The 225,771-nt window shown below is 72.7% G+C and carries 203 protein-coding genes, 1 tRNA gene and 4 pseudogenes (2 of these 208 running past the window's edge); 90 read left to right on the plus strand and 118 right to left on the minus strand.

The features are described 5' to 3' along the window. The 6 genes from cobT to AB5J54_RS08135 form a co-directional block, all read right to left on the minus strand. Positions 1-1,340, minus strand: partial view of a nicotinate-nucleotide--dimethylbenzimidazole phosphoribosyltransferase gene (gene cobT, locus AB5J54_RS08110; protein ID WP_369143208.1) — the start only. Its footprint begins 2,065 nt before the window's first position; only the first 1,340 of its 3,405 coding nucleotides appear in the window; its start codon is at positions 1,338-1,340; the stop codon falls past the left edge of the window. 306 nt (positions 1,341-1,646) lie between these two features. Beyond that, positions 1,647-2,891, minus strand: coding sequence for a precorrin-6y C5,15-methyltransferase (decarboxylating) subunit CbiE (cbiE, locus tag AB5J54_RS08115; protein ID WP_369143209.1), 1,245 nt, complete (start codon positions 2,889-2,891; stop codon positions 1,647-1,649). A 74-nt stretch (positions 2,892-2,965) separates the two neighbouring features. Then, on the minus strand, positions 2,966-3,601 hold the full coding sequence (locus tag AB5J54_RS08120; protein WP_369143210.1) for a GNAT family N-acetyltransferase: 636 nt from the start codon (positions 3,599-3,601) through the stop codon (positions 2,966-2,968). 219 nt (positions 3,602-3,820) lie between these two features. Beyond that, complete coding sequence (locus tag AB5J54_RS08125) at positions 3,821-4,675, minus strand: MetQ/NlpA family ABC transporter substrate-binding protein (protein WP_369143211.1); 855 nt, start codon at positions 4,673-4,675, stop codon at positions 3,821-3,823. 92 nt (positions 4,676-4,767) lie between these two features. Continuing rightward, a complete protein-coding gene (locus tag AB5J54_RS08130) occupies positions 4,768-5,436 on the minus strand; it encodes a methionine ABC transporter permease (protein ID WP_351188194.1) in 669 nt (222 codons plus the stop codon). Continuing rightward, positions 5,433-6,482 (minus strand): methionine ABC transporter ATP-binding protein, encoded by a 1,050-nt coding sequence (locus AB5J54_RS08135; protein ID WP_369143212.1) that lies wholly within the window; start codon positions 6,480-6,482, stop codon positions 5,433-5,435. Before AB5J54_RS08135 ends, AB5J54_RS08130 begins: the two co-directional genes overlap by 4 nt. A 561-nt stretch (positions 6,483-7,043) precedes the next feature. Between AB5J54_RS08135 and AB5J54_RS08140 the strand changes: the two genes are divergently transcribed. Together AB5J54_RS08140 and AB5J54_RS08145 are read left to right on the plus strand one after the other, a co-directional pair. Continuing rightward, positions 7,044-7,406: a hypothetical protein gene (locus AB5J54_RS08140; protein ID WP_041128303.1), complete on the plus strand. Its 363-nt coding sequence runs from the start codon at positions 7,044-7,046 to the stop codon at positions 7,404-7,406. A gap of 2 nt (positions 7,407-7,408) precedes the next feature. Continuing rightward, positions 7,409-7,825 (plus strand): hypothetical protein, encoded by a 417-nt coding sequence (locus AB5J54_RS08145; protein WP_369143213.1) that lies wholly within the window; start codon positions 7,409-7,411, stop codon positions 7,823-7,825. Positions 7,826-7,855: 30 nt separating this feature from the next. Here AB5J54_RS08145 and AB5J54_RS08150 read toward each other — a convergent pair whose 3' ends face one another. The 3 genes from AB5J54_RS08150 to AB5J54_RS08160 form a co-directional block, all read right to left on the minus strand. Then, positions 7,856-8,344: a GNAT family N-acetyltransferase gene (locus AB5J54_RS08150; RefSeq protein WP_369143214.1), complete on the minus strand. Its 489-nt coding sequence runs from the start codon at positions 8,342-8,344 to the stop codon at positions 7,856-7,858. Positions 8,345-8,381: 37 nt separating this feature from the next. Then, the gene (locus AB5J54_RS08155; RefSeq protein ID WP_369143215.1) at positions 8,382-8,978 is read right to left on the minus strand and encodes a sigma-70 family RNA polymerase sigma factor; all 597 of its coding nucleotides are present in this window, start codon (positions 8,976-8,978) and stop codon (positions 8,382-8,384) included. Between the two features lie 142 nt (positions 8,979-9,120). Beyond that, entirely contained in the window at positions 9,121-10,290 is a 1,170-nt protein-coding gene (locus tag AB5J54_RS08160; protein ID WP_369143216.1) for a glycerophosphodiester phosphodiesterase, read from the minus strand. Between the two features lie 241 nt (positions 10,291-10,531). Here AB5J54_RS08160 and AB5J54_RS08165 point away from each other — a divergent pair, with 241 nt between their 5' ends. Continuing rightward, a complete protein-coding gene (locus AB5J54_RS08165) occupies positions 10,532-11,203 on the plus strand; it encodes a lysophospholipid acyltransferase family protein (RefSeq protein WP_369143217.1) in 672 nt (223 codons plus the stop codon). Between the two features lie 112 nt (positions 11,204-11,315). Here AB5J54_RS08165 and AB5J54_RS08170 read toward each other — a convergent pair whose 3' ends face one another. From AB5J54_RS08170 to argH, 3 genes are all read right to left on the minus strand, one after another. Then, the gene (locus AB5J54_RS08170; RefSeq protein ID WP_369143218.1) at positions 11,316-12,848 is read right to left on the minus strand and encodes an MFS transporter; all 1,533 of its coding nucleotides are present in this window, start codon (positions 12,846-12,848) and stop codon (positions 11,316-11,318) included. Continuing rightward, on the minus strand, positions 12,845-13,396 hold the full coding sequence (locus AB5J54_RS08175; RefSeq protein WP_369143219.1) for a TetR/AcrR family transcriptional regulator: 552 nt from the start codon (positions 13,394-13,396) through the stop codon (positions 12,845-12,847). Before AB5J54_RS08175 ends, AB5J54_RS08170 begins: the two co-directional genes overlap by 4 nt. A gap of 131 nt (positions 13,397-13,527) precedes the next feature. Continuing rightward, positions 13,528-14,955, minus strand: coding sequence for an argininosuccinate lyase (argH, locus tag AB5J54_RS08180; protein ID WP_369143220.1), 1,428 nt, complete (start codon positions 14,953-14,955; stop codon positions 13,528-13,530). A 148-nt stretch (positions 14,956-15,103) separates the two neighbouring features. Here argH and AB5J54_RS08185 point away from each other — a divergent pair, with 148 nt between their 5' ends. Genes AB5J54_RS08185 through AB5J54_RS08195 form a run of 3 tightly spaced genes read left to right on the plus strand, consistent with a single transcriptional unit; the run spans position 15,104 to position 17,879 of the window. After that, the gene (locus tag AB5J54_RS08185; RefSeq protein WP_369143221.1) at positions 15,104-16,489 is read left to right on the plus strand and encodes a hypothetical protein; all 1,386 of its coding nucleotides are present in this window, start codon (positions 15,104-15,106) and stop codon (positions 16,487-16,489) included. A 40-nt stretch (positions 16,490-16,529) separates the two neighbouring features. Continuing rightward, positions 16,530-17,129: a pyridoxamine 5'-phosphate oxidase family protein gene (locus tag AB5J54_RS08190; RefSeq protein ID WP_369143222.1), complete on the plus strand. Its 600-nt coding sequence runs from the start codon at positions 16,530-16,532 to the stop codon at positions 17,127-17,129. Between the two features lie 57 nt (positions 17,130-17,186). Continuing rightward, a complete protein-coding gene (locus AB5J54_RS08195; RefSeq protein WP_369143223.1) occupies positions 17,187-17,879 on the plus strand; it encodes a L,D-transpeptidase in 693 nt (230 codons plus the stop codon). Between the two features lie 11 nt (positions 17,880-17,890). On the opposite strand, the gene AB5J54_RS08200 is transcribed toward AB5J54_RS08195, so the two are convergent. From AB5J54_RS08200 to argC, 5 genes are read right to left on the minus strand one after another with little or no spacing between them, the layout of a single operon-like run. Next, positions 17,891-18,421: an arginine repressor gene (locus tag AB5J54_RS08200; RefSeq protein ID WP_369143224.1), complete on the minus strand. Its 531-nt coding sequence runs from the start codon at positions 18,419-18,421 to the stop codon at positions 17,891-17,893. 7 nt (positions 18,422-18,428) lie between these two features. Beyond that, complete coding sequence (locus AB5J54_RS08205; RefSeq protein WP_369143225.1) at positions 18,429-19,625, minus strand: acetylornithine transaminase; 1,197 nt, start codon at positions 19,623-19,625, stop codon at positions 18,429-18,431. Continuing rightward, positions 19,625-20,533 carry an acetylglutamate kinase gene (gene argB, locus AB5J54_RS08210; RefSeq protein WP_369143226.1) on the minus strand — a complete coding sequence of 303 codons (909 nt, stop codon included), beginning with the start codon at positions 20,531-20,533 and terminating at the stop codon, positions 19,625-19,627. The genes AB5J54_RS08205 and argB overlap by 1 nt, the downstream gene beginning before the upstream one ends. Then, complete coding sequence (gene argJ, locus AB5J54_RS08215; RefSeq protein ID WP_369143227.1) at positions 20,530-21,681, minus strand: bifunctional glutamate N-acetyltransferase/amino-acid acetyltransferase ArgJ; 1,152 nt, start codon at positions 21,679-21,681, stop codon at positions 20,530-20,532. Before argJ ends, argB begins: the two co-directional genes overlap by 4 nt. Further along, positions 21,678-22,706 (minus strand): N-acetyl-gamma-glutamyl-phosphate reductase, encoded by a 1,029-nt coding sequence (gene argC, locus AB5J54_RS08220; RefSeq protein WP_351188230.1) that lies wholly within the window; start codon positions 22,704-22,706, stop codon positions 21,678-21,680. The genes argJ and argC overlap by 4 nt, the downstream gene beginning before the upstream one ends. A gap of 152 nt (positions 22,707-22,858) precedes the next feature. On the opposite strand from argC, the gene AB5J54_RS08225 reads away from it, so the two are divergent. The 5 genes and pseudogenes from AB5J54_RS08225 (at position 22,859) to AB5J54_RS08245 (ending at position 29,217) form a co-directional block, all read left to right on the plus strand. Then, positions 22,859-23,452 carry a hypothetical protein gene (locus AB5J54_RS08225; protein WP_369143228.1) on the plus strand — a complete coding sequence of 198 codons (594 nt, stop codon included), beginning with the start codon at positions 22,859-22,861 and terminating at the stop codon, positions 23,450-23,452. Positions 23,453-23,511: 59 nt separating this feature from the next. Continuing rightward, positions 23,512-24,903 carry a hypothetical protein gene (locus AB5J54_RS08230; protein WP_369143229.1) on the plus strand — a complete coding sequence of 464 codons (1,392 nt, stop codon included), beginning with the start codon at positions 23,512-23,514 and terminating at the stop codon, positions 24,901-24,903. Between the two features lie 127 nt (positions 24,904-25,030). After that, positions 25,031-26,485, plus strand: a complete 1,455-nt coding sequence (argG, locus tag AB5J54_RS08235; RefSeq protein ID WP_369143230.1) for an argininosuccinate synthase — start codon at positions 25,031-25,033, stop codon at positions 26,483-26,485. A 151-nt stretch (positions 26,486-26,636) separates the two neighbouring features. Continuing rightward, positions 26,637-27,476, plus strand: a complete 840-nt coding sequence (locus AB5J54_RS08240; protein ID WP_369143231.1) for a sigma factor-like helix-turn-helix DNA-binding protein — start codon at positions 26,637-26,639, stop codon at positions 27,474-27,476. Between the two features lie 141 nt (positions 27,477-27,617). Further along, a pseudogene (locus AB5J54_RS08245) lies at positions 27,618-29,217 on the plus strand (ABC-F family ATP-binding cassette domain-containing protein). A gap of 7 nt (positions 29,218-29,224) precedes the next feature. Here AB5J54_RS08245 and AB5J54_RS08250 read toward each other — a convergent pair. From AB5J54_RS08250 to AB5J54_RS08275, 6 genes are all read right to left on the minus strand, one after another. Next, complete coding sequence (locus AB5J54_RS08250; protein ID WP_369143232.1) at positions 29,225-29,629, minus strand: MerR family transcriptional regulator; 405 nt, start codon at positions 29,627-29,629, stop codon at positions 29,225-29,227. A gap of 144 nt (positions 29,630-29,773) precedes the next feature. Beyond that, positions 29,774-30,793 (minus strand): NADP-dependent oxidoreductase, encoded by a 1,020-nt coding sequence (locus tag AB5J54_RS08255; protein ID WP_369143233.1) that lies wholly within the window; start codon positions 30,791-30,793, stop codon positions 29,774-29,776. 103 nt (positions 30,794-30,896) lie between these two features. Further along, on the minus strand, positions 30,897-32,060 hold the full coding sequence (locus AB5J54_RS08260; RefSeq protein ID WP_369143234.1) for a methyltransferase: 1,164 nt from the start codon (positions 32,058-32,060) through the stop codon (positions 30,897-30,899). Between the two features lie 63 nt (positions 32,061-32,123). Next, on the minus strand, positions 32,124-32,699 hold the full coding sequence (locus AB5J54_RS08265; protein ID WP_369143235.1) for a histidine phosphatase family protein: 576 nt from the start codon (positions 32,697-32,699) through the stop codon (positions 32,124-32,126). A gap of 69 nt (positions 32,700-32,768) precedes the next feature. Further along, complete coding sequence (locus AB5J54_RS08270; RefSeq protein ID WP_369143236.1) at positions 32,769-33,230, minus strand: GNAT family N-acetyltransferase; 462 nt, start codon at positions 33,228-33,230, stop codon at positions 32,769-32,771. A 104-nt stretch (positions 33,231-33,334) separates the two neighbouring features. Further along, on the minus strand, positions 33,335-34,771 hold the full coding sequence (locus AB5J54_RS08275; protein ID WP_369143237.1) for a PLP-dependent aminotransferase family protein: 1,437 nt from the start codon (positions 34,769-34,771) through the stop codon (positions 33,335-33,337). Here AB5J54_RS08275 and AB5J54_RS08280 point away from each other — a divergent pair. Both AB5J54_RS08280 and AB5J54_RS08285 read left to right on the plus strand, forming a co-directional pair. Next, on the plus strand, positions 34,770-35,777 hold the full coding sequence (locus AB5J54_RS08280) for a DMT family transporter (protein WP_369143238.1): 1,008 nt from the start codon (positions 34,770-34,772) through the stop codon (positions 35,775-35,777). The genes AB5J54_RS08275 and AB5J54_RS08280 overlap by 2 nt on opposite strands. Before the next feature lie 111 nt (positions 35,778-35,888). Next, positions 35,889-36,092, plus strand: a complete 204-nt coding sequence (locus tag AB5J54_RS08285; RefSeq protein WP_369143239.1) for a DUF1918 domain-containing protein — start codon at positions 35,889-35,891, stop codon at positions 36,090-36,092. A 7-nt stretch (positions 36,093-36,099) separates the two neighbouring features. Here AB5J54_RS08285 and AB5J54_RS08290 read toward each other — a convergent pair whose 3' ends face one another. Beyond that, complete coding sequence (locus AB5J54_RS08290; protein ID WP_369143240.1) at positions 36,100-37,359, minus strand: glycoside hydrolase family 10 protein; 1,260 nt, start codon at positions 37,357-37,359, stop codon at positions 36,100-36,102. Positions 37,360-37,558: 199 nt separating this feature from the next. Here AB5J54_RS08290 and AB5J54_RS08295 point away from each other — a divergent pair, with 199 nt between their 5' ends. Further along, positions 37,559-38,419, plus strand: a complete 861-nt coding sequence (locus tag AB5J54_RS08295) for a 3-hydroxybutyryl-CoA dehydrogenase (protein WP_369143241.1) — start codon at positions 37,559-37,561, stop codon at positions 38,417-38,419. A 120-nt stretch (positions 38,420-38,539) separates the two neighbouring features. Here AB5J54_RS08295 and AB5J54_RS08300 read toward each other — a convergent pair whose 3' ends face one another. From AB5J54_RS08300 to AB5J54_RS08320, 5 genes are all read right to left on the minus strand, one after another. Continuing rightward, the gene (locus tag AB5J54_RS08300; RefSeq protein ID WP_369143242.1) at positions 38,540-39,070 is read right to left on the minus strand and encodes an NUDIX hydrolase; all 531 of its coding nucleotides are present in this window, start codon (positions 39,068-39,070) and stop codon (positions 38,540-38,542) included. Positions 39,071-39,132: 62 nt separating this feature from the next. Continuing rightward, positions 39,133-40,473: a transcriptional regulator gene (locus tag AB5J54_RS08305; protein ID WP_369149257.1), complete on the minus strand. Its 1,341-nt coding sequence runs from the start codon at positions 40,471-40,473 to the stop codon at positions 39,133-39,135. A 302-nt stretch (positions 40,474-40,775) separates the two neighbouring features. Continuing rightward, the gene (locus AB5J54_RS08310; protein WP_369143243.1) at positions 40,776-41,843 is read right to left on the minus strand and encodes a PP2C family protein-serine/threonine phosphatase; all 1,068 of its coding nucleotides are present in this window, start codon (positions 41,841-41,843) and stop codon (positions 40,776-40,778) included. A gap of 286 nt (positions 41,844-42,129) precedes the next feature. Then, the gene (locus tag AB5J54_RS08315) at positions 42,130-42,519 is read right to left on the minus strand and encodes a tetratricopeptide repeat protein (RefSeq protein ID WP_369143244.1); all 390 of its coding nucleotides are present in this window, start codon (positions 42,517-42,519) and stop codon (positions 42,130-42,132) included. 9 nt (positions 42,520-42,528) lie between these two features. Continuing rightward, the gene (locus AB5J54_RS08320) at positions 42,529-43,665 is read right to left on the minus strand and encodes a flavin-containing monooxygenase (RefSeq protein ID WP_369143245.1); all 1,137 of its coding nucleotides are present in this window, start codon (positions 43,663-43,665) and stop codon (positions 42,529-42,531) included. 120 nt (positions 43,666-43,785) lie between these two features. Between AB5J54_RS08320 and AB5J54_RS08325 the strand changes: the two genes are divergently transcribed. Continuing rightward, positions 43,786-44,223, plus strand: a complete 438-nt coding sequence (locus AB5J54_RS08325; RefSeq protein ID WP_369143246.1) for an isoprenylcysteine carboxylmethyltransferase family protein — start codon at positions 43,786-43,788, stop codon at positions 44,221-44,223. On the opposite strand, the gene AB5J54_RS08330 is transcribed toward AB5J54_RS08325, so the two are convergent. The 8 genes from AB5J54_RS08330 to infC all read right to left on the minus strand — a co-directional run bounded on the left by AB5J54_RS08330 (position 44,190) and on the right by infC (position 53,476). Continuing rightward, positions 44,190-45,833, minus strand: a complete 1,644-nt coding sequence (locus AB5J54_RS08330) for a LuxR C-terminal-related transcriptional regulator (RefSeq protein WP_369143247.1) — start codon at positions 45,831-45,833, stop codon at positions 44,190-44,192. The two genes, AB5J54_RS08325 and AB5J54_RS08330, sit on opposite strands and share 34 nt — an antisense overlap. Positions 45,834-45,990: 157 nt before the next feature. Further along, the gene (gene pheT, locus AB5J54_RS08335) at positions 45,991-48,522 is read right to left on the minus strand and encodes a phenylalanine--tRNA ligase subunit beta (RefSeq protein ID WP_369143248.1); all 2,532 of its coding nucleotides are present in this window, start codon (positions 48,520-48,522) and stop codon (positions 45,991-45,993) included. Then, positions 48,522-49,649: a phenylalanine--tRNA ligase subunit alpha gene (gene pheS, locus AB5J54_RS08340; RefSeq protein ID WP_369143249.1), complete on the minus strand. Its 1,128-nt coding sequence runs from the start codon at positions 49,647-49,649 to the stop codon at positions 48,522-48,524. Before pheS ends, pheT begins: the two co-directional genes overlap by 1 nt. Positions 49,650-49,805: 156 nt before the next feature. Further along, entirely contained in the window at positions 49,806-50,948 is a 1,143-nt protein-coding gene (locus AB5J54_RS08345) for an ATP-binding protein (RefSeq protein ID WP_369143250.1), read from the minus strand. Between the two features lie 81 nt (positions 50,949-51,029). After that, positions 51,030-51,869 (minus strand): TrmH family RNA methyltransferase, encoded by an 840-nt coding sequence (locus AB5J54_RS08350; protein WP_369143251.1) that lies wholly within the window; start codon positions 51,867-51,869, stop codon positions 51,030-51,032. A 133-nt stretch (positions 51,870-52,002) separates the two neighbouring features. Further along, positions 52,003-52,389 carry a 50S ribosomal protein L20 gene (gene rplT / locus AB5J54_RS08355; protein ID WP_056566486.1) on the minus strand — a complete coding sequence of 129 codons (387 nt, stop codon included), beginning with the start codon at positions 52,387-52,389 and terminating at the stop codon, positions 52,003-52,005. 106 nt (positions 52,390-52,495) lie between these two features. Continuing rightward, complete coding sequence (gene rpmI, locus AB5J54_RS08360; protein ID WP_015032399.1) at positions 52,496-52,690, minus strand: 50S ribosomal protein L35; 195 nt, start codon at positions 52,688-52,690, stop codon at positions 52,496-52,498. Between the two features lie 123 nt (positions 52,691-52,813). Continuing rightward, positions 52,814-53,476, minus strand: a complete 663-nt coding sequence (gene infC, locus AB5J54_RS08365) for a translation initiation factor IF-3 (RefSeq protein ID WP_369149258.1) — start codon at positions 53,474-53,476, stop codon at positions 52,814-52,816. A gap of 353 nt (positions 53,477-53,829) precedes the next feature. Here infC and AB5J54_RS08370 point away from each other — a divergent pair, with 353 nt between their 5' ends. Next, positions 53,830-54,198 (plus strand): DUF1844 domain-containing protein, encoded by a 369-nt coding sequence (locus AB5J54_RS08370; protein ID WP_369143252.1) that lies wholly within the window; start codon positions 53,830-53,832, stop codon positions 54,196-54,198. A 92-nt stretch (positions 54,199-54,290) separates the two neighbouring features. Here the strand turns inward: AB5J54_RS08370 and AB5J54_RS08375 are convergent, their stop codons facing one another. Genes AB5J54_RS08375 through AB5J54_RS08385 form a run of 3 tightly spaced genes read right to left on the minus strand, consistent with a single transcriptional unit; the run spans position 54,291 to position 57,887 of the window. Beyond that, complete coding sequence (locus AB5J54_RS08375; protein WP_369143253.1) at positions 54,291-55,025, minus strand: SseB family protein; 735 nt, start codon at positions 55,023-55,025, stop codon at positions 54,291-54,293. A gap of 34 nt (positions 55,026-55,059) precedes the next feature. Beyond that, the gene (gene mycP, locus AB5J54_RS08380; RefSeq protein WP_369143254.1) at positions 55,060-56,241 is read right to left on the minus strand and encodes a type VII secretion-associated serine protease mycosin; all 1,182 of its coding nucleotides are present in this window, start codon (positions 56,239-56,241) and stop codon (positions 55,060-55,062) included. Then, positions 56,238-57,887, minus strand: a complete 1,650-nt coding sequence (locus AB5J54_RS08385; RefSeq protein WP_369143255.1) for a hypothetical protein — start codon at positions 57,885-57,887, stop codon at positions 56,238-56,240. Before AB5J54_RS08385 ends, mycP begins: the two co-directional genes overlap by 4 nt. Positions 57,888-57,996: 109 nt before the next feature. Here AB5J54_RS08385 and AB5J54_RS08390 point away from each other — a divergent pair, with 109 nt between their 5' ends. Then, the gene (locus AB5J54_RS08390; RefSeq protein ID WP_369143256.1) at positions 57,997-59,199 is read left to right on the plus strand and encodes an amino acid deaminase/aldolase; all 1,203 of its coding nucleotides are present in this window, start codon (positions 57,997-57,999) and stop codon (positions 59,197-59,199) included. Between the two features lie 23 nt (positions 59,200-59,222). Here the strand turns inward: AB5J54_RS08390 and AB5J54_RS08395 are convergent, their stop codons facing one another. The 4 genes from AB5J54_RS08395 to AB5J54_RS08410 form a co-directional block, all read right to left on the minus strand. Next, positions 59,223-60,476: a haloacid dehalogenase-like hydrolase gene (locus tag AB5J54_RS08395; protein ID WP_369143257.1), complete on the minus strand. Its 1,254-nt coding sequence runs from the start codon at positions 60,474-60,476 to the stop codon at positions 59,223-59,225. 89 nt (positions 60,477-60,565) lie between these two features. Further along, positions 60,566-61,351: a 3-oxoacyl-ACP reductase gene (locus AB5J54_RS08400; protein WP_369143258.1), complete on the minus strand. Its 786-nt coding sequence runs from the start codon at positions 61,349-61,351 to the stop codon at positions 60,566-60,568. 5 nt (positions 61,352-61,356) lie between these two features. Then, positions 61,357-62,712 (minus strand): aldehyde dehydrogenase, encoded by a 1,356-nt coding sequence (locus AB5J54_RS08405; RefSeq protein ID WP_369143259.1) that lies wholly within the window; start codon positions 62,710-62,712, stop codon positions 61,357-61,359. Positions 62,713-62,741: 29 nt separating this feature from the next. Further along, positions 62,742-64,106, minus strand: coding sequence for a glutamine synthetase family protein (locus tag AB5J54_RS08410; RefSeq protein ID WP_352020530.1), 1,365 nt, complete (start codon positions 64,104-64,106; stop codon positions 62,742-62,744). An 89-nt stretch (positions 64,107-64,195) separates the two neighbouring features. Between AB5J54_RS08410 and AB5J54_RS08415 the strand changes: the two genes are divergently transcribed. From AB5J54_RS08415 to AB5J54_RS08425, 3 genes are all read left to right on the plus strand, one after another. After that, complete coding sequence (locus AB5J54_RS08415) at positions 64,196-64,924, plus strand: FadR/GntR family transcriptional regulator (protein ID WP_189804500.1); 729 nt, start codon at positions 64,196-64,198, stop codon at positions 64,922-64,924. A 118-nt stretch (positions 64,925-65,042) separates the two neighbouring features. Further along, positions 65,043-66,476, plus strand: coding sequence for an ethanolamine permease (gene eat, locus AB5J54_RS08420; RefSeq protein ID WP_369143260.1), 1,434 nt, complete (start codon positions 65,043-65,045; stop codon positions 66,474-66,476). A gap of 35 nt (positions 66,477-66,511) precedes the next feature. After that, positions 66,512-67,195 (plus strand): gamma-glutamyl-gamma-aminobutyrate hydrolase family protein, encoded by a 684-nt coding sequence (locus tag AB5J54_RS08425; RefSeq protein ID WP_369143261.1) that lies wholly within the window; start codon positions 66,512-66,514, stop codon positions 67,193-67,195. Positions 67,196-67,256: 61 nt separating this feature from the next. Here the strand turns inward: AB5J54_RS08425 and AB5J54_RS08430 are convergent, their stop codons facing one another. After that, a complete protein-coding gene (locus AB5J54_RS08430) occupies positions 67,257-68,690 on the minus strand; it encodes a cytosine permease (protein WP_369143262.1) in 1,434 nt (477 codons plus the stop codon). A 68-nt stretch (positions 68,691-68,758) separates the two neighbouring features. Between AB5J54_RS08430 and AB5J54_RS08435 the strand changes: the two genes are divergently transcribed. Together AB5J54_RS08435 and AB5J54_RS08440 are read left to right on the plus strand one after the other, a co-directional pair. Further along, the gene (locus tag AB5J54_RS08435) at positions 68,759-69,532 is read left to right on the plus strand and encodes a TetR/AcrR family transcriptional regulator (RefSeq protein ID WP_369143263.1); all 774 of its coding nucleotides are present in this window, start codon (positions 68,759-68,761) and stop codon (positions 69,530-69,532) included. Between the two features lie 144 nt (positions 69,533-69,676). Next, positions 69,677-71,314, plus strand: a complete 1,638-nt coding sequence (locus AB5J54_RS08440; protein ID WP_369143264.1) for an amidohydrolase — start codon at positions 69,677-69,679, stop codon at positions 71,312-71,314. A 240-nt stretch (positions 71,315-71,554) separates the two neighbouring features. On the opposite strand, the gene AB5J54_RS08445 is transcribed toward AB5J54_RS08440, so the two are convergent. Continuing rightward, positions 71,555-72,496: a LysR family transcriptional regulator gene (locus AB5J54_RS08445; RefSeq protein WP_369143265.1), complete on the minus strand. Its 942-nt coding sequence runs from the start codon at positions 72,494-72,496 to the stop codon at positions 71,555-71,557. A 70-nt stretch (positions 72,497-72,566) separates the two neighbouring features. Here AB5J54_RS08445 and AB5J54_RS08450 point away from each other — a divergent pair, with 70 nt between their 5' ends. After that, positions 72,567-73,727, plus strand: coding sequence for a TDT family transporter (locus tag AB5J54_RS08450; RefSeq protein WP_369143266.1), 1,161 nt, complete (start codon positions 72,567-72,569; stop codon positions 73,725-73,727). Here AB5J54_RS08450 and AB5J54_RS08455 read toward each other — a convergent pair. The 4 genes from AB5J54_RS08455 to AB5J54_RS08470 form a co-directional block, all read right to left on the minus strand. Then, positions 73,654-74,373 carry a helical backbone metal receptor gene (locus tag AB5J54_RS08455; protein WP_369149259.1) on the minus strand — a complete coding sequence of 240 codons (720 nt, stop codon included), beginning with the start codon at positions 74,371-74,373 and terminating at the stop codon, positions 73,654-73,656. The genes AB5J54_RS08450 and AB5J54_RS08455 overlap by 74 nt on opposite strands. A 10-nt stretch (positions 74,374-74,383) precedes the next feature. Continuing rightward, positions 74,384-74,935 carry a helix-turn-helix domain-containing protein gene (locus tag AB5J54_RS08460; RefSeq protein WP_369143267.1) on the minus strand — a complete coding sequence of 184 codons (552 nt, stop codon included), beginning with the start codon at positions 74,933-74,935 and terminating at the stop codon, positions 74,384-74,386. 141 nt (positions 74,936-75,076) lie between these two features. Further along, the gene (locus AB5J54_RS08465) at positions 75,077-76,891 is read right to left on the minus strand and encodes an ABC transporter permease/substrate binding protein (protein ID WP_369143268.1); all 1,815 of its coding nucleotides are present in this window, start codon (positions 76,889-76,891) and stop codon (positions 75,077-75,079) included. Further along, positions 76,884-77,957, minus strand: a complete 1,074-nt coding sequence (locus tag AB5J54_RS08470) for a glycine betaine/L-proline ABC transporter ATP-binding protein (protein WP_369143269.1) — start codon at positions 77,955-77,957, stop codon at positions 76,884-76,886. Before AB5J54_RS08470 ends, AB5J54_RS08465 begins: the two co-directional genes overlap by 8 nt. A gap of 412 nt (positions 77,958-78,369) precedes the next feature. Here AB5J54_RS08470 and AB5J54_RS08475 point away from each other — a divergent pair, with 412 nt between their 5' ends. Both AB5J54_RS08475 and AB5J54_RS08480 read left to right on the plus strand, forming a co-directional pair. Then, entirely contained in the window at positions 78,370-79,275 is a 906-nt protein-coding gene (locus tag AB5J54_RS08475; RefSeq protein ID WP_369149260.1) for a 5'-3' exonuclease H3TH domain-containing protein, read from the plus strand. Between the two features lie 100 nt (positions 79,276-79,375). Beyond that, positions 79,376-80,212: a siderophore-interacting protein gene (locus tag AB5J54_RS08480; protein ID WP_369143270.1), complete on the plus strand. Its 837-nt coding sequence runs from the start codon at positions 79,376-79,378 to the stop codon at positions 80,210-80,212. Positions 80,213-80,253: 41 nt separating this feature from the next. On the opposite strand, the gene AB5J54_RS08485 is transcribed toward AB5J54_RS08480, so the two are convergent. Then, positions 80,254-81,021: a MerR family transcriptional regulator gene (locus AB5J54_RS08485; RefSeq protein WP_369143271.1), complete on the minus strand. Its 768-nt coding sequence runs from the start codon at positions 81,019-81,021 to the stop codon at positions 80,254-80,256. Between the two features lie 208 nt (positions 81,022-81,229). Between AB5J54_RS08485 and AB5J54_RS08490 the strand changes: the two genes are divergently transcribed. From AB5J54_RS08490 to AB5J54_RS08500, 3 genes and pseudogenes are all read left to right on the plus strand, one after another. After that, positions 81,230-82,135, plus strand: a complete 906-nt coding sequence (locus tag AB5J54_RS08490) for a hypothetical protein (RefSeq protein ID WP_369149261.1) — start codon at positions 81,230-81,232, stop codon at positions 82,133-82,135. Further along, the gene (locus AB5J54_RS08495) at positions 82,132-82,569 is read left to right on the plus strand and encodes an ABA4-like family protein (protein ID WP_369143272.1); all 438 of its coding nucleotides are present in this window, start codon (positions 82,132-82,134) and stop codon (positions 82,567-82,569) included. The genes AB5J54_RS08490 and AB5J54_RS08495 overlap by 4 nt, the downstream gene beginning before the upstream one ends. A 4-nt stretch (positions 82,570-82,573) precedes the next feature. Beyond that, positions 82,574-82,934, plus strand: a pseudogene (locus tag AB5J54_RS08500) (ADP-ribosylglycohydrolase family protein); the annotation flags it as partial. Between the two features lie 299 nt (positions 82,935-83,233). Here the strand turns inward: AB5J54_RS08500 and AB5J54_RS08505 are convergent. From AB5J54_RS08505 to AB5J54_RS08565, 13 genes are all read right to left on the minus strand, one after another. Next, positions 83,234-84,037 (minus strand): class I SAM-dependent methyltransferase, encoded by an 804-nt coding sequence (locus AB5J54_RS08505; protein WP_369143274.1) that lies wholly within the window; start codon positions 84,035-84,037, stop codon positions 83,234-83,236. A 17-nt stretch (positions 84,038-84,054) separates the two neighbouring features. Continuing rightward, complete coding sequence (locus AB5J54_RS08510) at positions 84,055-85,485, minus strand: cytochrome P450 (protein WP_369143275.1); 1,431 nt, start codon at positions 85,483-85,485, stop codon at positions 84,055-84,057. Between the two features lie 266 nt (positions 85,486-85,751). Then, positions 85,752-88,580 (minus strand): DEAD/DEAH box helicase, encoded by a 2,829-nt coding sequence (locus AB5J54_RS08515; protein ID WP_369143276.1) that lies wholly within the window; start codon positions 88,578-88,580, stop codon positions 85,752-85,754. A gap of 141 nt (positions 88,581-88,721) precedes the next feature. Next, positions 88,722-89,624: a twin-arginine translocase subunit TatC gene (gene tatC / locus AB5J54_RS08520; protein WP_369149262.1), complete on the minus strand. Its 903-nt coding sequence runs from the start codon at positions 89,622-89,624 to the stop codon at positions 88,722-88,724. 105 nt (positions 89,625-89,729) lie between these two features. After that, positions 89,730-90,011: a Sec-independent protein translocase subunit TatA gene (tatA, locus tag AB5J54_RS08525; protein WP_369143277.1), complete on the minus strand. Its 282-nt coding sequence runs from the start codon at positions 90,009-90,011 to the stop codon at positions 89,730-89,732. Positions 90,012-90,195: 184 nt separating this feature from the next. Continuing rightward, on the minus strand, positions 90,196-90,393 hold the full coding sequence (locus AB5J54_RS08530) for a hypothetical protein (RefSeq protein WP_369143278.1): 198 nt from the start codon (positions 90,391-90,393) through the stop codon (positions 90,196-90,198). Positions 90,394-90,428: 35 nt separating this feature from the next. After that, complete coding sequence (locus AB5J54_RS08535; RefSeq protein ID WP_369143279.1) at positions 90,429-90,692, minus strand: hypothetical protein; 264 nt, start codon at positions 90,690-90,692, stop codon at positions 90,429-90,431. Positions 90,693-90,794: 102 nt separating this feature from the next. Continuing rightward, positions 90,795-91,748, minus strand: a complete 954-nt coding sequence (locus tag AB5J54_RS08540) for a helix-turn-helix transcriptional regulator (protein WP_369143280.1) — start codon at positions 91,746-91,748, stop codon at positions 90,795-90,797. A 16-nt stretch (positions 91,749-91,764) separates the two neighbouring features. Then, a complete protein-coding gene (locus AB5J54_RS08545) occupies positions 91,765-92,721 on the minus strand; it encodes a helix-turn-helix transcriptional regulator (RefSeq protein ID WP_369143281.1) in 957 nt (318 codons plus the stop codon). A gap of 126 nt (positions 92,722-92,847) precedes the next feature. After that, positions 92,848-93,228, minus strand: a complete 381-nt coding sequence (locus AB5J54_RS08550) for an FKBP-type peptidyl-prolyl cis-trans isomerase (RefSeq protein ID WP_369143282.1) — start codon at positions 93,226-93,228, stop codon at positions 92,848-92,850. 58 nt (positions 93,229-93,286) lie between these two features. Continuing rightward, complete coding sequence (locus AB5J54_RS08555) at positions 93,287-94,225, minus strand: FKBP-type peptidyl-prolyl cis-trans isomerase (protein WP_369143283.1); 939 nt, start codon at positions 94,223-94,225, stop codon at positions 93,287-93,289. 117 nt (positions 94,226-94,342) lie between these two features. Beyond that, entirely contained in the window at positions 94,343-95,704 is a 1,362-nt protein-coding gene (pafA, locus tag AB5J54_RS08560) for a Pup--protein ligase (protein WP_369143284.1), read from the minus strand. A 69-nt stretch (positions 95,705-95,773) separates the two neighbouring features. Beyond that, on the minus strand, positions 95,774-97,045 hold the full coding sequence (locus tag AB5J54_RS08565) for an MFS transporter (protein WP_369143285.1): 1,272 nt from the start codon (positions 97,043-97,045) through the stop codon (positions 95,774-95,776). A 134-nt stretch (positions 97,046-97,179) separates the two neighbouring features. On the opposite strand from AB5J54_RS08565, the gene AB5J54_RS08570 reads away from it, so the two are divergent. Continuing rightward, on the plus strand, positions 97,180-98,199 hold the full coding sequence (locus tag AB5J54_RS08570) for a LacI family DNA-binding transcriptional regulator (RefSeq protein ID WP_369143286.1): 1,020 nt from the start codon (positions 97,180-97,182) through the stop codon (positions 98,197-98,199). Between the two features lie 61 nt (positions 98,200-98,260). Here AB5J54_RS08570 and prcA read toward each other — a convergent pair whose 3' ends face one another. From prcA to arc, 6 genes are all read right to left on the minus strand, one after another. Beyond that, positions 98,261-99,013 carry a proteasome subunit alpha gene (prcA, locus tag AB5J54_RS08575; protein ID WP_093876954.1) on the minus strand — a complete coding sequence of 251 codons (753 nt, stop codon included), beginning with the start codon at positions 99,011-99,013 and terminating at the stop codon, positions 98,261-98,263. Positions 99,014-99,065: 52 nt separating this feature from the next. Beyond that, positions 99,066-99,905, minus strand: coding sequence for a proteasome subunit beta (gene prcB / locus AB5J54_RS08580; RefSeq protein ID WP_369143287.1), 840 nt, complete (start codon positions 99,903-99,905; stop codon positions 99,066-99,068). Further along, a complete protein-coding gene (locus tag AB5J54_RS08585) occupies positions 99,886-100,299 on the minus strand; it encodes an endonuclease VII domain-containing protein (protein ID WP_369149263.1) in 414 nt (137 codons plus the stop codon). Before AB5J54_RS08585 ends, prcB begins: the two co-directional genes overlap by 20 nt. A 186-nt stretch (positions 100,300-100,485) precedes the next feature. Further along, complete coding sequence (locus tag AB5J54_RS08590) at positions 100,486-100,698, minus strand: ubiquitin-like protein Pup (protein WP_030494396.1); 213 nt, start codon at positions 100,696-100,698, stop codon at positions 100,486-100,488. Between the two features lie 160 nt (positions 100,699-100,858). Then, the gene (gene dop, locus AB5J54_RS08595) at positions 100,859-102,370 is read right to left on the minus strand and encodes a depupylase/deamidase Dop (protein WP_369143288.1); all 1,512 of its coding nucleotides are present in this window, start codon (positions 102,368-102,370) and stop codon (positions 100,859-100,861) included. Positions 102,371-102,559: 189 nt separating this feature from the next. Beyond that, positions 102,560-104,326: a proteasome ATPase gene (arc, locus tag AB5J54_RS08600; RefSeq protein ID WP_369143290.1), complete on the minus strand. Its 1,767-nt coding sequence runs from the start codon at positions 104,324-104,326 to the stop codon at positions 102,560-102,562. A gap of 240 nt (positions 104,327-104,566) precedes the next feature. Here arc and AB5J54_RS08605 point away from each other — a divergent pair, with 240 nt between their 5' ends. Continuing rightward, on the plus strand, positions 104,567-104,878 hold the full coding sequence (locus AB5J54_RS08605; protein ID WP_369143291.1) for a ferredoxin: 312 nt from the start codon (positions 104,567-104,569) through the stop codon (positions 104,876-104,878). A 78-nt stretch (positions 104,879-104,956) separates the two neighbouring features. On the opposite strand, the gene AB5J54_RS08610 is transcribed toward AB5J54_RS08605, so the two are convergent. From AB5J54_RS08610 to AB5J54_RS08620, 3 genes are all read right to left on the minus strand, one after another. After that, positions 104,957-105,535: a hypothetical protein gene (locus AB5J54_RS08610; protein ID WP_369143292.1), complete on the minus strand. Its 579-nt coding sequence runs from the start codon at positions 105,533-105,535 to the stop codon at positions 104,957-104,959. Positions 105,536-105,769: 234 nt separating this feature from the next. Then, on the minus strand, positions 105,770-106,657 hold the full coding sequence (locus tag AB5J54_RS08615; protein WP_351193250.1) for a tRNA (adenine-N1)-methyltransferase: 888 nt from the start codon (positions 106,655-106,657) through the stop codon (positions 105,770-105,772). A gap of 18 nt (positions 106,658-106,675) precedes the next feature. Continuing rightward, positions 106,676-107,809 carry a site-2 protease family protein gene (locus tag AB5J54_RS08620; protein WP_369149264.1) on the minus strand — a complete coding sequence of 378 codons (1,134 nt, stop codon included), beginning with the start codon at positions 107,807-107,809 and terminating at the stop codon, positions 106,676-106,678. A gap of 250 nt (positions 107,810-108,059) precedes the next feature. On the opposite strand from AB5J54_RS08620, the gene AB5J54_RS08625 reads away from it, so the two are divergent. After that, positions 108,060-108,962 (plus strand): RecB family exonuclease, encoded by a 903-nt coding sequence (locus AB5J54_RS08625; protein ID WP_369143293.1) that lies wholly within the window; start codon positions 108,060-108,062, stop codon positions 108,960-108,962. A 57-nt stretch (positions 108,963-109,019) separates the two neighbouring features. Further along, on the plus strand, positions 109,020-109,697 hold the full coding sequence (locus AB5J54_RS08630) for a response regulator transcription factor (RefSeq protein WP_030691890.1): 678 nt from the start codon (positions 109,020-109,022) through the stop codon (positions 109,695-109,697). Between the two features lie 66 nt (positions 109,698-109,763). Here the strand turns inward: AB5J54_RS08630 and AB5J54_RS08635 are convergent, their stop codons facing one another. From AB5J54_RS08635 to metH, 4 genes are all read right to left on the minus strand, one after another. Further along, positions 109,764-111,347, minus strand: coding sequence for an ABC transporter substrate-binding protein (locus tag AB5J54_RS08635; protein ID WP_369143294.1), 1,584 nt, complete (start codon positions 111,345-111,347; stop codon positions 109,764-109,766). A gap of 66 nt (positions 111,348-111,413) precedes the next feature. Continuing rightward, complete coding sequence (locus AB5J54_RS08640) at positions 111,414-113,003, minus strand: ABC transporter substrate-binding protein (protein WP_369143296.1); 1,590 nt, start codon at positions 113,001-113,003, stop codon at positions 111,414-111,416. 445 nt (positions 113,004-113,448) lie between these two features. Continuing rightward, the gene (locus AB5J54_RS08645) at positions 113,449-114,147 is read right to left on the minus strand and encodes an HAD family hydrolase (protein WP_369143298.1); all 699 of its coding nucleotides are present in this window, start codon (positions 114,145-114,147) and stop codon (positions 113,449-113,451) included. A 138-nt stretch (positions 114,148-114,285) separates the two neighbouring features. After that, positions 114,286-117,798 (minus strand): methionine synthase, encoded by a 3,513-nt coding sequence (gene metH / locus AB5J54_RS08650; protein WP_369143300.1) that lies wholly within the window; start codon positions 117,796-117,798, stop codon positions 114,286-114,288. Positions 117,799-118,042: 244 nt separating this feature from the next. Here metH and AB5J54_RS08655 point away from each other — a divergent pair, with 244 nt between their 5' ends. The 6 genes from AB5J54_RS08655 to AB5J54_RS08680 all read left to right on the plus strand — a co-directional run bounded on the left by AB5J54_RS08655 (position 118,043) and on the right by AB5J54_RS08680 (position 125,452). Next, positions 118,043-118,807 (plus strand): IclR family transcriptional regulator, encoded by a 765-nt coding sequence (locus tag AB5J54_RS08655; protein WP_369143301.1) that lies wholly within the window; start codon positions 118,043-118,045, stop codon positions 118,805-118,807. 301 nt (positions 118,808-119,108) lie between these two features. Further along, on the plus strand, positions 119,109-119,867 hold the full coding sequence (locus AB5J54_RS08660) for an MIP/aquaporin family protein (RefSeq protein ID WP_369143302.1): 759 nt from the start codon (positions 119,109-119,111) through the stop codon (positions 119,865-119,867). A gap of 34 nt (positions 119,868-119,901) precedes the next feature. Continuing rightward, entirely contained in the window at positions 119,902-121,428 is a 1,527-nt protein-coding gene (gene glpK, locus AB5J54_RS08665) for a glycerol kinase GlpK (protein ID WP_369143303.1), read from the plus strand. Between the two features lie 6 nt (positions 121,429-121,434). Beyond that, on the plus strand, positions 121,435-123,039 hold the full coding sequence (locus AB5J54_RS08670) for an FAD-dependent oxidoreductase (RefSeq protein WP_369143304.1): 1,605 nt from the start codon (positions 121,435-121,437) through the stop codon (positions 123,037-123,039). A gap of 99 nt (positions 123,040-123,138) precedes the next feature. Then, the gene (locus AB5J54_RS08675) at positions 123,139-124,200 is read left to right on the plus strand and encodes an LLM class flavin-dependent oxidoreductase (RefSeq protein ID WP_369143305.1); all 1,062 of its coding nucleotides are present in this window, start codon (positions 123,139-123,141) and stop codon (positions 124,198-124,200) included. Between the two features lie 142 nt (positions 124,201-124,342). Then, positions 124,343-125,452 (plus strand): PAC2 family protein, encoded by a 1,110-nt coding sequence (locus tag AB5J54_RS08680; RefSeq protein ID WP_369143306.1) that lies wholly within the window; start codon positions 124,343-124,345, stop codon positions 125,450-125,452. A gap of 60 nt (positions 125,453-125,512) precedes the next feature. Here AB5J54_RS08680 and AB5J54_RS08685 read toward each other — a convergent pair whose 3' ends face one another. From AB5J54_RS08685 to AB5J54_RS08705, 5 genes are all read right to left on the minus strand, one after another. After that, a complete protein-coding gene (locus tag AB5J54_RS08685) occupies positions 125,513-128,569 on the minus strand; it encodes an NPCBM/NEW2 domain-containing protein (protein WP_369143307.1) in 3,057 nt (1,018 codons plus the stop codon). Between the two features lie 115 nt (positions 128,570-128,684). Continuing rightward, entirely contained in the window at positions 128,685-129,914 is a 1,230-nt protein-coding gene (gene mshC / locus AB5J54_RS08690) for a cysteine--1-D-myo-inosityl 2-amino-2-deoxy-alpha-D-glucopyranoside ligase (RefSeq protein WP_369143308.1), read from the minus strand. A gap of 184 nt (positions 129,915-130,098) precedes the next feature. Then, positions 130,099-130,935, minus strand: a complete 837-nt coding sequence (locus AB5J54_RS08695) for an SCO1664 family protein (RefSeq protein WP_369149265.1) — start codon at positions 130,933-130,935, stop codon at positions 130,099-130,101. Beyond that, positions 130,899-131,489, minus strand: coding sequence for a DUF3090 domain-containing protein (locus AB5J54_RS08700; protein WP_189805362.1), 591 nt, complete (start codon positions 131,487-131,489; stop codon positions 130,899-130,901). Before AB5J54_RS08700 ends, AB5J54_RS08695 begins: the two co-directional genes overlap by 37 nt. Positions 131,490-131,556: 67 nt before the next feature. Beyond that, positions 131,557-132,246 carry a histidine phosphatase family protein gene (locus tag AB5J54_RS08705; protein ID WP_369143309.1) on the minus strand — a complete coding sequence of 230 codons (690 nt, stop codon included), beginning with the start codon at positions 132,244-132,246 and terminating at the stop codon, positions 131,557-131,559. 25 nt (positions 132,247-132,271) lie between these two features. Between AB5J54_RS08705 and AB5J54_RS08710 the strand changes: the two genes are divergently transcribed. Next, positions 132,272-133,264: a magnesium and cobalt transport protein CorA gene (locus AB5J54_RS08710; RefSeq protein ID WP_369143310.1), complete on the plus strand. Its 993-nt coding sequence runs from the start codon at positions 132,272-132,274 to the stop codon at positions 133,262-133,264. 16 nt (positions 133,265-133,280) lie between these two features. On the opposite strand, the gene AB5J54_RS08715 is transcribed toward AB5J54_RS08710, so the two are convergent. After that, on the minus strand, positions 133,281-134,066 hold the full coding sequence (locus AB5J54_RS08715) for a ferritin-like domain-containing protein (RefSeq protein WP_369143311.1): 786 nt from the start codon (positions 134,064-134,066) through the stop codon (positions 133,281-133,283). 312 nt (positions 134,067-134,378) lie between these two features. Continuing rightward, a complete protein-coding gene (locus AB5J54_RS08720; protein WP_369143312.1) occupies positions 134,379-135,428 on the minus strand; it encodes an LLM class F420-dependent oxidoreductase in 1,050 nt (349 codons plus the stop codon). A gap of 128 nt (positions 135,429-135,556) precedes the next feature. Here AB5J54_RS08720 and AB5J54_RS08725 point away from each other — a divergent pair, with 128 nt between their 5' ends. Both AB5J54_RS08725 and AB5J54_RS08730 read left to right on the plus strand, forming a co-directional pair. Beyond that, positions 135,557-136,534: an aldo/keto reductase gene (locus AB5J54_RS08725; protein ID WP_369143313.1), complete on the plus strand. Its 978-nt coding sequence runs from the start codon at positions 135,557-135,559 to the stop codon at positions 136,532-136,534. Next, positions 136,531-138,954 carry a helix-hairpin-helix domain-containing protein gene (locus AB5J54_RS08730; RefSeq protein WP_369143314.1) on the plus strand — a complete coding sequence of 808 codons (2,424 nt, stop codon included), beginning with the start codon at positions 136,531-136,533 and terminating at the stop codon, positions 138,952-138,954. The genes AB5J54_RS08725 and AB5J54_RS08730 overlap by 4 nt, the downstream gene beginning before the upstream one ends. Before the next feature lie 85 nt (positions 138,955-139,039). On the opposite strand, the gene AB5J54_RS08735 is transcribed toward AB5J54_RS08730, so the two are convergent. After that, positions 139,040-139,702: a hypothetical protein gene (locus AB5J54_RS08735; RefSeq protein WP_369143315.1), complete on the minus strand. Its 663-nt coding sequence runs from the start codon at positions 139,700-139,702 to the stop codon at positions 139,040-139,042. Between the two features lie 47 nt (positions 139,703-139,749). Here AB5J54_RS08735 and AB5J54_RS08740 point away from each other — a divergent pair, with 47 nt between their 5' ends. Beyond that, complete coding sequence (locus AB5J54_RS08740; RefSeq protein WP_015032473.1) at positions 139,750-139,938, plus strand: DUF5703 family protein; 189 nt, start codon at positions 139,750-139,752, stop codon at positions 139,936-139,938. Positions 139,939-140,011: 73 nt separating this feature from the next. On the opposite strand, the gene AB5J54_RS08745 is transcribed toward AB5J54_RS08740, so the two are convergent. The 3 genes from AB5J54_RS08745 to AB5J54_RS08755 all read right to left on the minus strand — a co-directional run bounded on the left by AB5J54_RS08745 (position 140,012) and on the right by AB5J54_RS08755 (position 142,663). Then, positions 140,012-140,836 carry a chaplin gene (locus AB5J54_RS08745; RefSeq protein ID WP_369143316.1) on the minus strand — a complete coding sequence of 275 codons (825 nt, stop codon included), beginning with the start codon at positions 140,834-140,836 and terminating at the stop codon, positions 140,012-140,014. Between the two features lie 139 nt (positions 140,837-140,975). Then, positions 140,976-141,209: a chaplin ChpH gene (chpH, locus tag AB5J54_RS08750; protein ID WP_015032475.1), complete on the minus strand. Its 234-nt coding sequence runs from the start codon at positions 141,207-141,209 to the stop codon at positions 140,976-140,978. 128 nt (positions 141,210-141,337) lie between these two features. Next, entirely contained in the window at positions 141,338-142,663 is a 1,326-nt protein-coding gene (locus tag AB5J54_RS08755; protein ID WP_369143317.1) for a M20/M25/M40 family metallo-hydrolase, read from the minus strand. A gap of 208 nt (positions 142,664-142,871) precedes the next feature. Between AB5J54_RS08755 and AB5J54_RS08760 the strand changes: the two genes are divergently transcribed. The 5 genes from AB5J54_RS08760 (at position 142,872) to AB5J54_RS08780 (ending at position 148,548) form a co-directional block, all read left to right on the plus strand. Beyond that, positions 142,872-142,959 (plus strand) — tRNA-Leu (locus AB5J54_RS08760). Positions 142,960-143,076: 117 nt separating this feature from the next. Next, complete coding sequence (locus AB5J54_RS08765) at positions 143,077-145,572, plus strand: hypothetical protein (RefSeq protein WP_369143318.1); 2,496 nt, start codon at positions 143,077-143,079, stop codon at positions 145,570-145,572. Next, positions 145,569-146,561, plus strand: coding sequence for a phosphotransferase family protein (locus AB5J54_RS08770; RefSeq protein ID WP_369143319.1), 993 nt, complete (start codon positions 145,569-145,571; stop codon positions 146,559-146,561). The genes AB5J54_RS08765 and AB5J54_RS08770 overlap by 4 nt, the downstream gene beginning before the upstream one ends. 2 nt (positions 146,562-146,563) lie before the next feature. Next, positions 146,564-147,574 carry an aminoglycoside phosphotransferase family protein gene (locus AB5J54_RS08775; protein WP_369143320.1) on the plus strand — a complete coding sequence of 337 codons (1,011 nt, stop codon included), beginning with the start codon at positions 146,564-146,566 and terminating at the stop codon, positions 147,572-147,574. 47 nt (positions 147,575-147,621) lie between these two features. Then, positions 147,622-148,548 carry a pseudouridine synthase gene (locus tag AB5J54_RS08780; protein WP_369143321.1) on the plus strand — a complete coding sequence of 309 codons (927 nt, stop codon included), beginning with the start codon at positions 147,622-147,624 and terminating at the stop codon, positions 148,546-148,548. Here AB5J54_RS08780 and AB5J54_RS08785 read toward each other — a convergent pair. From AB5J54_RS08785 to AB5J54_RS08800, 4 genes are all read right to left on the minus strand, one after another. After that, entirely contained in the window at positions 148,532-149,161 is a 630-nt protein-coding gene (locus AB5J54_RS08785) for an MBL fold metallo-hydrolase (RefSeq protein WP_369143322.1), read from the minus strand. The genes AB5J54_RS08780 and AB5J54_RS08785 overlap by 17 nt on opposite strands. Next, positions 149,161-150,246, minus strand: a complete 1,086-nt coding sequence (locus AB5J54_RS08790; RefSeq protein WP_369143324.1) for an S-(hydroxymethyl)mycothiol dehydrogenase — start codon at positions 150,244-150,246, stop codon at positions 149,161-149,163. Before AB5J54_RS08790 ends, AB5J54_RS08785 begins: the two co-directional genes overlap by 1 nt. A 123-nt stretch (positions 150,247-150,369) precedes the next feature. Then, complete coding sequence (locus AB5J54_RS08795; protein ID WP_369143325.1) at positions 150,370-151,830, minus strand: amino acid permease; 1,461 nt, start codon at positions 151,828-151,830, stop codon at positions 150,370-150,372. Between the two features lie 216 nt (positions 151,831-152,046). Beyond that, on the minus strand, positions 152,047-152,748 hold the full coding sequence (locus tag AB5J54_RS08800; protein WP_041128413.1) for a FadR/GntR family transcriptional regulator: 702 nt from the start codon (positions 152,746-152,748) through the stop codon (positions 152,047-152,049). A gap of 157 nt (positions 152,749-152,905) precedes the next feature. On the opposite strand from AB5J54_RS08800, the gene AB5J54_RS08805 reads away from it, so the two are divergent. After that, on the plus strand, positions 152,906-153,430 hold the full coding sequence (locus AB5J54_RS08805; protein ID WP_369143326.1) for a gluconokinase: 525 nt from the start codon (positions 152,906-152,908) through the stop codon (positions 153,428-153,430). 58 nt (positions 153,431-153,488) lie between these two features. Next, complete coding sequence (locus AB5J54_RS08810; RefSeq protein ID WP_369143327.1) at positions 153,489-154,886, plus strand: GntP family permease; 1,398 nt, start codon at positions 153,489-153,491, stop codon at positions 154,884-154,886. A 53-nt stretch (positions 154,887-154,939) separates the two neighbouring features. On the opposite strand, the gene AB5J54_RS08815 is transcribed toward AB5J54_RS08810, so the two are convergent. Further along, a complete protein-coding gene (locus tag AB5J54_RS08815) occupies positions 154,940-155,824 on the minus strand; it encodes a TIGR03619 family F420-dependent LLM class oxidoreductase (RefSeq protein ID WP_369143328.1) in 885 nt (294 codons plus the stop codon). Positions 155,825-155,930: 106 nt separating this feature from the next. Continuing rightward, a pseudogene (locus tag AB5J54_RS08820) lies at positions 155,931-157,585 on the minus strand (FAD-binding dehydrogenase). A 94-nt stretch (positions 157,586-157,679) separates the two neighbouring features. Here AB5J54_RS08820 and AB5J54_RS08825 point away from each other — a divergent pair. From AB5J54_RS08825 to AB5J54_RS08845, 5 genes are read left to right on the plus strand one after another with little or no spacing between them, the layout of a single operon-like run. Then, positions 157,680-158,318 carry a TetR/AcrR family transcriptional regulator gene (locus tag AB5J54_RS08825; protein ID WP_369143329.1) on the plus strand — a complete coding sequence of 213 codons (639 nt, stop codon included), beginning with the start codon at positions 157,680-157,682 and terminating at the stop codon, positions 158,316-158,318. Positions 158,319-158,332: 14 nt separating this feature from the next. Beyond that, a complete protein-coding gene (locus tag AB5J54_RS08830) occupies positions 158,333-159,097 on the plus strand; it encodes a glucose 1-dehydrogenase (RefSeq protein WP_369143330.1) in 765 nt (254 codons plus the stop codon). Between the two features lie 41 nt (positions 159,098-159,138). Further along, a complete protein-coding gene (locus AB5J54_RS08835) occupies positions 159,139-159,657 on the plus strand; it encodes an NUDIX domain-containing protein (protein ID WP_369143332.1) in 519 nt (172 codons plus the stop codon). 59 nt (positions 159,658-159,716) lie between these two features. Continuing rightward, positions 159,717-160,112, plus strand: a complete 396-nt coding sequence (locus AB5J54_RS08840) for a YidH family protein (RefSeq protein WP_369143333.1) — start codon at positions 159,717-159,719, stop codon at positions 160,110-160,112. Beyond that, positions 160,109-160,426: a DUF202 domain-containing protein gene (locus AB5J54_RS08845; protein ID WP_369143334.1), complete on the plus strand. Its 318-nt coding sequence runs from the start codon at positions 160,109-160,111 to the stop codon at positions 160,424-160,426. The genes AB5J54_RS08840 and AB5J54_RS08845 overlap by 4 nt, the downstream gene beginning before the upstream one ends. A gap of 12 nt (positions 160,427-160,438) precedes the next feature. Here the strand turns inward: AB5J54_RS08845 and AB5J54_RS08850 are convergent, their stop codons facing one another. Together AB5J54_RS08850 and AB5J54_RS08855 are read right to left on the minus strand one after the other, a co-directional pair. Next, complete coding sequence (locus AB5J54_RS08850) at positions 160,439-161,368, minus strand: NADP-dependent oxidoreductase (RefSeq protein WP_369143335.1); 930 nt, start codon at positions 161,366-161,368, stop codon at positions 160,439-160,441. 59 nt (positions 161,369-161,427) lie between these two features. Beyond that, the gene (locus AB5J54_RS08855; RefSeq protein WP_369143336.1) at positions 161,428-162,063 is read right to left on the minus strand and encodes an NADPH-dependent F420 reductase; all 636 of its coding nucleotides are present in this window, start codon (positions 162,061-162,063) and stop codon (positions 161,428-161,430) included. Between the two features lie 70 nt (positions 162,064-162,133). Here AB5J54_RS08855 and AB5J54_RS08860 point away from each other — a divergent pair, with 70 nt between their 5' ends. Together AB5J54_RS08860 and AB5J54_RS08865 are read left to right on the plus strand one after the other, a co-directional pair. Further along, on the plus strand, positions 162,134-162,487 hold the full coding sequence (locus AB5J54_RS08860; RefSeq protein ID WP_369143337.1) for a winged helix-turn-helix transcriptional regulator: 354 nt from the start codon (positions 162,134-162,136) through the stop codon (positions 162,485-162,487). A 79-nt stretch (positions 162,488-162,566) separates the two neighbouring features. Next, a complete protein-coding gene (locus AB5J54_RS08865; RefSeq protein WP_369143338.1) occupies positions 162,567-163,478 on the plus strand; it encodes an MBL fold metallo-hydrolase in 912 nt (303 codons plus the stop codon). Between the two features lie 317 nt (positions 163,479-163,795). On the opposite strand, the pseudogene AB5J54_RS08870 reads toward AB5J54_RS08865, so the two are convergent. Next, positions 163,796-165,063: pseudogene (locus tag AB5J54_RS08870) on the minus strand (enolase C-terminal domain-like protein). A 133-nt stretch (positions 165,064-165,196) separates the two neighbouring features. Here AB5J54_RS08870 and AB5J54_RS08875 point away from each other — a divergent pair. Continuing rightward, on the plus strand, positions 165,197-166,219 hold the full coding sequence (locus AB5J54_RS08875; protein WP_369143339.1) for a phosphotransferase: 1,023 nt from the start codon (positions 165,197-165,199) through the stop codon (positions 166,217-166,219). 6 nt (positions 166,220-166,225) lie between these two features. Continuing rightward, positions 166,226-167,458: an acyl-CoA dehydrogenase family protein gene (locus AB5J54_RS08880; protein ID WP_369143340.1), complete on the plus strand. Its 1,233-nt coding sequence runs from the start codon at positions 166,226-166,228 to the stop codon at positions 167,456-167,458. 3 nt (positions 167,459-167,461) lie between these two features. Here AB5J54_RS08880 and AB5J54_RS08885 read toward each other — a convergent pair whose 3' ends face one another. Together AB5J54_RS08885 and AB5J54_RS08890 are read right to left on the minus strand one after the other, a co-directional pair. Next, positions 167,462-168,055 carry a TetR/AcrR family transcriptional regulator gene (locus tag AB5J54_RS08885; RefSeq protein ID WP_369143341.1) on the minus strand — a complete coding sequence of 198 codons (594 nt, stop codon included), beginning with the start codon at positions 168,053-168,055 and terminating at the stop codon, positions 167,462-167,464. A 78-nt stretch (positions 168,056-168,133) separates the two neighbouring features. Next, positions 168,134-168,922, minus strand: a complete 789-nt coding sequence (locus tag AB5J54_RS08890) for an SDR family oxidoreductase (protein WP_369143342.1) — start codon at positions 168,920-168,922, stop codon at positions 168,134-168,136. Positions 168,923-169,075: 153 nt separating this feature from the next. Here AB5J54_RS08890 and AB5J54_RS08895 point away from each other — a divergent pair, with 153 nt between their 5' ends. The 5 genes from AB5J54_RS08895 (at position 169,076) to AB5J54_RS08915 (ending at position 174,692) form a co-directional block, all read left to right on the plus strand. Further along, positions 169,076-170,323, plus strand: coding sequence for an exo-beta-N-acetylmuramidase NamZ domain-containing protein (locus tag AB5J54_RS08895; RefSeq protein WP_369143343.1), 1,248 nt, complete (start codon positions 169,076-169,078; stop codon positions 170,321-170,323). 75 nt (positions 170,324-170,398) lie between these two features. Further along, positions 170,399-171,736 carry an erythromycin esterase family protein gene (locus AB5J54_RS08900; RefSeq protein WP_369143344.1) on the plus strand — a complete coding sequence of 446 codons (1,338 nt, stop codon included), beginning with the start codon at positions 170,399-170,401 and terminating at the stop codon, positions 171,734-171,736. Between the two features lie 126 nt (positions 171,737-171,862). Then, positions 171,863-173,095: a serine-threonine protein kinase gene (locus AB5J54_RS08905; RefSeq protein WP_369149267.1), complete on the plus strand. Its 1,233-nt coding sequence runs from the start codon at positions 171,863-171,865 to the stop codon at positions 173,093-173,095. 146 nt (positions 173,096-173,241) lie between these two features. Continuing rightward, entirely contained in the window at positions 173,242-173,856 is a 615-nt protein-coding gene (locus tag AB5J54_RS08910) for a hypothetical protein (RefSeq protein WP_369143345.1), read from the plus strand. Then, positions 173,853-174,692 carry a 3-keto-5-aminohexanoate cleavage protein gene (locus tag AB5J54_RS08915; protein ID WP_369143346.1) on the plus strand — a complete coding sequence of 280 codons (840 nt, stop codon included), beginning with the start codon at positions 173,853-173,855 and terminating at the stop codon, positions 174,690-174,692. The genes AB5J54_RS08910 and AB5J54_RS08915 overlap by 4 nt, the downstream gene beginning before the upstream one ends. Here AB5J54_RS08915 and soxR read toward each other — a convergent pair. After that, the gene (gene soxR, locus AB5J54_RS08920) at positions 174,689-175,168 is read right to left on the minus strand and encodes a redox-sensitive transcriptional activator SoxR (RefSeq protein ID WP_369143347.1); all 480 of its coding nucleotides are present in this window, start codon (positions 175,166-175,168) and stop codon (positions 174,689-174,691) included. The two genes, AB5J54_RS08915 and soxR, sit on opposite strands and share 4 nt — an antisense overlap. 126 nt (positions 175,169-175,294) lie before the next feature. Between soxR and AB5J54_RS08925 the strand changes: the two genes are divergently transcribed. After that, complete coding sequence (locus AB5J54_RS08925) at positions 175,295-175,756, plus strand: MaoC family dehydratase (protein WP_369143348.1); 462 nt, start codon at positions 175,295-175,297, stop codon at positions 175,754-175,756. On the opposite strand, the gene AB5J54_RS08930 is transcribed toward AB5J54_RS08925, so the two are convergent. The 3 genes from AB5J54_RS08930 to AB5J54_RS08940 form a co-directional block, all read right to left on the minus strand. Then, on the minus strand, positions 175,747-176,373 hold the full coding sequence (locus AB5J54_RS08930; protein WP_369143350.1) for a TetR/AcrR family transcriptional regulator: 627 nt from the start codon (positions 176,371-176,373) through the stop codon (positions 175,747-175,749). The two genes, AB5J54_RS08925 and AB5J54_RS08930, sit on opposite strands and share 10 nt — an antisense overlap. A gap of 77 nt (positions 176,374-176,450) precedes the next feature. After that, a complete protein-coding gene (locus tag AB5J54_RS08935) occupies positions 176,451-176,741 on the minus strand; it encodes a YiaA/YiaB family inner membrane protein (protein ID WP_369143351.1) in 291 nt (96 codons plus the stop codon). A 61-nt stretch (positions 176,742-176,802) separates the two neighbouring features. Then, entirely contained in the window at positions 176,803-177,954 is a 1,152-nt protein-coding gene (locus AB5J54_RS08940; protein ID WP_369143352.1) for an acyl-CoA dehydrogenase family protein, read from the minus strand. Positions 177,955-178,024: 70 nt separating this feature from the next. Between AB5J54_RS08940 and AB5J54_RS08945 the strand changes: the two genes are divergently transcribed. The 4 genes from AB5J54_RS08945 (at position 178,025) to AB5J54_RS08960 (ending at position 181,349) form a co-directional block, all read left to right on the plus strand. Then, a complete protein-coding gene (locus AB5J54_RS08945; RefSeq protein WP_369143353.1) occupies positions 178,025-178,705 on the plus strand; it encodes a TetR/AcrR family transcriptional regulator in 681 nt (226 codons plus the stop codon). An 18-nt stretch (positions 178,706-178,723) separates the two neighbouring features. Then, entirely contained in the window at positions 178,724-179,419 is a 696-nt protein-coding gene (locus tag AB5J54_RS08950) for an ArsR/SmtB family transcription factor (RefSeq protein WP_369143354.1), read from the plus strand. A gap of 67 nt (positions 179,420-179,486) precedes the next feature. Then, positions 179,487-180,401 (plus strand): DMT family transporter, encoded by a 915-nt coding sequence (locus AB5J54_RS08955; protein ID WP_369143355.1) that lies wholly within the window; start codon positions 179,487-179,489, stop codon positions 180,399-180,401. Between the two features lie 213 nt (positions 180,402-180,614). Continuing rightward, a complete protein-coding gene (locus AB5J54_RS08960) occupies positions 180,615-181,349 on the plus strand; it encodes a TetR family transcriptional regulator (RefSeq protein ID WP_369143356.1) in 735 nt (244 codons plus the stop codon). Here AB5J54_RS08960 and AB5J54_RS08965 read toward each other — a convergent pair. After that, positions 181,332-182,000 carry a TetR/AcrR family transcriptional regulator gene (locus AB5J54_RS08965; protein WP_369143357.1) on the minus strand — a complete coding sequence of 223 codons (669 nt, stop codon included), beginning with the start codon at positions 181,998-182,000 and terminating at the stop codon, positions 181,332-181,334. The genes AB5J54_RS08960 and AB5J54_RS08965 overlap by 18 nt on opposite strands. A gap of 122 nt (positions 182,001-182,122) precedes the next feature. On the opposite strand from AB5J54_RS08965, the gene AB5J54_RS08970 reads away from it, so the two are divergent. From AB5J54_RS08970 to AB5J54_RS09015, 10 genes are all read left to right on the plus strand, one after another. Further along, positions 182,123-183,061, plus strand: coding sequence for a DMT family transporter (locus AB5J54_RS08970; protein WP_369143358.1), 939 nt, complete (start codon positions 182,123-182,125; stop codon positions 183,059-183,061). 75 nt (positions 183,062-183,136) lie between these two features. Then, positions 183,137-183,937 carry an MBL fold metallo-hydrolase gene (locus AB5J54_RS08975; protein WP_369143359.1) on the plus strand — a complete coding sequence of 267 codons (801 nt, stop codon included), beginning with the start codon at positions 183,137-183,139 and terminating at the stop codon, positions 183,935-183,937. 37 nt (positions 183,938-183,974) lie between these two features. After that, positions 183,975-184,676: a DsbA family protein gene (locus AB5J54_RS08980; RefSeq protein ID WP_369143360.1), complete on the plus strand. Its 702-nt coding sequence runs from the start codon at positions 183,975-183,977 to the stop codon at positions 184,674-184,676. Between the two features lie 219 nt (positions 184,677-184,895). Next, the gene (locus AB5J54_RS08985) at positions 184,896-186,074 is read left to right on the plus strand and encodes an aminotransferase class I/II-fold pyridoxal phosphate-dependent enzyme (protein WP_369143361.1); all 1,179 of its coding nucleotides are present in this window, start codon (positions 184,896-184,898) and stop codon (positions 186,072-186,074) included. Continuing rightward, on the plus strand, positions 186,064-186,603 hold the full coding sequence (locus AB5J54_RS08990; RefSeq protein WP_369143362.1) for a DUF6190 family protein: 540 nt from the start codon (positions 186,064-186,066) through the stop codon (positions 186,601-186,603). Before AB5J54_RS08985 ends, AB5J54_RS08990 begins: the two co-directional genes overlap by 11 nt. A gap of 25 nt (positions 186,604-186,628) precedes the next feature. Then, complete coding sequence (locus tag AB5J54_RS08995) at positions 186,629-187,435, plus strand: dihydrodipicolinate synthase family protein (protein WP_369143363.1); 807 nt, start codon at positions 186,629-186,631, stop codon at positions 187,433-187,435. Continuing rightward, positions 187,432-188,301 carry an iron-containing redox enzyme family protein gene (locus tag AB5J54_RS09000; RefSeq protein ID WP_369143364.1) on the plus strand — a complete coding sequence of 290 codons (870 nt, stop codon included), beginning with the start codon at positions 187,432-187,434 and terminating at the stop codon, positions 188,299-188,301. Before AB5J54_RS08995 ends, AB5J54_RS09000 begins: the two co-directional genes overlap by 4 nt. Further along, a complete protein-coding gene (locus AB5J54_RS09005; protein WP_369143365.1) occupies positions 188,298-188,609 on the plus strand; it encodes a Rieske (2Fe-2S) protein in 312 nt (103 codons plus the stop codon). The genes AB5J54_RS09000 and AB5J54_RS09005 overlap by 4 nt, the downstream gene beginning before the upstream one ends. Beyond that, on the plus strand, positions 188,606-190,057 hold the full coding sequence (locus tag AB5J54_RS09010) for a cytosine permease (RefSeq protein WP_369143366.1): 1,452 nt from the start codon (positions 188,606-188,608) through the stop codon (positions 190,055-190,057). The genes AB5J54_RS09005 and AB5J54_RS09010 overlap by 4 nt, the downstream gene beginning before the upstream one ends. A 4-nt stretch (positions 190,058-190,061) precedes the next feature. Further along, positions 190,062-190,991, plus strand: a complete 930-nt coding sequence (locus AB5J54_RS09015) for a 2Fe-2S iron-sulfur cluster-binding protein (RefSeq protein ID WP_369143367.1) — start codon at positions 190,062-190,064, stop codon at positions 190,989-190,991. 51 nt (positions 190,992-191,042) lie between these two features. Here AB5J54_RS09015 and AB5J54_RS09020 read toward each other — a convergent pair whose 3' ends face one another. Beyond that, the gene (locus AB5J54_RS09020; RefSeq protein WP_369143368.1) at positions 191,043-192,122 is read right to left on the minus strand and encodes a Zn-dependent alcohol dehydrogenase; all 1,080 of its coding nucleotides are present in this window, start codon (positions 192,120-192,122) and stop codon (positions 191,043-191,045) included. Between the two features lie 20 nt (positions 192,123-192,142). Further along, positions 192,143-193,534: an aldehyde dehydrogenase family protein gene (locus AB5J54_RS09025; RefSeq protein WP_369143369.1), complete on the minus strand. Its 1,392-nt coding sequence runs from the start codon at positions 193,532-193,534 to the stop codon at positions 192,143-192,145. A 669-nt stretch (positions 193,535-194,203) separates the two neighbouring features. Here AB5J54_RS09025 and AB5J54_RS09030 point away from each other — a divergent pair. From AB5J54_RS09030 to AB5J54_RS09040, 3 genes are all read left to right on the plus strand, one after another. Further along, the gene (locus tag AB5J54_RS09030) at positions 194,204-196,771 is read left to right on the plus strand and encodes a S8 family serine peptidase (protein WP_369143370.1); all 2,568 of its coding nucleotides are present in this window, start codon (positions 194,204-194,206) and stop codon (positions 196,769-196,771) included. Then, positions 196,771-199,635: an FG-GAP-like repeat-containing protein gene (locus AB5J54_RS09035; protein ID WP_369143371.1), complete on the plus strand. Its 2,865-nt coding sequence runs from the start codon at positions 196,771-196,773 to the stop codon at positions 199,633-199,635. Before AB5J54_RS09030 ends, AB5J54_RS09035 begins: the two co-directional genes overlap by 1 nt. 108 nt (positions 199,636-199,743) lie before the next feature. Continuing rightward, positions 199,744-203,091: an AAA family ATPase gene (locus AB5J54_RS09040; protein ID WP_369143372.1), complete on the plus strand. Its 3,348-nt coding sequence runs from the start codon at positions 199,744-199,746 to the stop codon at positions 203,089-203,091. Positions 203,092-203,263: 172 nt separating this feature from the next. Here AB5J54_RS09040 and AB5J54_RS09045 read toward each other — a convergent pair whose 3' ends face one another. From AB5J54_RS09045 to AB5J54_RS09080, 8 genes are all read right to left on the minus strand, one after another. Further along, the gene (locus AB5J54_RS09045) at positions 203,264-204,016 is read right to left on the minus strand and encodes a class F sortase (RefSeq protein WP_369143373.1); all 753 of its coding nucleotides are present in this window, start codon (positions 204,014-204,016) and stop codon (positions 203,264-203,266) included. Then, entirely contained in the window at positions 204,003-204,743 is a 741-nt protein-coding gene (locus tag AB5J54_RS09050) for a hypothetical protein (RefSeq protein ID WP_369143374.1), read from the minus strand. The genes AB5J54_RS09045 and AB5J54_RS09050 overlap by 14 nt, the downstream gene beginning before the upstream one ends. A gap of 166 nt (positions 204,744-204,909) precedes the next feature. Further along, positions 204,910-206,343 carry a CitMHS family transporter gene (locus AB5J54_RS09055; RefSeq protein ID WP_369143376.1) on the minus strand — a complete coding sequence of 478 codons (1,434 nt, stop codon included), beginning with the start codon at positions 206,341-206,343 and terminating at the stop codon, positions 204,910-204,912. Between the two features lie 147 nt (positions 206,344-206,490). Beyond that, a complete protein-coding gene (locus AB5J54_RS09060; protein ID WP_369143377.1) occupies positions 206,491-208,689 on the minus strand; it encodes a molybdopterin-dependent oxidoreductase in 2,199 nt (732 codons plus the stop codon). Positions 208,690-208,766: 77 nt separating this feature from the next. Next, a complete protein-coding gene (locus AB5J54_RS09065) occupies positions 208,767-209,453 on the minus strand; it encodes a TetR family transcriptional regulator (protein WP_369143379.1) in 687 nt (228 codons plus the stop codon). A 19-nt stretch (positions 209,454-209,472) separates the two neighbouring features. After that, positions 209,473-210,768 (minus strand): hypothetical protein, encoded by a 1,296-nt coding sequence (locus AB5J54_RS09070; RefSeq protein ID WP_369143380.1) that lies wholly within the window; start codon positions 210,766-210,768, stop codon positions 209,473-209,475. Next, a complete protein-coding gene (locus AB5J54_RS09075; protein ID WP_369143381.1) occupies positions 210,765-211,517 on the minus strand; it encodes a hypothetical protein in 753 nt (250 codons plus the stop codon). The genes AB5J54_RS09070 and AB5J54_RS09075 overlap by 4 nt, the downstream gene beginning before the upstream one ends. Positions 211,518-211,747: 230 nt before the next feature. After that, positions 211,748-213,862 (minus strand): right-handed parallel beta-helix repeat-containing protein, encoded by a 2,115-nt coding sequence (locus AB5J54_RS09080; protein ID WP_369143382.1) that lies wholly within the window; start codon positions 213,860-213,862, stop codon positions 211,748-211,750. A gap of 150 nt (positions 213,863-214,012) precedes the next feature. Between AB5J54_RS09080 and hmgA the strand changes: the two genes are divergently transcribed. The 3 genes from hmgA (at position 214,013) to AB5J54_RS09095 (ending at position 217,461) form a co-directional block, all read left to right on the plus strand. Beyond that, positions 214,013-215,326 carry a homogentisate 1,2-dioxygenase gene (gene hmgA / locus AB5J54_RS09085; RefSeq protein ID WP_369143384.1) on the plus strand — a complete coding sequence of 438 codons (1,314 nt, stop codon included), beginning with the start codon at positions 214,013-214,015 and terminating at the stop codon, positions 215,324-215,326. A gap of 40 nt (positions 215,327-215,366) precedes the next feature. Then, positions 215,367-216,116: a GntR family transcriptional regulator gene (locus AB5J54_RS09090; protein WP_369143386.1), complete on the plus strand. Its 750-nt coding sequence runs from the start codon at positions 215,367-215,369 to the stop codon at positions 216,114-216,116. 187 nt (positions 216,117-216,303) lie between these two features. Further along, entirely contained in the window at positions 216,304-217,461 is a 1,158-nt protein-coding gene (locus AB5J54_RS09095; protein ID WP_369149268.1) for a type ISP restriction/modification enzyme, read from the plus strand. On the opposite strand, the gene AB5J54_RS09100 is transcribed toward AB5J54_RS09095, so the two are convergent. After that, a complete protein-coding gene (locus AB5J54_RS09100) occupies positions 217,448-218,191 on the minus strand; it encodes a TetR/AcrR family transcriptional regulator (RefSeq protein ID WP_369143387.1) in 744 nt (247 codons plus the stop codon). The genes AB5J54_RS09095 and AB5J54_RS09100 overlap by 14 nt on opposite strands. 63 nt (positions 218,192-218,254) lie before the next feature. Between AB5J54_RS09100 and AB5J54_RS09105 the strand changes: the two genes are divergently transcribed. From AB5J54_RS09105 to AB5J54_RS09115, 3 genes are read left to right on the plus strand one after another with little or no spacing between them, the layout of a single operon-like run. Then, positions 218,255-219,193 carry an ATP-binding cassette domain-containing protein gene (locus AB5J54_RS09105; protein ID WP_369143388.1) on the plus strand — a complete coding sequence of 313 codons (939 nt, stop codon included), beginning with the start codon at positions 218,255-218,257 and terminating at the stop codon, positions 219,191-219,193. Next, entirely contained in the window at positions 219,190-219,966 is a 777-nt protein-coding gene (locus tag AB5J54_RS09110; RefSeq protein ID WP_369143389.1) for an ABC transporter permease, read from the plus strand. Before AB5J54_RS09105 ends, AB5J54_RS09110 begins: the two co-directional genes overlap by 4 nt. Before the next feature lie 49 nt (positions 219,967-220,015). Further along, entirely contained in the window at positions 220,016-221,212 is a 1,197-nt protein-coding gene (locus AB5J54_RS09115; protein ID WP_369143391.1) for a CaiB/BaiF CoA transferase family protein, read from the plus strand. A 99-nt stretch (positions 221,213-221,311) separates the two neighbouring features. Here AB5J54_RS09115 and AB5J54_RS09120 read toward each other — a convergent pair whose 3' ends face one another. Beyond that, positions 221,312-221,584, minus strand: coding sequence for a hypothetical protein (locus AB5J54_RS09120; RefSeq protein ID WP_369143393.1), 273 nt, complete (start codon positions 221,582-221,584; stop codon positions 221,312-221,314). A 321-nt stretch (positions 221,585-221,905) separates the two neighbouring features. On the opposite strand from AB5J54_RS09120, the gene AB5J54_RS09125 reads away from it, so the two are divergent. Then, positions 221,906-222,847, plus strand: coding sequence for a protein kinase (locus AB5J54_RS09125; protein ID WP_369143394.1), 942 nt, complete (start codon positions 221,906-221,908; stop codon positions 222,845-222,847). Here AB5J54_RS09125 and AB5J54_RS09130 read toward each other — a convergent pair. Next, the gene (locus tag AB5J54_RS09130; protein ID WP_369143396.1) at positions 222,831-223,637 is read right to left on the minus strand and encodes an SGNH/GDSL hydrolase family protein; all 807 of its coding nucleotides are present in this window, start codon (positions 223,635-223,637) and stop codon (positions 222,831-222,833) included. The two genes, AB5J54_RS09125 and AB5J54_RS09130, sit on opposite strands and share 17 nt — an antisense overlap. Positions 223,638-223,825: 188 nt before the next feature. On the opposite strand from AB5J54_RS09130, the gene AB5J54_RS09135 reads away from it, so the two are divergent. Continuing rightward, the gene (locus AB5J54_RS09135) at positions 223,826-224,950 is read left to right on the plus strand and encodes a DUF5925 domain-containing protein (RefSeq protein WP_369143397.1); all 1,125 of its coding nucleotides are present in this window, start codon (positions 223,826-223,828) and stop codon (positions 224,948-224,950) included. An 11-nt stretch (positions 224,951-224,961) separates the two neighbouring features. On the opposite strand, the gene AB5J54_RS09140 is transcribed toward AB5J54_RS09135, so the two are convergent. After that, positions 224,962-225,336: a GntR family transcriptional regulator gene (locus AB5J54_RS09140; RefSeq protein WP_369143399.1), complete on the minus strand. Its 375-nt coding sequence runs from the start codon at positions 225,334-225,336 to the stop codon at positions 224,962-224,964. A 74-nt stretch (positions 225,337-225,410) separates the two neighbouring features. Between AB5J54_RS09140 and AB5J54_RS09145 the strand changes: the two genes are divergently transcribed. Further along, positions 225,411-225,771 carry the beginning of an N-acetyltransferase family protein gene (locus AB5J54_RS09145; protein ID WP_369143401.1) on the plus strand. Its footprint extends 563 nt past the window's final position, so only the first 361 of its 924 coding nucleotides appear in the window; its start codon is at positions 225,411-225,413; the stop codon falls past the right edge of the window.

Here is a 225,771-nt window from a genome sequence, read left to right on the forward strand (position 1 = left end):
GCGGGCTCCTCCGGGGCCACTGCCTCCGGTACGGCCTCCACCACGGCCTCCACGACCTGCTCGGCCGGGACCTCCACGGGCGCGACCTCGACGGCCTCGGCCTGTACGGGCTCCTCGGCCGGCCGTGCGGCCTCGGGGGCGGCCTCCGCCTGGACCTCGACCGGCGCGGCCTCGATCGGCGCGGCCTCGACGGCCTCGGGCTGCGCCGGCTCCTCGACCGGCTGCGCCGGCTCGGCAGGGGCCTCGGCCACCTGCGGCTCGGCCGGGGTCGCCTCGGCCTCGCGCGGGGCGGGGACCGTGACCTCCGGGGCCGCTTCCTCGGGGGCCGGGACGGGCTCCGGGGTCGCCTCCACGACGGCCTCGGGGGCCTCCTGCGGCTCCGTCGGCTCCGCCACCTCGGCGACCGGCGCCGGCTCGGCGGCCTGGGGGGCCTCCGGCGTCGGGACCGGGGCCAGGTGCGGGGTCGTCGGGACCGAGCCCTCGACCTGGACGAACTGGGCCGCCGGCGGGACGACCGTTTCTGCGGGCGCCGCCGGCTCCTGCGGCTGCGCGACCCACGGCTCGGCGCCCTGCGGGGCGAGCTGCTGGTCCTGCGCGATCTCGAAGTACTCGGGGCCGGTGGTCGGCGGGCCCGGGTTCCGCAGCGGCATCGGGGCGGGGGCCGTCGCCACGACCGGCTCGGCGGCGGGCACGGGCTGCGGGGCGGGTGCCGGGGCCGCGGCCGGGCCGCGGTCGGCGAGGGACAGCACGACGCCGCCGGTGGCGTCGGGCACCGGCGGGCCCATGTGCAGCGGGCGCCGCGCCGGAGGCGGGGTCGCGGCCGCCGCGGGCGGGGGCACGCGGACGCCGCCGAGGTCGACGGAGCCGGAGTCGCGGCCGGCCGCCTCGTGGGCGCCGGTGTCGAGGATGCCCGGCTCGTAGCCGTGCTCGGTGACGACCGGGACGCCGTGCGCCGGGGTGCCGAGCGGCACGCCCTGCGGCGGGGTCTGGCCCTGGGGGGCCGTCAGGACGTCGGCGAGCGCCACGCCGTCGGGGAGCGGGCCCGTGAGCGGGTCCGGCAGCGGGTCGGTGAGCGGGTCGCCCATCGGGACCGGCGCGCCCTGGTTCGGGACCACGGGGACCGGCGGCGGCACGGCGACCGGCGGCGCGGGCGCGACGCCCGGCGGGTGCTCGCTCCAGGCGCCCTGGGCGCCCGGCATCAGGAGCAGGTCGTCGTCCTCGGAAGTGTGCTCGGAGGGGTCCAGGAAGGTGTACGCGCCCGGTGCGGGGATGCCCGGCTGCTCGACCATGCCTGCGTTCTCCGGCAGCCCCTCGCCCGGGACCTGGCCGGTGTCCGTCATGCGTACCCCTCGCCCATCGCTTGTGCTCCTTCAGACCTGCGCCCGTCGACAAGAACGAGCGCGCGCGCCGCGCGGCACGAAGCACACGCGGACACCCACACATTGTCGCGGCCCTCGGCCATCGTGGCAGGGAGATCTGCCACGGTGCGCTGTGGACTGCGCCACGTCGCGCGGTCCCCCCTTGTCACGTACCACATCGGTGGCACAAAGCGGCCACCCATTCAGGACATTGACGAACAGAGCGCCGAACGTCCCGGTGCGGTACAACAATCGGCCAGCCTACCCTGCCCCGGTGGGGCGGCCTGGTCACGGGGCTCGGTCGATCCTGCGTCCGGACAGCAGGAACACGACCGAACGCTCGCGTTCCGACCAGTCGTCCGGGTCGAGTCCGACGGTCTGGAGGAGGAGGCTCTCGACGGCGTAGCCGCCGTCGGCGAGGGCGGCGCCGATCGCCTCGGCCTCGTCGCGGGTGGAGGCGTGGGCGACGATGCGTTCGGGCCGGCGGTCGGTGCAGGCGGTGACGACGGGGACGCCGCCGGCCGCGATCCGTACGACGTCCGGCTCGGGCAGGCTCTCCAGGACGTGCGGGGCGCGGCCCCGGACGGTCTGGAGGGGCACTCCGTGGCGCCGGGCCGCCCGTTCGGTGCGGGCGCAGGCGGCCGGGTCGGCGTCGACGGCGATGACGGCGGCGCCGAAGCGGGCCGCCTCCACGGAGAAGGCGCCGCCCGCGCATCCGATGTCCCAGACGAGGTCGCCGGTGCGGGGCCCGAGGCGGGCCAGTTGGGCGGCTCGGAGGGCGGGGTCCGCGCCCGCGCCCGGACGGGCCGGTCCGGTTCCCGGGCCTTCGTCCTCGGAGTCGTACTCCTCGGTGGGGAGTCCCCAGCCGCGGACCGTGCGGGCGGCCGGATCCTGGCCCATCAGCCAGGGGGCGGTGGGGGTGCCGCCGACCGCGCCGCCGATGACGAGGACGACGTTCGGGTCGCGCCAGGTGTGGTCGGCGGCCTTGTCGGAGGTGAGGACGGAGACCTGTTCGCGTTCGGTGCCGAGCTGCTCGCAGACGACGAAGGTGCGGTGGACGCCTTCGAGGAGGAGGGCGAGTTCGGCGGGTCCCGCGCCCGGGGAGGTGAGGACGGCGACCTTGGGGTGGGCGCGGCAGACGTTGACGGCGCGGCGGAGCGTGCGCTGGTGGGCGACGACGATCCGGGCGTCCTCCCAGGGCATGCCGGCGCGTGCGAAGGCGGCGGCAACGGAGGAGACGGCGGGGACGACCTCGACCTCCAGGCCGTGCTCGGGGGCGCGCAGGGTGCGGACGACGCCGAAGAAGCCGGGGTCGCCGTCGGCGAGGACGACGGCGGTGCCGCGGTGGGTCGCGATGCGGCGGGCGGCGAGGTCGACGCTGCCCAGGCGGATGCGTTCGGCGGCGGGCGGCACCTCGGGCAGCGCCAGGTGGTGGGCGGCGCCGGCCACCAGGGTGGCGGCGGAGAGCGCGGACCGGGCCGCCGCGGTGAGGGGCGAGCCGTCCCAGCCGATCACCGTGACGCGGTCGGCCATCGTCGTCTGTCTCCCTGTGGTGTTGTCGCAGGTCGGGGGCGTGCCGAGCGTACCCCGGGATTGTTCCGGGGGGCTCAGCTCCAGTCGGTGTACGAGGAGTAGCCGGCCTCGGCCATCTGGTCGGCGACGCCGTCGAGGTCCTCGGGGAGGAGGCCCCAGACGATGAAGTCGGTGCGCAGTTCGGCCCAGGTGCCGTCCTCGGTGCGGGTGCGGGCTATGCAGGCGTTGCGGAGGACGCCTTCGCTGATGCAGCCGATCTTCTGGGCGACCTGCTGGGAGGCGGTGTTGTCGGCGGCGGTGCGCAGTTCCAGGCGTTCGAACTTCTGGTCGCCGAAGAGCCACTGGGCGGTGGCGAGCGCGGCTTCGGAGGCGTAGCCCTCGCCGCGGGCCCAGGGGGCGATGATGTAGGACATCTCGGTGGAGCGGACCCGCCAGTCGGTGTTGCTGAGCTGGACGATGCCCACCAGACGCTGGGTCAGGAACTCGGTGACGGCGAGGTCGAGGCCCCGGCCCGCGGCGCGTTCGGTGGGGGCGTACTCGGTGATCCAGCCGCGTGCCGCGTCCTCGGTGTAGGGCTGGGGCACGGCCGTCCAGGCGGCGACCATCTCGTCGTTCATCATCTCGGCGAGGGCGGGGGCGTCCGCCTCGTCGAGCGCGCGCAGCACCAACCGGTCCGTGTTGATGGAGATGTCCGGAAAGGTGGTAGTCATGCGCAGCTCCATGCCGTGGACCGTCCGAATCGAGCGTGAACGCACAGCATGCAGCATGCGGCCGCGGGTGCGCATGGCCGGGTCGGGTGTGCCGGGGGTGTCGGGGGCGGGTGTGGCGAAGGCCCCGCGCATCGGACGGGATGCGGGGGCCTTCTGCTCAAGGACTGTACGGGGGAACCGGTCTGACGGTCCCTCGGACGTCCGTCCTGCGGTGCGGCCTTACTGGGCGGCGCCGAAGGCCGGGATGACCGAGCCCTTGTAGGTGTCCTCGATGTACTTCTTCACCTCGGGCGAGTTGAGGAGCTTGGCGAGCTTCTGCACGCGGGCGTCCTTCTCGTTGCCCTCCTTGACGGCGAGGAAGTTGGCGTACGGGTTGCCCTCCGCCTTCTCCAGGACGAGGGCGTCCTTCGCCGGGGAGAGCTTGGCCTCGATGGCGTAGTTGCCGTTGATGACGGCGGCGTCGACGTCGTTCAGGGCGCGGGGCACGGTGGCGGCCTCCAGCTCCTTGAACTCCAGGCCCTTCTTGTCGGTGATGTCGGAGAGCTTGGCGTCGGTGCCGACACCGTCCTTGAGGGTGATGAGGCCGTTCTCGGCGAGGAGGTGGAGCGAGCGGCCCTCGTTGGTGGTGTCGTTCGGGACGGCGATGGTCTGGCCGGCCTTGATGTCCTTCACCGAGTTGAGGCTCTTGGAGTAGAGGCCCAGCGGCTCCAGGTGGACGTTGACCACGGGGACGATGGTGGTCTTGTTCTTCTTGTTGAAGTCGTCGAGGTACGGCTTGTGCTGGAAGAAGTTGGCGTCGACCTGGCCGGACTGGGTGGCGGTGTTCGGCAGGACGTAGTCCGTGAACTCCTTCACCTCCAGCTTCAGGCCGGCCTTCTCGGCCAGGTTGTCCTTGACGAAGTTGAGGATGTCGGCGTGCGGCGTCGGGGACGCGGCGACGACGAGCGGCTTGTCGGCGGAGCCGGCCGAGTCCTTGGTGGAGGACGGGTCCGAGGAGGTGCCGCAGGCGGTGAGGCCGAGGGCGACGGCGGCGGTGGCGGCTATGCCGGCGGTGAGCTTGATGTTCTTACGCACGAAGAGTGCCTCTTTCCGGTGGAGCGGTGGACGCCTGGACAACAAGTCCGGGCTGTTCTTCGAAAACGAAGTCTTGGGGTGGCTGGGGGCCGTTACGCGGTACGGCCCCGGCGGGCGAGGAGTCGGACGACTCCGTCGCCGATGAGCTGGACGACGGTCACGACGGCGACCAGGACGACGACGGTGACCAGCATGAAGGTGGTGTCGAAGCGCTGGTATCCGTAGGTGACGGCCTTGGAGCCGAGGCCTTCGCCGCCGACCGCGCCGGCCATCGCCGAGTACCCGATGAGGACGATCACGGTGGTGGTGACGGCCGAGACCAGCGAGGGCAGGGCCTGCGGGAGCAGTACCTTGCGGACGATGGTGGGGATGCCGCCGCCCATGGCCTGGACGGCTTCGACGAGTCCGTGGTCGACCTCGCGGATCGCGGTCTCGACGAGGCGCGCGAAGAAGGGGATGGCGCCGATGGCCAGGGGCACGATCATCGCGGTCGGGCCGATGAAGGTGCCGACGACGAAGGTCGTGAAGGGGATCAGGGCGATCAGCAGGATGATGAACGGCAGCGAACGCCCGACGTTCACGATCGCACCGACGACCTTGTTCACCGGCCGGTTCTGCAGCAGTCCGCCCTTGTCCGTGAGGACGAGGAGGATGCCGAGCGGCAGGCCGCCGACGACGGTGACGACGGTGGCCCACAGGACCATGTAGAGGGTGTCGACGGTGCCCTGCTCCAGGAGGGGCTGCATCTCCGACCAGGTCACTTGGCACCTTCCTTCACCAGCACGGGCGCGATCTCTTCCACGGTGTCCTCCACGAGCTCGACCTGGAGGCCCTGCTCGCGCAGGAAGCCGACCGGGACGACGTTCTCCTCGTACCGTCCGGGCAGTTCGATCCGCATCCGGCCGATCTGCTTCCCGCCGACGGTGTCCATCGCCGCCCCGAGGATCGAGATGTCGATGTTGTACGTGCGGGAGAGCTGGGAGATCACCGGCTGGGTCGCGGCCTCGCCGTGGAAGGTGACGTCCACGACGGTGCGGTCGGGGCCGGTGGGGGCGCCGCTGACCGGGAACAGCTCGGCCGCCAGCTGGGAGCCGGGGGTGGCGAGCAGTTCGCCGACGGTGCCGGACTCGACGACGCGGCCGTGCTGCATCAGGGCGGCGGAGTCGCAGATCGTCTTGACGACGTCCATCTCGTGCGTGATGAGCAGGACGGTGAGGCCGAGCTGCTGGTTGAGGTCGCGCAGGAGCTGGAGGATGGAGCGGGTGGTCTCCGGGTCGAGGGCGCTGGTGGCCTCGTCGGAGAGGAGGACCTTGGGCTTGCCGGCGAGGGCGCGGGCGATGCCGACGCGCTGCTTCTGGCCGCCGGAGAGCTGGCCGGGGTAGGACTTGGCCTTGTCGGCGAGGCCGACGAGGTCGAGGAGTTCGAGGGCGCGGCGGGAGCGCTCGGCGCCGGAGACGCCGAGGATCTCCAGGGGGAGCTCGATGTTGTCCTTGACCGTGCGGGAGGACAGCAGGTTGAAGTGCTGGAAGACCATGCCGATGCTGCTGCGCGCCCGGCGCAGGTCCTTGCCCGCGCGGCGGCTCTTCCCGGCGAGGGCGGTGAGGTCGACGCCGTCGACGGTCACGGTGCCGGAGGTGGGGCGCTCCAGGAGGTTGACGCAGCGGATGAGCGAGGACTTGCCGGCGCCGCTCTGGCCGATCACGCCGAACACCTCGCCCTCGCGGACGTGGAGGTCGACGCCGTCCAGAGCGGTGACCTGCCGGCCGCGCGACTCGTAGACCTTGGTCAGGCCCGAAGTGGTGATCACAGGGGTTTCCGTCACTGTCGAGTGCGCGACGCGGGGTCCGTCGTGCACGGGGCATTCGTCATTTCGGACAGTCAGGCGCACGGGGAGGCTGCTCCGGCTGGTGGCCGGTCGGCAGCGGTGCGCGGGGCAGGCACGGTCCGGCGCCGGATGGCGGTCGGATCGGCTCGGCCGTCGGGGTCTCGCTTCGGGGCGCGAGGCTCAGGCGGGGGCCCTCAGATGGCGCACATTCGACACATACAACGAGCACCGGGCGTCGTGTTCGCCTCGGTCGCAAGGGTGCGGCTGCTCGTCGTGGTCATGTCTGCAAGTAAAACATGCGCAGCTGCGAAGGGAAGGGGGTTGTCCGAATAGCGGACGCCGTTGAGACGGCATGCGGACGCCTCGGAGTCGCCCGCCGGCGCGTGTTTCCGTGCGTGGCCTGGACGGATCCGGCCCTCGGTCGGGGGTCGGCGGGGAGGGTGATCGGGTACGGGATGTGGCCAAGGCCACGCGGTCGGAGGGCGCTCGCGGAGGCGGGGGGCGAGCGCATCGGGCCCTTCCAGCCGTAATACCCTCGGGCGCATGCTTGACGCCCTGACGGTCGCGGTCTCCGTGGCCGCGCTCGCCCTCGCCGCCTGGTGCGGCTTCGCCGCCTTCCGTGACCAGTCGACCAAGGACTGGCACTTCATCGGCATGGCCGTGGTGACCTTCCTGGTCCTGGTCCAGCTGATCGTCGGCATCGTGCAGCTGGCGCGCGGCGAGAAGGCCGAGGAGGGCACGACGATCTTCGTCGCCTATCTGCTCGGTGCGCTGTGTGCGGTGCCCATCGCCGGTTTCATGTCGCTCGCGGAGCGCAGCCGGTGGGGTTCGGCGACGGTGGCGGCCGGCGCGGTCGTCCTGGCCGTGCTCGAAGTGCGTCTCTACGACATCTGGACGGTGGGCTGACCATGACGACGACCGAGACCCAGGGGAAGACCCGTCTCGTCACGGGCCCGGGCATGCTGCTCGTCTGGCTGTACGGCGTGATGTCGGTGGGCGCGGTCTCCCGCTCGATCTACCAGATCGCGACCGAGTTCGACCGTGCGCCGCTCGCGTACGGCCTGTCGGCGGTGGCTGCGGTCGTCTACGTCTTCATCACGTACACGCTGGTACGCGGCGGGGAGAAGGCCCGCAGGGCGGCGCTGGTGTGCTGCGCCGCCGAGCTCGCGGGCGTGCTGATCGTGGGGACCTGGACGCTGGTGGAGCCGTCCGCCTTCCCGGACGCCACGGTCTGGTCGGACTTCGGCTACGGCTACATCTTCATTCCGGTGCTGCTGCCGCTGACCGGCATCTGGTGGCTGCGGAAGTCGGCCAAGGCCGCCTGAGCCCCGCCTGTCCTCAGGAGCCGGGGCCGCCTAGGCGGCCTTCTCCAGGGTCACCAGGGTGAGCCTCGGGCCGAGTTCGCGGGTGCTCACCTGCGCGTAGCCCTTGCTGCGGTAGAGGCGGAGATTGCCCTCGCTGCGGTGGCCGGTGAAGAGCTGGAAGCGCTTGGCCGACGCCGTCTCCTCGGCCTCCGAGGCGAAGTGGCGCTCGATGCCGTCGAGGAGCCGGCCGCCGAGGCCGTGCCGCTGCATGCGCGGGTGGACGATGAGCTTGGCGATCCGGACCGTGCCGTCCTCGTCGATGCGGGCCCGCACGGAGGCGACGACCTCGTCGCCGAGCCGGGCCACGAGCCCGTGCCCCTCGTCCAGTTCGGCGCGCAGGGCGTCGAGCGACTGGGTGAGCGGTTCGATGGACCAGTCCCCGTAGAGCTCCGCCTCGCTCTGGTAGCAGAGGTACTGCAGCTTCAGGATGTGCTCCGCGTCCTGCGGTTCCGCTGCTGAGATGGTCACACTCAGGCCCATGTGTGCATGCCTCCCGCTCATCTGGTCGATCATCGGTTTACCGCACCCTTCCCCGTCGACCGGGGGCGGGAACCTCTGCAGCCAGCATTCTGCGCAGGCATCCCAGGCAACGGGAACGCATCGGCCCCAGGCTGCCCTGTGAGATACCCAACTCTCCTGCGATTTCGCGGTAGGTGGGGTCCTCCGGGTCGAGCATCGCGGTGAGCACCTTCGGGCAGCGGCCGGGTGTCCTGGTGACGGCGGCGCGCAGGGTGCGGCGGCCCTCGGCGACCAGCAGGGAGTGCTCCGGGGAGCCGTGGGGCTCGGCGCCGCCCGGTGCGTGGACGGGTTCGTCCCGGTAGGGGCGTTCCCGGTCGTGGGTCCTGCGCGCGCGGCGCGCCTCCGCGCGGACGGCGCGGCGCAGCCATTCGGCGGGCCTTTCGGGGGCTGTGCCGGTCTCCTGGAGCTGCTCCAGGAGACGGAGCCAGACGGCCTGTTCGAGGTCGCCGGGGTCGACGCCGGCGGCCGGTGCCTCGGCGTCGGACTCCGCGGAGAGCAGCGGGGCGAGGGTGGCGAGGAGGCCGGGGGCGGCCGCGGGGATGGTCTCGGGGGCGGTCTCGGGGGCGGTCTCGGGGGCGTGCTCGGGGGAGGTCATGACCGGCACGATGCCGGGGTGCGCGGCCGTGGTTGCGGTACGGGACGTAAACCACCCGGGAGGGGGTCGTACGGTGCGGCGGTCCGCCCGTACGGCCCCCTCGTCGGGTCAGGCCTGTCGCCCGTACGGCCCCCTCGGCGGGTCAGTCGCGGGCGGCGAGGTCCGCGGCGGCGAGCAGGGCGGTGTCCGGGTTGTCGGAGAAGATGCCGTCGATCCCCGTCTCCAGGTACCGCTTGAGGGCGCCGAAGGCGTCGCCGTACGCCGTCGGGTCCGTGCCCTTGCGGAAGTCCGCGGGCAGGAAGGTGTTCTCGTTGCGGTGCGTGTACGGGTGGAGGATCAGCCCCTCGGCGTGCGCGTCGCTGACCAGGGTGGTCGGGGTCCCGAGCCGGCCGCTCGCGTCCTTCGGGATGACCAGGTCGAGCGTGGGGCCGATGCCCTGCGCGTACGAGGCGATCCAGCGCAGGCCCTCCGGGGTGACGAGGTCGGCGACCGTGCGCGGGTCCCCGGCCTCGACGAAGTCCCAGGGGCGGCTGCTCGCGCCCGAGAGCAGGACGACGCCCGGGGCGTCCACCAGCTTCGCGAGGCGCTGGATGCTGCTGGGCTCGAAGGACTGGAGGAAGACCGGGGAGTTCGCGCGGTGGCGCCCGTACCGGCGCAGCAGCTTCGCGAGGCGCTCCTCCAGGCCGAGGCCGAGGGAGCGGAAGTAGCTGGGGTGCTTGGTCTCGACGTGGAGCCAGATCTCGCGGCCCCGGCGGCGGCCCTCCTCCTCGGCCCAGATCAGGACCTCCTCGAAGGTGGGGACCGTCCAGCGGCCGTCGTAGAGGGTGTTCTCCTGGCGGGTGCCGGGGATGCGCTCCTTGGCCCGCAGGGTCTTGAGCTCGGCGAGCGAGAAGTCCTCGGTGAACCAGCCGGTGAGGGCGGTGCCGTCGACGGTCTTGGTGGTCCTCCGGGAGGCGAACTCGGGGTGGTCGGCGACGTCGGTGGTGCCGGTGATGTCGTTCTCGTGGCGGCAGACCAGGTGTCCGTCCCGGGTGGGGACGAGGTCCTGCTCGACGACGTGCGCGCCGAGGTCGAGGGCGTGGCGGTAGGAGCCGAGGGTGTGCTCGGGGCGGTAGCCGCTGGCGCCCCGGTGGCCGATGACGGTGGGGACGGGGAGGGAGCGGTAGCCGTGGCCGCGGCCGGGCGCGCCGTCCGGGGCGGCGGCCCGCGCGGTGCCGGTGGCGGCGAGGGCCGTGGAGGCGCCGAGGACGGTGGCGCCCGCCGCTCCGAGAACCGTCCGCCGTGCCGGGGTCCGGCGTTCGCCCTGGGTCATGAGGGATCCTCCTGTGTGAGCCGCGGTGTGATGTCCCGCACCTGTCAACTGTTGTCCCCGACGCTAGGCAGCGGGGCCCTACGGGCGGCAGACCTCGGCCGAACATGGCGGAAACACACGTCAACACTGCGTATCCACTCGGTGAACCCGATGTGCGCGTGAGGGTGACCCGCGAGTATCGTCGCCAGCTGCAACCGTCGGTCCGCCCGCTCGGCCGACCCGCTTCCCACCGGAGGAACCGTTGTCCCGTCATGCGATCATCAAGGCAGTGCTCGGGCCGGTCATGCGCCTGATGTTCCGCCCCCGCGTGGAGGGCGCCGAGAACATCCCCGGGACCGGTCCCGTGATCCTCGCCGGCAACCACCTGACCTTCATCGACTCGATGATCATGCCGATCTGCCTGGACCGTCCGGTCTACTTCATCGGCAAGGACGAGTACGTGACGGGCAAGGGCCTCAAGGGCCGGGCGATGGCCTGGTTCTTCACCAGCGTCGGCATGATCCCGGTGGACCGGGACGGCGGCCGCGGTGGTGTGGCGGCGCTGATGACGGGCCGTCGTGTCCTGGAGGAGGGCAAGATCTTCTCGATCTACCCGGAGGGCACCCGCTCCCCCGACGGCCGGCTGTACCGGGGCCGTACGGGCATCGCGCGGCTGACCCTGATGACGGGGGCGCCGGTGGTGCCGTTCGCGATGATCGGCACCGACAAGATCCAGCCGGGCGGTGCGGGCTTCCCGCGCCCGGGCAAGGTGACGGTCCGCTTCGGCGAGGCGATGGAGTTCTCGCGGTACGACGGAATGGACCGCGACCGGTATGTGCTGCGGGCGGTGACGGACTCGGTAATGGCCGAGGTGATGCGGCTCTCCGGGCAGGAGTACGTGGACATGTACGCCACCAAGGCGAAGGCGGCGTAGGCGCTCCGCTTCGGTTCGGAAGCACCACGAGGGCGGCGTCCTGGACAGGGCGCCGCCCTCGTGGTGTCGTGCCCACCCGTTCCGCCTTGCGGAACGGGTGGGCACAACGGTTCTACTTCTCCAGCTTCTGGCCCTTGAGGAGGAACCAGGCCGCGACCGCCGTCGCGAGGAGGACCGCCGCGCCGACGCCCGCCGCGATCCGCAGGCCGTCGACGAAGGCGTCCTGGGCGGAGGCCACCAGGGCGGTCGCCGTCTGGGGGTCGAGGCCGCCGGTGGCCTCGACCGCGCCGCCGAGGGATTCGTGGGCGGCCGACGCGATGTCCGAGGGGACACCGGCCGGGGTGGCGAAGCCGCGGTAGACGCCGGTCACGATCGAGCCGAGGATGGCGATGCCGAGGGCGGCGCCCAGTTCGTACGCGGTCTCGGAGACGGCGGAGGCGGAACCGGCCTGTTCCTTCGGGACGCTGGAGAGGATCACGTCCGCGGTCACGGTGAAGGAGAAGCCCGCGCCCACGCCGACGACGAGGAGGCTCGCGCCGAGCAGCGGGTAGCCGGTGTGCTGGTCGAGGGTCGTCAGGACGGCGAGGGAGAGGCCGACCGCCGCGAGACCGCCGGCCACCACGGAGCGGACGGAGAAGCGGCGGGCCACGAGGCCGGCGATCAGACCGGCCGTCACCGCGCCGATCGCGGCGGGCAGTTCGGCGAGACCGGCCTCCAGGGGCTGGCGGCCCTGGACCAGCTGGAAGAACTGGGACAGGAAGAACACCAGGCCGGACAGGCCGAGGATGGTCAGCAGGTCGGCGAGGACGGCGCCCGAGAAGCCGCGGTGGCGGAAGAGCCGCATGTCCAGGAGCGGCGCGGGCAGGGTCAGCTGCCTGCGGACGAACCAGATCAGGGCGGTGGCGCCGAGGAGGGCGGCGGCACCGGCGTCGAGGGAGAGGCCGTGGGAGGCCAGTTCCTTGACCGCGTACACGACTCCGACCATGCCGACGAGGGAGAGCGCGACGCTGGGGAGGTCCCAGGGGCCGTGGGCCGGGTTCTTCGACTCGGGGATCAGCTTGATGCCGACGAGGACGAGGACGGCCATCACGGGCAGGTTGATGAGGAAGACCGAGCCCCACCAGAAGTGCTCCAGGAGGAACCCGCCGACGACCGGTCCGACGGCGGCGCCGGCCGAGGCCATGGCGCCCCAGATGCCGATGGCGAGGCTGCGCTCACGGGGGTCGTGGAAGAGGTTCCGGATGAGCGCCAGGGTCGAGGGCATCAGGGTCGCGCCGGCGACGCCGAGGAGGGCGCGGGCGACGATCATCATCTCGGGGCTGGTCGCGTAGGCGTTCAGGACCGAGAGGGCGCCGAAGGCGGTGGCGCCGATCAGCAGCAGCTTCTTGCGGCCGATGCGGTCGCCGAGGCTGCCCATGGAGACCAGGAGTCCGGCGATGACGAAGGAGTAGACGTCGCCGATCCAGAGCAGCTGGGTGCCGGAGGGCTTGAGGTCCTCGGAGAGGAAGGGGGTGGCGAGGCCGAGGACCGTGGCGTCGACCGCCACGAGGAGGACGGCCAGGACGAGCACGGAGAGGGCGAGCCACCGGCCGGGGCGGTGCACGCCCTCGATATGGCTCTCCGTCTTGATACTGCTGGTGATCACTTCTCCACGCTCCTGCGCGCTCCGCCGAGCAGCAGCTCGACGATCATGTACTGGAAGTCCTTGGCGGCGACCCGGCCGTCCTGCACGGCCCAGGCGGCGGAACCGATGAGCCCGTAGAAGGCCTCGGTGAGCCAGGCGGGGGTCAGGTCGATGCGGAAGACGCCCTCTTCCTGGCCGCGCCGGAAGAGTGCGGAGACCCGGGCGTCGAGGCGTTCCCAGCCCTCGTTCTGCTGGTCGCCCTCGAAGAGCTGGTTCTCGGTGACGAGGAACGAGAGCAGCGGGGCGACGTCCTCGACCTCGGCGACGAGCCGTCGTACGGCCTCGTCGGCGGGGCCTTCGCCGGTGCGGGCCCGGTCGTGGGCCGCCTCCAGCTCCTGGATCCCGAGCTCTTCGAGCGCCCGCACCAGGGCGTCCCGCCCCGCGAAGTGCCGGTGCAGCGTGGCCCGGCCGATCCCGGCGGCCCGGGCGACCTCGTCCATGGTGGCGGTCGCCTTGCGGGTGAGCAGGGCGGCGGCGGCACGGAGCACCTGGGTGCGATCGACTGACATGAGACAACCATACACCGAGCGAGACATCATTGTCTCACTCGGGACAGGAATGGATACGAGAACAGCGCCGCCACCCTCCGGAAGGGAGGGTGGCGGCGCTGTGACGTGCCGAGGGTCGCTTCTCGGCCCGGCTACTTCTTGGCCTCGGCCCAGGCGTGCTGGATCACCAGGTCCGCCTTGACCTCGATCAGCTGGGTGGCGACCGCCGAGGGGGCGGTGCCGCCGCGGCCGTCGCGGGAGGCGAGGGCGCCGGGGACGTTGAGGACGGTGCGGACCTCGGGGGTGAGGTGCTCGGAGATCTTGGCGAACTGCTCGTCCGTGAGCTCGTCCAGCTCCTTGCCCTCCGACTCGGCGACCTTCACGCACTCGCCGGCCACCTCGTGCGCCACCCGGAACGGCACGCCCTGCTTGACCAGCCACTCGGCGATGTCGGTGGCGAGGGAGAAGCCGGCCGGGGCCAGCTCCTCCATGCGCTCCCGGTTGACGGTGAGCGTGGCCATCATGCCGGTGAAGGCCGGCAGCAGGATCTCCAGCTGGTCGCAGGAGTCGAAGACCGGCTCCTTGTCCTCCTGGAGGTCCCGGTTGTAGGCGAGCGGGAGGGCCTTCAGGGTGGCCATCAGTCCGGAGAGGTTGCCGATGAGGCGGCCCGACTTGCCGCGCGCCAGCTCGGCGATGTCCGGGTTCTTCTTCTGCGGCATGATCGACGAGCCCGTGGAGAAGGCGTCGTGCAGGGTCACGAAGGAGAACTCCTTCGTGTTCCAGATGATGATCTCCTCGGCGATCCGCGAGAGGTTGACGCCGATCATCGCCGTGATGAAGGCGAACTCGGCGACGAAGTCGCGCGAGGCCGTGCCGTCGATCGAGTTGCCCGCCGAGCCCCGCTCGAAGCCGAGGTCCTTGGCGACCGCCTCCGGGTCGAGCCCGAGGGAGGAACCCGCGAGGGCGCCGGAGCCGTACGGGGAGACGGCCGTCCGGGTGTCCCACTGCCGCAGCCGCTCGGCGTCCCGGGAGAGGGACTGGGCGTGGGCCAGGACGTGGTGGGCGAAGAGCACCGGCTGGGCGTGCTGAAGGTGCGTACGACCGGGCATGGCGACGTCCGGGTGGGCCTCGGCGAGGCCGACGAGGGCGTCCTGGAGTTCGGCGATCAGCCCGCCGATGATCCGGGCGTGGTCGCGCAGGTACATCCGGAAGAGGGTGGCGACCTGGTCGTTCCGCGACCGGCCGGCGCGCAGCTTGCCGCCGAGCTCGGCGCCGAGGCGCTCCAGGAGGCCGCGCTCCAGGGCGGTGTGGACGTCCTCGTCGGCGATGGTGCCGACGAAGGAGCCGTCGGCGACGTCCGCCTCCAGCTGGTCGAGCCCGGCGAGCATGCGGGTCAGCTCGTCCTCGGTGAGCAGGCCGGCCTTGTGCAGCACGCGCGCGTGGGCACGGGAACCGGCGATGTCGTACGGCGCGAGACGCCAGTCGAAGTGGACCGAAGCGGAGAGCTTCGCCAGGGCCTCGGCGGGGCCGTCGGCGAACCGTCCGCCCCAGAGCCGGACGTCACCGTTGTTGCTGCTCACTGCTGCTCCTCGATCGAACGTGGGCGGATGACGCAAGGTCGACGTTGATAGGCATAACTATGCGGATGGCCGTATGTTTTGTCAATCGCGGTCCTCGGGAGGCGAAAACCAGGAGCGTCCCCCTCCAGCCTGTCCCTACGCTCCGCCCATGGACGACACCCACACCGCGGCAGCCACCCGACTGGCCGGGGGAACACCGCTCACCTCGGCCATCGACACCTCGGACGCCACCGCCTGGACGGGTCTCGACCTCGCCGTGCGGGAGCTCGCCCGCTTCCGTCCGTCCCCGCCGCCCGACCACGCGCGGGCGACCGGCCGTCGCTTCCGGTGGAGGTGGGACGCGCTCCTGCCCTCCCTGAGCCCGTCCCGCCGCGGGCCCGAGGAGCCCGAACCCGACGAGCCCGAACCCGAGGAGCCCGAACCCGAGGAGCCCGAACTCCCCCTCGCGCTCTGCCATCCCGACGGCCGGATACGCGAGGCGGCCCTCCGTCGCGCGGCCGGTCTTCCCGCACCCACCCTGCGGCCGCTGCTGCCCCTCGTCGCGATCCGCTGCGCGGACTGGGCCGAGCCCGTGCGCGAGCCGGCCCGCGACCTGCTGCGGGCCGCGCTTCCCGGAGTCGGACCGGACACGATCGTCGTCCTGACCGCCGTCGTCCTGCGGATCACGGCGCGCCGGTACGGCGAGGCCGCCCGGACGATGGTGGAGGCGGCGCTCCGGGAAGCCCCCGGGCCCGTCCTCGACGCCCTCCTCACCGACGGGGACCGGGCGGTACGGCGCCTCGCGTACCGGATCGCGGTCGAGCGGCGGCACTTCTCCCCCGAGCGGTTCGCGGCGGCCGCGGCCGCCGACCCGGACGGGGTGGTCCAGGACATCTGCGCGGACGGCGCGGTCGCCGGGGTGGGGCCGGAGACCGGGGACGAGGTCCTCCTCCCGCTGCTGCGCTCCCCGTACTCCCGGGTGCGCGCGGCCGGCGTGACGGCGCTGCGCCGGGCCGGGCGCCCCGGGGAGGCCGAGGGGTTCCTCGCGGACCGGTCGCCCATGGTCCGGGCGTGCGCACGGTACGTACTGCGGCAGTACGGCACCGAGACCGCCCCGCTCTACCGGGCCCTGTGCGGGGGCGGGTCGGTGCCCCCGGCCGCGCCCCTCGGGCTCGCCGAGTGCGGCGCGCACGAGGACGCCGCCCTGCTGTGGGACCTCACGGAGCACCCGCACCCCGGTGTGCGCGCCCACGCCGTGGCCGGGCTGCGCCTCCTGGACGCGACGGACGGGGCGCGCCTGCTGCCGCTGCTCGACGATCCCGCGCCCGGGGTCGTACGGGAGACGGTGACCGCCCTCGTACCGTGGACCGACCGGCTGCCGAGGGCGGAGCTGTCGGCCCGGCTCGGGACGGAGCACCCCCGGCACGTGCGCGTGGGGGCGTTCCGGCTGCTCGTGGCGCACGGCGGTCCGGAGCTGCGGGAGATCGCCTGGTCGCTGATCGACGACGCCGAGCCGAAGCTGCGCGCCAACTCCCGGGCGATGCTGCGGAGCTGAAGCCGTCGTGGCGGGCTTCGGCGAGGGGGAGAATCAAGCCATGGGAAAAACGTATGAACATATCGACGGGCGGCTTCGGGCCTTCATCGAGGAGCAGCCGGTGTTCTTCACCGCGACCGCTCCCCTCGCCGGCGACGGTCACGTCAACCTCTCCCCCAAGGGCCGCAGGGGCACGCTCGTCGTGCTCGACGAACTGACCCTCGCCTACGTCGACTTCGGCGGCAGCAGCGCCGAGACGATCGCGCATCTGCGGGAGCCGGGGAACGGGCGGATCACCCTCATGTGGACCGCGTTCTCGGGGCCGCCGACCGTCGTGCGGGTGCACGGGACCGGCGAGGCCGTGCTGCGCGACGATCCCCGGTGGGGCGAGCTGTTCGCGCGGTTCCCGGCCGAGGCCGTCGAGGGGCAGGGCAGCGCGCGGGCGATCGTCCTGGTGCACGCGCGGCGGGTCAGCGACGCCTGCGGTTTCGCCGTCCCGCTGATGGAGTACCAGGAGGACCGGGCGCTGCACGCCGAGTACTTCAATCGGAAGACGGACGAGGAGTTCAACGCGTACTGCGAGCGGAAGGACCACATCGCCAGCAGCCTCGACGGGCTGCCCGCGCTGCCGCTCCCGCTGCCGCCGCTGCCCGCGGAATAGGCCGAACGGCCCCCGTACGAGGGGCGGGGAGTCCCGTGCGGTCCTAGCGTCTCGGCCATGCGTACTCTGCTCGTCCTCGGCGCCGCCCTGCTCTCCCTCGGCTCCGCGCCCGCACCCGCGCGCGTACCGCTGCCCGAGCGGATGGCCGACACCGGCGGGGGCTCCCAGCTGATCACGGCCGAGGCGTCGGACACGGACTCCACCACGGGCACGCTGACCTGGTGGGACCGGCGCGGCGGGCGGTGGGTCGTGGCGGGCTCGGCGCCGGCCCGCTTCGGGGCGAGCGGGCTCGCCGAGGGCGGATCGCGTCGCCAGGGCACGAACACCACGCCCACGGGGCTCTACCGGCTGCCCTACGCCTTCGGGGTGCGGGCGCGGCCCGCCGGGACCCGCTTCCCGTACGCCCGGGTCACCGATCGTTCCTGGTGGTGCCAGGACAACGCCTCCCGCGCGTACAACCGCTGGGTCGAGGGGCTGCCCCGCGACTGCCGGGCGGAGGAGGCCGAGCATCTCGCCTCGTACGGCACCCCGTACGCGTACGCGCTCGTCATCGGCTTCAACTACGAGCGTCCGGTACGCGGGCGCGGGGCCGGGATCTTCCTGCACGTCAACGGGCGCGGGGCGACCGCCGGTTGCGTATCCGTGCCGGCCGACGCGATGCGCGCGGTCCTCGCCTGGGCGGATCCCGCGCGCCGACCGCACATCGCCGTCGGAACGCGGGGCGGTCCGACGGCGATCACACGGTACTGAGTCCCAGGGGGTTACTTCTGGGCCAGCTTCAGGAGGTGGTCGGCGAGCGCCTGACCGCCGACCGGGTCGCGGCTGATGAGCAGCAGCGTGTCGTCACCCGCGATGGTGCCGAGGATGGCGTGGAGTTCGGCCTGGTCGATGGCCGAAGCGAGGAACTGGGCGGCGCCCGGCGGGGTCCGCAGCACCACCAGGTTGGCGGAGGCCTCGGCGGAGATCAGCAGTTCGCCGGAGAGGCGCCGCATGCGCTCCTCCTTCGCGGACTCGCCGAGCGGCGCCTGCGGGGTGCGGAAGCCGCCCTCGCTGGGCACGGCGTAGATCAGCTCGCCGCCGGTGTTGCGGATCTTCACCGCGCCGAGCTCGTCGAGGTCGCGGCTGAGCGTCGCCTGGGTGACGCTCAGCCCGTCGTCCGCGAGCAGCTTGGCGAGCTGGCTCTGCGAGCGCACCGGCTGCCGGTTGAGGATGTCGACGATCCTGCGGTGGCGTGCGGTGCGGGTCTGCGGAACGGACGGCCCGCCGTGCTCGTATTCCTGCGCGTCGGTCATCGTCGTCTCATTCTCCGGTTCGTCCTTGCCCGTTCGCCTCGTCCAGGACTCCGGGCAGCGCCTGGAGGAAGGCGTCCGCCTCGGCGTCGGTGAGGACCAGCGGAGGCATGATCCGTACGACGTCGGGGGCGGGCGCGTTCACCAGAAGGCCGGCGTCCTGGGCCGCCTGCTGCACCTGGGATGCGAGGGGCCCGGTGAGCACGATACCCAGCAGAAGGCCCGCACCACGGACGTGGGAGACCAGCGGGTGGCCCAGACCCTCGATTCCCTGGCGCAGCCGCTCCCCGACCGCCTTCACGTGGTCGAGGGCCGCGTCGGTGGCGAGGGTGTCCAGGACGGCGAGTCCGGCGGCGCAGGCGACCGGGTTGCCGCCGAAGGTGGTGCCGTGGTGGCCGGGCGCGAAGAGCTCCGCCGCCTCGCCGAAGGCGACGGTCGCGCCGAGCGGGAGGCCGCCGCCGAGGCCCTTGGCGAGGGTCACGACGTCGGGTTCGACGCCCTCGTGGGCCTGGTGCTCGAACCAGTGGCCGCAGCGGCCGATGCCGGTCTGCACCTCGTCGAGGACGAGGAGGGTGCCGGTGGCGCGGGTGATCTCCCGGGCCGCCTTCAGGTAGCCGGCGGGCGGGACGACGACGCCGTTCTCGCCCTGGATGGGCTCGATGATGACGAAGGCGGTGTCCTCGGTGACCGCGGCCCGCAGCGCCTCCACGTCCCCGTAGGGCACGTGGGTGACGTCGCCGGGGAGCGGCAGGAACGGGGTCTGCTTGCCGGGCTGTCCGGTGAGCGCGAGGGAGCCCATGGTCCGGCCGTGGAAGCCACCGTCGGTGGCGACCATGTGGGAGCGGCCGGTGAGCCGGCCGATCTTGAACGCGGCCTCGTTGGCCTCGGCGCCGGAGTTGCAGAAGAAGACCTTGCCGGGGCGTCCGAAGAGGTTCAGGAGCCGCTCGGCGAGGGCGACGGGCGGTTCGGCGACGAAGAGGTTGGAGACGTGGCCGAGGGACGCGATCTGCTGCGACACGGCCTCGACGATCGCCGGGTGGGCGTGGCCGAGGGCGTTGACGGCGATGCCGCCGACGAAGTCCAGGTACTGCTTGCCGTCGGCGTCCCAGACCCTGGCGCCCTCACCGCGGACGAGCGGCAGCCGGGGGGTGCCGTAGTTGTTCATGAGCGAGCCCTGCCAGCGCTCGGTCAGCTCCGTGTTGCTCATCACGACTCCCCCGTCTTCCTGTCGGGCACGACCATCGTGCCGATGCCCTCGTCCGTGAAGATCTCCAGCAGGATGGAGTGCGGTACCCGGCCGTCGATGACGCGGGCCGTGGTGACCCCGTTCCGTACGGCGTGCAGGCAGCCCTCCATCTTGGGGACCATGCCGCTGGAGAGCTCGGGCAGCAGCTTCTCCAGCTGGCTCGCGGTGAGCCTGCTGATGACCTCGTCGCTGTTCGGCCAGTCCTCGTAGAGGCCCTCGACGTCGGTGAGGACCATCAGGGTCTCGGCGCCCAGCGCCGCAGCGAGTGCCGCAGCCGCCGTATCAGCATTGACGTTGTAGACATGTCCGTCGTCCTGGGAGCGGGCGATGGAGGAGACGACCGGGATCCGGCCGTCCTCCAGGAGCGCCTTGATGGCGCCGGTGTCGATGGCGGTGATCTCGCCGACGCGGCCGATGTCGATCGTCTCGCCGTTGATGACCGGCTGGTGCTTGGTGGCGGTCATGGTGTGGGCGTCCTCGCCGGTGAGGCCGATGGCGAGGGGGCCGTGCTGGTTGAGCAGGCCGACGAGCTCGCGCTGGACCTGGCCGGCGAGCACCATCCGGACGACGTCCATCGCCTCGGGGGTGGTGACCCGCAGGCCCGCCTTGAACTCGCTGACCAGGCCGGCCTGGTCGAGGGCGGCGTTGATCTGGGGGCCGCCGCCGTGCACGACGACCGGCTTGAGGCCGGCGTGGTGCAGGAAGACGATGTCCTGGGCGAAGGCGGCCTTGAGGTCGTCGTCGATCATGGCGTTGCCGCCGAACTTGATGACGACGGTCTTGCCGTGGTGGCGGGTGAGCCAGGGCAGTGCCTCGATGAGGATCTGGGCCTTCGGGAGGGCGGTGTGTTTCCGCGCGGTGTTGGTCATGACGAGTACGCGCTGTTCTCGTGGACGTAGTCGGCGGTGAGGTCGTTCGCCCAGATGACGGCGGACTCGGTGCCGGCGGCGAGGTCGGCCGTGATGGTGACCTCCCGGTAGCGCATGTCGACCAGGTCGCGGTCCTCGCCGACGGAGCCGTTCTTGCAGACCCAGACGCCGTTGATGGCGACGTTCAGCTGGTCGGCCTCGAAGGCGGCCCGCGTGGTGCCGATGGCGGAGAGCACCCGGCCCCAGTTGGGGTCCTCGCCGTGGATGGCGCACTTGAGGAGGTTGTTGCGGGCGATGGAGCGGCCCACCTCGACGGCGTCGTCCTCGGTCGCGGCGTTGATCACCTCGATGCGGATGTCCTTGCTGGCGCCCTCGGCGTCGCCGATGAGCTGGCGGGCGAGGTCGTCGCAGACGGTCCGTACGGCCTCGGCGAACTCGTCCTGCCCGGGGGTGACTCCGGAGGCGCCGGAGGCGAGGAGGAGGACGGTGTCGTTGGTGGACATGCAGCCGTCGGAGTCGACCCGGTCGAAGGTGAGCCGGGTGGCGGTCCGCAGGGCGGCGTCGAGGCCCTTGGCGTCGACGTCCGCGTCGGTGGTGAGGACGACGAGCATGGTGGCGAGGCCGGGGGCGAGCATGCCCGCGCCCTTGGCCATGCCGCCGACGGTCCAGCCGTCCTTGCCGACCACGGCGGTCTTGTGGACGGTGTCGGTGGTCTTGATGGCGATGGCGGCCTTCTCGCCGCCGTGCTCGGAGAGTTCGGCGGCGGCCGTCTCGACACCGGGGAGCAGCTTGTCCATGGGGAGCAGGACGCCGATGAGGCCGGTGGAGGCGACGGCGACCTCGCCGGCGCCGATGTCCAGGACCTCCGCGACCTTCTCGGCGGTGGCGTGGGTGTCCTGGAAGCCCTGCGGTCCGGTGCAGGCGTTGGCGCCGCCGGAGTTGAGGACGACCGCGGTGAGTTCGCCGTCGGCGAGGACCTGCTGGGACCAGAGGACGGGGGCGGCCTTGACGCGGTTGGAGGTGAAGACTCCCGCGGCGGCGCGGCGGGGCCCGGTGTTGACCACGAGGGCCAGGTCCGGGTTGCCGTTCGCCTTGATCCCGGCGGCGATGCCCGCTGCCGTGAATCCCTTCGCTGCGGTGACGCTCATGGAGCGACTCCAATCGTGGAAAGTCCGGTGGCCTCGGGAAGCCCGAGGGCGATGTTCATGCTCTGCACCGCACCACCGGCGGTGCCCTTGGTGAGGTTGTCGATGGCGCTGATGGCGATGATCCGGTTCGCGTTGGCGTCGTACGCGACCTGCACCTGAACGGCGTTGGAACCGTAGACGGACGACGTGGCCGGCCACTGCCCCTCGGGGAGCAGGTGGACGAAGGGCTCGTCCGCGTAGGCCTTCTCGTACGCGGCCCTCACGGTCTCGGCGGTGACGCCGGGCTTCGCGGTGGCGGTGCAGGTGGCGAGGATGCCGCGGGGCATCGGTGCCAGGGTGGGCGTGAAGGAGACGGTGACCCGCTCCCCCGCCGGTCCGCTGAGGTTCTGGATCATCTCGGGCGTGTGGCGGTGGCCGCCTCCGACGCCGTACGGGGACATGTTGCCCATGACCTCGCTGCCGAGCAGGTGGGGCTTGGCGGCCTTGCCCGCGCCGGAGGTGCCGGAGGCGGCGACGATCACGGCCTCGGGCTCGGCGAGCCCCTCCGCGTACGCCGGGAAGAGCGCGAGCGAGACGGCGGTCGGGTAGCAGCCGGGGACCGCGACCCGCTTGGACCCTTCGAGGGCGGCGCGGGCGCCGGGCAGTTCGGGGAGGCCGTAGGGCCAGGTGCCGGCGTGCGGGGAGCCGTAGTACGTCTCCCAGTCGGCCGGGTCCTTGAGGCGGAAGTCGGCGCCCATGTCGATGACGAGGACGTCCGGTCCGAGCTGCTCGGCGACGGCGGCGGACTGGCCGTGCGGCAGCGCGAGGAAGACCACGTCGTGGCCGGCGAGCTCCTCGGCGGTGGTGGGCGCGAGGACGCGGTCGGCGAGCGGGAGCAGGTGGGGCTGGAGGGCCCCGAGCCGCTGGCCGGCGTTGGAGTGGCCGGTCAGTGTCCCGATCTCCACGTGGGGGTGGGCGACGAGGAGACGCAGGAGCTCTCCGCCCGCGTATCCGCTCGCACCCGCCACTGCTACTCGTACCGTCATCGAAACCCTCCTCATGGATGGCATGACTATACGTGTCGCCGAACTTTTATGCAACGACGTGGTCCGGACAGCCCACAGGGCGAAAGGCCCACCTTTCAGCGCACCACATATCCCCTCGCCCGGCGCGGCACGGCCCTGACAGGGTGTCCCCCATGAGTTCCGAGCCCGCACGTCCCGGACCGGTCCGTCACCACGACCGCGGCATCTGGCTCGCCGGATTCACCGGACGGATGCTCGTCGTCTGCCCGGGATGCGGCGGCCGCGCGCTCGTCACGCCCCGGCCCGGCCTGCCGGGGCCGAGGAATCCGCTCTTCGAGCCCCGCCGCCTCACCTGCGGCGGCTGCGGCGCGATCGCCGAATGGACCGCCGAGCAGCGGGGCGGCGCCCTGGTCGGCGTGGTGCCCGGCGGCACCGAGGACCCCTTCTTCCGGCGGCCGCTCTGGCTCCAGACCCGCTGCGCCGGCCGGATCCTCTGGGCCTACGACGAGGAGCACGTCGAGGCGCTCGCCGCGTACGTGGGCGCCCGGCTGCGCATCCGCCACGCCTCCCCGACGCTGGGGATGTTCGCCCGGCTGCCGGCCTGGATGAAGTCCGCCGGCCACCGCGACGAGGTCCTGGCCGGCCTGGACACCCTGCGGGCCCTCGCCCGGCGCTCGGCCCCCGCCGACCGCTCCGACGCGGCCCACGCACGCGGCGACCGCCCCCGTCACCACGGCAGCCTGCTGTTCCGGGGCGGGCCGTACTGACCCCGCCGTACACCCGTACGCTCCTGCGGGACGCACGGGAGCGGTGAACGGGGGATCTCATGACGGAACATCACGCGGTGGACGGGCTCGCGAGCAATCCGGCGGCTCCGGCCGACGTCCTGCTGCGGCTCCTCGCGACGCCCGACGGCCACGACTGGATCGCGTACCGGCTGTCCTGGCGCGCGTCGCTGCCCGACAGCGTCGCCGAGGCCCTGCTCCACCACCCCGAGCGCCGGGTGCGGGCCCGGCTCGCCGAGAGCCCGGCGGCCGACCCCGGACTGCGCGCCCGCCTCCTCGACGGCCCGGCGTCGGACGCCATGCTGGTCGCCGTCGGCCCGACCCCGTACCGCACCCGGGTGCCGCCCCTGCCCGACGCGGCGTACGAGCGGCTGCTGAACCACGAGCGCGAGGTGGTCCGGTACGAGACCCTGGAATCGGCGAGCGTGCCGGAGCACGTGCTCGTGCCGCTCGCCGGTCACGAGGACCCGCTGTTCCGGCTGGCCGCCTGCCGCCGCGTCTGGAGCGGGCTCACCGACGACACGCGTGCCGCGCTCCTCGCGGACACGGACCCGGCGGTACGCACGGCCGCGGCTCTGCACGTCATGCACGAGGACGAGGAGCGCACGGCCGAACTCGTCGCGTCGCTCGCGGACGACTGGCGGCTCGGGGAGGTACTGGAGCGGGGCCGGCTCGGACGGGCCCTGGCCGAACGCCTGCTCGCCGAGGGGACGCGGCTCGCGCAGCTCGCACGGAACCCGGCCCTTCCCGCCGACCTGGCGGCGCGGCTCGCCGCCCACGAGGACCCCGCCGTGCGGCTCGCGGTCTCCGCCCGCCCCGAGCTGGCGGAGGAGGAGCGGGCCGCGATCGACTGGGAGGTCGACCCCGAGGACCGGCTCGACACCCTGTGGTGGGTGTGGGACGCGCGCGAGGACCCGGACGTCCTGCGCCGGTGCGCCAGGTCCGCGCACACCTGGCTGCGGCGCAGCGCCGCGGTCTGCCCCGGGCTGCCCGAGGACTGCGTGGAACTGCTGGCGGGGGACGAGGACTTCGCCGTACGGCTGCTGCTCGCCGAGCACCACCCGATGGCGCCGCCGGAGCTGCTGCTCGATCTGTATCTGAACGGCACCCACCGGGCCGTCGGTTCCCTGGTCTCCCGGCCGCGGTTCCCGGCGGCGGGGCTCGCGGCGCGGTTCGCGGACGCGCCGGAGTCCGAGGCCCGCGCGCTGGCCCTGCGCGATCCGGGCGCGACGTCCGCGCTGGTCGAGCGGTTGAGCCGGGACCCGGCGGCGCGGGTGCGGGAGGCGGCCGCACTCGATCGGCGGCTTCCGGTGGCCCGGCTGGTGGAACTGCTGGACGATCCGAAGGTGGGCGCGGCCGCGGCCTGCAATCCCGCGCTGCCGGTCACGGAGATGCGGGCACTGCTCGACCGGGCGGGCGTTCCCCGCCTCTGAAGGCCGGCGAGCGGGCCGGGGCCCCTGGGGCCGCCGCGGGCCCCTGCGGGCCGCCCCGAGCCCCTGTGAGCCGCCGCCGGAAAACCCACCCTTTGCATGACCATGCGCGATGATGCATACTCTTCCTATGTCCAAGGTCCTCACCTCCCTGCCCGCCGGCGAGCGCGTCGGCATCGCCTTCTCCGGCGGCCTCGACACGTCCGTCGCCGTCGCATGGATGCGCGACAAGGGCGCCATCCCGTGCACCTACACCGCCGACATCGGCCAGTACGACGAGCCCGACATCGCCTCGGTGCCCGGCCGCGCGAAGACCTACGGTGCCGAGATCGCGCGCCTGGTCGACTGCCGCGCAGCGCTGGTCGAGGAAGGCCTGGCCGCGCTCACCTGCGGCGCGTTCCACATCCGCTCGGGCGGCCGCGCCTACTTCAACACCACCCCGCTCGGCCGCGCCGTCACCGGCACCCTCCTCGTCCGGGCGATGCTCGAGGACAACGTCCAGATCTGGGGCGACGGCTCGACCTTCAAGGGCAACGACATCGAGCGGTTCTACCGCTACGGTCTGCTCGCCAACCCGCACCTGCGGATCTACAAGCCCTGGCTGGACGCGGACTTCGTGACCGAGCTCGGCGGCCGCAAGGAGATGTCGGAGTGGCTGCTCGCCCACGACCTCCCCTACCGGGACAGCACCGAGAAGGCGTACTCCACCGACGCCAACATCTGGGGCGCCACCCACGAGGCCAAGACCCTGGAGCACCTGGACACGGGCGTCGAGACCGTCGACCCGATCATGGGTGTGAAGTTCTGGGACCCGTCGGTCGAGATCGCCACCGAGGACGTCACGATCGGCTTCGAGCAGGGCCGCCCGGTGACGATCAACGGCAAGGAGTTCCACTCCGCGGTCGACCTGGTCATGGAGGCCAACGCCATCGGCGGCCGCCACGGCATGGGCATGTCCGACCAGATCGAGAACCGGATCATCGAGGCCAAGAGCCGCGGCATCTACGAGGCCCCGGGCATGGCGCTGCTGCACGCCGCGTACGAGCGCCTGGTCAACGCGATCCACAACGAGGACACCCTCGCCCAGTACCACAACGAGGGCCGGCGCCTCGGCCGGCTCATGTACGAGGGCCGGTGGCTGGACCCGCAGGCCCTCATGGTCCGCGAGTCGCTCCAGCGCTGGGTCGGCGCGGCCGTCACCGGCGAGGTCACGCTGCGGCTGCGGCGCGGCGAGGACTACTCGATCCTCGACACCACGGGCCCGGCGTTCAGCTACCACCCGGACAAGCTGTCCATGGAGCGCACCGAGGACTCGGCCTTCGGCCCGGTGGACCGGATCGGCCAGCTCACCATGCGCAACCTCGACATCGCCGACTCGCGCGCCAAGCTGGAGCAGTACGCCGGCCTCGGCCTGATCGGCACCGGCAGCCCCGCCATCGGCGCCGCCCAGGCGGCCGCGGCCGGTCTGATCGGCACCATGACGCAGCTGCCCGAGGGCGGCGCCGAGGCCATCGCCTCCCGCGGCGAGGTCTCCGGCGAGGAGGAGATGCTGGACCGGGCCGCGATGGAGTCCGGCACGGACTGACGCACGGCGCCCCACCCGCGGAAAGGCCGGTTCGACACCTTGGTGTCGGACCGGCCTTTCCGCTGACCGGGGGTGCACGGGCGGGGCGCTGTCACATCCGGGCGGGTCCTCTCGTCAACGCGGTGACGGAACCGACGAGGAGTGAGGCGCCATGCACGACGACACGTTTCTGACCGCCCTGACCGGGCGGTTCGACGCCCACGAGGAACAGTTGCGGGCCGTCGCCCTGCGGATCACGGGCTCGCCGGCCGAGGCCGAGGAGGCACTCGCGGCGGCGCGGGCGGGGCTCCGGCAGGACGACGGTGCGACGGTACGCGCGTGGCTCACCGCGGCCGTGGGCGAGGCCTGCGTGCGCGGGCTCCAGGAGCGCGGGGCCGAGGGGCGCCGTACCGGGACCGGGAGTTCCGGCGGCGGGGTGCCCGCGTCCGTGGATGCCGGGGTCGGCTCCCTGTGGCTGGCGCTGCTCGTGATGCTGGAGAGGCTCGGGAGCGAGGAGCGGCTCGCCTATGTCCTGCACGATGTGTTCGGGCTGCCGGCGGACGAGACCGCGCGGATCGTCGGCGGGTCGCCCGAGGCGGCGGCTCGGCTGGCCCGGCGGGCGCGGGAGCGGATCCGGGGCGGTGGGGCGGCCCGTACCGAGGGTGAGCAGGGGCGGCAGCGCGCGGTGGTGGACCGGTTCCTCGCGGCCGTACGCGCGCGTGACGTCCCCGCGCTGGTGGCCGTGCTGGACCCCGAGGTCGTCGCGTACGCCGAGGGCGGCCCCGTGCACGGGGCCGCCGCGGTCGCCGAGAAGGCCGTCGCCTTCGCGCGCAGCACGGACGTGTCCCGGCCGGCGCTCGTCGACGGGGCCGTCGGCGCGGTCGGGTTCGCCTCCGGCCGGCCGGTCTCGGCGTTCGCCGCCACCCTCCGGCAAGACCGGATCGTCACGCTCTCGCTGACCACAGGGGAGGACCGGGTGCGCGGGCTCGACCTGGCCTTTCCCGACTCCTGAGGCGCCGACCGGGCGAAATTCCGGTGCGTTCGACGGGCGGCTCCGTTAGCCTCGACGGCATGTCTACGCCCCGAATCTCCTAGCTGAGGACCCGCACTCACGCCACCCGTGTGTCCTCAAGCTTGTTCGGAGCGCAATCCCATGATCACCGTTCGTGGTGCCGACGTGCGCGTCGGCGCCCGGCTCCTGCTGTCCGGCGTCTCCTGCCACGTCGCCCCCGGCGACCGCATCGGCCTGGTCGGCCGCAACGGCGCCGGCAAGACCACCTTCCTCGACACCCTGGCCGGGCTGCGTGCCCCGGCCGCCGGCACCGTCACCCGTACCGGCCCCGTCGGCCATCTCGCCCAGGACTCCCGGGCCGCCGACCCCTCCGTCACCGTCACCGACCGGATCCTCTCCGCGCGCGGCCTCGACCGGGCGGTCCGGCGGCTCGCGGAGGCCGCCCGCCGGCTCGGCGAGGCGCCCGACGCGCGGGCGCTCGCCGCGTACGACGCGGCCGAGACCGCCTTCGAGGCGGGCGGCGGGTACGCGGCGGAGGCCGCCGCCGCCCGGGTCGCGGCCGGCCTCGGCCTGCCCGTCGAGCTCATGGACCGGCCCGTCGGCCGGCTGTCCGGCGGCCAGAAGCGCCGGGTCGAACTGGCCCGGATCCTCTTCGCCGGCCACGGGCGGGACGGCACGCTGCTGCTCGACGAGCCGACCAACCACCTGGACGCCGACTCGATCGGCTGGCTGCGCGGACACCTGGCCGCCCACCGGGGCGGACTCGTGCTGATCAGCCACGACGTGCGGCTCCTGGCCGACACCGTGAACCGGGTCTTCCACCTCGATCCGCAGCGGGCCGCGCTGGACGTCCACAACACCGGCTGGGACGCGTACCTCGCCCAGCGGGACGCCGACGAGCGGCGCCGGGTGCGCGAGCGCGCCAACGCCGAACGGAAGGCGGCCGCCCTGCACGCGCAGGCGGACCGCATGAAGTCCCGCGTGGCGACGGCGACGACGGCCCGCAGCATGGCGCGCCGGGCCGACCGGATGCTCGCCGGCCTCGACCCGGAGCGGCAGGCCGAGCGGGTCGCCCGCATCCGGCTTCCCGAGCCCGCCCCCTGCGGCCGGACACCGCTGGGCGCCGTGTCGCTCACCAAGGCGTACGGGGAAAGGCCGGTGCTCGACGGGGTGGACCTCGCCGTCGACCGGGGCGGCCGCCTCGTCGTCCTCGGGCTCAACGGCGCCGGCAAGACCACCCTGCTGCGGCTGCTCGCCGGACAGGAGGCCCCCGGACGCCGGACGGGTCGTGCACGGGCACGGGCTGCGGCTCGGCTACTTCGCCCAGGAGCACGAGACGCTCGATCCGCGGCGCACGGTCCGGGAGAACCTCGCGGCGGCCGCTCCGCACCTGACGGACGGTGAGGTACGGACGGTGCTCGGCGCCTTCCTGTTCCGGGGCGACGACGCCGACAAGCCGGCCGGGGTGCTCTCCGGCGGCGAGAAGACACGGCTCGCGCTGGCCGCCCTGGTCCACTCCGGTGCGAACGTGCTGCTCCTGGACGAGCCCACCAACAACCTGGATCCCGCCTCGCGCGACGAGGTCCTGGCGGCCGTGGGCACGTATCCGGGCGCGATCGTGATGGTCACGCACGACGAGGACGCGATCGACGCGCTGTGCCCGGAGCGGGTGCTGCTGCTCCCGGACGCGGACGAGGACCTGTGGGGCGCGGAGTACCGGGAGCTGGTCGCCCTGGCGTGAGTGCCCGTCAGCCGCTCGCGGCGGCGGGGGCTTCCGGGTGCGGCGACGGGCCCGATCGGGCCGCCAGTTCGTCGCGCTGACGCGTGAGGCGGGCGATCTCCGCGTCGAGGGCCGCGAGCCGGCGGCTCACGACCGGGGACGCCCGCACGCAGACCCCCTCGGGGACCCGGCGGGAACGGATCGCGTCCACGTCGAGGAGGGGAAGGCGGTCCACGCACGCGCGTACGTCCTCGATCGTCAGGCCCAGGGCGAGGAGCTCCCGCACGACCCGGACGCGTGCCACGTCGTCCGGACCGTAGCGCCGCTGGCCGGTGGGGGTGCGGTCCGGTGGCGGGAGGAGGCCCCGCTGTTCGTAGAGGCGCAGGGCCCGGGGTGTGGTCCCCGCCGCTGCCGCCGCGTCACCGATCCGCATGCCGTCCGCCCTTCGTCGCGTGACGCCCGGCGCCGAGGGCCGTGACCGTCGCCGTCACAGTCCCCTTCGACGTCGCAGTCCCCGTCGCCGTCGCAGTCCCCGTCGCCGTCGCCGTCGCCGTCGCCGTCGCCGTCGCCGTCGCCGTTACGGCAACTCGACCACGACCGCGCCGAGATGCCGACCCTCCATCACCTCCCGCAACGCCTCGGCGGCCCGATCCATGCCCGCCACCCTGACGTGCGGGAAGGTGATCTCCCCGGCCCGCAGCCAGTCGCCGAACCTGCCCGGCCACTCGGCCTCGGTCTCCGGGTGGTCGAGCGGGCTGAAGCCGCGCAGGGAGACCCGCTTGAGGACGAGCGGGTACGAATCGAGTTCCACGCGCGCGGTGGCGCCGGTCCCCTCCGGATCGAGCTGCCCGGACAGGGCGCCGACGAGGACGGCCCGCGCGCCGGGGCGGGCGGCGGCGACCGCCGCGCTCAGCTGCTCGCCGCCGACCGTGTCGAGGACGACGTCGACGCCCTCGGGCGCGGCTTCGGCGAGTTGCGCGGCGAAGGGTGCGGGGCCGCCCCGGACGACGGCCGCGTCGTAGCCGAGTTCGGTGACGAGCCGCTCGGCCTTCGCCGGTGAGCCGGTGCTTCCGATCACCCGGCCCGCGCCGAGGAGCCGGGCGATCTGCCCGGCCATCGTGCCGACGGCGCCCGCACCGCCGGTCACGAGGACAGTGTCCCCGGCGCGTACCTCGGCGCCGCGGGTGAGGGCGGCGTACGCGGTCCGGCCCTGGGAGAGGTGGGCGACGGGGTCGGGCAGCGTGTCGCCGAGGGGCGTGCAGCCGGCCGCGGACACGGCGGCGTACTCGCGCCAGCCCTGCCAGTGGGAGACGAGGTCCCCGGGGCGCAGGCCGCTGTCGTCCGGGGCGGAGACGACCTCGCCGACGGCCGCGCCGACGAGCGGGTCGCCGGGTTCGACGGGCGGGAAGGGAGCCCCCTTCAGTCCGCCGCCGATGAGGGTCCGCAGCGCGGCGGAGACCGCGAACCAGCGGTTCCTGACGAGGACTTCGCCGGGGGCGGGGACGGGCAGGGCGGTGTCGACGAGTGCGAGGTGCTCGGGTGCCGGGAGGCCGCGCTCGGGTCGGGTGCGCAGCCGGATCTCGCGGTGGGTGGCCATGGGGGCGCTCCAGGAGGAGGTCGGTCGGGTCGGCGGGACCGTAAACCCTGACCCGCGCGTCAGGGTCAAGTCCGTGGTGGCTTCGCCCGGGGCGCCCCGTCGGTCAGGCCTTGCGCACCGCCCGCAGCACGACGAACTTCGCGTCGCTGGCCGCGAGTTCGCTGTTGCCGAAGATCCGGCGGAGCGTGACGTGGTAGCCGAGGTGCCGGTTGCCGATGACCCACAGCTCGCCGCCGGGCCGCAGCGCGCGCCGCGCGTCCGCGAACATCCGGCGGGCGGTGCGGTCGGTGGTGGCCTGGTGGCTGTGGAAGGGCGGGTTGTTGAGGACGAGGTCCACCGAGCCGGGGGCGAGCTCGGTGAGGCCGTCGCCGACGAGGAACTCGGCCTTGCGGTCCGGTCCCACGTGGGCGCGGAAGTTCTCCTCGGCCGAGGCGACCGCCGGGTACGACTCGTCGGTGAAGACCAGTTCCGCCTCGGGTTCGTGGAGGGCGATGGCGAGGCCGACGACGCCGTTGCCGCAGCCGAGGTCGGCGACGCGGGCCCGGCCGAGACCGCCCGGCAGGTTCGCGAGGAAGAAGCGGGTGCCGATGTCGAGGCGGTCGGCGCAGAAGACGCCGGCGTGGTTGGTGACGGTGAGGCCGGGGAGACCGGGCGCGGGGGTGTCCGGAGGGAGTGCGTACCGGAGGGGCCACGGGTTCGGCCCGGGCGTGAGCGAGGGATCGGGGGTGGTGTGGATCAGCCGGGCCTTCTTCACCGCGAGCGAGGTGCGGGTGGGGCCGAGGATCCGCTCGAAGAGCTTGAGCGTGGAGGTGTGGATGTCCTTGACCATGCCCGTGCCGACGATGACGGTGTCCTCGTGGACGGCGGGCGCGAGCCGGTGGAGCTGGTCCTCCAGGAGCGCGAGGCTCTTGGGGACGCGGACGAGGAGCACGTCGATCCGCTCGGGCGGCGGGTCCTGGGTGGTGAGGAGCCGGACGGCGTCCGGTGCGGCCCCGGCGCGCGCGAGGTTGGCCCGGGTGGCCTGCCCGCCGAGGTACGAGTCGGTGATCTGGACGAGTTCGCGGGGTCCCGCGGCCTGGAGCGCGGTGACGAGGGCTCCCCAGCGGTCGCCGAGGACGGCGACGGTGCCGGAGAGGTCGGTCCCGGTCTCGGCGAGGTGCCCGAGGAGGTACTCGTCGGACGCGTCCCAGGCGCGGAGCTGGTCGCGCGGGTCCTCGGGGTAGCGGGTCAGCGTGAAGGCGCCCCATGACGTGCTCAAACGGTTCATCGTGCTCTCAGGCTAGCCGGTCGGGGGCCCGGTTCCCCACCTTCGCGCGCCCCCGGGGAGCCGTCAGCACGGGGCGGTGGCCAGCTGGAGGTGCCAGAGGCCGGGGCGGCCGGTGAGGGTGACCGTGGAGAGGGGGCGGACGTCGACGTTCCAGTAGGTGGCGGGCGGCGCCTTGAGGGCGTACACGAGGGCGGCCCGTACGACGGAGGGTTCGGCGACGGCGACGATGGAGCCGTCCTCGGCGGGGCGGGTGTCGAGCCAGTTCCCTATCCGGCTGATGAAGGCCAGGAGCGGTTCGCCGCCGTGCGGGGCCGTGCGGGCGTCGGTGAGCCAGGCGTCGACGGCGGCCGGTTCGAGGGCGGCGACCTCGGCGAGGGTGAGGCCCCGCCAGCGGCCCATGTCGCAGTCGCGGAGCGCGGGCTGGGCGAGCGGGGCGTAGCCGAGGGCGGTGCCGGTGGCGCGGCTGCGCGGGGTCGGGGAGCAGTAGCGCAGTTCGGCCGCGCCGAGCGGGATGAGCGCGGGCGCGGCCTGCTGCACCTCGTACCAGCCGGCCTCGTCGAGCGGCCGGTCGTCGTCGAAGCGTTCGGCGAGAAGGGAGGAGCTGCGTGCCGCCGTGACGAGCGTCACCCGAAGACTCATGGCCGCGATCGTGAGGCCGGTGGCTCCGCAGGTCAAGGGGTCATGTGGCGGGGCCCGAGGGGGCCGGGCTCACTGCTGCCCGAGAGCCATCCACTTGTCCGGATTCTGCAGTGGCGTGAAACCCACCTTCTCGTACACGCCGTGGGCGTCGGCGGTGGCGAGCATGATGCGGCGCAGTCCGTACGGTGCCAGGTGGTCGCGGACGGCGGTGACGAGCGCGGTGCCGAGGCCGGTGCCGCGGGCCGGGCGGTCGACGTAGACGTCGCAGAGCCAGGCGAAGGTGGCGTAGTCGGTGACGACGCGCGCGTAGGCGCTCATCTCGCCGGTCTCGCGGTGGTAGGCGCCGAGGTTGAGCGAGCCGGCGATGGCCCGGTCCTGCTTCTCCCGAGGTCGGCCGAGCGCCCAGTAGGCGTCGGTCGACAGCCAGTGGTGGACGCGGGTCGGGTCGATCCTGGTGGGGTCGGCTGAGATCTCGTACGCCCCGTGCATGACGGGGGCGCCGGGGCTGTCGGTGGTGGCGCTGTCGCTCATGGGCGAAGGCTTCCAGGGGCGCGCGGGCTTGTCAGGCGAATTTGCCCCGGGCCTGAACCCGGGGCAGGGCCGCGCCGACGACGGGTGCGGGCCTGCCCCCTGGGTCAGCCGGTGAGCTCGTCGACCGCCGTCCGCAGGCGGCGGACGCCCTCGACGATCTCCGTGGGGCCCGCGACACCCGCGAAACTCAGCCGGATGTGGCCGGCGGGGGGCTCGGCGCAGAAGTAGGGGCGGCCGGGGGCGGCGGTGACCCCGGCGCGCAGGGCGGCGGCGAGGAGGGAGGCCTCGGGGAGGGTGTCGGGGAGGCGCAGCCAGAGCTGGTAGCCGCCGGAGGGGATGTGCGGCAGGGCGAGCTCGGGGAGGTGGAGGGCGAGGGCGCCGGTCATGACCTCCCGGCGGCTCTTGAGCTCCTGGGCGACGGCCCGGAGGTGGCGGGGCCAGGCCGGGGAGCCGACGAGTTCGAGCGCGGCCTCCTGGAGGGGCCGCGGGACGAAGAAGCTGTCGACGACCTGGATGGCGCGCAGCCGCTCCAGGACGGGTCCGCGGGCGGCGAGGGCGCCGACGCGGAGGCTCGCCGAGGTGATCTTGGTGAGTGAGCGGATGTGGACGACGACGCCGTCGGGTTCGTCGGCGACGAGCGGCGCGGGGAGCGGTGCCGAGTCGGCGTGGACGAGGCGGCGGGCGAAGTCGTCCTCGACGACGAAGGCCCCGGCGGCGCGGGCGATGCGGACGACCTCGCGGCGGCGTTCGGTGCTCAGCGTGGCCCCGGTCGGGTTGTGGAAGACCGGCTGGCAGACGAAGACGCGGGCGCCGGTGGCGCGGAAGGCGGCTTCGAGGAGTTCGGGGCGGACTCCGTCGGCGTCGGCGGGCACGGGGACGGGGCGGAGTCCGGCGGCGCGGGCGACGGCGAGCATGCCGGGGTAGGTGGGCGATTCGACGAGGACGGGGGTGCCGGGCGAGGCGAGGGCGCGCAGGGCGGTGGCGATCGCGGACTGGCCGCCGGCGGTGACGAGGATGTCGGCGGCGGTGATGCTGCCGCCGATCTCGCGGGCGAACCACTCGCGCAGTTCGGGCAGGCCGTCGGTGGGCGGTCGGCCCCAGGCTCCGGGGCGGCGGCCGGCCCGGGCGAGGGCGGCGGCGAGGGCGCTCTCGGGCTGGAGGGAGGGGTGGAGGTAGCCGCCGTTGAACTCGATCACACCGGGCGGGGGCGCCGAGAGCGTGACGAGGACGCCGGAGGCGTCGACGGCCCGGGGGACGAGTTCGGTGGCGGCGTCGGCACTGAGGGCGACCTCCTGCCAGGAGGTGTCCCCGGCGACCGGGGTGGGGGTGCGCGGTTCGGCGCGGAAGGCGCCGGCGCCGGGGCGGGTGACGACGAGGCCTTCGGCGGCGAGCTGGGCGAGGGCCCGGGTGACGGTGACCGGGGAGACGTGGTACCGCTCGACGAGCGCCCGACTCGATGGCAGTTTTCCACCAGGAGAGTAGCGGTCGAGCTCCACTCTCAGGGATTTCGCCAATTCCGCGACACTGCTACGCTCATGCATGAGAACACAGGATAGCGCTACTGCCCCGACCACGATAGCGGTCACCGCTACCGGATCCCCCCGGACCGGTTCCACCGGCACCGCCGCCCCGGCCGCCTCGGCCGCCACCGCGGCCCCGGCCGCCGGCACCGTCCCCGCCGCCTCCTCCCCCCGGACCAGCGGCACCCTGCTCGCCGGGCTCGGCGTGATCTCCTTCTCGCTCACCTTCCCCTCGACCGTCTGGGGCCTGGAGAGCTTCGGCCCCTGGTCGCTGGTGGCCGTGCGCTCCACCCTCGCCGCGCTCATCGCCGGCGTCTTCCTCCTCGCAGGCCGGGTGCCGCTGCCCGAGCGCCGCCACTGGGCGGGCCTCGCGGTCGTCGCCTGCGGTGTCGTCATCGGTTTCCCGCTCCTGACCACGCTGGCCCTGCAGACCTCCACCACCTCGCACGCCGCCGTGGTCGTGGGCCTCCTGCCGCTCACCACGGCGACCCTCGCCGCCGTCCGGACCGGACGCCGCCCGTCCCGTACCTTCTGGATCGCCGCCGTCTCCGGCGCCGTCGTGGTGCTCGGCTTCACGCTGCAGCAGAGCGGCGGCTCGTTCTCCACGGGCGATCTGTACCTCTTCGGCGCGCTGCTCGTGTGCGCTGCCGGGTACACCGAGGGCGGCCGGCTCGCCGCGCTCATGCCGGGCTGGCAGGTCATCGGCTGGGCCCTGGTCCTCTGCCTGCCGCTGATGGCGGTCGCCTCGGCCGTGACGCTGTCGATCGAGCCGGTCCACCTGAACGCGCACGGCGTCATCGGCCTCGCCTGGGTCGCCGCCGGCTCCACCTTCTTCGGCCTGTACGTCTGGTACCGCGGCATGGCCGCGATCGGCATCCCCAAGGCCAGCCAGCTCCAGCTCGCGCAGCCGCTGCTCACCCTCTTCTGGTCGGTCTTCCTCCTCGGCGAGACCCTGCCGCTCGCCGCCCCGGTCGCCGCGGTGGCCGTCCTGGTCTGCATCGCGGTGACCCAGCGGGCGAAGAGCTGACGCGACGAATACGGGCGAAACGGGTCACAATGGCAGAGCGAGACTCTGCGCAGTACAGGAGTCCTGCGCAGCGCAGGACACGACAAGCCCGGTCGCGAGGAGGTCAGCCTGATGAGGGCGAGCGTGGGCGACAAGCTGCTGGTGCACGGCCGGACCGTCGGTCATCACGACCGCACGGCCGAGGTCCTCGAGGTACGGGGGGAGAACGGCGCTCCCCCGTACAAGGTGAAGTTCGACGACGACGGTCACGAGGCCCTGATGTCGCCGGGCCCCGACACCGTCGTACGCCACCATCCGGAGCCGGGGACCGGCTGAGTCCCCGCTACCGGCCGAGTTCCCGCTTCGGCGGACGGATCCCGGTCGGGTAGTGATCGGCCACCACGGTGGTCATCGCCCCGATCGGGTCCGCGGCGACCTCCTTCGCGGAGAAGAAGCAGTGACCGCCGACCGCGGGGTAGGTGCGGGCCAGGGCCAGGTGACGTGAGAGCTCCCGCGGGTCCTGCCAGGCCGCGGGCTGGGCCGGATCGCCCGCCTTGTAGAGCGCCTCGCCGATGTAGAGGCCGACGCCGGTGTCCCGGACCACCGCGTCCCACCAGGGCAGCAGCTTGGCGTAGTCGGCGGCGGGCAGCCCGATGTTCCAGTACAGCTGGGGGATCACGTAGTCGATCCAGCCCTCCCGGATCCACTTCCGGGTGTCGGCGTACAGGTCGTCGTAGGTCTGGACGCCCGCGCGGGTGTCCGAGCCCTCCGGGTCGGTGGCGATGTTCCGCCAGACCCCGAAGGGGCTGATGCCGAAGGCCGTGTGCTTCTTGGTCTCCTTGATCCGGGCGGCCATCTCCGAGACCAGCAGATCGGTGTTGTTCCGCCGCCAGGAGGCCTTGTCGGGGAAGTCCCCGCCGTACCGGGCGTACGCCTCGTCGTCGGCGAAGACCTGCCCGGCCACCGGGTACGGATAGAAGTAGTCGTCCCAGTGCACGGCGTCGATGTCGTAGCGGCGCAGCGCGTCCAGCATCGCGTCCTGGACGAAGCTCCGGACCTCGGGCAGCCCCGGGTTGTAGTAGAGCTTCCCGCCGTAGGGCAGCACCCACTCCGGGTGGAGCCGGGCCGGATGGCTCGCGACGAGCCGGCTCGGGTCCGTGTGATTCGCCACGCGGTACGGGTTGAACCAGGCGTGCAGTTCGAGCCCCCGCGCGTGCGCCTCGTCGACGGCCGTCCCCAGCGGGTCCCAGCCGGGATCCCGGCCCTGCGTGCCGGTCAGGTACTGCGCCCACGGCTCGTACGGCGAGGGCCACAGCGCGTCGGCGGTCGGCCGGACCTGGAGCACCACCGTGTTGAGCCGGCGCTCGACGGCCGTGTCCAGGTGGGCGAGGAGCTCGGCGCGCTGCCGTTCGGCGGGCAGACCGGCCCGGGAGGGCCAGTCGCGGTTGGCGACCGTCGCCAGCCACATGCCGCGGAACTCCCGCCCCCGGTGCGGCTTCCCCCGTACCGGCCGCGGCTTCCCCCGTAACGACTGCTCGGCGCCGGCGGCCGACGCCACTGTCGTTCCCGTCACGGCGAGCACCGCTCCGGTGGCGCCGGCCACGAACCCTCTTCTGCCGATAGGCCGCACTTGTACCCCTCCTGTGTCGGATACGTCACACGCACCCGGACAGCATGCCCGCCCCGGACGATCGATCATCGGTTAATGAGCGGTAACGTCGTGGGGGTAGAGGCGGGCGCACCCGGAATCACACGGGCCCCCCGCCGCCGAGAAGAGCGAAAGGCACGAGGTGACGGACTCCATGGCCGACATTGAGCGCGTCGGAGTGGTGGGCTGCGGCCAGATGGGCGCGGGCATCGCAGAGGTGTGTGCCCGGAGCGGGCTCGAGGTGAAGGTCGCCGAGACCACCGGCGAGGCACTGGAGATCGGCCGCACCCGGCTCTACAACTCGCTGAACAAGGCCGCCGAACGCGGCAAGATCAGCGAGGAGGAGCGCGACGCGACGCTCGCCCGTCTCAGCTTCACCACCGACCTGGGCGAGTTCGCCGACCGCGACCTCGTCATCGAGGCGGTCGTCGAGAACGAGCAGGTCAAGACCGAGATCTTCCAGGTCCTCGACCAGGTGATCACCCGGCCGGACGCCATCCTGGCCTCGAACACCTCCTCCATCCCGCTGGTGAAGCTGGCCGTGGCGACCTCCCGCCCCGACCAGGTCATCGGCATCCACTTCTTCAACCCGGCCCCGGTGCAGAAGCTCGTCGAGCTGATCCCGGCCCTCACCACCTCCGAGGGCACGATCAGCCGGGCCCAGGCCTTCGCGGAGAAGGCGCTCGGCAAGCACGCCATCCGCGCCCAGGACCGCTCCGGCTTCGTGGTCAACGCGCTGCTCGTGCCGTACCTGCTCTCGGCGATCCGGATGTTCGAGTCGGGCATCGCGAGCCGCGAGGACATCGACAACGGCATGGAGTTCGGCTGCGCCCACCCGATGGGCCCGCTGAAGCTCTCCGACCTGATCGGCCTGGACACGATCGCCTCGATCGCCGACTCGATGTACTCCGAGTTCAAGGAGCCGCTGTACGCCGCTCCCCCGCTGCTCCAGCGCATGGTGGACGCGGGCCGTCTCGGCCGGAAGACGGGCTCGGGCTTCTACCCGTACTCCTGAATCCTGAACGACCCTCCCAAGACCCGGAGTCGGCGTCGCGACCCCTGACGCCGTCACTCCGGCCGGACGGCCCGTGTCCCCGCACAGGTACGGGCCGTCCGGCACTTCGCTCCCCGTGTCTCAGCCGAGGCGCAGATGGTGGAGCATCAGCAGTCCGGCGGCCATGTTGGCGGCCGGGATCTCGCCCCGGGCGATCATGTCGGGGATCTGTTTCAGCGGGATCCAGGCCCGCCGCGAGGACTCGAACGCGTCCTCCGGCGGTCCGGTGTAGGTGGCCCGCTCCGCCCAGTAGAGGTGGTGCCGGGCGTCCGTCAGGCCGTTCGAGGGCTCGACGGTGAGGAGATGGCGCAGCGGCCCCGGCCGCCAGCCGGTCTCCTCCTCCATCTCGCGTGCGGCGGCTGCCTCGACGTCCTCGCCGTCCTCGACGACACCGGCGGCCAGCTCCCAGCCCCAGCTGTCGGTGATGAAGCGGTGGCGCCAGAGCATCAGGACTTCGTCGGCCTCGTTGACGGCCGTCGCGACGGCGACCGGGCGGAGCCGGATCAGATAGTGGTCGAGGTGGCGGCCGTCCGGGAGTTCGACGTCCGCGAGGTTCACTCGGAACCAGCGATTCTCATAGACGGAGCGTTCGCTCAGTTTCGTCCACTGCACGTTCTTGCCACCTTCCGATCGGTCGGTGCTTGTTTGGTGGCAATATCGCAGCAGTTGACGGCTCACAGGGGAACGCGCAGCGCCCCTTCGATGAGAGCGGCCGCCTCCCGGGCGTCCACGCCGCCGCTCGCGAGGAGATGCTCCCGCACCTGCGTGAGCCGGTCCCGCAGCCGCCGCGACTCCATTCCCCGCGCCCGCTCCGTCATCTCCACCGCCGTGCGCGCCGCCCCGTCGGCCTCCCCCTGCCGCAGCTCGATCTGGCACAGCATGGCGAGCCGGTGCACCCGGCCCCGGTCGTGCGAGGGCATCCCCACCGCCTCCGCGGCGTGCTCGTGGGCAGCGTCGAGTTCACCCAGACCGAGGAGTGCCTCCGCCACCTGCACGTTGACGAACCCCGGCTGGACATAGCCGGTCTCGACCGGCTCCTCCCCCGGGCTGATCCGCTCGGCCGCCGCCTCGGCCCGCCGGATGCAGGCCAACGCGGCCGCCCCGTCGCCCAGATGCGCGTACGCCTTCGCCTGCATCGCCGTCAGATCGGCGGCGAGCGCCGGAGTGATCTGCCGCCCCGCTGCCCGCAGCGCCGCCTCCGCGAAGGCCACCGCCTGCCGGTACTCCCCCATGAACAGCGACTGGTTGACCAGCAGCGCGATCACGTACGCGCCGAGCCCCCGGTCCCCGCTCGCCTTCGCGAGCCGCAGCGCCTGGTGGAAGTACCGCTGGGCCAGGCCGTGCGCGTCCGCGTCGTACGCGCAGATCCCGGCCACCGCGACGAGCCCGCCGGTGGCCCGGTGCAGCTGCCGGCCCAGCGCGTCGCTGTACGCGCCCCGGAGCAGCGGCGCGGTCTCGGTGTTGAGGAAGCCGACGATCCGGGCCCGGGTCGCGATGCCGCCGGCCCTGCGGTACATCTGCTCGTAGTGCGAGCGGGCGGCGCTCAGGACGGTGATGTCGGCCGCCGAGACCGTCGTCCGGCCCGTACGGGAGACGTCCACGTCCTCCGGCGGGTTCTCCCACTCCCACACCGGCATCACCGCCGGAGTGCCGGTGACGGCCGGGGCGGCGACTATGTGCGGCCGCTGCTGCTCGTCGGAGCGCCACAGGGCGGCCGCCCGCTCCACGAAACCGGACAGCGGCGAACCGGCCGCCGGCGGCGGACCGCCCGGCACCCCGAGGCCGATGTCGTCCAGGGTCACCTGCCGGCGCAGCCGGGCGGCGAGCACCTCGCAGATCAGGTCGGGCACCTGGCCGCGCGGCCGCTGGCCCTTCAACCAGCGGGCCACGGCGGTGTGTTCGTACCGCAGGGCGAGGCCCCTGGCCCGGCCCGCCCGGTTCACATGGGCGGCCAGGCCGGCGTTCGAGACGCCCGCTTCGTCGAGCAGGGCGTCGAGCAGGGTGTTGGGCTGCATGGCCGCTCCGGTCGCTCGCATGGCCGCTCCGCTCGCTTGTGTGGCCGCTCCGCCCGCTCGGTGAACTCAGCGTAGCGGCGGCCGATTTCGCACGGGGTGTGAACGAAGTACCCGTTCTCCCGGTCCGCGTACTCTGCCACGCTCGTCCCGGCCCCGGTTGACTGTGCTTCTCGCCGCAAGGCGACGACCGGGCCGCCGGCTCCCCCTCGTACAGTGCGGCCGCCCGGTCCGCGTCGCCCGCCCCGCTGATCTGCCCGACACTCCGTGGCGGGGCGGGCGGCGCCGGCCCCGGCCCCCTCCGCTCAACAGTGGGAGGAGGGGGCGGGCCGGGGGCGGCGCAGCCCGGGTTCGGCGGGCTGCGCCGGCACCCGGACACGGTCGTTGCGTACGACGAGGAGCGCGATGTCGTCGGCGATCCGGCCGCCCGTGTGATGCAGCAGCGCGGACTGGACCCGGTGGACCAGGGCGGCGGGCGCCTCGCCGGGCACCCCGGCCAGCGCGGCGTCCAGCGCGAAGAACCGGCCCCGGTGGTCACGGGCCTCCTCCGCGCCGTCGGTGTGCAGGACCAGCGTCTCGCCGGGCAGCAGCCGGGCCGCGGTGTACGGGGCGATCGCGGCGGGCAGCGGCAGCACCCCGAGCGGGGGCAGCGGGTCCCCGACCGGGAGCCGCTCGGCCCGCGGTCCGAGGCGGTACGGGCCGGGGTGGCCGCAGTTGAGGACGGCGAGCCGCCCGTCGGGACGGACCTCCACGAGCAGCAGGGTGACGAACTCCTCCGCCGCCGGGTGCTCGGGCTCCGCCCCGGCCCGCGCCGGGTGCTCGTCCCGCGCCCGCTCCCGCAGATGGCGCTCCAGTGCCCGCTCCAGGCGCCGCAGCACACCGGCGAGTTCGGGCTCGTCGTGGGCCGCCTCGCGGAAGCTGCCGAGCACCGCGACGACCGCGCCGAGCGCGGCGAGCCCATGGCCCCGGACGTCCCCGATGACGATCCGTACCCCGTAGGGGGTGGCCACCGCCTCGTACAGGTCCCCGCCGACGGACGCGCCCCGGGAGGCGGACAGCTGCCCGGCGGCGAGCGCGAGGCCGTCGAGGCGGGACGGGGGCGGGCGCAGCAGGACGCGCTGGGTGGCGGCCGCGACGGCCCGGGCCCGGGCCAGTTCCCGTACGAGCCCGTGGCGGATGCCGAGGACCAGCCCGATGCCGACGGTGAGGAAGACGACGCTGGTGGCGATCCGCATGGGGAGCCCCGGCTGCCGGGCCAGCGGACAGCCGAACTTCCACGCCACGGCCACGGCGCCCCAGCCGACGGGAAGAACGAGCGGGGCCGGCCGGCGGAGCCGGGAGCCCTCGGCGAGCAACGACCTGGTACGGATCATGCACGGCCCTTCCCGAGCCCCGACAGCGCCCGAAGGCCCTGCGGCACACAGGTCCGCCCCTGCGGCCGCGTCGATTCTGCCGACCGCGTGGTCCGCCATGGAACACCCTCCGGGGATCTCACCCGAAGGAGTGAGCGCCAGGACCGCGCCGGACCGCGCCACGGTCGCGCCACCCGCACAGACACGGGAATCCCGTACGGGTGCGCAGGCGCGTCGGGCCGCCGACCGGGGCGGTGCGCAGGCACCTCGGGCCGCCGGCCGGGGCGGACCGCCGTACGGCACGGCCCTACGCACGGGTCGCGAGGTCCACGACCCGCGCGTAGAGCCGTTCCGCTCCGGCGAGGTCGCCGCGCCGCTGCCGGACGGCGCCCAGTGCGTTCAGCGACGGGGCGAGGCGGGGGTCGTCGGGGCCGTGGGCCCGCTCGTGGAGACGCACCGCCAGGAGCAGGAGCTCCTCCGCCTCGGTGGGCCGGCCCAGTGCTTCGAGCAGGATGCCCAGGGCCGACGCCGCCTCGGCCGCCTCGGCCGTCTCCGCGGGGAAGGAGCCGGCCGCGGTGCGGGCCAGCCGGAAGGCCGCGCGCAGCTCGCCCTCGGCCTCCGCGTAGCGGCCCTCGGCCTCGCGTCGCCGGGCGCGGGCCAGGTGCCCGCGCACCCTCCGCCGTGTGGTCGTGTCCACGAGGCCGCCCTAGGCGGGAACCTTCGCCCGGGCCCGGCCGCGGCCGGCGGTGTCTCCGGCGAGGTGCTTCACGAGGTGGTCCACCACGTGCTCCGCGTCCCGGCCCGCGCCGCCGACGAGCATCGACGCGAAGGCGTACTGGAAGGCCAGGCCGACGAAGTACAGCCCCGGCGACGAGGCCACCACGCCGCGCCGTTCCAGCGGCCAGCCGTCCTCGCCGGTGACCGGGAGGTCGATCCAGGAGAAGTCCTGCCGGAAGCCGGTGCACCAGACGACGTTCGCGACGTCGAGGACGCGTCCGCCGTCGAGGACCGGGAGACCGTCGCTCACGCCGGTGGTCCGCTCCGGCGCCATCTCGACGCCGACGCGGGTGAGGTCCGCCCGCTTCACGCGGATCAGCGGCCCGCCGTGGGCGCGGACGTCGGGGCGCATCCGGCGGCCGATGGGCGTGCGCAGGGTCAGCACGTGCTGCGCCAGGAACCACAGCACCGGGAAGACCGCGTGCGCCGGCCGGCCCTCGATGTCGAACGGGATCTCGCCGTGGATCGTGCCGCTGAGCACGGTCGGACGGCCGGCCGAGCCCGCCTCGTACGCGATGTCCCCGCCGGAGTGCGAGGCGCCGACCACCAGCACGCCGCCGGGCCGCAGCTGTGCCGGGTTCTTGTAGGCGCTGGAGTGCAGCTGAGTGATGCGCGGGTCGAGCCCGCCGGCGAAGCCGGGGACGTACGGAGTCCGGCCGAACGTGCCCGAGGCGACGACCACGTGGTCGCACAGATAGGTGGTCGTACGCGTCGCCACGGCGTAGCCGCCGTCCGCCCTGCCCACCCGGGTGACCCGCTCACCGGCGCGTACGGGCAGGTGGAAGGTCTCCGCGTACGTCTCCAGGAAGTCGGCCATCTCGTCCTTGGTGGGGAAGGACATCGGCGGCGCGGGAAAACGCATCCCGGGCAGCGAGGCGACCCGCGCCGGGCTGAAGAGCCGCAGGGAGTCCCAGTGGCACCGCCAGTTGTCGCCGACCCGGGCGTTCCCGTCGAGGACCACGAACGGCCGCCCGTACCGGGCGAGGTGGTATCCGGTGGCGAGGCCCGCCTGCCCGGCTCCGATGACGACCGTCTCGATGCGTTCCGTCCTGTCGGTGGGGTTCATCGTCGGCCTCCTCGTTCGTTTCGTGTCATCGACACTAGGAACGTGGGAGCCGTGACCTCTTCGGGAGAACACCCCAATCCCGCGGCCCGCCGGCGATGGGTATTTCTGTCCAATGTGCCGGTGCCCGAGGCCCATCTGCTCGGCCTCGCCGCCGGCGCGGTGCTCCAGCGCACCCGCCCCTGGCCGCTGCCGGGACCGCAGTCCGCCCACCGTCTCGTGGGCCTGCCGCTGTTCGCCGCGGGCGCCTGGCGGATCGCCCGTGCGGTGCGCGCCGCCCGTACCACCGCCCTCGCCGATCCGGACCTGCTCGTGGTGACGGGGCCGTACGCCGCCGCGCGGAACCCCATGTACGTCGGCTGGGCGCTGCTGCACCTCGGCGCGGCGGTGGCCGGCGGCTGGGGCTGGATGCTCGTGTCGTACCCGCCGGTCGCCGCGTGGATGCACGGGGAGGTGCTGCGCGAGGAGCGCGCGCTCGACGACGCCTTCGGCGCGGAGTACCGGCGCTACCGGGCCGCCGTGCCCCGCTACCTGCCCCGGCTCACCAGGTCGTGCTCGTAGGCGTAGGCCGTGGCCGCGGCCCGGGAGCCCAGGTCGAGTTTGGCGAAGATGTTGCTCAGATGGCGGGCCACGGTCTTCTCGCTGAGGACCAGCTCCTCGGCGATCGCGTGGTTGGTGCGGCCGGTGGCGACGAGACGCAGGACCTCCAGCTCCCGGGGGCTGAGCCCGGCCCCAGACCGGGGCCGCTCGTCGGTGAGGGCGTCCAGCCGGGCCAGGTCCGGGGCCGCGCCGAGCCGCAGGAACACCTGGCGCGCCACGTCCAGCTCAAGCCGGGCCGTGCCCACGTCTCCCAACCGCCGCCGGGCGAGGGCGAGCAGCACGATGGAACGCGCGCGGTCGTACGGCGCCTCCAGCTCGCCCCAGGTCCGACAGGCGTCCAGCAGGACGTCGAGCGCGGCCGCGGCGTCGTCCTCGGCCAGGAGCACCGCCCCGCGCGCATGGGCGGAGACGGCGCGCAGCAGCGGGGCGCCGATGTCCTCGGCGATCCGCGACAGCTCCTCCGAGGCGGCCCGTGCCCCGGGCACGTCGTCGGCGGCCAGCACGATCTCCACGTACGCGGCCAGGAGCCTCGCCCGGCCCAGCCGGTCCCGCCTCTCGTCCGCCGCGCCCCGGATCGCCGCGACGGCCTCGTCGACCCGGCCCTGTGCCATCCACAACTGCGCGAGCCCGGGCTGTGTCCGGTGACCGCACTCGCCGGCCCGCCGGTAGCCCTCCTCCGCGCGGGCGAACGCGCCGCGCACCCGGTGCAGCTCGGCCTGCTGGTAGCGGGCCATGCCGAGCGCCGGCCGGTTCGGCGGCTCGGAGAGCCGTTCGCAGGCCCGCCGTGCCTCCTCCATCGCGTCCGGCCACGCCCCTCGGGTCTGGAGGACCTGGGAGCGGTGGACCAGGCACTGCCCGCGGTAGGGCACGAGGTCCGGCTGGGCCGCGCACCAGTCGGCCAGCGCCGCCGTCCACTCCTGCGCGCGACGCAGGTCGAAGATCTCCTGGCAGGCCTCGATCGTGCTGCAGTAGATCATCCCGGTCACCAGGGGCGACAGCTCGCCGGACGCGACCGCGACCATGGTCTCGTCGAGCAGCGCCACCCCGGCCGAGGGGTCGCCGCCGGCGATCAGGGCCCGGCCCTGGCCGTGCCGGGCCAGGGCCACCAGGTCCGGGTCCTCGAAGCGCTCCCCTGTCGCGGCGGCCTCGCCGAAGGTGGCACGCGCCGTCGCGGGGTCCTTGTGGACGAGCCGCATCCCTTCCGGGAACAGCAGATAGCCCCGCTCCACGCAATCGATCCCGGCGTCGTCGAGGAGCCGTCGCGCCCGGGCGAGCCAGCCGCCGCCGCGGGCCGTCTCACCGCGCAGGAGCAGGGGCACGGCCAGCCAGAAGGCGCACCGCACCGCCGCCGCCGTCCGGCCGACGCCCAGATACGCCTGGTGCGCCCGCTCGGTCGCCGCGGCGCACTCCGCGTCGCGTCCGACCAGATAGGCGGCGGTGGCGAGCCGCACGAGGTCGTCGGGCCCCAGCGGCTGGGCGTCGTCGGCGTCCGCGAATCCGGTGTGGGCCTCCGACCACGCCTGGCGGGCGAAGGCGTCCCGGGCGCGTTCGAGTTCCGCAGCCACGTCCATGACGCCTCCCACGACCATTGCACCTCACGGCCGCGGTCTTGTCAGGCGGGACCGCGGGAGGCCCGGCCGGGGTGAACGCCGGAGCCGGCACGGACCGACGCACAGAGGGGGCCGGCCCGGTGACCTCCGGGCCGGCCCCCTCCTGGGGTGCGCGTGATCAGGCGCCGCGCAGGACGGCTCCCGTGCGCTCGGTGGCCAGGGCCACCGCGGCGTCGCGGGCCGCGCTGGCCTCGTCGACGGTCAGGGTGCGGTCCTCGGCGCGGAACTTCAGCGCGTACGCCAGGGACTTGCTGCCCTCGCCGAGCTGGTCGCCGGTGTAGACGTCGAACAGCCGGATGGACTCCAGGAGCTCACCCGCGCCCTCGACGAGGGCGGCCTCGACGTCGGCGGCCGGGACGCCGGAGGCGACGACCAGGGCGACGTCCTGGGTGGCGACCGGGAAGGAGGAGATCCGGGGGGCCTTCACGGGACCCTCGTTCGCCTTCTCCAGGAGGTCCAGGTCGATCTCCATCGCGCAGGCGCGGGCCGGGAGGCCGAACGCCTTCACCACGCGCGGGTGGAGCTCGCCGGCGTGGCCGACGAGGACCTTCTCGCCGTCCACCTCGACGTGGAACGCGGCGCAGCGGCCCGGGTGCCAGGGCGCGTGCTGGTCGGCGCTGATGATCAGCTCGACACCCGCCTCGGCGGCCACGGCCCGGCCGGCCTCGATCGCGTCCGCCCAGTCGGACGGACGGCCCTTGCCCCACCAGCCGGCCTGCTCGCGCGCACCGGCGAGGACGACGGCGGCGCGGCGCGGCTGCTCGGGCAGCGCGGCGTTGACCGAGGCGATCTGCTCGTCGGACGGACGGCGGTCGACGGGCAGCCGGACGGCGACGCCCGGCTGGCCCTCGGTGGGACGGAAGACCAGACCGGTCTCGAAGAGCGCCAGGTCGTGGCTGCCGCGGCTGTCGTTGCGGCGGAGCGCGCCGAGCAGGCCCGGGAGCAGCGTCGTACGGAGCGCGGGCTCCTCGTCGGAGAGCGGGTTGACCAGCTTCACGAGGCGGCGACGGGCGTCGTCGGCGTCGAGACCGAGGTGGTCCAGGGCCTGCTCGCCGATGAACGGGTAGTTCAGCGCCTCGACGTAGCCGGCGCCGGCGAGGGCGCGGCCCACCCGGCGGTGGGTGCGCTGGCGCTCGGTGAGCCCGCGGCCGGCCGGGGGCTTCGGCAGCGTGGAGGGCAGGTTCTCGTAGCCCTCCAGACGGATGACCTCTTCGGCCAGGTCGTTCGGCACGTAGAGGTCGGGACGCCACGACGGGACGGTGACGACGAGCTCGTCCTGGCCGTAGACGTCGCAGCCGACCTCCTGGAGGCGGCGGACGACGATCTCGCGGCCGTAGTCGACGCCCGCGACCTTGTCCGGGTGGTTCGCCGGCATGGTGATGCTGTGCGGCGCGGACGGGGCGGCGATCTCGGTGACGCCGGCCTCGGCCGTGCCGCCTGCGAGGAGCACGAGCAGGTCGACCGTGCGCTGCGCCGCCGCGGCGGCGGCCTGCGGGTCGACACCGCGCTCGAAGCGCTTGGACGCCTCGGAGGCCAGCTTGTGGCGGCGGGCCGTGCGGGCGATCGAGATCGCGTCGAAGTGCGCGGCCTCGATGACGACCTCGGTGGTGCCGGTGACGATGCCGGTCTCCGGGTCGGTGACCGGGTCGGCGATCTCGGTGTTGGCACCGCCCATGACACCGGCGAGGCCGATCGGCCCGCGGTTGTCGGTGATGACCAGGTCCCCGGAGTCGAGGACGCGCGCGGTGCCGTCGAGGGTGGTGAACTTCTCGCCGGCGGCGGCGCGGCGGACCCCGATGGGGCCGTCGATCCGGCTGCGGTCGTAGGCGTGCAGCGGCTGGCCGAGCTCGATCATCACGTAGTTGGTGATGTCGACGGCGAGCGAGATCGGGCGCATGCCGACCTTCTGCAGGCGGCGCTGCAGCCAGATCGGGCTGCGGGCCTCGGGGTCGAGGCCGACGACCGTACGGGCCGTGAAGCGGTCGCAGCCGATCGGGTCGGCGATCTGGACCGGGTAGCCGTACGAGTTGGGCGCGGGCACGTCGAGGAGCGCCGGGTCGCGCAGCGGCAGGCCGTAGGCGGTGGCCGTCTCGCGGGCGACGCCGCGGATCGAGAGGCAGTAGCCGCGGTCCGGGGTGACGGCGATGTCGAGGACCTCGTCGAAGAGCTCCAGGAGGACCGTGGCGTCGGTGCCGACCTCGTGCTCCGGCGGCAGCACGATGATGCCGTGCGTGCCGTCGTCGCCCATGCCGAGCTCGTCGCCGGAGCAGATCATGCCCCGGGAGACCCGGCCGTACGTCTTGCGCTCGGCGATCCGGAAGTCCCCGGGGAGCACGGCGCCGGGCAGGGCCACGACGACCTTGTCGCCCTCGGCGAAGTTCCGGGCGCCGCAGATGATCTCCTGGGGCTCGCCGGTGCCGTTGGCCTGCCCGACGTCGACGGTGCAGAAGCGGATGGGCTTCTTGAACTCCGTCAGCTCCTCGATGGTGAGGACCCTGCCGACCACCAGCGGGCCGGTCAGGCCGGCGCCGAGCGGCTCGACGGTCTCGACCTCGAGGCCTGCCGAAATGAGCTTGGCCTGGACGTCACGTCCGGTCTCCGTCGCCGGCAGGTCGACGTACTCCCGCAGCCAAGAAAGCGGGACCCGCATCAGATCTCCATCCCGAACGGCCGGGTGAACCGGACGTCACCCTCGACCATGTCTCGCATGTCTTCGACGTTGTGGCGGAACATCAGCATCCGCTCGATGCCGAACCCGAAGGCGAATCCGCTGTACTTCTCGGGGTCGACACCGCAGGCGACGAGCACCTTCGGGTTGACCATGCCGCAGCCGCCGAGCTCGATCCAGCCCTCGCTGCCGCAGGTGCGGCAGGGCCGGTCCGGGTTGCCGACGGACTCGCCGCGGCAGACGTAGCAGAGCATGTCCATCTCTGCGGACGGCTCGGTGAAGGGGAAGAAGTTCGGCCGCAGCCGGGTCTTCATGTCCGGGCCGAAGAGCGCCTGGACCATGTGGTCGAGGGTGCCCTTGAGGTCGGCCATGGTGAGGCCCTCGTCGACGGCGAGCAGCTCGATCTGGTGGAAGACCGGGGTGTGCGTGGCGTCGAGCTCGTCGGTGCGGTAGACGCGGCCGGGGCACACGACGTAGACCGGGGGCTCCCGGTCGATGAGCGTGCGGGCCTGGACCGGCGAGGTGTGCGTACGGAGCACGACGCCGGACTCGTCGCCGGACGTCCCCTCGGGACCCTGGACGAAGAAGGTGTCCTGCATCTGCCGGGCCGGGTGGTCCGGGACGAAGTTGAGGGCGTCGAAGTTGAACCACTCCGCCTCGACCTCGGGGCCCTCGGCGACCTCGTAGCCCATGGAGACGAACACGTCGGCGACGCGCTCCATGAGCGTGGTCAGCGGGTGCCGGGCACCGGCCGGGACGCGGTCGTACGGCAGGGTGACGTCGACGGCCTCCTCGACGAGGACGCGCGCGTCGCGCTCGGCCTCCAGCTCGGTCTGCCGGGCGGCGAGCGCCTTCGAGACGACGCCGCGGGCCTGGCCCACGAGCTTTCCGGCGGCGGCCTTGGCCTGCGGCGGCAGGGCACCGATCTCCCGGTTGGCGAGCGCCAGCGGCGAGGTGCCACCGGTGTGCGCCGTCTTCGCGTGCGCGAGCGCGTCGAGGTCGCCCGCGGCGGCGAAGGCGGCGAGCGCCTCGTCCCGCATGCGCTCGATCTCTTCCGGTTTCAGTGCCTCGACCTCAACCGGGTCGTACGACTTATTGGGTGCGGACATCTCTTCCCGTGCTTCCGTTGGCTGGCTGGGCGGCCCCGCTCGACGTCAAGGGCGCAAACGTGCCAAAGGACGAGTCTAACGGGGCGCGGGGACGCGAATGAGCCCGTGGGCAGGCCGGGCGGCCACTGATCTCGTACGGTCTCGGCTGGTGAGACGTCAGAGGAGGTGGGCCGGGGTGCCGACGGGCAGGATAAATCGGAACTCTGCCCCGCCACGGGGGCCACGTCCGACGGTGATGGTGCCGCCGTGGGCCTCGACGACGCCCTTGACGATATAGAGGCCGAGACCGGTGCCGCCGCGTTTGCTGCCGCGCCAGAAGCGGGTGAAGACGCGGCTCATCGACGCTTCCGGGATGCCGGGTCCCTCATCGCTCACGGTGACCTCCGTCCCCTCTTCCCCGTCGTCGCCCAGCGTGGTGGGTGCCACCTCGATGGTGACGGTTCCGTCGCCGTGGCGCACGGCATTTTCGAGGAGGTTCCCGAGGATCTGGTCGATCTTGTCGGGGTCGGCCCAGAGCGCGGGCAGCTGTGGCCTGATCCGTACGAAGAAGCGGTCCGGGGACTGGCCGCCGGTGGTGTGCACCTGGATGTGCCGGCCGACGGCGGCGGCGATGTCGACGGGCTGGCGGCGCACTTCGAGGCGGCCGGAGTCGATCCGGGAGATGTCGAGGAGTTCGGCGATGAGCCGCTTGATGCGGCCCGCGTCGGCGTCGACCGTCTCCAGCATGAGCCGCTTCTGCTCGTCGTTGAACCGCTCCCACTTGTCGAGGAGGGTGGCGGTGAAGCCCTTCACGGAGGTGAGCGGGGAGCGCAGCTCGTGCGCGACGGTGGCGATGAGCTCGGCGTGGCTGCGTTCGGTGCGGCGGCGCGCCTCGGTGCCGCGCAGGGAGACCACGACCCGGCGGACGGGTCCGGTGGGGTGCTCGCGGACGTACCGGGCGGAGACGAGGACCTCGCGGCCGCCGGGGAGCAGCAGGTTGCGCTCGGGCTGGCCGCGGCGGGTGGAGAGTCCGCCGTACGGATCGGTCAGGGCCCACCAGCGGCGTCCCTTGAGGTCCTCCAGGGGCAGCGCCTGGTCCAGCGGGAGGCCGAGGGCCCGGTCGGCGCGGACGGCGGTGATGCGGCCGGCGGCGGCGTTGAAGCAGACGACGCGGCCGGTCTCGTCGGCGATGACGAGACCGTCGGGCAGGTCGTCGGGATCGAGCCCCGCGAACCCCGCGGGCGGCGCGGGCTCGGGCGTCTTCGGGGCGTGCGGCGCGGCGCTCCGTGCCTGTGCGGGACTGTCCGTGCCGACCGTCATCCCCGTTCCCCACCCCTTCGTGTAGCGCAGTGGGCCCCCGAGTCCGTCACTCTACTGGGCGGGGAGGGCGGAATGGACCCTTCAGGCGGAGGTTCGCGGACGCTGGGCGCGAGCGGAGGCGTACAGGCAGACCGCGGCGGCGGTGGCGAGGTTGAGGCTCTCGGCCTTGCCGTGGATCGGGACGCGGACGACGGCGTCGGCGAGCGCCCGGGTCTCCTCGGGCAGCCCCCAGGCCTCGTTGCCGAAGATCCAGGCGGTGGGCCCGCCCATGGTGCCGGCGTCGAGCTCGTCGTCGAGGTCGTCCTGGCCGGCCCCGTCGGCGGCGAGGATCCGTACGCCCGCGCCCTTGAGTCCGGCGACGGCCTGCTCGACGGGGACGCCGACGGCCACCGGCAGGTGGAAGAGGGAGCCGACGGAGGCGCGGACGGACTTGGGGTTGTAGAGGTCGACGGAGGCGTCGGTGAGGACGACGGCGTCGGCGCCGGCCGCGTCGGCGCAGCGCAGTACGGTGCCGGCGTTCCCGGGGTCGCGGACGTGCGCGAGGACGGCGACCAGCTTGGGCTTGGCGGCGATGATCTCCTCGAACGGCGAGTCGAGGAAGCGGCAGACGCCGACGAGGCCCTGCGGGGTGACGGTCTGGGAGACCTCGGCGAGGACGGCGTCGGAGGCGAAGTGGACGCGGGCGCCGGCCGCGCGGGCGGCGTCGACGATGGCGGCGTAGCGCTCGGCGGCCTCCACGGTGGTGAAGAGCTCGACGAGGGTGGGCTCTCCGGTGCTGCCGCGGTGCTCGACGGCCTCGCGGACGGCCTGGGGGCCCTCGGCGATGAAGAGGCGGTCCTTGCCCCGGAAGTTGCGCTTGGCGAGCCGCCGGGCGGCGACGACGCGCGGGGAACGCGGGGAGATCAGCTCGGGGGTGACCATGAGGTGCGGCGGTTCTCTCTTCGGTGCCGGTGGCGCTGCGGGCCGGGACTACGGGTTCTCGGGGCCGACGCACCCGGACCCGCAGGCGCGAGCGCGCTGCGGGTCCGGGCAGAAGTACTGCGGGCCTGGAAGATCAGGCGGCGACCTTCGGGGCGTTGACGTCGGCCGGGAGGGCCTTCTGCGCGACCTCGACCAGCGCGGCGAACGCGTTGATGTCGTTGACGGCCAGCTCGGCGAGGATCTTGCGGTCCACCTCGATGTTGGCGGCCTTCAGACCCTGGATGAGGCGGTTGTACGTCATGCCGTTCTGGCGGGCAGCGGCGTTGATGCGCTGGATCCACAGCTGACGGAAGTCGCCCTTGCGCTTCTTGCGGTCGTTGTAGTTGTAGACCAGCGAGTGGGTGACCTGCTCCTTGGCCTTGCGGTACAGGCGCGAACGCTGACCGCGGTAGCCGGAGGCCGCCTCGAGGATCGCCCGGCGCTTCTTGTGGGCGTTGACTGCCCGCTTGACGCGTGCCACTTGTTAACTCCTTGTAGCGGGGTCGTGGTTGGACTCACACGACCCGAAAAACGAATGGGTCCCGGACTTGGCCGGAAGCCCCCGTCGCCGAGGGCGGGTGATCAGATCAGATGCCCAGCATCTTCTTGATCTTGGCCGCGTCGCCCGGGGCCATCTCGGCGTTGCCGGTGAGGCGACGCGTCAGCTTGGACGACTTGTGCTCGAGCAGGTGGCGCTTGCCGGCGCGCTCGCGCAGGATCTTGCCGGAGCCGGTGACCTTGAAGCGCTTCTTGGCACCGGAGTGCGTCTTGTTCTTCGGCATCGCGCCGTATCTCCTCGTCAGTGGCGCTCCCCCCGGTGCGGGCACCGGACATCCGGGAGCGTCAATTCTTCGTTTGGTGGTTCCGGGCGGGGCCCAGGGCTGCCTGGGTGGCAGCCCCTCGGGTCACGCCTCGGGGGTCTCGGCCGGAGCGTCGGCCGGAGCCTCGGCGACCGGGGCCTCGACCGGAGCCTCGGACGTCTCCTCGACGGAGACACCCTGACGCTCGGCCTTGCGTGCGGCCTGGGCCTCACGCGCCTCGGCCATGGCCTCGGTCTTCTTCTTGTGCGGACCGAGAACCATGATCATGTTCCGGCCGTCCTGCTTCGGGTTGGACTCGATGAAGCCAAGCTCCTCGACGTCCGACGCCAGCCGCTGCAGCAGTCGGAATCCAAGCTCGGGGCGGGACTGCTCACGACCACGGAACATGATCGTGATCTTGACCTTGTCACCCTGCTTGAGGAACCGGACGACGTGACCCTTCTTGGTGTCGTAGTCGTGCGGGTCGATCTTCGGCCGGAGCTTCATCTCCTTGATGACCGTGTGCGCCTGGTTCTTGCGCGCCTCACGGGCCTTCATGGCCGACTCGTACTTGAACTTCCCGTAGTCCATGAGCTTGCACACGGGCGGACGGGCGTTCGCCGCGACCTCGACCAGGTCGAGGTCGTACTCCTGTGCGAGCTCCAGGGCCTTGGCAAGCGGAACAATCCCGACCTGCTCGCCGCTGGGTCCGACAAGTCGCACCTCGGGAACGCGAATCCTGTCGTTGATGCGGGGCTCGGCGCTGATGGATCCTCCTCGGTAGCACCACGCGACCGCCTGGCGGACGGACGCGCAACGTCTGTTTCTGAGACCAACCGAGCCGGCGCATGAAAAACGCCCCGGTACAGTACACAGGCGGGGCTCCACGGAAAACCGGAGCACCACCACGGTGAACCGCGGGGCGCACATCGGGCGGCTCCATCGTCCGTACGGAACGATGGGCGCCACCTGACCGGTGACCCGCCACCCGTGAGGGTGGTCAGGTGGGAGTACGGAGCCTCCACTTGTGGGCCGGACACAGAGATGTCCAGCCGGTCGTTACACAAGGTTAGCAGGACCCGGCGGTCAGCGCGAACCGTACGTCCGCTTATCGTGTGGGCATGAGCGAGACGCCCCAGAACGAGTCCACGGAAACCCCCGACTTCGAGAGCATGACCCGCGACATCGCGGAGGTCCCGGCGGTCGAGGTGATCGTGACGGTCGCCGTCAACCTGATGAGCGCCGCCGCGGTGAAGCTCGGGCTCACCGAGGAGGGCGAGAAGCACAAGGACCTCGACGAGGCGCGCAAGCTGATCCACGCGCTCGCGGGTCTCCTGGACGCCGGCGCGACGGAGGTCTCCTCCTTCCACGCCGCTCCGCTGCGGGACGGCCTGAAGTCCCTCCAGCTCGCCTTCCGCGAGGCGTCCCTGATCCCGGACGAGCCGGGCCAGGGACCGGGCGAGAAGTACACCGGACCGGTGTACGGCTAGGAGCCGATCGTCTCCCGGGGTACGGGGGTACGGGGGTCGCCCCCGTACCCCCGGGAGACGGCAGTCACGGGGCCGGTGTACGGCCAGGAGTGCTACCGCTTCACGTAGAAGGGCTCGCCCGGAGGCGTGGCCGAGGCCGGCAGGAGTGCCAGGTCGAGGCCCCGCACCAGGCGGGCCCTCAGTGTTTCGTCGGCGGCCAGGGCGCGGGCCACGCGCTGGGCGGCCTCCGCCGGGGCGGCGTCCTCGGCGAGGACCAGGGCGACGGTGCCGTCGGCGGTGCCGGGCCCCAGGTGGGCGCGGAGCACGGCGGGCTCGGCGGCGACCACGGCGCGCACTGCTTCCCGGACGGCCGGGTCGTCGAGCGGGTCGGTGCTGGAGCGGCCCTCGGCGAGAGCGAGCAGGGCGGAGCCGGTCACCTGGTACGGCACGGGTCCCGCCAGGTCCAGGACCAGGGTGTCGGCCTTCTCGTGGACGAGCGCGGCGAGCGCCTGCCGGGTGGGGACGGCCACGGGGCGGGCCTCCGGGTCCCAGAGGGCGAGCGAGGCGATCGAGGTGAAGGCCGGCAGGGCGCGCCGGTCGCCGGCCGTGAGGGTGGGGACCGCCATGTCGCTCGTCTTCTCCTGCTTCAGGCCCGTCTCGGGGTCGATCTCGACCTCGCCGAGGACGGCGACCACGGGGACGAGCAGCCGGGCCTCCTTCAGGGCTTCGAGGACGGGGCCGTGTGCGGTCCGGTCCTCCGCCCAGGCCGCGAGGGCCGCCGCGAGCCGCGGGTCGGCGGTGCCGTCGTCGTCGGAGAAACCGGGGTCCGGAATGTTCTTGAGCTCCACGCACCGAGCCTAACCGCCGGGTCCCGGCACCCGGCTAGGAGGCCCGGTGGGCGCGGCGGAGTATCACGGCGGTGAGGAGCAGGAGGGCGCCGAGGCCGCCGGCGACGGGGGCGAGCAGGCCGAGCGGGCGGCTCTCCTCGGCGGCGGGGACGGGGCCGGGCCCGAAGTAGCGGCCCCGGTAGCCGGTGGCGGTGTTCTTGGGGTCGCCGCCCTTGATCCGGCCCCCGGCCGCGATCGCGGCGGCCGGGTCGACCGTCCCGTACCCCTTGGCGTCGCTGCGCCCGCCCTTCGGCCGGTTGCGGGCGGTGTCGATGAGGAGCCGCTTGACCTGGGCGGGGGTGAGGTCGGGGTGCGCGGAGCGGACGAGGGCGACGGCGCCGGAGACGAACGCGGCGGCGGCGCTGGTGCCCCAGCCCTCGTAGTAGCGGCGGTCGGGGTCGGCGATGACGATGTCGTCGCCCGGGGCGCTGACGGTGGCGTACCAGCGGCGGGTGGAGAAGGAGGCGTGGGTGCCGTAGCGGTCGACGGCGGCGACGGCGATGACGCCCGGGTAGGCCGCGGGGTACGAGATGTGGTCGCCCTTCTCGCCGCCGTTGCCGGCGGAGGCGACCACGGAGACGCCCTTGGCGAGGGCGTACTGGACGGCGGCGTCCTCGCCCGCGTCGGGGTGGGCGGACTTGGAGTCGTCGCCGAGGGAGAGGTTGATGACGTCGGCGCCGTGGTCGGCGGCCCAGCGGATGCCTTCGGCGAGGGCGGAGCCCCGGGTCTTGCGGGCCTTGTCGCGGGCCTTGTCCGTGGACTCCAGGATGACCCGTACGGGAAGGATCCGGACGTCGGGAGCGACACCGAGCACGCCGTCCCCGCCGCCGGGGCCGTGGCCGTGTCCGGCGATGATGCCGGCCATGGCGGTGCCGTGCCTCGCCCAGGCGCGGTCGCCCTTCGCGGCGCCGAAGCCGACGAGGTCGCGGCCGGTGAGGACGGAACCGGCGAGGTCCGGGTGCTCGGCGTCGACTCCGGTGTCGAGGACGGCGACGGTCACGCCCCTGCCCTTGGTGGTGCGCCAGGCCTCCGTGGTGTGCAGGGCTTCGAGGCCCCACTGGCGGGCCCGGATGGTGTCGGCGTGCGCGGGGGCGGTGGTGGCGGGCAGGACGGAGAAGGCGGCGGCGAGCAGGGCGACCGCGCCGCCGCGGGCCCGGCGGTGGCGGGATCGGATCACCGGGCGTTCTCCTTGGCGGCCGAGGTGGCGGCCGTACGCAGCAGTCGTTCGAGGCGTTCGGTGATGCCCTTGGCCTCGTGGCCGAGGCCGGCCTGGGCGGTGGCGTCGGTACGGTTCGCGGTCATGGCCCGGTCGGCGGGCACGGGACCGCCGTCGATCTTCCTGCCGTCGGCGAAGCCGGAGACGGCGGTGACGACGACGGGGAGGTCGGCGGGGGCGTTCAGCCACCAGGCGGCGCGCTGCGGGGCGCCGAAGCGGGCGGCGACGGTGCCGGGGCCCGCGAGGGCCGGGGGGACGTCCGCCCCGAGCCGGGCGGTGAGGCCCTGACCGAGGGTCTGCTGGGTGGCGGCGTCGTTTCGCGTGAACACCAGACCGACGGTGATGACGCTGCTGGCGGTGGCGTCGGTGTACGTGGCGCGCAGGACGCGCTCGCAGCCGAGGGGCCGGACGGTGGCGAGGAGGCCCTGGGCGAGGACGGCGGGGGTGCAGGGGGCGTCCGGGGCGACGACGATCCGGGTCCAGGTGCGGTCGGCGCCGCCGGGTCCTGCGTCGGGGCCCGCGAGGGTGCGGGGGAAGAGGGCGTCGACGGGGGCGTTGTGCCACAGCTCCTTCGCCTCCGCGTAGCCGACGGGTTCGGCGGGCTTCCCGGGCTCGGCGGCGGCCAGCCACACCCCGGCGAGGGCGCCACCGACGAGCCCGAACCCGAGCACGGCGCAGACGGCGACGGCGATGTTCCGCCCGGTCCGCCGCTCGCGCACGGGCCGCAGCCGCGTGGTGATCTCGACGGGCACCTCGGGCGGCAGGGCACCGGGCCGGTGGGAGGGGCGGTACGGGGGAAGGACGTGCGCCGGCGCGGTCGCACCCGAGGGCCGGGCGAAACCCGGCGGGGGCGGGCGTGGGGGCGCCTGTGGGCCGGATGGGTCCGCCCACGGGCGGGGCGGGGGCGCAGCCGACGGGGTGGGCACGCCCGTTGGCTGCGCGGGGGCGGCCGCGGGCCGGGCGCCGACGTCCGTCGGGCCGGTGGGTCCGGCGGGGCCGCCGGAGGGCTCCTCAGGGGCGGCGGCCGACCAGGCGGAGGCAGCCGTGGGCCGGGTGGGGCTGTCGAAGGTCTCTACGGGGGCGGCCGGAGCGCCCGCCGCCCCGGCGGGGGCGGTCGTGGGCCGGGGGGGCGGGCGGGCGCGCGCGACAGCGGCGACCGCGGGCCGGGCGGGGCCGCCCATGCGCCCGGTCGGGGCGGCCGCGGGCCGGGGCGGCTCGGACGGCAAGGCCGTCGGCGCGGGCGGCGCGGGCGCGGCTCGGACGACCGGCGCGGGGGGCGCGGCAGAGGCAGGCCGTGCGGTCGCGGGCGCGGGCAGCGCGGGCGCGGCAGAGGCAGGCCGTGCGGCCATCGGGGCGGACGCGGTCGTCGGCGCAGCCGGGGCAGGGCGGGTGGCCGACGGCTGCGCCGGGGCCGGTGCCGGGGTCGTCGGCCGTGCCGGGGCCGGCGGCGGGGTCGTCGCGGTGATCGGGCGCAGGCGGGTCGTCGTCTCCACCGGCGGGAGGTCCGAGGCGTCCGTCCTCGGGAGGTCCGGGGCGTCCGTGGTGTCCCGCGGCGGGAGCAGCGCGTCCGTGATGCGGGAGGTCGTGGGGCCGTGCTCGCCCGTCATCCCCGTCCCCCCGCTCGTGTCGACAATGCCCGTCACTCTACGGGCTGTTCCCCCGCGCACGGGAACCCAGGGGCTACCCACCCGTAAACCGGTCTGGCAAGCTCGGGCCATGACTCCCCGTGCCGCCGACCGGGCCCGATACGACCGGGCCACCGCCCATCTCGACGCGCCCGTGGCGATCGTCGACCTGGAGGCCTTCGACGCCAACGCGGCGGACCTCGTGCGCCGGGCCGGGGGCAAGCCGGTCCGGGTGGCGAGCAAGTCCGTGCGGTGCCGGGCACTGCTCGAACGGGTCCTCGCGCGGGACGGCTTCGCCGGGATCATGTCGTTCACGCTCGACGAGTCGCTGTGGCTGGCTCGGGCCGGGTTCGAGGACGTGCTGCTCGCGTATCCGTCGGCGGACCGCGCCGGCTTCGGCGAGCTCGCGCGGGATCCGAAGCTCGCCGCCGCCGTCACCGTGATGGTCGACGACGTGGCGCAGCTCGATCTGATCGACACCGCCCGCGCGGGCGGGACCGAGGAGGTGCGGGTCTGTCTGGAGCTGGACACCGCGCTGCAGCTGTGGGGTGGGCGGATACGGGTGGGAGCCCGGCGGTCCCCGTTGCGGACCCCGGCCGACCTGGCCGAGCTGGCGCGCTCCGTCGTGCGGCGGCCCGGTTTCCGGCTCGTCGGGATCATGGCGTACGAGGGGCATGTCGCCGGGGTCGGGGACGCGGTCGCCGGTCGGCCGCTGCGCTCGCGGGCGATCCGGCTCATGCAGTCGGCCGCCCGCAAGGAGCTCGCCGAGCGGCGCGCCGCCGCGGTGCGGGCCGTCCGGGCGCTCGCACCGGACCTGGAGTTCGTGAACGGCGGCGGTACCGGGAGCGTGCAGCACACGGCCGCCGAGGACGCGGTCACGGAGATCGCCGCCGGTTCGGGCCTCTTCGTGCCGCGCCTCTTCGACAACTACACGTCCTTCACCGGCCGCCCCGCCGCCCTCTTCGCACAGCCGGTCGTCCGCCGCCCCGGCGTGGGCGTGGTGACGGTCCTCGGCGGCGGGTACCCGGCCTCCGGTGCCGCCGGCCCGGACCGGCTGCCCGTCCCGTACCTGCCGGAGGGGCTCCGGTACGACCCCCAGGAGGGTCCCGGCGAGGTGCAGACCCCGCTGCTCGGCTCCCCCGCCGACGATCTGCGGATCGGCGACAAGGTCTGGTTCCGGCACGCGAAGGCCGGGGAGCTGTGCGAGCGGTTCGAGAGCCTGCACCTGGTCGAGGGGGATCGCGTCACGGCGACCGTGCCCACGTACCGGGGTGAGGGACGCACCTTCCTCTGAGACACCTACGGCACCTGGAACGCCTAAGGCACCTGGAACACCGTGTCGAGCTGGTCCGGGACGATGCTGCCGTCCGTGCGCCGGACCGGCTGCGCCGTGCCGTCGCTCGCCGTGTAGCCGGTGGTGGCGCACGGGTACGGCGCCGTCTTCCGCTTCTTCGGCTCGATGAACATGGGGTTCACCAGCCAGCGCCCGTCGCCGTTCTCGTACGCCCGGCACATGAGTTCGTTCTTGTTGCGGTTGAGGACCAGGCGCAGCCCGGTGGCGTCCCTCAGGAACGAGATGTCGGTGTCGGAGTCGCCGGCGGCGAAGACCTGGCGGCGGTCGGCGGGCTGGACGCGCTCGGCGGCGGGGCCCCGGACGCCGAAGACCTCCTGGTTGATCCAGCAGCGTTTGCCGTCGATGTAGGTGATCATCGCGTCCTCTCCGTCCCGGACGCCGCCGCAGCCCTTGAGGTGGGTGGTGAGGCGCCCGTGGGAGGTCGTGTTGCGGATGCCGACGGCGTGGGAGGGGTCGATGCCGACGCCCTCGGCCCAGACGTCGACGACGGGTTCGGGCGAGGCGGAGACGATCCAGACGTCGAAGCCGCCGTCCTGGAGGGCGCGGATCAGATCCCGCTGCTGGTCGTAGTACCGGACCCAGCCGGTGACGCGGGAGCTGCCGACCTGCTGGGTGGCGCCCTGCGGGGCGGCGAGGTTCTCGGCGCGGGCGGCGGACGCGAAGGAGGCCGCCTCGCGGGTGGTCCAGCCGTGCAGGAGCTGGGCGAGCCAGGCGTACTGGGGCTCCATGCGTCGGTGGTCGTAGCCCGTGAAGGCCGTGCTGCCCGCGGTCGTGGCGCCGTTCCCGTACACGGCGAGGAGTTCGTCGGCGCAGCGGGTGTCGGTGGCGGTGGGGAGGGTGCGGACGCCGGTGGGACAGGCCCGGCCGAGGGCGGTCGCGGCCTCGGGGGTGAGGTGGCGGCTGGTGGTGGACCAGTCGCCGTCCTTCGGGGGCCGGACGCGGTCGTTGCGGAGCAGCCAGTAGAAGGTGGCGTCGCCGACGTCGTTCTTGATGACGGTGTTGTCCCAGTCGAAGACCGCGACCGGCTTCCGGCCGCCCTTGTCGTCACAGTGCTCGGCCAGCAGGGCGTCGATGCGGGCCTTGTTGTCGCCGTACCAGCCGTCGGAGACCTTCAGGGTGGGGCACGGGACGGGCCCGGCCTCGGCGTTCGACGCGGGGAGAAGGCCGGTGGCGGCGAGGGCGAGGGCGGCCGCCGCGGCGGAGGTGCGTAGCTTCATGGACGTTCTCCTGTCGGTACGCGCGACAGCCGGGCGCCTTGCGACGCCCGGCTGTCGGGTGGGGGGGGAGGGGTGGCGGCGGCGAGGGTCTAGAGGGGGGTCACGTACGCCCCGGAGATTCCGCCGTCGACGAGGAAGTCGCTGGCGTTGACGAAGGAGGAGTCGTCGCTCGCGAGGAAGGCGACGGCGGCGGCGATCTCCTCGGCCTCGGCGAAGCGGCCGACGGGGATGTGGACGAGGCGGCGCGCGGCCCGCTCGGGGTCCTTGGCGAACAGCTCCTGGAGCAGCGGGGTGTTGACCGGCCCGGGGCAGAGGGCGTTGACGCGGATGCCCTCGCGGGCGAACTGCACGCCGAGCTCGCGGGACATGGCGAGGACGCCGCCCTTGGACGCGGTGTACGAGATCTGGCTGGTGGCCGCGCCCATGAGGGCGACGAAGGAGGCGGTGTTGATGATGGAGCCCCTGCCCTGGCGGCGCATGTAGGGCAGGGCGGCCTTGCAGCAGAGGTAGACGGACGTGAGGTTGACGTCCTGGACGCGCTTCCAGGCCTCCAGGCCGGTCTCCAGGATGGAGTCGTCGTCGGGGGGCGAGATGCCCGCGTTGTTGAAGGCGATGTCGACGGAGCCGTACGTGTCGAAGGCGGTCTTGAACAGGGCCTCGACCTCCTCCGGGTCCGTGACGTCGACCTTCACGAAGGTGCCGCCGACCGCCTCGGCGGCGGCCTTGCCGGCGGTCTCGTCGATGTCGGCGCAGACGACGTTGGCGCCCTCGGAGGCGAGGCGGCGGGCGGTGGCGAGGCCGATGCCGCTGCCGGCTCCGGTGATGACGGCGGTGCGGCCGACGAGGCGGCGGCAGACGATCTCTTGGGTGGTCATGCGGTTCAGGCCTCCGTGCTGAGGAAGACGTTCTTGGTTTCGGTGAAGGCGGTCAGGGCGTCGGGGCCGAGTTCGCGGCCGAGGCCGGACTGCTGGTAGCCGCCGAACGGGGTCCAGTAGCGGACGCTGGAGTGGGAGTTGACGGAGAGGTTGCCGGCCCGGACGGCGCGGGAGGCGCGCAGGGCGCGGCCGACGTCGCGGGTCCAGATCGAGCCGGACAGGCCGTACTCGGTGGCGTTGGCGAGGCGGATCGCGTCGGCCTCGTCCTCGAAGGGGAGGACGACGGCGACGGGTCCGAAGATCTCCTCGACGGCGCAGGGGGCGGTCTCGGCGAGGCCGGTGAGGACGGTCGGCGGGAACCAGAAGCCGGGGCCCTCGGGCGCCTTGCCCCGGATGCCTTCGAGATCGTCGTTCACGTAGGAGCGGATGCGGTCGAGCTGGGCGCGGGAGATGAGCGGGCCCATCTGGGTGCGCTCGTCGGTCGGGTCGCCGACGACGATCTCCTCGACGGCGGGGGTGAGGAGCTCCAGGAAGCGGTCGTACGCGCTCCGCTGGACGAGGATGCGGGTGCGGGCGCAGCAGTCCTGGCCGCTGTTGTCGAGGAAGGCCATCGGCGCTGCGGCGGCGGCCGCCTCCAGGTCCGCGTCGGCGAAGACGATGTTGGGGCTCTTGCCGCCGAGTTCGAGGGTGACCCGCTTCACCTGGTCGGCGCATTTCGCCATGATCGACTTGCCGACCCTGGTGGAGCCGGTGAAGACGATCTTGGCGATGCCGGGGTGTTCGACGAGGGCGTTCCCGGCGACGGGGCCGGTGCCGGGGAGGACCTGGAAGAGGCCTTCGGGGAGGCCCGCCTCCAGGGCGAGTTCGGCGAGGCGGAGCGCGGTGAGGGGGGTGGTCTCGGCCGGCTTGAGGAGGACGGCGTTGCCGGCGGCGAGGGCGGGCGCGGTGGCCCAGGCGGCGATCGGCATGGGGAAGTTCCAGGGGGCGATGACGCCGACGACCCCGAGCGGTTCGAGGATCGTGATGTCGAGGCCGCCGGCCACCGGGATCTGGCGGCCGTTGAGCCGTTCCACTCCCCCGGCGGCGAAGTCGAGCAGGTCGCGGACGTTGCCGGCCTCCCAGCGGGCGTTGCCGATGGTGTGGCCGGCCTCGGTGACCTCCAGGCGGGCCAGTTCCTCGATGTGGTCGTCGACGACGGCGGCGAAGCGGCGGAGCAGCCGGGCCCGGTCGGCGGGCGCGGCGGCGGCCCAGCCGCGCTGGGCGGCGGTGGCGCGGGCGACGGCGGCGTCGACGTCGGCGGGGGTGGCGGCCGGGACGGTGGCGACCAGCTCTTCGGTCGCCGGGTTCAGTACCTGGAGCAACTCGTTCCTCTCACTTCACAGGTGCGTTTCTAGAGGCGTTCGAAGGAGCGGCGCAGCTCCCAGTCGGTCACCGCCGCGTCGAAGGCGTCGAGTTCGACGCGGGCCATGTTGCGGTAGTGCGCGACGACCTCGGCGCCGAAGGCGGCCTTGGCGATCTCGCTGGTCTCCCAGAGTTCGGCGGCCTCGCGCAGGGTGGTGGGGACGTGCGCGTACTCGGCGGTGTACGCGTTCCCGGTGCAGGGCGGGGGCAGTTCGAGGCGCTGCTCGATGCCGTACAGGCCGGCGGCGACCAGGCCGGCGACGGCGAGGTAGGGGTTGACGTCGCCGCCGGGGAGGCGGTTCTCGAAGCGGGTGGAGCGGCCGTGGCCGACGACCCGGAGCGAGCAGGTGCGGTTGTCGTGGCCCCAGGCGACGGCGGTGGGCGCGAAGGACCCGGGCTGGAACCGCTTGTAGGAGTTGATGTTCGGGGCGTACAGGAGGGAGAAGTCGCGGAGGGCGGCGAGCTGTCCTGCGAGGAAGTGCCGCATGGTCTCGGACATGCCGTGGGCGTCGTCCCCGGCCATCACGTTGTGTCCCTCGGCGTCCTGGAGCGAGAGGTGGATGTGACAGGAGTTGCCCTCGCGCTCGTTGTACTTCGCCATGAAGGTGAGCGAGCAGCCCTCCTGGGCGGCGATCTCCTTGGCGCCCGTCTTGTAGACGGCGTGCTGGTCGCAGGTGACGAGGGCCTCGTCGTACTTGAAGGCGATCTCGTGCTGGCCGGGGTTGCACTCGCCCTTGGCGGACTCGACCGTGAGTCCGGCGCCGGTCATCTCGTTGCGGATGCGGCGCAGGAGCGGTTCGATGCGTCCGGTACCGAGGACGGAGTAGTCGATGTTGTACTGGTTGGCGGGGGTGAGGCCGCGGTAGTTCGCGTCCCAGGCCTGCTCGTAGCTGTCCTTGAAGACGATGAACTCGAGCTCGGTGCCCACGTGCGCCGTGAGGCCGAGCTCCGCGAGGCGCTCCAGCTGGCGGCGGAGGATCTGGCGGGGCGCGGCGACGACCGGGGTGCCGTCGGCCCAGGCGAGGTCGGCCGTCACCATGGCGGTGGCGTCGTTCCAGGGGAGGCGGCGGAGGGTGGTGAGGTCGGGGTGCATCGCGAAGTCGCCGTAGCCGCGGTCCCAGGAGGACATCTCGTAGCCGTCGACGGTGTTCATCTCGGTGTCGACGGCGAGGAGGTAGTTGCAGCCCTCGGTGCCGTGGCCGAGGACCTCGTCCAGGAAGAACGGTGCGGCGAACCGCTTGCCCTGGAGTCTTCCCTGCATGTCGGGGAAGGCCAGGACGACGGTGTCGATCTCGCCGCTCGCGACGAGGGCGCGGAGCTCCTCGACGGTGAGCGGGGGTGTGCGGTCTGCCACGGGATTGCTCCTCCTTCGGCCTGCCGGGAGCCATAAGGTATTGCGGAAGACCATTGCTTGGGAAGTGCTGGAGAAAGGGAAACGAGAACGTGGCCAGTACGAGTGAATCGGCGGACCGGCTGACGCCCGTGCTGCGGCCGGTGCGGGCGGGCAACGGATTCGAGGAGGCCCTGGAGCAGATCCTGCAGGTGGTACGGCTCGGTCTGGTGCCCGGCGGGGAGCGGCTGCCCGCCGAGCGGGAGCTCGCCGACCGGATGGGGATCAGCCGGGTGACCCTGCGCGAGGTCCTCAAGGTCCTCCAGGAGCAGGGGCTCGTGGAGAGCCGGCGCGGCCGGTACGGCGGGACGTTCGTGCTGCCCAGGACGCAGACGGCGGACGAGGACGAGCTGCGCCGCCGGATCGCCACGGTCGACATGGAGGACACCCTGCGCTTCCGTGAGGTCCTGGAGGTGGGGGCCGCCGGGCTCTGCGCGGCCCACGGTCTCGACGCGGCGGGCGCCGAGCGGCTGCGGACGGCCGTGGCGGCGACCCATGACGCCCCGCTGGCCGATTACCGCCGCCAGGACACCCTGCTCCACCTCACGCTCGCGGAGCTCTCCGGCTCGCCGACGCTGACGGCCCAGTACGCCGCCGTCCGCGCGACGGTGAACGACCTGCTGGACTGCATCCCCCTGCTCGTACGCAACCTGGAGCACTCCCAGCACCAGCACACCGCCCTGGTGGAGGCGGTCCTGGACGGGGACGCGGACGCGGCGCGCGAGGTGATGCGGGAGCACTGCGCGGGCACGGCGGCGCTGCTCCGGGGCTTCCTGACGTGACGGGAAGGCGGACCGCGGCGTAACCCGAAAGTAACGCACGGGGGTTGCGCTCCCCCGTCGGCCACCGCAAAGGTATGGCTCCAATCCATTGGGCCCGTTGCGGGGAGCTGACGCTGCCATGACGCTGGAAGACACCACGCCGACGAAGGACGATTACCTGGAACGCCGGGCGTTGCGCCGCGGCAGTGCGGGCTGGCTGCTGCTGACCGGCCTCGGCGTGGCGTACGTCGTGTCCGGGGACTTCTCCGGCTGGAACATCGGCCTGTCGAAGGGCGGCTTCGGCGGACTCGCCGTCGCCACCGTCCTGATGGGCGCGATGTACGCCTGTCTGGTCTTCGCGCTCGCCGAGCTCTCCGCCATCCTGCCCACCGCGGGCGGCGGCTACGGCTTCGCGCGCCGGGCGCTCGGCACCTGGGGCGGCTTCCTCACCGGCACCGCGATCCTCATCGAGTACATCCTGGCCCCCGCCGCGATCTCCCTCTTCATCGGCGACTACGTGGAGTCCCTCGGGCTCTTCGGCCTGGAGTCCGGCTGGCCGGTCTACCTGGTCTGCTTCGCGCTCTTCATCGGCATCCACCTGTGGGGCGTGGGCGAGGCGCTGCGCTTCAGCCTGATCGTCACGGCGATCGCGGTCGCGGCCCTGGTCGTCTTCGCGCTCGGCGCGTTCACCGACTTCCACGTGGACGGCCTCAACGACATCCCGGTCGACGGCGAGGCCCTCGGGTCGAACTCCTGGCTGCCCTTCGGGCTCCTCGGCATCTGGGCAGCGTTCCCCTTCGGCATGTGGTTCTTCCTCGGCGTCGAGGGCGTGCCGCTCGCCGCCGAGGAGGCGAAGGACCCGGTGCGGTCGATGCCGAAGGCACTCGCGATCTCCATGGGCATCCTGGTGCTGCTCGCCGTCATGACCTTCTTCGCCGCCACCGGGGCGCACGGCGCGGCCGCCGTGCAGGAGGCCGGAAACCCGCTGGTCGTGGCGCTCCAGGGCGACGGGGAGCCGACCGCGCTCAGCCGCTTCGTGAACTACGCGGGCCTCGCGGGCCTGGTCGCCTCCTTCTTCTCCCTCATCTACGCCGGCTCGCGCCAGCTCTTCGCCCTCTCCCGGGCCGGCTACCTGCCCCGGTTCCTCTCCCTCACGAGCCGCCGCAAGTCGCCCTACCTGGGGCTCCTCATCCCGGGCGCCATCGGCTTCGCCCTCGCCGCCTGGACCGGGAACGGGGCGCGGATGCTGAACATCGCGGTCTTCGGCGCCACCATCTCGTACGCCCTGATGGCGCTCTCCCACATCGTGCTGCGCCGCCGGGAGCCGGGGCTGCACCGGCCGTACCGTACGCCCGGCGGGATCGTGACCTCGTCGGTGGCCTTCGTCCTGGCCCTCTCGGCGCTGGTCGCGACCTTCCTGGTGGACCGGACGGCGGCGTTCATGGCGCTCGGGGTGTACGTGATCGCCCTCGCCTACTTCGCGTTCTACAGTCGGCACCATCTGGTGGCCAGTGCGCCCGAGGAGGAGTTCGCGGCGCTCGCCGCGGCCGAGGCCGAGCTCGAACGCGACTGATCCGCCCGACTCTCCGCACCTCTGGAGGAAGTTCCGTGACCAAGCCGCTGATCGGCGTGACCACCTATCTGGACCAGGCGCGCTGGGGCGTGTGGGACATGACCGCCGCGCTGCTCCCCGCGCAGTACCCGCGTCTCGTACGGGAGAGCGGCGGGCTCGCGGTGATGCTGCCGCCGGGCGGGCCCGAGGAGGGGGCGGAGGTCGTGGCGCGGCTCGACGGCCTGGTCGTCGCGGGCGGGGCGGACGTCGAGCCCGTACGGTACGGGGCCGAGCCCGACCCCCGTACCGGCCCGCCGGCCCGGGCCCGGGACACCTGGGAGCTGGCCCTGATCGACGCGGCCCTGGCCTCCGGCACCCCGCTGCTCGGCATCTGCCGGGGCATGCAGCTCCTGAACGTGGCGCTCGGCGGCACGCTGATCCAGCACCTGGACGGGCACGTGGAGGCGGTCGGGGTGATCGGCCGGCACGCGGTGAAGCCGGTGCCGGGCACGCGGTACGCCTCGCTCGTACCCGAGCTCGCCGAGGTCCCGACCTATCACCACCAGGCCGTGGACCGCCTGGGCACGGGCCTCACAGCCTCGGCCCACGCGGAGGACGGCACGGTGGAGGCGGTGGAGACGGACGGCCCGGGATGGGTCCTCGGTGTGCAGTGGCACCCGGAGATGGGCGAGGACCTGCGGGTGATGCGGGGCCTGGTGGAGGCGGCGGCGGGCCGGTAGCTCCGCCGGAAAGGGTGCGGGACGGCCGGGGTGGGCTCCGGCCGTCCCGCGGTAGGGGGGCTCAGCTCGTCGCCGCCACCGCGCGACGGCCGAGGAGCACGTACAGGCCCGAGGCGACGATCATGCCGACCGGCATGGAGAGGTCGATCCCGCCGAGCGCCGTGGCGACCGGGCCGGTGTAGACCGTGTTGACGCAGAGGGCCGCCGAGGCCACGCCCACGATCAGGGAGAGGGCACCCGCCCAGTTGACGCCGCCGGTGAACCAGAAGGGGCTGCCGGGGGTCTCGTCGGAGAGGGCGCGGCCGTCGTAGCGGTTCCGGCGCAGCACGATGTCGGTGGCGTACACGGCCATGAGGGGGCCGATCAGGACCACGATCACCTGGAGGGCGTTGCTGACGGTGTCCAGGAAGTTGGAGACCAGCAGCCCGTAGAGGGTGGCGGCGACGGCGACGGTGCCGTCGAAGAGGACGCTGACGGTGCGTCGGATGCGCAGGCCGACGGCCTGGAGGGCCAGACCCGCGCTGTACGCGGTCAGGGCGTTGATGGAGATCGTGCCGAGGACGAGGGCGAGCAGGAAGACGGGCACGAACCAGCCCGGCAGGATCTCCTGGAGCGCGTTCTGAGGGTCGGTCATGTCGACGGCGGTCGCGGCGAAGGCGCCGAGCGAGCCGACGATGATGCTGGGGACGAAGGCGCCGAGCGCGGTCCAGCCGGCGATCGCCTTCGGCGAGGCCGTACGGGGCAGGTAGCGGGAGAAGTCGGCGCTCGTCGTGTACGAGAGCGGGCCCGAGGCCACCATCGTGGTGCCCGCGATGATCACCGCCCAGAGGTCGACACCGGTCAGCGGCTCGGCGGGCGTGTACGAGAAGTCGGCGTGGCGGAAGACCGAGAGGGCGACGACGGTGAACGCGCCGGCCAGGGCCAGGGTGATCGGCAGGTACAGCTTGATGATCAGGGCGTGGCCGTAGACGCTGATGGCCAGCGTGAGGGCGGCGATCACCACGATGACGGCCACCTTGACCGGGGTGGTCGCGGTGATGCCCGCCTTCTCGACGAGCGCGAAGGCGGCGGTCGCGGCGGCGGCCAGGTTGAGCGCGAAGTAGCAGACGGAGACCAGCCAGCCGCCGATCGCGTTGTTCACGCGGTTGCCGATGACGCCGTACAGCGCGCGGGTGATCACCTCGCTGGGCGCGCCCGCCGCCGGTCCGGAGGTGGCGAGGAGCCCGGTCAGCACCCAGAAGAGATTGCCCACGACGGTCACGGCCACGGCCTGCCACAGGCTCAGGCCCATCAGGACGAGGGCGCCGCCGATGACGAGGCTGAGGTAGTTGACGTTGGCGGCGGCCCAGACGGAGAAGAGCTCGCGGGGATGCCCGTGGCGCTCGGTGTCGGGGATGTGATCGATGCCGTGGGCCTCGATGCGGCCCGGCCGGTCGGTGGCCGGCGGGGTGACCTCGGCGCGGGCCGCGCCGGGGTCGGGGATCGTGGAAGCCATGCGGCCCTCCGGAAGCTGTCGTGCCCACCTGTTTGCTTATTGGTCGCACACTCAATAGCATCACCGGTATGCCGTCAAGCGTCCAGCGCAAGAGAATTCGGAAAACTCCCGAGGCCCGTAGGGCGGAGATCGTGGAGACCGCGGCCCGGGTCGCCCTGACCGAGGGCCTGGAGTGCGTCACGCTCCGGCGCATAGCCGACGAGCTCGCCGTACGACCCGGTCTGATCAGCCACTACTTCCCGTCGGCGGAGGATCTGGTGGCCGAGGCGTTCAGCGTCGCGTCCACCGGAGAGCTCGACGCCCTGCTGCCCGCGGACCGTCCCGACGGGACCCCGACGCAGTACCTCGCGCGCTACTTCGCCCTCTCGGCCGGAGAGGCGTACGACGACATCAGCCGCCTGTGGATCAACGCCCGGCACCTCAGCCGCTACCGGCCGGTGCTCCGCGACCGGGTCGCCGAACAGGAGCTCGCCTCCGACGACCGCCTCGAAGGACTCATCCGCGAGGGCGTCGAGCGGGGCGAGTTCCGGACGGACGACCCGCGCACGACGGCCATCCAGATCCTGGTGGTCCTCGACGGCCTCGGCGCCCACGCCAACACGGACCGCAGCAACCGCCCGGAGGCGGTGACGCGGATGGCGGTGACGACGGCGGAACGGGAACTGGGGCTGACACGGGGAGCCCTCACGGAGGTGACGCTGCCGGAGGGGTGGGCGGAGGCGATCGAGTCGGCGGCGGCTGAGCGGGCGGAGCCGACGGAGTCGGCCGAGCCTGCCGGGGCGATCGCGTCGGCTGAGCCTGCCGCGTCGGCCGAGCCGACCGAGTCGACCGAGTCGCGCTGACGACGGCCGTCCGCCGCCCCTCGCCGATCACGGCCGGCGGCGTCGAACCTCACCGCGCCCGCCGCCCGGCCCGGCCCGGCGCCTTCGGGCCGAGCCCTGCCCCTCCCCCCTCCCCCTCTCTCCCGCACTCTTCCTGGAGCCATCGTGCGCACCCGACTCGCCCTGCTCTCCGCCCGACTGCTCGACCCCGGCACGGGGGCGTTCCTTCCGGAGACCGCGCTCGCCGTGTCCGAGGACGGCCGGATCTCCGCCCTGGGCGACGACCGCGAGATCCGGGCGCTGACCGGTCCGGCGACCACCGTCGTGGACCTCAAGGGGGCCGTGGTCACCCCCGGTCTCGTCGACGGCCACCTGCACCCGGTGTCCGGTGCCGAGCTCACCCACGGCCTCGACCTGTCGTACTGCTCCGACGTCGACGACGTCCGGGAGGCGCTGGCCCGCGAGGTGCGGAGCCTGGACCGAGGTCAGTGGCTGTTCGGCTGGGGGCTCGACCCGAACGTGTTCGGCGACCGGCCCGTCGGCACGGCGCCGTTCGACGCCGTGCTCGACGGGGTGCCGGCCTTCCTGCTGCTGTTCGACGCGCACTCGGCCCTGGCCAGCCGCCGGGCCCTCGAACTCGCCGGGGTCGACGGCCCCCGCACCTTCGACCAGGCGTCGGCGGAGGTCGTCTGCGACGCCGACGGGCGGCCGACGGGGCTGCTCCAGGAGGACGCGGCCTGTGAGCTGGTCGAGCGGGTCGCGCCGCGGCCGACGCGCGAGGAGAGCCGGGAGCGGCTCGCGACGGCCCTGCGGTCCATGGCCGCGGCGGGCCTCACGGGCGGTCACGCCATGGACGCCAACGGGGACAGCCTCGCCCTGTACGGGGAACTCGACGCGGCCGGCGAGCTGCCGCTGCGGCTCCGGGTCGCGCCGTGGTGCCAGCCGGGGACGGACGAACTCGGCGTACGGGAACTGATCGCGCTCCAGGGCACGGGGGGCGAGCTGTGGCGGGTCGCGGGCGTGAAGCTGTTCATGGACGGGACGATCGACAACGGGACGGCGTGGCTGGAGCGGCCGGACTGCCACGGTGAGTCGACGCACGCCTTCTGGCCGGACCCGGAGGCGTACACCCGGATCATCGGGGAGCTGCACCGGGCGGGGGTGGCGACGGCGACGCACGCCATCGGTGACGCGGCGGTACGACATGTGCTCGACTCCGTCGAGAAGGCGCGGACCGCCGGGGGCGCCGGGGGCGCCGGGGTGCGGCACCGGGTGGAGCACATCGAGACGGTGCCGGACGACACGCTGCGGAGGTTCGCGGAGCTGGGCGTTCTCGCGTCGATGCAGCCCACGCACTGCTGCGACTTCACGCGCGCCGACCACACGGACAACTGGTCGCGGCGCCTCGGCGAGGAGCGCGCCGCGCGCGCGTGGCGCTGCCGGGACCTGTCGGATTCGGGTGCCACGGTGGTGCTCGGCTCGGACTGGCCGATCGCGCCGTTCCCGCCGCTCGGTGTGATGGCCGGGGCCCGGCACCGGCGGCCGAGCCGCGACCTCGGGCAGGCGCCGCACGGACCCGAGCAGGCGCTCACGCCGCTGGAGGCGCTGCGGGGGATGACGACGGCGGCGGCGTACGCGGCGGGCGAGGAGCACGAGGCGGGGCGGCTCGCGGTGGGCCACCGCGGGGATCTGACGGTCCTGGCGGCGGATCCGCTGACGACCCCGTCGACGGAACTCCCGGACGTCCCGGTCCGGCTGACGACGGTGTCGGGGCGGGTGACGTTCCGCGCACCGGACGCCTGACGCCGCCGCCCCCCCCATTGTGGGCAATCGTTCCGCAGGGCGGAACGGGTGGGCACAACGGACGGCGCCCCTTGCCGGGCCTAGGCTTACGCGCCTGAACCCGCACCGCGTTGTGCGCCGCGCAAGGTGGTGCGGGCCAGGGCGCGGAACGCGGAGGCGCAGCGAAAGGGCGCCGTCCCGTGTGCCCACCCGTCCCGCCCTGCGGGACGATTGCCCACACGGCAGCGAGGTACCGCCCCCTCACCCCCGCGTCAGCGACAGCAGGTCGCGGGCCGGGCCCGTCGGGCGGTGGCCCGTGGGCCAGACCGCGCGGAGGTCGCGGCGGAGCAGGACGCCCTCCACCGGGATCGCCACCAGGCGGCGCGACGCCAGCTCCTCCGTGATGGCGAGCTCGCTGAGGACCGCCGGCCCGGCCCCGCTCACCGCCGCCGCCTTCACCGCGGTCGTGGAGGCGAGTTCGAGGAGCGGCTGCGCGAGCCCGCCGTGCGCGGAGAGCGCCGCGTCCAGGACCTGCCGGGTGCCCGAGCCGCGTTCCCTCAGGACGAGCGGGGTCGCGGCCAGTTCCGCCGGGTCGAGCGGGGCCCGCCGCCGTGCCCAGGGATGCGAGGGCGCGGCGACGAGCGCGAGGCGGTCGTGCGCGACGACGACCCCGTCGAGGCCGTCCGGCACGGCGAGCCCCTCGACGAAGCCGACGTCGGCCTCGCCGGCGAGGAGCCGTTCCGCGACGGCCGCAGAGTTCCCGGCCTGGAGCGACACGGCCGTGTCGGGCCGCTCGGCGCGCAGCGCGATCAGCCAGCCGGGCAGCAGGTACTCGGCGATCGTCATGGACGCGGCGACCCGCAGCCGTGAGTCCCGCCGTCCCCGCAGCGCCTGCGCGCCCGCGTCGAAGGCCTCCGCGGCCTCCACGATCCGCCGCGCCCAGTCGGTGACGAGGGCGCCGGCGTCGGTGAGCCGGGAGCCGCGCGGCGAGCGGTCGAGCAGGGCGACGCCGAGCTGCCGTTCCATCGAGCGGATCCGGCTGCTGGCGGCGGGCTGGGTGATGCCGACCTCGCGGGCCGCCGCGCCGAGGCTGCCGTGCCGGGCGACGGCGAGGAGCAGCTCCAGGGCCCCGAGGTCGGGGACCCGGTGGTGGAGGGGGTTCGGCGTCTCGCCCTGCTCGCTGCCCGCGAAGGAACTGCTCATAAAGGCAGCTTATGGCCTCATAGCCGCAACGTCCCTGGTGGGGCCGGTTCCGGCGCGAAACGATCAGGACATGGCAAGCCTCGCACCTCCCCTTCCCGCCCTCCGCGCCACCACCCCCGGCGCCCCCGCGGCCCGTTCCGTCCGTCACCTCGGACCCAACTGGTACGCCTCCGTCATGGGCACGGCCATCGTCGCCAACGCGGGCGCCGCCCTCCCCCTGGACGTCCCCGGGCTCCGTACCGCCTGCGCGGCCGTCTGGGTCCTGTCGCTCGCGATGCTGCTCGCCCTGGTCGCCGCCCGGGCCGCGCACTGGGCCCGCCACCGGGACCAGGCCCGGGCCCACCTCATGGACCCGGCGATGGCGCCGTTCTACGGCTGTCTGTCGATGGCGCTGCTCGCGGTCGGCGGCGGGGCGATGATCGTGGGCCGGGACTGGATCGGGCTCCCGGCGGCCGTCGCCGTCGACACGGTCCTGTTCACCGCCGGCACGGTGATCGGCCTGGTGGCCGCGGTGGCCGTCCCGTACCTGATGGTCGTGCACCACCGGATCGAGAGCGCGTCACCGGTGTGGCTGCTGCCCGTCGTCGCCCCCATGGTCTCCGCCGCGCTCGGCCCCCTCCTCGTGCCCCACCTGCCCGCCGGGCAGGCTCAGCAGACGCTCCTCATCGGCTGTCACGCGCTGTTCGGCGTCAGCCTGCTCGCGACCCTGGTCATGCTGCCGCTGGTCTTCGGGCGGCTCGTCACCGGCGGCCCGCTGCCCCTCGCGCTGACCCCCACCCTGTTCCTGGTCCTCGGCCCGCTGGGCCAGTCGACGACCGCCGCGAACAAGTTCGCCGACACGGCCACGGGCGTGCTGCCCGCCCCGTACGCCCACGGCTTCGCCGCCTTCGCCGTCCTCTACGGCGTGCCCGTGATGGGCTTCGCGCTGCTGTGGCTGGCGCTCGCCGGGGCGATGGTGCTGCGGGCGCGGCGGCGGGGCATGGGCTTCGCGATGACCTTCTGGGCCTTCACCTTCCCGGTCGGTACCTGTGTGACCGGCGCCGAGGGGCTGGCGCAGCACACCGGTCTGGACGCGTTCCGGTGGCTCGCGATCGGCCTGTACGTGTTCCTCGTGGCGGCCTGGCTGGTGGCCGGTTTCCACACCCTGCGCGGACTGTTCAGCGGTGCGCTGCTCGCAGGGCCCGGGCCAGTGCCCGCGGGGCCTCGGCCAGTGACGGCCCGTACCAGGTGAGCATGCGCCCGTCGACGAGGGCGGCGGCGGTCCCGGGGAACGCCTCGGGGCCGTCGTCCCGTGTGAAGCGGTACGGCTCGTCGGGCAGGACGACGAGCTCGGGCGCGGCCGCCCGGAGTTCGTCCAGAGGAATCCGCGGATAGCGGTCGGGATGGTCCGCGTAGACGTTCCGGACGCCGAGGCGGGCGAGCAGATCGCCGGCGAAGGTGTCGGAGCCGAGGACCATCCAGGGCCGCCGCCAGATCGGTACGACCGCGGTGCGGGGCTCCACGGGGGTCACGGCCTCCCAGGCGGCCTCGGCCTCCACGAGCCAACGGGGCCGCCGGGGCGCGTCGCAGGCGGCGAGGACCCGCTCCAGTTCCCGCAGCCCCTGGTCGAGGGTGCGGATCGTGGTGACGAGGACGTCGAGCCCGGCGGCGCGCAGGGCGTCGAGGTCGGGGGCGCGGTTCTCCTCCTCGTTCGCGAGGACGAGATCGGGCCGGAGCGCGGCGATCGCGGCGACGTCGGGGTTCTTGGTGCCGCCGATACGGACGACGTCGAGCCCCGCGGGGTGGCTGCACCAGTCGGTGGCGCCGACGAGAACGGCGGGCGCGGTGACGGCGACGGCCTCGGTGAGCGAGGGCACGAGGGAGACGACCCTCGGCATCACCACGTACTCACTGCTCCTCGGCCTCGACGTGGTCGCCGACCGCGACGACGAGGAGCCGGGTGCCGGGCTCGGTGGCGCGCCAGCGGTGCCGTACGCCGCCGGAGAGGTAGAGCGTGTCGCCGCGGCCGAGCCGGTGGGCACGGCCCTCGGCCTCGACCTCGGCGGCGCCGTCGGCCACGTAGATCAGCTCGTCGTTGCGGTGCTGGAACTCGCGTCCCGCGTCCTGCTCGCCGGTGAACTCCAGGGCGTGCAGCTGGTGGCGGCCGCGGACCAGCGACCGTACGCCCGCGGGCATGCCCGGGGTGCGGTCCCCGGCCCGTACGACGTCGACGGTGCGGGAGGCCTCGGCGGCGGCGAGGAGTTCCCCGGCCGTGGTCTCCAGGGCCTCGGCGACGAGTTCGAGGGAGCGGCGGCTGGGGCGGGCGCGCTCGTTCTCGACCTGGCTGAGGAAGGGCACGGAGAGGCCGCTGCGGGAGGCGACGACGGCCAGGGTCAGCTGGAGCGCTCTGCGGCGCCTCTTGACGGCCGCGCCCACGCGGGGTGCTTCCTTCTCGTCCATGTCGGCTCCCTCCCTCTGCTCGTACCGGTCGGTTACCTGAACCTTACGCAGCTTTGGGGCGGGGTTTCGCGTCGTGACGAAAAGGGGTGGTCGCCGAACACGTTCGGCGACCACCCCTTTTCGGCCAGTGAGCGGAGGACCCTACTGCGGGGCGAGCTTCTCCGCGAGGCCGGGGTTCCGGTCCAGCCAGGTGCGGACGGCCTCCTGCTCCTTGCCCTTGCCGGTCTCCTGGATGACGGCTTCGAGGTCCGTGAGCTGCTTCTCGGTCAGCGAGAAGTTCTTCAGCCAGGCGCCGACCTCGGGGTTCTCGGCGGCGAAGCCCTTGCGGGCGAGGGTGTGGACGCCGTCGCCCTTGCCCCAGGATCCCTTGGGGTCGTCGAGCTTCTTCAGGTCGTGGGCGGAGTAGGCCCAGTGCGGGGACCAGAGGGTGACGACGACGGGTTCCTTGCGCTCGTACGCGCGCTTCAGCTCGGCGAGCATGCCGGGCGTGGAGCCGTCGACGACCTGGTACTCGCCCTCCAGGCCGTAGTCCTTGAGGACCTTGTCCTTGAGGATGCCCATCATTCCGGCGCTGGGCTCGATGCCGACGATCCGGCCCTTGAACTGTCCGGCCTTGCCCTTGAGGTCGGCGAGGGAGTCGACGCCCTTCACGTACGAGGGGACGGAGAGCTCCAGGGAGGTGGGGCCGTACCAGGAGCCGAGGTCCTCCAGCTTGTTCTTGTACTTGTCCCAGTACTGCTGGTGCGTGACGGGGAGCCAGGCGTCGGTCTGGAAGTCGAGCTGCCCGCCGGCCAGGCCGGTGTAGAGGGCGCCGGCCTCCAGCTGCTTGGTCTCGACCTCGTAGCCGCGGCGCTCCAGGAGTTCCTTCCACAGGTACGTGGAGGCGATGCCCTCGTCCCAGGGGATGTAGCCGATGCTGACCTTCTTGCCGTGGCCGCCGTTCGGGCCGGAGGCGGTGGTGGAGGTCGCGCCGCCGTTGCCGCCGAGGAAGCCCATGCCGCCGGCCGCGAGGGCGAGGACGACGACGCCGACGAGGGCGGTGACGGGCTGCGGGCGGTGGGCCCAGAGCTTCGCCCCGGCCCGCTTGGCGGCGAGCGCGGCGCGGGCCTTGGCGGCCGCGCGGCGGCCCAGCGGGGAGACCTGGCGGCCGAGGGCGCCGGTCATCCGGTCCAGGTACATGGCGAGGACGACGATGGAGACGCCGGCCTCGAAGCCGAGGCCGATGTCGACGTTGCCGATGGCGCGGTAGACGGCGCCGCCGAGCCCGCCGCCGCCGACCATGCCGGCGATGACGACCATGGAGAGGCCGAGCATGATGACCTGGTTGACACCGGCCATGATCGTCGGCAGGGCGAGCGGCAGCTGCACGCGCAGCAGCGTGTTGCGCGGAGTGGTGCCGAACGCCTCGGCGGCCTCGACGAGTTCGCCGTCGACCTGGCGGATGCCGAGCTCGGTCATGCGCACGCCCGGGGGCAGCGCGAAGACGATGGTGGCGATGATGCCGGGGACGACGCCGACGCCGAAGAAGATGATGCCGGGGATGAGGTAGACCATCGCCGGCATGGTCTGCATGAAGTCGAGGACGGGCCGCAGGACGGCGCTGACGGTCTTCGAGCGGGCCGCCCAGATGCCGAGCGGTACGGCGATCACCAGGGTGACGAGCGTCGCGACGAGGACCAGCGAGAGCGTCGCCATGGCCTCGTCCCACAGCTGGACCGAGTCGACGAGCGCGAAGCCCGCGAAGGCGAGGACACCGGCGGCGAGGCCGCGCAGCCACCAGGCGACGACGGCGAGGATGCCGGCGAAGAGCAGCGGCTGGGGTGCGGACAGGACGGCGTCGATGCCGTCGTACAGACCGGTGACGCCGGTGCTGACGGCGTCGAAGAGCCAGGAGAACTGGGCCTGGAGCCAGTCGACGGAGCTGTCGACCCACTGGCCGAGGGGAAGCCTAGGCACGGGCGGTCACCTCCTGGGTCTTGGTGATCGGGGCATTCGTCGCGGCGACACCGCCCATGACGGCGAGGAGACGTTCGTTCGGTACGACTCCGAGGACGGAGCCGTCGGTGTCCTCGACGGTCACGGGGTGCGGGGCCAGGGCGGCCACGGCGCACAGGTCGGCGACGAGCGTGTCGGGTCCGACGGCCCGGCAGGCGCAGCCCTCGGGGCAGTCGGCCGGTGCGGCGTCCGTCATGACGGCGGCGGCGGTGAGCACCCGGGAGCGGTCGACGTCCTGGATGAAGGAGGCGACGTAGTCGTCGGCGGGGCGGACGAGGATGTCCTCGGCGGTGCCGAGCTGGACGATCCTGCCGTCGCGCATGACGGCGATCCGGTCGCCGAGGCGCATGGCCTCGTTGAGGTCGTGGGTGATGAAGACGATGGTCTTCTTCAGCCGCTGCTGGAGCACGAGGAGCTGGTCCTGCATGTCGCGGCGGATCAGCGGGTCGAGCGCGCTGAAGGACTCGTCCATCAGGAGCAGGTCGGCGTCGGTGGCGAGGGCGCGGGCGAGGCCGACGCGCTGCTGCATGCCACCGGAGAGCTCGTCGGGCCAGGACTTCTCCCAGCCGGCGAGGCCGCACAGTTCGAGGGCCTCGGCGGCGCGGGTCTCGCGCTCGGTACGGGGCACACCCTGGACCTCCAGGCCGTACGCGGCGTTCTCCAGGACGTTTCGGTGCGGGAAGAGCGCGAAGTGCTGGAAGACCATGCTGATCTTCGTGGAGCGGACCTCGCGCAGCTCGCGGGGGGAGAGCGCGGTGAGGTCGTGGCCGTCGTAGAGGACCCGGCCGGCGGTGGGTTCGAGCAGGCCGTTGAGCATGCGGAGGAGGGTGGACTTCCCGGAGCCGGACAGGCCCATCACGACGAAGATCTGGCCGGGTTCGACGATGAAGCCGGCGTCGACGACCGCGGCGGTCGTCCCCTCGGCGCGCAGCTCGTCGCGGTCGGCGCCGTCGGCGAGCCTGCGGACGGCTTCGTCGGGTCGTCTGCCGAACACCTTGTACAGATGGTCGGCCTGGAGCCTGGACACATACACCTCACGGGTAGAAATGAAGAACGGCCCCACCACCCCCGCGTGGCCGGCCGTGGAGCGGGCGGGATCGGCCCGCGGGCCCGTCGCGTACGGGGATCCTTTTCGTTGAATCCCGTACCGGGTTCCGCTCCGGGCTCGCGCCTGCCCGGCTTCACAGGGTGCAAACGCAAAGGTGACGGGGGTCACGCGAGGGGTCCCGAGGAGCCCGGCGCGGACACCGGAAGAGACCGGTGCGGGCTCCTGGAGCGGCCCGGCGCGGACTCCGGAAGGGACCCGGCGCGGACTCCTGGAGCGGCCCGCCGCCGATACCGGAAGGGTCGGCGCGGACTCCTGGAGCGGCGGCCCGGCGCGCGGAACGGAGGGTCCTGTCGGTGGGGTGCGGCATGATCGGGGTGTGACGCGACGCCTGATGCTCCTCGACACCGCCAGCCTCTACTTCCGCGCGTACTTCGGCGTGCCGGACTCCGTCCGGGCGCCGGACGGCACCCCGGTGAACGCCGTGCGCGGGCTGCTCGACTTCATCACCCGGCTCGTCCAGGACCACCGCCCCGACGATCTGGTGGCCTGCTGGGACGAGGACTGGCGGCCGCAGTGGCGGGTGGACCTGATCCCCTCGTACAAGGCGCACCGGGTGGCCGTGGAGACGGTGACGGGCCCGGACGTGGAGGAGATCCCGGACACGCTGTCCCCGCAGGTGCCGGTGATCGAGGAGGTCCTCGCGGCGCTGGGCATCGCGCGGGTCGGGGCGGCGGGGTACGAGGCGGACGACGTGATCGGGACGCTGGCCGGCCGCGCCGGGGGGCCGGTGGACATCGTCACCGGCGACCGCGACCTGTTCCAGCTGGTCGACGACGCGCGGGGCGTCCGCGTGCTGTACCCGCGCAAGGGCGTCGGCGACTGCGACCTGGTGGACGCGGAGCTGATCCGTACGAAGTACGGGGTGCGGCCCGACCAGTACGCGGACTTCGCGGCGCTGCGCGGGGACGCGAGCGACGGCCTGCCCGGGGTGAAGGGCATCGGCGAGAAGACGGCGGCGCAGCTGATCACGGAGTACGGGGACCTGGCGGGCGTCCGGGCGGCGGCCGAGGACCGGACGTCGAAGCTGACGCCGGCGAAGCGGCGCGGGATCGTGGAGGCTGCGGCCTACCTGGACGTGGCGCCGACGGTGGTGCGGGTCGCCGCCGACGTACCGCTGCCGGAGTTCGACGCGGCCCTGCCGGCCGCCCCCCGCGACCCGGCGGCCCTGGAGGCGCTGGTGAAGCGTTGGAACCTGGGCGGCGCGGTGGGGCGCCTGCTGCCGGTCCTGGAGCGCTGACGGAGTACGTCGGATCCCGGGCGGTCCGTAGACGCTCGGGCCTTTCTTGACGCGGGATGCTAGCTTAGGCATACCTAAGTACGCAGAGTCAGGAGAGCCCGTGGCAGAGCAGCCGGCCCGCAAGGCACCGAAGGCCACCGAAGCGCGCGTGGTGCACACCGAGCGGATCACTCCGCACATGGTGCGCGTCGTGCTGGGCGGTCCCGGGCTGGACGGCTTCGCGGCGGACACGTACACCGACCACTACGTGAAGCTCCTCTTCGCCCCGGAGGGCGTCTCCTACCCGGAGCCGTTCGACATCGAGCGGATCCGCGCGGAGTTCCCCCGGGAGCAGTGGCCGACGACGCGGACGTACACCGTGCGGGCCTGGGACCCGGTCCACCGGGAGCTGACCATCGACTTCGTGGTCCACGGCGACGAAGGCCTCGCGGGCCCCTGGGCGGCGCGCGCCGAGGCCGGCGAAACGGTCCGCTTCCTCGGCCCCGGCGGCGGCTACGCGCCGGACCCGGAGGCGGACTGGCACCTGCTCGCGGGCGACGAGAGCGCCCTCCCGGCGATCGCGGCGACCCTGGAGCAGCTGCCCGAGGGGGCGAGGGCCCACGTGCTGATCGAGGTCGCGGACGCGGCCGAGGAGCAGAAGCTGGCGACGGCGACGGGCATAGAGGTCACCTGGCTGCACCGCGGCGACCGCCCGACGGGCGAGGCGCTGGTCGAGGCGGTCACGGCCCTGGACTTCCCGGCCGGCGACGTGCACGCCTTCGTCCACGGCGAGGCGGGCTTCGTGAAGGAGCTGCGCCGGCACCTGCGGCTGGACCGCGGCGTGGCGCGCGAACGCCTGTCGATCTCGGGCTACTGGCGCCTGGGCAAGTCGGACGAGGGCTGGCGCGCGATGAAGCGCGAGTGGAACGACCAGGTGGAGCGCGAGCAGGAGAACTGAGCCGAAGGGGCCCGGGGCGACAAGAGCCCCGGGCCCCTTCGTCACTCCGCTGCCCCGTCAGGCGCCGCCCCGTCCGCCACCGCACCGTCCCGCACTGCCCCGTCCTGCGCCGCACCGTCCTGCACTGCCCCGTCCTGCGCCGCCCCGTCCTGCACTGCCCCGTCCCGCGCCGCCCCGGCCTGCGCCCGGCCGAACATGGCTTCCGAGGCGTCCACGTGGGCCAGGCGGCGCAGCGCGGAGAGGATCACGTCGCCGAGGACCGTGCCGACGACCGCGCTCTCCACGAGCTCCTCCCGCGCCACATGGCGCGCCACGTAGTCCAGATCGGCCCGCGCCACCTGCTCCGCCGCGTCCGCGTACGTGTCCAGGACATCGACGAACCGGCCGTGCCCGAGTTCGTCGAGCGCCACGAGGGCCGTCGCGAGGGCCTCCGCCGCCGGGCCGGAAGGGTCGGTGTGCCAGCCTCGCGCCGCGATCAGCCCGGCGACCGTCTTCCGCGCCTCCTCGATGCCGTCTCCGGCCTCGCGCTCGTAGCGCGGCACCAGAGGCTTGGTCGCCGCGCCCAGCACGTCGTGCACCGGCCGCTCCGCGTCGTCGACCGCCGTCACGACGCCGCGGATCCCCGCCACCGACAGCCCGCCCACGTCGAGGAGCGCCCGGATCAGGCGGAGCCGCCGCACATGCTCCTCCCCGTACGAGGCCTGGTTCGGGCTCGTCAGCTCCCCGGCGGGCAGCAGCCCCTCCCGTACGTAGAACTTGATCGTCGGCACCGACACCCCGGTCCTGCGACTCAACTCTCCGATGCGCACCGCGCGTTCACCTTCCCGGTCTTTCTCCGGCCTTGCCGACCGACGCCTCCATCATAGATAGTGGCGCTATCAGATAGCGGCAAGTGCCACTATCCATACTTCCCACGGGGGGATCCGTATGCCTTCGTCCACCTTGTCGGCCCCGCAGACCCGGCCACTCGCCGCCCTGCCCCGGCTCCACCGCCCGCTGGTCTGGTTCTCCGCCGCGATGGTCGTCCTGGCCCTCGTCTCCGCCGTCGGCATCGTCGTCGACGACCGTATGCTCGTGGGCGTCCCGATCTGGACCAAGCCGTTCAAGTTCTCGGTCTCTTTCGTCGCCTACGGGCTGTCGCTGGCCTGGATGCTCTCGCTGCTCCCCCGCGGCCGACGGGCCGGCTGGTGGGCCGGGACGGTACTCACGGTCGCCAGCCTCGTCGAGATGGTGCTGATCACCCTCCAGGTGATCCGGGGCACCCAGAGCCACTTCAACCAGCAGACCCCCTTCGACGCCGCCGTCTTCCAGGTCATGGGCGCCACCGTCGCCGTGCTGTGGCTGAGCGCCCTCGTCATCGCGGTCCTCCTGCTCCGCGCCCGGATCCTCGACCGGGCCATGGCCTGGGCCGTCCGGCTGTCCTCCCTGCTGGCCCTGGCGGGCGCCGCCGTCGGCTTCCTGATGGTCCGTCCGACATCGGAGCAGCTCGCCGTCGACGGGGTGCCGATGACCGGCGCCCACAGCGTCGGCGTGCCGGACGGCGGCCCGTCGATGCCGGTCACCGGCTGGGCCACGACCGGCGGCGACCTGCGCATCCCGCACTTCTTCGGCATGCACGCGCTCCAGCTGCTCCCGCTGCTGCTGCTCGTCCTGACCGCGCTTGCCGCGCGCTCCGCCCGCTTCCCGGCCCTCGCGCGCCTGGCGGACGAGGGGGTACGGCTGCGGCTGACGCTCACGGCCTCGGCTGCGTACGCGGCGACCTTCGCCCTGCTGACCTGGCAGGCCCTCCGCGGCCAGGCGCTCTTCGCCCCGGACGGCGCGACGCTGGCCGCCGCGGGAGCGATCGTGCTGGCGGGCGGAGCCGCCGCGGCACTGTCCCTGCGCACCACCACGGCGACCCACCCGACGGAGGCCACGGCATGACCGGCTTCCTCTTCGAGCTGACGTTCTTCCTCGCGGCGCCGGTCTGGCTGCTCATGATCTTCGCGCCGGGCCGGCGGGTGACCGAGCGCCTGGCCGCCTCACCCCTGACCGTCCTGCCGATCCTGGCCGTCTGGGCCGTCCTCGCCGCCCCGGTCCTGCCCGAACTGTGGGCCGCGGTCAGCAGCCCCGACATCGACACCTTCCGCGACCTCACGACCCTCGCGAACGGCGCCGGCGCCCTCTGGGCCCAGGTCATCGCCTGGGACCTCCTCCTCGGCCAATGGATGTACCGCGAGTCCCGCCGCCTCTCGCTCTCGCCCTTCCTGATGGCCCCGCTCCTCCTCCTGACCATCCTCCTCTCCCCCATCGGGCTCCCGCTGTTCCTCCTGGTCCGCGCGACCCGAACACCTCGCAAGACCACCGCTCTGATCTGACCCCATGCCAGTCACCGACAGGTCCGTGGGCGCCGTACTGGGTTCCGCCGTGGGCGACGCGCTGGGCGCCCCCTTCGAGTTCGGACCACCCGGCGCCTTCCGGGAGCGAGTCGCTCCTCGAACGGGGCGGCCTCGACCTGCCCGACGTCTTCGACCCCTTCCACCGCTGGGCGGCGTCCGACCCCAAGGACATCGGCCTCCAGACCGAACAGGTGCTCCTGGGCGGTGACGCCTGGGACGTCGCGGCAGCGGTGCACTTCCAGGTCAACGGGCGCGCCGCCGGAAACAGCTCCCTGATGCGAGCCTCGACCTCAGCCGTGCACGTCGCGGCCCGAGGCCGCGCAGAAACGCTGAACGCCGCCCGCCACCAGCGCGGGTCCCGCGCCCGCGCCGCGCGGTGCCCCCGCCCACGCCCGTGTGGGCAATCGTCCCGCAGGCCGGGACGGGTGGGCACACGGGACGGCGCGCTTGAGCGGCGCCTCCGCCTCCCACGCCTTGACCCGCACCACAAGCAGCGGCGCACATCCGGTGCGGGTCAGGGTGCGGAAGCCTCTGGCGGCGGCAGGGGCGCCGTTCCGTTGTGCCCACCCGTTCCGCCCCGGCGAAACGCATGCCCACAACGACCTGGCCTCCGGGCACTGACAGACCTGGAGCCGGCGTCCCGTCAGGAGGCAGGCCCCTTCCGCGCCGTGAGCTGGAAGAGGCGGGCGGTGTGCATGTAGGGCGCTCGCGCCGTCGTGGCGAGTTCCAGCCGTTCCAGGTCCGCGTAGTACGCCGGGTCGTACTTGCGCGCGTCGTCCGTCAGGTAGTCGCAGAAGCTGCGGATGCCGTAGTGCCGCACCTCCCGGCAGCCGAGCTCACCGAGGACCGGCATGATCTCCTCCGCCGTGTGGAGGGTCAGCTCGGAGTCGAACATCTCGTTCCGCAGCCGGTCGCCGTCGAGGGCGACCAGGGCCGCGGCGGGATCCAGCTGCCGGACGGCGACGTTCAGGGGCGCCGAGTGCCGGTTGATCGCCATCACGGAGAACAGCCCGCCCTCCTTCAGCGGGGCGAGCGCCGTGGCGAGGGTGCCGGGCACGTCGTCCACGTACTGCAGGAGGTTGTGGCACAGCACCACGTCGAAGCCGCCGTCGGCGATCTCCGCCGGCAGTGCGTGCACATCCGACAGGAGGCAGCTCACCCGGTCCGCAAGCCCCCTCTCCACCGCCCGCGCCTCGGCGGCGGCCAGCATGGCCGGTGCGAGGTCGACGACGGTGACGTGGTGGCCCCGCGCGGCGAGCCGCAGCGCGTCACCGCCGTCGCCGCCCGCGAGGTCGAGGATCCGCAGCGGCCCGCCCCCGGACCCCTCGTCGAGGTGCCGCACGAGGTTCGCCTCGGCGAGCGTGTAGCGGAGGCGGCCCCAGGGGGCGTCCTGCCACTCCTGCCAGGTGGCCATCGCGGAGTCGAACTTCTCGGGATCTTGAGCCATTCCGCGACGATAGCCGCTCACCCCCTCGCGTCCCGCTTCCGGGCGCGGACCGTGGCCAGGACGTCCCGGTCCGGCTGGAGGGTCAGGCTCGGGACCGGGCGTATCTCCTCCGTCGTGAGGTCCAGGTGGTAGCGGCGGGCGAGGACCGCGAGGACGAGGACCGCCTCGACGAGGGCGAAGCGGGTCCCCAGGCAGACGCGAGGCCCGCCGCCGAAGGGATACCAGGCGTACTCCGGTATCTGCTCGGCCGGTTCGCCGTCCTCCCCCGTGAGCCAGCGCTCGGGGCGGAAGGCCTCCGGATCGCCGTACCAGCGGGGGTCCCGGTGGGTGGCCCACTGGCTGGACCAGACGCGCGTACCGGCGGGGACGGGCGTGCCGCCGAGGGTGGCTCCCTCCTTGGCGATGCCGGTGAGGAGCCAGATGGTGGGGTAGAGGCGGAGGGTCTCCTTGATGACGGCCTGCGTGTAGGTGAGGGAGGCGTAGTCGTCGTACCCGGGCTCGTGATCGGCGAGGACCCGGTCGAGTTCCTCGGTGAGCGCCGCACGGACCCGGGGGTTGTGGGAGAGCAGGTACCAGGCCCAGACCAGGGTGGAGCTCGTCGTCTCGTGACCGCCGATGTAGAGCGTGACCGTCTCGTCGCGGATCTCCTGGTCGGAGAGGCTGGCCCCGGTCTCGTCACGGGCGGCGAGGAGCCGGCTGAGCAGGTCCGGGCGGTCGGTGTCGCCGTCCCGGTGGCGGGAGACCACCCGGGAGACCTCGGCGTCGATGACGGCGGTGGCCCGCTTGATCCGGGCACGTCCGGGGGTGGGGACCCAGTCGGGCAGCAGGGCGCCGATGCCGCTGAACTCGGCACCGATCTCCTTCTGCGCGACGTCCATCGCGCGGCCGATGGATTCGGCGTCGGCGGCGGTGTCGACGCCGAAGATGGTGCGGACGGCGACGAGTTGGGTGAGAGCGGCCATCTCCTTCTTGATGTCGACCTGCTGCCCGTCGGTCCAGCGGTCGGCGAGGTCCACGGCGCACTCGGCCATCGTCGCCGCGTAGGACCGCACCTGCTTGGGGCGGACGGACGGCTGGACGAGGGACCGCTTGCGCCGCCAGTCCGCGCCCTTCGCGACGACCACGCCGTTGCCGAGCAGCGTGCGGAACGCGATGCCGAGGTCGGGCTGGTCGAAGGTGCGCTCGACCTCGGTGAGCAGCTCGCCGATGTTCTCCGGATGGGCGATGAAGAGGGCGGGACCCCGGCCGAAGCGCCAGCGGACGAAGTCCCCGCGCTCCCGGAGCTGTTCGAAGAAGGCGAGGGGGTCCTTGCCGAAGGCGGGGAGGTTGCCGAGGAGCGGCACACCTCGCGGCCCGTCGGCGAAGACGGGGGCCGGGCCCCGCTCCGGCGCCTCCCCCGGCTGCCCTTCGTCTCGCGTCCCGGCGTCCGGACCGGCCTGCGTGGTCATCCGCGCTCCCCTCCCCAACCGACGTCCCCTGCTTGCGAGTCCATGCAAGCGGAAGCGCCGTCCCCCGCGCCACCCCTGTGGACAACGACCTGTGGACAACCCTTGTCGGCGGCATGCCGAAGACAGCACGCCAAGGGCTGCGCGCCCACCGCCGCACGCCCACCGCCGCACGCCGATCACTCCCGCCGACCGCTCCCGCCGACGGCAGCAACGCCGTGGGGCCCGTGGCGCATGCGCCACGGGCCCCACGGGGAACCACCTGTCCGTCAGCCGACCGAGCTGTAGGCGACGACGCCGCGCAGCAGCGCGTCCACCGCCTTGCGGGCGTTCTTGGCGACCGTGCTGTTCTCCTTGGGCGCCGCCGCGGCGATCTGCCCGAGGACGTCGATCACCTGCTTGCACCAGCGGACGAAGTCGCCCGCGGGCATCTCCGCCTCGCGGAGCACCTCGTCGAGGCTCTTGTCCGACGCCCACTGGTAGGCGGCCCAGGCGAAGCCGAGGTCCGGCTCGCGCTGGCCGACGCCCTCCGCCTGGTTGATCTTGAACTCCTCTTCGAGGGCGTCCAGGCGGCCCCAGATCCGGACCATCTCGCCGAGCGCCGCCTTGGCGTTGCCCGTGGGCAGCTTGGGCGCGACGGCGTCGTCGGCCTGCCGCGCCTCGAACACCAACGCCGAGACGCAGGCGGCCAGTTCGGCCGGGGTGAGGCCTTCCCAGACCCGGTCGCGGAGGCATTCGCTCGCCAGCAGGTCGAGCTCGCCGTAGAGCCGGGCGAGCCGCTTGCCGTTGTCGGTGACCTCGTCGCCGCGCAGATAGTCGAGCTCGGTGAGGAGCGCGACGATCCGGTCGAAGGTGCGGGCGATCGTGTTCGTACGGCCCTCGATGCGCCGCTCCAGCTGCTGGGTGTCGCGCTGGAGACGGTGGTAGCGCTCGGCCCAGCGGGCGTGGTCCTCGCGCTCGTCGCAGCCGTGGCAGGGGTGCGCGCGGATCTCGGTGCGCAGCCGCGCGATCTCACGGTCGTCGGCCGCGGCGGCGCGCTGCCGCCGGTGGCGCTCGGGGTTGATGTGCCCGGCCTTGCTCCGCAGGGCGGAGGCCAGGTCGCGGCGGGACTGCGGGGAGCGCGGGTTGAAGGACTTGGGGATCCTCATGCGCTCCAGCGCCTCGACCGGGACCGGGAAGTCGATGGAGGCGAGCCTCTTGACCTGCCGCTCGGCGGTGAGGACGAGGGGGCGCGGTCCGTCGTGGTGCTCGAAGCCGCGGTGGCCGTTGGTGCGGCCGGCCGGGATGCCCGGGTCGAGGACGAGGGCGAGGCCCGCGAACTTGCCGGTGGGGACGTGGATGACGTCGCCGGGCTTGAGCTTCTCCAGGGAGCTGGCGGCCTGGGCACGGCGCTGGGCGGCGCCCTGCCGGGCCAGTTCGGTCTCGCGGTCCTTGAGGTCGCGGCGGAGCCGCGCGTACTCCTCGAAGTCACCGAGGTGGCAGGTCATGCCCTCGCGGTAGCCCTCGAGCCCCTCCTCGTTCCGCTGGACCTGGCGCGAGATGCCCACGACGGAGCGGTCGGCCTGGAACTGGGCGAAGGAGGTTTCGAGCAGCTCGCGGGAGCGGTGCCGGCCGAACTGGTCGACGAGGTTGACCGCCATGTTGTACGAGGGCCTGAAGCTGGAGCGCAGCGGGTACGTGCGCGTGCCGGCGAGTCCTGCGAGGTGGTCCGGGTCGAGTCCGCGCTGCCAGAGCACGACGGCGTGGCCCTCGACGTCGATGCCGCGGCGGCCGGCGCGGCCGGTGAGCTGGGTGTACTCGCCGGGGGTGATGTCCGCGTGCTGCTCGCCGTTCCACTTGACGAGCTTCTCGAGGATGACGGTGCGCGCGGGCATGTTGATGCCGAGGGCGAGGGTCTCGGTGGCGAAGACGGCCTTGACGAGGCCGCGGACGAACAGCTCCTCGACGACCTCCTTGAAGGTCGGGAGCATGCCGGCGTGGTGGGCGGCGATGCCCCGCTCCAGGGCTTCGAGCCACTCGTAGTAGCCGAGGACGTGGAGGTCCTCGCTGGGGATCGCGGCCGTGCGCGCCTCGACGATCTCGCGGACGCGCAGCCGTGCCTCGTCGTCGTTGAGCCGGAGTCCGGCGTAGAGGCACTGCTGGACGGCGGCCTCGCAGCCGGCGCGGCTGAAGATGAAGGTGATGGCGGGCAGGAGCCCTTCGGCGTCGAGGCGCTCGATGACCTCGGGGCGGCCGGGGGTCCAGATGCGAGAGCGCTGGCGGCGCTCGCGCTCGCGGTCGGCCTCGCGGACCATCTTGCCGCGCCGCCGGTCGCGCGGGTTGTACGTGCGCGTGTTCTCGGTGCGGGCGAGGCGGAGGAGGTCGGGGTTGACCTCGCGCCGGGAGGCGCCGCGGCCGCCGTGGTCGGTCTCCTCCTCGAAGAGGTCGTACATCCGGCGTCCGGCGAGGACGTGCTGCCAGAGGGGTACGGGGCGGCTCTCCGAGACGATGACCTCGGTGTCGCCGCGGACGGTGTCGAGCCAGTCGCCGAACTCCTCGGCGTTGGACACGGTCGCGGAGAGTGAGACGAGGGTGACGGATTCGGGGAGGTGGATGATCACTTCCTCCCAGACGGCGCCGCGGAAGCGGTCCGAGAGGTAGTGGACCTCGTCCATCACGACGTATCCGAGGCCGGAGAGGGCCTGGGATCCCGCGTAGAGCATGTTGCGGAGGACTTCGGTGGTCATGACGACGATCGGGGCGTCGCCGTTGACGCTGTTGTCACCGGTGAGCAGGCCGACCTTGTCGGGGCCGTACCGCTTGACGAGGTCGGCGTACTTCTGGTTCGACAGCGCCTTGATGGGCGTCGTGTAGAAGCACTTGCGGCCCTGGGTGAGGGCGAGGTGGACGGCGAACTCGCCGACGATGGTCTTGCCGGAGCCCGTGGGCGCGGCGACGAGTACGCCCTTCCCCGCTTCGAGTGCCTCGCACGCCTCGATCTGGAAGGGGTCCAGGCCGAAGTCGTACAGCTCGCGGAAGGGGGCCAGTGCGGTGCGCTGCTCGGCGTTGCGGGCGAGGGCGGCCGCGTACGCCTGGGCTGGTGTGAGGTCCTCTGTCATCTTGTTGTCGAGCCTACCCGCCACCTCTGACAGTGACGCGATCTTTATCGAGGGGATGTGGAGGGCTCGGTTCCGGGGCACGGAGAAGGCCCCCCGGAGCGTTCCGGAGGGCCTTCCGTGTGCCTGGGCGCGTCGCGGGGATCAGGTGATGTCGTCGTAACCGTTGAGCCGCTGCGCGCTCGCCGCGCCGTGCTCGCCGGTGGCCTGCTCGGGCAGGGCGCGGGCGGCACCCACGGGCTCGACGGCACCGACCGTCTCCGGGGTGAGGTCGAGCGAGGAGGCCTCGTCGTCGTCGAGCTCGGCGTCGGGGTTGGCGCGCCTGCGCCGCCGGTCGTTCAGGAGCGAGAAGCCGACGGCCCCGAAGTACAGGATGGTGATGGGCCCGGCGAGCGCGAGCATGCCGACCGGGTCGGTGGTCGGGGTGATCACGGCGCCGAAGACGAAGACGCCCATGATCACGCCGCGCCACCAGCCGGCCATGCGCCGGCCGGAGAGGACTCCGGTGAGGTTGAGCATCACCAGGACGAGCGGGAGCTCGAAGGCGAGGCCGAAGACGAGCACCATGCGCAGGGTGAAGTCGAGGACGTCGTTCAGCGCCAGGAGGTTCGCGGAGCCGCTGGGCGTGAGGCTGATGAGGACCTTCACGCTGACGGGCAGGATGAGGTACGCGAGGTAGGCGCCGGCACCGAAGAGCGGCACGGCCGCGCCGACGAAGGCGTACGTGTACTTCTTCTCGTTCCTGTGCAGCCCCGGGGCGACGAACGCCCATAGCTGGTAGAGCCAGACGGGGCTGGCGAGGACGAGGCCCGCCGTCAGGGACACCTGGATCGTGGTGCTGAAGGGGGCCATCAGCGTGTTGAAGGTGACGACCGCGCAGTTGCCGCCGTCACTCGTGACGCCCTGAGGGCATTTGGGCACCGACTTCGACAGGAACTGGAGCAGCTCCTCGCTGTACACGAGGGCGACGATCGTCACCGCCGTGATGGCGAGGAGGCCCTTCGCCAGTCGGTTGCGGAGTTCACGCAGGTGCTCCACGAGGGGCATCCGGCCCTCGGGATCCTTCTCCTGCTTGCGGGCAGACTTGGGCAACCCACGTCCTCATCTCGTGCGGCAGGCCGCCGCCCGGTGCGGCGGCCGCGGCGGACCGGGTCAGCGCTTGGTGGTGTCCGAGGGCTCGCTCACGGGACGCGCGCTGGTCACGTCGCCGGGAGCGGCCTGGATGGTGCGCGGGGCGGGCTCCTGCGTGCCGGCGTGCGGCGGGTCGGCGGGGGCGGACTGCTGGTCGTCCGACTTCATCGCCTTGGCCTCGCTCTTGAGAATGCGGGCCGACTTGCCCAGCGAGCGGGCCATGTCCGGGAGCTTCTTGGCGCCGAACAGGAGGATCACGACGACGAGGATCAGAATGATCTCGGTGGGGCCGAGCCTACCCATAGCTGTTTACCTTCTTCACCGAGGCGACATGGAGTGCGTGCCCGGCGGGTCGGACATGCGTCCGGCCACCGCGCTGCCTGCGATCGTAACCCGCAGGAGTAAACGCGGGGCAATGCCCGTGCATACTCCCGATTGCGTCCCACGGGCCCTGACCGGGGCTCTTCACGCAGCGTACGGCACGGCCTCAGCGGAGCGTCTCGCCGGTCCTGGCGAGTCCGACGGCGGCGCTTTCGAGCTCCTCGGCGGCCTGCTGGATCCGCTGTGTGGTGCGGGCCACTTGACGGCCGAGGCGCTGGACCTCCAGGAACACCCGGACGGCGAGGACACCGAGGACGGCGAGGCCGAGGAAGCCGAGGGCGATGGCGAGCATGGGCCAGAACATGTGCTGAGCCTAGACGTTGGGCGCGTACGGATCGTTCAGACGGTGGTGTGGAGGCGCAGGGTCCGCACACCGCCGCCGGTGAGGAGTTCGACGATGCGCTCGCCCGCGGGCTTGCGGACGGAACTGCCGCACTCGGGGCAGGTGAAGGAGTAGAAGGTGGTGCGCCGGCTCGCCCCGATGGCGAGGCGCAGGGCGCTCGCGGAGAGTTCGAAGCGCGCGCGACAGTCGGGACAGGCGGCCTTGAAGAGGACCGGGGCCATGGACGCCGCAAAACCGTGCATCACGGACATCTCCCTCATCTCTCTCGACTCTGGCATCACATCGGCGACAGCGCCCTGTCGCACGGTCACCACGTCCTGGGCGCGGTCACGTCAGTAACAGCGTCCCGGGCGCGGGGAACGTCACACACCCTCGTACGCGGCGAGCGCGGCGGCCGCCGCCGTCCGCGCGCTGTCGGCCAGCTCCGCCGGCGCGACGATCCGCCCGTCGCTGCCCAGCCGCAGCGCCAGCCTGCGCAGCGAGGCCGGGTCCGGCGTCCGCAGCGTGATCCGCAGCCCGCCGTCCGGCAGCTCCTCGGCCCGGTCGTGCGGGTAGTACTCGGCGACCCAGCGACCGCCGGGCCCCACCTCGACCACGACCTCCGGGTCGTCGGCCGACGGCTGGACCAGCCCCTCGGAGAGATCGCGCAGCTCCAGCTCCGGCGGCGCCGCGTGCTCGTCGAGGATCCGGATCTCGACGACCCGGTCGAGCCGGAAGGTGCGGCGCGCCTCGGAGAGCCGGCACCACGCCTCCATATAGGTGTGGCCGACGGCGAAGAGCCGGATCGGGTCGACCTCGCGCTCGGTGAGCTCGTCGCGCGCCGGCGAGTAGTACCGCACCCACAGCCGCTTGCGCTCCGAGATGGCCCGGTCGACCTCGGCGAAGACCCCGCCCTCGGACTCGAAGGTCACCGAGAGCCGGGCACTGGCCCCGGCGGCCTCGCCGGCCGCCGCCTCCAGCTTGGCGGTGGCGCGCAGCAGGGCGTCCCGGTCGCTCTCGCGGAGCCCCGGCAGGGTGGCGACGGCGCGGGCGGCGACGAGCAGCGCGGTGGCCTCGTCGGCGGCGAGCCGCAGCGGCGCGGCGACGTCGTCGGGGTTGTGCCACCAGATCCGGTCGCCGTCGGTGTCGATGTCGAGGAGGTCGCCGCCCCGGAAGCTGGTGCCGCACATGGGCAGCACGTCCAGGTCGGAGATCAGCTCGTCCTCGGTGATCCCGAAGGCGCGCGCCACATCGGCGACGTGCGCGCCGGGGCGCTCACGGAGATAGGTGACGAGGGAGAGCATCCGCCTCGTCTGGTCGATCGCGTTGGCAGCCATGCGGTACGTCTCCCCCTCAGCCCTTGGCCACGGCGCGCAGCCGCTCCACCACATCGGCCCGCAGATCGGCGGGTTCCAGTACGACGACGTCGGGGCCGAACTCGACGAGCCAGGCGTCGAGCCCGTGCCCGTACGGGATCTCCAGCTCGTCCCAGCCGTCGCCGCCCTCGGTCACGGCCTGGGCGCGGGCCCGCAGCGGGTAGCCGCAGCCGGCGCGCAGCCGGATCCGGGCGGAGCGGGTGGCGGTCTCGCCGGCCCAGCTCTCGACGGTCTCGCGGACGGTCACGACGTCCGGCACGGGCGCGGTGAAGGCGCCGGCGCGCGAGCGGACCTTGCCGGTGATGCGGGAGAGCCGGAAGACGCGCTCGGCACCGCGGTCGCGGTCCCAGCCGGCCAGGTACCAGTGACCGCGCCAGCACTCGAGGGTCCAGGGCTCGACCTGGCGGGTCTCGGGGCGGACGGCGTTGGCCTTGCGGTAGTCGAAGACGACGGGCCGGCGGTCCCGGCAGGCCAGCATGAGCGGCTCGAAGGCGGCCTCGTGGACCGGGATGCGCGGTTCGAGGGCGCTGGGCTGGCCGTCGTACGAGTCCCCCGCCTCGGGCATGCCCGCGGCGCGGAGCTTCTGGAGGGCGCCGCTGGCGGCCCCGGCGAGGCGGGCCTGCTGCCACACCTTGGCGGCGAGACCCAGCGCGGCGGCCTCCTCGGCGTCGAGGGTGATCGGCGGCAGCCGGTTGGAGTCGCGGCGCGCCAGGTAGCCGGTCTCGCCGTCCAGGTTCTCGACGGTCTCGATGACCAGACCGAGCTCCCGGAGATCATCCTTGTCCCGCTCGAACATACGGTTGAAGGCGTCGTCGCCGCTCGCTTCGAGGTACGCCTCGATCGAGCCGCGGAGCTCCCGCTTGCTCAGCGGGCGGCGTGTCCCGAGCAGGCACAGCGCGAGATTCATCAGCCGCTCGGACTTGGCAATCGCCATCGACGCCCCGCACCCTTCCGCCGGTTCCGCTAGTCAGACGTCCGACCGTACCGCCCCGGGGTGTCGGGACCAAAGCCGAGGGCCCCCGCCGTGGACGGCGGGGGCCCTCGAACGACCTGAACCAGGTCAGCGCTTCGTCACGCCCACGAGGTCGCAGACGAAGATCAGCGTCTCGCCCGGGGCGATCTTGCCGCCGGCGCCGCGGTCGCCGTAGGCGAGGTGCGCGGGGATGACCAGCTGACGGCGGCCGCCGACCTTCATGCCCTGCACGCCCTGGTCCCAGCCCTGGATGACCTGACCGGCACCGAGGTGGAAGTCGAGCGGGGTGCCGCGGTTCCAGGAGGCGTCGAACTCCTCGCCGGAGTCGAAGGACACGCCCACGTAGTGGACCTTCACGAAGTCACCGGCCTGGGCGACCTCGCCGTCGCCCTCCCAGATGTCCTTGATCTCCAGGTCCTTCGGCGGCTCGCCACCCGGGAAGTCGACCTCGGGCTTCTCGATGCTCACTGAACTGCTCCTCAAACTGATGAACGTCGCGATGATGAACTGCGCGATCGGGACAGTCTTACATCTTCGTCAGGATGTCCACGGCGAAGACCAGGGTCGAGTTCTTCGGAATTCCCTGCTTCTCCTCGTTGCCGAACGCCTCCGACGGCGGGGCGACGATCAGGACACGGCTGCCGATCTTCTTGCCGACGAGACCGTCCTTGAGGCCCTTCAGCGTCAGCTGCGGGAGCGGGAAGTTCGCCGGCTTGCCGGTCGTGTAGGTCGAGTCGAAGACCTTGCCGTCCTTCCACAGGGCGGCGACGTAGTTCACGACGACCGTGTCGGTGGCCTTGACGGCCTCGCCGTTGGCCTCGAGCACGTAGTTCGAGACGAGCTTGGTCGGCGGGTCGGTCTTCGGGACCGTCAGCGACGGCTGCTTGCCGTCGGTGTTCGTACCGACCTTCGGGAGGTCCTTGTTGTCCTGCGCGACCGGGGTGCCCGTGGCGGACTTCGGGATCGTCACGGCCTTCAGGATGTCCACGACGAAGACGAGCGTGGCGTTGGGCTTGATGTCGCCCTGACCCTGCGCGCCGTAACCGAGCTCCGGCGGGATGCCGATCTCGATGCGGCTGCCGACCTTCTGGCCCTCCAGGCCCTGGTCCCAGCCCTTGATGACCTGGCCGGCGCCCAGCGTGAGGTCGAAGGGCTGACCGCGGTCGAAGCTGTTGTCGAAGGGGGTGGTGGAGTCCCAGGCCTGGCCCAGGTAGTTCACCTGGAGCGCGTCGCCCTTCTTCGTCACCGGGCCCTTGCCCTCGCTGATGACGTTGACCTTGAGTTCCTTGGGCGGGTCGCCCTCGCCCTTGGCGAGGGTCGGCTTCTCCCCGAACTTCTGCCCCGCGGTGATGGTGGGCAGCCCGTTCGTCATCGAGGCGGAATCGGAGCCCTTGTCGTCGCTGCCGCACGCCGCTGTGGTGAGCAGCAGCAGCGGGACGACGAGAAGGCCGGCAAGTCGGCGCACGTGTTCCTCAGATCTCAGACGGCACAGTAGTTGTGCCGACACTCTAGGCGCTCCTCCTGTCACGTCGAGGGCCCCGCACGCCGAACGTGCGGGGCCCCACGGGTCGATACGATCCGCCTACATTCCGGCGATCAGCTTTTCCACCCGGTCGTCGACGGAGCGGAACGGGTCCTTGCACAACACCGTTCGCTGCGCCTGGTCGTTGAGCTTGAGGTGGACCCAGTCGACGGTGAAGTCCCGCCGCTGTTCCTGGGCGCGGCGGATGAAGTCGCCGCGCAACCGGGCCCGAGTGGTCTGCGGGGGCACCGACTTGCCCTCGAAGATCTTCAGGTCGTTGCAGATACGGGCCGCCTGACCGTTCTTCTGGAGCAGGTAGTACAGCCCGCGACGACGGTGGATGTCGTGGTAGGCGAGGTCTATCTGCGCGACCCTCGGGTTCGACATGGTCATGTTGTGCTTGGCCCGGTACCGCTCGATGAGCCGGTACTTCATGACCCAGTCGATCTCGGTCTCGATCCGGTCGAGCTGCTCGCTCTCGATCGCGTCGAGCGTACGGCCCCACAGTTCGAGGACCTGGGCGACGGTGCCGGAGCGGATGCCCCTGCGGTCGACGAAGTCCACGGCCTTCTCGTAGTACTCGCGCTGGACCTCCAGGGCGGAGGCCTCACGGCCGCTGGCGAGCCGGACCTTGCGCTGGCCCGTGATGTCGTGGCTGACCTCGCGGATCGCCCGGATCGGGTTCTCCAGCGTCAGGTCGCGCATCACCGTGCCCGCCTCGATCATGCGGAGCACGAGGTCGGTGGCGCCGACCTTGAGCAGCATGGTCGTCTCGGACATGTTGGAGTCGCCGACGATGACGTGCAGCCGGCGGTAGCGCTCGGCGTCCGCGTGCGGCTCGTCCCTGGTGTTGATGATGGGCCGCGAGCGGGTGGTGGCCGAGCTGACGCCCTCCCAGATGTGCTCGGCACGCTGGGAGACGCAGTAGACCGCGCCACGCGGGGTCTGGAGGACCTTTCCCGCGCCGCAGATGAGCTGCCGCGTCACGAGGAACGGAATGAGGATGTCCGCGAGCCGGGAGAACTCCCCGTGGCGGGCGACGAGATAGTTCTCGTGGCAACCGTAGGAGTTTCCGGCCGAGTCGGTGTTGTTCTTGAAGAGGTAGACGTCGCCCGCGATTCCCTCCTCGTGCAGGCGGCGTTCGGCGTCGACCAGCAGGCCCTCGAGAATACGCTCGCCGGCCTTGTCGTGGGTGACCAGTTCGGTCACGTTGTCGCATTCCGGTGTGGCGTATTCCGGATGCGAACCCACGTCGAGGTACAGGCGGGCGCCGTTCCGCAGGAAGACATTGCTGCTGCGGCCCCATGACACGACACGGCGGAAGAGGTAGCGCGCCACTTCGTCAGGAGACAGTCGGCGCTGTCCCCTGAACGTGCACGTGACGCCGTACTCGTTCTCCAGCCCGAAAATGCGGCGGTCCATGTCTGAACATTACGCCTGACGGCGTGCGCTGAAACCGGGTTGGGCGTTCCCGTTTCGATCATTTTCCGATCAGTGCGCGTTCTTTTCGGCGTGTACGGCGGTGGGGACCGTCCCTCCGTCGGCGTGTCGCGCGGCGGTGCCGGTCACCGCGGGGACCGTGAGGACACGCCCGGTGGCCAGCAGGACGAGCAGCGCGACGAGGCCGCCCGCGCCGGCCACGGCGAACCCGGCCACCGTTCCGGCCAGTTCGATCGCGGGTCCCGCGACGGCGGAGCCCAGGGCCGCGCCGACGCCGAAGGTGGTGACGAGCCACGAGAAGGCCTCGGTGACGGTGCCGCTCGGGGCGTGTCGGTCGACCACGATGAAGGCGCAGGCGAGGGCGGGGGCCAGGAAGACCCCGGAGAGCACCGCGAGGCCGGTCATGGCGACGGGGCCGGGGGTGAGCATCAGCGGCAGGTAGCAGACCGCGAGGAGGCCCACGAGGACCCTCAGCCGCCGCTCGGGCGCCCCGGACCACTGCCGGGCGCCGTACAGGACACCGCCGGCGAGGGCGCCGAGGCCCAGGGCGGCCATCAGCCAGCCGTACACGGACGGCGCGCCACGGTCGTCGGCGTAGGCGACCGCGGCGACCGTGATGGAGCCGAGGGCGAGGCCGACGAAGAAGAACGAGCCGAGGAGGGCGAGGAGCCCGGGCGAGCGCAGGGCCCCCAGCCAGTGGGCCTCGCGGGCGGCGGAGCGCCAGGTGCGGGACGGCTCGGAGAGGACGACGGCGAGGGCGCCGAGCACCCCCAGGACGTTGATCACGAGGAGGGCGGCGGCGGGCGAGCGCAGGGCGACCAGGAGGGTCACCAGGAGCGGGCCGACCGTGAACATGACCTCCTGGGCGACGGCGTCGAGCGCGTACGCCCGGTGGACCCGGTCCTCACGGCCCAGGACGCTCGGCCACAGGGCCCGCAGGCCGCCCTCCAGGGGCGGGGTGAAGAGCCCGGCGACGACGACGGCCGCGTACGCGAGCGCGAGGTGGCCGATGCCGGTGAGGGCGAACAGGGCCATGCCGAGGGCGGACAGGACGGCGGCGGGCAGCTGGACGCGGGGCTGGCCCTTGAGGTCGACCGCGCGGCCGAGGAGCGGCTGCCCGACGGCGTTGGAGACGCCGTAGGCCGCGATCAGGCCGCCGGCCAGGGTGTAGCTGCCGCCCTGGTCCCGGACGAACAGGGTCATGGCGATGGGCCCGGTGCCGTTGGGCAGGCGCCCCACCAGCGTTCCGGCGAGCAGCCGGGCGGCGTGCGGCGCCCGGAGTATGTCGAGATAGCCGCCGTGCGCGGGGGCCTCGGTGGCCATGTCACCCTCCCATCGCCCCGGAACCCAGCCGGGGTTTTACGTATAACGTCCTGAGTCATACGTACCATGTCGGCGTGAACGGGGTCCACCCCGCCCCCACTCCCCCCGACCACCGTCCCACGCGGAGGCCCCTCGTGCAGTCCCACGACCCCCTCGGCGGCGCCCGCCCGACCAGCAGGGACGTGGCCCGGGCGGTGGGCGTCTCGCAGGCCACCGTCTCCCTCGTCCTCGGCGAGAAGTGGCGCGGCCGGGTCTCCGAGCGCACCGCCGAGTCCGTCCGCGCCACCGCCCACGAACTGGGCTACCGGCCCAACGTCGCCGCACGGAACCTGCGCCTCGGCAGCACCCGCACGGCCATGCTCGTCGTCCCGGCCCTCACCAACGAGTTCTTCGCCCACGTCTACACGGGCGCGGCCCTCGCCGCGGCACGGCACGGTTTCGGCGTCGTCCTCTACCCCTCCCCCGACGGCGTCGGCCCCGCCCGCGACCCCTTCGCGTCGGCCCAGGCCGCCCTGGACGGCGTCATCGCCTCCTCCATGGCCGCCGACACCCTCCAGGCCCTCCGCGGCACCGACCTGCCCCTCGTCATGCTCGACAGCGACCCCACCGACCCCGCGGCCGCCGCACACGTGAACCTCGACGTCGCCGACGGCATGCGACGGGTCACCGACCACCTCCTCGCCCTCGGCCACCGCAGCTTCCTGCACCTGGCGTCCGCCGTCCCCTCCTGGACCTTCGACGTCCGCGCCGCCGTCCTCGCCGACGCCCTGCGGGGGACGGAGCTCCGCACCGTACGGTCGCCGCTCAACGCCGCCGACGCCTGGTCGGCCGCCAACCTCGCGCTCGGCGCCCCCGGCCCCCGACCCACGGCGGTGATCTGCGACGACGACATCCTCGCGGTCGGCGTCCTCAAGGTCGCCCGCCGGCTCGGACTGCGCGTCCCCGAGGACCTCTCGGTCACGGGCTTCGACGACATGACCCTGGCCACCGCGGTCGAGCCCGAGCTCACCACGGTCCGGCTGCCCGCCGAGGAGTTCGGCCGGCGGGGCATGGAGGCGCTCCTCGCCGTTCTCGCGGGCGAACGGCCCGAACCGGTCGCCCTGCCGGTCTCCCTCGTCGCCCGCGGCTCCTCGGGCCCCGCACCGGCCTCCTGAGCCCGGAAACGCCCGAGGGGCCCGGTCCCTGTGGACCGGGCCCCTCGGGGCGATTCTCGGCTTACTCCTCGGGAGCCTCGTCCGAGGGCTCGTCCGTCTTCGCCGCCGCCGCGTTGTCCGCCTCCAGGAGACGGGACAGCTGACGGCCGACGATCCGCTTGAACTTGCGCTGCTGCGGACGCGTCCGGTCCAGGACCGCCACCTCCAGGCGCTCCGCGGGGATCTCCCGCTCGGTGCCGTTGGTGTCCCGCGACAGCGCCTGCACGGCCAGCTTCAGGGCCTCGGCGAGCGTCATGCCGTCCCGGTGCCGCTGGTCCAGGAACGAGCTGATCTGCTCGGCGTTCCCGCCGACCGCGACCGAGCCGTGCTCGTCCACGATCGAGCCGTCGTGCGGCAGCCGGTAGATCTGGTCGCCCTCGGGCTCGGAGCCGACCTCGGCGACGACCAGCTCCACCTCGTACGGCTTCTCCCCCGCGCTGGAGAAGATCGTGCCCAGGGTCTGGGCGTAGACATTGGCCAGGCCGCGCGCGGTGACGTCGTCCCGGTCGTAGGTGTAGCCCCGCAGGTCGGCGTAGCGCACGCCGCCGATGCGGAGGTTCTCGTACTCGTTGTACTTGCCGGCGGCCGCGAAGCCGATCCGGTCGTAGATCTCGCTGAACTTGTGCAGGGCACGGGACGGGTTCTCGCCGACGAAGACGATGCCGTCGGTGTACTGGAGGACGACGAGGCTGCGGCCGCGGGCGATGCCCTTGCGGGCGTACTCGGCCCGGTCGGCCATGGCCTGCTGGGGTGAGACATAGAACGGCGTGGACACCGGCTACCGTCCCTTTCTTCCGGTCTGAAGGGCTTCTACGGGCGACGGACGGTCAGAGCAGGGCGGCGCGCGGCCCGTCGGGCTGCTCGAGACGCCGCTCGGTGACCGACCGGGCCAGCTCGGAGGATTCCGCCTCGCTGAGCCTGCGGAAGCCCTCGTCGGTGATGACGGTGACGATCGGGAAGATCCGGCGGGCCATGTCGGGACCACCGGTCGCCGAGTCGTCGTCCGCCGCGTCGTACAGCGCCTGCACCACCAGAGTGGTGGCCTGCTCCTCGGTCAGGTCGGCGCGGTACAGCTTCTTCATCGAACCGCGCGCGAAGATCGAGCCGGAGCCGGTGGCGGCGAAGCCGTGCTCCTCGGAGCGGCCGCCGGTCACGTCGTACGAGAAGATCCGGCCCTTCTCCTTGCCCTCGTCCCAGCCCGCGAAGAGCGGCACGACGGCGAGCCCCTGCATCGCCATGCCCAGGTTGCCCCGGATCATGGTGGAGAGACGGTTCGCCTTGCCCTCCAGGGAGAGCGTCGCGCCCTCCACCTTCTCGAAGTGCTCCAGCTCCAGCTGGAACAGCTTGACCATCTCCACCGCGAGGCCGGCGGTGCCGGCGATGCCGACGGCGGAGTACTCGTCGGCGGGGAACACCTTCTCGATGTCCCGCTGCGCGATCATGTTCCCCATGGTCGCCCGCCGGTCACCGGCGAGCACGACGCCACCGGGGAACGTGGCGGCCACGATGGTGGTGCCGTGCGGCGCCTCGACGATCCCCTCCGGCAGCTTCCGGTTCCCCGGGAGCAGGTCCGGCGAGTGGCTCGCCAGGAAGTCCATGAAGGACGAGGACCCCGGCGTCAGGAAGGCAGCGGGTAGACGCCCCGTGCTACGAGTGTTGGCTTCCACGCGTTCCCTCCAAGTATCGGATGGCCCGACGAATGCGGTCGGGGCGCTCCTTCAACAGGCCGATGCCCGTGTTGCAGTTGAAGCAAAGTACGCCTCGGACCCTACCCGTCTTGTGGCAGTGATCCACATGCACGGCCGGAGCCCGAAGACAGATGATGCAGAGGCCGCCCTGGGCGCGGATCATCTGGTCGAGCTCGGCCTCGGTGATGCCGTACTTGCGCCTGAGGTGATCAGATCTGCCCTGAGCCTTCCTGCACGCCTTGCATCGGGCAGAGAGGCCGTCCGATGCTCTGGCGTTACGGTGCCATTCGCTGTGCGGCTTGATCTCACCGCACTTCCGGCAGCACTTATGCCCCTCGGGCGTCTCGACGGCGAGGCCGACCGTGTACCCCATCGCCCGCTGGCGTTTACGGTCGGCCTCCGCTGCACAGTCCCTGCAGCGTCGCTGCAGGCCGTCCAGGTTGGACCGCTTACGAGCGAAGGCCGCTCGCGGCTTGCACTCGCCGCACCGCGCGCAGCGCTTCACATCTTCGGCTTCCACACCGCCCCCACAAGCCTTCGATTCGAAGGTCAGATGGCCTTACTGGCCGCCCTTCTGAACGAAGCTTCGAACGAAATCCTCCGCGTTCTCCTCGAGCACATCATCGATTTCGTCCAGGACGGAGTCCACGTCGTCGCTCAGCTTCTCCTGGCGTTCCTTGAGGTCGGAGCTCGCCTCGGTGGTGGTCTCCTCGACCTCCTCCGTGGATCGCGTCGCCTTCTGCTGTCCGCCGCCGGTGTCCTTGGTCGCCATATCCCTCACCCCGCTCGAATCGGCCCGCTCGGTTGAGTCCGTACAAGATCAGACCCTATAGGTCGGGTCTGACTTCGGCCCCGCAGTTTCCACAACGCCCGGGCACTGATTCCATGATTCCCAGTGCCGGGGTATTTCAGGCCCCCACCGGGGCCCCGGTTCAGCCGCCGGAAAGCACGCGGACCAGTTCCTCCGCGGTCCGGCAGCGGTCCAGGAGCGACTTCACGTGCGCCTTGGTGCCGCGCAGCGGCTCCAGGGTCGGGACGCGCTGGAGGGAGTCCCGGCCGGGCAGGTCGAAGATCACCGAGTCCCAGGAGGCCGCGGCGACGTCGTCGGCGTACTGCTCCAGGCAGCGGCCCCGGAAGTAGGCCCTGGTGTCCTCCGGAGGCGCCGTCTCCGCCCGCTCCACCTCGGTCTCGTCCAGGAGCCGCTTCATGCGCCCGCGGGCCACCAGGCGGTTGTAGAGGCCCTTCTCGGGGCGTACGTCCGCGTACTGGAGGTCCACCAGGTGCAGTCGGGCCGCGTCCCAGTCCAGGCCGTCGCGGCGCCGGTAGCCCTCCATGAGCTCCCGCTTGGCGACCCAGTCCAGCTCGCCGGCGAGGCTCATCGGATCGGTCTCCAGGCGGCCCAGGGTGTCCTCCCAGCGGGACAGGACGTCCTTGGTCTGCTCGTCCGCGTCGTCGCCGTAGCGCTCCTCCACGTACTTCCTGGCCAGCTCGAAGTACTCCATCTGGAGCTGGACCGCGGTGAGCGTCCGGCCGCTGCGGAGCGTGATCAGGTACTGGAGCGTCGGGTCGTGGGAGACCTGGTGCAGGGTGCGGACCGGCTGGTCGACGGCGAGGTCGACGGTGATGAAGCCGTCCTCGATCATGGAGAGGACGAGGGCGGTGGTGCCGAGCTTGAGGTAGGTGGAGATCTCCGAGAGGTTCGCGTCGCCGATGATCACGTGCAGGCGGCGGTACTTCTCGGCGTCGGCGTGCGGTTCGTCCCGGGTGTTGATGATGGGCCGCTTGAGCGTCGTCTCCAGGCCGACCTCGACCTCGAAGTAGTCGGCGCGCTGGCTGAGCTGGAAGCCGTTCTCCCGGCCGTCCTGGCCGATGCCGACCCGTCCCGCGCCGGTGACGACCTGGCGGGAGACGAAGAAGGGGGTCAGGTGGCGCACGATGTCCGAGAAGGGGGTCTCCCGCTTCATCAGGTAGTTCTCGTGCGTGCCGTAGGAGGCGCCCTTGTTGTCGGTGTTGTTCTTGTAGAGGTGGATGGGCTGGGCCCCGGGGAGCTGGGCGGCGCGCTCGGCCGCCTCCGCCATGATGCGCTCGCCGGCCTTGTCCCAGAGGACGGCGTCGCGGGGGTTGGTGACCTCGGGCGCGCTGTACTCGGGGTGGGCGTGGTCCACGTAGAGCCGGGCCCCGTTGGTGAGGATCACGTTGGCCAGGCCGATGTCCTCGTCGGTGAGCTGGCTGGAGTCGGCGGCCTCGCGGGCGAGGTCGAAGCCGCGGGCGTCCCGCAGCGGGTTCTCCTCCTCGAAGTCCCAGCGGGCGCGGCGCGCCCGGTGCATCGCCGCCGCGTAGGCGTTGACGATCTGGGACGAGGTGAGCATGGCATTGGCGTTCGGGTGCCCCGGGACGGAGATCCCGTACTCCGTCTCGATGCCCATTACTCGCCGTACGGTCATGCGGCCCTCCTTGCCCGGCGGCGCTCACTGTGCGCGACTCGGCGGTACCGATGAGCCTAGAGCGGCTCCGCGCTGGTGGGGAGATCAGTTGCAGTATTTCCTGTTTCCCTGTGATGCCGGGGGAAATGCTGGATGGAATGCGTCGGCTGCGGATGCCCGGTTTCCGGACATCCGCAGCCGGTGGGCGTTTTACAGGTACTGACCGGTATTGGCCACCGTGTCGATGGAGCGTCCGGTGTCCGCGCCCTGCTTTCCGGTGACGAGTGTGCGGATGAACACGATCCGCTCGCCCTTCTTTCCGGAGATCCGGGCCCAGTCGTCGGGGTTGGTGGTGTTGGGCAGGTCCTCGTTCTCCTTGAACTCGTCCACGCACGCCTGGAGGAGGTGGGAGACCCGGATGCCCTTCTGGTTGTGGTCGAGGAAGGCCTTGATGGCCATCTTCTTGGCCCGGTCGACGATGTTCTGGATCATCGCGCCGGAGTTGAAGTCCTTGAAGTACAGGACTTCCTTGTCGCCGTTGGCGTACGTGACTTCGAGGAAGCGGTTCTCCTCGGATTCCGCGTACATCTGCTCGACGACGGACTGGATCATTCCGTGGGCGGCGGCGGCCTTCGAGCCGCTGTGCTCGGAGATGTCGTCCGCGTGGAGCGGCAGGTTGGCCGTGAGGTACTTCGCGAAGATGTCCTTCGCGGCCTCCGCGTCCGGACGCTCGATCTTGATCTTGACGTCGAGCCGGCCGGGCCGCAGGATCGCGGGGTCGATCATGTCCTCGCGGTTGGAGGCGCCGATGACGATGACGTTCTCCAGGCCTTCCACGCCGTCGATCTCGGCGAGCAGCTGCGGGACGATGGTGTTCTCCACGTCCGAGCTGACACCGGAGCCGCGGGTGCGGAAGAGCGATTCCATCTCGTCGAAGAAGACGATGACGGGGGTGCCCTCGCTCGCCTTCTCCCGGGCACGCTGGAAGACGAGGCGGATGTGCCGCTCGGTCTCGCCGACGTACTTGTTGAGGAGCTCGGGGCCCTTGATGTTGAGGAAGTAGGACTTCCCCGCGGGCTGGCCGGTCACCTCGGCGACCTTCTTGGCCAGGGAGTTGGCCACGGCCTTCGCGATCAGCGTCTTGCCGCAGCCGGGCGGGCCGTAGAGCAGGATGCCCTTGGGCGGCCGCAGTTCGTGCTCCTTGAAGAGGTCCGGGTAGAGGTAGGGGAGCTCGACCGCGTCGCGGATCAGCTCGATCTGGTTGCCCAGACCGCCGATCTTGTCGTAGTCGACGTCCGGGACCTCTTCCAGAACGAGCTCTTCGACCTCGCTCTTGGGGACCACCTCGTAGACGTAGCCGGACCTGGAGTCGAGCAGCAGGGCGTCGCCGGCGCGGATGGTGACGTCCAGCAGAGGCTCGGCGAGCCTCACCACCCGCTCCTCGTCGGTGTGCCCCACCACCAGGGCGCGCTCGCCGTCCTCGAGGATCTCCTTGAGGGTGACGATGTCGCCGGCGCGCTCGAACTCCATGGCCTCGACCACGTTGAGCGCTTCGTTGAGCATGACTTCCTGGCCGCGCTTGAGCTCTTCGAGCTCGATGCTCGGGCTGACGTTCACCCGGAGCTTGCGGCCCCCGGTGAAGATGTCGCACGTGCCGTCCTCGTTCGCCTGCAGGAAGACACCGAAGCCGGCCGGCGGCTGTGCGAGCCGGTCGACCTCCTCCTTGAGGGCCACGATCTGGTCGCGGGCCTCACGGAGCGTGTTCGCCAGACGTTCGTTCTGCGCGGACACGCCGGCCAGGTTGGTCTGCAGCTCGACGATCCGCTCTTCGAGAATCCTCGTGTGGCGCGGAGAGTCGGCGAGCTTGCGGCGCAGGACGGCGATTTCCTGCTCGAGATAGGCAACCTGACCGGCGGGGTCTTCAGACCCCCGCCCCGGCCGGATGCCGCGGTTGATGTCGTCGTCGTGGGCTGCCACGGTCCTCACCTCCTCCAAGGGGAGCTGGACGCTTCCTGACCCTACCTGCGTGGGTGGTGATTGAAACCCCTAGATCAAAAAGACTCCGGGGTGTGTCCGATCTTCACCCTTGCGCTTCCCCTCTCGCCAGGGGAATACCCACCCTTCACCGCTTGAAAGCGGGCGGTTGTATCGTCGTCATTGGTCAACACCCGTCAGGGGTGGCCCGACTTATCGCGCGAAGCAGAAACGGCAGGAGATATGACCGTGCAGCACGAGGCCCCGGCGACGGGCGCCGAGGAGGCGCTGGAGGTCTGGATCGACCAGGACCTGTGCACCGGGGACGGGATCTGCGCGCAGTACGCTCCCGAGGTCTTCGAGCTCGACATCGACGGGCTGGCGTACGTGAAGAGCGCGGACGACGAGCTGCTGCAGGACGCGGGCGCCACCACGCCGGTGCCGCTGCCGCTGCTCCAGGACGTGGTGGACTCCGCGAAGGAGTGCCCGGGCGACTGCATCCATGTGCGCCGGGTCAAGGACAAGGTCGAGGTGTACGGCCCGGACGCCGAGTGACGCGGCGGGGCCCGGGCCTCCGGGCGGGCCCCCGCTGCCTGATCGGGTCTGATCCGGCCTGATCCGAAGGGACGGGCCCTAGACGCCGCGCGCGTCCGTCTGGTCGCCGCGGACGAAGGCGCCGCTCTGCCAGCGCCAGCTGACCTGCTCCTTCTCGTCGGGGCAGCAGCTGGGCACCTCGGGGGACGAGTAGCCGAGCAGGGTGGCGCGCACGGCCCCGTCGCGTACGGCGAGCTCGGTGACGCTCCGGTGCTGGTCCGGTGCGACGAGCGTGGCGACCACGCGCGCGGGGCTGCCGTTCTCCTTGCCGCGGGTGAGGACGTAGACGCCGCTCGGCGGGGTGCCGGAGCCGGCTTCGCAGCGCACGACCGCGATCGTCTCGGGGTTCCCGTCGCCGTCGAGGTCTCCGGTGGCGCGCTTCGCGACCGTACGGGGGCCTCCCCCGCACTCCAGGGGGTAGTCGGCTCCGGCGGCCTCGGGGGCGGGTGCCGGGCGCGGGGCGGCGGCGGGGGCGCCGGTCGCTCCGGCGGGGCCGGGCTGGAGCAGTCCGGCGAGGGCGACGACCGCGGCTGTCGCGGTGGCGGTGGCCAGCCAGTGGGCCGGCCGGGCGTCGGTGTGGGCGAGGTCCGCGAGGTCCGGGGCGGCGGAGTGCTGCACGCGAGACGTCTCCTGTGGGGTGGTGCGACGGGGTTCCCGGCATCGTGCCACACGTCACAGGGGGACGGAACAGCTGGGGTGAGGGTCGGTCGGCCGGTTTCGGGGCGGCGGACGCGAGGTCGAACATGAGGACGCCGCCGTCGAGTTCTCCCGCGTGGGCGGGGAACTCGACGGCGGCGTGGTGTGGATGTCGGAACGTCAGCCTCGCTACGGGGAGCGGGCCGCGTTTCGGGACTAGCTCTTGTTGGGGCCCTCGTAGTCCTCGCCGTAGGCGCCCTTGGCGGGGCGGCGGCGGCGCATCGGGGGCTCGACCCCGTCCGCGAGGCGACGGGCGGTGACGAGGAAGCCGGTGTGGCCGATCATGCGGTGATCGGGGCGGACGGCGAGGCCCTCGACGTGCCAGTTGCGGATCATGGATTCCCAGGGCTGCGGCTCGGCGTAGCAGCCGAACTCGCGGATGGACTCCACGGTGCGGGCGAGCTGGGTGGTGGTGGCCACGTAGCAGCAGAGGATGCCGCCGGGGACCAGGGCCTTGGAGACGGCCTCCAGGCACTCCCAGGGGGCGAGCATGTCCAGGATGACGCGGTCGACGTCGGTGTCGGACAGGTTGTCCTGGAGGTCGCCGACGGTCAGCTGCCAGGCCGGGTGGGGGCCGCCGAAGTAGCGCTCGACGTTGCCCTTCGCGATCTCGGCGAAGTCCTCGCGGCGCTCGTAGGAGTGCAGCATGCCGCTGTCTCCGATGGCGCGCAGGAGGAAGCTGCTCAGCGATCCCGAGCCCACTCCGGCTTCCACGACGCGCGCGCCGGGGAAGATGTCGGCGAAGGCCAGGATCTGCCCCGCGTCCTTGGGGTAGACCACGGCTGCGCCGCGGGGCATGGACAGGACGTAGTCGGGGAGCAGGGGGCGCAGCGCGAGGTAGGCGACGTTTCCGGTGGTACGGACAACGCTGCCCTCGGGGGCGCCGATCAGTTCGTCGTGCGGGAAAGAACCCTTGTGGGTGTGGAAGTTCTTTCCCTCTTCGAGCGTGAACGTGTAGTGACGGCCCTTGGGGTCGGTCAGCTGAACCTGGTCCCCGACCTTGAAGGGCCCGCGTCGGCGGGCGGCACCGGTCGGTTCGGACATGTGACCAGAGTACCGGGGTTACGCGGACGGTCGTGCCATGGCCTTGACGAAGGCGCGCTCCACGTCGGTGGTGGCGAGGACGCCGTAGATCTCGCCGCTCTCCTCGATGACGAGGTACTCGGTGGCGGGGCTGGCGCGGAGGTGGTCGAGGAGGGGCTGGCCGGTGAGTTCGGCGGGGACCCGCATGCCGTCGGTGAGGTCCTGGGCGAGGGTGCTGACGGTGACCCAGGGGCGGCGGTGCTGGGGTACGGCGGCGATGGCGGCTTCGCGGACGATGCCGGTGGGTTCGCCGGTGCCGTCGACGACGACGAGGGCGCGGGCGCCGGCCTCGTTGGCGCGGCGGAGGGCCTCGGAGAGCGGGGTGGTGGGTTCGACGGGGATGGCGCGGCGGGTGAGGGCGCGGGCGCGGAGCTCGGGGAGGTGCTCGCGGAGGCGGGCCATGCGGAGGCTGTTGCCGGCGCCGGTCCAGATGATGGCGGCGAGGATCGCGGCGAGGAGTGCGTCGGTGACGGTCTCGAAGCCGCTGATGTCGGCGGTGGAGTTGCCGAGGAGGCCGGTGCGGGTGAGCAGGGGGAGGCCGACGAGGACGAGGACGGCGAGGGCGCGGCCGACCCAGGCGGCGGCGACGGTGCCGCTCATGGGCTTGCCGGTGATCTTCCAGACGACGGCGCGGAGCATCCGGCCGCCGTCGAGGGGCAGGCCGGGGAGCAGGTTGAAGATCGCGACGATCAGGTTGGAGATCATCAGGCCGCCGAGGAGGACGCCGGGGACGGTGCCGGGCTCGACGGCGTACAGGGTCAGGTAGAACACGCCGGCGAGGACGAGGGAGAGGAGGGGGCCGACGAAGGCGAGGACGAATTCGCGGCCGGGGGTCTCGGTCTCCTTCTCGATCTCGGAGACGCCGCCGAAGAACTGGAGCTGGATGCGGCGCACCGGGAGTTTGAAGCGGAGCGCGGCGATGGTGTGGGCCAGTTCGTGGACGAGTACGGAGGCGTAGAAGGCGACGGCGAAGAAGAGGGAGACGAGGTAGCGGGCGGCGCCGAGCTCGGGCAGGACGCGGTCGATCTGGTCGCCGAAGACCCAGGTGATGAGGGCGGCGACGACGAACCAGCTGGGGGCGACGTAGACGGGCACGCCGAAGGGCCGTCCCATGAGGATCCCGCCGCCGGGATCCTCGGTCCGCTGCGGCTTGGGCTCGTCCTGGTTCACGGGTTCCTTTCGTCGCGTGGTGTGACCCGCGTCGGTGCGTCACGGTTCGATCATGCAGTGCGACGGGGTCCCAGGTCGATGGTATGCCGCATGGTGCTGTCCGGCGGATCAGGGTCGGACAGGCCGCGGCGGACCCGGCCGTGATCTGCCGGACAGGACCAGGTTGTCGGTGGTGGGTCGTAGGGTCTTCGTCATGAGTACGAGCGAGCAGCCGCCGGCGGAGCCGCGGGCGCCCATGTCGTTGTCGCCCTCGCGGGCGAGCGATTTCATGCAGTGTCCGCTGCTGTACCGGTTCCGGGTGATCGACCGGCTGCCGGAGAAGCCGAGTGCGGCGGCGACGCGGGGCACGCTGGTGCACGCGGTCCTGGAGCGGCTCTTCGACGATCCGGCGGCGGAGCGGACGGCGCCGCGGGCGAGGTCGATGGTGCCGGGCCAGTGGGACCGGCTCCTGGAGTCGAAGCCGGAGCTGGGCGAGCTGTTCGCGGAGGACGCGGACGGGGAGCGTCTGGCGGGGTGGCTGGCCGAGGCGGAGCAGCTGGTCGAGCGGTGGTTCACGCTGGAGGATCCGACGCGTCTGGAGCCGGCCGAGCGTGAGCTGTTCGTGGAGACTGAGCTGGAGTCGGGGCTGCGGCTGCGCGGGGTGATCGACCGGGTCGATGTGGCGCCCTCGGGCGAGGTGCGGATCGTCGACTACAAGACGGGGAAGGCGCCGCGGCCGGAGTACCGGGACGGCGCGCTGTTCCAGATGACCTTCTACGCGCTGGTGGTGTGGCGGCTGAAGCGGGTGATCCCGCGGCGGCTGCAGCTGGTGTACCTGGGCAGCGGGGAGGTGCTGACGTACGACCCGGTGGAGGCGGATCTGCTGCGGGTGGAGCGGAAGCTGCACGCGCTGTGGGACGCGATCCGGCTGGCGACGGAGTCGGGCGACTGGCGGCCGCGGCCGACGAAGCTGTGTGGTTGGTGCGATCATCAGGCGGTCTGTCCCGAGTTCGGCGGGACTCCCCCGGTCTATCCGCTGAAGATCGTTTCCGCGCGCCCGCCGGAGTCGGGTGAATCCGGGCAGGGCAGAATGGACCCGGCCCAGCCGTCTTCCTGAGCACGGCCCGCAGCGTGGCGGGCCATCCGGTGAGCTCAGTCCCGTGAAGGAGCCCTTGTGACGATCCGCGTCCTGTTGGTCGACGATCAGCCGCTGCTGCGGACCGGCTTCCGGATGATTCTGGAGGCGGAGCAGGACATCGCGGTGGTGGGTGAGGCCGGGGACGGTCTGCAGGCGCAGGAGCAGGTGCGGGCGCTGCAGCCGGACGTGGTGCTCATGGACATCCGGATGCCGCGGATGGACGGGGTGGAGGCGACCCGGCAGATCACGGGTCCGGGACGGGACGGTCCGGCGAAGGTGCTGGTCCTGACGACCTTCGATCTCGACGAGTACGTGGTGGAGGCGCTGCGGGCGGGGGCGAGCGGCTTCCTCCTGAAGGACGCTCCGGCGAACGAGCTGGTGCAGGCGATCCGGGTGGTGGCGGCGGGCGAGGCGATGCTGGCTCCGTCGATCACGCGTCGGCTGCTCGACAAGTACTCGGCGCATCTGCCGACGGGCGAGGAGCAGGTGCCGGACACGCTCAACACGCTGACCGACCGTGAGGTGGAGGTCCTGAAGCTGGTGGCGCGGGGCCTGTCGAACGCGGAGATCGCGGCGGACCTGTTCGTCAGCGAGACGACGGTGAAGACGCATGTGGGGCATGTGCTGACGAAGCTGGGCCTGCGGGACCGGGTGCAGGCCGCGGTGTACGCGTACGAGAGCGGTCTGGTGCGGCCGGGGGCCGGCGGCCAGTAGGCGCGACGACGACGAGGGCCCGGTGCGCGGGGTGCGCGCCGGGCCCTCGTGTGTGGAGCGGGGGTGTCAGCCCTTGCGGATCTCCCAGAAGCGGAAGACGGTCGAGGCGTCGAGGGTCCATTCGAGGCCGGTGACGTCGTCGCGGGCGACGGCGTACTGCTTGCCCTGCCAGAGCGGGAGCAGCGGGAGCTCTTCGGCGACGAGGTCCTGGAGCTTGCCGTACTCGTCGGAGGTGGCGGCGCGGTCGGCGATGCCGGCGGTCTTCGGGATGAGGGTGCCGGTGATGGTGCTGTTCTCGTAGTGGTTGCCGAGGACGTTGCCCTCGCCGAAGAAGGGGCTGGTGAAGTTGTCGGCGTCGGGGTAGTCGGGGACCCAGCCCTTGACGTAGACGCCGTACTTGCCGGCGGCGATGTCCTTCTCGTACTGGTCGAAGGCGACGGACTTGACGTCGGCGTCGAAGAGGCCGCTCGCGTTGAGCTGTTCGGCGATGGCCTTGAGTTCCTGGTCGGTGGCCGGGCCGTAGCGGCTGGGCGTGGACCAGAGGGTGAGCTTCACCTTGCCGGTGATGCCGGCGGCGCGGAGGGCCTTCTTCGCCTTGGCCTTGTCGGGGGTGCCGTAGGTGTCGAAGAAGGCGGTGTTGTGTCCGGCGATGCCGGCCGGGACGATCGAGTAGAGCGGGGTGGCCGTCGACTTGTAGACGTTCTCGACGAGGTCCTCGCGGTCGACGAGGTGGGCGATGGCCTTGCGGACGCCGAGCTTGCCGACGACCGGGTCCTTCACGTTGAAGACGAGGTGCTGGACCTCGGCGCTGCTGCCCTGGACGACCTCGATGCCCTTGTCGGCCGTGGTGGCGGAGTTCTCGAGGGTGGCGATGTCGTCGGCGGAGAGGCCTCGGTAGGCGACGTCTATGTCGCCGTCGGCGAAGGCCTTGGAGAGCGCGGCGCGGTCGCCGCGGTAGAGCTTGAGGGTGACCGCGCTGTTCTTCGCCTTGGCGTCGCCCTTGTAGCCGGCGTTGGCGGAGAAGGTGGCCTCGCTGTCGCTGAAGGAGTCCAGCTTGTACGGGCCGGAGCCGGTGGCCTTGCCGTCGGTGCGCAGCGCGTCGGCGGGGTAGTCGCGGTGGTCGACGATCGAGCCGGCGCCGGAGGCGATCTTGCTGGGGAAGGTTGCGTCCGGGACCTTGAGGCGGAAGACGACGGTCCGCTCGTCGGGGGTCTCGATGGTGTCGATGGTGGAGAGGAGCGGCGCCGGGCCGGAGGGGTCCGCGATCTTGAGGGCCCGCTCGAAGGAGAACTTGACGTCCTCCGAGGTCAGCTTGTTGCCGTTGGAGAAGGTGAGGCCGTCGCGCAGGGTGCAGGTGTAGACCTTGCTGCCGGCGGAGAAGTCGCACTTGTCGGCGGCGTCGGGCTCGGGCTCGGAGCCGCCCTTGGGGAAGGCGAGGAGGGACTGGAAGACGTTGTTGAACAGCAGCCAGGAGCCGGGGTCGTAGCCGGCGGCGGGGTCCGTGGCGAGGATCTCGTCGGACATGCCGACGCGAACGCCGCCTCCGGAGCCTCCGGAGCCGCTTCCCTGCTCGGTGCCGCAGCCGCTGAGGAGGGCGGCGGACAGGCCCGCGGCGAGCGGGGCCGTCAGCCACTTGTTGGTTGCCTTCACAGAACTTGCCTCTTGATCTCTTGTCAGGCCGGCCGCGCGGGGCGCGCGGCCGGGACAACGAAGGGGTCAGGCGGTGCCGCGGCCCAGTTCCCACAGGAGCAGGTCGGAGGAGGTGTTGAGCGCGTACTCGACTCCGTTGAGGTCGTCGCGGGCGGCGACGTACTGCTTGCCCTGCCACAGCGGCAGGACGGGGACGTCCTCGGCGACGATCTTCTGGATCTGCGCGTAGACGGGGCTGGCGGCGTTGCGGTCGGCCTGGCGGCGCGAGCGCGGGATGAGCTTCTCGCGAACGGTCTTGTTCACGTAGGGGGTGTTGAGGAAGTTGTCGCTGTCGAGGAACGGCGCGATGTAGTTGTCCGGGTCCGGGTAGTCCGGGAACCAGCCGAGGCCGTAGACGGCGTAGTCGCCGCGCTTCTGGGCGGTGCGGAACTTGGACCACTCGGCGCCCTGGACGTTGGCGTCGAAGAGCTCGCTGGCGATGAGCTGCTTCTTGAGCGCCTCGAACTCCTGGGCGGTCTCGGCGCCGTAGTGGTCGGTGGTGTAGTTCAGCGTCACCTTGACCGGCGTCTTGACGCCCGCGTCCTTGAGGATCTTCGCGGCGCGGGCCGGGTCGGGCTCGCCGTACTCGTCGAAGAAGGGGGTGGCGTGGCCGGTGATGCTGGAGGGGATCAGCGAGTACAGCGGCTCGGCGGTGGGGCCGTAGACGAGGCTGACGAGGGCGCCGCGGTCGACGACGGCGGCCATGGCCTGGCGGACGGCCTTCTCCTGGACGGAGGGGGCCTTGGTGTTGAAGCCGAGGTAGCGGATTTCGAGGCCGGGGACCTCGGTGACGCGGATGCCGTCCTTGGGCGTCTCGGTGAGGTCCTTGATCTGCTTCTGCGACAGGGAGCGGGCCATCATGTCGATGCCGTCGCTCTCCAGGGCCGCGCCCATGGCTGCGGCGTCGGCGTAGGGGCGCAGTTCGACCTTGTCGTTGCGCAGGGTGATGTCGCCCTTGTAGGCGGGGTTCTTGGTGAAGACGAAGCGGGTGGCCTTGTCGCCCTCGCGCTCGACCTTCAGGGTGTACGGGCCCGAGCCGTCGACGTCGAAGCCGTCGCGGAGCTTGTCGGAGGCGTACTTGTCCTTGCTGAGGATGCCGGCGACGGGGGTGGACAGCTTGTACGGGAAGGTGGCGTCGGGGGTCTTGAGGTGGAAGACGATCCCGTCGGTGCCCTGGGTCTCGACGGTGTCGATGTTCGCGAGGAGGGCGGCCGTGCCGTTGTCCGACTTGATCTTGAGGACGCGCTCGATGGAGTACTTGACGTCCTCGGCCGTGATGGGGGTGCCGTCGGCGAAGGTGAGGCCCTCGCGGAGCGTGCAGCGGTAGCTCTCGCTGGCCTTGTCGGAGAATCCGCAGCTCTTGGCGGCCTCGGGGACGGGCTCGCCGCCGCCACGGGGCACGTGCAGCAGGGTCTGGACGGTCTGGCGCAGGATGTTCCAGGCGCCGGTGTCGTAGGCGAAGGCCGGGTCGAGCGGTGCGGGGGCGTCCTCGGTGGCGATGAACTGGTCCGTGGTGCCCACGGTTATCGCTCTGGCGTCCTCCCCGCCGCCGCAGGCGGCGAGCAGGGGGGCGAGCAGTCCGGCCACGGCCGGCAGCACCAGGGTCTTGCGGTTCATCAGGGACAGATCTCCTCATCCGGCACTGGGTACAGCGGTCAGTGGAACTCCGCCGCCTGCCGCCCGGTCGGGGCGGGAGCGATCGGGCCGGGTGTTGCGATCGGTCCTGTGTTCACGGCGACTTGGGTATGCGCCGGTGCACGCGGATATGCGGCGAAGTACTCGCGAAAGATTAGTGCGCGGCGCCGGTATCACTTGACCGGGGCCGTACAGGGCCGTAATCGCAGAGTGATCATGAATGCATGGATCTCGATAACCATGCGCCGGACGTTGCGGACGCCGATAACCCAATCGGGACACAGGGGGCGCCCAAACATCCGCTTTTGAGACACGGAACGGGAACGGGCCACCCACCGTCCGGCACTCTGAGTGACCAAGGTCACGTGGATGCTTTTCGGTGAATGGCCCGGATGCTTTTGGCCGGATGGCCTTCCTCAGATAAAGCTCAAATTCCCGTGATCAAGGTCCGCAGGAACGGCACGTCGACCTCTTCGAGAGAGCGCACGACGACCCGGCCCGGGGACGGCGCGATCGGGGCGACGGAGGGCACCGCGACGACCCGGCAGCCGCCCGCCTCCGCGGCCGCCACACCGGTCGCGGTGTCCTCGATGACGGCGCAGAGTGCGGGGTCGGCGCCGACGCCCTGGGCGGCCGTCAGATAGGGCTCGGGGTGCGGCTTGGTGCGGACGACCTCGTCGCCGGCGACGGTGAGGGTGAAGCGGTCGCGGCCGAGCGAGGCGAGGACCCGGTCGATGATCCGCCGGTGCGAGGCGGAGACCAGCGCGGTGGGGATGGAGTGCTGCGCCAGCTCGGCGAGCAGCCGCTCGGCACCCGGCATGAGCGGGACGCCCCGGTCGATGCGCTGTTCGAACTTCTCGTTGAGCAGGACAGTCAGCTCTTCGAGGGTGATGTCGGCCCCGGTGGACTCGATGAGGTATCCCGCGCTGCGGGTCATCGGACCGCCGACGACGACGTCCCGCCATGCCTCGTCGAGGCGGTGTCCGAGGTCCGCGAAGACCTCGACCTCGGCGTCCCACCAGAACCCCTCCGTGTCGACGAGGGTCCCGTCCATGTCGAGGAAGACCGCCTGCAGGGCGGAGCTGCCGTTCGTACGGAACAGGGACGCGGGGACCGTACTGGTCATCCGGCACACCTCCATGGAGGGACGAGAAGGCCGGCCCCCTCCCCGGTACGGGGAGGAAGACCGGCCTGCACTGGACCGACAAGTGTACGTCGCGATCACCGCGAACGCGTGGATTTACCGCACGTGGTCACGCGGCGGTCACCGTGCGTTGAAGTACTTCGCCTCGGGGTGGTGGATGACGATGGCGTCGGTGGACTGCTCGGGGTGGAGCTGGAACTCCTCCGAGAGGTGGACGCCGATCCGCTCCGGCCGGAGCAGGTCCGCGATCTTCGCGCGGTCCTCCAGGTCGGGGCAGGCGCCGTAGCCCAGGGAGAAGCGCGCGCCGCGGTACTTGAGGTCGAACATGTCCTCGACGCTCTCGGGGTCCTCCCCGCCGAAGCCGAGCTCGGCGCGGACGCGGGCGTGCCAGTACTCGGCGAGGGCCTCGGCGAGCTGGACGGAGAGGCCGTGCAGCTCCAGGTAGTCGCGGTAGGAGTCGGACTCGAACAGCTTGGCCGTGGCCTCGCCGATCTTCGAGCCGACGGTGACGACCTGGAGGCCGACGACGTCGGTCTCGCCGGACTCCTCCGGGCGGAAGAAGTCCGCGAGGCACAGGCGGCGGCCGCGGCGCTGGCGCGGGAAGGAGAAGCGGGTCCGCTCGTTGCCCTCCTCGTCCAGGATGATCAGGTCGTCGCCCTTGGAGACGCAGGGGAAGTAGCCGTGGACGACGGCCGCCTCCAGGAGGTTCTCGGTGTGGAGGCGCTCCAGCCAGCCGCGCAGCCGCGGCCGGCCCTCGGTCTCCACGAGCTCCTCGTACGCCGGTCCGTCGCCGGCCCGGTTCTGCTTGAGGCCCCACTGGCCCTTGAAGAGGGCGCCCTCGTCGAGCCAGGACGCGTAGTCCTTCAGCGGGATGCCCTTGACGACGCGGGTGCCCCAGAAGGGCGGGGTCGGCACCGGGTTGTCGGTGGCCACGTCGGAGCGGCCGCCGGGCTCCGGCTCCTCCACCTGGAGGGCGGCGGTGGCGGTCTTGGCGACCCGGCGCTGCTTCAGCTCGGGGAGCACGGCTCCGGGGACGCCGCGCTTGACGCCGATGAGGGCGTCCATCAGGCGCAGGCCCTCGAAGGCGTCGCGGGCGTAGCGGACCTCGCCCTGGTAGATCTCGTGGAGGTCCTGCTCGACGTAGGCGCGGGTGAGGGCGGCGCCGCCGAGGATCACCGGGTACTTGGCGGCCAGCTCGCGCTGGTTCAGCTCCTCCAGGTTCTCCTTCATGATCACGGTGGACTTCACGAGGAGGCCGGACATGCCGATGACGTCGGCGTTGTGCTCCTCGGCGGCCTCCAGGATCGCGGAGACGGGCTGCTTGATGCCGATGTTGACGACGTTGTAGCCGTTGTTGGAGAGGATGATGTCGACGAGGTTCTTGCCGATGTCGTGGACGTCGCCGCGGACGGTGGCGAGGACGATCGTGCCCTTGCCCTCGGCGTCCGACTTCTCCATGTGCGGTTCGAGGTGGGCGACGGCCGTCTTCATGACCTCGGCGGACTGGAGCACGAACGGCAGCTGCATCTGGCCGGAGCCGAAGAGCTCGCCGACGGTCTTCATGCCGTCGAGGAGGGTGTCGTTGACGATGTCGAGGGCCGCGCGGGTCTCCAGGGCCTCGTCGAGGTCGGCCTCCAGGCCGTTCTTCTCGCCGTCGACGATGCGGCGCTTGAGGCGCTCTTCGAGCGGCAGCGCGAGCAGTTCCTCGGCCTTCCCCGCCTTGAGGGACTTCGCCGTCGCGCCCTCGAAGAGGGCCATCAGCTTCTGCAGCGGGTCGTAGCCCTCGGCACGCCGGTCGTAGATCAGGTCGAGCGCGGTGGTGACCTGCTCCTCGTCGAAGCGGGCGATGGGCAGGATCTTCGAGGCGTGGACGATCGCCGAGTCGAGGCCCGCCTTGACGCACTCGTCGAGGAAGACCGAGTTGAGGAGGATGCGGGCGGCCGGGTTGAGGCCGAAGGAGATGTTGGAGAGGCCCAGCGTGGTCTGGACGTCCGGGTGGCGCCGCTTCAGCTCACGGATCGCCTCGATGGTGGCGATGCCGTCCTTCCGCGACTCCTCCTGGCCCGTGCAGATGGTGAAGGTCAGGGCGTCGATGAGGATGTCCGACTCGTGGATGCCCCAGTTGCCGGTGAGGTCCTCGATGAGGCGCTCGGCGACGGCGACCTTGTGCTCGGCCGTACGGGCCTGGCCCTCCTCGTCGATGGTGAGCGCGATGAGGGCGGCGCCGTGCTCCTGGGCCAGTCGGGTGACCTTCGCGAAGCGGGACTCGGGTCCGTCGCCGTCCTCGTAGTTCACCGAGTTGATGACGGCCCGGCCGCCGAGCTTCTCCAGACCGGCCCGCAGGACGTCCACCTCGGTGGAGTCGAGGACGATCGGGAGGGTGGAGGCGGTGGCGAAGCGGCCGGCGAGCTCCTCCATGTCGGCGACGCCGTCGCGGCCCACGTAGTCGACGCAGAGGTCGAGCATGTGCGCGCCCTCGCGGATCTGGTCGCGGGCCATCTCGACGCAGTCGTCCCAGCGGCCTTCGAGCATGGCCTCGCGGAACTTCTTCGAGCCGTTGGCGTTGGTCCGCTCGCCGATCGCCAGGTACGAGGTGTCCTGGCGGAACGGCACGGTCTGGTAGAGCGAGGCGGCGCCCGGCTCGGGGCGCGGGGAGCGCTCGGGGGGCGTGAGGCCCTGGACCCGCTCGACGACCTGGCGCAGGTGCTCGGGCGTGGAGCCGCAGCAGCCGCCGACCAGGGACAGGCCGTAGTCGCGGACGAAGTTCTCCTGCGCGTCGGCCATCTCGGAGGCGGTGAGCGGGAAGTACGCGCCGTCCTTGGTGAGCACGGGCAGGCCGGCGTTCGGCATGCACATGAGGGGCGTACGGGAGTGGCGGGCGAGGTAGCGCAGGTGCTCGCTCATCTCGGCCGGGCCGGTGGAACAGTTCAGGCCGATCAGGTCGATGCCGAGGGGCTCCAGGGCGGTCAGCGCGGCGCCGATCTCGGAGCCGAGCAGCATGACGCCGGTGGTCTCGAAGGCGAGCGAACAGATCAGGGGGACGTCCACGCCCAGGGCGTCCATCGCGCGGCGCGCGCCGATGAGGCTGGACTTGGTCTGGAGGAGGTCCTGGGTCGTCTCGACGATCAGGGCGTCGGCGCCGCCGGCGAGGAGGCCCTCGGCGTTCTGCTGGTAGCCGTCGCGCAGCACGTCGTACGCGATGTGGCCGAGCGAGGGCAGCTTGGTGCCGGGGCCGATCGAGCCGAGGACCCAGCGCTGGCGGCCGTCCTCGGCGCCGAACTCGTCGGCGACCTCGCGGGCGATCCGGGCGCCCGCCTCGGAGAGCTCGAAGATCCGGTCGGCGATCTCGTACTCGCCGGCGGCCGAGTGGTTGGAGCCGAACGTGTTGGTCTCGACGCAGTCGACGCCGACCTCGAAGTACGCCTCGTGCACCGAACGGACGATGTCGGGCCGGGTGACGTTGAGGATCTCGTTGCATCCTTCGAGGTTCTGGAAGTCCTCGAGGGTGGGGTCCTGGGCCTGCAGCATGGTGCCCATGGCTCCGTCGGCGACGACGACTCGGCTTGCGAGTGCCTCGCGGAGGGCGGCGGCGCGGTTCCGGCTGTCAGCGGAAGGGGTCGGCAACGAGGCCATGGATGAGCTCCCTGGGATGCGACGGCTGTCGGCTTTGCACCCTCGGGGGAGGGTGCACGGGGCCAGCGTAACCGCGTGCGGGCCGGGGTGGACACGGCGTCCCACGGGCCGGACGGCATCCTGTGTGCGGGGACTCCCGGTCCTGCCCCTCCTTGGCCGACACTGTGTGGTGTGACGCAAGGTCGGCATCGACCGATAGTGTTCAGCATTGTCGAACAGTGTGAGAAGGGTGAGGGGTCGGGCGATGGCGAAGAACATCCAGTCGCTTGAAAGGGCGGCGGCCATGCTGCGACTGCTCGCGGGCGGCGAGCGCCGGCTCGGCCTGTCCGACATCGCGTCCTCGCTCGGGCTGGCCAAGGGGACGGCGCACGGCATCCTGCGCACCCTCCAGGCGGAGGGCTTCGTGGAGCAGGACGCGGCCTCGGGCCGCTACCAGCTCGGCGCGGAGCTGCTGCGGCTCGGCAACAGCTATCTGGACGTGCACGAACTGCGGGCCCGCGCCCTGGTCTGGACGGACGACCTGGCGCGGTCCAGCGGCGAGAGCGTGCACCTGGGGGTCCTGCACCAGCACGGCGTGCTGATCGTGCACCACGTCTTCCGGCCGGACGACAGCCGTCAGGTCCTGGAGGTGGGGGCCATGCAGCCGCTGCACTCCACGGCGCTCGGCAAGGTCCTCTCGGCGTACGACCCGGTGGCGCACAGCGAGGTGCTGGAGGTCGAGCGGGAGGCGTTCACGCCCCGGACGACCACGGAGCTCGGCGACTTCGAGTCGCTGCTCGACATGACGCGGGCCCGGGGCTGGGCGGCGGACGTGGAGGAGACCTGGGACGGCGTGGCGTCGGTGGCGGCGCCGATCCACGACCGGCGGCGGATGCCGGTGGGCGCGGTGGCGGTCACGGGCGCCGTGGAGCGGGTCTGCCCGGACGGGGAGCTGCGCCCCGAGCTGGTGGCCGCGGTGCGGGACTGCGCCCGCGCGGTCTCCCGTGACCTGGGGGCGGGCCGCTTCTGACCGCCCGCGGAGGCGTGCCCGACCACCCTCCGTACGGCCGCGTGCGGCAGCCCGTACAACAGGACCGAACCCGCCGGTAACGATCGCGTTATCGGCGGGTTTTTCACTTCCCAGACCCTTGACGTGCTGTTAACCCGGGGGCAAAACTTCCGTTCATCGGTCGGCATTGTCGAACACCTAACGGCAATACGCGCTAAGGTGTGACGGTGCCAAGGGCCGGCAACGCCCTCACACGAGGGCGCGGACCATCGGAGTGACCCGTGGTTCGCCTTCCCCTGGACGAAGGACAAAGGAGTCGCGGGTGTCCAGCTCCGACATCTTCCTCGGCGAGACCATCGGTACCGCCGTACTCATTCTGCTCGGCGGCGGTGTGTGCGCCGCCGTCACGCTCAAGAGCTCCAAGGCCCGCAACGCGGGCTGGCTCGCGATCACCTTCGGGTGGGGCTTCGCCGTCATGACGGCGGTCTACATGACCGCTTCCCTCTCGGGAGCCCATCTGAACCCCGCCGTCACGGTCGGAATCGCGATCAAGGACGGGGACTGGAGCAACGTCCCGGTCTACATCGCCGGCCAGATGCTCGGCGCGATGATCGGCGCGGCGCTGGTCTGGGTGGCCTACTACGGCCAGTTCCAGGCCCACCTCACGGACCCCGAGACCGTCGGCGAGAAGCCGATCGAGGGCCCCGGCCCGGTGCTCGGCATCTTCTCCACGGGTCCCGAGATCCGTAACACCTGGCAGAACCTGGCCACCGAGATCATCGGCACCGTCGTGCTGGTCCTGGCCGTGCTCACCCAGGGCCTCAACGACAGCGGCAAGGGTCTCGGCGTCATCGGCGCCCTGATCACCGCGTTCGTCGTCGTCTCCATCGGCCTCTCGCTCGGCGGCCCGACCGGTTACGCCATCAACCCGGCCCGTGACCTCGGCCCGCGCATCGTGCACGCCCTGCTCCCGCTGCCGAACAAGGGCGGCTCCGACTGGAGCTACGCCTGGATCCCGGTCGCCGGTCCGCTGATCGGTGGCGCCATCGCCGCGGGTATCTACAACATCGCGTTCGCCTGAGCCGTCCTTCTTCCAGACTTCCCTTGGAGACACCGTGACCGACGCACACACCTCCGGCCCCTTCATCGCGGCCATCGACCAGGGCACCACCTCCTCGCGCTGCATCGTCTTCGACAAGGACGGCCGGATCGTCTCCGTCGACCAGAAGGAGCACGAGCAGATCTTCCCGAAGCCGGGCTGGGTCGAGCACGACGCCGCCGAGATCTGGACCAACGTCCAGGAGGTCGTCGCCGGCGCGCTGGAGAAGGCGAACATCACCGCCGCCGACGTCAAGGCCATCGGCATCACCAACCAGCGCGAGACCACGCTGCTCTGGGACAAGAACACCGGTGAGCCCGTCCACAACGCCCTCGTCTGGCAGGACACCCGCACCGACGCCCTCTGCAAGGAGCTCGGCCGCAACGTCGGCCAGGACCGCTTCCGCCGCGAGACCGGCCTGCCGCTCGCGAGCTACTTCTCCGGCCCGAAGGTCCGCTGGCTGCTCGACAACGTCGAGGGCCTGCGCGAGCGCGCCGAGCGCGGCGACATCCTCTTCGGCACCATGGACTCCTGGGTCATCTGGAACCTCACGGGCGGCGTCGACGGCGGCCACCACGTCACCGACGTCACCAACGCCTCCCGCACCATGCTGATGAACCTCCACACCATGGCCTGGGACGAGAAGATCCTGCAGTCCATGGAGATCCCGGCCACCGTGCTGCCGGAGATCCGCTCCTCCGCCGAGGTGTACGGCACGGTCAAGGGCGGCATCCTCGACGGCGTCCCGGTCGCCTCCGCGCTCGGCGACCAGCAGGCCGCCCTGTTCGGCCAGACGTGTTTCGCCGAGGGCGAGGCCAAGTCCACCTACGGCACCGGCACCTTCATGCTGATGAACACCGGTGACAAGATCATCAACTCCTACAGCGGCCTGCTGACCACGGTCGGCTACCAGATCGGCGACGCCAAGCCGGTCTACGCCCTGGAGGGCTCGATCGCCGTCACCGGCTCGCTGGTGCAGTGGATGCGCGACCAGATGGGCCTGATCAAGTCCGCCGCCGAGATCGAGACCCTCGCGTCCTCGGTCGAGGACAACGGCGGCGCCTACTTCGTGCCGGCCTTCTCCGGCCTGTTCGCCCCGTACTGGCGCTCCGACGCGCGCGGTGTCATCGCCGGCCTCACCCGGTACGTCACCAAGGCGCACATCGCCCGCGCCGTCCTGGAGGCCACCGCCTGGCAGACCCGCGAGATCACCGACGCCATGACGAAGGACTCCGGCGTCGAGCTGACCGCACTCAAGGTCGACGGCGGCATGACCTCCAACAACCTGCTGATGCAGACCCTCTCGGACTTCCTGGACGCGCCCGTCGTGCGTCCCATGGTCGCCGAGACCACCTGCCTCGGCGCCGCCTACGCCGCCGGCCTGGCCGTCGGCTTCTGGCCGGACACCGACGCGCTGCGCGCCAACTGGCGCCGGGCGGCGGAATGGACCCCTCGCATGGACGCCGACAAGCGTGACAGCGAGTACAAGAGCTGGCTCAAGGCCGTCGAGCGGACCATGGGCTGGATCGAGGACGAGGAGTAGATCGACATGACCACCCTGCAGAGCGTCCCTGCCCTGGGGACGCACCCGGCTGCCGGTTCCCTGCCGAGCCGCGCCGAGACCCGGGAACAGCTTTCCAAGGCGACGTACGACCTCCTGGTGATCGGAGGCGGCATCCTGGGCATCTCCACCGCCTGGCACGCCGCGCAGTCGGGCCTGCGGGTGGCCCTGGTGGACGCCGGCGACTTCGCCGGCGCCACCTCCTCCGCCTCCTCCAAGCTCCTCCACGGCGGCCTGCGCTACCTGCAGACCGGCGCGGTGAAGCTGGTCGCGGAGAACCACTTCGAGCGGCGTGCGGTCTCCCGCCAGGTGGCACCGCACCTCGCCAACCCGCTCACCTTCTACCTGCCCGTCTACAAGGGCGGCCCGCACGGCGCCGCCAAGCTGGGCGCCGGAGTCTTCGCGTACTCCGCCCTCTCGGCCTTCGGCGACGGCGTCGGACACCTGCTCTCCCCCGCCAAGGCCGCGCAGGACGTGCCGGAGCTGCGCACCGACAACCTCAAGGCCGTCGCCGTCTACGGCGACGACCAGATGAACGACGCCCGGATGGCGCTGATGACGGTCCGCGCCGCCGTCGACGCCGGCGCCACCGTCCTCAACCACGCCGAGGTCACCGGGCTGCGCTTCACCCGCGGCCGGGTCACCGGCGCGGAGCTGAAGGACCGCACCACCGGCGACGAGTTCGGCGTGAACGCCCGCCTCGTGCTCAACGCGACCGGCCCGTGGGTCGACCACCTGCGCAAGATGGAGGACCCCAACGCGGCCCCCTCCATCCGCCTCTCCAAGGGCGCGCACCTGGTCCTCAAGCGGACCTCGCCGTGGAAGGCCGCCCTGGCCACCCCGATCGACAAGTACCGCATCACCTTCGCCCTCCCCTGGGAGGACATGCTGCTCCTCGGCACCACCGACGAGGAGTACGAGGGCGACCCCGGCCAGGTCGAGGTCACCGAGAAGGACACCGCCCAGATCCTGGACGAGGCCGCCTTCTCCATCCGCGACCAGCAGCTCTCCCGCGACCTGATCACCTACGCCTTCGCCGGCCTCCGGGTGCTCCCGGGCGGCCCCGGCGACACCTCCAAGGCCAAGCGCGAGACCGTCGTCACCGAGGGCCGCGGCGGCATGCTGTCGGTGGCCGGCGGCAAGTGGACGACCTTCCGCCACATCGGCCGCACGGTCATGAAGAAGCTGGAGCAGCTCCCCGGCCACCCGCTCGGCGAGGACTACGAGCCGGTGTCCGCGCTGCCGAAGCGCCTCCCGCTGCCCGGCATCGCCAACCCGAACGCCGTCGCCCACCGCCTGCTCGTCGACGGTCCGGCCCCCGGCCCCCGGATGGCCGCCGACACCGCCAAGCACCTGGCCACCCACTACGGCTCGCTCTCCTTCGACATCGCGCGGATGGCGAACGAGAACCCCGAGCTCGCCCGCCGGATACACCCGGACGCCCCGGAGATCTGGGCGCAGGTCGCCTACGCCCGCGACCACGAGTGGGCCGAGACGGCGGACGACGTGCTGCGCCGCCGTACGACGCTGACCATCCGCGGTCTCGCGACGGACGAGATCCGCGCCGAGGTCGAGTCGATGCTGCGGAAGTAAGTCCCGTGCGACGGGGGCGGTTCCTCTTCGAGGGGCCGCCCCCGAGGCGTGCCATGCGCCCGCCACACGGCCGCAACACTGGGCGCGCACAGTTGAGGCATGAAGTTTCAGGTGCTCTCGATCGTCCACCACTCCCCGCACCCGCTCACCGGCGAACTGCTGTCCGCCGCCGACCGGTTGGAGCAGGTCGTCACGCTCGGCGAGACCGCCGAACGGCTCGGCTTCGACGCGTACGCGGTCGGCGAACGGCACGCGGGCGCGTTCCTCTCCTCCTCCCCGACCGTGCTGCTCGCCGCGCTCGCCGCCCGCACCAGCCGGATCCGGCTGCTCACCGGCGTCACCGTGGTCGCGATCCTCGACCCGGTCCGGGTCGCCGAGGACTACGCGACGCTCGACCAGCTCTCCCGGGGCCGGATCGAACTCGTCGTCGGCAAGGGCGCGGAGGCCGGCCACTTCGACCTCTTCGGTCTGGACGAGGAGCGGCAGTGGGACCTCCAGAAGGAGAAGTACGAGCTGCTCCGCCGCCTCTGGACGGAGGAGGGCGTCGACTGGGAGGGCGAGTTCCGGCCGCCGCTGAAGAACGTGACCACGGTCCCGCGCCCGTACGCCGGTCCGCCCCGGATCTGGCACGGCTCGGCCACCAGCCTCAACTCCCCCGAGCTCGCCGCGAAGCACGGCGATCCGCTCTTCACCGCCAACGCGATCCAGCCGCGCGAGGCGTACGCGAAGCTCATCGCCCACTACCGCGAGAAGTTCGAGGAGTACGGGCACGATCCGGCCCACGCGCGCGTGGCGGCCGGTTCCGGCGGGCTGCTCATCGCCGACACCCCGGAGCAGGCGGTCGGCCGGTACAAGGAGCTGTACGAGGCGAAGGTGCGGCAGAGCTTCAAGCCGCACCTGGAGGGCAGGGCCGGCTACAACACGCCGTTCCGCACGATCGAGGACGCGATCGCGGACGGCCCCCAGCTGATCGGCTCCCCGCAGCAGATCATCGACAAGATCCTCGGCTACCACGCGTCCTACGGGCACGACCTGCAGTCCATCTCCGTCGACACCTTCGGCCAGTCGACGGCCGAGCAGCAGGAGACCCTCCAGCGGTTCGCCGAGGAGATCGCGCCGGTCGTGCGGAGGGAGGCGCCCAGCACGCTCTGGGAGGAGTGACTCCGCCGTGTGCGGAGGCGAGTTCCTGGGTAGTCGATCAAGGCCGCACGGGTTTTCGGGGACGTCCGGGGGCTGCGGGCGGACCACCGGAAAGCCGTAAGGTGGGGCCGTACGACAGGAACTTCGAATAAGGAGGCGCTGGGTGATCGAGCTCGAGGGGGTACCCGAGCTGATCGACCCGGTCATGGTGGCCGCGTTCGAGGGCTGGAACGACGCCGGCGACGCCGCCTCCACCGCGGTCGCCCATCTCGACCGGGAATGGAAGGGCGAGGTGTTCGCGGCGCTCGACGCCGAGGACTACTACGACTTCCAGGTCAACCGCCCCACGGTCTTCCTGGACAACGGGGTCAGAAAGATCACCTGGCCGACGACCCGGCTCTCGGTGGTCCGGGTCGGCGGCGAGAAGCCGCGCGACCTGGTGCTGGTGCGCGGGATCGAGCCCTCGATGCGCTGGCGCTCGTTCTGCAACGAGCTGCTCGCCTTCGCGCACGAGCTGGGCGTGGAGATGGTGGTGATCCTGGGCGCGCTGCTCGGGGACACCCCGCACACCCGGCCGGTCCCGGTCAGCGGGGTGACCTCCGATCCGGACCTGGCGCGGACGATGGACCTGGAGGAGACCCGGTACGAGGGCCCGACGGGCATCGTGGGCATCCTCCAGGAGGCGTGCACGCACGCGGGCGTGCCGGCGGTGAGCCTGTGGGCGGCGGTGCCGCACTATGTGTCGCAGCCGCCGAACCCGAAGGCGACGCTGGCGCTCCTCAACCGCCTGGAGGACCTGATCGGGCTGCGCATCCCGCTGGGCGAGCTGCCGGAGGACGCGCGGGCCTGGCAGCTGGGCGTGGACCAGCTGGCGGCCGAGGACAGCGAGGTCGCCGAGTACGTGCAGACGCTCGAGGAGGCGCGGGACACGGCGGAGCTGCCGGAGGCCTCGGGCGAGGCGATCGCCCGCGAGTTCGAGCGGTATCTGCGGCGGCGCGAGCCGGGCACGGGCCCGGGCTCCGGTCCGGGCGTGGCGACGGAGGGCGGCGAGTTCCTGAGGGATTCCGGCAGCGGCCGGACCCGCCCGCCGAAGCCGGAGCAGCCGGGCCCCGAGTCGGTCCCGGGGACGGATGCCGAGGAGGGACCGGGCTCGGACACCGGCGAGGGACCGGGCTCGGACACCGGCGAAGGGCCGGGCTCGGACACCGGCGAGGGGCCGGCCGAGGGATCCGGCGGTCCCGAAGGGGACGTGGACGGCGGCGACGAGACGTAGCCGCCCGGCGGAACGGACGGAACGGGAGGGGTGCCCGAGGGCGCCCCTCCCGTTCGTGTGTCAGGCGCAGCCGAAGCGGGCCGCCGCCCAGTCTCCGTGGTCGCCGCTCTTCGACCCGTTGGTGTCCGTGATCTTCAGCCGGACGTGCCGGGCGCCGGTCACGTCGACGTTCACGGGCAGGGTCGCGGAGGCGCCGGTCAGCCGGGGCGAGGTCCACAGGACCCGGCCGTCGGCCTCGACGGAGAAGGCCACGTCCCCGTAGCCGTTGATCTCGTCGTCGATGCCGACGTCGGCGGTGAAGGTGGTGCAGCGGCCGCCGAGGTAGACCTCGATGTCGGAGTCGGCGTGGGCGCCGATGCCCTTCTCGTAGGTCTTTCCGGCCAGGGTGAGGGTGTGGCCGTCGGCGGCGCCGGACTCGCCGTTGGAGCGGTCGCGCTCGGGCGGCCCCCAGCCGTTGGTCGCGCGGAGCCACGCCAGGTCGCTCGCCCAGGCGTCGGCGGTCGGCGCCGGGGGCATCAGCCCGATCGCGAACCGCTGGACGGCGGTGCGGTCGGTGCCCGCGGCCCGGTGGCGGGCGGTCGCCGTGAGGGTGGCCTCGCCGAGCTTGGCGTCGGCCGCCGGGGTGACGGCGACCTGGACCCGGCGGGTGGTGCCGGCCGGGACGCGGGCGATCGGGGCGGCCGGGGTGACCTGCCAGCCGGCGGGGGCGTCGAGGGAGACGCGTACGTCGGTGGCGTCCCGGGTGCCCGCGGTGACGTCCACGGCGACGGTGCCGGGGGTGCCGGCGCCGAGCTCCTGCCCGGTGGGGGCGGCGAGGACGGCGGAGGCGCCGGGGACGGCCCCGCCGACGGCGCTGGTCTCCCTCAGGCGCAGTTCGAAGCCGCGGTCGGTGGACTGGGCCGCGGTCTTGACCCGGACCACTCCCCCGCGCTCGTCGCGGTCGTACCACCAGCCCTGGCCGGCCGCGTCGAAGGCGGCGCGGGAGGTGAGGGCGGGCAGCGGGCGTCCGTCGAGCTTCACCGCTTCGGGGGCGTCGCCGGTGTGGACGGTGAAGCCGTACGGCCGGGCGGTGGGCTTGCCGGTGTACGAGCCGGTGCTGGCGCCCAGGCGGATGGTGACGTCGCCGGGGCCGGACTGCGGGGCGCCGACCTCGGCGCGCTGGGTGGCGTACTTCCCGGTGCGGTGTTCGCGGGTGACGCCGTCGTCCTCGTACAGCTCGAAGGAGGTGTTGCCCTTCGGGTAGACGTCCCAGGCGATCGGGTCGCCGGGGGCGCGGTCCTGGTACGAGCGGAGGGAGCCGGGCCACATGGGGACGGCCGCCCCGGCCCGGACGAAGAGGGGCAGGGTGTCGAGCGGGGCGCTGTAGTCGTCGACGGTGACGGGGCCCTGGTAGGTGCGGCCGCTCCAGTAGTCGATCCAGGTGCCCTTGGGGAGGTAGATGCCGTCGCGTTCGGTGGCGTCCTGGTAGACGGGGGCGACGAGGAAGTCCTCGCCGCTGAGGAACTCGTACTTCGCGGCGTCGGTCGCGGCCTTCGGGTCGTCCGGGTATTCGAGGGCGAGCGGCCGGGCGAGGCCGACGCCGGTCTTCGTGGCCCGGTGGGCGTGGCTGTAGATGTACGGGAGGAGGGCCTCGTGGAGCTTGAGCGAAGCGCGGTTGATGCTGGTGTACGGCTCGCCGTAGCGGAAGGGCTGCTTGTCGTTGGCGGCCCAGCCGTCCATGGTCATGGTGACGGGCAGGAACATCTTCCACTGGAGGTCGCGGGTGTACGTCTTGGCGCTGCCGCCGAAGATGCCGTCGACGTCACCGGTGGTGTAGGCGAGGCCGGACATGGACGCGCCCGCGTACGTGGGGATCTGCCAGCGGATGTACTCCCAGCTGCCGGACTGGTCGCCGGACCACTGCACACCGCAGCGCTGGGCGCCGGACCAGCTCTCGGGGGCCCAGGTGAAGCCGCGGGCGTCACTGTTGGCCTCGATGCCGGCGTGGGCGTCCTTGCAGCCGTCGAGGGCGAACTTGTATCCGGAGCCGACCCAGGCGACGTCGAGCTTGGCGACGCGCTGGCCGGCCTTGACCTGGTCGGCGAGCTTGTCGATGCCGTCCTCGGTCCACAGGCCGAGCTTCATGTCGCGCTGGGCGAGGCCGGCGGAGGTCTCGGCGAGGTTCTCGTAGCCGCAGCCGTAGCCGTCGTTGACGAGCATCCAGCCGTTGGGCATGTCGTTCGCGACGTAGCCGTCGGCGACCTTCAGTGCGTCGAGGGTGTGGCGCTCGCCGCGGTTGGCGTTGTGGAGGTAGCAGTCGGAGTCGCCGATCTCCAGGCCGTACACGGGCGGCAGGAAGGGCTTGCCGGTGAGCCGGGTGTACTGGCCTATGACGTCCTTGACGGCGTCGCTGCCGCTGCCGGCGAAGTAGTAGGCGTCGAAGCGCTGTTCCTTCGCGCTGGTGGTGACCGGGTCGGTGAAGGCGTAGGTGTTGGGCGCGTAGGTGTTGCGGTAGACGCCGTAGCCGGCGGAGGAGAGGTAGAAGGGGACGGAGTTGGGGTGGCCGCCGTCGTTCCAGTTGTAGTCGACGCCGACCTCGACGGTCTTGTCGCGGTGGGAGGTGTTGCCGCGGCCGTTCTGCATGCCGGCGCCGTAGAACTGCTCGTCGGCGCCGCGGGCGAGGGTCTGGACGGTGCGGTCCTGGTTCCAGGTCAGGCCCTGGGTCTCGGTCCAGAGCGGGGTGCCGTCGGCACGCACGGCCGAGAAGCGCAGGGGCGACTTGGTGGCGCGCAGGGTCACCTCGGCGGTGGCGAGTTCGTAGCGGTCGCCGAGGTCGCGCCAGCGGGTGGCCGGGGGCGGGCCCTGGGGCAGCGTGATGTCGGTGCCGGTGGGGTCGGCGAACTTGCCGTCGGGGGCGAGTTCGATGCGGAAGGTGTCGGCGGTGACGAAGGAGACGCGGGCCTCGGTGCGGCCGGCGGTCAGCCGGTAGACGGCCCCGTCGGCGGCGAAGCCGGTGACCTCGCCGACGGTGGTGTCGGTGGGTGTGGCCGACGCGATGGAGCCGGGTCCCGCGAAGGCCGCGAAGAGCCCGAGGACGGCTCCGGCGAGTGCAACTTTCATGCGTGATGATGATTGCATGCAGGTTGTTTAGCGCAGAAGTGCGCATCCCCGCCAGGACAAAACGGAACCGCCCTCGGACTTCGACGAGAAGTCCAAGGGCGGTTGCCTGAAAGGGAGTTGCGCGGTCCGTTCGTTACAGGGCGACACCGAGCAGCGCGTCGACAGCGCGCGAGACGAGACCGGGGGCGGACTCGTCCGTGCCGCCCTCGGCCGTCTGGAGCTCGGCCCAGCGGTCCACCGCGGCGAGCGCGGTGGGCGTGTCGAGGTCGTCGGAGAGCGCCTCGCGGAGCTCCTCGACGAGTGCGTCGGCGGACGGGCCGTCGGGGCGCGAGACGGCGGCGCGCCAGCGGCCGAGCCGCTCCACGGCCGTCTCCAGGACCTGGTCCGTCCACTCCCAGTCGTCGCGGTAGCGGTGCGAGAGCAGCGCGAGCCGGATGGCGGCCGGGTCGACGCCGTCGCGGCGGAGCCTGGAGACGAAGACCAGGTTGCCCTTGGACTTCGACATCTTCTCGCCGTGCAGCGCGACCATGCCGGCGTGGACGTACGCCTTGGCCATGGGGAACTCGCCCGTGAGGGTCTGGGCGTGGGAGGCGCCCATCTCGTGGTGCGGGAAGATCAGGTCGGAGCCGCCGCCCTGCACGTCGAAGCCCATGCCGAGGTGGTCGAGGGCGATGGCGACGCACTCGATGTGCCAGCCGGGGCGGCCGGGGCCGAGGCTGCCGCCGTCCCAGCTCGGCTCGCCCTCACGGGCGGCCATCCAGAGCATCGGGTCGAGCGGGTTCTTCTTGCCCGGACGGTCCGGGTCGCCCCCGCGCTCGGCGGAGAGGTGGCGCATCAGCTGGGTGTCGTAGTTCGACACCTGGCCGAAGTGCGGGTCGGCCTCGACGGAGAAGTAGATGTCCCCTTCGAGCTCGTAGGCGGCGCCGGAGTCCCGGAGCTGCTCGACGAGCGGAATGATGCCCGGTATGGCCTCGACCGCGCCGATGTAGTGCTGCGGGGGCAGCATCCGCAGGGCGGTCATGTCCTCGCGGAAGAGGGCGGTCTCGCGCTCTGCGAGGCCGACCCAGTCGATGCCGTCGCGGATCGCGCGCTCCAGGAGCGGGTCGTCCACGTCCGTCACGTTCTGGACGTAGTGCACCTGCCGCTTGGTGTCGAGCCACACGCGCTGAACGAGGTCGAACGCGTTGTAGGTCGCCGCGTGACCCATGTGGGTCGCGTCGTACGGCGTGATGCCGCAGACGTAGATACGGGCGACGGGGCCGGGGGCGAGGGTCACTCGCCCGCCGGTCGCGGTGTCGTGGATCCGGAGGTCGCGGCCCTTGCCGGGAAGGGCGGGGACCTCAGAAGCGGGCCAGGCATGCATGACCCGAGCGTAACCGGACAGGTGTTCCGGATACGAACCGGATCCGGGATCTTGACCGATTAGGCGCTCTTGCGGGTCGGAGGCGTGCGTGCATACCCCCCAGGGGTCCGGAGCCCTCCCGGGGCATGTGGCCGAAAACATTCGGTCACCGCGATGCCTCGGGCAGACGGCGGACACCGGGACCTCAGACGGGCGGCCAGGGGATCGCCGGCCACTGCCCCGAGGGCTCCGGGTGCCGTCCGGTGGCGCGCAGGGCCTCCACGCGGGCGCGTACGGCCGCGACCTCGGCGCCGGTCAGGAGTTCCGCCAGTCGGGTGGCGAGCGGCGCTCCAGGGGCCAGGGACCGGTCCAGCGAGTCGAGCACACCGGCGGCCTCGGCGGGCAGCTCCTCGCCGGCCCAGCCCCACAGCAGGGTGCGCAGCTTGTCCTCGACGTGGAAGGTCACCCCGTGGTCGATGCCGTAGAGCCGCCCGCCGGGGGCCGGCAGCAGATGCCCGCCCTTGCGGTCGCCGTTGTTGATGACGGCGTCCAGGACGGCCAGCCGGCGCAGCTCGGGGGTGTCGGCGTGGACGAGGAGCGCGGTGCGGTCCTCGTCGATCTGCGCGGGCCCCACGGCCTTCCAGCCCTCGCCCGGCTCGTCGTCCTCGGTGAGGGCCAGGAGCCGCGCCCCGGGGTCGGCCTCGATCCACAGCTGGACCATGCCCTCCCCGTACGGCCCGTCGCGGAGCACGGTCGGCGGGACCAGGCCCCAGCCGGTGGCCTCGGAGATCTCGTACGCGGCGACCTCGCGCTGGGCGAGGGTGCCGTCGGGGAAGTCCCACAGGGGCTGCTCCCCCGCGACCGGCTTGTAGACGCAGGCGGCTTCCCGGCCCTCGTGGGCGACGGAGCAGTACAGCACGGCGTTGGAGGCCTCGCGGACCCGGCCGCGCACGGTCAGCTCACCGTGGGTCAGCAGCTCGGCGTCCGACGGCGTCGAGGGGCTGCTCATGCTCCGCGGCGGTATCCGTTCTGGCGCGGGCAGACGTGCCCCTCGGGGTCGAGCGGCAGGCTGCACAGCGGGCAGGGCGGCCGGCCGGCGTTGACGACGTCCAGGGCGCGCTTGGCGAAGGCCCGGGCCTGGGCCCCGCTGAGCCGGACCCGGAGCATCGGCGGGCCGTTCTCCTCGTCCTGGAGCAGCCGCTCCTCGGCCTCGGCGAGGTCCTCCTCGGAGTCCGCGTCGAGCTCGACCAGCGCCTGCGCCTCGACGATCATGCGCTGCTCCTCGCCGTCCCAGGCGAGGGCCATGGTGCCGACCCGGAACTCCTCCTCGACGGGCACGTCGAGGGGCGCGGTGTCCGCGATCTCCGCGGGGGCGACGGCGGGCACGGGCGCGTTGCCCCCGGTGCGGCGGACGACCTCGTCGAGGAGTTCGTCGATGCGCTCGGCGAGGGCCGCGACCTGGGTCTTCTCCAGGGCGACGCTGGTGACCCGGCCGCCGGCGGACGCCTGGAGGAAGAACGTACGGCGGCCAGGCAGCCCGACCGTGCCGGCCACGAAACGCTCCGGTGGGTCGTAGAGGAACACCTGACGGGACACGTTCCCGGCTCCCTTGAGTCTCGACAGTCGTACTACAGCGGCGCGTCCACCCTACTGCGCGTGGGGATCACGGTGCGCCCGCACCACCACCGACCTCCGCGGTCCCACTGCCGTCGGCGTGCTCCCGGGGGGCGAACCCGGCGAAGTCCCCGGTGTCGCCGAGGCGGAGGAGGAAGGGACGCACGCGCGTGTAGCGGATCGCGGTGACCGAGCAGGGGTCGACGTGGATGCGCTGGAAGAGGTCCAGGTGGAGGCCGAGCGCGTCGGCGACGATCGCCTTCACGATGTCCCCGTGGGAGCACATGAGGTACGTGGCGTCCTCGCCGTGCTCGGCCTCGATGCGCGCGTTCCAGTCGCGTACGGCCTCGACGGCGCGGTTCTGCATGGCGCGCATGGACTCGCCGCCGGGGAAGGCGGCGGCGGAGGCGTGCGCCTGGACGACCTCCATCAGCGGCTCGTCGTTGAGCTCGGCCAGCTTGCGGCCCGACCAGTCGCCGTAGTCGCACTCGTTGATCCGGTCCTCGACGTGCAGCGGGAGACCGGGGCGGGCGTCCAGGAGCGGCCGCAGGGTCTCCCGGCAGCGCTGGAGGGGGCTGCTGACGGCCGCGGCGAGCGGAACGTCCGCGAGGCGCCCCGGCAGGGCGGCGGCCTGGGCGGCCCCGCGCTCGTCGAGCGCGATCCCGGGCGTGCGCCCGGCGAGGACCCCGGAGGTGTTGGCGGTGGAGCGTCCGTGCCGGACGAGGATCAGCGTGGCCATGCGGGCCAGCCTAGGCGGTGCGAGAATGCGCGGCGTGATCGTGGACTCTGCCATCTACCGGGACGGGCGCCGTACGGACGGCCCCGCCGACCTCTCGGACGCCCTGGAGGAGGCGCGGGCGACGGGCGACGCGTTCCTGTGGGTGGGGCTCCACGAGCCCTCGGAGGCGGAGTTCGCTCATGTCGCCTCGGAGTTCGCCCTGCACCCGCTGGCCGTCGAGGACGCCTTGAAGGCCCATCAGCGGCCCAAGCTGGAGGTCTACGACGACTCGCTCTTCGTCGTGCTCAAGCCGATCGTGTACGAGCCGGAGAGCGACCGGGTGTCCTCCGGCGAGCTGATGGTGTTCATGGGCGACTCGTTCGTCGTGACGGTCCGGCACGGCGAGGGCGCTCCCCTCGCGCAGGTCCGCCGGCGCCTGGAGGCCGAGCGGGAGGTCCTGAAGCACGGGCCGACGGCGGTGCTGTACGCGGTGAGCGACGCCATCGTGGACCACTACCTCGACGTGGCGGCCGAGCTCCAGATCGACCTGGAGGAACTGGAGGCGGACGTCTTCGCGCCCAGCGGCGGCAATCCGGCCAACACCGCGGAACGGATCTACACGGCGAAGCGGCAGGTCCTGGAGTTCCGGCGGGCGAGCGGTCCGCTGGCCGGGCCGATGGCCGGTCTCACGGCCGGTTCGGTGCCGTTCGTGAACGAGCGCTCGCAACCCTTCTTCCGTGACGTCAACGACCATCTGCTGCGCTCCAACGAGCAGGTGGAGAGCCTCGACCGGCTGCTGTCCGACGTGCTGTCGGCGCATCTCGCGCAGATGGGCGTCCGGCAGAACGACGACATGCGGAAGATCTCCGCGTGGGCCGCCATGGCCGCGGTCCCCACGATGGTCGCGGGGATCTACGGGATGAACTTCGAGCACATGCCGGAGCTGCACTGGGTGGCCTCGTACCCGGTGGTGATCGTGGTGATGGCGGGCATCGTCTTCGCGCTGCACCGGGCCTTCAAGCGGCGCGGCTGGCTGTAGCCCCGGCCGACCCCGCTCAGAAGGCGGGGACGGGGGTCGCGGGGCCGCCGAGGGCGTTCAGCCGCTCGGGCATCCGCAGGTCGACCATCCTGTGCCAGCCGGCGCCGCGCTCGTACGCGTACACGGCGTGGATCCCGGCGGCGAGCACGGCCGCCTTGGGCCTCGGCCAGTTCAGGATGCGGCCCATGTGGCGCATCACGGCGAGGCTGACGTCGCGGTAGACCCGGATCTCGGCCAGGGCGGACTCGCGCAGGGTCCGCTGGATGAGCCGGCCGTGGCCCTGGCGGGCGAGCCGCAGCAGTTCCTCGTGGCAGTAGGCGAGGTGGTTGTCCTCGTCGTTGCAGATCATCCGGATCGCCCTGCCGAGCTCCGGATGGTCGCCGAAGTACTTCACGAGCAGCTGCATCTGGTCGGCGGCGCGCTCCTCGGTGACCCTGCTGTGCGCGAGGTAGACGACCACGTCCTCCTCGGTGAGCGGCCGGTCGGCGCGGAGCTTCTCGTGCGCGAGACCGATGCCGCGCTGTTCGAGCAGCATCGTGTAGTCGGTGTCGGGGGGCACGGGGACGGGTTCGAGGCCGCGCTTCTTCATCAACGCGTTGAAGATCCGGCCGTGCTTGTCCTCGTCGGCGCCGTGCCGGGTGATCTTGGGCGCGAGCGCGCGCATGCCGGGTGCGACGAGGGCCGCGATCCGGGCGTTCTCCCAGCCGCCCTGGGACTCGCCGCTCGCGGCGATGGAACAGAAGAGCCGGAAGGACTCGTCGTTGTCGATGATTTCCTGGAACAGGCCCTTGGCCGTGAGCATCGCCGCCACCTCCGTGCGGACGTCCGCACTCCGGTACGTCCGGGAAGAACGAGTCAAGTCGTGTCCCGGACGGCGGGCAACAGGAGGGCGCGGCGGCTCGGCCGAAAGAGTGAGTCCCGAGGGCGTAACCGGTGGCCCCGTGGAGCGTTGTTCCGCATGACGGCCGTGGCGGGGAAGACCCCCGAGCCCCCACCACGGCCGCAGACTTCCCCCTCCTGGACGGCGCTCTCGCGCCGATCGGCCCCGGGGGCCTCACGGGCTCGACCCCCTGCGCCGGACTCCGTCCGTCGGGTCCGGCGCCACGCCCTGTGGTTACGCCAGGCCGGCGTGCTCCATCGCCTCGACGCCCGCGCGCAGGGCCGCCAGCCGCTCGTCCAGGGTGAAGCCGGCCGGGGCGAGGGTGAGGGTGGTGACCCCGGCCTCCGCGTAGGCCGTCATCCGCTCGGCGATCCGCTCGACGGAACCGAGCAGCGTGGTCTGGTCGATCAGCGAGTGGGGCACCGCGGCCGCCGCCCCGGTCTTGTCGCCGGCCAGGTACTTGTCCTGGATCTCGGCGGCCTCCTTCTCGTACCCCATGCGCTGGGCGAGCTGGTTGTAGAAGTTCTGCTTGCGGCTGCCCATGCCGCCGACGTACAGCGCGGTGTACGGGCGGAACACGTCGGCGAGCGCGTTCACGTCGTCGCCGAGGGCGAGCGGCAGCGTCGGACAGACGTCGAAGCCGTCCATGGTCAGACCGGCCTTCTCGCGGCCCGCGCGCAGATGCCGGAGCGCGGTCTCCTCCAGGTGCTCCGCGGACGGGAAGATCAGCAGGGCGCCGTCGGCGATCTCGCCGGTCTGCTCCAGGTTCTTCGGCCCGATCGCGGCGATGTAGAGCGGGATGTGCTCGCGCTGCGGGTGGACGGTGAGCTTGATGGGCTTGCCGGGGCCGCCGGGCAGCGGCAGGGTCCAGTGCTCGCCGTCGTAGCTGAGCCGCTCCCGGGTCATGGCCTTGCGGACGATCTCGACGTACTCGCGGGTCCGGGCGAGCGGCTTGTCGAACTTCACGCCGTACCAGCCCTCGGAGACCTGCGGTCCGGAGACGCCGAGGCCGAGGCGGAAGCGACCGCCGGTGAGCGAGTCGAGGGTGGCCGCCGTCATCGCCGTCATCGCGGGCTGGCGGGCCGGGATCTGCATGATCGCGGAGCCGACGTCGATCCGCTCGGTCTTGGCCGCGACCCACGCGAGGACGGTGGGGGCGTCGGAGCCGTAGGCCTCGGCGGCCCAGCAGACGTCGTAGCCGAGGCGGTCCGCCTCCTGGGCGACGGCGAGGTTGTCGCCGTCCATGCCGGCGCCCCAGTAGCCGAGGTTGATGCCGAGCCGCATTCCACGCACCCCTTACCCATCGGTAACGTCTCTTTGGCCGGACTCTAGCGCGCGCGTGGGCCATCCGTCAGGACGCGGTTGTCCACAGGCTCTCTCCGCGTGGTGCCCTGGCCAGTACTCTCGCGCCCATGGAGCAGAGGCATCTCGGACGTACCGGCCTGCGTGTGTCGCGCATCGGACTCGGCACCCTCACCTGGGGCCGGGACACCGACGAGCACGACGCCGCCGAGCAGTTGAAGACGTTCTGGGACGCGGGCGGCACGCTCGTGGACACCGCCGACGTGTACGGCGGGGGCGAGGCGGAGTATCTGCTCGGCCGCCTGATGGAGCGCCTGGTCCCCCGGCAGGACCTGGTCCTGTCGACCAAGGCGGGCAGCGTCCCGGACCCCGACCGGCGCACGGACGGCTCACGCGGGCACCTGCTGGCCGCGCTCGACGCCTCCCTCGCCCGGCTCGGCACCGACCACGTGGACCTGTGGCAACTGCACGCCTTCGACCCGTACACGCCCCTGGAGGAGTCGCTCCAGGCCCTCGACATCGCCGTACGCAGCGGCCGGGCGCGGTACGCGGGCGTGGCCAACTTCTGCGGCTGGCAGCTCGCCAAGGCGGGCACCTGGCAGCTCGCCGGCGACCGGACCCGGCTCGCCGGCGCGCAACTGGAGTACTCGCTGCTCCAGCGGGGCGTCGAGCGGGAGGTGCTGCCGGCCGCCATGGACCTCGGCATAGGCCTGCTGCCCTCCTCCCCGCTGGGACGCGGGGTCCTGACGGGGAAGTACCGCAGCGGCACGCCCACGGACTCGCGGGGCGCCTCCGAGACGATGGCGCCGTTCGTGGAGCCGTACCTGGACGAGGCGGCGAGCCGGATCGTGGACGCGGTGGCGACGGCGGCGGACGGGCTCGCGACGACCCCGCTCCATGTGGCCCTCGCCTGGGTCCGCGACCGGCCCGGCGTGACCGCGCCGATCGTCGGCGCGCGCACGGCGCGGCAGCTCACGGCCGCGTTGTCAGTGGAGGCCCTTAGTCTTCCTGACGAGATCTGTCGGGCGCTGGACGATGTGTCGGCGCCCGTGCACCGCTATCCGGATCACGACTGGAGCACCTTGTGACCGAGCCTTCCGGGGAGACCGCGCCCGAGGCCGTGGAGCCCGACGACCGGCCGGGGACGGCCGAAGAGCCGGGAACGGACGCAGAGCCGGGCGCGGACGAGAAGCCGGGCACCGCCGAAGAGGCGAAGACGACCGACGCACCGGAGACCGCCGAGGAGCCGGAGGCGGACGAGCGGCTTGAGGGCGGTGCGGAGCCTGACGGGGACGCAGAGCCCGAGGCGGCTGCGGCCGAAGGGCCCGAGGCGGCCGAAGAGCCCGACGCGGACGCAGAGCCTGGCGGAGACGCAGAGCCTGGCGGAGACGCGGAGCCCGAGGCGGCTGAAGAGCCCTCCACGGCCGGAGATCCCGACGCCGACGCGCAGCCCGACGCCGACGCGGAGCCCGACGCCGACGCGCAGCCCGGCGCGGCCGGAGAGCCTGAGGCCGGCGGTGAGGCTGAGGCCGCCGCTGCGGGTGGCGACGCGGCCGGGTTGAGCGAGGCGCAGGCCGAGCTCGCCGCGCAGCGGGAGCTGCGGGCGAAGATCGAGGCGCGGAAGGCCGAGAAGGGCGGCCCGGTGACGAGCGGCGGCAAGCTGAGCGGCACCGCGGCCGACCTCCTCGCGGCCGTCCGGGCCGTGGAGGGCGGCGGCGCCTCCGGCAGTGCGTTCTACGAGGCGGCACCCGAGCCCTCACCCCGCCGCCCCGCCGCCGAGGCGCCCCCGGCCATGACCGTGCGGCCCCCCGCACCCGAGCGGCCGGCGGCACCGGCGCCCGGCACCACGGCCGCCGTCCGCGAGGTCCTCGCCGAGGGCGGGGCCCCCGAGGCGCTGGCCGGCCAGGTCGCCGCCGCGCTCGGCGAAGGCGCGGCCGGCGCGCTGCGCGAGGACCCGTGGCAGCTGCTCGCGGTGTCCGGGGTCCGGCCCGAACAGGCCGACGGTTTCGCGCGGGCGCTGCTCGGCCCCGACTGCGGCCCCGGCGACCCGCGCCGTGCGGTCGCCCTGACCGTGTGGCTCCTGGAGCGCGCCGCCGTCCAGGGGCACACGGCCCTGGAGATCGAGGCCGTGCGCGCCGGACTCGCCGGACACGCGGTGCCGGACCCCGAGCAGGCGGTCGAGACGGCGGTCTCCGAGGGCGCGGTCCTCGTCTTCCAGGAGGAGGAGACGGCGGAGGAGCCCGACGGCGACGAGGAGGTCGAGGAGACGCCCGCGCCCGCCGCTCCCGTACTGCTCGGCCTCGACCGGTACGCGCTCGCGGAGGAGAGCCTCGCCGACGGTCTCGCCCGCCTGGTCAGGACGGCGTCGCCCGACAGCTGGGAGGGCGGCGAGCTCGAGCGTGCCGCCGGGGCGCACGGCCTCGTCCTGCACACCGGCGGAGAGGCCTCCCGCGCCGAGCCGGTGGCGCTCGCCGCGGCCGCCCGTGAGCGCGGGCTGCGCACGCTGGTGGCCGTCCACGCGGACGCCGGCCGCCCGGCCGCCGGGGCGGACGCGGTGACGGTCGCCGCCCTGCTGTCCGGGGCGGCGGGCCCCGGCCGGGACGAGGACGGCGCCTTCGCCCTGGACCTCCTCGTGGTGCTCGACGCGCCGCAGCTGGACGTCGAGAGCGGCGCGATGCTGGTGGAGTCGCTCCCGGACGGCTGCCGTCTGGTGCTGAGCGGCGACCCGGAGGTGCTCGGCGCGCCGGGCGCGGGCCGGGTGTTCGCGGACGTGCTCGCGGCCCGGGTGTGCCCGAGGATCGCCTCCCGCGTCCCCGACCCGGGGCCGCTCGGCGAGCTGGTGTCGGGCATCGGCGTCGGCGAGCTGAACCAGGTCGAGGCCCCCGGCAAGGAGGTCGTGATCGTCCCGGTGCGGGACGCGGGCGAGGCCGTGCACCGTACGGTCCAGCTGGTGGCGGACTCGGTGCCCCGGGCGATCGGGGTGCCGTCCGAGCAGACGCAGGTGGTCACGGTCGGCCACGGCGGCTCGGCCGGTACGCGCGCGCTGAACGCCGCGCTCAAGCAGCGGCTGAACCCCGGCCCCGGCCGGTTCGGGGGCTACGACCCGGGAGACCGGGTGGCGTACGCGCCCGTGCCGGGGCGCACGGTGACCGGCACGGTCCTCGGGGCCGACGCCGAGGGGCTGCGGCTGCGCTGCGGGGACGACGAGCTCCTCGTACCCAAGGAGCGGGTGGAGTCGGCGCTGCGGCACGGCTGGGCGCTCACCGCGCACCAGGCGGTGGGGGCGCGCTGGCCCGCGGTGGTCGTGGTGCTGCCCGGGGACGCCGCGGGCGGACTGAGCCGGCCGTGGGTGTACACGGCCTTCGGCCGGGCGGAGCGCCATCTCTCGGTCGTGCACGGCGTGGACCAGGCGCTGGCCCGCGCGGTGGCCGAGGGGGTGGCCCCGGAGCGTACGACGCGACTGCGGCCGCTCCTGGAGGCGCTGCTGGCCGCCGACGAGGAGAAGTAGCGCGGCACGGGAACGACGGAGGGCCGGGACACCGCACACGGCGTCCCGGCCCTCCCGCGTCCCGGCGGGCGGCGGGGGTCGGACGTCAGGCGTCCACGCCGCGGACCACCGCGTCCACGGGCTCGTCCTCGTCCTCCTCCTCGTCGAAGACGGAGCTGACGTCGAAGCGGCAGATGATCCGCTCGGGATCGGCGTGGTCGAACGGGGCGCCCAGCCACTCCCCCGGTTCGGGGAGTTCGTCGGCTGCGGTGACCCAGAGCGTGGAGTCGCCCTCCTCCAGGCCGAACTCCTTGTGCCGGGAGGCGATCTCGTCCGGTTCGTACTCGCCGAAGAGCACGCCGAGGGCGGCGAGCGGCGAGACGCCGGCCTTGGTGGCCGCCGCGGAGTCCGCGTCGCCGCCGAGCTCGGCGACGCGACGGGCCTGGGCGAGCAGGCGTTGCGGTTCCGCCACGGCGTAGTCGCGGCGGATCAGGAGGCTGAGGGCGTGAGGTTCGTCAGGTCCGGCGTACGGCGGCAGGTTGCCGTCGGCTCCGGGGATCTCGAAGGGGGTGACCTCGTCGTAGCGGTCGTAGAGGAGTTCGTCGTACGCCTCGGCCGCCGCGGCGAGGGCGTTGAAGGCTTCGTAGACGGCCGTGTCGTCGTCTCCCGTGCGGCGTTCGACCGCCGCGAGGTGACGGTCCAGTGCGGTCTTGACCGCCTCGGCGGCGGCACGTACCTCGGCAGCGGTCGGCTGCGCAGCATCAGACATGGGACAGACGCTATCCGTACCGGGCCCGTGCCCGCACAATAGATGCGATGCCGGAATACGAATTTGTCGACGTGTACGTGCCGCGCGGTGTCTCCCGCAAGGAGGCGACGCGGCTCCTGACCGACCATGCCGAGTACGGACACTGGGAGTTGGACCGTCTGAGCCTCCACCGGGACGGGAGCCGCAGAGTGCGGCTGAAGCGACGGATCATCCGCCAGGTGAGGGCGACCTGGTAGCGCGACGAGTGGACAGCGAGAAGGGGCCCCGCGGTGTGCGGGGCCCCTGTGCGTGGTGCGTGACCGCGGCGGCTCAGGCGGCGCTGCGGGCGCGGCGGTAGATCAGCGAGCCGGCGAGCAGCAGTCCGGCACCGGCGGGGACGATCACGCCGAGCGGCCCGGAGCCGGTCTCGGCGAGCTCCTCGACGGCGCGGGGCGGAGTGACGCCGTGGGCACCGGGAGTGTTCGGCCCGCCCTCGCTGCCGGGGGTGCCGGGAGCGCCCGGGGTACCGGGGTGACCGGGGGTACCCGGGGTCCCAGGCGTACCGGGAGTACCCGGGGTTCCAGGTGTACCGGGAGTCCCGGGGGTACCCGGAGTGCCGGGAGTACCAGGGGTGCCGGGGGTACCAGGCGTCCCGGGCGTACCCGGAGTACCAGGCGTACCCGGGGTCCCAGGCGTCCCCGGAGTGCCAGGCCCCTCCTCCCCGTACCCCGTGTCGCCTCCCCCGTTGGCGCAGTCGTTGCCCGTGACGGCGTTGCCCAGGCCGACGCCCGTGACGTTGTTGCCGCAGACGTTCACCGGGACGTCGACCGGGACCTGGACGTGGTTGCCGGAGCCCACGCCCGGAGAGTTGCTCGTGTGCCCGCCGGCCGAGGAGCCGCTGCCGGACGGGGAGGTGTTGGCGCACGTATTGCCAAAGGCCGGATTGAGCACTCCGACGACATTGACGGTGTTTCCGCAGGCGTTCACCGGTACGTGCACCGGGACCTGGACGGAATTCCCGGACGCGACGCCCGGGGAATTCGTGGCCGTACCGTTCGCGCCGGAATCGGCGTGCGCATATCCGCCGCCGACGGCGGCGAAAACGCCTCCGGCGGCAGCGACCGTGATGAGGCCCTTGCGCGTGACCTGTCGCATAGCTTGTTCCTGCCTGCTCGGCTTAGAAGGAGTGCCACCGGGCGGTCGGCCCGGGGCGGAAATGGCCACCGGCCCCGGAGTGCATGGCACGCACTCCGGGGCCGGACCGGCTCACACCCTCACGGGGCGAGGCACAACGTCAGGCGTTGACGCAGGTGTTGCCGAAGGCGGGGTTCAGCAGGCCGATCACGGAGACCGTGTTGCCGCACACGTTCACGGGGACGTGAACCGGAACCTGGACGACATTGCCCGAGAGCACGCCGGGGGAACCGATGGCGGCACCCTGGGCACCCGCGTCGGCAACGGCCATGCCCGCGCCCGCGAGAACGAGACCGCCGGTGGCAGCCGCAGCAGCGACGACCTTCTTGATCATTATTCCTCCTAGTTGGCAATGCGGCCCCAGCCGCGGACCGCACCACCTGTAACGAGGGGGAATGGTGAGGGCTACGAGCCCCCGAGGGCATTCACTCTTTCCGGTTACATACAAACAGACTGGCGAATTCAGCAGGCGTCGAGGAAACGGTCCAGGACGCGGACGCCGAACTTGAGGCCGTCCACCGGGACCCGCTCGTCCACGCCGTGGAACATGCCGGCGAAGTCGAGCTCGGGCGGCAGCTGGAGCGGGGCGAAGCCGAAGCAGCGGATGCCGAGGTCGTCGAAGGACTTGGCGTCGGTGCCGCCGGAGAGCATGTACGGCACGGCGCGGGCGATCGGGTCCTCGGCGCGCAGCGCCAGCTGCATGGCGTCCACGAGGGCGCCGTCGAAGCTGGTCTCCAGGGCCTTGTCGCCGTGCACGTCCTCGCGCTTCACGCGGGGCCCGAGGATCCGGTCGAGGTCGGCCAGGAACTCCTGCTCGTAGCCGGGCAGGAAACGGCCGTCGACGTGCGCCGTGGCCTGGCCGGGGATCACGTTCACCTTGTAGCCCGCGCCGAGCATGGTGGGGGCGGCCGAGTTGCGGAGGGTGGCGCCGACCATCTTGGCGATGCCGCCGAGCTTGGCGAGGGTGCCGTCCATGTCCTCGGGGTCGAGCGGGGTGCCCAGGGCGTCCGAGAGCTCGTCCAGGAAGGACCGCACGGTCTTGGTGACCCTCACCGGCCACTGGTGGCGGCCGAGGCGGCCTACGGCCTCGCAGAGCTCCGTGATGGCGTTGTCGTCATTGGTCATGGAGCCGTGGCCGGCCGTGCCCTCGACGGTCAGCCGCATCCAGTGCATGCCCTTCTGGGCCGTCTCGACCAGGTAGAGCCGCAGGTTCTCGTTGACGGTGAAGGAGAAGCCGCCGACCTCGCCGATCGCCTCCGTGACCCCGTCGAAGAGGTCGCGGTGCTTGTCGACCAGGTGCCGGGCGCCGTAGGTGCCGCCGGCCTCCTCGTCGGCGAGGAAGGCGAGCACGATGTCGCGCGGGGGCTTGCGGCCGCTGCGCACCCGGTCCCGGACGACCGCGAGGGTCATCGCGTCCATGTCCTTCATGTCGACGGCTCCGCGGCCCCAGACGCAGCCGTCGGCGACCTCGCCGGAGAAGGGGTGGTGGGTCCAGTCCTCGGCGTTGGCCGGGACGACGTCGGTGTGGCCGTGGATGAGCAGGGCCGGCCGCGACGGGTCCTCGCCCTCGATCCGGGCGACGGTGGAGGCCCGCCCCTTGTGCGACTCGATGATCTTCGGCTCGAGTCCGACCTCCGCGAGCTTCTCGGCGACGTACTCGGCCGCCGCCCGCTCCCCCGGACCGGAGTGGTCGCCGTAGTTGCTGGTGTCGATGCGGATGAGGTCACGACAGAGGTCCACCACCTCGTCCTCGCCGCTGACGCTCCGGGTCGTGTTCGACTCGCTCACGCTGCTTCCTCCCACTACGTGCCCCACATGATTCCTCGTGATCCCCCCATCCTCCCGCGTGGCCCCCTCACCGCCCAAGGGCGCCGCGGGGCCCGACACGCCGCTGTCACATGCCGGGGGCCGAGCGGGGGTGGTGATCGACCCCCTCAGATCTTTGCTATTGTTCTGTTCGTCGGAAGGGCCGAGCGCCCCGAACGGCAGACACCTTGTCCGGGTGGCGGAATGGCAGACGCGCTAGCTTGAGGTGCTAGTGCCCTTTATCGGGCGTGGGGGTTCAAGTCCCCCCTCGGACACCAGCGAGAGACCCCAGTTCATCTGGGGTCTCTCTGTGTATGTACTCCCTGTCGGTCGTCGGTCGATGCCGATAGCCTTTTCCCTCGCTTGCGCACAGCGACGTCGGGGGGACATCGGACATGCCCATCAGACCGCAGTACCGGAGGGTGTCGGCGCTGCAGCGCCAGTTCTTCAACCGGGAAAGCATTCTCACCGCGTACGACGAGGAGCTGCGGACGGTGGACGACGCCCCGCGCATCCTCAACGTCGTCGGCGTCGGGGGAATCGGCAAGTCGCGGCTCCTGCAGGAGTTACGCAACCGTACGCCCGGGGAGTACCGGACCGCGCGCCTCGATCTGCAGCTGCCGGCCATGCGGCAGCAGGAGGACGCGCTCGCGGTCCTCAGGATGGAGCTCGGAGCCCAAGGCGTTCGGTTCGACCGCTTCGACATCGCCTACGCCGTCCTCTGGCAGCGGGTCCACCCACAGCTGCAGCTCAACGCGAAGAACACACCCTTCGCCGAGGAGAGCGAGATCCTCTCGAAGATCCTCGACGACGCCATGGGCATTCCCGTCTTCGGAACGGCTGCCGGGCTGGTCCGACTGACCGGGCGCGCGATCAAGAACCGCCAGCGCCGTCAGCGGATCGAGGCCGACCCCACACTGAACGAGCTCGACAGCCTATGCACCGCGGAACTGGGACACGCCGTCGCCTACCTCTTCGCGGAGGACCTGCGGGCGGCGGAGCAGCCGTACGTCGTGTACGTGGACGCGTACGAGGCGCTCGTGCCGACGCCGCTCCCCCTCGGCCGGAGCTTCGGGTCGGACGCCTGGCTGCGGGATCTGCTCGGCCAGCTCCAGGGCGGACTCACTGTCCTCGCCAGCCGGGAACCCTTGCGCTGGGCCGCCTACGACCGTGACTGGGAGACGGTGATCCGGCGGGCGGATGTGGACGGGCTCCCCATGGCGGCCAGGCTCGACCTGCTCACCCAGGCGGGGATCACCGAGATCCCCCGCCAGCGGTCCATCGCCGAGGCCAGTGCGGGCGTTCCCTTCTATCTCCACCTCGCCGTCGACACCCATCTGCAGAACCCGGCCCGGCCGGAGCTCGCCGGAACCTCCGAGGAGATCGTCCAGCGCTTCCTGCAGCACGTCGCCCCCGACGAGGTGCGGATCCTCGAGCTGCTCAGCGTGGCGCGGACCTTCGACTTCGGTGTGTTCCAGGCTGTCGGACGGGCCTTCGACCTGCCCGCGAACCTCCTGATCTGGGAGTCGCTCACGGCGTACTCCTTCGCGTACCGGCTCAGCGAGGGCTGGTACCGGCTGCACCAGCTCATGATCGGGGCGCTGCGGCGTCACCTCTCGCCGGCGGTGAAGCGTGGCGTCCACGCCACGCTCCGCGCCCATTGGGAAGGCATGGCGGAGCGGATGGAGGGCAGCGAGCGGAACACGTCCGGCATGGTCCGGCTGTCACCGCTGCGCGAGGCGGCGTTCCACGGGCTGCATGCCGCCGACATCTCACCCGCACAGATCCAGAGGTACGCCGACCGCGCGGTCGCGCTGAGCGGCAGGCAGGCCGTGGACGGCATGGTCAAGGACCTGCGCGACCATCTGGCCTCGCGGGAGGCAGGTTCGGACGACGGCGTCGCCGCCGGGCTGAGCGACGCGGCGGACTGTCTCGAGGCAGAGGCGAAGCTGGAGCGCGGCGACGCGGCGGGCGCGATCGCGCTCACCCCGCGTCCGGACCGGCCCGTCCACTCGCTCGTCGCCGCACGGCTCGCTCTCGCCGGCGCCAACGCCCGGCGGATCGCGGGCGAGAGCGACGAGGCGGCGGCGATCTTCGAGCGCGTCTGGACGGAGCACGAGGGCGAGGCGCGGCCGGCGGCCGGGTACTGCGTCGCCGACATCCGCATGTGGCAGGGGGACTTCGCTGGGGCCTTCTCGTTGTCGCGCGAGGTGTACGGGATCACCGCTCCCGAGCACCGGGTGATCCGAGGGGACCTCAAGCGCCTGATGCACCTCGGTCACCGCTTCCTCATGGACTTCGAGAGTTCGGCGCGGCTCATGGAGGAGGCGGAGGCGGAGTACCGGGCGGCGAACGCGGTGGTCGGGCTTGCCAACATCCGAACCAATCGCGCGGAGCTGTACGCCTTCACCGATCCGGCAGCCGCGGTCGAGGAGGCGTCGGCCGCACTGGAGGTGCAGCGCGACCTGGGGGCGCAGCACGAACTCGGCAAGGCGTACACGGCGATGGCCATGGCGCAGACCCGGCTCGGGCAGTACGACCGGGCCGCGACCTCGTTCCTCAACGCCAACGAGGCGCTCGATCGGGCGGGTTACCGCTCGGGGAGGGCCCGGGCCGACATGTTCCGCGCGTTCCTGACGCTGCGCCAGGGGGACCGGGAGACGACACGTGAGCTGCTCGTCCACGCGGCCCGGGAGTTCCTGGCGTGCCAGGTGTATCCCTCGCTGATCCTGGCGATCCACCGGGCCGCCGAGCGACTGGACCTGAACGAGCCGGAGCTGGCCGCGGCGGCCGACCGGGCGCGGCCTGCGGTGCGCCCGCTCGGCCCGCTGGGCGACCTGCAGCGCCGTACGGACGCCGTCCTGTCGATGTTCATGGAGGTGACCGCGTGAACTGGTTGGAGCTGTACGGGCAGGCCCAGGCATCGGGCGAGGCCGCGGCGGGCTACTACAACCGCAATGTCGGGGTGCGGACCGCCGAGGGGAAGGTGAACGTCCGCATCCCGCTCGCGGCGGCGGACACGATGGACGTCCGGATCTGGGACGAGGAGGACGTCCTGGACTGCATCCGGCCCTACGTCAGCCGGGCTCCGCAGCTGCGGCACGTCTCCCTGGATCCCCGGTTCCAGGTGCACCACTTCATCGAGGGGCGGGTGCTCGACAGCTTCAGTCCCCGGGGCAGCAGTGTTCCCGAGCATGTGATCGACGACGTCGTCGGGGTGATGGAGCAGCTGGTCCGCATTCCTCCGGAGAAGGCTCCCCCCTTGCCCGTCGACTGGCCCGAGTCCGGCGACGGTGCCGGCTTCGGCCGGCTGCTCGCCCGGCTGACGCAGCAGGTCCACGACACCCATCGTGACGAGTACGCGGCGGTCTTCGCGGACTTCGGCGTGCCGGAGGAACCGCTGGCGGTCCTCGAGCCGCTCTGGGACGGACTTGTCTCGCGTCCCTTCGCCGTGCTCCATGCGGACCTGCACCGCAAGAACATGATCGTCTCCGACGGCACGACCTGGTTCCTCGACTGGGAGCTCGCGCTGTGGGGGGACCCGCTCTACGAGATCGGCATCCACTTCCACAAGATGGACTACCCGGCCGGGCAGCGCGCGGAGGTCCTTCGCCGCTGGCGGGACCGGCTTCCCGTCTCGGCGACGGTGGGGCCCGAGGCGGACCTCGATCTGTATCTCGCCCACGAGCGCGTCAAGTCGGCGATCGTCGACACGGTCCGGTACTCGAAGCAACTCGTCGGGGCGCCATCCGCGGTCGTGGAGTTCCTCACGCATCGTCTCGCGAAGAAACTCAATGTCGCCCGCCCGGTCTGGGGGGCGGCCCCGGACATGACGCCGGAGCGGGTCACTCGGACGCTGGCGCCGTGGGTAGAAGGCTAGGCATGGACGCCACAGCGCTGTACGCAGAGGCACGCGACCGCGAGGACTCCCTCGCCGGCTTCTACCACCGCAACGTACGCATCGAGACGGGCTCGGGACCGGTCCTGGTGCGGATTCCCGGCCCCGGTTCCGAACCGATGGACCTCACCCTCTGGCCGGAGCCCGCCGTGCTGGAGGCGATCCACCCGTACGTCTCCCAGGCGCCCCGGCTCCTCCACGCCGACCCGGACCACCGGTTCCAGATCCACGAGTACGTACCGGGCCGCAGGGTCGACGACGTGGCGCAGGACGGGAAGCCGCTGCCCGACGTGGTCCTCGACGGCGTGGAGCGGCTCTTCGGCGAGATGACCCGCGTGGCCTCCTCCGCGCTGCCCGCTGTGCCCGACGACTGGCCCGCCGACGGCGACACGGCCGGGTTCGCCGGCCGCCTCCTGCGCCTGGTCGGCGAGATCCGGGGGCGGGGGGACGCCGCCGTTCTCGCTCTCTACGAGGCGCTCGGCGTACCGGTCGACCCGGGTGCGCGGCTGGCGGAGCGCGCGAGCCGGGAACTCGTCGAGCGGCCGTTCCGGCTCCTGCACGCGGACGTCCACCGCAAGAACATGATTCTCACCGAGGAGCCGCGGGTGGCCTTCCTCGACTGGGAGCTGGCCCTGTGGGGCGATCCCGTGTACGACCTGGCGGACCACCTGCACAAGATGGCGTACACGGCGGCGGACCGGCATCGGACGTGCCTCGGCTGGGAGCGGGCCGTTCCCTTCGAGTGCCGGACGGACTGGCAGTCGGGTCTGGCCTTCTATCTCGCCTACGAGGAGATGAAGTCGGCGGTCGTGGACACGGTCCGGTGGGGCCGTCGCATCGCCGAGGCACCTGCGCCGGAGGAGCGTCGGCGGCTGGCGCGGGAGCTCCGGGCGAAGCTGGTCGCCGCGCACCCGCACTGGGAGGGCGGCGCACCGCCTTCCGTGGCGGAGACCGAGGAAGCCGCTCTGACCTGCCTCGCCCCGGCCCCGGAGTGACGACGGGCGCTTCGCCACCCTGCTGAGGGGCTGGTTACCGTGGGTCTGTGAGAAGGAGAAACAGAGCGCCGGTCGCGCCCCTCCCCCAGCGGTACGGGATCGATCCCGTGCGGGTGCGGTTGCCTGAGGGGGTCGGTGCGGGGTGGGTGACCGTGCGGGATTTTCTGGTCGAGCGGTACGGGGGTGCCGTCGGGGTCGGGCGGGTCGAGGGGATGGTGCGGGAGGGGCGGTTCGTCGGGGTCGACGGGCCGGTTCGGGGGGACGAGCCGTATGTCGCCGGGCGGTATCTCTGGTTCCACCGGGACTTTCCCGCCGAGACGCCCGTGCCCTTCGAGGTCGGGGTCGTCCACCGGGACGAGCGGATCGTGGTGGCCGACAAGCCGCATTTTCTGGCGACCATGCCTCGGGGGCGGCATGTGACGGAGACCGCGCTCGCGCGGTTGCGGCGTGATCTGGGGCTGCCGTTCCTCCAGCCGGCGCACCGGCTGGACCGGCTGACGGCCGGGCTCGTGCTGTTCGTGGTGCGGCCGGAGGACCGGGGGGCGTACCAGACGCTGTTCCGGGACCGGCTCGTGCGCAAGGAGTACGAGGCGGTCGCTCCGTACGATCCGGCCGTCGAGCTGCCCGTCACCGTGCGCAGCCGGATCGAGAAGGAGCGTGGGGTGATGGCCGCCCGGGAGGTGCCGGGTGAGCCGAATGCCGAGAGTCGGGTGGAGCTGGTGCGGCACGCGGGTGGGGTGGGGTGGTACCGGCTCGTGCCCGTGACCGGGCGGACCCATCAGCTGCGGGTGCACATGAACGGGCTCGGGCTGCCCATTCTCGGCGATCCCGTGTATCCCGTGGTCCGTGAGGACGGGCCGGAGGACTTCTCGCGTCCGCTGCAACTGCTCGCTCGGACGCTGGAGTTCACCGACCCGTTCACGGGTGGGGCGAGGGCCTTCGAGAGTCCCTCCGTTCTCAGTGGCCCCTCTTGATCCATTCCTCCAGGTGCGGGGCCTCCGCGCCGATCGTCGTCGGGTCGCCGTGGCCCGTGCGGACCACCGTCTCGGGCGGCAGGGTGAGGAGCTTCTCGCGGATCGAGTCGACGATCGTCGGGAAGTCCGAGTAGGACCGGCCGGTCGCGCCGGGGCCGCCCTGGAAGAGGGTGTCGCCGGTGAAGACGGTGCCCAGGTCGGGGGCGTACAGGGAGACCGCGCCGGGGGCGTGGCCCGGGGTGTGGAGGACCTTGAGGTCCGTGCCCGCGATGGTGAGGACCTGGCCGTCGGCGAGGTCTCCGTCCGGGGTGTGGTCCGGGTGGGTGAGCTTCCACAGCGGCTGGTCGGCCGGGTGGAGCAGGATGCGGGCGCCGGTGGCGGCCGCGAGGGCCGGGGCGGCGTCGATGTGGTCGTCGTGGGCGTGGGTGCAGACGATGGCGCGCAGGGCGCGGCCGTCGAGCGCGGCGAGGATCGCCGCGGCGTCGTGGGCGGCGTCGATGACGAGGGCCTCGGTGTCGTCGCCGACGATCCAGACGTTGTTGTCGACGTCCCAGGTGCCGCCGTCGAGGCTGAAGGTGCCGGAGGTGACCAGGTGGTCGATGCGGGCGGCCATCAGAGGACCACCACCGAGCGGAGGACGTCGCCCTCGTGCATGCGCGCGAAGGCCTTCTCGACGTCGCCGAGGCCGATGGTCTCGGTGACGAAGGCGGCGAGGTCGATGCGGCCCTGCTGGTGCAGGTCGATGAGCATCGGGAAGTCGCGGGACGGCAGGCAGTCCCCGTACCAGGAGGACTTGAGCGCGCCGCCGCGGCCGAAGACGTCGAGGAGGGGGAGTTCCAGCTTCATCTCGGGGCTGGGGACGCCTACCAGGACGACCGTGCCGGCGAGGTCGCGGGCGTAGAAGGCCTGCTCGTACGTCTCCGGGCGGCCGACGGCCTCGATGACGACGTCGGCGCCGAAGCCGCCGGTGAGCTCGCGGATCGCCTCGACGGGGTCCGTGGACCGGGAGTTGACCGTGTGGGTGGCGCCCATCTCCTGCGCCTTGGCCAGTTTCCGGTCGTCGATGTCCACGGCGATGATCTTCGCGGCTCCGGCGAGGCGGGAGCCGACGACCGCCGCGTCGCCGACGCCGCCGCAGCCGATGACGGCGACGGTGTCGCCGCGGCCGACGTCGCCGGTGTTGATGGCGGCGCCGATGCCGGCCATCACGCCGCAGCCGAGGAGGCCCGCGACCTCGGGGGCGACGGCCGGGTCGACCTTGGTGCACTGGCCGGCGGCGACGAGGGTCTTCTCGGCGAAGGCGCCGATGCCGAGGGCCGGGGAGAGCTCCGTGCCGTCGAGGAGCGTCATCTTCTGCTTGGCGTTGTGGGTGGCGAAGCAGTACCAGGGGCGGCCGCGGGTGCAGGCGCGGCAGGTGCCGCAGACGGCACGCCAGTTGAGGATCACGAAGTCGCCGGGGGTGACGTCGGTGACGCCCTCGCCGACGGACTCGACGATTCCGGCGGCCTCGTGGCCGAGCAGGAAGGGGAACTCGTCGTTGATCGCGCCCTGCTTGTAGTGGAGATCGGTGTGACAGACGCCGCAGGCCTGGATCTTCACGACGGCCTCGCCGGGGCCGGGGTCGGGGATGACGATCGTCTCGACCCGTACCGGTTCGTTCTTGCCGGGGGCGATGACCCCCTGGACGTGCTGCGGCATCGCGAACTTCCTTTTCTCCGAACGGATCTTGTAAGGCTCTTGCGTACCACTATCTCCTGACAAAAGGCGAGACCCCCGCAGGCCGTGCCTGTGGGGGTCCCGCCGTCTCCCGTGGGGGGAGTCTCAGCCCTGCTGGGCCGCGGCGGTCTCGCGGACCCGGCGGCGGACCAGGAACCAGCCGCCGGTGAGCGCGGCCGCGATGAGCGGCAGACAGTTCACGGTGGTGCGGCCGACGCCGCCGTCCATCCACATCAGGACGAGGACGGAGGCGAGGAAGCCCAGGGTGATGATCTGGGTGTACGGGGCCCAGGGCAGCCGGTACGCGGGCCGGACGACCTTGCCCTGCTCGGCGCGGCGCACGAAGAGCAGCGAGCAGACCATGATCATCGCCCAGGTGCCGATGATGCCGATGGAGGCGAAGTTGAGGACGAGCTCGAAGGCCTCGCCCGGCATCAGGAAGTTGAGGACGACACCGGCGATGCCGAAGCCCGCGGTGAGCAGGATGCCGCCGTAGGGGACACCGCCCTTGTTCATGACGCCGGTGAACTTGGGCGCGGAGCCGGACAGCGACATCGAGCGCAGGATGCGGCCGGTGGAGTAGAGGCCCGAGTTGAGGCTGGAGAGCGCGGCGGTGAGGACGACGAGGTTCATCACGCCGGCGGCGCCGGGGATGCCGAGCTTGTCGAAGACGGTGACGAACGGGCTCTGGTCGCCGGTGTACGCGGTGTACGGGAGGATCAGCGCGAGCAGCACGACCGAGCCGACGTAGAACAGACCGACGCGCCACATGATCGAGTTGATCGCCTTCGGCATGATCTTCTCGGGGTTCTCGGTCTCACCGGCGGCGACGCCGCACAGCTCGACGGAGGCGTAGGCGAAGACGACGCCCTGGATGAGCAGCAGCATCGGCATGACGCCGTTGGGGAAGATGCCGCCGTTCTCGGTGATGTTGTGCAGGCCGGGGGTGTGGCCGCCGACGTCGTGCGAGGTGACGACGAGGAAGATGCCGACGAGCATGAAGGCGACCAGGGCGGCGACCTTGATGATCGCGAACCAGAACTCCATCTCGCCGAAGTACTTCACGGAGATGAGGTTGGCGGCGAGGACGACCGCGAGGGCGATCAGCGCGAGGACCCACTGCGGGATGTCGCTGAACATGGCCCAGAAGTGCGCGTAGGTGGCGGCCGCGGTGATGTCGGCGACGGCGGTGGTCGACCAGTTGAGGAAGTAGAGCCAGCCGGCCGTGTAGGCGCCCTTCTCGCCCATGAACTCACGGGCGTACGAGACGAAGGCGCCGGAGGACGGGCGGTAGAGCACGAGCTCGCCGAGCGCGCGCACGACGAAGAAGGCGAAGAGGCCGCAGACCGCGTACGCGATGAAGAGCGACGGTCCGGCGTTGTGCATGCGGCCGCCGGCGCCCAGGAAGAGGCCGGTGCCGATGGCGCCGCCGATGGCGATCATGTTGATGTGCCGGGACTTGAGGTCCTTGCGGTATCCGGCGTCGCCTGCGTCGACGTGGGGGGCGGCGGCCGGGTTCGCCGGAGCGGCGGACAGCGGCTCGGCCGCGGTGACGCGGTCAGTCATGGAGTTGTTCGCCTTCGTGAGGGGGGAGCTGTGCGGGCCCGGCCGTACCTGGCGGGGGGTGTCCCCATGAAGGGGAGGTGTCCCCGGCACGGCCAGCGGACATCCTCACGGCAACGACGCCGACTGACTGTGGCGCATATCACTGAAAGCCCGTATTTGAGCTAGTTCAGAGCTTTACGGGGGTCTTACCCGAAAGTAACGGGGGTTTACGGCCACTCACGGCGCGAGGACGTCCAGTTCCTGGAGCGCGCCGACCGCGATCTGACGGGTGAGCTCCTCGGCGCGGGCCGCGTCCCGCTCCCGTACGGCCTCGGCGACCTGGACGTGGAGGGTGACGGCGGCCGGGTCGGGGTCCTCGAACATCACGTGGTGGTGGGTGCGGCCGGTGAGGACCTCGGCGACGACGTCGCCGAGGCGGGCGAACATCTCGTTGCCGGAGGCGTTGAGCACGACCCGGTGGAAGGCGATGTCGTGGACGAGGTACTCCTCCAGGCGGCGGCCGCGCGAGGTGGCGACCATGCCGAGGGCCTGCTCGGTGAGCTCGCGGCACTGTTCGGGAGTGGCGTTCAGGGCGGCCAGGCCCGCGGCGACCGGTTCGACGGCCGAGCGGAGCACGGTGAGCGAGCGGAGCTGGCGGGGGCGGTCCGCGCCGGCGAGCCGCCAGCGGATGACCTGGGGGTCGTACACGTTCCAGCTGGCCGTGGGGAGCACGGTCACGCCGACGCGGCGGCGGGACTCGACGAGGTGCATGGACTCCAGGACCCGGACGACCTCGCGGACGACGGTCCGGGAGACGTCGAAGCGCTGGGCGAGCTCGTCGGTGCGCAGCACGGTGCCCGGCGGGTACTCCCCGGCGGTGATCGCGAGGCCCAGGGTGGCCAGGACGTGTGAGTGGAGCCCCTGAGCCGGTGTCGTCATGACGATCAGCCTATGCGCGCGGGCGTGTGTGATCACACCCGGGAATGAAAAGTACGACTTTTTTGTCACAGTCTCTTGAATACGTCGTACCCAATGGGTTTCATGAGCGCGACGGATTCACCGAATCGATGTCGAAGAAGACAGCGAGGCACCCCCCATGAGCACCACCCCCCTCTCCGCTCCCCCGGTCGTCGTCGTGATGGGCGTCGCCGGGACCGGCAAGACCACCATCGGTCCGCTGGTCGCGGAGGCGCTCGGTCTGCCGTACGCCGAGGGCGACGACTTCCACCCGGCGGCCAACGTCGCCAAGATGTCGGCCGGCATCCCGCTGGACGACACGGACCGGGGGCCGTGGCTCGACGCCATCGGGGAGTGGGCGCACGGCCGGGCCGGGCTCGGCGGGGTCGTGAGCAGCTCCGCGCTCAAGAGGATCTACCGGGACCGGCTGCGTGCCGCCGCGCCCGGGGTCGTCTTCCTGCATCTGACCGGTGACCGGGAGCTGATCGAGGGCCGGATGGCCGCACGCAAGGGCCATTTCATGCCCACCGCGCTCCTCGACTCCCAGTTCGCCACCCTGCAGCCCTTGCAGGAGGACGAGGCCGGCGTCGCCGTCGACGTCTCCGGCACCCCGGAGGAGATCACCGCCCGCGCCGTCGCCGCCCTGCGCGGCCTGGCCGGCTGATCCTCCCCCGTCACCCCGCACCCCCGTCCCCCTTCCTGCCCGTACGAAGGACACCACCGTGACCAGTCTCAGCGTCGAGATCCTGGCAGCGGACGCCGCCGAACCGATCACCTCGGCAGGCAACGCCCAGCTCGGGATCGCCGTGCTCGCCGGCATCGCCGTCATCGTCCTGCTCATCACCAAGTTCAAGCTGCACGCGTTCCTGGCGCTGACCATCGGGTCGCTGGCGCTCGGCGCGTTCGCGGGTGCCCCGCTCGCGGACACCATCAAGTCGTTCAGCACCGGGCTCGGCAACACCGTGGCCGGTGTGGGCGTGCTCATCGCGCTCGGCGCGATCCTCGGCAAGCTGCTCGCCGACTCCGGCGGCGCCGACCAGATCGTGGACACCATCCTGGCGAAGACCGGCAAGAAGGCCATGCCGTGGGCGATGGTCCTGATCGCCTCCGTGATCGGTCTGCCGCTCTTCTTCGAGGTCGGCATCGTGCTGCTGATCCCGGTGGTGCTCATGGTCGCCAAGCGCGGCAACTACTCGCTGATGCGGATCGGCATCCCGGCCCTGGCCGGCCTGTCCGTGATGCACGGCCTCATCCCGCCGCACCCCGGCCCGCTCGTCGCGATCGACGCGGTCGGCGCCAACCTGGGCGTGACCCTCGCGCTCGGCCTGGTCGTCGCCATCCCCACCGTGATCATCGCCGGTCCGCTCTTCTCCAAGTACGCCGCGCGCTGGGTGGACATCCAGGCGCCCGAGAAGATGATCCCGACCCGGCCGTCCGAGGACCTGGAGAAGCGCCCGGGCTTCGGCGCCACCGTCGCGACCATCCTGCTCCCCGTCGTCCTGATGCTGGTCAAGGCGCTCGTCGACATCGTGATCGACGACCCCGAGAACGGCGTGCAGAAGGTCACCGACGTCATCGGCTCCCCGCTGATCGCCCTGCTCACGGCCGTCATAGTCGGCATGTTCACCCTGGGCCGCGCGGCCGGCTTCACCAAGGAGCGGCTGAACTCGACCGTCGAGAAGTCCCTCGCTCCGATCGCCGGCATCCTGCTGATCGTCGGCGCGGGCGGCGGCTTCAAGCAGACCCTGATCGACATCGGCGTCGGCCAGATGATCCTCGACTTCTCGAAGAGCTGGTCGATCCCGGCCCTGCTGCTCGCCTGGCTGATCGCGGTCGCGATCCGGCTCGCGACCGGCTCGGCCACGGTGGCGACGATCTCGGCGGCCGGCCTGGTGGCCCCGCTCGCCGAGGGCATGTCGACCGGTGAGGTCTCGCTCCTCGTCCTCGCCATCGGTGCCGGTTCGCTCTTCTTCAGCCACGTCAACGACGCCGGGTTCTGGCTGGTGAAGGAGTACTTCGGCATGAACGTCGGACAGACGATCAAGACCTGGTCGGTGATGGAGACGATCATCTCGGTCGTCGGCATCGTGTTCGTGCTGCTGCTGTCGCTGGTGCTGTAGCCCGTCTCGTACGCACGGAGGGGCCCCGGATGTCCGGGGCCCCTCCGTCGTGTTCAGCCCCGCAGCAGGCCGAGGACCTTGATCCCGAGTTCCAGGGCCTCGCCGGGCGAGTCGACCGACTGCTGCAGGTCGACGAAGCAGCCGTCGGCGCCGGTGTCCCGGACGCCCGCGAGGACCGTGGCGATCGCGTCGGCCGTGGCGCCGGGGGCGGGGTTGTGGCGGATCTCCCGGCGCAGCGCCCCCGGGTCCCGGCCCGCCTCCTCGGCCGCGCGCCGGGCCACGTCCCACAGGCCCTCGGCCGCCCCCGGCGGCAGCACGGCGCCGACCCAGCCCGCGGCCCGGCGGCCGACCCGGCGCAGCGCGGCCGGGCTGAAGCCGCCGAGGTAGACGGGCGGTCCGGCCGGCTGGACCGGGCGCAGGCCCACGTACGAGACGGGGATCGTCCAGTGCGGGCCCTCGTGGCCGAACTCCTCCTGGGTCCAGAAGCCGTGGAGGACGTCGAGCAGCTCGTCGAGGAGCGCGCCGCGCCGGCCGAAGTCGGCGCCGACGGCGGTGTACTCGTCCCGCAGCCAGCCGATGCCGAGACCGACGTCGAGCCGTCCGCCGCTCACCTGGTCGAGCGAGGTCAGGGAGCGGGCGAGCAGGGCCGGCGGGTACCAGGGGCCGTTGAGGGTGCTCATGCCGAGCCGGGCACGGGAGGTGGCGCCGGCGGCGACGGTGAGCACGGTCAGCGGGTCGAGGAAGGTCTTGTACTGGTGGGGGTACGGGTTCTCCGGGGTGTGCCCCGGATAGAGGTCACTGGGGGCGACCGGGGTCAGGGCGCGGTCGCCGACCCAGAACGAGTCGAACCCGGCGTCCTCGGCGTCCCGCGCGAAGGCCGCGATGCGGTCGGCGCGGGCGTGGGTGCCGTACTGGGGCAGTGCGATGCCTATCTCCATGACCTCATCCTGGGCCGGGGGGCCTCCCGCGACACGAAGGTCTCGGCGTGTGACCCGTACCACAGGACGGGCGTCGGCCCCCGCACCTCGGGCCGGACGGGGTCCGTCAGCTCACCGCCTTCGCCGCCGCCCGGCCCGCCGCGCGGCCCGAGAAGACGCAGCCGCCGAGGAAGGTGCCTTCGAGGGAGCGGTAGCCGTGGACTCCGCCGCCGCCGAAGCCGGCCGCCTCGCCCGCCGCGTACACGCCCTCCAGGGGCTCGCCGCCCTCCGTCAGGACGCGGGAGTCGAGGTCGGTCTCCAGGCCGCCGAGGGACTTGCGGGTGAGGATGTTGAGGCGTACGGCGATCAGCGGGCCCGCCTTCGGGTCGAGGATGCGGTGCGGGGACGCCGTACGGATCAGCTTGTCGCCCAGGTACTTGCGGGCGCCCCGGATCGCCGTGACCTGGAGGTCCTTGGTGAAGGGGTTGGCGATCTCGCGGTCCCGGGCGGTGATCTCGCGGCGCAGGGGGCCTCGTCGATCAGGGGTTCGTCGGTGAGCGCGTTCATGCCGCGGACGAGGGCGGAGAGGTCGTTCTCGACGACGAAGTCGACGCCGTGGTCCATGAAGGCCCGCACGGGGGCCGGCACGTCGGCGCGGGCGCGGCCGAGGACGTCGCGGACGGACTTGCCGGTGAGGTCGGGGTTCTGTTCGGAGCCGGAGAGCGCGAACTCCTTGCCGATGATGCGCTTGTCGAGGACGAACCAGGTGTGGTCGTGGCCGGTCCGCATGATGTGTTCGAGGGTGCCCAGGGTGTCGAAGCCGGGGAAGAGCGGGACGGGGAGCCGCTTGCCGGTGGCGTCGAGCCAGAGGCTGGACGGGCCGGGCAGGATGCGGATGCCGTGGCGGGCCCAGATGGGGTTCCAGTTCTCGATGCCCTCGGTGTAGTGCCACATCCGGTCGCGGTTGATGTGGTGGGCACCGGCCTTCTCGGCGATGCCGAGCATCAGTCCGTCGACGTGGGCGGGGACGCCGGAGAGCAGCTTGGCGGGCGGGGTGCCGAGCCGGGCGGGCCACTGCGCGCGGACGAGGTCGTGGTTGCCGCCGATGCCGCCGGAGGTGACGATCACGGCCTGGGCCCGCAGTTCGAAGGAGCCCGTGACCTCGCGGCTCGACGCGGTGCCGCGGGCGGCGGTGGAGGGGGCCAGGATCTCGCCGGAGACCGTGTCGACGGCTCCGGCCGTGCGGCCGAGGCCGGTGACGCGGTGGCGGAAGCGGAGGTCGACGAGGCCGCGGGCGGCGCCCTCGCGGACCTTGCGCTCGAAGGGGGCGACGAGGCCGGGTCCGGTGCCCCAGGTGATGTGGAAGCGGGGTACGGAGTTGCCGTGGCCGTTGGCGTCGTAGCCGCCGCGCTCGGCCCAGCCGACGACGGGGAAGAAGCGCACCCCGCGCGCGTGGAGCCAGGCGCGCTTCTCTCCGGCGGCGAAGTCCACGTAGGCCTCGGCCCACTTCCTCGGCCAGTGGTCCTCGGTGCGGTCGAAGCCCGCGGTGCCGAACCAGTCCTGGAGGGCGAGGGCGTGGCTGTCCTTGACGCGCATCCTGCGCTGCTCGGGCGAGTCGACGAGGAACAGGCCGCCGAAGGACCAGTGGGCCTGGCCGCCGAGGGACTGCTCGGGTTCCTGGTCGAGGAGGATCACGGTGCGGCCGGCGTCGACCAGCTCGGCGGTGGCGACGAGGCCGGCGAGGCCCGCCCCGATCACGATCACATCAGCGTCGTAGGACATGGATCGCATCTTGGATACACGGATGTATCGAGTCAACCGTCCGAGCCCTCCCTCGGCCTTTCCGTTTTCTAATGTCGAGCATTAATATGGAGGTATGGCGAGGACGTCGGGACCCGAGACCCGGGAGAAACTGATCCGCGCGGCGGAGGAGCTCTTCGCCGCACAGGGCGTCGACGGCGCACAGCTGCGGGACGTCGTGGCGCTGGCCGGACAGGCCAACCCCTCGGCGGTGCAGTACCACTTCGGCTCGCGCGCCGGACTGCTCGACGCGGTCATGGCCGGCCGCCAGGCCCGTACGGAACAGGTGCTCGCGCCCCTCCTCGACGACACGGAGGACGACCTGAGACGACTGATCGCCGCACTCGTCACCGCCGAGGCCAGCGAGCTGCGCACGGACCGGGGCCGCCGCTGCCTGCGGATCTCCGCGCAGCTCAGCCACGAGAGCGGCGTCCGCACCCGCACCCCCCACCCCACGCTCGCCGGCACCGTCTACTGGCGCCTGATCGAGCGGATCGCGGACCGCCTCGCCGCGGGAGGGCTCCCCGAGCCGCTGCTCCTGGAGCGCCTCGACCTGGCGCTGACCGTGGTCGGCGCGGCCATGGCGGACCGGGCACGGCAGTACCTCGACGGCAGCGAGCCGCTCACGGACGAGCCCCTGTTCCTCGCCGATCTCGTCGAGACCACCACCGCGCTTCTCCGGGCCGCACAGCCCCGGAGCGTCCGAACCCGCTGAAAGGGACCTCTCTCATGAACGACCTCACCGGCAAGACCGTGCTCATCACCGGCGGCGCCCGCGGCCTGGGCGCCGAGGCCGCCAGGCTGGCCGTGGCCTCCGGCGCGAACGTCGTGATCACCGACGTCCTCGACGAGGACGGCAAGGCCACGGCCGAGGCGCTCGGCGAGCGGGCCCGGTTCTTCCACCACGACGTGACCTCCGAGGAGGAGTGGGCGGCGGCCGTCGCCTTCGCGGTGGCGGAGTTCGGCGGGCTGCACGGTCTGGTGAACAACGCCGGCATCTCCACCGGCGCGTTCCTGGAGACCGAGTCCGTCGAGCACTTCCGCAAGGTCCTCGACATCAACCTGACGGGCGTCTTCATCGGCATGAAGGCCGCGATACCCGCCATGAAGGAGGCCGGCGGCGGCTCGATCGTCAACATCTCCTCGGCCGCGGGCCTGATGGGCCTGGCCCTGACCGCCGGGTACGGCGCCTCGAAGTGGGGCGTGCGCGGCCTGACGAAGATCGGCGCGGTGGAGCTCGGCACGGCGAAGATCCGGGTGAACTCCGTCCACCCCGGCATGACCTACACCCCGATGACGGCCTCCGTCGGCATCGAGCGCGGCGAGGGCAAGTACCCGAACACGCCGATGGGCCGGGTCGGCGAGGCCGACGAGATCGCGGGCGCGGTCGTCTTCCTGCTCTCGGACGCCGCCTCGTACGTGACGGGTGCGGAGCTCGCCGTCGACGGCGGCTGGACGACCGGTCCGACGGTCAAGTACGTCATGGGGCAGTGAGGCCCGTCCCGTGCCTCGTGCGGCGGTGATTTCATGGGCGCATGAGCGCTGAAGAGATCGTGGACGTCGTCGACGACAACGACCGGGTGATCGGTCAGGCCCGGCGCGGTGAGGTGCACGCGCGGGGCCTGACCCATCGCTGCGTCTTCATCCGGGTCCGGGACGCCGAGGGCCGGACCTTCGTCCACCGCAGGACGCCGACGAAGCTGTCGTACCCCTCCCTGTACGACATGTTCGTCGGCGGTGTCGTCGGCGCGGGCGAGTCCTACGACGAGGCCGCGCTGCGCGAGGCCGAGGAGGAGCTCGGGGTCTCCGGACTGCCCCGGCCCGAGCCGGTCCTGACGTTCCTGTTCGACTCGGACGGGGACGGGAAGTGGTGGTCCGCGGTCTACGAGGTCCGCTGCGACCTGCCGGTCGACCCGCAGGTGGAGGAGGTCGCCTGGCACACCTTCCTGACGGACGGGGAGCTGGAGGAACGTCTCGGCACCTGGGAGTGGGTGCCGGACGGCCTCGCCGCGTACGAGAGGCTGCGGGCCCGGAGCGGGCACACGGCGGGCTGACGGCCCGGCGCGGGAGGCGCTGCCCGGCGGGCCGATCATCCGACCGTTAGGGTGCACGCGTGAGCGAATTCGTGCAGAGCCTGCGGCTGTGGTTCGCGCCGCAGCGGATCCGGGACGAGGGCGAGACCCCCGACTACCGCTTCTCCCTCGCCAACGAGCGGACCTTCCTCGCCTGGATCCGGACCGCGCTCGCCCTCGTCGGCGGTGGCTTCGCCGTCGACCAGTTCCTGCCGGACCTGCGCTGGGGCGTGCGCGTCGGGCTCGCGCTCGCGCTGCTCGCCGCCGGCGTGCTGTGCGCCCTGCGGGCGGTCAACCACTGGGTGCGCTGCGAGCGGGCGATGCGGCGCGGCGAGGACCTTCCCACCTCCCGGTTCCCCGCGGTGCTCAGCCTCGCGGTGGCCGCGGTGGCGCTCGCGATGGTGGTGCTCGTCGTCTTCGGCTGGGCCGGGCGGTGAGCGCGGCCGCCGAGACCCGGGATCCGGGACTCCAGCCGGAGCGGACCCGGCTCGCGTGGCGGCGTACGACCCTGTCGTGCACGGTCGTCGCGGTCCTCGCCGTGAAGCTGACCGTCAGCGACGAGATCACGGCGAAGGAGCTGACCGGGCTCGCGCTGTCGTCCCTGGTGTGGGTCGCGTTCCTGGCCGTGGCCCACCGGCGGATCCGTTCCCTGGGCGCGGCCCGGCCGCTCCCGCTCTCCCACCGGGGCGCGCTGCTCGCGGCCCTGTGCACGATCGCGCTCGCCGTCTTCGGCGCGGCGGTGATCTGGTGAGGCGCGACGGTCCTACGGGACGGTCACCACGACCTTGCCGTTGAGGCCGCCCGCCGCGTTGGCGCGCTGGGCCTCGGCCGCCTGTTCCAGCGGGAACGACCTGGCCACCCGTACGGTGAGGACGCCCGCGTCGGCCAGGTCGGCGAGGGCTGCGAGGTCGGCGGCGTCGGGGCGGGTCCAGAAGTAGGTGCCGCCGAGGGCGAGGACCTCGCCGTCGGCGATCGACGCCAGGCGGGCGTGCGGGGCGAGGAGCCGGGCGGAGAGCTCCAGGAACGGGCCGCCGATGGTGTCGAGGACGGCGTCCACGCCCAGCGGGGCGAGGGCGCGGACCTGGTCGGTGAAGGTCTCCTCGTCGTAGCGGACGGGGTCGGCGCCGAGCTCCGCGACCCGCTCAAGGCCCGCGTCCCTGGCCGCGCCGATGACCCGGCAGCCGAGGTGGCGGGCGATCTGCACGGCCATCGAGCCGACCCCGCCGGCCGCCGCGTGGACGAGGACGGTCTCCCCGGGCCGTACCGCGAGGGGCCGGTGGAGCGCCTGGTACGCGGTGAGGCCGGCGAGCGGGAGGGCCGCGGCCTCCTCGAAGTCGAAGGTGCGGGGCTTGCGGGCGAGGGTGCGGACGGGCGCGGCGACGTACTCGGCGAAGGTGCCGCGCGAGAGGAAGTCCTCGCGGACGTACCCCATGACCTCGTCGCCCACGGCGAACTCGGGGACGGAGAGGCCGAGCCGCACGACGACACCGGAGACGTCCCAGCCGGGGACGACCGGGAAGACCGCGTCCATCATGCCGTCGAGGTATCCGGCCTGGCACTTCCAGTCGACCGGGTTGACGGCGGCCGCCCGCACCTCGATCAGGACCGCGTCCGGTCCGATCTTGGGCTCGGGCAGCTCGCCGTACTCCAGGACCTCGGGGCCGCCGTACCGGCTGTAGCTGATCGCCTTCATACCCCGACCCTCGGTGCGTACGGACCGGCCCGCAAGCCGGGGCGACGGTCGCCCCCCCGTCAGCCGCCGAGCGCCGCCGGCGGCGGGAGCATGGCGCGCGGGTCACGGCCCGAGGTCCAGAGGCCGATGAGGAAGGCCGTCGTCGCCTCCAGGAGGTCCGCGTGGGCCAGCGGGCCGGCGACGAAGGGGGCGCAGCCCAGGTCGGCGGCGAGGGCCGAGACGAGCGAGAGCGCCTCCTCGTCGTCCCCGCAGAGCGGGACGGCGACCGGTCCGTCCGCGAAGACGGGCGGGGTACGGCTCCACACCGCCGGCGTCACGTGGTTGAAGGCCTTCACCACCCGGGCGCCCGTCGCCGCGGCGAGCGTGCGGGCGGCGCCGGGGCCCTCGCCGGTGGTGAGGACCGGGCCCGGACCGACCGCGTTGGTGCAGTCGATCAGGATCCGCCCGCCGAACGAGCCGACGGGGCCCGTCGCTTCGAGGGCCGGCAGGACCGCGTCGTACGGCAGGGCCAGAAGGGTCGCCTCCCCGAAGCGGGCCGCTTCGGCGAGGGTGCCCGGCCGGGCCCCGGTGCTCGCGGCGAGCGCGGCGGTCCGCTCCGCGTCCCGGCCGCCGACGAGCACCTCGTGGCCCGCCCTGGCCCATCCTCCGCCGAGCGCCCGCGCCATCTCTCCCGAACCCAGTACTCCCACCCGCATGGGGCGTCCTCCCTCACGTAGCGTTGTGCGTGCCGTCATGAACGACCGTAGACAGGGGGCGACTTACCGAATGGTTACCGACCGGGTCCTCGCGGACTGCCGGGCGCGGCTCGGCTTTGACCTGCTCGCGAACACCTGGAACGGGGTCGTCCTGTACGCGCTCGCGGAGGGGCCGCGCCGGCCCGGCGAGCTGCGGACGGCGATCGGCGGGATCAGCGCGAAGGTGCTGACGGAGACGCTGCGGCGCCTGGAGGGGTACGCGCTGGTGGAACGGCGGGCGTACGAGGAGACACCGCCGCGGGTGGAGTACGCGCTGACCGCGCTGGGGCGTTCGCTGCTGGGGCCGATCGAGGCGCTCGGGCGGTGGTCGGCGGAGTACGGGGACGCGTTCGTGGCGGCGCAGGGCTGGGAGGGGGAGGAGTGACTGGTTCCGGGTTTTCAGTGGTGGGTGGCGGCTGGCACTCTTCCCCTGTCCAGTCGGGCTCTCATCCGGGGGAATCCCTTTGTCTGCCACCGATCCCTATGTGGTCACGCTCGCTCCGCGGGTACACGCCTTCGTCCAGCCCGACGGCGGCTGGTGCCTGAACAACGCCGGGTTCCTCGGCGACGCGGGCGAGTCGCTGCTCGTCGACACCGCCGCCACCGAGCGCCGGGCCCTGCTGCTGCGCGAGGCGGTGCTCGCCGAGGGGCTGCCGCTGCCGCGGACCATCGTCTCCACCCACCACCACGGCGACCACACCTACGGCAACGGGGTGTTCCGCCCCGAGGCGCGGATCGTGGGCCACGAGAACTGCCGGGCCGAGCAGCTCGCTGCCGGGCACCAGCTCCATCTGCTGTGGCCGCAGACCGACTTCGGGCGGGTCGACATCCTGCCGCCGTCCCTCACGTACAGCGAGCGGCTCACCCTGTACGTCGGCGGGATCGAGGTGCGCGTGCTGCACCCGGGCGCCGCGCACACCACCGGCGACTCGATCGTCCATCTCCCCGAGCAGGGCGTCGTCTTCACCGGTGACCTGGTCTTCCACGGCGGGACGCCGTTCCTGCCGATGGGTTCGCTCGCCGGTTCGCTGCGCGCGCTCGACCTGCTGCGGTCCCTCGACGCGCCGACCGTGGTGCCGGGGCACGGGCGGGTCACCGACCCCTCGGCGTACGACACCACGGAGCGGTACCTGCGCTGGGTGGCGGAGCTGGCCGCCGACGGGTACGCGAAGGGGGCGACGCCACTGGAGACGGCTCGGGCGGCGGACCTCGGCGAGTTCGCCGCGTGGCGGGAGAGCGAGCGGCTGGTGGCGAACCTGCACCGGGCGTACGCGGAACTGGAGGGCCTGCCGGAGGGGTCGCCGCTGGATCCGGTGGCGGTGTTCGGTGACATGGCGGCGATGAACGGCGGGGTACCGGTGGCGTGCCACGCGTAACGGTCGCCCCGTTGTGGGCATGAGTTCGGCCGGGTCGGTGCCCACCCGCACAGACGGCGCCCCCCCGTTGTGGGCAGGCGTTCCGCAAGGGGCGGAACGGGTGGGCACAACGGACGGCGCCCCTGCCGGCGCCCGAGGCTTCCGCGCCCTGACCCGCACCACGCGTGCGCCGTCCAGGGTGGTGCGGGCACAGGCGCGGAACGCGGAGGCGCCGCGAGAGGGCGCCGTCCCGTGTGCCCACCCGTCCCGCCCTGCGGGACGATTGCCCACACGGGGGTGGGCGGGGGGCGCCGCCCACACGGCAGCGGGCGCGGGTGCTACCAGTGGCCCGGGGTCCAGGTGGGGTCGGCCGTCCGCATCGCCGCCCTGTCGTCCCGGTCCCGGTGCGTCCCGTCGTCCTCCCGCCACCGCCGGTGCAGAGCCGACAGGGCCCCCCGGTCCAGTTCGACGCCGAGTCCCGGCGCGTCGGAGACCCGGAGCCGGCCCTCGCGGAAGACCGGGCGGACCGTGATCACGTCCTCCGTCTGCCACGGGTAGTGGGTGTCGCAGGCGTGGTGGAGCCCCGGCAGGGTCGCCGCGACCTGGGTCATCGCGGCGAGGCTGATGCCCAGGTGGGTGTTGGAGTGCATGGAGAGCCCGACCCCGTACGTCCGGCAGAGCGCGGCCAGTTCGCGGGTGCGGTGGAGTCCGCCCCAGTAGTGGTGGTCGCAGAGGACGATCCGTACCGCCCCCTTGGCGAAGGCCTCCGGGACCTCGTCGAAGGTGGTCACGCACATGTTGGTGGCGAGCGGGACGTCCGTGCCGGCGGCGACCGCCGCCATCGCCGCCGTGCCGCTCGCCGGGTCCTCCAGGTACTCCAGGACGTCCTTGAGCTCGCGCGCGACGGCGAGCGAGGTCTCCACGGACCAGGCCCCGTTGGGGTCGAGGCGGAGCGGACGGCCGGGGAACTCGTGCGCGAGGGCCCGGATCGCGGCGATCTCCCGCTCGGGTTCGTACACCCCGCCCTTGAGCTTGAAGGAGCGGAAGCCGTACTCACGGTCGAAGCGGCGCGCCTGGGCGACGATGCCGGCCGGGTCGAGGGCCGCGCCCCACGCGTCCGTACCGGCCCATTTGTAGAAGAGGTACGCGCTGTACTCGACCTCGTCGCGGACCTTGCCGCCGAGGAGGGCGTGGACGGGCAGGCCGAGGGTCTTGCCGAGCGCGTCGAGGCAGGCGGTCTCGAAGGCGGAGACGACGGAGAGGCGGAGCTTCTCGGCCGTACGGACCCCGCGCAGGCCGCTCGCGTCGACCCCCTCGTCCGTGTCGGGGTCCGGCACGTCTCCGGTCTCCGCCGCCAGGGCGAAGAGGCTGTTCACATCCGTGATCGAGCGGCCCGGGAGCGCCTCGGCCAGCGGTCGGGCGGTGTCCAGATGGACCGTGTCGCCGTACGTCTCGCCGAGGCCGGTGACCCCCCTCCCTTCGTGACCACTTCCACGACGAGTCGGGGCGTGTAGGGCTGATGGACGCCCTGGGTGTTGAGGAGGGGCGGGTCGGAGATGAGGATCGGGGTCAGCCGGACTTCGTCGACGATCAGCTTCGCATCCATATGTGAACTGTATTCAGGGATGCAATCCGGAGCCAGAGCGTGAACGACGGTGCTTTCCCGCACCCCCTGGACGACATACCGACTGGTCGGTCATCATGAACGCCGACCGAAGCCGATCCGGAGGTACGCACGCATGAGCTCCGCCCCGCCGCCAGGACTCGACCCCGAGCAGCTGCGCCGATTCCTCGACCGCGAGCGGCCCGGCCTCGTGTCCGGCCCCCTCGAAGCCCGGCTGATCGAGGGCGGCCGGTCGAACCTGACGTACGTCGTGAGCGACGGCACCGGCCGCTGGGTGGTCCGCCGGCCCCCGCTCGGCCACGTCCTGGCCACCGCCCACGACATGCGGCGCGAGCACCGCGTCATCAGCGCCCTGGCCGGGACGGGCGTGCCCGTCCCGGGGACCGTGCTGCTCTGCGAGGACGAGTCCGTGCTCGGCGCGCCGTTCTACGTCATGGAGTTCGTCGACGGGACCCCGTACCGCTCGGCCCGTCAGCTCGCCCCGCTCGGCCCCGAGCGCACCCGCGCGGCCGTCCTCGGCCTCGTCGACACGCTCGTCGACCTGCACGCCGTCGACCCGGAGGCGGTCGGCCTCGGCGACTTCGGGCGCCCGGAGGGCTTCCTCGACCGGCAGCTGCGGCGCTGGGGCAAGCAGCTGGACGCCTCGCGCGGCCGCGAGCTGCCCGGCATCGACGAGCTGCACTCGGCCCTCGGGCGCGCGCTGCCCGTCTCGCCCGCGCCGACCGTGATCCACGGCGACTACCGGCTGGACAACGTCCTCGTCGGCGAGGACGACCGGATCCGGGCCGTGCTCGACTGGGAGATGTCGACGCTCGGTGATCCACTCACCGACCTCGGCCTCCTCGCCATGTACAGCACCCCGCTCGACGTGGCGGACTCCCCCGTGTCCACGACCGCCACGGCCGCCGGGCACCCGAGCGTCGCCGAGCTGGTCGAGCGGTACGCCGCCCGCTCGGGCCGCGACACCTCCGGGCTCGCCTGGTACACGGCGTTCGCCTGGTTCAAGCTCGCCGTGATCCTGGAGGGCATCCACTACCGCTGGACCCTCGGACAGACGGTCGGCGCCGGCTTCGACCGCATCGGCGAACTCGTCCCCGTCTTCATCGACCACGGCCTGACCACCCTTCAGAAGGGCTGACCCCTCATGGACTTCGCCTACGACGCCCGTACGGTCGAACTGCGCGAGAAGCTCCTCGCCTTCATGGACGAGCACGTCTACCCGGCCGAGGCCGTCGCCGAGGAGCAGCGCGCCCGGCTCGCCTCCCCCTGGGACACCCCGCCGGTGGTGGAGGAGCTCAAGGCCGAGGCCAAGCGGCAGGGGCTCTGGAACCTTTTCTTCGTGGACCAGCACGGCCTTCCCGACGCCGCGTACGGGGCGGGGCTGACCAACCTCCAGTACGCGCCGCTCGCCGAGATCACCGGCCGCAGCCCGCACCTCGCCCCGACGGCCCTCAACTGCGCCGCCCCGGACACCGGGAACATGGAGCTGCTCGCCCAGTTCGGCGACGAGGCGCAGAAGAAGCAGTGGCTGGAGCCGCTCCTCGCCGGCGAGATCCGCTCGGCCTTCGCGATGACCGAGCCCGAGGTGGCCTCCTCCGACGCGACGAACATCGAGACCCGGATCCGGCGGGACGGCGACGCGTACGTGGTCGACGGCCGCAAGTGGTACATCTCCGGGGCGATGAACCCGGACTGCAGGATCTTCATCGTCATGGGCAAGACCGACCCCGACGGGCCGGACCTCCGCCGCCAGCAGTCGATGATCCTCGTGCCGCGCGACACCCCGGGCGTCGAGGTCCGGCGCGCGATGCAGGTGTACGGGTACGAGGACCACTCCCACGGCGGCCACGCCGAGGTGATCTTCGACGGGGTCCGGGTCCCGGCGGCGAACATCGTCGGCGAGGAGGGCGGCGGCTTCGCCATCGCGCAGGCCCGGCTCGGCCCCGGCCGCATCCACCACTGCATGCGGCTCATCGGCATGGCGGAGCGGGCGGTCGAGCTGATGTGCCGGCGCGCCGTCTCCCGCACCGCCTTCGGCAAGGCGCTCGCCCAGCAGGGCGTCGTGCAGAACTGGATCGCCGACGCCCGGGTGACGATCGAGCAGCTGCGGCTGCTGGTCCTCAAGACGGCCTGGCTGATGGACACCGTCGGCAACCGGGGTGCCCACACCGAGATCCAGGCCATCAAGATCGCGACCCCGCGCGCCGTCGTCGACATCATCGACAAGGCCGTGCAGGCGCACGGGGCGGGCGGTGTCTCGCAGGACTTCCCGCTGGCCGAACTGTGGGCGGCGGCGCGGACGCTGAAGCTGGCGGACGGGCCGGACGAGGCGCACCAGCGGTCTCTGGCACGGCGGGAGCTGAAGAAGTACCTCTAGCGCTTACGGGCGCAGGGCGCGCAGCAGGAGGTCGGCGAGGTGGTCGGCCACCTGCTGCGGGGTCAGCGGGCCGTCCGGGCGGTACCAGGTCGACAGGTGGTGCACGGAGCCGAAGTGGTAGTCGACGACGAGGTCGGCGGGCGTGGCGGAGGAGAAGACGCCCGACCGCTGGCCTTCCTCGATGAGGGCCCGGAACCGCTCGTGGTAGTGCCGCCGCTCGGACCGGACCTGCTTGTTCTTCTCGGGGCTCAGGTGGTGCATCGAGCGGAAGAAGATGGCGGCGTCGTCGAGGTTCTCGATGGTGGTGACGACGACGTCGGCGGCGGCGGCGCGCAGCCGGTCCTCGATGGGCTCGTCGGCGTCCGCGAAGGCGTCGAGCCGTTCCTGCTGGAGGCGCAGGACGCGGGAGTAGACCTCCTGGAGGAGGTCCTCCTTGGAGCCGAAGTAGTGGTAGAGCGCTCCCTTGGTGACCCCGGCGGCCTCGACGATCTCCTGGACGGAGGTGCGGTCGTAGCCCCGCTCCGCGAAGAGCCGGGTGGCGGCGGCGAGGAGTCTCTGGGGGACGGGGGTGCCGTTCCCGTCCGTCGTCCTGGCCATGCTCCGCCGCCTTCCCTGGTGATCGTTTTCGGTCACGGGAACGCGTTCCCGTCAGTAGATCTTCCCATCAGTCCGGGCCTACGGCTGACGGGCGCCCGTCTCCCAGGTCCGCTGCACGTGGTTCATCGTGGTGAGCCACCGTTCGGGGTCGGTGGCGCGGTTGCGGTAGTAGCCGGCGACCTCGGGGTGGGGCAGGACGAGGAAGCGGTCGGCGGCGATGGCGTCGAGCAGGGCGTCGGCGACGTCCGCGGGCTCGATGGCGGTCGGGGCGAGGACGAGCTCGCCCGCGGATCCGGCGGCGGTGAGCATGTCCGTACGCACGCCCTGGGGGCAGATGGCATGGACCTTCAGGCCGCGGTGGCGGTAGGTGAGGGAGAGCCATTCGGCGAAGGCGTACGCGCCGTGCTTGGAAACGCTGTAGGGCGCGGCGCCGATCATGGTGAGCAGTCCGGCGGCGGAGACGGTGGAGACGAAGCGGCCGCTGCCGCGCTCCAGCCACTCCGGGAGGAGGGCGCGGGCCGCGCGGACGTGGGCCATGACGTTGACGTCCCAGGCGGCGGCCCAGACGTCCTCGTCGGCGAAGGCGTCGCCGGGCGAGGAGAGTCCGGCGTTGGCGCACCATACGTCGATGGCGCCGGTGCCGCCGAGTGCCTCGCGGGCCTCGTCGACGACGGCGGAGGCGTCGCCGGGGACGGCGACGGCGCCGATCTCCTCGGCGACGGCCTTGGTGCGCCCGGGGTCGAGGTCGTTGACGACGACCCGGGCGCCCTCGGCGGCGAAGCGGCGGGCGAGGGCGGCGCCGATGCCGCCGCCCGCTCCGGTGACGACGACGCCGGCGCCCCGGAGTCCGTTCGTGTCCGCGGTCATGGACCCACCTCTCGGCTGTGACGACGCACTGAAGACCGCCACAGACTAACCGGTCGGTATGGAGCGACGGAAGACCCGTTCCGCACGCCTCGTTCCCCGGGGCGGTCAGGAGCGCTAGCGTGCGTGGTCATGTCATTGGCGAGGAGGTCCCGCATGAGCCTGTCGCGACGGAGTCTGCTGGCCGCCGGAGGCGCCCTGGGGGCGGTGGCCGCCACGAGCGCCGCCCCCGCCTCGGCCGCCGGCGAGGGTCACGGCCGCGTCCGGACCGGCTTCGAACGGCTCGCGGCCGACGGATACGCGCTCCTCGCGGGCGAGCGGGTCGGCATCGTCACCAACCCGACCGGCATCACTCCGGACGCGCGGCACATCGTGGACGTGATGCACGCCGACGAGCGGGTGGACCTGGTCGCCGTCTTCGGCCCCGAGCACGGCTTCCGGGGCACCGCCCAGGCGGGCGGCTCCGAGGGCCGGTACGACGACCCGGCGACCGGACTGCCCGTCTACGACACGTATCTGAAGAGCGGACAGCCGCTGGCGGACGTCTTCACCGCCTCCGGGGTGGACACGGTCGTCTTCGACATCCAGGACGTCGGCGCCCGCTTCTACACGTACATCTGGACGCTGTACGACTGCATGGCGGCCGCCGCCGTCGCCGGGAAGCGGTTCGTCGTCCTGGACCGGCCGAACCCGGCGACCGGACGGGCGGCGCTCGGACCCGTCCTGGACCGGGCGTTCGCGACCTTCGTCGGGCGTGAGCCGATCGCGCAGGCGCACGGCATGACCGTGGCCGAGCTGGCCGCGCTGTTCAACGCCGAGTTCCTGGCCTCTCCCGTCGCCCTGGAGACCGTACGGATGACGGGGTGGCGGCGCTCGGAGTTCTTCGACGCGACCGGGCTGCCGTGGGTGCCGCCCAGCCCGAACATGCCGACGCCGGAGACCGCGCTCGCCTACTCCGGCACCTGCCTCTTCGAGGGCACGAACCTCTCCGAGGGCCGGGGCACCACCCGCCCCTTCGAACTCCTCGGCGCCGAGGGCGTCGACCGGCGGTGGGCGGAGGCGGCGAACGCCCTCGGCCTGCCCGGGGTCCGGTTCCGCGAGGCGTACTTCGCCCCGACCTTCTCCAAGTTCCAGGGGAAGACGGTCGGCGGCGTGCAGCTGCACGTCCACGACCGGGAGTCCTTCGACCCGGTACGCACCGGGATCGGTCTCCTGGTCACCGCCCGCGGCTCCTGGTCCGGCTTCGCCTGGCGGGCGGACCACTGGATCGACAAGCTGACCGGCTCGACCCGGGTACGGACCCTGATCGACGCCGGCGCGGGCGTCGACGAGGTCGTCGGCGCGTGGGAGACGGACCTGGAGGCGTTCCGGGCGGTGCGCGAGGAGCATCTGCTGTACCGGTGAGGGGGGTTGCCCCCCGTACGAGAGGGGGGCCGGCGGGATGTCCCCCCAGGCGTCCCGCCGACCACGCTGGGACACATGAAGCTCTCCTTACGACGCCGTCGTCTGCCGCTCGTCGGGCTCCTGCTCGCCGCCTGCCTGGGCTCCCTGGCGCCCGCCGCGGGCGCCGCCACGGCCCCGCCCGGCCCCGATCCCGCACGGGAACTCGCCCGCTCCGCCCGGCCCCTGACCGATCTGCGTCCCCTCGACCGGATGATCGGCTCGGCCAAGGTCGTCGGCCTGGGCGAGGCCACCCACAGCTCGGCGGAGTTCTTCGAGGCCAAGCACCGGGTCTTCGCCCACCTCGTGGAGTCCCGGGGCTTCACCACCTTCGCCCTGGAGGCGCCCTGGTCCACCGGACTCCTCGTCGACGAGTGGGTCCGCACCGGCAGGGGCGACATCCGGACGATCATGCGGGACGAGTTCCAGGAGTCGTACCGCCTGTGGAACACCGAGGAGTACCTCGACCTCTTCCGGTGGATGCGCGCGTACAACCAGCGCCACCCCGGGCACCAGGTCCGCTTCATGGGCGACGACCTCGGCTACGCCGGTCCGAACCTCTTCGACACCGTCACCTCGTACGTCGCCCGCGTCCACCCCGCGCTCCTCCCCCGCTTCCAGGAGCTGTACCGGGACTCACGGCCCACCGGCGAGGTCGAGGCCTGGATGAAGGGGTACATGGAGAAGCCGCACGCCGAGCGGCAGCGGATGGCCGGCGACGTGAACCGCGCCCTCGCCCTCCTGGAGCGGCAGAGCCCCGGCAAGGGCCCCGGGGCCCGGGAGGCGCACCTGTGGGCGGTGCAGCACGCGCGCGCGATCGCCCAGGTCGGCACCGAGTACGCCCACGACCTGATGACACCGGAGGGGGTCGCCGCGGCGATGCTCTACCGCGACCGCGTCATGGCCGAGAACACCGTGTGGTGGCAGCGGCGGACCGGCGACCGGATCGTGCTCTCCGCGCACAACGGGCACGTCGGCTACGAGACGCCGAGGCCGGACCAGTACCCGCGGCTCCAGGGCGCCTTCCTGCGGGACGCCCTCGGCCGGGACTACGTGAGCGTGGGCGCCTCCTTCGGGCAGGGCTCCTTCAACGCGCACGACACCGGCGCCCCCGGCGAGCCGCTCCGGACCTTCACGGTCGCCCCGCTCGGCGCCGACAGCAGCTCCCACACCCTCGACCGGGTCGCCGCCACCCCCTTCTACCTGGACCTGAGGCATACGACTCCGGCGGCGCGCGACTGGCTCGCCGTGCCCCGGCCGACCCGGCAGATCGGGACGGTCTTCCCCTGGCCGGACGACACCGTGCCCGTGCGGCTCTCCACCGCGTACGACCTGCTGATCCACTTCCCCCGGGTCTCTGCGGCACGGCTGCGCTGACTCCCCTTCACAGGTCTGGACGGGGCCGTGCGCGGGCATCCTTGCGGAGGAGCCGCCGCCCGCGCACGGGGCGCACGGGCGCTGCGGCCCCCTCGACGTGGAGGGACGGGGCTGGCCGTGACGGGGATGAGTGTGGAGCCGTACCGGGAGATCACCTTCGACAAGGACGGCGACGGGCCGCCGGGCCAGGCCTCGGAACTCGCCGCGCTCGCCCGGCAGGGGGTGGGCGACCTGGTGGTGTTCGCGCACGGGTGGAACAACTCCCCGTCCGCCGCCACCCGCCTCTGCTCCGACTTCTTCGCACCCTTCCCGGGGCTGCTCGCCCCCGGGGTGGAGGCGGGGTACGCGGGTCTGATCTGGCCCTCGATGATGTTCACGGACGAGCCGGTGCCCGACTACCGGGCCCTGGTGACGGTCCTCCCGGAGAAGGAGCCGGTCATCGGGCGGCTCACGGAGCTCCTCGCCGCGGCGCCGGAGTCGGAGGCGGCGTTCGAGGAGTTCGGGGCGCTGCTGCGGGAGCTGACGGACGTGGACGTGGCGTCCGCGGCGGTGGCGTCCGCGGCGGTGGCGTCCGCGGCGGTCGCGGAGCCGGTGCCGGAGTTCCTGGTGGCGGACCCGGTGGCGGTGTGCGCCCTGTTCACCGAGGCCCTCGAATCCGACGGGGCGGTCCCGGTGGCGAGCTTCGGCGCGGGGCTGAAGAAGTACTGGAAGGGCGCCAAGGAGGCGCTGCGGCAGGCCACGTACTACGTGATGAAGAAGCGGGCCGGGCAGGTCGGCGAGCACGGGCTCGGGCCGCTGCTCGGCGAGGTCGCGCGCGCCGCCCCCGGGCTCCGCGTCCATCTCGTGGGCCACAGCATGGGCGCCCGCCTGGTCGCGTACGCCCTGCGGGGGCTGCCGGGCGGGGCCCGGCCGGTCGCCTCCGTGACGCTCCTGCAGGGTGCCTTCTCGCACTACGCGTTCGCGGCGCGGCTGCCGCACGACCCGGGGCGGTCCGGTTCGCTGCGGGACGTCAAGGAGCGGGTCCGGGGGCCGGTGGTGGCCTGCTACTCGCGGCACGACTCGGCGCTCGGGGTGATGTACCCGCTGGCGTCCCGGCTCGCGAACGACTCCGCGTCGCTGGCCGGCCCGACGGAGGGGCTGCTCGGCCCGGACGACCCGCGCTGGGGCGCGATCGGGCACGACGGCGTGCAGGCCGTGCCCGGGGCCGTGCGGCTGGGCCTCGCGGAGGCCCTGCGCGACGGGGTGCCGGACTCCGGGTGCGTGAGTGTGGACGCGGCCGAGGTGGTCCGCTCGCACAGCGACATCTGCCGTCCGGAGCTGGCCGGGGTCGTGGTCTCGGCGGCCCGGGCGGGCCGGTAGAACCCACCGGACGCGCTGGTTCCGCCGGGTGACAGGTGTCTCTTCCACCCCGTTGATGGCTGCCATCGGAATTTCGATGGAACACGGCGGGGCTCCCGTTCGTCCCTCTGATAGCGCGGAAGGACCAGCGGCGGAGGTGGCGAGGGATGGCCGGTTTCCGGAGTCTCGCGAGACAGGTGCGCGATCCGGGGTGCGACACGGCGTTGCGCAGATACTCACTGCGCAAGTGCCTGGAGAGGTTCGCGCCCTACGGGCACCGCGCGACCTGGGACCATCTGTGCCGCCGGCACAGGTTCGGTCCCGAGGACCGGGAGCTCGACCCGGAGCGCCTCGTGGCGGCGCTCGACGAGCTGGAGGAGGCGCGGGCCGTGTGGCTCGCGTACGAGGAGCGGTTCGCCGCCCGGCGGCGGCGCGAGAAGAGCGAGGGGCTGCGCGGGCTCGGCGCGCTCGACGACTGGCACCGGCGGGTCTGGGGCGGCAACGGCGTGGTCCGCTGCGGCGACCCGGCGGTTCACCCCTCGGACCCGCTGCCGGAGGTGCTGCGGCGGCTGATCGGCGCCCTGGAGCGGGGGCCGGGCGAGGCGTGCCCGGTGTGCGCGGGGCCGCGGATCGAGTGGGCGGGGCCGGGCGACCCGTACGAGCCGTGGCTCGGCCCGGTGTGCGGGGACTGCGGGGTGGGCGTCCCGCGTGCGGTCCTGACCACGGGGGCGCTGGCCCGGGCGCGCGGTGACCGGCGCCTGCCACTGGCCTCGGCGGCGTGAGCGCCGCAGCCGCGGTGCTGCAGGTGTGTCTCAACGGGTCACGGGGGCCGCGGGACTCGGCGGCGGTCCCGATGACGCCGGAGTCCCTGGCGGAGTCCGCGGCCCGGTCGGTGGCGGCGGGGGCCCGCGAGGTGCGGGTGCATCCCCGTACTCCGTGCGGTGGCACGTCGCTGTCGCCCCGGGTGCTCGGGCCGGTCCTGACGGCGATCGGGGCGGCGGTCGGAACTCCGGTGCGGGTCACGACGACGGCGTCCGCCGAGCCCGACCCGGGCCGCCGGGTGGAGCGGATCCGCTCCTGGACGGTGCTGCCCGGTCTGGTGTCGGTCGACTGGCACGAGCCGGGCGCCGAGGAGGTGGCGACGGCCCTCCTGGAGCGCGGGATCGCGGTCGAGGCCGCGCTGTGGTCCGGCACGGACGGCCCGGCCCGGTTCGCGAGCTCGCCGCCGGCGTCGCGGGTGGAGCGGGTCCTCGCGAAGGTCACGGCCCCCGCCATGGGCCCCGACCTCCTCGCGAAGGTCACGGACCTCGACGCGCTTGCGAAGATCGCGGACCCCGACCTGCTCACGGAGGTCACGGACCCCGGCCTCCTCGCCCAGGCCGGCGGCCGGGGCGGCGATTCCGCCGCCACCGCACGCGTCCTGCTCCCGGCACCGGCCGTGCCGCCCGGGGTCCCGGTGCTGCTGCACGGCGTGGACGACGGCGTCTGGCCGGTGCTGCGGCTCGCCCGCCGCCTGGGCGCCCATGCCCGGATCGGCCTGGAGGACACCCTGTTCCTGCCGGACGGCACCCGGGCGCGCTCCAACGCCGAACTGGTCGCGGCGGCCCTCGCGTACTAGTCGGTGGTCTTTTCCACCGGGCGGCGTACGGGGAGGAGGCGGGAGCCCGCCATCTGCTCGCCGAAGCGGTCGTCGGGGTTGGACAGGACGCAGGTCTCCAGGGAGAGACAGCCGCAGCCGATGCAGTCCGTCAGGTGGTCGCGGAGCCGGCCGAGCTGCTTGATGCGCTCGTCGAGTTCGGTGCGCCAGGCCCCGGAGAGCCGGGCCCAGTCCTCGTTCGTGGGGGTGCGCTCCTCGGGGAGCTGGGCCAGCGCCTCGCGGATGGTGGCCAGGGGGATGCCGACCCGCTGCGCGGCGCGGACGAAGGCGACGCGGCGGAGCGTGTCGCGGCCGTAGCGGCGCTGGTTGCCGCTGGTGCGGCGGCTGCTGATGAGCCCCTTGGCCTCGTAGAAGTGCAGGGCGGAGACCGCGGCCCCGCTGCGGGCGGAGAGCTGGCCGACGGTGAGTTCGTGGATCTTCTCTGGAATCTGCGGCACTCGTCGAACCCTACTGGTCCCTGGCCTGCGGCCGTTGACAGTCGCCCCCGCACCCCACATGCTGAGCAAGCGCTTGGATACCGACCAATGGGTATGTCGTATGCCCTACCAGAAGGGACGAGGAACATGGCCGAGCCGAGGATCTTCACCTCCGCCGAGGAGCTGCGCGCGGGGGTCGGCGAGCAGCTGGGGCACAGCGACTGGGTGGAGATCGACCAGAAGCGGATCGACCTCTTCGCGGAGGCGACCGGGGACCACCAGTGGATCCATGTGGACCCGGAGCGCGCCGCGGCCGGCCCGTTCGGTTCGACGATCGCGCACGGCTATCTGACGCTGTCGCTGCTGCCGCTGTTCGTCCCGCAGGTGCTGCGGGTCGAGGGCATGAAGATGGGCCTCAACTACGGGACGGAGAAGGTGCGTTTCCCCGCCCCGGTCCCGGTGGGCTCGCGGCTGCGCGCGACCGCCGTCCTGACGAAGGTCGAGGAGGCGGGCGGCGGCGTGCAGGTGACGGCGGCGGTGACCGTGGAGCGCGAGGGCTCCGAGAAGCCGGTCTGCGTGGCCGAGTCGGTCTCCCGCTACTACTTCTGAGCGCCGACCATCCGGAGGACGAGGTCGGCGTAGAGCACGCCGATCTCGTCGGCCGTCCGGCGGCCCTGGGTGTTGAACCAGCGCGAGACGTCGATGCAGAGGGAGAGCACGGCGACCGCGGTGCCGGACACGTCGAGCACGTCGAACTCGCCCGCGGCCGCGCCCTCTTCGAGCAGCCGGCGCACGGTCGCGTCGGACTCGCGGCGCAGCTCGATGATCTCGGCGCGGTGCTCGGGGCCGAGGGCGTCGAGCTCGTACTGGACGACGCGCGCGGTCGTGTGGCGCTCGGCGTGCCAGCGGACGAAGGAGCGCACGGCGTCGGCGAGGCGCTCGGCGGCGGTGCCGTCGCCGTCGGCGGAGGCCCGGAGGATCTCCAGGGCCTTGTCGTGGCCGATGCGGCTGATCCGGTGGAGCAGCTCTTCCTTGGTCTTGTAGTGGATGTAGAGCGCGGCGGGGCTCATCCCGGCGCGGCCCGCGATGTCGCGGGTGGTGGTGGCGTGGTAGCCGCGCTCGGCGAACGCCTCGACGGCGGCCACGAGCAGCCGCCGGGCCGCCTCGGGCGTGACCTCGCCCCAGGGCATGTCCTCGGCCCCGGGCGTCTCCTCCGCCGCGCTCATCCCACACTCCTTCTCGGACCCCGTCAGGACGAACACCATACAACGAGGGTGAGCAAGCGCTTAGATCCCGCGGGTGCTCATCCCAGCTTCTGGAAGGGGTCGTGCTCGGCGAGGAGCTTCTCCAGGCGGGCCTGGTCGACCCGGCTGACGATCTGGCCGGCCTCCTGGCGGTCGCGGACGACCTTGGCGAGGGTGAAGGCCGAGGTCGTGAGGTAGAGGACCGAGATCGCGAGGAAGGCGCGGACCCAGGCGCTGGCGTCGAGCTGGAAGATGCCGATGCCCACGGCCGCGATCGCGATCCCGAAGGAGATGACGGCCTGCAGGTAGTAGGCCGCGGTGTTCTGCTGCTTGACCGGTGTGTCGCTCATGCCGGACAGCATCGGACGGATGTGGCCGGCGCCACATCCGTCCGCGTACTCAGCGAGGTACTCAGAAGGCCGAGACCCCCGTCAGCGCGCGGCCGATGATGAGCTTCTGGATCTGGCTGGTGCCTTCGTACAGGGTCATGACGCGGGCGTCGCGGACCAGCTTCCCGACCGGGTACTCGTCGATGTAGCCGTAGCCGCCGAAGACCTGGAGGGCGTTGTTCGCGGCGCGGACGGCGGCCTCGGAGGCGTACAGCTTGGCCTTGGAGGCGGCCGTGGCGAAGTCCTGGCCCCGGTCGACGAGGTCGGCGACGCGCCAGGTGAGCAGCCGGGCGGCGTCCACGTCGACGGCGATGTCGCTGAGGAGCTCCTGGACCAGCTGGTACGAGGCGATGGGCTTTCCGAACTGCTCGCGCTCCCCCGCGTACCGCACGGCGGCGTCGAGGGCGGCCTGGGCGATGCCGACGCAGCCGGCGGCGACCGACATGCGCCCCTTGGCGAGGGCGGACATGGCGACGGCGAAGCCCTTGCCCTCGGGGCCGAGCATCGCGGCGGCGGGGACGCGGACGTCCTCCAGGACCAGTTCGGCGGTGGCCTGGCCGCGCAGGCCGAGCTTGCCGTGGACGGGGCGGCGGGTGAGGCCGGGGGTGTCGGTGGGGACGAGGAAGGCGGAGACGCCCTTGTGGCCGGGGGTGTCGCCGGTGCGGGCGAAGAGCAGCACGACGTCGGCCCAGGTGCCGTTGGTGATGAACATCTTGCTGCCGTTGACGACATACGTGTCGCCGTCCCGCACGGCCCGGGTGGCGAGGTTCCCGGCGTCGGAGCCGGTGCCGGGCTCGGTGAGGCCGAAGCAGCCGAGGGCCTCGCCCGAGGCGAGCCGGGGCAGCCACTCCCGCTTCTGCTCCTCGCCGCCCCAGGAGGCGATGGTCTTGGCGACCAGGCCGAGGGAGACGGAGACGATGCCGCGCACGGAGGAGTCGCCGCGGCCCAGTTCCTCGGTGACGAGGCAGTACGCGAGGTGGTCGCCACCCGAACCGCCGTACTCCTCCGGGATCGTGAGCCCGAGGAAGCCGACGGCGCCGAGCTTCTTGACGATGCCCCGGTCGACCTCCTCGGCGCGGTCCCACGCGGTCGCGTGCGGGGTGACCTCACGGGCGACGAAGTCCTCGGCGAGCCGCCGTACGGCCTCCTGCTCCTCGCTCAGTTCCAGATTCATGCGGTGCCACCCCACTCGGCCATTTAATTACCACTGCTAGTTTTTCTTGTGCGGGCCTACTATGTGCGCCATGGCCCGACCGCGCAAGCCCCTGCTCAGCCGAGAACGCATCGTCGAGACGGCGGGCGCGCTCGTGGACACGGAAGGCCTGGCCGCGCTCTCCACCCGGCGGCTCGCCGCCGAACTCGGGGTGAGCGGGCCCTCGCTCTACAACCACTTCCGCACGAAGGACGAGATCCTCGACGCGATCGCGGACGCGGTGAGCGCGAAGATCGACCTGTCGATGTTCGAGGAGGACGACGACCGGGACTGGCGGACCGCGCTGCACGACTGGGCCGTCTCCTACCGCGCCGCCCTCGCCGACCACCCGCACATCGTCCCGGTCCTCGCCCAGGGGCCCGGCCGCCGCCCGGCGGGCCTGAAGGTCGCCGACGCGGTCTTCGGCGCGATGGTCCGCGCGGGCTGGCCGCCGGCCCAGGCCACCTCCATCGGCGCGCTGATGCGGTACTTCATCACCGGCTCCGCCCTCGGCTCCTTCGCCCGCGGCTTCGTCGACGACGAGGCAGCCTACGACCCGGCCGACTACCCCCACCTCGGCCAGGCCCACCTCCTCGCGGAACACCGCCAGAAGGTCGACGAGGGGGCCTTCGAGACGGGCCTGCGCGCGCTGCTCGACGGTCTGCGGCTCCAGTACGAGGCGATCCCCGCCCGCCCCGGGGCACCGCACGGTTCGGCCACCGCCGAAGCGTGAGTGGGGCAGGCTTGCCGTATGGCAGCCAGTGATCTCGCCGCGCTCGCGGCGCTCTTCGCGGACGAGAGCCGCGCCGCGTTCCTGCTCGCCCTGCTCGACGGGCGGGCCTGGACCGCCGGGGAGCTCGCCCGGCACGCCGGGGTGGCGCCGTCCACCGCAAGCGAGCACCTCGGGAAGCTCGTCGCGGGCGGGGTGCTCGCCGAGGAGCGGCAGGGCAGACACCGGTACGTACGCCTCGCCGACCCCGGGATCGCGCACCTCGTCGAGGACCTCGCCGCCCGGTCCGAGCCCGAGGTGCCCGCGCCGCCGCGCTCGCTGCGGGCCGCGAGCGCCGGGCAGGCGATGGCGCGCGGCCGGACCTGCTACGACCACCTCGCGGGGCGGCTCGGCATCACGATCACCGAGGCGATGACGGACGGCGGACTGCTGCGCCAGGACACCGGTTTCGCGCTCACCGACCGGGGCCTCGCCTGGTTCGACGAGCAGGGCATCGCCCTCGTACGGAAGGGGCGGCGGCCCGTCGCGCGCGGCTGCCTCGACTGGACCGAGCGCCGCCCGCACCTCGCGGGGATCGCGGGCGCCGCGCTGTGCCGGCACGCGCTCGACGCCGGATGGTGCGTACGGATCGGGTCCGAGCGGGCCGTGAAGGTGACGCCGGAGGGCGAGACGGCCCTGGCGGCGGGCCTGGGCATCGCGGCGGCCGCGCTGCGGTGACGGACCCCGCGCCCTTCCGCCGGATATTGCGGTGAGCGCCGAAGGGTTCGCGCCCTACGGTCGGGGCATGCAGAAGCAATCCTCCCGGCTCGCGCTCGCCGCCGCCGGTGTCACCGTCGTCCTGTGGGCCTCCGCCTTCGTCTCCATCCGCAGCGCCGGGGCGGCCTACTCCCCCGGCGCGCTCGCGCTCGGCCGGCTGCTCGCCGGGTCGCTGGTCCTCGGGGCCGTGCTGCTCGTTCGGCGGGAGGGGCTGCCGCCGCGGGCCGCCTGGCCGGGGATCGTGACCTCGGGGCTGCTCTGGTTCGGGGTGTACATGGTGGTCCTGAACTGGGGCGAGCAGGAGGTCGACGCGGGCACGGCGGCGATGGTCGTGAACATAGGGCCGATCCTGATCGCCCTGCTCGGCGCGCGGTTCCTCAAGGAGTCCCTGCCGCCCCGGCTCCTCGCCGGCATGGCGGTCTCCTTCGCGGGCGCGGTGACCGTCGGCCTGTCGATGTCCGGCGGCGGCTCCGGCGGGCACGCCTCCGCGCTCGGGGTGGTCCTCTGCCTGCTCGCGGCGATGGCGTACGCGGGCGGGGTCGTCGCCCAGAAGCCGGCGCTCGCGCACGGCAGCGCGCTCCAGGTGACGACCTTCGGGTGCCTGGTGGGGGCCGCGGCCTGCCTGCCGTTCGCGGGGCAGCTGGTCGAGGAGGCGGGCCGGGCGCCGCTGTCGGCGACCCTGAACATGGTCTACCTGGGCGTGTTCCCGACGGCGCTCGCGTTCACGACCTGGGCCTACGCCCTGGCCCGTACGACCGCGGGCCGGATGGGCGCCACGACGTACGCCGTGCCCGCCCTCGTCGTGATCCTCGCGTGGGTGTTCCTGGGCGAACTGCCCGGCCTGCTGACGCTCGCCGGGGGTGCGCTGTGCCTCGCGGGCGTGGCCGTATCCCGCTCCCGGGCGCGGGCTTCCGTGACCGCCGGAACGGCTGAATCCACCTGACAGGGCATACCCCCGGTTCCGGTCAGTTCGCGGGCGGCCCGTGCGGGGCGGGCGCCCGCGACCTGGGAGAAGGAGGCGCGTCAACCCCCAGTTCCGGCCTGCCGGAAGAGAAGCCACGTTTCGCCGCTCCTCGGCCGGATAGTTTCGAGTCGGTCACAGGCGCGGGCCGGAACATAACGCTCCGGCCCTTCTGGCGAGTTCACGGGGGAGCTCATGGCGATTCAGCAGCGGGCGGAACGCACGAGGCAGGAGATCCTGTCCTCGGCCGCGCGGGTCTTCGACAGAGAGGGCTACGAGCGGGCCTCCCTGGCCCGGATCGCCGGCGAGGCCCGGGTGACGACCGGCGCCCTGGTCTTCCACTTCGCGACCAAGTCGGACCTCGCGACCGCGGTGCGCGGGCGGGCCCGCGCGGTCACCCGGGTCACGGTCGAGTCGGCCTGCTTATCCATGGAGGGCGTGGGCGGCACCGCGATCGACAAGCTGGTCATCACCACCCACGCGCTCATCCGGCTCTTCGAGACCGACTCCGTGGCACGCGCCGGTGAACGGCTCGCCCGCGAGCTGCAGTCGACGGACCCCGGCCCCGGGCAGGACTGCCCCTGGCGGCGCGAGGTGGGCCGGCTCGCACGGTTCGCGGCGGCGGAGAAGGCCCTGCGGCCGGGCGTGGACGCGACGGCCGTGGCGGCACTCATCGGTTACGTGATCACCGGCGTGGAACTGGAGATGCGCGTCCCGAGCGCGCCGGCCGACGAGCTCTGGCCCGCGCCCGCCGGGCACAACCCCGCCCCCCTGCACGACCCGGCGGAGGAACGGCTGCGCCGCATCTGGGAGTTGATCCTGCCGGGCCTCGTCCACCCGTCCGCGCAGGCGGCCCGGACGGCGGCCCAGGGGGCGGCTCAGGCGGCGCCGAAGGCGGCCTCGCAGGAGAGGTCAGCGACCGCCTCCTGACTCCAGCAGCTGACGGGCGAAGGCCGTCAGCGACCGCCCGATGCGCTCGGCCGACAGGCCGAGTTGATGCCGCTGGAACTGGAAGAGCTCGGGCGACAGTGGACTGAGCGCGATGTCGATCAGGGGGTCGGGGTCCTCGACCCCGTGGTCGACCAACAGGGTCCGGACATGGACGCGCCAGAAGCCGTACGCGCCCGTCCGGAACCGCGCGGGGCCCGTCTCCGCCCCCAGGGCCAGCGGCAGATGCCGTTCGAGCAGATCGAGCATCGCCAGGTAGAACGCGGCGAGCCGCTCCCCCGCCGGTGCGCCGGGGCCGAGCGGGGGCGGCCCGTAGATGAGCTGCCCCTGCAGCCGGCGCTCGTGCTCGTCGAGCAGCGCCACGGCGACCGAGGACGGATCGGGGAAGCTCCGGTAGAGCGTGGCGCGGCCCACGCCCGCGGCCTTGGCGATGCGGTCCATGGTGACCGACCGCGGGTCCTGCTCGGCGAAGAGCCGCTCGGCCGCGGCCAGGATCTGGGCACGGTTGCGCTCCGCGTCGGCACGTCTGCGCGGGGCGACCGGCTGCTCGTCCGCGGCCTGAAGATCACCGAGGAGACCGCCGACCCGGTGCACGGAGGCGGCTCCCCGACCTCGCTGCTCTTCCTCGCTCATGGATCAGACCTTACTTCCCCCGGGGCTAAGTGGACACCTTGTCCGTTTGCCATGTTGCGTGGCATGCTAAACGGACTCAGTGTCCACTTATCCGCTCGCCATCCCGCCCCAGGGAGATCCAGATGCACACCGCGCTACTCGCCGCGGCCCTGCTGGTCGGCTGCCTCCTCGCCGTCCAGGCCTCGGTGAACCTCCAGCTCAACTCGGCCGTCGGCACCCCGTACGGCGCTTCGACCATCCAGCTCGGCGTGGCCACCACGCTGCTCGTCGTGCTCGCGGTGGCCGCCGGCGCGCTCGGCGCGCTCGGCAAGCTGCCCGACGTGGAGTGGTGGCAACTGCTCGGCGGACTCGCCAGCCCCCTCTACATCACCAGCGGCATCCTGCTGTTCCCACGGCTCGGCGCCCTCGCCGCCGTCGGACTCTTCGTCACCGGGCAGATGTTCTCCTCGCTCGCCCTCGACCTCTTCGGCCTCCTCGGCCTGAAGCAGAAGGACCTGAGCGTCGGCATCGTCCTCGGCGCCCTCGCCGTCCTCGCCGGCATCGTCGTGATCATCCGGGGCATGAAGGCCGCGGCCCCTCCCGGCGCCCCGAAGATGACCGCCGCCGGCCGCATCGGCTGGCTCGCCCTCGGCATCGTCGCCGGCGGTGTGCTGCCGGTGCAGGGCGCGGTCAACGCCCAGCTGCGCGCCCAGCTCAAGGAGCCCATCACCGTCGCCGTGATCAGCTTCGCCGTGGCGACCTTCACCATCGCCGTCGTCCTGCTCGTGCTCTACGCGACCCGGAAGACCCCGAAGCCCAAGATCGCCCCGCTGAAGAAGATGCCCTGGTGGGGCTGGCTCGGTGGCGCCTGCGCCGCCGCGTACGTCACCGGCACCTTCCTGCTCATCCCCACCATCGGCGCGGCCGTGACCATCGCCCTGACCGTGACCGGGCAGCAGCTGACCTCGGCGCTGATCGACCACAAGGGCCTGTTCAAGCTTCCGCAGCGCTCCCTGACCAAGCCGCGCGCCCTGGGCCTCGCCCTGCTGATCGCCGGCTCCCTGACCATCCAGCTCGTCTGACCGAGGCCGGCGCCTCCCCCGGGCCCCCGCCCGGGGGACCCCCCGGCCCGCTCGGTGCCTCATGAAAGGCTGATCATGAAGACGTCGTACACCGCCGGGCCGGACATCCACGTCCTCCCCTCGGCCCTGCCCATCCCCGGTCTCGGCGACCAGCCGGTGAACGCCTTCCTGCTCCGGTCCGGACAGCCGCTCCTCGTGGACACCGGCATGCCCGTCGACCGGGAGGGCTTCCTGGACTCCCTCTGGTCACTGATCGACCCGGCCGACCTGCGCTGGGTCGTCGTCACCCACGACGACCGCGACCACACCGGCGCCCTCGCCCGGATCCTGGCGGAGGCGCCGCACGCGAAGGTGCTCGCCAACGCGATATCAGTGACGCGAATATCGGAAGAGTTCAGCATTCCGCAGGATCGGGTAGTGACCGCGAACCCGGGAAGTCGCGTGAAAGTCGGCGATCGTGAGCTGAGCTTTCACCGGCCGCCCACTTTCGATTCACCCGGCACCCTCGCCGTGTTCGACCATTCCGATGGCACGCTCTACAGCTCCGACAGCTTCGGCACCGTCGTCGAAGAAATTCGCCAGGACTTCACCGAGCTTTCCGAGGAGGAATTCCTGCACGGCTTCGAGGTCCTGAACCGTGCCATAGCCCCGTGGACCGCCCTGGTCGACGAGGCGAAGTTCCTCCGCCCCGTGCACGAACTGGCCGCCCTGCGCCCCGCGCGGCTGCTCAGCGCCCACGGGCCGACCGTCGAGGAGGCCGCCGTACCCCTCCTCTTCGACGCGATGGCCCGCATCCCGTCCCTGCCCGCCTGGCTGCCCGGCGCCGACCTCGACCTCGAGGCGGCGCTGGACGCCCACGAGTCCACCGCCGGCTGAGCCCCGCTCCGCCCGCGCCCCCGAACCGAGGAGAACCATGTCCGACCCGACCACCGCCGATCTGACCCCGCCGCGCGGAGTCGTCACCGTCTTCTCCGACATCTGGTGTTCCTTCGCGCACATCGCCATCCACCGGCTGCACGCCACCCGGGCCCGCCTCGGCCTGGAGGAGCAGGTCTCCTTCGACCTGCGCGCCTTCCCCCTGGAGCTCCTGAACGACGCCCCGAGCCCGCGCCCCGGCACGGACAGCGAGGTCGCCCGGATGGCCAGCCTGGAGCCGGCCGCCGGCTGGCAGCTGTGGCAGGCCAAGGACTGGCTGTACCCCTCGACGACGCTGCCGGCCCTGGAGGCGGTGCTCGCCGCCAAGGAGCAGAGCCTGAACGCCTCCGAGCAGCTCGACCTGGGGCTCCGCCGGGCCTTCTGGGCCGAGTCGCGCTGCATCAGCCACCGCAAGGTGATCCTGGACGTGGCCGCGGAGACGGGCGCCGTCGACGTCGACGCCCTCACCGAGGCGCTGGACGACGGGCGTGCCCGCCGCTCCCTGGCCGACCAGGCGGCCCTGTCCAAGAGCGACCGTGTGAACTGCAGCCCCCACCTGTTCCTGCCCGACGGCTCCGACCACGCCAACCCCGGCATCGACGTGGGCTGGGAGGGCGCGTACGGCATCGGCTGGCCGGTGATCGCCTCGGACGACCCGAAGGTGTACGAGGACATCCTGCTGCGGGCCGCCACCGAATAGCCGAACAAGCCGCCGAAAGCGGTTACATAAACGGAACGACGGTCAGGCATTCCTATTCGAGGAATGCCTGGCCGTCGTTCCTTTTTTCCTTCCGCAGAACATCGCGGTGATTATTAATTGCGTGACCCGGCCGTTATTCGCAAGGCCGCTCGAACCTCCTACAGTCGTTTACGCCGCCGGAATTCCGGACGGGTTTCGTATCGACATCAGGAGTTCTTCATGTCGTTGACCGACAAGGCAGACGTCAGCACCTTCGTCGACCTCACCCAGCACGAGATCGAGGCCCTGAAGACCCGGTTCAACCTGGCCGACGCGCACACCCACCAGCGTCAGTCCGCCTCGCAGGAGCGGATCGTCTCGCGGCTTCCCGAGCTCTGGCACGAGTCCGAGTCGAAGCAGCAGGCCCACTTCGAGCGCCAGTTCGTCGACGCCTTCTTCCGTCTGCACCAGCAGCCCACCGCCCGGGCGATGGACCGCACGCTCCTCTCGTACTCCGCCAGCGTCTCCACGATGGTGGCCGGCATGTTCCTCAAGCAGCGCGGGATGTCCGTGCAGCTGGTGGAGCCCTGCTTCGACAACCTGGTCGACCTGCTGCGCAACATGCAGGTGCCGCTCGGGCCGGTCGACGAGTCGGTGCTGCACGACAAGGACGCCATCTACGAGCGCCTGGTCGAGTCGATCGACGCGGACGCGATCTACCTGGTCGACCCGAACAACCCGACCGGCTTCACCCTGCTCGCCGAGAAGCTGGAGGGCTTCGCCGAGGTCGTGCGCTACTGCGTGGACCACGACAAGGTCCTGGTGATGGACTTCTGCTTCGCCTCCTTCGCCCTGTGCGACGAGGGCATCGGCCGCGTCGACATCTACAAGCTCCTGGAGGAGTCCGGCGTCACCTACATGGTCATGGAGGACACCGGCAAGACCTGGCCGATCCAGGACGCCAAGTGCGCCATGATCACCGCCAGCCGGAACATCCAGGAGGAGGTCTACAACCTCCACACCAGCGTCCTCCTGAACGTGTCGCCCTTCGTCCTCAACATGGTCACCCAGTACATCGAGGACTCCATCGAGGACGGCTTCGCCTCGGTCCGCGACATCATCAAGACCAACGGCGACGCCGCCCGCGCCGCCCTCGCCGGCACCGTCCTGGAGTTCCAGGAGCCGGTCGTCGGCACCAGCGTCGCCTGGTTCCGCATCACCGCCGAGGACCTGACCGCCACCCAGCTCCAGGCCGTCCTCTTCGACGAGGAGGTGTACGTCCTGCCGGGCACCTTCTTCTACTGGAACACCAAGGAGAAGGGCGAGCGCTTCGTCCGCCTGGCCCTTGCCCGCGAGCCCGAGGTCTTCGCCGGCGCGATGGAGCGGATGCGGAAGGTGCTCGAGCGCTATGCCGGCTGACGCCACCCGCGAGGCCGTCGAGCACGCCCCCACGGTGTTCATCGACGCCACCCTCTTCATGGGCATGCACAGCAAGGACGACACCGTCCGCGCCGCCGCCAAGTCCTTCTTCGCGGCGCGCCTCGCCGCCGGGGAGGCCGGCCGGGTCGTCATGAACTGGGAGCAGGTCGGCCGCTGCGACGACCTGGTGTGGGGCTACGAGCGGGGCGTCCAGGACGACTACTACCCGTTCATGGACGTCCTCCACACCGACCTGGCCATCGACCGGGTCCCGTACGACGAGGACGACCTCCGGCGGGCCTTCACCACCCCCGAGCTCGACGGACTGCCCGTGCACGAGCGCCTGCTGCTCGCCCAGGTCATCGGCCGCGGGGGCGTGCTGCACACCGCGAGCCCCCGGCTGCTCAAGGCGGCCGACGGACTGCCCGTCGTGCCGCTGGGCGCCGGCGCGGAGCCCTCGTTCCCCGCGTACCTGGAGGACCTCTACCGGCGCTCGCTGGTGCTGACGGTCGACTCCGACACCCTCTGAACACATTCCGAAGGGCACCCCTCTCATGCCTGACAGCTACTCCGGGACCGTCGTCCCGCTGATCACCCCCCTCGACGAGCACGGCACCGTCGACGAGCAGAGCGTCGTCCGGCTCCTCGACCACATCCGGGCCGAGGTCACGGGCCTCATGCCGGCCCTGACCTCCGGCGAGGGCTGGAAGCTCGACGCCCGGCAGTGGCAGGACGTCGTCACGTACACCGTCAAGCACGCCGACGGTCTGCCCGTGCTCGCCGGGATCCAGCTCCCCGACACCGCCTCGGTGGTCGACCGGGCCCGCACGGCCGCCGAGATCGGCGCCGACGCCGTCGTCGTCACCACGCCCTTCGGCGCCGACGTGACGCAGGACCAGATCGTCGAGCACTACCGGGCGATCCGCGCGGCCCTCGACATACCGATCTTCCTCTACAACGAGGAGGCGCTGTCGGGCAATCGGATCGAGTTCGAGACCCTGATCCGGATCTGCAAGGAGATCCCGGGGATCGTCGGCATCAAGGAGTCGAGCGGCGACGCCGCCTTCACCCGCCGGATGGCCGAGGCGGGCACCGGCATCCCGGTCTTCGAGGGCTGGGAGAACCTCCTCGTCGACGCCCGCGGCATCCAGGGCTTCATCGGCCCGCTGGCCAACCTCGAACCCGGCCTGTGCAACGCGATGCTGGTCGACCCGACCCCGGACCGTCAGGCCGAGATCAACACCGTCTGCGAGAAGTACGGCGTCTTCAAGGACGACTGGTACCGCTGGGTCAAGAAGGAACTCCACCAGCGCGGCGTGATCAGCTCCCCCACCACGCACGAGGAGGCGAAGGCGGCATGAGCACCACTCCCGCCTCGTCCGTCCCGGTGGCCGCGCACTCGATCGCGGCCCCGGCCGCGACCGCCCAGCGCGAACTCCACGCCCTCTACCGGCGGGTGCCCAACCTCGGCGACTACGGCTCGATGACCGCGATCGAGGAGCGGTGGATCCTGCCGAAGGCGCGCGCCTACGAGGCCTCCGCGCCGAGCTTCGGCTCGGCCGGCGAACTGCTCCAGGCGCTCAAGGAGTTCCTCGCCGAGGAGGAGGCCGCGCTCCCGGAGAGCGCGACCTTCCTCGCCGAGCACGCCACGCTCGACCAGTTCAAGGTGATCGTGCGGGAGTTCGCGCTCGACGGGCTCACCGAGTCCGAGTCGCTGCTCCCGGTCGTCCCCCGGCTGCCGTACCGCTCGGCGATGGCGGTCTTCCGGGTCCTCATCGACGAACTCGGCTGCGGCAACGAGGAGCAGGCGCACTCCCAGCTGTACCGGGACCTGCTCACCGAGCTCGGCATGAGCCTGGACCTCGACGACTACCTCGACGACACGTCGCCGGAGTGCTACGCGTACGTCAACATGTTCCACTGGCTCGCGAGCCGGGCGCCGTCCCCGCAGTACTTCCTGGGGGCGTACGCCTACTTCGAGACCAGCGTCCTGTACGCCTTCCAGAGCTTCGCCCGCGCGGCGCGGCGGCTCGGGATCGTCCACGACGCCTACTACACCGAGCACCTGTACATCGACTCGTACCACAGCAACCACATGCGGACGGCGATCCGCGCGCTCGACGAGCCGGACTTCGCGAAGATCTGGGCGGGCGTGCGGCTGGCCTCCGACATCGTCGGCGTGGCCACGGAGACGGCGATCGCGCGGGCTCGGGAGACCGTCGCATGACGGCCGTGCCCGCCGGGCGGCGGGGCTCCGGCGAGCCCACCGTCCGCCAGGTCACCGAGGACCTGGTCCTGGTCGAGGTCGCCGGCCGCAAGGTGCTCGCGGCCGCGGTCTGCCCCCACCGCGGGGGCCGGCTCAAGTACGGCAGGGTCGACGGGGACAGGCTGCGGATCACCTGCCCCCTGCACCACACGACCTTCGACCTGACCAGCGGCGAGCGCACCTCGGGGGCGGCCTGCGCCGCCCTCCGGGTGGTCGACGTGCTGCCCGGCCAGGACTCTCCCGAGGACCTCGCCGGGGGCGCCTCATGACCACCACACCGACCGGGGCGGCGTCCACCGTGGCGCCGCCCCGTGCGGCGGTCGACCACGACGGCATCGCTCCGGTGCCTGAGGAGGAGCGCACCTCTTCGCCGGGCGACTTCGGCTGGATCTGGCCCTCCGCGCAGTTCTCGTTCGGCACGGTGGTGCTCGGCGCGCTGCCCGTGGTCTTCGGTCTGGGCTGGTGGGCCTCGGCGAGCGCGATCGCGGCCGGCGTCGCCGTCGGGACGGCGCTGCTCGCGCCGCTCGCCCGGTTCGGGGTCCGCACCGGCACCAACGACCCGGTGGCGAGCGGGGCGCACTTCGGCGTGCGGGGCAGGGTCGTCGGCAACGTCATCACGGTGGTGACGGCGCTCGGCTTCTTCGCGATCGCGGTGTGGACGGGCGGCACGGCCGTGATGGTCGCGGGGCACCGGCTGCTGTCCACGCCGACGGGTCCGGGCGCGCTGACCGTCGCGATGTTCGTGACGGCGGCGGCGGTCGCGCTCGTCGCCGTGCGCGGCCACGAGACGCTGGTCCGCACGTACCGGATCACGGCGGTCACCGGCGGGGCGGTCCTGCTCGGCACCGCCCTCGTGCTCGCCCCGAAGTTCGACGCGGGGTACGCCGGGGGGACCCTGGCGCTCGACAGCACCCTGCACACCTGGCTGCTCGCGGCGACCGCGTCCGCGACCGTGCCCCTGTCGTACGCCACGTTCCAGGGCGACTACACCCGCTACATGCCGGCCGCCACCCCCACCGGCCGGGTGGTGCGGGCGAGCGGGATCTCGATGTTCCTCAGCAGTCTCGCGGCGCTGCTCACCGGCGCGTACGTGACGACGCTCTTCCCCGTGCCCGACGAGCCGTGGCTGCAGGGGCTGACGGACGCGGTGCCCGGCTGGTTCGCGGTGGCGGTCGTCGTCTTCGGCTTCGCGGGCACCCTCCCGCAGGCCGGGCTCTGTCTGTACGCGGCCGGGCTCTCCGCCAACTCGGTGTTCTGGCGCTCCTCGCGGGCCGCCGTGACCACCGTCGTCGCGCTCCTCGCGGCGGCCGTGCTGTACCTCGGGGCGGTGGTGTACGACGCCATGGACGCCATGTCGGCGTTCGTGACGCTGCTGCTCACGGTCGTCGCCCCGTGGGCGGCCGTGCTCTCCGTCGGGTACGTGTTCCACCGGGGCCGGTACGACGCGGAGGCGCTGCGGGCGTTCGCCACGGGCGGCGGCGGACGGTACTGGTACTCGGGCGGGGTCAACCCGAGAGCGGTCGCGGCCTTCGCGGCGGGCTCCTTCGTGGGCGTCCTGTGGGTCAACAACCCGCTGTACACCGGCCCGTTGACGGGCCTCACGGGCGGGGTGGACCTGAGTCTGCCGGCGTCCTTCGTGGTCGCCGCCCTGCTGTACGGCGTGCTGTGCCGGGTGTGGCCCGAGCCGCTGCTTCCGCCGTCACGAGCTTCGAGGTGATGCCATGTCTGTGCCAACGGGTTGTCTGACGGTCCGGTCGGTCGTCGAGGAGGCGGAGGGCGTACGGGGGCTGATCCTGGCGGATCCCACGGGCGCCGACCTCGCGCCCTGGGAGCCCGGCGCGCATCTGGAGGTGACGCTGCCGTCCGGGACGGTCCGGCACTACTCGCTCTGCGGAGACCCGGCGGAGCGGAGCGCGTACCGGATCGGGGTGCTGCGCGAACCGGCGGGCCGGGGAGGCTCCGAGGAACTCCACACGGCCGTCGGGGAGGGCACCCTCCTCGACGTGCGGGGCCCGCTCAACCGGTTCCCGCTGGTGCCGGCCGAGCGGTACCTCTTCGTCGCGGGCGGCATCGGCATCACCCCGCTGCTCCCGATGATCCGCTCCCTGCCGCCGGGTTCGTGGTCGCTGCTCTACGGCGGCCGGAGCCTGGCCTCCATGGCGTACCGCGAGGAGCTCTCCGTACTCCCCGGGGTCACGCTCGTCCCGCAGGACACGGACGGGCTGCCCGACCTGGACGCCGTCCTGGCCCGCCAGCCGGCCGGGACGGCCGTGTACTGCTGCGGCCCGGAGGGGCTGCTGCGGGCGGTGGAGGAGCGGTGGGACGGGCCGCTTCACGTGGAGCGGTTCGGGGCGGCGGACCCTGTCGGGACGTCGCCCGGCGAGGGCGGGTTCGAGGTCGAGCTCCGGCGGACCGGGCGGGTGCTGCGCGTGGAGGCCGGACGGACCCTCCTCGACACCGTGCGGGAGGTGGTGCCGGGTGTCGCGTACTCCTGCGAGGAGGGCTGGTGCGGCACCTGTGAGACGAAGGTGATCGCCGGGACCCCCGAGCACCACGACTCCGTCCTCGGCGAGGACGAGAAGGCCTCGGGCACGACGATGATGATCTGCGTGGGGCGCTCGCGCGGCGAGCGTCTCGTCCTGGATCTGTGACGAGGGACCCGCGCCGGCCCGGGGCCGGTGCGGGTCCCTCGGCGCGTCGGGTCAGAAGACGACCAGGGCGCGGCCGCCCTTGCCCGCGAGCATGTTCTCGAAGGCGCCCGGGATGCCGTCCAGGGTGATCCGCTCGGTGACGAGGGCGCCGAGGTCGAGCCGGCCGGCCCGGATGTGCCCGGCGAGCACCGGCAGGTCCTCGGCCGGGTTCGAGTTGCCGTAGACGCAGCCGGCCAGGGTGCGGCCCCAGTGGAAGAGCTCCAGGGCGTTGAAGGTGACCTGCTGGTCCTTGCCGCCGATGCCCACGACCGTGGTGCGGCCGCCGCGCCGGGTGGATTCCCAGGCGGTGCGGATGGTCACGGCGCGGCCGACGCACTCGACGGCCACGTCGACGCCCTGGCCCCCGGTCAGCTTCCGGATGTCCTTGGCCGTCGTCTCGGAGGCCACGACGTACTCGGTGGCCCCCGCCGCCCTCGCGAGCGCCTCCTTCTCCGGGGAGACGTCCACGGCCACGATCGTCGAGGCGCCCGCGATCCGCGCGGCCTGGAGCGTGGCGAGGCCCACCCCGCCGACGCCGAAGACGGCGACGGTCTCGCCCTCCCCGACCTTGGCGGAGTGGTGGACCGCGCCCCAGCCGGTGAGGACGGCGCAGCCGAGCAGGGCGGCGTCCGTGAGCGGCACCCCGTCGGGGACGGGCAGGACGCAGTTCGCGGCGACGACCGTCTCCTCGGCGAACGCGGCGACGTTGAGTCCGGGGTGCAGCTCGGTGCCGTCCTCGGTGCGGGCGTGGATGTTCGCGGCGCCGGTCAGGGCGTTCGCGCAGAGCCAGACCTCGCCGAGCGAGCAGGGGTGGCAGCTGCCGCAGGACGGTGCCCAGTTGAGGACGACCCCGTCACCGGGGACGACATGGGTGACGCCCTCGCCGACGGAGACGACGGTGCCCGCGCCCTCGTGACCGAGGACCGCCGGGACCGGCACGCGCATGGTGCCGTTGGAGAGGGAGAGGTCGGAGTGGCAGACCCCGGCGGCGGCGAGCCTGACCCGGACCTGGCCGGGTCCGGGCTCGGGGAGTTCGATGCCGGTGATCTCCAGCGGAGAGCCGACGGCGGGCAGGACGGCGGCGCGGATCACGCTGTTCGCTCCTTCTGCGCTCAGAACTGCAGGGACTTGGTCTGGAGGTACTCGGCGAGGCCGTGCGCGCCGAGCTCCCGGCCGACGCCGGACTGCTTGTACCCGCCGAAGGGGGCCAGCGGGTTGAAGCGGCCGCCGTTGATGTCGACCTGTCCGGTGTCCATGCGGCGGGCGAAGGCGACGGCCTCGGCCTGCTCGCCCCAGACGGCTCCGCCGAGGCCGTAGACGGTGCCGTTGGCGATGGCCAGGGCCTCGTCCTCGTCCTCGTACCGGAGGAGCGAGACGACCGGCCCGAAGATCTCCTCCTGGGCGATGGTCATCTCGGGGGTGACGTCCGCGAAGACGGTCGGGGAGACGTAGAAGCCGGTCTCGCGCGGGGCCTCGGGGCCGCCGGCGACGAGCCGGGCGCCCTCCTCGATCCCCTTCTCGATGTAGCCGCGCACGCGCTGCTGCTGCTTGGCGTTGACGAGGGGGCCGACGCGCTCGCCGGGGACGTACTTGGCGACGGCCTCGGCGGCCAGCGCCACCGCCTCCTCGTACCGCTCGGCGGGGATCAGCATCCGCGTCCAGGCGCTGCACGTCTGGCCGGAGTTGGACATGACGTTGCCGATGCCGACGGCCACGGCCTTGGGGAGGTCCGCGCTCGGCAGGATCACGTTGGCGGACTTGCCGCCGAGTTCGAGGGCGACCCGCTTGACGGCGCCGCCCGCGAGGGCGCCGATCCTCTTGCCCACCGCGGTGGAGCCGGTGAAGGAGACGAGGTCCACGTCGGGGTGCTCGGCGAGCGCCTGCCCGGCGACCGGGCCGAGGCCGGTGACCAGGTTGAAGACTCCGGCGGGCAGACCGGCCTCGTGGACGGCCTCCGCGAAGAGCTGTGCGGTGAGCGGGGTGTCCTCGGCGGGCTTGAGGACCGTGGTGCAGCCGGCGGCGAGGGCCGGGGCGACCTTGGCGACGATCTGGTGGAGCGGGTAGTTCCACGGGGTGATCGCGGCGACGACGCCGACCGGCTCGGCGTAGACGGTGGAGTTGCCGACCTTCTCCTCGAAGGGGTGCGTGGCGGCGAGTTCGGCGTACGTACCGGCGACGGCGATCGGCAGCCCCGCGTGGACGGCGGCGGCGAGCTGCGGCGGGGCGCCGAGCTCGGCGGTGACGGTGGCGGCGATCTCCTCCGCCCGGGCGGCGAGCGCGTCGCGGAGCGCGGCGATCCGGGCTCCGCGCTCGGCGGGCGGGGTGGCGGCCCAGCCGGGGAGCGCGGCGCGGGCGGCGCGGACGGCGGCGTCGACGTCCTCGGCGGTGCCGGCCGGGACGTGGCCGATGACCTGCTCGTCCGCCGGGTTGACCACCGGGATGGTGTCCGTGGAGGAGGCGGGACGCCACTCCCCGCCGATGTACATCGCGTCGTGGGCCTTCATCCGCTGTCTCCTCACGTGGCCGCTTCCTCGTCCGAGCCAAACTAGCGCTGTTAGTTTTCGGACGCCAGGGTCCGCCGGAGTGCCGCCGGTCACCGCCGATCGTGCCGCCCGCCCGGGGGGCTTGTCCACGTCGATCCTGCCCCGGCCACCGCCCGTGTGGGCAATCGTCCCGCAGGGCGGGACGGGCGGGCACACGGGACGGCGCCTTCCCGCGGCGCCTCCGCGTTCCGCGCCTGGACCCGCACCGACCGTGGCGGCGCCCCGCCCGTGTGGGCAATCGTCCCGCAGGGCGGGACGGGCGGGCACACGGGACGGCGCCTTCCCGCGGCGCCTCCGCGTTCCGCGCCCGGACCCGCACCAGCAGTGACGGTGCACGTGGTGCGGGTTCAGGCGCGTAAGCCTCTGGCGCCGGCAGGGGCGCCGTTCCGTGTGCCCACCCTCCCCCAAGCTCTCGGCTTCGCTCGAGCAGGGGGGACCCCCACGCCCCTTGCGGAACGCATGCCCACAACGGCGGGAGCGCGGCCCACAACCGGGACGACCGCCGCCCCAGTAATTCCCCAGTAACGCCCCGCCCCTACCGTCCCCGACCGAGCCCGCCCCACCGCACCCGGGCCCTGGGGGTGGTGGGGCGCCGGCTTCCCCCGTACCAGCGATGGAGGAGCCACCCACATGCACCCGCCCCGCTCACCGCTCCGGTCACCCCTCCGGCGCGGGACCACCGCCTGGGCCGCGGCCGCCGCCACCGCCACCGCCGCGGCCCTCCTCGCGGCGCCCGCCGCGACGGCGGCACCGGCCTCCGCACCGGCCTCTGCACCCGCCCCGCACGCCACCGTCGACCCCGGCGTCACCGCGACCGTCGACGCGGGCGGCGAGGCGACGTTCTTCGTGGTCCTCGCCGAGCACGCCGACCTGACCCGGGCCCGTACCCAGCGCGGTCACGAGAAGAAGGCCCGGGCGGCCTTCGACGCCCTGCGCGCCGAGGCCGGCCGCAGCCAGGCCTCCCTCACCCGCTTCCTCGACCGGGCGAAGGTCGGCTACGAGTCGTACTGGATCGCCAACGCCGTCAAGGTCACCGGCGGCAAGGCCCTCGTCGAGCAGCTCGCCGCCCGCCCCGACGTGGCGGCCCTCCGCCAGGAGCGGCACTACACACTCGATGCCGTCGAGGAGACCGCGACCGCCGCCGAGGAGGCCGTGACCCCCGAATGGGGCATCAAGGACATCAAGGCCGACCAGGTCTGGTCGCAGTACGACAACCGCGGCGAGGGCATCGTCGTCGCGAACATCGACTCGGGCGTCCAGTTCGACCACCCCGCGCTGAAGGGCAACTACCGGGGCAACCTCGGCGACGGCACCTTCAGCCACGACTACAACTGGTACGACCCGACCGGCCAGTGCACCGGCGGCACGCCCTGCGACAACAACGGCCACGGCACCCACACCATGGGCACCATCGCCGGCGCGAGCGGCATCGGCGTCGCCCCCGGCGCGAAGTGGATCGCCGCCAAGGGCTGCGAGGCCCGCAGCTGCTCCGACTCCTCGCTCCTCAGGTCGGGCCAGTGGATCCTCGCGCCGACCGACCGCAACGGGCAGAACCCGCGCCCCGACCTCGCCCCGGACATCGTCAACAACTCCTGGGGCGGCGGGAACACCACCTTCTACCAGGACATCATCACCTCCTGGAACGCCGCCGGGATCTTCGAGGCCTTCGCGGCCGGCAACTCCGGCAACGGCGTCAGCTGCTCCACCACCGAGGCCCCCGGCGCCCAGGCCCCGGCCTACGGCGTCGGCGCCTACGACGCGAACGGGAAGATCGCCGACTTCTCCGGCTTCGGCCCCTCCCTCGTCGACGGCTCGATGAAGCCGAACATCTCGGCCCCGGGCGTGAACGTCCGCTCCTCCTGGCCGGGCAGCGGCTACCGCGCGATCTCCGGTACGTCGATGGCGACCCCGCACGTCGCCGGCGCCGTCGCCCTGCTCTGGTCCTCGGCGCCCTCCCTCATCGGCGACATCGAGGCCACCCGGGCCGCCCTGAACGGTTCCGCCCGCGACGTCGACGACACCCACTGCGGCGGCACCGCGGCCGCCAACAACGTGTGGGGCGAGGGCAAGCTGGACGTCCTCGCCGCCGTGGACCGCGCCCCGCACACGGCGGCCACCGTCACCGGCACGGTCACCGACCGCGCCACCGGCTCCCCGCTGACCGGGGTCACTGTCACGGCGACCGCCGAGGGGGCCAAGCGCACGGTGACCACCGACGCGGCCGGCGCCTACCGGCTGACGCTCCCCGCCGGCACGTACACCCTCACCGCCCGCGGCTACGGCTACCGGGACCTCACCGAGAACGGCCTCACCGTCACCACCGGTCAGGCCCTCTCCCACTCCCTCGCCCTGGACGCCGTCCCCGCGCACGCCGTCACCGGCACCGTCCTCGACGTCACCGGAAAGCCCCTGAAGGGCGCCACCGTCCGCTTCACGGACGCGCCGCTCGGCCCGGTCGTCACCGACGCCTCCGGCGCCTTCCGCTTCCCGGCCGTGGCCGAGGGCTCCTTCACCCTCACCGCGACCCCGGCCGCGCCCGTCCTGTGCAACGGCGTCTCCACGACCGTCCTCGCGGTGGACGGCGACGAGAACGTGACGGCCGCGCTCCCCGCCCGTACCGACGCCTCCGGCAACGGCTGCCTGCCCGCCTCGTACGCCTGGACCACCGCGTCGACGAAGCTCGCGCTCTCCGGCGACGAGAACGCGAGGACGATCGCCCTGCCGTTCCCCGTCTCCTTCTACGGCGTCACGTACAGCCAGGCGAGCGTCACCACCAACGGCCTGGTCAACTTCCTGGCCCCGCGCCTCGGCGACTACGCCAACACCGCCCTGCCGTCCCCGGGCCAGCCGAACGGCATCCTCGCCGCCTACTGGGACGACCTGACCCTGGACGCCAAGTCGGCGGTCAGGACCGGGACCAGCGGGACCGCCGGGCAGCGCAGGTTCACGATCCTCTGGGAGAACGCGGCCTTCGCCGCCGACACCGGCAAGCGCGTCACCTTCGAGGCCGTCTTCGAGGAGGCGACCGGCGCGATCGTCCTGCAGTACCAGTCGATCGGCACCGACGCCCTGGAGGCCGGCGGCGGCGCGACCGTCGGCATCGAGAACCAGGCCGGGACGGACGCCCTGCAGTACTCCTTCAACGAGCCGGTCCTGAAGGACCGTTCGGCCCTCCGCATCTTCCCGAAGGCGGCGTGATGACCCACCGTTCCCGGCGCGGCGTACGCCTCGCCTCCGCCCTCGTCGCGGCGGGCCTCGCCCTCACCGCGCTCCCCGCCACCGCCGCCCACGCGGTCGACGGTCCCGTCGCCCCCGACGGCGCGCGCATCCTCACCGACGCGCAGGCCGACACCCTGGAGCAGCGCGCCGAGGCCCCGCGGCGCCTGGACGTCACCCCTCAGGACGAGCAGCCCGCCGCGCCCCTGGCGACCGGGACCCAGGACACGTCGGCCTCCGGTGTGAGCATCACCCAGACCTCCGCCCTGGAGACCTACCGGGGCCAGGCGGACACGGCCCAGCTCGACGGCGGGCACGGCGACTTCCTCGCCGTGCACAGCCTCGGCACCGTCACCCGGCTCGCCGCGGACGGCCGCACGGTCTGGAAGCGGGACAACGCCTCGCTCTACGCCGACTGGCGGGTCACCCACATCCGTCCGTGGCAGACCGAGCCCTACCCGGCGCGGATCACCACCGGCTTCCACGCCAACAGCCCCTTCGCCGACAGCTCCGACCGGGGCTGGGCGCAGGGCGACCTCACCGGCGACGGCGTCGCGGACGTCGTCTTCACCGCCGACGTCGGCACCAGCCCGTACCGCCCCTTCACCTCCCCCGGCTCGCCGCTCACCACGGGCACCTTCGTCACCGTCCTCGACGGCGCCACCGGCCGGACGCTGTGGTCGAAGCTCTTCGCCGACGCCCAGCAGGTCACGCTCGTGGGCGGCACCCTGCTCGTCGGCGACCAGCCCTCGACCAACCTCAACTCGGCGAAGGACGCCACCGCGTCGCTCCAGGCCTTCCGCTTCTCGTACGACGGCACGAAGCTCTCCCCGTCGGCGGTCTGGACGTACGGGACGGGGCAGCGCAACGGCCGGTGGGGTTCCACCCTCCCCCTCGGGGACGGGCGCGTCGCGGTCTCCTGGTACGTGAAGAAGACGGCGACGACCCCCGCCACGGGCCGCACCCTCGTCCTCGACACGGCCGACGGCTCGGTCGAGTGGCGGACGGACAACGACCTGTACTCCCGCCAGCTGGCCTACGACCCGGCCCGCCGGCGTCTGGTCGCCCTGGAGCAGGCGGACTACCGGGACGGCGTACGGTACGAACTCGCCGGCTACGACCCCGCCGACGGCACCCGCACCACCCTCGACACCCGGGTCAACGCGCTCGGGATCGGGCTGCGGATCGGGCAGCTGCGCGGGGACGCGGCGCCGGAGTACGCGATCAGCGAGTCGACCCTCGACGAGTACCTGTTCGTCAACACCGCGACCGTCCGCGCCCTGGACGGCGGCGACGCGGCCGAACTGTGGTCCCACACGGTGAAGCGCGGCGCGGACAACGCCAAGGACGGCGACTCCGCGCTCGGTCTGAAGATCGTCGACGGCAAGGTCCTCGCCTCCTACTTCACCACGGAGGGCACGGAGACCGCGGCCAACCCGGGCGGCACCCGTTACGGCACCCTGGCCGCGCTGGGCGGCCGGGACGGGGCGGTGCGCTGGCAGCACCGGGGCGCGGACGCCTCCCCGATCTACGCCCAGCCGTACCGCGAGGGCGACGAGTGGCGGGTCCGGACCGTCGACAACGAGCAGAACGTCCGCTCGTACGGGCTCGGCAGCGGGCGGCAGACCTCCGTCACCCCGCTCCAGGCGAACCTGTCCACGGGCCTCGCGGCCGATGTGAACGGCGACGGGCGCAAGGACGTGATCGTCGGCGGCCAGTCCCAGGGCCTGTGGGCCTACGACGGCCCTTCGCTCGCCTCCGGGAAGCCCCGGATGCTGTGGCGGACGACCCTGCCGGGCTCCGTGCAGGGTGACATCCGGATCGCCGACACCGACGGCGACGGCCGGCGTGACGAGCTCGTCGTCGCGGCGGACACGGCGGCGGTGGTCGTCGACTCCGGCACCGGCCGGGTCCGCAGGACGATCGACGGCCGGGGGCGGTTCGTCCGCTCGGTGACGGTCGGGGACCTCGACGGGGACGGCGACGACGAGATCCTCGTCCCGACCGACGCGGTGCGCGCCTACTCCGGTGACGGGCACGCGCTCTGGGAGTACGCGCCCGCGTCCGGCCTGGCCTTCTCCGACCTCGCCGTCGCGGAGGGCAAGGTCCTCGGCTCGTACCAGACGCGCGGGGTCGTCGACGGGACCGCCGTGGTCGGCGGCACGGCGCTCGACGCCCGTACCGGCAAGGTCCTCTGGTCGGCGGACCCGACCTGGACCGGCGACCCGGACACGAAGGTCTACGCGGCGCAGCTCTACCACGGCGTGTACGCCTCGCCGACCGTCCCGTACGCGGACGGGCACGCGGCCGTGTACTCCTGGATCGTGAAGGAGGGCGCCTTCTGGAGCACCTACTTCGAGTTCCGTGACCTGCGCACCGGGCAGGTCGTGCACACCTCGACCGGCGGCGGCGCCTGGACGGTCGGCAACTGGTTCACCGGCGACGAGGGCCTCGTCCTCGCCGGTACGGCCTCGCTGCGGACCTTCGCCAAGGACGGCCAGGAGTACGGGATCTACACCCTGCCGACCCTGCACCGGGCGGAGTTCGCGACCGGTCCCGGCGGCCGGCGGCTGATCGTCGGCGGCACCGAGGGCGCGGCCTATGTCTGGGACCCGGCGGTGCTCACCGCCGGCGACAACTACCCCGACCATCTGACCAGGCTGAACGGGTACGCGACGCAGAACCTGGTCGTCGCGGACCTCGACGGCGACGGGGTGGACGAGATCGTCGGCCTGGGCAAGGACGACACGGGCTTCGACCGGACGATCGAACTGTCCGGCGGACGCTATCTGCTGTCGGACGACTCGATGCACGGCTTGCTGACGGGCCGCCTGACCGCCCAGTAGCCCGCCGATGCCCCGAGACCCCCGCCCGCACCCACCGGGCGGGGGTTCCCGCCTTCTCTGGACCGCGCCATTCCGTTTCAGGGGGCACCCATTACAGTGGGCGCCCTCATGAGCGCAGACATACCAGCGGGCGCACCTCCGGTGCTGCGGGTGCATCTCCTCGGCGGGTTCCGGGTGGACCGGGACGGCGGGCCGCCGCTCTCCGAGCGGTGGCCGCGCCCGAGCGCCCGGACACTGGTGAAGCTGCTCGCGGTCTCCCCCGGGCACAGTCTCCACCGTGAGCAGGCGCTGGAGATCTGCTGGCCGGACGCGGATCCGCAGGCCGCGCTGGGCAGTCTGCGGGTGGCGCTCCACGCGGCCCGCCGGGCGATCGAACCCGAGCTGGCACCCCGGGCGGCGTCCTCCTATCTGACGGGCGAGGGCGCGCTGCTCCGCCTCGATCCGCGGACGGTACGGATCGACGCCGACGAGGCCGAGGCCCTCGCGGAGGCGGCGCTCGCCGACGGCGGGCGCGCCGGACTCGCGGCCGCCGTCGAGGCGTTCACGGGCGACCTGCTGCCCGAGGACCGGTACGCGCCCTGGGCGGAGGTCCGCCGCGAGCGGCTGACCGCCCTGCGGGAACGCACCCTGGTCGCCCTGGCCGCCGCCCATCTGGCGGCCGACTGCCCCGAGGAGGCGGTGGCGGTGGCCGAGCAGGTGCTGGTGGCGGCCCCCGCCGAGGAGGAGGCGCACCGGCTCCTGATCGAGGCGTACGTCCGGCAGGGGCTGCGCCGCCGGGCGGTCGCCCAGTACCACCTGTGCCGGGAGGCGCTGGACGCGGAGTTCGGCGTGCGGCCCGGTCCCGAGACCGAGCGGCTGCACCGGGCGGCGCTCGCCACCACCCCGCCGGCCTCCCGGTCGGTGGGGCCCACGCTGCCGGCCGTGGTGCGCCGTCCGCCAGGCACTCCGCTGCGCGGCCGTGACGAGCTCCTCGCCCGGCTGCTCGCCGCCGGCTCCCCGCCCGTACTCCTGCTCACCGGGGAGGCCGGGCTCGGCAAGACGCGGCTGGCCGGGGAGGTGGCCCGGCGGGCGGCCGCCGAGGGTACGGCCGTGCTGTGGGGGGCGGGCCACGACGCGGAGGGGCACACGCCGTACGGTCCGTTCGCCGAGGCGTTGGACGGCTGGCTCGCCGGCCGGCCGACGGCGGAGCGGGCCAGGACGGGGGCGGAGTATCCCGAACTGGCGGCGCTCCTGCCGTCCTTGGGGCGGGTGCCCGCCGGGAGTGGGCGCAGTCCCGAGGAGGAGCGGGACCGGCTGTTCCGGGCGACGGCGGGGCTGCTCGGTGAACTTGCGGCGGAGCGGCCCGTGATGGTGGTGCTGGACGACCTTCACGCGGGGGACGCGGGCTCGTTCCAGCTCCTCGGCCATCTTGCCCGCCGGGCCCGGGAGTCCGGAAGGGCTTGGCGATTTCTCGCCACTGTGCGCCCGGAGGAACTTCCCGCCGCCGACCCGCGCCGCCAGGTCCTCGACCTGCTGGTCCGCCAGTCGCTCGCGGGCGCGGTCGAACTCCCCCGGCTCTCCCGCGAGGCCTGTATGGCCCTGACGGCCGACGCCCTGGGCACCGGAAGCCCCGTCCCCGAGCGGGTGTGGGAACTGTCCCTCGGCAATCCGCTGTTCGCCCTCGAACTCGCGCGTGCGGTCCGGGACGGAGACGGCCGGGCCGGTGCCCCCGAGGGCGTGCGCCAGCTGGTGGCCGAGCGCCTCGCCCGGCTCGCCCCCGCGGCCCGCCGCGTGGTCGACGCGGTCGCGGTCGCCGGTCAGGACGCGGCCCTCACCGAAGTGCTCGACGTGGCCCGGCGCGGCGGCCATCCGCGGCTCTCCGCCGCGGAGGCCACGGAGGCCGTGGAGGCGGCCGTCGCCGCCTCCGTGGTCGAGGAGCGGCAGGTGGTCTCCGAGGGCCGGCCGGTCGCCGGACTCGCCTTCCGTCACCCGCTGGTGCGGCTCACCTGCTACGAGGGCCTGTCGGCGGCCCGGCGCCGGCTGCTGCACTCGGCGTACGCGGAGGCCGTGCTCCGCCGCCGCCCGGAGGCCGTGGACACACTGGCCGCCCATCTGGCCCGGGCGGACGACCCGCGCGCCACCGGCTATCTGCGGCAGGCCGCGGAGCGGGCGGCCGCGCTCTACGCCAATGACACGGCCGACCGCTACTACGCCGAACTCACCGACCGGCTCGACGCCCTGGCCGCCGACTCCGCGCGGGCCCGGATCGACCGCAGCGCCGTGCTGCGCCGGCTCGGCCGGTTCGACGAGGCGGCGCGGCTGCTCGGCGAGGCGCTGGAGGAGCTGGGCCGGCGCGGGGACGCGGACGGCCGCGTCCTGGCGGCGGCGCGGCTCGCGGAGCTCATGCCGAAGACGCGGGGCACGGAGGAAGGCTTCCGGCTGCTCGACTCCTGCCCGCCCGGTCCGGACACCCCGGCCGCGGTGGCGAGCGCCCACCATCTGTCCCGCGGGGTGCTGTGCTTCGTCGCGGGCCGGTACGAGGAGGGGGTCGCCGCCGCGCGGGCCGCGGAGGACGCGGCGCAGGCGGTGACGGGAGCGGAGCGGCGCGGGCTGCTCGCCAGGGCCCTCGCGGCGCAGGCGACCTCGCTGGGTCTCGCGGGCCGCTTCGGGCAGGCGGGGCCGGTCGCGGACCGGGCGCTGCCGCACGCGGAGGCGTACGGCGATCCGCAGTTGCTCGCCTCGGTGCTCTCGGTGCTGCGCGAGACGGCCCGGCGGGCGGGGCGGCTGCGGGAGGCGATCGACACGGGCCGCCGGGCGCTCACGCTCGCGGAGCGCTCGGGCGACGCGACGGCGACGGTCTTCGAACGGGCGAACCTCGCGGAGCTCCACCTTCTCGTGGAGGAGGTGGAGGAGGCGCGCGAGCTGGCGGAGACGGCGGTGCGGGACACCGGTTCGCACGCCGGGTGGTGCGCACCGTATGCCCTGGTGGCGCTCGCCCGGGTACGGATGCGGGCGGCCGAGCCCGGCGGCGGCGACCTGCTCGATCCGGCCGAGCGGACGGCCCGGGCCCAGGGGGACCACCAGGCCGGGTACGAGGTGCGGTCCGCGCGCGCCGAACTCGCCGTGCGGGAGGGCAGGCCCGAGGAGGCGCTGCGGCTGCTCGCGGACTGCCGGGAGACCGGTGCCGCGCATCTGACGGCCTGGGCGCTCCTCGCGTGCGGCCGGGCCGCGGAGGCCGCCGGGGCGGCGGGCGGCGAGGTGGAGCGCGCGGAGCGGGCCGGGGAGCGGCTGGCGGAGACGGAAGCCCGTACGGCACACGCCGCCGCGCTCGCGGCGCTGGGCCGCGAGCGGGAGGCGGCGGCCGGTTTCGACCGGGCGACGGCCCTGGCGGAGTCCCTGCCGTATCCGGCGGGGGCGCGCCGGGTGGCGTGGGCCCGTGGGGTGAGGTGGGCGGACGGGGCACCCGGGATGGTCTGACCTCGCACACGCCCCGGCCGACGGAGCGGCTCGATTCCGTCGGCCGGGGCGTGGGTTCGTGGGCGGGGTGGTCGGTCCGGGGGCGGGGGGTTTCGGCCCGTGGGCGGGGGGTCGGTCCGTGGGCTGAGGTTCGGTCCGTGGGCGGGGGGGGGGGTCGCTCCGTGGGCCTCGGTCAGATCTTCTGGGCGATCTCGGTGAGGTGGGCGAAGACGACGATGTTCGCCTCGTACCCCTTGCCGCGGTCGAAGGTCCCACCGCAGGTGAGCAGCCGCAGTTCGGGCCGCCCGGTGTCTCCGTACACCTCCTTGTCGGGGAAGTCGCTCTTGGCGAAGGTCCGGACCCGGTCGACCGTGAAGACGGCGACCTTGCCGTCGGCGCGGGCGACCCGGACGGTGTTGCCGGGGCTGAGCGAGTTGAGGTTGAGGAAGACGGCGGGCCCGGTGCGGGTGTCGCGGTGGCCGACGACGACGGAGGTCCCGCGCTCGCCGGGCGTGGGCCCCTTGGCGTACCAGCCGACGACGCGGGGGTCGTCGACGGGCGGTGTGCCGAGCCGGCCGGTGGCGTCGAGGCCGAGCTCGATCACGGGGGCCTCGATGGTGATGGCCGGGACGGCGACGGTGACGGGGCGCGAACGGGCCAGCGGCGCGGGCGGGTGCGACGGCCGCGGTGTGGGGGTGGCCTTGGGCAGCGCCCTGTTCTTCGCCTTGTGGTCCAGGGCGGCGGGTGCCCCGGCCGCCGCCCCGGCCCGGCCGTGGGCGGCGGGACCGGGGGTGGCCGGGCCCGCGGCGAGCGGCGGGTCGGCCGGTTCCTCGTCACCGGCCCACCAGACGCCCCCGGTCACCAGGACGGTGGTCACGACCACGGTCCTGGTGAGCCGGAGCAGTCGCCGCTGCCTGCGCGTGAAGCGGGACCTACGCGGCGCCATTGTCGCGGCGGCGCGAGCGGCGGATCAGGACCAGTCCGGCCGTGCCGGCGAGGCCGGCGGCGACGGCCGCCCCGACGCCGAAGGCGGAGGAGTCCTCGGCGGCGAGCTGCGCGCTGCCGCCGCCGCCCGCGCCGACCGGGCCGTGCGGGGGCTTGCCGTGGCCGTGGCCGTGGCCGCCGCCGTTGCCGCCGTTGCCATTGCCTCCGTTCCCGTTGCCTCCGTTGCCGTTGCCGCCGTTCCCGTTGCCACCGTTCCCGTTGCCACCGTTGCCGTTGCCGCCGTTGCCGCCGTTCTGGCAGTTGCTGATGACGTTGAAGACCTTCGACTTCGGGGCGCCGAGCTTGCCCTCCCACGTCCATTCGACCTTGTACATGCCGATGGGCAGGGAGATCGGTCCGGCAGCCCCGTCGCCGTTGGCGTTGAGCGGGACGGTGCCGGACCTCAGCGGGTTGCCCTGGTTGTTTCCGGGCGGGCCGGGCTGCGGGTAGATGGCGTAGTCGATGCTCGGCAGGCCGTCGAAGTTGAGGGCGGCGAGGCGGAAGGGGCAGTCGACGCGGGGCTCGTTCACCGGGCTGGTGTCGGCCGTCGTCGACTGGTGCACCTTGACGTCGCCGTCGTCGCCCGGCGCGGCGAAGGCCGCCGGGGCAGCACCCCCGAGGGTGACGGCGCTGAGCGCCATGGTGGCGAGCGCCGCGCGGAGCAGGGTACGGGTGGGGGGTGTCGTCATCGTGGAGGTCCTCCAGTCGTGAGCACATCGGACACTTACTGCGATAATCCGACTATCTGTCACAACATGGACACGGAGGGTGGCGACCCGTCGCACCACCCTCCGACTTCCACCCGTCCGGCTCACTCCCGCCACCGCACATGACCTGGGAGCGAGCCGGTCCGGGTCAGATGATCCCGAAGAGGATCCCGGCCGCGAGCACGACCAGCGAGGTCAGCGCGGCCCACTTCACCGTGAACCTGGTGTGGTCGCCGAACTCCACCTTCGCCATGCCGACGAGCACGTACACGGCGGGCACCAGCGGGCTCGACATGTGCAGGGCCTGGCCGACCAGCGAGGCCCGGGCGATCTCCAGGGGCGACACGCCGTGGGCCGCACCCGCCTCCGCGAGGACCGGCAGCACACCGAAGTAGAAGCCGTCGTTCGACATGAAGTACGTGAGCGGGATGCTCAGCACGCCGGTGACCAGGGCCATGTGCGGGCCCATGCCCTCGGGGATCGCGCCGACGAGCCAGTCGGCCATGTGCTTGACCATGCCCGTGCCGGTGAGGACGCCGGTGAAGACGGCGGCGGCGAAGACCATGCCGGTGACGTTGAGGACGTTGTCCGCGTGGGCGGCGATGCGCTCCTTCTGCTCGGCCATCTTCGGGTAGTTGACGGTGAGCGCGAGGGCGGCGCCGAGGAGGAACAGCACCGGGATCGGCAGCAGTTCGAGGATCATCGCGGTGAGCAGAGCGGCCGTGAGCCCGGCGTTGAACCAGTACAGCCTGGGCCGGAGCGTCGTACGGTTCGGGTCGAGCCCCTGGAAGCCGTCACCGACGTGGTCACCGGCGTCGTCACCGGCTCCCGAGCCCGTACCGCCCGCGGTGGCCCCCGTCGCCTTCCGGTCCCCCGCCTTGCCCTCGGCCTTGCCGTCGCGCTTGCCGCCACCGGCCGTGACCAGCACCGCGTCGGTCTCCGGAACCAGGACCTCGTCGAGGGTGAGGTAGCCGATGCGCTTGCGCTCACGGCGACCCAGCACGTACGCCAGGGCGAAGACGAAGAGCAGGCCCACGCCGAGCGCGGGGATCATCGGCACGAAGATGTCGCCGGCGTCCAGCTTGAGCGCGGTCGCGGCGCGGGCGGTGGGGCCGCCCCACGGCAGGGTGTTCATGACGCCGTTGGCCGTGGCCGCGACACCCGTCATGACCACCAGGCTCATCTTGAGCCGCTTGTAGAGCGGATACATCGCCGAGACGGTGATCATGAAGGTGGTGGAGCCGTCGCCGTCCAGGGAGACGATCGCGGCGAGCACCGCCGTACCCACGACGACCCGCACGGGGTCGGCCTTGCAGAAGCGCAGGATGCCCCGGACGATCGGGTCGAAGAGACCGACGTCGATCATGACGCCGAAGTAGACGATCGCGAACATCAGCATCGCGGCGGTCGGCGCCAGCTTGCCGACGCCTTCGATGACGTAGTCGCCGAGCTGGGCCCCCTGCCCGACCGCGACGCAGAACAGCGCGGGAATCAGTACGAGCGCCGCGATCGGCGACATCTTTTTCAGCATGATCAGAACCAGGAAGGTCGCGATCATGGCGAAGCCGAGGACGGTCAGCATGGAGGACACCTCACGTTCACCCTTGAACTGCCGCCGAGCGGCGGTGCGGATGACGGTAGGTGCCCTCTTCTGCCGTTAACAAGATGTTGACGCGTGAGCAATACGAGCAAAACCCCAGGTCACGGCGGTGGTGACGCGCGGGACCGGCTACAGCGGCGACACCTCCACCGGGAATCCGTTCAGGACGGCGGTGCCGGAGAGGGGGTCGATCCGGGACCCGTCGAGCAGTTGGTTGACGTTGACCCCGGGGCGCTCGGACGCGACGGCGAGCCGGGTGCCCGGCCGGTCGTGACCCCAGCCGTGCGGGAGGCTGACGACCCCCGGCCGTACGCCGTCGGTGACCTCCACCGGCACCTCCAGCTCACCGCCCTCGCCCTTGACCCTGGCCGGCCCGCCGTCGACCAGCCGGAGCCGCTCCGCGTCCTCGGGGTGCACCTGGAGGGTGCAGCGGTTCGTCCCCCCGCCCAGGGCGGGGGTGTTGTGCAGCCAGCTGTTGTTCGAGCGCAGGTGCCTGCGCCCGACGAGCTGGAGGGTCCCCGGCTCCGGCACGGCGTCGAGGGCGGCGCGCAGCCGGGGCAGGTCGGCGGCCAGGGGCGCCGGGAACAGTTCGATCCGTCCGCTGCGGGTCTTGAGGAGCGCCGGCAGACGCGGCTTCAACGCTCCGAGGTCGATGCCGTGGGGGTGCGCCTTCAGCTCGTCGAGGGTGAGGCCGTACGGGCCGAGCCGCAGCATCAGGTCGAGTCGCCGCTCGGCCCCGGTGGCCCCGGTGAGCCGGGCGGCGAACTCCTTGGGATCCGCGCCGTACGCCGGGGAGTGCTCCTGCGTCACGGCCTTGGCGAGGGTGGTGTCGATGGCGAGGTCGTCGACGGCGGACGGCGGCGCCCCGTGCATCCCGGACACGGCGAGGATCAGCCGTGCGTGGATCTCGCACTCGTCCATGCGGTCCGCTTCGAGGGGCACGGCCGCCGGCGTGTAGCGGGCCTGGTCGCGGACGGCGAAGGCGTTGAAGGCGAAGTCGTAGTGGGCGCTCCGCGAGGGCGGCGGCGGGGGCAACACGACGTCGGCGTGCCGGGTGGTCTCGTTGAGGTACGGGTCGACGGCGACCATCAGGTCGAGGGAACCGAGGGCCGCGTCGAGGCGGTCCCCGTCGGGCGCGGAGAGGACCGGGTTGGCGGCGACGGTGATCAGCGCGCGGATGCGCCCGTCCCCCGGCGTCTCGATCTCCTCGGCGAGGGCGACGAGCGGCAACTCGCCCTTGGCCTCGGGGTGGTGCGAGACCCTGCTGTGCCGGCGACCGAGGGCGAATCCCCTGCCGGGCCCTGCGGGGCGCGGTGCGGGCGCGGTGGCGGAGAGCGGGAAGAGCGCGCCGCCGGGCCGGTCGAGGTTGCCGGTGAGGATGTTGAGCACGTCGACGAGCCAGTTGGCGAGGCTGCCGTACGCCACGGTGGAGCTGCCCATCCGTCCGTAGACGGCGGCGGTGGGCGCGGCGGCGAGCTCCCGGGCGAGGGCGCGGATGGTGTCCGCGTCCACGTCGCAGGCGGCGGCGACCGCCTCGGGGCTGAACTCCCGCACCGCGCCCCGAACCTCCTCGACGCCCTCCACATGGGCGGCGAGCGGGCCGAGGTCGGTGAGCTCCTCGTCGTAGAGGGTGTGGACGAGGGCGGCGAGGAGCAGCGCGTCGGCGCCGGGGCGGATCGCGACGTGCCGGTCGGCGAGGCGGGCGGTGCGGGTGCGCCGGGGGTCGACGACGGTGAGGGTGCCGCCGCGCCGGCGCAGCGCCTTGAGCCGGCCCGGGAAGTCGGGGGCGGTGCACAGGCTGCCGTTGGAGTCCAGGGGGTTGGCTCCGAGGATCAGCAGGTGGTCGGTGCGGTCCAGGTCCGGCACGGGGATGGCGAAGGGGTCCCCGAAGAGCAGCCCGCTGGAGACGTGCTTGGGCATCTGGTCGAGCGTCGAGGCGGTGAAGAGGTTCCTCGTGCGCAACGCGCCGATCAGCAGGGGCGGGTAGAGGGCGCCGGCGATCGTGTGTGCGTTGGGGTTGCCCAGGACGATACCCACCGAGTCCGGCCCGTACTCCTCGATGAGCGGGCGGATTCGGGCGGCGATCGTGTCGAACGCCTCGGCCCAGGTGGCCTCCTGGAGTCTGCCGTCCTTGCGGACCAGCGGGGTGCGGAGCCGGTCCGGGTCGGCGTCTATCTCGGGGAAGGAGGCCCCTTTGGGGCAGATGAACCCCTTGCTGAAGACGTCCTCGCGGTCGCCGCGCGCCCCGGTGACGCGGCTTCCGTCGAGCGTCAGGGTGAGTCCGCAGGTCGCTTCGCAGAGGGGGCAGATGCGCAGGGCGGTGGGCATTTGGCGTCTCCCTGGGTGCGTCGGGTGACGCCGAGCCTACCGACCGGTAGGCACGGGCGGGAGGGGCCTACGGAAGGTCACGAGAGCGAGGGCGCCAGGTAGGCGTGGAGCAGGCACCGCGTCTCGGCGACGAGCGCCGGGTCGCCGGCGGGGTCCGCGCGGAAGGCGAGCCGGACGAGGGCGTCGGCGGTCTCGACGCCGACGAGGACCTTCCGGTGCAGGTCCTCGTCGGCGGCGCGGCCCAGGTGGGTGGCGAGGAGGGCGCAGATGCGTTCGGCGACGAGCCGGTTGGGGTCCTCCGCGGCGGCGTCCGGCGAACCGCCGTCCGGGCCTTCGGCCGGGCCGTCCGCCGCGGCCTCTCCGGGTGCGGCGGCGGGCACGCCGAAGTCGACGAGCGCGAAGCCGGGGACGGTCCGCTTCATCTCGATGAACTCGTCGAGGACGCCGTCGATGGCGCCGTGCGCGTCGAGGACCGGCGTCCCGGCGAGGCGGTCCGAGACCCGCTCGGCGTACCGGTCGAGGTTCCGGTGGGCCAGGGCGGCGACCATGGCCCGTTTGTTGCCGAAGAAGCGGTAGACGGAGCCGATGGGGACGCCGGCGCGGGCGGCGACGGCGCGGGTGCTCAACTGCTCGTACCCGGTCTCGTCGAGGAGTACGGCACAGGCGTCGAGGATCCGGGTCAGCCGCTCGGCGCTCCGCTGCTGCACGGGGGCACGGCGGAGAGCCGGCTGGGTTCGGGGACGGGTCTGGGGCACGGGGTCCATGATGCCGCTCCGGTCCGGTTCAGGCGATCAGCAGGCCGATGCCGCCGAGGGTGTACGCGATCATCAGCACGAACAGCGGGAGTTGGCCGGCGACGGCCCGGGCGGGCGGGAAGAGGCGCACGGACCGGTCGTGCGCGGCGACGACACCGAGGACGTGACCGGTGACGATCGCGGCGACCTGGAGGGTGGCGAGGCCCCCGGGGCCCAGTGGTGGAGCGGGTGAGGGGGCGTTGTCAGTGCCCCCTGCCATGATGACTGTACGTGGTCCTTCGGTCACGAGGAGCGAGAAGTAGTGGGCCACGAGATAGCCGAGGGCGATGGGCAGGAGCGAGTGGGCGAAGGAGGTGAGTGGAGTGGTGAGTCCGGGGTTCATCAGGCGAAGGGCGCCGGCGCAGAGGCCGTAGCAGGCGGCGGCGAGGGCGACGGCGGCGAGGAGGCCGAGCGTGGCGGTGGGGACGGGACCGAGGGAGGAGGTCTGGAGGGTGGTGATCCAGCGGGGGTTGTCGGCGAGGCCGTCGTAGGCGGTGGAGCCGAGGAGGACGCAGACGGTGGCGACGAGTCCGGGGGTCTGCGGGGTGGAGTCGAGGCCGTGGAAGGGGGAGCGCAGGACCAGTCGGCCGTCGGCGCGGCGGCCGAGGGGTGAGAGCCGGGCGAGAAGGGAGGAGTAGACCTCGAAGGGGTCGGCGTGGGCGAACCACCGGTCGCCGTATCGGGCGGCGCCCAGCAGTTGGACGCCGGTGTGGGTGGCGAGGGCGATCAGGAGGGTGCTGGTGGAGGCGTTGTCGGGGGCGACGAGCTCCAGCCAGGTGAAGAGGAGCAGTCCCGCGGCGGCGGGCCGGATGCCGAGGGCGGCGGGCAGGGGGCGCGGGTTCCTGGGCGGACGGAGGGCGTGGAGGGCGCGCAGGGGGTTGAGGAGGCGCCAGACGGGGCCGAGGAGGAGGGAGGCGGGGACGAGTCCGACCCAGAGGAGGACGTAGAGGGCGCCGGGCGCGGGGTTGCGGTCGGGGTCGTCGGGGCCGAGGAGGAGATGGAGGAGGAAGACGAGGGCGGTGGCGGCGCCGAGGAGGCGGAGGGCGGTCCGGGTGGCCGGGGCGTCGGCCACCCGCTGGAGGGCGGCGGGGAGCGGGCGGCCGGAGAGGTCGCCGCGGAAGCGGGAGGAGGACCAGAGCAGTCCGAGGGCGAGGAAGGAGACGAGGAGGGCGGTGAAGGCGCCGGCGTAGGCGTAGAAGGGAGAGAGGGGGAGGTCGTGCCGGGAGCCCACGCCGTGGGCGAGCGGGATGCCGAGGGACTCGGCGGTGTCGGGGACAGGGCTCATCGGACGACGAGTTGGGTCAGCACGAGTCCGGACTCGTGGGTCTCGACCTCGAAGAGTCCGGTGCGGTCCGCGGTGAGGGTGAGGGTCGCGGGCGTGCCGGGAGAAAGGGGGAGTTCGCGGTCGTAGCCGTGCACGTGGAGGGTGTCGGCGCGGTCGCTGGTGACACGGAGGGTGAGGCGCTCGCCCTTCTTCAACTCGATGCGGGAGGGAGGCGGCTGGACGGACGTTCCGGTGACGGTGAGGGTGACCGTGCGGCCGGGGTCGGTGGGCCGGGGGCTCGGCGGGGCGGATGCGGCGGGGGCGCCGCCGAGGCGGACGGTGGCCTGGACGGGGGCGCCGTCGACGGCCCAGACGGTGTGGTCGTCCGCGTGGAGCCGGACGGTCAGGGTGTGGGCGCCGGGCGGCACATAGCCCCAGGGGCCGTACAGGCGGGCGGTCTCCCGGCCGTCGACGAGGAGGCGGGCGTGGCCCCGGCCCGGGAGGGCCGCGCCACCGGTGCTCTCCGGGGTGAAGCGGAACCTCTCCACAGCGAGGTGGACGTTCCAGCCGCCCTCGGGATCGGGGCGGGCCTCGGCCCTGACGGTGGGCGCGTCCACCGCGGGGAGCTCACGGAGCCGGTGCCCGCCCTCGTCCCGGGCGGCGAGCAGGGTGCCGCTGCTGCCGGTGGCCTCCTGGTGGCTGGTGCCGGGCTTGTGGTGGGTGGTGGCCCGGCCACCACAGCCGGCGAGGAGCAACGCGACGGCGGTCACGAGGGCGAGCAGGAGGGCGGAGGCGGGGCGGGTGGTCGCCGGGCGGGGCGCGGCCAGACGGGCAGTGGCCGAGCGGGCGGCGGGCGGGCGGGCGGTCGCCGGACGGGCGGTCGCATGACGGGCCGCGGCCGGACGGGCAGTGGCCGAGCGGGCGGAGGCCGGGCGAGCGGCCGCCGGACGAGCCGCGGCTGGAAGGGCGGCGGCTGGAAGGGGCGTAGGGCGGTGCGGCCTCATGTCGTCACCGCTTCCGGGTCGGTGGTCGGAGGCTCGGGCGGGCCGTCCGCCGGGGGCTCGGCCGAGGCCTCGGTGGTGCTGTCTGCGCGGGCCGGGCGGGTGCCGGAGGCGATCACCGCCCACAGCACCCAGACCACGCCGAGCAGGAGGCGGAGCCAGGCCGGGCTCACGGGGATGCCCGGGACCATGAGGACCGCCTTGTCGAAGGCGTCGAGCAGGGTGAGGGCGCCGAGGGCCACGGTGGTCCAGGCGAGGACGGGGCGGGTGGGGCGCAGGGCGAGGCCGATGAGCGTCCACCAGGCGCCCATGAGGAGGAGCGCGACGGCGGGGAGGGCGGTGGGGGTGAGGGCGAGGGTCGAGCCGGCGACGTCGAGGGCGAGGCCCAGGAGGCCGATGAGGGTGGCCGCGCCGGCGAGGCGGTTGCCGCGCAGTCGGCGCCACCAGAGGGCGCCGCCGGCGAGGGCCAGGACGAGGGCGGTGCCGAGGGCGAGCTGGGTCTCGACGCGCTGGAGGCCCCGGGCGCCGTACCAGTCGCAGCCGGCCGGGAGGCGGCGGGCCTGGACGTTGTAGTCGGCGCAGACGAGGAGCTGGGCGAGTTTGACGGGTTCGCCGACGAGCCGGTCGGTGTTGCCGGAGACCTCGCCGCGGCGGGCTCCGCAGGCGGGCGGGGCGCCGGGGGTGGCGGCGCCGGCGTCGGACTGCCAGCAGTTGCCGTCGCCCTGGCCGTCCCACCAGACGTCGCTGCGGTTGGGGCGGGCGTTGCCGGCCCTGTCGACGCCGAGGTGGTTGCCGGCGTAGCGGTTGTGGTGGGAGGTGTCGGTCTGCTTGCCCCAGGCGGACTCGCCGCGGATGAAGGCGGGGACGGCGCTGAGGAAGAAGGCGGCGCGCTGGTGGCCGTAGACCCAGTTGTCCTCGTAGAGGTTCCAGTTGCCGCCGGCGGTGATGATGCCGGTGCCGGGCGGCATCGAGATCTGGGGGCAGACGACGCCCTGTTCGTAGCCGCGGTCGACGGGCGGCTTGGCGCAGGTGCCGTCGGCGACGTACGGGTAGTAGTTCTGGTTGTTGTCGTGGATCAGGTTGCGCGCGAAGTGGGCGTGGTTCTGCGGGAGTCCGGGGTGGCCGGGGAAGGCGGAGTCCATGGAGGCGCCGCCCATGTTGTGGTCGAACTCGTTGTCGTGGACATAGACGGAGTCCCCGGCGGTGCCGGAGTAGCCGACCATGTTGTGGTGGCTGCGGCAGCCGGTGATCTCGATGGCGTAGCGGGGGACGTCGTAGCCGTGGCCGTCGTTGATGTTCGAGGCCGAGCCGGGGTAGATGCCGGAGTCGCCGTTCCCGTAGGACTCGCAGTTCTTGTAGAGGCCGTGGTCGGAGGCGAAGGTCAGGAAGCCGTACTCGTCGTTCCAGCGGGTGAGGACGTCGTCGATGACGAAGCCGTCGGCGGCGAGGACGTACAGGGAGTTGAAGGTGGTGCGCTGGGCGGTGAAGTTGCGGAAGTAGACGCCGTCGGAGCCGTCGGCGCGGATCGCGTTGAGCTTCTGGTACTTGGCGTCGACGACGACGTCGAGGCGGGAGGCGCCGGTGCCTTCGATCTGGAGGTTCTTCTTGCCGAGGATCGCGACGAGGTTCTGGTTGTGCGGGCACTGCCGCTGCTGCGCGTAGCTGAGGATCTGGTAGCCGAGCGCGGACTTCGGGGCCTTGAGGGTGGCGCAGGCGCCGGTGGGCGGCGGCAGGGAGGGCTCCTCCTCGTAGAGGCCGGGGAGGATCGCGATGGTCATGCCGGGCCGGTCGACGGCGTCGACGGCCTGCTGGAGGTGGCGGTGGCCGCTGCCGGCGCAGCGCGCGAAGAGGGCGAGGTTGCGGGCCTTGAGGGCGGCGGGGAAGCCGGAGATCCGGCGTTCGAAGTCGGCCCGGTCGGTCTTGCAGACGAGGAGGTCGGGTTCGCCGGTGCGGAGGACCGGCACGGTGCCGGATCCGTCGGGGAGGGTGACGGGCCGTTCCTCGTGGGCCTGGGCGAGAGGAGCGGTGAGCAGGGCCGTGGCGAGCGCCACGAGCACGACCGAGAGCACGGAGACGAATCTTCGGATCCACGAGGTCCGCGAGGTCCACGACATGGGCGTGAGAGTAGAGGAATGTTCACCTTTTTGGACCCCTCGTGCACGGACCGAACGGCCACCGGAGATCGGCGCCCCGTTGACGTAGGCCGCGCGGAATCCTACGGTCATCCATAGGATTCCCTTGCGGGCTCAGGACAGGAGCGGTCGATGACCACGGAGCAGGCCAGGAAGACGGCCGAGGCGCTCACCTACAGCACCGGTTTCGGCAACGAGCACAGCTCGGAGGCGGTCCCCGGCGCACTGCCGGACGGCCGTAACTCGCCGCAGCGCGCCCCCCTCGGCCTCTACGCCGAGCAGCTCAGCGGCAGCGCCTTCACCGAGCCGCGGTCCCACAACCGCCGCTCCTGGCTCTACCGGATCCGCCCCTCGGCCGCGCACCCGCCGTTCACCCGGATCGACAACGGCACCCTCACGGGCGCCCCCTTCACCGAGACGGTGCCCGACCCCAACCGGCTGCGCTGGAACCCGCTGCCCGAGCCGGCGCCCGGCACCGACTGGCTGGACGGACTGTGGACCCTCGGCGGCAACGGCGACGCGACGCAGCGCACGGGCATGGCCGTGCACCTCTACCACGCCAACGCCTCCATGGAGCGGGTCTTCGGCGACGCCGACGGCGAGCTGCTGATCGTCCCGGAGCGCGGCGGTCTCCTCCTCCGCACCGAGCTGGGCCTGCTGGCCGCCCACCCGGGCGAGGTGGCGCTGATCCCGCGCGGCGTCCGCTTCCGCGTCGAGCTGCTCGACGAGACGGCCCGCGGTTACGTCTGCGAGAACTACGGTGCCCCGTTCCAGCTCCCCGACCTCGGCCCGATCGGCGCCAACGGTCTCGCCAACGCCCGTGACTTCCGCGCCCCGGTCGCCGCCTACGAGGACGTCGAAGGCCCGGTCGAGGTGGTCAACAAGTACTGCGGCAACCTCTGGTCGGCGACGTACGGCCACTCGCCGCTCGACGTCGTCGCCTGGCACGGCAACCACACCCCGTACGTCTACGACCTGCGCCGCTTCAACGTCATCGGCACCATCTCGTACGACCACCCGGACCCGTCGATCTTCACGGTCCTCACCTCGCCCTCCGACACCCCGGGGCTCGCCGGCGTCGACTTCGTGGTCTTCGCTCCGCGCTGGCTGGTCGGCGAGGACACCTTCCGCCCGCCGTACTTCCACCGGAACGTGATGAGCGAGTACATGGGCCTCATCGAGGGCGCCTACGACGCCAAGGCCGAGGGGTTCGTGCCCGGCGGCGGGTCGCTGCACAACATGATGTCCGCGCACGGCCCCGACCGGGAGACCTTCGACAAGGCGAGCGCCGCCGAGCTGAAGCCGCAGAAGATCGACGACGGTCTCGCCTTCATGTTCGAGACCCGCTGGCCGGTGACCGCGACCCCGCAGGCCGCGACCGCCGACCATCTGCAGAAGGGATACGACGACGTATGGCAGGGTCTTGAGCGCCACTTCCGGCCGTAGTGTCTCGGCCGTAAGCCCGTAGCCTTCGTACGGAGAACCCGTGACCGCCTTCGCTCCCGACTCGCTGGTCCTGAACCGCAAGCTGCCGCTCTGGTATCAGGTCTCGCAGTCGCTGCGCGCCTCGATACTGGGCCGCACGCCCGACGCCTCGCTGCGGCTGCCCACCGAGGAGCAGCTCGCCACCCACTACGGCGTGAGCGTGCTGACCATGCGCCAGGCCCTCAAGGAACTGGAGGAGGAGGGCCTGATCAGCCGGCACCGGCGGCGCGGGACCTTCATCGAGCCGGGCGCGCGGCGGTCCACCCCGCGCCGGCTGCTCGGTTCGATCGACGCGATCGTGGCCCAGCAGTCGGGCGAGCGGACGACGGTCCTCGGGCACGGCACGGAGCCGGTGCCGGGTGAGCTCGCGGAGTACTTCCCGGACGTGCCGGAGGTCGTGGCGTACCGGCGGCTGCGCAGCGACGGGGAGAGCGGCGAGCCGACGAACTGGGCGGAGAACGCGGTACGGCCCGAGCTCGCCGCCGCGATCGATCCGGCCGATCTGGAGCGCTGGCCGATGACGAAGGTGCTGCGGGACGTGGTCGGGGTGCGGATCAGCCGCATCACGGACACGGTCGAGGCCCGTCTCGCGGACCCGGAGACGGCGGGACTCCTCCAGGTCCCGCTGCTCTCCCCGATCCTGCACTACACCGGCGTGACGTACGACGAGGACGGCCGGGTCGTCGACGTGGCCCGCATCCGCTACCGGGGCGACCGCTTCTCCTTCACGGTCACGGTCGAGGCGCACTGAGGCCCACCCGTCGGCGGTGCTGCACCGCCGACGGGGCCCCGGTGCGGCCGGCGCTGGCCCCGTACGGACGGCGCTCGTTAGCATGCGGGGCGTGACGGAAGCCCCCCGAACGGAATCCCCGCGAACCGGATCCCCCCGATCGGAATCCCCCGGTACCGCCGACGACGCGCCCCTCCTCGACGAGCTGATGCCGTGGTCCGTGGCCCCGCTGCGGTTCGGGCGGTCCTGGATCGTCGCCCCCGACACCCGCACCCTGCGGATCCGCTGGGACCGGCTCGTGGCCGCCGAGGGCGCCGAGCGCGAGGCGCTGTTCCGGCCGAGCCGGGCGCGGACCCAGGCGAGCGCGGTGGGCGCGCTGCCCGGGCAGCGGACCGGCACCGCGCGGTTCGCACGCGAGTCGGGGCCGTGCCCGGATCCGGTGCGGGTGGCGCACGGGCCGTTCGACGAGCAGTGGCTGCTGCCGGACCACCGGCTGATCGACACCGCCCGCCCGGAGCTGTGGCGGGTCGCCGGGGAGCCGCAGCTCTTCGCCGTCGAGCAGGGGTACGTGCCGGGGGCGGCGGGACCCGCGCTCCTGGTGACGGCGGCGCTTCCGGAGGGCCGGTCCCCGGCGGGCCGGCCGGGCCGCATCCGGCCGCTGTTCCGGCGCCCCGGCGGCCGGGAGCCCAATCTCGCGCCCGGCCTCCTCGACTTCCTCGGGAAGCGGTACGGGTGCGCGGTCGACGCCCATGACTGGCTGGCGTGGACGGTGGCCGCGGCCCTCCCCTCCCCCGCCGGCTGCCGTGTCCCGCTCCCCGCGGACCCGGATGTGTGGGCGTCGGGCGTGGCGCTCGGCCGGGAGCTCGCCGATGTGCAGCTGCGCGGAGCCCTCAGCGGGACGAGGCCCCGGCTGCCGGGCGGGCGCCGGCCCTATGTGCGTGCGGCGGTCCCGGCGCGGCCGGCGGCGATGGCGTACGACTCCGAGAGCGAGGTGCTCGACGTCGGCGGGGGCCTGCTCTCCCCCGTACCGGCGGAGGCCTGGGAGTACCGGGTCGGCGGGGTGCGGGTCCTGGAGCAGTGGTTCGCGCACCGGACGGCCCCGGCGGAGCCCGGCTCGCTGGAGGCGATCGTGCCGGCCGCCTGGCCGCAGGAGTGGACCTCGGAGCTGCTGGAGCTGGTCACGGTGCTCGCGCTGCTCGGTGCGCGGGAGCCGGAGCGCGCGGCGCTCGGAGCCGAAGCCGGGTGCCTCGGCAGGGCGGAGCTCGGCGCGGCCGGGGTTCTTCCCGCGCCGTCCTGGTCCCGCCGCCCCGCCTCCGTACTGGACCATCAGGAGGAGGGCCCGGAGGGCCAGTTCATGCTTCTGTGACCGACGCTCCCGGCACCGGGGGGTCGAAGGAGTCGAGGAGCCGGGCGATGGTCATCGCGAAGATCTCGTCGGCGTCGACGGGGGCGGCGGGGGCCTCGGCGAGCAGGGCGGCGAGGTGCGGGTACCGGCCGGTCGCCACCTGTCCCATGAGGTAGGCGCCGCGCACCGCCTGTTCCTCCGCCTCGGACCAGGGCAGTCCGCGGGCGCGTTCGGCGATGGCCTGCTCGTTGGCGACGGTCGCCATGACCGTGCCGTTGACCATGGCGATCAGCTGCATCTTGAGCCCGGGGGGCGCGTCGAGCGGGGCGAGGCAGCCGAGGCACCACTCCAGGAAGCGCAGGGCGTTGGGGCTGAAGCCGTAGGCGGTGGTCATCACCCGGGCCAGCCAGGGGTGGCGGTACATGATCGCGCGGCTCTGGTGGGCGATCGCGGTCATGTCGGCGCGCCAGTCGCCGCTGGGCTCCGCGGGGAGCTCGTACTCCCCGCTGGCCGCGTCGACCATCAGCTCGTACAGGTCCTCCTTGCGGGGGACGTAGTTGTAGAGCGACATGGTGCCGCAGCCGAGTTCGGCGGCGACACGGCGCATGGAGACCGCGTCGATGCCGTCGGCGTCGGCGATGCGGACGGCCGCGGCCACGATGTCCCGCCGGCTGTAGGCCGGTTTCGGGCCGCGGCCCGCGCGCTCGGGCCGCGCCCAGATCACTTCCGGTTCGGCCGCTCGGCCCGCCATGGATCATCACCTCGCCCTCCATCGTAGTTACGTACGCCGTACGTAGTGGGGTATGGTCGCGCCATGACGACTACGTACGCTGTACTTAGTGAAGGTCTGCGGAAGCGCTACGGCGACGTCGACGCCCTCCGCGGCCTCGACCTCGCCGTCCCCGAGGGCACGGTCTGCGGCGTCCTCGGCCCCAACGGCGCCGGCAAGACCACCGCCGTCCGCGTCCTCACCACCCTGGTCGCGCCCGACGCGGGCAGCGCGCTCGTCGCGGGCCACGACGTGGTGCGCGACCCGGCGGGGGTACGGAAGCGGATCGCGGTCACCGGGCAGTACGCCTCCGTCGACGGCGACCTCACCGGCGCCGAGAACCTGCGGCTCTTCGCCCGGCTCCTGCGCGCCCCGCGCTCCCGCGCCGACGAACTCCTGGAGCGCTTCGGCCTGACCGCGGCGGCGGGCCGGCCCGCCCGCACCTACTCCGGCGGCATGCGGCGCCGCCTCGACCTGGCCGCGAGCCTCCTCGTGCCGCCGCGGGTGCTCTTCCTCGACGAGCCCACGACCGGGCTCGACCCGCACAGCCGGAACGGGATCTGGGACGCCGTACGGGAGTTGGCCGGCCAGGGCACGACCGTGCTGCTGACCACCCAGTACCTGGAGGAGGCCGACCAGCTCGCCGACGACATCGTGCTGATCGACGAGGGGCGGGCCGCGCAGCGCGGCACCCCGGCCGAGCTCAAGGCGCTCGTCGGCAGCTACGCCGAGGTCGTCGTCGCCGACCCGTCCGCCCTGGAGGCGGCCGCGGCGGTCCTCGACCAGCTGACCGGCTCGGCGCCGGTCCTGGACGCCGAGCGGCGCACGGTCGGCGCGGTGACCGCGGACACCACGCTCACCCTCCCCCGGATCGTCCGCGAGATCGACGCGGCCGGGGTCCACATCGTCGACGCCTCCCTGCGTCCGCCCACCCTCGACGAGGTGTTCCTGCGCCTCACCGACCGGAAGGAGCTCGTCGCGTGAGCGCCCTCGTGCACGACGGGACCGCCGTCCTCGGCCGCCACCTCCACCGGATCCGGCACGCGCCCGCGATCACCGTCCTGACGCAGACGATGCCGATCGTCTTCCTGCTGTTCTTCGGATACGTCTTCGGCAGCGCCCTCGCCGCGCCCGGCGCCGAGTACCGGGCCTTCCTGGTGCCCGGCCTGCTCGTGGCGACGGCGGCGGGCGGCCTGATGACGGGCATGCTCCAGGCCGCGCAGGACGCGCACCGGGGCGTCATGGACCGCTTCCGCACCCTGCCGGTGAGCCGGGCCGCCGTCCCCCTCGGACAGGCCCTCGCCGACCTCCTCGCGAGCGCCGTCGGCACGGTCCCGCTGCTCCTGGTCGGCCTCGCCATGGGCTGGCGGATCGAGGGCACGCTCCCCGAGGCCCTGGGCGCCTTCGGCCTGCTGCTGCTCTTCCGCTTCGCGACGACCTGGATCGGCATCCTGCTCGGCCTTGCCTCGAAGAGCGAGGAGGCGGCCGGGCAGCTGGGCAGCGCCGCGTTCATGCTGCCGCTGCTCTCCAACGCGTACATCCCCACCGACGGCCTGCCCGGCTGGCTGCGGACGGTCGCCGAGTGGAACCCCATCTCGGCGGTCACCACGGCGGTCCGCGAGCTCTTCGGCAACACGCCGGTCCCGGCGGACGCGGCCTGGCCGGTGGCCCACCCGGTCGCGGGCGCGCTGCTCTGGTCCCTCGGCCTCGTCGCCGTCTTCGCCCCGCTCGCGGTGCGCAGGTACGCCCGGGGGTGACGCACCCCCTGATGACAAGGACCGGCCGGGCACGGTAGGCAGAACGGTCATGAGCACCCAGCCACTCCCCCTCGCCGGGGTCACCGTCGTCGCCGTCGAGCAGGCCGTCGCCGCCCCCTTCGCCACCCGCCAGCTCGCCGACCTCGGCGCCCGCGTCGTCAAGATCGAGCGCCCCGACGGCGGGGACTTCGCCCGCGGGTACGACACCGCCGCCCGAGGTCTCGCCTCCCACTTCGTGTGGTGCAACCGCGGCAAGGAGTCGGTGGCGGTCGACCTCAAGGACCCCCGCGGCCTGGCGCTCGTCCGGAAGATGGTGGCCGGCGCCGACGTCTTCGTGCAGAACCTCGCCCAGGGCGCGGCGGCCCGCCTCGGTCTCGACGCCGCCACCCTGTGCGCCGCGCACCCGTGGCTGATCGCGGTGGACGTCTCGGGGTACGGGGCGGAGGGACCGTACGCGCACAAGCGGGCCTACGACATGCTCGTCCAGTGCGAGGCGGGGCTCGTGTCGGTGACCGGCACACCCGAACAGCCCGTCAAGTCGGGGATCCCGGCCGCCGACATCGCGGCCGGGATGTACGCCTTCTCCGGCGTCCTCGCGGCCCTCGTCCGGCGCGGCACGACCGGCCGGGGCGGTCCGGTGGAGGTCTCCCTGCTCGACTCGCTGGCCGAGTGGATGGGGCATCCGCTGCACCACGGGATGCACGGGGGCACTCCCCCGGCGCGCACGGGGCTCGCGCACGCGGTGATCGCGCCGTACGACGCCTATCCGACGGCGGACGGCGGCCTGGTCCTGCTCTCCGTGCAGAACGACCGGGAGTGGCGGCGGCTCGCCGAGCAGGTCCTCGGCCGGCCCGAGCTGGCCGAGGACCCGGAGTTCGCGACGAACACGGCCCGGGTGGCGGGGCGCGGGGCGACGGACGCGGTGGTCGCGGCGGCGCTCGCCCCGCTGACGGCGGACGAGGCGCTGGCCCGGCTGGACGCGGCGGGCATCGCCTGCGCCCGGCTCAACTCGGTGGCGGAGCTGGCGGACCATCCGCAGCTGACGGCGCGTGACCGCTGGCGGTCGGTGGAGTCGCCGGTGGGGCCGCTGCGTTCGCTGCTGCCGCCGATCGTGTTCCCGGACGGGCCGGAGCCCCGGATGGACCGCATCCCGGCGCTCGGCCAGGACACGGACGAGGTGCTCGCCGAGCTCGGGGTGCCGGAGGCGGAGGTGAAGGAGCTGCGGGGCGCGGGGGTGATCGCCTGACGGGAAGGGGTGTACGGCTTCCGGGCACGACGGAGCGCCGGACGGGCGGGGACACGTCCGGCGGGGTCGTGGTCGGGGCCGTTCGGGCGGCCGCAGGCCCTAGCGGCGCGTGCCGAAGAGCGAGCGGCGCAGGCGGCGGAGCGGGGCGAAGAGCGAGACCCGCGCGCTGCGGCTGCGGTGACTGTGCACCGGCACCTCACGCGTACGCGTCGTCAGTTCCCGCATGAGCAGCGTCGCCTCGGCCACGTCGCGCTGCGGCACGGCGGGGCCGCCGAGCACCGCGAGATGGCGGTCGAGCCGCGAACTGGTCGCGCTGCTCCCGCAGGTGATGGCAGGCACTCGCGGCCTGCTGCGCATTGCTATCTGTTCCATGTCACTCCCCACCCGTACAAGGGCACCCGGCCCGGGCAGGTTAACCCTATCGCCCCATCGTGACACCCGTGTATCCCGGCGGCGGGATTCACCGCACTCGTACGGGGGTTGACGGTCACTGTCTGAATACATCTGATTCCAGGGCGAGTTGGACAGCACTCGAACACCTGCCGAACCATCACGAACCATCCTGCACCCCGGACCGTCATCCATGGACACGAGGGCGGGTGTGATCTCCACCACCAAGATCGTCCGGACCGTCCGCCGAGGGACCCGCGCAGGACCGGAGCCGTGCGGACGCCCCTCGGCTACCGTGGATCCATGACGGTGATCGCGGGTCGTTACCGGCTTCTCGACGTCCTCGCCGAGGGGGCGACGGGCACCGTCTGGCGTGCCCTGGACGAGACGGACCGGCACGAGGTGGCCCTCAAGGAGCTGCGCGCCCCGGCCGGGCTGCCGGCGGACGAGGTGCCCCTGTTCCACGCGCGGCGGGAGCGGGAGGCGCGGGCCGCCGCGCGGCTCTCCCACCCCTCCGTCGTGCGGGTCCTCGGCGTGGTCACGGAGGACGGCCGGCCCTGGGTCGTGACGGAGCTGGTCCGCGGGCTCACCCTCGCCGAGACCCTCGACGCGGCCGGCCCGCTGCCGGCTCGGGAGGCCGCGCGCGTCAGCGCCGAGGTCCTCGCCGGTCTGCGGGCCGCTCGGGAGGCGGGCGTACCGCACCGGGGCGTGACGCCGGGACGGGTGCTGCTCGCGAACGACGGGCGGGTCGTGGTCACCGGCTTCGGCGGCGCGCCGGACGACGACGGGGGCCCGGAGGCGGAGCTGCGCTCCTTCGGGGCGCTCCTGGAGGCGGCGGCGGACGACCGGTCCGGACCACTGGGGGCCGTGGTCGACGAGCTGACCGGCGAGGAGCTCGCCGTGACGGCCGATCAGGTGGAGCGGGAGCTGCGCCGGGTGGCGGCGGGCGGTACGCCGAGGACCGGGGAGGCGCCGCCGGCGGCTTCGGCCCCGCCCCGTACGGACGGGGGCGACGACGCCGGCACCGGGACGTCGCCCGCGCCCTCCCCGCGGACGGCACCGGCGCGGACAGCGCCCCGCCGGGGTCCCGTCCTGGTGGCCGGGCTGGTCGGGGCGCTGCTGATCGCGGGTGCGTTGACGTATCAGGCGGTACGGGACGACGGACCGGGCACCGGCCCGGAGCCGGGCGGCGGCACGAGCACCGCTCCGGCGGAGCCCGGCGGGTCGGCTACAGCGCCCCGTTGAACGAGGGCAGGTAGCCGCCGGACTGTCCGGCGGCGGTCGGGTGGTAGGACTCGCCGATGTTGAGCCAGTTGACGCTGTGCAGCCAGGCGGAGCCCGAGCAGATCTCGTGCCCGGTGAAGGCGGGGACGACGCCGGCGAAGGTGAAGCCGTGGTCGGCGGCGCGCTTCGCGGTGGCCGCGTTGAGGTAGTCGGAGGCGTTGTTGATGGCGCTGCGCTCGTTCTCGCTCAGGCCGGCGATGCAGCTGCCGCCGAGCTGGTAGAAGCGCGGGTAGCCGAGGACGACGACGTGGGCGGAGGGCGCCTTGCTGCTGATGGCGTTGTAGACGGAGTCGAGCTTGCCGGGGAGCGTGGAGTCCACGTAGGCCTTGGCCTGATTCACTCGGTTGATGCAGGTGGCCTCGGACTGGAGCACACAGGTCGTCATGACGTCGGCGAAACCGGCGTCATTTCCCCCGATCGTGATGGAGACCAGGTCGGTGGCGGCCGAGAGGGGTCCGAGCTGATTCGCGGTCACATCACCCGTTCGGGCGCCCGAGCAGGCGGTGAAGGCGAACGAGGAGGGTGCGTTCGCGTTCTTCCAGAGAACCGGAAACGCCTTCGTGGAGCGCTTGCAGTCGCCGCTGGCGCTGTCGTAACTCCCGGAGCCCACACCGGAGGAGTACGAGTCTCCCAGGGCCACGTAGTCGAGCGCGGCGGTCTCGGCGGCCTGGGCGGCGCCCGCCCCGGTGAGGGCGAGGACGGCACCGAGGAGGAGCGAGGACGAAAGGGCGGCAGAACGGGACAGTCTCATGGAACCTCCCTGTAGCAGGATCTCTGCGCTACCAGGTAGTAGCATCGGATCCGGTCAACCGGAAGTGTTCATGTCAAAACTGGCGGTTGCGGAGGCTGATCCTCCGTCAGGGACCGTCCAGATCCGGCCAACCGAGCCACCCGCAAAACCCGGTGCGCCACCCGGACACGTGCCCGATCATGGGCGTCATGTCCGACACCCCCGCCGCACCGGCCACCCCCCGGAAGCCGACGAGCGCCGCCTCACTGCCCGTCATCGTCAACCTCGACGACAGCGACTCGCCCGGGGACGTCCTGGACGCGCTCTTCCTCGACCGGTTCGCCACCGGGGAGCAGCCGCACGCGCACAGCACCACCCTGGACCGGGCGAAGCCGGACGCGACCCTGCTCCCCGAGGGGGCCAGGGTGCTGCGGGCCGCGAAGGACGACGACCGCAGCTCGGTGCTCGCCGAGGGCGAGGGCTGGACGATCCTCTCCTCCCGCTGGAACCGGCGCGCGGACGTGACCGTCACCGCCACCGACCCGGAGCTGGCGAAGCGGATCCTCGACGAGGCCACGGACGGGGCGAAGGACGAGCCCGAGCCGGAGCCCGAGGACGTGACGATGGGCTTCTGGTACGTGGCCCCGCAGCGCGGACCACGCCGGATGACCCGCCGGATCAGCGCCGGGACCTGGGAGGAGGTCCGGCCCAACTACTCGGCGCCGGTGGCCGATGCCATGGACCGGCTGATGAAGGTGACCCCCGAGGACATCACCGGCCGGCTCCTGCTCCTGCACGGCCCGCCGGGCACGGGCAAGACCTCGGCGCTGCGGACACTGGCCCGGGCGTGGCAGGACTGGTGCCAGGTCGACTGCGTGCTCGACCCGGAGCGGCTCTTCAACGACATCGGCTATCTGATGGACATCGCCATCGGCGAGGACGACGGCAGCGCGAAGGAACGCTGGCGGCTGCTGCTCCTGGAGGACTGCGACGAGCTGATCCGCGGCGGGGCGAAGCACACCGCGGGGCAGGCCCTGTCACGGCTGCTCAACCTGACGGACGGGCTGCTCGGCCAGGGGCGCAACGTCCTGGTCGGAGTCACCACCAACGAGGACCTGGAGCGGCTGCACCCGGCGGTGGTCCGGCCGGGCCGCTGCCTGGCCCGCGTCGAGGTCGGGCCGCTGACCCGGGCCGAGTCCGTGGAGTGGCTCGGCCGCGAGGAGGACGTGCCGCGCGAGGGCGCGACGCTGGCGGAGCTGTTCGCGCTGCGCCGCGGCACGCCCTCGGCGGACCTCCCGGAGCCCCGTACGGCGGGGGCGGGTCTCTATCTCTGACGGAAGACCCGTCAGTTGTCGTACGCGGCCCGCAGGGCCTCGCTCAGCGCGGCCTCCGCGGCCTCGCGGCTGAGGCCCAGACGGCGGGCCTCCTCCGCGAACTGGGCGGCGGCGCTGGCGGCCCTGCGGGTCGCCGCGTCACCCGCGGCGGCGACGAAGGTGCCGTGGCGCCCGCGCGTCTCGATGACTCCGTCCGCCTCCAGGGCCTTGTACGCCTTGGCGACCGTGTTCGCGGCGAGGCCCAGCTGCTCCGCGAGCCCCCGTACCGTCGGCAGCTTGTATCCGACCGGCAGTCTGCCCGACCGGGCCCGCTCCGAGATCTGGGCTCGCAGTTGTTCGTAGGGAGCGGTGGTGGATCCGTGGTCCACGGCGATGGTGAGTGTCACCCCGCCGATTCTGCCCCCACCCCACCGGAAAATGGGAGGCGGAGGTGCGTCCCGCGCCCGTAGCGTGCCACCACATGACTGTGATCGTCCGTGATGTGCGGGCCCCGGACGCCGAGGGTTTCGCCCGCGTCCGCCGGGCAGCGCTGCCCTTCATGCTCGCGACCGCCGAGCAGCTCGCCTTCGACTGGGCGCACGCCCACCCCGACAGCCACTACCGGCCGCTGGTCGCCGTGTCCGAGGACGGCGGGATCATCGGGACCGCGCAGGTGGGCATCGCGCACGACGCCCCGAGGCCCGGGATCGGCTACGCCAACGTGTACGTGGACCCCGCGCACCAGGGGCTCGGCGCGGGGACGCTGCTGCTGCGCGCCGCCGAGGAGTACCTGGCCGAGCGGGGAGCGCGGACCGTGTACAGCTGGGCCCTGGACGAGCCGG

The organism is Streptomyces sp. R44 (assembly GCF_041053105.1).
Classification (GTDB): Bacteria; Actinomycetota; Actinomycetes; order Streptomycetales; family Streptomycetaceae; genus Streptomyces.

Coding starts and splice junctions, on each gene's coding strand:
- pafA (WP_369143284.1), bottom strand. CDS start 95,704: ATGGACCGCCGCATTTTCGGGCTGGAGAACGAGTACGGCGTCACGTGC.
- dop (WP_369143288.1), bottom strand. CDS start 102,370: ATGACCGTACGGCGAGTAATGGGCATCGAGACGGAGTACGGGATCTCC.
- AB5J54_RS08305 (WP_369149257.1), bottom strand. CDS start 40,473: ATGCAGCCCAACACCCTGCTCGACGCCCTGCTCGACGAAGCGGGCGTC.
- AB5J54_RS08140 (WP_041128303.1), top strand. CDS start 7,044: ATGCTTGACGCCCTGACGGTCGCGGTCTCCGTGGCCGCGCTCGCCCTC.
- AB5J54_RS08285 (WP_369143239.1), top strand. CDS start 35,889: ATGAGGGCGAGCGTGGGCGACAAGCTGCTGGTGCACGGCCGGACCGTC.
- AB5J54_RS08615 (WP_351193250.1), bottom strand. CDS start 106,657: ATGTCCGAACCGACCGGTGCCGCCCGCCGACGCGGGCCCTTCAAGGTC.
- AB5J54_RS08460 (WP_369143267.1), bottom strand. CDS start 74,935: ATGGACGAGAAGGAAGCACCCCGCGTGGGCGCGGCCGTCAAGAGGCGC.
- AB5J54_RS08710 (WP_369143310.1), top strand. CDS start 132,272: ATGCGCGGCGTGATCGTGGACTCTGCCATCTACCGGGACGGGCGCCGT.
- AB5J54_RS09030 (WP_369143370.1), top strand. CDS start 194,204: ATGCACCCGCCCCGCTCACCGCTCCGGTCACCCCTCCGGCGCGGGACC.
- AB5J54_RS08645 (WP_369143298.1), bottom strand. CDS start 114,147: ATGACCAGTACGGTCCCCGCGTCCCTGTTCCGTACGAACGGCAGCTCC.
- AB5J54_RS08190 (WP_369143222.1), top strand. CDS start 16,530: ATGGGAAAAACGTATGAACATATCGACGGGCGGCTTCGGGCCTTCATC.
- AB5J54_RS09060 (WP_369143377.1), bottom strand. CDS start 208,689: ATGCCCACCGCCCTGCGCATCTGCCCCCTCTGCGAAGCGACCTGCGGA.
- AB5J54_RS08745 (WP_369143316.1), bottom strand. CDS start 140,836: ATGCGACAGGTCACGCGCAAGGGCCTCATCACGGTCGCTGCCGCCGGA.
- AB5J54_RS08230 (WP_369143229.1), top strand. CDS start 23,512: ATGACGGAACATCACGCGGTGGACGGGCTCGCGAGCAATCCGGCGGCT.
- AB5J54_RS08585 (WP_369149263.1), bottom strand. CDS start 100,299: ATGGGGTACACGGTCGGCCTCGCCGTCGAGACGCCCGAGGGGCATAAG.
- AB5J54_RS09040 (WP_369143372.1), top strand. CDS start 199,744: ATGAGCGCAGACATACCAGCGGGCGCACCTCCGGTGCTGCGGGTGCAT.
- AB5J54_RS08725 (WP_369143313.1), top strand. CDS start 135,557: ATGGAGCAGAGGCATCTCGGACGTACCGGCCTGCGTGTGTCGCGCATC.
- AB5J54_RS08815 (WP_369143328.1), bottom strand. CDS start 155,824: ATGGAGATAGGCATCGCACTGCCCCAGTACGGCACCCACGCCCGCGCC.
- AB5J54_RS08240 (WP_369143231.1), top strand. CDS start 26,637: ATGCACGACGACACGTTTCTGACCGCCCTGACCGGGCGGTTCGACGCC.
- AB5J54_RS09000 (WP_369143364.1), top strand. CDS start 187,432: ATGAGCACCACTCCCGCCTCGTCCGTCCCGGTGGCCGCGCACTCGATC.
- AB5J54_RS08540 (WP_369143280.1), bottom strand. CDS start 91,748: ATGGCTGCCAACGCGATCGACCAGACGAGGCGGATGCTCTCCCTCGTC.
- AB5J54_RS08175 (WP_369143219.1), bottom strand. CDS start 13,396: ATGTCAGTCGATCGCACCCAGGTGCTCCGTGCCGCCGCCGCCCTGCTC.
- AB5J54_RS08805 (WP_369143326.1), top strand. CDS start 152,906: ATGAGCACCACCCCCCTCTCCGCTCCCCCGGTCGTCGTCGTGATGGGC.
- AB5J54_RS08350 (WP_369143251.1), bottom strand. CDS start 51,869: ATGGTCACCCCCGAGCTGATCTCCCCGCGTTCCCCGCGCGTCGTCGCC.
- AB5J54_RS08255 (WP_369143233.1), bottom strand. CDS start 30,793: ATGGCCACCCACCGCGAGATCCGGCTGCGCACCCGACCCGAGCGCGGC.
- AB5J54_RS08145 (WP_369143213.1), top strand. CDS start 7,409: ATGACGACGACCGAGACCCAGGGGAAGACCCGTCTCGTCACGGGCCCG.
- AB5J54_RS08890 (WP_369143342.1), bottom strand. CDS start 168,922: ATGACCGCGGACACGAACGGACTCCGGGGCGCCGGCGTCGTCGTCACC.
- AB5J54_RS08860 (WP_369143337.1), top strand. CDS start 162,134: ATGGTTACCGACCGGGTCCTCGCGGACTGCCGGGCGCGGCTCGGCTTT.
- AB5J54_RS08685 (WP_369143307.1), bottom strand. CDS start 128,569: ATGCAATCATCATCACGCATGAAAGTTGCACTCGCCGGAGCCGTCCTC.
- AB5J54_RS08455 (WP_369149259.1), bottom strand. CDS start 74,373: ATGCCGAGGGTCGTCTCCCTCGTGCCCTCGCTCACCGAGGCCGTCGCC.
- AB5J54_RS08590 (WP_030494396.1), bottom strand. CDS start 100,698: ATGGCGACCAAGGACACCGGCGGCGGACAGCAGAAGGCGACGCGATCC.
- AB5J54_RS08855 (WP_369143336.1), bottom strand. CDS start 162,063: ATGCGGGTGGGAGTACTGGGTTCGGGAGAGATGGCGCGGGCGCTCGGC.
- AB5J54_RS08530 (WP_369143278.1), bottom strand. CDS start 90,393: ATGTTCTGGCCCATGCTCGCCATCGCCCTCGGCTTCCTCGGCCTCGCC.
- AB5J54_RS08995 (WP_369143363.1), top strand. CDS start 186,629: ATGCCTGACAGCTACTCCGGGACCGTCGTCCCGCTGATCACCCCCCTC.
- AB5J54_RS09120 (WP_369143393.1), bottom strand. CDS start 221,584: ATGGAACAGATAGCAATGCGCAGCAGGCCGCGAGTGCCTGCCATCACC.
- chpH (WP_015032475.1), bottom strand. CDS start 141,209: ATGATCAAGAAGGTCGTCGCTGCTGCGGCTGCCACCGGCGGTCTCGTT.
- AB5J54_RS08785 (WP_369143322.1), bottom strand. CDS start 149,161: ATGGCCGCCCGCATCGACCACCTGGTCACCTCCGGCACCTTCAGCCTC.
- AB5J54_RS08445 (WP_369143265.1), bottom strand. CDS start 72,496: ATGAGCAGTTCCTTCGCGGGCAGCGAGCAGGGCGAGACGCCGAACCCC.
- AB5J54_RS09010 (WP_369143366.1), top strand. CDS start 188,606: ATGACCACCACACCGACCGGGGCGGCGTCCACCGTGGCGCCGCCCCGT.
- AB5J54_RS09130 (WP_369143396.1), bottom strand. CDS start 223,637: ATGAGACTGTCCCGTTCTGCCGCCCTTTCGTCCTCGCTCCTCCTCGGT.
- AB5J54_RS08370 (WP_369143252.1), top strand. CDS start 53,830: ATGAGCGAGACGCCCCAGAACGAGTCCACGGAAACCCCCGACTTCGAG.
- AB5J54_RS08280 (WP_369143238.1), top strand. CDS start 34,770: ATGAGAACACAGGATAGCGCTACTGCCCCGACCACGATAGCGGTCACC.
- AB5J54_RS08655 (WP_369143301.1), top strand. CDS start 118,043: ATGGCGAAGAACATCCAGTCGCTTGAAAGGGCGGCGGCCATGCTGCGA.
- rpmI (WP_015032399.1), bottom strand. CDS start 52,690: ATGCCGAAGAACAAGACGCACTCCGGTGCCAAGAAGCGCTTCAAGGTC.
- AB5J54_RS09115 (WP_369143391.1), top strand. CDS start 220,016: ATGAGCACCCAGCCACTCCCCCTCGCCGGGGTCACCGTCGTCGCCGTC.
- AB5J54_RS08185 (WP_369143221.1), top strand. CDS start 15,104: ATGGACGACACCCACACCGCGGCAGCCACCCGACTGGCCGGGGGAACA.
- AB5J54_RS08735 (WP_369143315.1), bottom strand. CDS start 139,702: ATGTCTGATGCTGCGCAGCCGACCGCTGCCGAGGTACGTGCCGCCGCC.
- AB5J54_RS08795 (WP_369143325.1), bottom strand. CDS start 151,830: ATGACTGACCGCGTCACCGCGGCCGAGCCGCTGTCCGCCGCTCCGGCG.
- AB5J54_RS08705 (WP_369143309.1), bottom strand. CDS start 132,246: ATGGCCACGCTGATCCTCGTCCGGCACGGACGCTCCACCGCCAACACC.
- AB5J54_RS08885 (WP_369143341.1), bottom strand. CDS start 168,055: ATGGCCAGGACGACGGACGGGAACGGCACCCCCGTCCCCCAGAGACTC.
- AB5J54_RS08715 (WP_369143311.1), bottom strand. CDS start 134,066: ATGCTCACGGCCAAGGGCCTGTTCCAGGAAATCATCGACAACGACGAG.
- AB5J54_RS08625 (WP_369143293.1), top strand. CDS start 108,060: ATGAGTACGAGCGAGCAGCCGCCGGCGGAGCCGCGGGCGCCCATGTCG.
- AB5J54_RS09050 (WP_369143374.1), bottom strand. CDS start 204,743: ATGACGACACCCCCCACCCGTACCCTGCTCCGCGCGGCGCTCGCCACC.
- AB5J54_RS08925 (WP_369143348.1), top strand. CDS start 175,295: ATGGCCGAGCCGAGGATCTTCACCTCCGCCGAGGAGCTGCGCGCGGGG.
- AB5J54_RS08800 (WP_041128413.1), bottom strand. CDS start 152,748: ATGACGACACCGGCTCAGGGGCTCCACTCACACGTCCTGGCCACCCTG.
- AB5J54_RS08150 (WP_369143214.1), bottom strand. CDS start 8,344: ATGGGCCTGAGTGTGACCATCTCAGCAGCGGAACCGCAGGACGCGGAG.
- AB5J54_RS08990 (WP_369143362.1), top strand. CDS start 186,064: ATGCCGGCTGACGCCACCCGCGAGGCCGTCGAGCACGCCCCCACGGTG.
- AB5J54_RS08515 (WP_369143276.1), bottom strand. CDS start 88,580: ATGACAGAGGACCTCACACCAGCCCAGGCGTACGCGGCCGCCCTCGCC.
- metH (WP_369143300.1), bottom strand. CDS start 117,798: ATGGCCTCGTTGCCGACCCCTTCCGCTGACAGCCGGAACCGCGCCGCC.
- AB5J54_RS08765 (WP_369143318.1), top strand. CDS start 143,077: ATGCCCATCAGACCGCAGTACCGGAGGGTGTCGGCGCTGCAGCGCCAG.
- AB5J54_RS08400 (WP_369143258.1), bottom strand. CDS start 61,351: ATGACCACCCAAGAGATCGTCTGCCGCCGCCTCGTCGGCCGCACCGCC.
- AB5J54_RS08250 (WP_369143232.1), bottom strand. CDS start 29,629: ATGCGGATCGGTGACGCGGCGGCAGCGGCGGGGACCACACCCCGGGCC.
- AB5J54_RS08720 (WP_369143312.1), bottom strand. CDS start 135,428: ATGCGGCTCGGCATCAACCTCGGCTACTGGGGCGCCGGCATGGACGGC.
- AB5J54_RS08835 (WP_369143332.1), top strand. CDS start 159,139: ATGAGCGCTGAAGAGATCGTGGACGTCGTCGACGACAACGACCGGGTG.
- AB5J54_RS08620 (WP_369149264.1), bottom strand. CDS start 107,809: ATGGGACGGCCCTTCGGCGTGCCCGTCTACGTCGCCCCCAGCTGGTTC.
- AB5J54_RS09105 (WP_369143388.1), top strand. CDS start 218,255: ATGACGACTACGTACGCTGTACTTAGTGAAGGTCTGCGGAAGCGCTAC.
- AB5J54_RS08565 (WP_369143285.1), bottom strand. CDS start 97,045: ATGGCCACCGAGGCCCCCGCGCACGGCGGCTATCTCGACATACTCCGG.
- AB5J54_RS09135 (WP_369143397.1), top strand. CDS start 223,826: ATGTCCGACACCCCCGCCGCACCGGCCACCCCCCGGAAGCCGACGAGC.
- AB5J54_RS08295 (WP_369143241.1), top strand. CDS start 37,559: ATGGCCGACATTGAGCGCGTCGGAGTGGTGGGCTGCGGCCAGATGGGC.
- AB5J54_RS09005 (WP_369143365.1), top strand. CDS start 188,298: ATGACGGCCGTGCCCGCCGGGCGGCGGGGCTCCGGCGAGCCCACCGTC.
- AB5J54_RS08895 (WP_369143343.1), top strand. CDS start 169,076: ATGAGCCTGTCGCGACGGAGTCTGCTGGCCGCCGGAGGCGCCCTGGGG.
- AB5J54_RS09095 (WP_369149268.1), top strand. CDS start 216,304: ATGCCGTGGTCCGTGGCCCCGCTGCGGTTCGGGCGGTCCTGGATCGTC.
- AB5J54_RS08320 (WP_369143245.1), bottom strand. CDS start 43,665: ATGAACCCCACCGACAGGACGGAACGCATCGAGACGGTCGTCATCGGA.
- eat (WP_369143260.1), top strand. CDS start 65,043: ATGACGCTGGAAGACACCACGCCGACGAAGGACGATTACCTGGAACGC.
- AB5J54_RS08155 (WP_369143215.1), bottom strand. CDS start 8,978: ATGACCTCCCCCGAGCACGCCCCCGAGACCGCCCCCGAGACCGCCCCC.
- AB5J54_RS08160 (WP_369143216.1), bottom strand. CDS start 10,290: ATGACCCAGGGCGAACGCCGGACCCCGGCACGGCGGACGGTTCTCGGA.
- AB5J54_RS08450 (WP_369143266.1), top strand. CDS start 72,567: ATGGCAAGCCTCGCACCTCCCCTTCCCGCCCTCCGCGCCACCACCCCC.
- AB5J54_RS08545 (WP_369143281.1), bottom strand. CDS start 92,721: ATGGCGATTGCCAAGTCCGAGCGGCTGATGAATCTCGCGCTGTGCCTG.
- AB5J54_RS08390 (WP_369143256.1), top strand. CDS start 57,997: ATGACTCCCCGTGCCGCCGACCGGGCCCGATACGACCGGGCCACCGCC.
- AB5J54_RS08265 (WP_369143235.1), bottom strand. CDS start 32,699: ATGAGTCTTCGGGTGACGCTCGTCACGGCGGCACGCAGCTCCTCCCTT.
- AB5J54_RS08270 (WP_369143236.1), bottom strand. CDS start 33,230: ATGAGCGACAGCGCCACCACCGACAGCCCCGGCGCCCCCGTCATGCAC.
- AB5J54_RS08205 (WP_369143225.1), bottom strand. CDS start 19,625: ATGAGCAACACGGAGCTGACCGAGCGCTGGCAGGGCTCGCTCATGAAC.
- AB5J54_RS08260 (WP_369143234.1), bottom strand. CDS start 32,060: ATGAACCGTTTGAGCACGTCATGGGGCGCCTTCACGCTGACCCGCTAC.
- AB5J54_RS08945 (WP_369143353.1), top strand. CDS start 178,025: ATGGCCCGACCGCGCAAGCCCCTGCTCAGCCGAGAACGCATCGTCGAG.
- AB5J54_RS08495 (WP_369143272.1), top strand. CDS start 82,132: ATGACCGGCTTCCTCTTCGAGCTGACGTTCTTCCTCGCGGCGCCGGTC.
- AB5J54_RS08935 (WP_369143351.1), bottom strand. CDS start 176,741: ATGAGCGACACACCGGTCAAGCAGCAGAACACCGCGGCCTACTACCTG.
- AB5J54_RS08670 (WP_369143304.1), top strand. CDS start 121,435: ATGACCACCCTGCAGAGCGTCCCTGCCCTGGGGACGCACCCGGCTGCC.
- AB5J54_RS09065 (WP_369143379.1), bottom strand. CDS start 209,453: ATGGACCCCGTGCCCCAGACCCGTCCCCGAACCCAGCCGGCTCTCCGC.
- AB5J54_RS08975 (WP_369143359.1), top strand. CDS start 183,137: ATGAAGACGTCGTACACCGCCGGGCCGGACATCCACGTCCTCCCCTCG.
- AB5J54_RS09015 (WP_369143367.1), top strand. CDS start 190,062: ATGTCTGTGCCAACGGGTTGTCTGACGGTCCGGTCGGTCGTCGAGGAG.
- AB5J54_RS08830 (WP_369143330.1), top strand. CDS start 158,333: ATGAACGACCTCACCGGCAAGACCGTGCTCATCACCGGCGGCGCCCGC.
- AB5J54_RS08940 (WP_369143352.1), bottom strand. CDS start 177,954: ATGAATCTGGAACTGAGCGAGGAGCAGGAGGCCGTACGGCGGCTCGCC.
- AB5J54_RS08120 (WP_369143210.1), bottom strand. CDS start 3,601: ATGACTACCACCTTTCCGGACATCTCCATCAACACGGACCGGTTGGTG.
- tatC (WP_369149262.1), bottom strand. CDS start 89,624: ATGCCCCTCGTGGAGCACCTGCGTGAACTCCGCAACCGACTGGCGAAG.
- AB5J54_RS08395 (WP_369143257.1), bottom strand. CDS start 60,476: ATGAAGCTACGCACCTCCGCCGCGGCGGCCGCCCTCGCCCTCGCCGCC.
- AB5J54_RS08605 (WP_369143291.1), top strand. CDS start 104,567: ATGACCGTGCAGCACGAGGCCCCGGCGACGGGCGCCGAGGAGGCGCTG.
- AB5J54_RS08930 (WP_369143350.1), bottom strand. CDS start 176,373: ATGAGCGCGGCGGAGGAGACGCCCGGGGCCGAGGACATGCCCTGGGGC.
- AB5J54_RS08950 (WP_369143354.1), top strand. CDS start 178,724: ATGGCAGCCAGTGATCTCGCCGCGCTCGCGGCGCTCTTCGCGGACGAG.
- argC (WP_351188230.1), bottom strand. CDS start 22,706: ATGACGGTACGAGTAGCAGTGGCGGGTGCGAGCGGATACGCGGGCGGA.
- AB5J54_RS09055 (WP_369143376.1), bottom strand. CDS start 206,343: ATGCTGACCGTCCTCGGCTTCGCCATGATCGCGACCTTCCTGGTTCTG.
- AB5J54_RS08880 (WP_369143340.1), top strand. CDS start 166,226: ATGGACTTCGCCTACGACGCCCGTACGGTCGAACTGCGCGAGAAGCTC.
- hmgA (WP_369143384.1), top strand. CDS start 214,013: ATGACCACGGAGCAGGCCAGGAAGACGGCCGAGGCGCTCACCTACAGC.
- AB5J54_RS08955 (WP_369143355.1), top strand. CDS start 179,487: ATGCAGAAGCAATCCTCCCGGCTCGCGCTCGCCGCCGCCGGTGTCACC.
- argB (WP_369143226.1), bottom strand. CDS start 20,533: ATGACCAACACCGCGCGGAAACACACCGCCCTCCCGAAGGCCCAGATC.
- AB5J54_RS08825 (WP_369143329.1), top strand. CDS start 157,680: ATGGCGAGGACGTCGGGACCCGAGACCCGGGAGAAACTGATCCGCGCG.
- AB5J54_RS08310 (WP_369143243.1), bottom strand. CDS start 41,843: ATGATCCGTACCAGGTCGTTGCTCGCCGAGGGCTCCCGGCTCCGCCGG.
- pheS (WP_369143249.1), bottom strand. CDS start 49,649: ATGTCCGCACCCAATAAGTCGTACGACCCGGTTGAGGTCGAGGCACTG.
- AB5J54_RS08490 (WP_369149261.1), top strand. CDS start 81,230: ATGGTCGTCCTGGCCCTCGTCTCCGCCGTCGGCATCGTCGTCGACGAC.
- AB5J54_RS08200 (WP_369143224.1), bottom strand. CDS start 18,421: ATGACCGACGCGCAGGAATACGAGCACGGCGGGCCGTCCGTTCCGCAG.
- AB5J54_RS09100 (WP_369143387.1), bottom strand. CDS start 218,191: ATGGCGGGCCGAGCGGCCGAACCGGAAGTGATCTGGGCGCGGCCCGAG.
- AB5J54_RS08640 (WP_369143296.1), bottom strand. CDS start 113,003: ATGAACCGCAAGACCCTGGTGCTGCCGGCCGTGGCCGGACTGCTCGCC.
- AB5J54_RS08965 (WP_369143357.1), bottom strand. CDS start 182,000: ATGAGCGAGGAAGAGCAGCGAGGTCGGGGAGCCGCCTCCGTGCACCGG.
- AB5J54_RS08535 (WP_369143279.1), bottom strand. CDS start 90,692: ATGAGGGAGATGTCCGTGATGCACGGTTTTGCGGCGTCCATGGCCCCG.
- AB5J54_RS08900 (WP_369143344.1), top strand. CDS start 170,399: ATGAAGCTCTCCTTACGACGCCGTCGTCTGCCGCTCGTCGGGCTCCTG.
- AB5J54_RS08985 (WP_369143361.1), top strand. CDS start 184,896: ATGTCGTTGACCGACAAGGCAGACGTCAGCACCTTCGTCGACCTCACC.
- AB5J54_RS09080 (WP_369143382.1), bottom strand. CDS start 213,862: ATGTCGTGGACCTCGCGGACCTCGTGGATCCGAAGATTCGTCTCCGTG.
- AB5J54_RS09070 (WP_369143380.1), bottom strand. CDS start 210,768: ATGAGCCCTGTCCCCGACACCGCCGAGTCCCTCGGCATCCCGCTCGCC.
- AB5J54_RS08960 (WP_369143356.1), top strand. CDS start 180,615: ATGGCGATTCAGCAGCGGGCGGAACGCACGAGGCAGGAGATCCTGTCC.
- tatA (WP_369143277.1), bottom strand. CDS start 90,011: ATGGGTAGGCTCGGCCCCACCGAGATCATTCTGATCCTCGTCGTCGTG.
- AB5J54_RS08225 (WP_369143228.1), top strand. CDS start 22,859: ATGAGTTCCGAGCCCGCACGTCCCGGACCGGTCCGTCACCACGACCGC.
- AB5J54_RS08790 (WP_369143324.1), bottom strand. CDS start 150,246: ATGCCGCAGCACGTCCAGGGGGTCATCGCCCCCGGCAAGAACGAACCG.
- argG (WP_369143230.1), top strand. CDS start 25,031: ATGTCCAAGGTCCTCACCTCCCTGCCCGCCGGCGAGCGCGTCGGCATC.
- AB5J54_RS08385 (WP_369143255.1), bottom strand. CDS start 57,887: ATGACGGGCGAGCACGGCCCCACGACCTCCCGCATCACGGACGCGCTG.
- AB5J54_RS08675 (WP_369143305.1), top strand. CDS start 123,139: ATGAAGTTTCAGGTGCTCTCGATCGTCCACCACTCCCCGCACCCGCTC.
- AB5J54_RS08905 (WP_369149267.1), top strand. CDS start 171,863: ATGAGTGTGGAGCCGTACCGGGAGATCACCTTCGACAAGGACGGCGAC.
- cbiE (WP_369143209.1), bottom strand. CDS start 2,891: ATGGCCGACCGCGTCACGGTGATCGGCTGGGACGGCTCGCCCCTCACC.
- AB5J54_RS08505 (WP_369143274.1), bottom strand. CDS start 84,037: ATGGCTCAAGATCCCGAGAAGTTCGACTCCGCGATGGCCACCTGGCAG.
- pheT (WP_369143248.1), bottom strand. CDS start 48,522: ATGCGGGTCCCGCTTTCTTGGCTGCGGGAGTACGTCGACCTGCCGGCG.
- AB5J54_RS08275 (WP_369143237.1), bottom strand. CDS start 34,771: ATGCATGAGCGTAGCAGTGTCGCGGAATTGGCGAAATCCCTGAGAGTG.
- AB5J54_RS08435 (WP_369143263.1), top strand. CDS start 68,759: ATGCCGTCAAGCGTCCAGCGCAAGAGAATTCGGAAAACTCCCGAGGCC.
- AB5J54_RS08740 (WP_015032473.1), top strand. CDS start 139,750: ATGCCGGAATACGAATTTGTCGACGTGTACGTGCCGCGCGGTGTCTCC.
- argJ (WP_369143227.1), bottom strand. CDS start 21,681: ATGAGCGTCACCGCAGCGAAGGGATTCACGGCAGCGGGCATCGCCGCC.
- AB5J54_RS08330 (WP_369143247.1), bottom strand. CDS start 45,833: ATGGACGTGGCTGCGGAACTCGAACGCGCCCGGGACGCCTTCGCCCGC.
- AB5J54_RS08970 (WP_369143358.1), top strand. CDS start 182,123: ATGCACACCGCGCTACTCGCCGCGGCCCTGCTGGTCGGCTGCCTCCTC.
- mshC (WP_369143308.1), bottom strand. CDS start 129,914: ATGCATGCCTGGCCCGCTTCTGAGGTCCCCGCCCTTCCCGGCAAGGGC.
- AB5J54_RS08775 (WP_369143320.1), top strand. CDS start 146,564: ATGGACGCCACAGCGCTGTACGCAGAGGCACGCGACCGCGAGGACTCC.
- AB5J54_RS09125 (WP_369143394.1), top strand. CDS start 221,906: ATGACGGTGATCGCGGGTCGTTACCGGCTTCTCGACGTCCTCGCCGAG.
- AB5J54_RS08980 (WP_369143360.1), top strand. CDS start 183,975: ATGTCCGACCCGACCACCGCCGATCTGACCCCGCCGCGCGGAGTCGTC.
- AB5J54_RS08195 (WP_369143223.1), top strand. CDS start 17,187: ATGCGTACTCTGCTCGTCCTCGGCGCCGCCCTGCTCTCCCTCGGCTCC.
- AB5J54_RS08850 (WP_369143335.1), bottom strand. CDS start 161,368: ATGAAGGCGATCAGCTACAGCCGGTACGGCGGCCCCGAGGTCCTGGAG.
- AB5J54_RS08345 (WP_369143250.1), bottom strand. CDS start 50,948: ATGACGGTCGGCACGGACAGTCCCGCACAGGCACGGAGCGCCGCGCCG.
- AB5J54_RS08910 (WP_369143345.1), top strand. CDS start 173,242: ATGGCCGGTTTCCGGAGTCTCGCGAGACAGGTGCGCGATCCGGGGTGC.
- AB5J54_RS09035 (WP_369143371.1), top strand. CDS start 196,771: ATGACCCACCGTTCCCGGCGCGGCGTACGCCTCGCCTCCGCCCTCGTC.
- AB5J54_RS08475 (WP_369149260.1), top strand. CDS start 78,370: ATGCTCCTCGACACCGCCAGCCTCTACTTCCGCGCGTACTTCGGCGTG.
- AB5J54_RS08875 (WP_369143339.1), top strand. CDS start 165,197: ATGAGCTCCGCCCCGCCGCCAGGACTCGACCCCGAGCAGCTGCGCCGA.
- AB5J54_RS08430 (WP_369143262.1), bottom strand. CDS start 68,690: ATGGCTTCCACGATCCCCGACCCCGGCGCGGCCCGCGCCGAGGTCACC.
- AB5J54_RS08510 (WP_369143275.1), bottom strand. CDS start 85,485: ATGACCACGCAGGCCGGTCCGGACGCCGGGACGCGAGACGAAGGGCAG.
- AB5J54_RS09045 (WP_369143373.1), bottom strand. CDS start 204,016: ATGGCGCCGCGTAGGTCCCGCTTCACGCGCAGGCAGCGGCGACTGCTC.
- AB5J54_RS09025 (WP_369143369.1), bottom strand. CDS start 193,534: ATGAAGGCCCACGACGCGATGTACATCGGCGGGGAGTGGCGTCCCGCC.